The organism is Rhizobium sp. O111 (assembly GCF_055616315.1).
The window spans coordinates 3,585,001-3,809,923 of the sequence record NZ_JBSHXL010000001.1 but is presented as its reverse complement, the minus strand read 5'-3'; the positions used below and the strand labels follow the sequence as shown (position 1 = coordinate 3,809,923).

Below are 224,923 nucleotides of genomic sequence, written 5' to 3'. Positions count from 1 at the left end.
CAGCGCGAGGCGCGCTCGGTGCCGTAGCGCTTGATCCAGACGGCGCCACCCGACAGAGCGACACGCTCGACGCGCTTGGAGCCGCGCAGAAGGGCCGCCAGCAGAACGGGAACGTCCTCCTCGCCCAACCCGCTTTCGGCAAGCAGGTCGCGATCCATCGTCGGACGCATCACATCGTTTGCCAAATCTTGATCGTTCGCCACGTCAGGCGTCCCTATCCCGGTAAAACGAAGAAACCCGCGCAAGCCTTGCCAGCGCGGGTTTCAAATCATCGAAGCGAAGGTTCGAATAGCGCCGGCTTAGTTGACGGCTGCTTCAAACTCGTTCTTCGTGCCAGCGTCCTTCAGGTACTCGAGTGCCTTCTTGGAGGCAGCAACGAGCGCACCGAATGCTTCCGGCTCATGGATCGCCATGTCGGAGAGAACCTTACGGTCAACTTCGATGCCAGCCTTGTTCAGGCCGTCGATGAAGCGGCCGTAGGTCAGGCCGAATTCGCGGACAGCAGCGTTGATACGCTGGATCCAGAGTGCGCGGAAGTTACGCTTGTTGATCTTGCGGTCGCGGTAAGCGTACTGCTTCGAACGATCGACAGCAGCCTTGGCGGCGCGGATGGTGTTCTTGCGGCGGCCGTAGAAGCCCTTGGCCTGCTTCAGAACCTTCTTGTGCTTGGCGTGGGCGGTAACGCCTCTCTTTACACGTGCCATTTCATGATCTCCTTAATCTATACGTTCGCGGAATAGTCTTAGAGACCGTTCGGCAGGTAATTCTTCACGACCTTGCGGCCATCCGGTTCTGCCAGAACCATGGTGCCACGTGCATCGCGAATGAACTTGTTGGAACGCTTGATCATGCCATGGCGCTTGCCAGCGGCGGCAGCCTTGACCTTGCCGGTCGCGGTGATCTTGAACCGCTTCTTGGCGGAGGACTTCGTCTTCATCTTGGGCATTTTGCTACTCCGTTTCTGATCCCCCCACTTGGCCAAAGAGGCGCGCTTCAAAAGAAGCCTTCTTACGATGCCCGGTTGCCCGGTCGTCGCAACAAGTGCGGGAGCGTTTGTTGTTGATCTGCGGTCACGGTGACGAACCGTGCCGCAAGCATTCGAAACTGCCACGGCATGCCCTGCCGGTCAGTTCGGACGCGCGCTTATAACCGCAGTGTCATGAAAGTGCAACGGGGCGAGGAAGGAATCTTCCAGGGCCGCTTCGGCCCCTGCTCCTCGGGCGCCGATCGCCCTTTGTGCCAGGGCGGAAATACAAAAGCCGCCCTCGCGGACGGCTTTGATACGAACGGTGGCGACGCGCCTTATTTGGGCGCGAGCACCATCATCATCTGGCGACCTTCGAGCTTGGGCTCGGCTTCGACCTTGGCGAACTCCAGCGTGTCGGCCTTGACCTGCTGCAGGAGCTTCATGCCGAGTTCCTGGTGGGCCATTTCGCGGCCGCGGAACTTCAGGGTCACCTTGACCTTGTCGCCTTCTTCGAAGAAGCGGCCCATCGCCTTCATCTTCACGTCATAGTCATGCGTGTCGATGTTCGGACGCATCTTGATTTCTTTGACTTCGACGATTTTCTGCTTCTTGCGCGCCTCGGCGGCCTTCTTCTGGTTGGCGTATTTCAGCTTACCCAGATCGAGGATCTTGCACACAGGCGGTTCGGCGTTGGGGGAAATCTCAACGAGGTCGAGTCCGGCTTCTTCAGCCATTCTCAGGGCCTGGTCGGTCGCCACGACGCCCAAATTCTGTCCTTCAGCGTCGATCAGCTGAACTTTGGGAATGCGAATTTCCCTGTTCGAGCGCGGCCCATCCTTTACGGGCGCGTCGTTCTTAAACGGTCTGCGAATGGTCGTATTCTCCTCGCGTTGTTTCGGATTGCTGCAGCGGATCGCCTCTATATAAGGAAGACGACCGTGTTTCGCCATCGCTGCAACGAAGTCATTAGCACGCTTTAGCGGAAAAATCACCTGCTGTCAGCCTGTCAAGAATCTGTTTTATAGGCCGAAACAAAGGAGTTTCGCCATGCCCGACGCCAATATCGCCCCTCAGCACCAATTTCTGACCGTCGGCGAGGGGCTGGCGGCGCGAGAGATCGCCTATATCGCCCGCCCGGCTGCCGGCGGCAAAACAGGCCCGACGCTGGTCTGGCTGTCAGGATACCGGTCGGACATGAGCGGCAGCAAGGCCGTCGAGCTCGACCGCATGGCAGACGAGACCGGGCTTGCCTGCATCCGCCTCGATTATTCCGGTCACGGGCTCTCCGGCGGCGAATTCCGCGACGGCACGATTTCGCGCTGGCTCGAGGAGGCGATGGCCGTCCTTCTTCATCTGAAGCCCGAGCGCATCGTGGTCGTGGGATCCTCGATGGGCGGCTGGATCGCGCTTCGGCTGGTGCAGGAACTGGCCGCGAAAACCGGTGCGCCGAAACTCGAAGGCCCAAAGCTGGAAGGAATGGTGCTGATCGCGCCGGCGCCGGATTTCACCGAAGCCTTGATCGAGCCGAACCTCACCGAGAAAGAGAAGACATCGCTCGCCGAGCGCGGCTTCTTCGAGGAGCATTCGGAGTACAGCCCCGAGCCCAATATCTATACCCGCGCGCTGATCGAGGACGGCCGCAGCAATCGGGTCCTGACCGGGATGATCGAGACCGGATGCCCGGTTCACATCCTCCAGGGCATGAAGGATCCCGACGTTCCCTACACGCATGCGATGACGCTGATCGAGCACCTTCCCGCCGACGACGTTGTGCTGACATTTATTCGTGATGGCGACCACCGCCTGTCGCGTCCACAGGACATCGAGCGCATGCTTGCGGCGGTCAAATCGCTCGTTCACTGAGGCGTCGACGGTACGCCGCAGCCGAACGACCTGAAAATATTAATTATTTTCAATGACTTGGCGATGAATCGCTGCGCGCGATGAGCGCGCGCGGCGCACTACCTTGTGCCAAATCCTAACGCATTTTAACCATATTGACCGCTTCTCACCCCCTCCTCAGAAGTAGTGATTGACTCCAAGCAGCCGTCTCCGTTAACTTTTTGTTAATAAATCAAGGGCGATGCAAGGGACAGTGGGCGTGCGGATCAAGGGTTTCCTGGTGGCCATGATGGCCATGTTTGCAATGTCGACCTCGGCTACGCCGGCATCGACCAACACTCTTTCGATGGTCGTCGGCGCCACCACCTCGCAGCCGATCGGCCACTACGAGTTTTGCCAGTCGCATCGCGAAGAATGCGGCGCTAATCGCAACGTTGCCGCCATGGACATGACCGACGCCAAGTGGGCGCTCGTCCGCTCGGTCAATTCAAGCGTCAACACCACGATCATCCCGATGACCGACATGGAAGTCTACGGCAAGGAAGAAGTCTGGGCTTATCCGACGACCGCCGGCGACTGCGAGGACTATGCGCTTCTGAAGCGTCGCATCCTGATCCAGCGCGGCTTCTCCGCCGCCAATCTGCTGATGACCGTCGTGCGCAAGCCTGACGGCGAGGGTCACGCGATCCTGACGCTGCGCACCACCAAGGGCGATTTCGTCCTCGACAACCTGGCCTCCACCGTGAAGCCGTGGTTCGACACCCCCTATTCCTTCATCAAGCGCCAGTCGAGCGCCAATGCCGGCCGCTGGGTCACCATCGAGAACGGCCGTGACGTTCTGGTCGGCGCGCTGAAGTAGATTTCAGATCTTCCCCAACGAAAAGCCCGACGCTCCTGAGAGACGCCGGGCCTGAATTCGATCGGCTCGTGTTGAGGGGAGACGGCCGATCTGCCGCGAGGCATGCTGCCTCGCTTGGGTAGAAATGGGCGAAAGCGGAAATGGTTCCGCGTCACCAGCCGGAAGCTGTATTTTTGCCGGATGCCATCAGGTCGCGCATCGAAGCATAGGGGCCGTGCAGCATCTTCAGGCGGCTCTCCTCCATCTTCGACAGCCGATGACGGCGCGCGAAATCATGCACGCTCCAGATCTCTCTGGGGCTGAAATCGTCTGCTTTTGCCGAATGGATGGTCATTGTCTGCCTGTTTGATGCGCTGAATGCGCGAATAAGAGGCGCAATCGCCGCGACATATGTCAGATTTATGACAAAGGCAACGAATGACAGCCATGACAAAACAGCGCAGCTCGCCTGCTTTGCCAGCGACCCACGCATATGAAAAAGGCCCGCGATGGGCGGGCCTTTCGAGTGGTCAGTGCGATCGTGCCATCGCTCAGTAGCGATAGCCGTAGCCGTCGCGTGCCCATGGCGGCGGGCGATGGCCGCGTTCATAACGCCAGCCATAGCGTGGCGGCGGGCGGTGGCCCCAGCCGTAGTCGCGTTGGTAGCGGCGTTCGTAGCGCGGTGGCGGCGGGCGGCGCCAGTTCGGGCGGCAATCGCCCCAGGGCGTGACGTGGAAGCCGCGGCCGCAGGCATAGTCGACCTTGACGACATTGTTGTTTACGCCGCTCTGAACGGCGCCCATCGGCATGGCTTCGGCAACCGTGGCAGTGAACCCGGTCAGTGCGATCGCGATCGCGATAATTGTCTTGCGCATCTCTGCACCTCATTCCTTATGCAAGTCCCTTGCACGTGGATTAGAGGGCCGTTCTGGTGAACGGGAGCTGAACCAACAAAGGCATTATTGCGGCAGGCGGTGAGAGCCGGCTGAAACCGAAAAACCTAGTGCTTAAAAGCTTTTGCCTTTGGCTAACGAGGTCTTAACTCCCCCTTAAATCGCCGCATTTAAAGTTCAACCGGGTAAAGATGCGGCCAGCGTGATGCGGCCGCCGCAACCATCGGGCTTGAAGCCGGTGGATTGCGGGTTGGGGCAAACCTCGGTTTGCGATTGAAGCGAGGTTCAGCGGGCGTATATGGCAGGCAGGGGCAGATCAGGCGATAGAATCGAACCATCCTTCAGCGGGCGCGAGCGCCGCGACGATGGCGATGATTTCGCGCTCGGCGCCGATGACCGGGTCGCCGGCGGCGGACGCCCCGTCAAGCGCACGGCGCAGAAGTCCGCCACGCGCCGCGAACCGGCCGCAAGGCGCGAACCCGATTCCGCCCGCTATGAGGATGACTACGACGACGAGCCGCGCTACCGCGAGCCGACGCGCCGCCGCAATAGCGGTGGCGGTAATGGCAGCAAGCGCCGGCGGCCGGAGCGCGAGAGCCTCGGCTTCTTCGGCCTCATCCGCCGCATGGTCTATTGGTGCATCGTGCTCGGCATATGGGCCGGCATCGGGGTCACCGGCCTGGTCGTCTATTACGGCTCGCGCATGCCGAGCGCCAGCAGCTGGGAGATTCCCGCCCGCCCGCCCAACGTCAAGATCACCTCGGTCGATGGCAGCGTGATCGCCAATCGCGGCGCCACCGGCGGCGAAGCCTTGGCGCTGGAAGACATGTCGCCTTATATCCCCGAAGCGATCGTCGCCATCGAGGACCGGCGCTTCTATTCGCATTATGGCGTCGATCCGCTCGGCCTCGCCCGCGCCTTCGTCACCAACCTGACCTCGGGCCACATGGTGCAGGGCGGCTCGACGCTGACGCAGCAGCTCGCCAAGAACCTCTTCCTCTCGCCTGACCGCACTTTAGAGCGTAAAGTCCAGGAAGTGCTGCTCTCCTTCTGGCTCGAGCAGAAATATACCAAGGACCAGATCCTTGCGATGTATCTCAACCGCGTCTTCTTCGGCTCCAACGCCTATGGCGTCGAGGCTGCCTCGCGGCGCTATTTCAACAAGTCGGCGCGCGATGTGAACCTCGGCGAGGCTGCCCTCCTTGCCGGTCTCGTCAAGGCGCCGTCGCGCCTGTCGCCGGCGCGTGATCCGCAGGCCGCCAACGACCGCGCCCAGGTGGTGCTGCAGGCCATGCGCGACCAGGGCATGATCTCCGACGACGAGGTCAAGACCGCGATGTCGCAGACACCCGCCAAGGCCAAGCGCTATTGGGATGGCGCCGGTCATTATGTAGCCGACATGGTCATGGATGAGCTTCCCGCGCTGATCGGCGACGTCAAGGAAGACATCGTCGTCGATACCACCATCGACAAGACGCTGGAAAAGCGCGCAGAACAATCGCTCAACGATGTACTCGGCAAGGACGGTGCCAAGCTCGATGCCTCGCAGGCAGCGCTCGTCTCGATCGACGGCACCGGCGCGATCCGCGCGCTTGTCGGCGGCCGCGATTATGCCGACAGCCAGTTCAACCGCGCGGTCAAGGCCAAGCGCCAGCCGGGCTCCTCCTTCAAGCCTTTCGTCTATGCGGCGGCGCTCGAAAAAGGCCTGACGCCGTTCTCGGTCTTCAACGACGCGCCCATCCGCATCGGCGACTGGACGCCGGAGAATTACGAGAAGAAGTACAATGGCGAGGTGACACTGGCGACAGCGCTTGCGAAATCGCTGAACACGGTCGCCGCCCAGCTGGTCATGTATGACGGCCCCGATCAGGTCATCAAGCTCGCCCACCGCCTGGGTATCGAGAGCGAGCTGCAGTCCAACGCCTCGATCGCGCTCGGCACCTCGGAAGTGTCGCTGACGGAACTCACCGGCGCCTACGCCGCCTTCATGAACGGCGGCTACAAGGCGACGCCGCATGTCATTCGCCGCGTGACGACGGCCGATGGCAGCAAGGTTCTCTACGAAAACACCTATGACAACCCGCCGCGCGTTCTCTCCGAGGCGGTCGCCGCCAACATGAACGCGATGATGATCGGCGTCGTCGAGCAGGGAACGGGCAAGGCCGCGAAGATCCCCGGCTGGCAGGTCGCCGGCAAGAGCGGAACGACGCAGAATTCACGCGATGCTCTCTTCGTCGGCTTTACCAGCAATCTCACGACGGGCGTCTGGTTCGGCAACGACGACGGCAAGCCGATGAAGAAGGTCACCGGTGGTGGTCTTCCGGCCAAGGCCTGGCAGGAATTCATGGTCGCCGCCCACAAGGGCCTGTCGCCTGCGCCGCTCTTCGGCAACGGCCAGTTCGTCAATCCGGCCGCTCCCATCGATAACGGCCAGCCGATGGCGTCGAACGATCCAAACATGCAGGGCGGCATGCCAAACGACATGAATGGCAACATGACCGGCTCGACCGGGGGCATGCAGCCACCCGTCGAGGATCAGGGCACCATCGGCAGCATCATTTCGGGCGTCTTCGGTGGCGGTGGCAACGACCAGCGGAGCCAGTATCCGCAGGCGCCGGTGCGCCGCGGTGGCCAGCAGCAGCCTCCGGTTTATGGTGGTCCCGTACCGCCCGCCGATGTCACTCAGGACGAGGGTTATGGCTATGGAAATGCGCTGCCGCCGGGCGATGTCGGGGGTGGTCCGCAGCACCAGCCGTACCAGCCGCGCCGCACCACGCTTCTCGACCTGATCATGGGTGAGTAAACACTTTGCCGCGCAACAAAAAACGTGCCTTCGGGCGCGCGGCGAAAATTAATTGCTGTTGGCTTCTTTTGCTGGTTTTCAGGACATTTCCCGCCTTGCAGTCGCGAAAACCCGTCCTTATATACGCCGCATCACCGCAATCACGATTGCGTCAAACGTAGAGACCCATCCCGTAAGGGGCTGTCATCGAAATGCCTTCCCGGGGTTCAGACAGCTTGCTTCAAGGAGTAAATGACATGGCAAAAGTAATTGGTATCGACCTTGGAACGACAAATTCCTGCGTCGCTGTCATGGACGGCAAGGACGCAAAGGTCATCGAGAACGCCGAAGGTGCGCGCACCACGCCTTCGATCGTTGCATTTTCCGAAGATGGCGAGCGCCTCGTCGGTCAGCCGGCCAAGCGCCAGGCAGTCACCAACCCAACGGACACGCTGTTCGCAGTGAAGCGCCTCATCGGCCGCCGCTACGACGATCCGACGGTTGAAAAGGACAAGGGCCTCGTTCCCTTCGAGATCACCAAGGGCGACAATGGCGACGCATGGGTCAAGGCCCGCGGCACCGGCTATTCGCCTGCCCAGATCTCCGCGATGATCCTTCAGAAGATGAAGGAAACCGCTGAATCCTACCTCGGTGAAAAGGTCGAAAAGGCCGTCATCACCGTTCCCGCATACTTCAACGACGCACAGCGCCAGGCAACCAAGGATGCCGGCCGTATCGCTGGTCTCGAAGTTCTGCGCATCATCAACGAGCCGACGGCGGCAGCGCTTGCCTACGGTCTCGACAAGAAGGACGGCAAGACCATCGCCGTTTACGACTTGGGTGGCGGTACCTTCGATATCTCGATCCTCGAAATCGGCGACGGCGTCTTCGAAGTGAAGTCCACCAACGGCGATACCTTCCTCGGCGGTGAAGACTTCGACATGCGTCTCGTCGAATACCTCGTTGCCGAGTTCAAGAAGGACAACGGCATCGACCTGAAGGGCGACAAGCTTGCTCTGCAGCGCCTCAAGGAAGCTGCTGAAAAGGCCAAGATCGAACTGTCTTCGTCGCAGCAGACCGAAATCAACCTGCCGTTCATCACGGCCGATGCAACCGGTCCGAAGCACCTGACGCTGAAGCTGACCCGTGCCAAGCTCGAAAGCCTGGTTGACGATCTCGTCCAGCGCACCATCGCGCCGTGCAAGGCAGCCCTCAAGGATGCCGGCGTAACGCCAGCCGAGATCGACGAAGTCGTTCTGGTCGGTGGCATGAGCCGCATGCCGAAGGTGCAGGAAGTCGTCAAGCAGCTGTTCGGCAAGGAGCCGCACAAGGGCGTCAACCCGGATGAAGTCGTCGCTCTCGGCGCCGCCATCCAGGCCGGCGTTCTCCAGGGCGACGTCAAGGACGTTCTGCTCCTCGACGTAACCCCGCTGTCTCTCGGCATCGAAACGCTGGGTGGCGTCTTCACCCGTCTGATCGAGCGTAACACCACGATCCCGACGAAGAAGAGCCAGACCTTCTCGACCGCCGACGACAACCAGTCCGCCGTCACCATCCGCGTTTCGCAGGGCGAGCGCGAAATGGCCCAGGACAACAAGCTGCTCGGCCAGTTCGACCTCGTTGGCCTGCCGCCGGCACCGCGTGGCGTTCCGCAGATCGAAGTCACCTTCGATATCGACGCCAACGGCATCGTGCAGGTTTCGGCCAAGGACAAGGGCACCGGCAAGGAACAGCAGATCCGCATCCAGGCCTCCGGTGGTCTCTCCGACGCCGACATCGAAAAGATGGTCAAGGACGCCGAAGCCAATGCTGAAGCCGACAAGAAGCGTCGCGAAGGCGTTGAAGCCAAGAACCAGGCCGAAAGCCTGATCCACTCCAGCGAGAAGTCGCTGAAGGATTACGGCGACAAGGTCACCGAGGCCGATCGCACCGCGATCTCCGACGCGATTGCCGCTCTGAAGACCTCCGTCGAGGCAACCGAGCCGGACGCCGAGGACATCAAGGCGAAGACCCAGACCCTCATGGAAGTGTCCATGAAGCTCGGTCAGGCGATCTACGAAGCGCAGCAGGCTGAAGGTGGCGCGGAAGACGCTTCCGCCGAAGCCGGCGATGACAATGTCGTCGATGCCGACTACGAAGAAGTCAAGGACGACGACCGCAAGAAGTCCGCGTAAGCGGCTCGCAACGGTCACGTTTGAAACTGACATTCCGGCTGCTCACCATGGCAGCCGGAAATCCATTTCCGGGGTCTGATCCTTAATGGCAAAAGCCGATTTTTACGAAACGCTGGGTGTCGCCAAGACGGCTGACGAAAAAGAGCTGAAGAGCGCTTTCCGCAAGCTGGCGATGAAATACCATCCGGACAAGAATCCCGATGATCATACCGCCGAGCAGAAGTTCAAGGAAATCAACGAAGCCTACGAGACGCTGAAGGACCCGCAGAAGCGCGCGGCCTATGACCGCTACGGTCACGCAGCCTTCGAACATGGCGGCATGGGCGGCGGTGGCGGCGGTTTCGCTGGCGGCGGCTTCTCCGATATCTTCGAGGATATTTTCGGCGAGATGATGGGCGGCGGCCGCGCAAGGCAGCGCTCGTCCGGCGGTCGCGAACGTGGCGCCGATCTTCGCTACAACATGGAAATTTCGCTGGAGGAATCCTTCTCCGGCAAGACGGCGCAGATCCGGGTTCCGACCTCGATCACCTGCGACGTCTGTTCGGGCTCCGGCGCCAAGCCCGGCACCCAGCCGAAGACCTGCGGCACCTGCCAGGGCTCCGGCCGCGTGCGCGCCGCACAGGGCTTCTTCTCCGTCGAGCGCACCTGCCCGACCTGCCATGGCCGCGGCCAGATCATTCCCGATCCCTGCACCAAGTGCCACGGCCAGGGCCGCGTCACGGAAGAGCGTTCGCTCTCGGTCAACATCCCGGCCGGCATCGAGGACGGCACCCGCATCCGCCTGCAGGGCGAGGGCGAGGCCGGCATGCGCGGTGGCCCGGCGGGCGATCTCTATATCTTCCTGTCGGTCAAGCCGCACGAGTTCTACCAGCGCGACGGAGCCGATCTCTACTGCGCCATCCCGATCTCGATGACGACGGCTGCCCTTGGCGGCACCTTCGATGTGGCCACGCTCGACGGCACCAAGTCGCGCGTCACCGTTCCCGAGGGAACCCAGGCCGGCAAGCAGTTCCGCCTGAAGGGCAAGGGCATGCCGGTGCTGCGCTCCAGCCAGACCGGCGATCTCTACATCCAGATCCAGATCGAGACCCCTCAGAAGCTCTCCAAGCGCCAGCGCGAACTGCTGCAGGAATTCGAGGAGCTGTCGTCGAAGGAGAACAATCCGGAATCGACGGGCTTCTTCGCCCGCATGAAGGAATTCTTCGAGGGCTGATCTAAGACACTCAGTAAAAATTCAGGGGCCCGGTTGTTCGCAACCGGGCTTTTCTATTTTTGCATAGGGATAAACATATATTTTGCGGACGAAGAGACTCGACAATTCTATTGCCAGTCCCTTTATTAGATATGTTACATTCATTCTGTATTGGGCCTCGAAAAGGTTCTAGACTTGCATTCCCTTTGGTAGCCTGTCCCGAGGTTGATTTGGAACGCCGTCTCGCAGCTATTCTCGCAGTGGATATTGTCGGCTACAGCCGAATGATGGGTGCCGATGAGCGGGGGACCTTGGATGCGGTCAAGCTCTGCCGCGGCGAGGTCATCGATCCCAGGATCGCCAATGCTCGTGGCCGTGTGGTCAAGCACACCGGCGATGGCATGCTCGTGGAGTTCTCCAGCATCGTCAACGCGGTCTCCTGCGCCAACGACGTCCAGCAGGCGATGGCGGCGCGCAACACGGCGCTCCCTGAAGAGCGGCGCATTGAATTCCGCATGGGCATCCATCTCGGCGACGTCATCGTCGAGGACAACGATATCTTCGGCGATGGCGTCAATGTCGCCGCCAGGCTTGAGGCGATCTGCGCGCCCGGCGGCGTGGCGATCTCGGCGTCGGCCCGCGATCACGTCGGCAGCCGGCTCGATCTGTCATTCCAGGATCTCGGCCTGTTCACGCTGAAGAACATCGAACAGCCGGTGCAGGTCTACGCGATCTCGGCAAAGCGCGCTCTGCCGCTGAAGGTCAATGCGGCGGCACTGGCAGCCGCCAAGGAGAAGCAGAAGCCGCTGGTCGCGGTGCTGCCCTTCTCCAACATGAGCGGCGACCCCGAGCAGGAGTATTTCTCCGACGGCATCACCGAGGACATCATCACGGATCTGTCGAAGATCTCCAATCTCTACGTCGTCGCTCGCAACACCGCCTTCACCTACAAGGGCAAGTCGGTGCAGGTGAAGCAGGCGGCAGCCGAGCTCGGCGTCCACTTCGTGCTGCAGGGCAGCGTGCGCAAGGCCGGCCAGCGGGTGCGCATCACCGGCCAGCTGATCGACGCGCGCAACGGCGCCCATCTCTGGGCCGATCGTTTCGACCGCGACCTGACCGATATCTTCGCCGTGCAGGATGAGATCACCCACGCGATCGTCGACCAGTTGAAGATCAAGCTGCTGCCGGAAGAGCAGGAAGCGATCGCCGCCGCGCCGACGACGAACGTCGAGGCTTACACCTATTATCTGCGCGGCCGGCAGTTCTCGCACTCCTGGACCCGGCATTACCTGCTGATGGCGCGCCGCATGTTTGCGACGGCGGTGGCGCTCGACCCGAATTACGCCCAGGCCTATGCCGGCATCGCCGATTGCGAATCGACGCTGCGCGACTGGCACGCAGGCGAATACACGCTGAAGGGCATTCTGGAGCTCACCGCCAAGGCGCTGGCGCTCGATCCCAATCTCGCCGAGGCCCACGCCTCGCGCGGCTTGGCGCTGCATCAGGACGGCCGCGACGGTGAGGCGCTGGTGGAGTTCGAAAAGGCGCTGGCGCTGGAGCCCGATCTCTATGAGGCGAACTTTCACTACGGCCGCTTCCTGTTCATGCAGGGCAAGTTCGAGGGCGCCATCACCTTCTTCACCCGCGCCAGCGAAATCCGGCCGGACGATTATCTCTCGCCGATCCATCTGACGAGCGCCTGCCGATCGCTGGGGCTGTCGCGCGAGAGCGAGCACTGGGCGAGCGTCGGGCTGGAGCGCGCCGAGCGGGCGCTGGAGCTGCATCCCGAAAACGCCGGCCCCGCCCATCGCGGCGCGCTGGCGCTCGCCCATATGGGCCGCTTCGACGAGGCGCGCGAATGGGTCAAGCGCGCCCAGCTGCTCGATCCCGATGATATCGTCGCGCAGTACAACGTCGCCTGCGTCCACGCGCTGATTGGCGAATGCGACCAGGCGCTCGACATCCTCGAGGCGCTCTTGCCGCAATCATCCTGCTACCAGATCCTCTGGTTCAGCAATGATTCCGACCTCGATGCGGTGCGCGGCCACCCGCGTTTCCAGGCGATGCTCGACGCCATCGCTGCCTGCACCTTCCATCAGGACGGGTTCCGGGTCGCATCCGAATAACGTGCAGGTAGAGTGCAACCGCGCAGGCGCTTCATTCCGGGACAGGGTGTGGCAGCCGCAATATTCGCGTTAACGCAAGCAATGAAAGCCGCTTTGCAGCGATCGCGAATATATTCAATATGCTCGAAGGGGAATACACACACACTCACACACCGAGAGCAACTTCCATGACGGTAGCCGCTTTGTCCTTGCATGCTGATGATGTCGATGTACTCGCGGGCGCGCTGTACACCTGGTGCGCGGAGCGCAATATCAAGCTCCTGAGCCAGCAGGGCCTGTCGATCGCCAATATCGCGATCGATCTCTATCATGCCGGTCATCAGACGCAGGATCAGCTGCTGGTCGCTTTGCACGACTGCGATTTTCACTAACCGCTACACCCGGCCGGTCACGTCACGCCCAAATCTCAGGCGTAGACGTCTTCACCCGACATCAGCGTCACGATGGTCATGACGGCTTCCTTGCCAGCGGTCGAGCGCAGCTTGTCGTAGGTCACGGCAAGCTCGTAGGCCTCGGCACTGAGGCCCGGCCGCGACGTCGTATCCGCACCCTCGAACAGCGCCGAGATATCGACGCCGAGAAAAACCGCGATCTGGTGCAGCTTGCTCGCCGAAACGCGGTTGGTACCCTTCTCGTATTTCTGGATCTGCTGAAACGTCAGCCCGAGCGCCTCTCCAAGTTCCAGCTGGGAGATGCGTCGCTTGGCGCGCAACGTCCTGACGTTCTGGCCGACAATAATATCCACCGGATCTGGCACTTTGATAGTTCCCGTTCATTTCATTAAATTTATCTGAACACTATGCCGAGGTTTTTAAATATCTCAACCCGAGAGTTGCAAATTTCAACCAGCTTTTTGGCTGATTTTTAGGCTATTTTTGTAAATAAAGAAGATGAAATATACCTGGACGTGCATAAAATACATAAAACTAGTTTACGGGTGTGCTTGCGGTTACTGCGGGGAGCTGTTTTTCGCTTTCGCTAGACATGGCCGCTCGGCGGAACATGCACATCAGCCTCCCGCGACCGCGCCGCGGGCTTGACCGCCGCGTATGCGAAGCCTATTTTAGAATTATTCTAAAAGAGGCCAGCATGCTCAAACGTATTTTCAGATCACCCAAGCGTTCTTTCGACAGCCTGTCCGAGCAGGAGATCCTGGCGCTCGCCATCGGCTCCGAGGAAGACGACGCGCGCATCTATTTCGCCTATGCCGACCGCCTGCGCAATGATTATCCGGCTTCGGCCAAGGTTTTCGAGGAGATGGCGGAAGTCGAGAACACCCACCGCAATTCGCTGATAACGCTCTACCGTGAGCGCTTCGGCGAGCGCATCACGCTGATCCGCCGCGAGCATGTCGAGGGCTTCTACGAGCGCAAGCCGGACTGGCTGCGCGCCAACCTGTCACTGGAGAAGATCCGTCAGGAAGCCGAGGCCATGGAGAACCAGGCTTACCGCTTCTACATCGAGGCCGCCGGCCGCGTCAGCGATGCCTCGACGCGGCAATTGCTCGGCGATCTGGCGCTGGCAGAGCAGGGGCATGAGGACATCACCCGCATGCTCGGCGACAAGCACACGCCCGAGGACGTGCGCAAGGAAGAGGACCAGAAGAACCGCCGCCAGTTCGTGCTCACCTATGTGCAGCCCGGTCTCGCCGGCCTGATGGATGGCTCCGTCTCGACGCTCGCGCCGATCTTCGCCGCGGCCTTTGCGACGCAGGATACCTGGCAGACCTTCCTCGTCGGCCTCTCGGCCTCCGTCGGCGCCGGCATCTCCATGGGCTTCACCGAAGCCGCTCACGACGACGGCAAGATCTCCGGCCGTGGCTCGCCCATCAAGCGCGGCCTCTCCTGCGGCGTCATGACGGCGCTCGGCGGCCTCGGCCACACGCTGCCCTACCTGATCTCCGATTTCTGGACGGCGACCACGCTGGCGGTCATCATCGCCATCTTCGAACTCTGGGCCATCGCCTTCATCCAGAACCGCTTCATGGAAACCCCCTTCCTGCGCGCCGCCTTCCAGGTCGTCGTCGGCGGCGGACTGGTGCTGGGCGCGGGTATCTTGATCGGCAGCGGCTGACACGGACGGCGTGAGACCGCGACCGAAGCGCCCTCCCCCATGCCTGTCACGGGCATAGGCCAAGGATAAGCGGGCGCTTCGCGATATCGAACAGAAGAACGGAAAAGGGCGACCCTGCGGCCGCCCTTCTTCTTTATTTCAGGTGCTTGATTACTGCTGGTTCTGGCCGCAGTTGGGGTCGCCCGGCTGGCAGACCGGCGGACGGCGGCGGTCGTGGTCGCGACGATCCGGGCCACGATCGAAGCCCGGCTGTCCGGGTTGGCCGGGCTGACCTGGCTGGCCGGCCTGTCCTCCCTGGCCGCCTCGGCCACCCTCGCCACGCCGGCCGGGCTGGCCCGGTTGACCGGGTTGGCCGGGCATGCCGGCGCGGCCGGACTGATCGTCAAACTGCGGCGGGCGGCCCGGACGGCCACCATTGTCCTGGCGCGGATCGGGGCCACGGCCAAAATCGGGACCGCGACCGGGGCCACGGTCGAAATTGGGCTGGCCATTGTCGAAGCCGGGACGCGGGCGATTGTTGTCGTAACCCGGGCGGTTGTAATCGTAACCAGGGCGCGGGCGGCCTGGATTGTCGAAGCCAGGACCGGGCGGCGGGCGGACGGCTGCCGGGCGGTCATAGACCGGGTTGCGGCGCCAGCGGTCGCGCTGGCCGTAGAAGGACCGATCGCGGTAGTAGCGATCCCAGTAATTGCCGACGCTGAAGACGACCGTCGGGATGCCGAGCGGGCGGTAATATTGCGGATCGACATAGACGCGGCGCTGCTGATAGAGCGCCTGCACATAGCGGCCGGCGACCCAGCCGCGACCATTGTAGAACTCGACATCGCACCAGGGCACATCGGCAAGGCAGCCGTGGATTTCGACGGATTCGCCGGCGGGAATGACGGTTACGGCAGGATACTGCGTGCTCGGGCCGGCGCGCATGTTGACGTTGGCGGTCGCGAACCCTTCGGCGGCCTGAGCTGCCACCGGGGCCAGCAACAAGGCTGCGACGGCGGTGATCTTCATCAATGTGGTCTTCACGCTTGCACTCCCTAGATAGAGCGGCCGAAACGCCGCCCCTTCAGAAAACTTTCGGGCTTATCGCCTTATCAAGACAACAGTGAACAGCTTCCCGGCCAAAGTTTGGCGAGAGTGATTCAACTTTTCTTTCAATGACTTATAGCATCCGCTGATGAACGCAGCTTGAACGGTTCTAGCGCCAGGGCCTTGAAAAGCGGCGGCGCAATCACGATATCTTGGTCATCGGATGCAGTCGTCGATCGCCAAGCCGCACCATGGAGCGCCGGTTGATCGACATGACAGTCGCGAGATTATCGTTAACGCTCCGTTAACCTTTCGCGGGCAGTCTGACTGCAATATTCGCTTTCACTTTGACCACGGATGTACTGGCACTGATGCGAAGCGAATGACGAAAGGCCGGTTTCAACCCGGCCTTTTTGTTCCTCTGGCGCCCCGATCTTTAAAAATCGGTGCGCCTTTTTCATTTCATCGACGCCGATTACGCCGCCAGCGCTTCCATGATGCGGATCCAGGAGCGGATGCCCTTGTGATAGGACGTCAGCTCGTACTTCTCGTTGGGAGAATGGATGCGGTCGTCGCTGAGGCCGAAGCCGACCAGCAGCGATTCCATGCCGAGCATCTTCTGGAAATCGCCGACGATCGGGATCGAGCCGCCCATGCCGATGACGACGGCGGGCTTTGGCCATTCGTCGGAGAGCGCCGTCTTTGCTTTCGTCAGAACAGGCGAATCATAGGAGAGATGGATGGCCGGCGAGCCGCCATGCGGGTGGAACTCGACCGAGCAATCGGCGGGGAGTTTCGAGCGCACGTAAGCGCGGAAGCTGTCGCGGATGGCGGCCGGGTCCTGCGTGCCGACGAGGCGGAAGGAGACCTTGGCCGACGCCTTTGCGGCGATCACGGTCTTGAAGCCTTCGCCGGTATAGCCGCCCCAGATGCCGTTGACTTCGGCGGTCGGGCGGGCCCAGGTGAGTTCCAGCACCGAGCGGCCCTTCTCGCCTGACGGAACCGACAGGCCGACCTCGCCGAGGAAGCCCTCGGTGGTGAGCCCCAGCGTTTCCCAGGAAGCCTTGATGTTTTCAGGGGTTTCCTCGACGCCGTTATAGAAGCCATCCAGCGTGATGCGGCCGGTGTCGTCGTGCAGGCCGGCAAGGATCTTCGTCAGGATATGGATCGGGTTGGCGGCGGCACCGCCGAAGAGGCCGGAATGCAGATCGCGGTCGGCAGCGGTGACGACCACTTCTTCACCGACGAGGCCGCGCAGGGCGGCTGCGATCGCCGGCGTGTCGCGGTCCCACATGCTGGTATCGCAGACCAGCGCATAGTCGGCCTTGAGCTCGGCGGCATTGGCCTCGAGGAATGGCTTCAGCGATGGTGAGCCGGATTCTTCCTCACCCTCGAACAGGATCGTGACGCGCACGGGCAGCGCGCCGTTGATTTCCTTATAGGCGCGGCAGGCTTCGACGAAGGTCATCAGCTGGCCCTTGTCGTCGGCGGTGCCGCGGCCGGTCAGGATCTTGCGGCCAGCCGCTTCCTGCACGGAAGGCTCGAAGGGGTCGTTGTCCCAGAGATCGATCGGATCGACCGGCTGAACGTCATAGTGACCATAGAAGAGCACATGCGGGGCCGAAGAGTTGGCGCCATCGTGATGGGCGACGACCATGGGATGGCCGGGCGTGGTCCGCACCGAGGCGTCGAAACCGATGTCGCGGAGATAGGCCACCAGCCACTCGGCTGCCTTGTGGCAATCATCCTTGTAGGCGGGATCGGTCGAGATCGACTTGATCCGCAACAGCTCGAACAGCTTGTCGAGGCTCGAGGGCAAATTCTGGTCCGCGCGCGCGAGAACCGGTATCAGGTCAGGCATTTCCGACTCCTTCTTGAATTTTTGCCGGACGATAGACCAAAGTATCAGCGCTTTCGAGGTGAAAAACGAAATGCGAGCGCACGCCAGACTCTGCGAGAACATTCGTTCAGAGCAGGGAAAAGTTGCAATTTGCAATTCATAGTTATTTAAGAAGACGCTTGATAACTTCCGGAGATTGGTGCTGGAGGTGGCTGATGTTTACCGTGATCGCCTGTATTCGTGACAATCATGACTGGCGCTTGATCATTGCCGCCGTCGTCGTCTGTTTCATCGGAAATCTCACCGCCATGCTGCTGCTCTTCCGAGCGCAGCAATGCGATCGCGCCCAGCAACGCAACTGGATCATGGCGTCGGCCTTCGCCATCGGCGTCGGCATCTGGGCCACCCACTTCATTTCCATGCTCGCCTATGACGGCGGCTATTCGATCGCATACGGGCTGGGGCTCACCACACTCTCGGTTGTGATCGCCATCGGCGTCTCCTATCTGGCGCTGCTGGTTGCCACCGAGGGCACCAGCCGCTTCGCCTTCGCGCAGGGCGGCGCGCTGATGGCGCTCGGGATCACCGCCATGCACCTCACGGGCATGCAGGCGGTCGAGGGCCAGTTCAACATTCTCTTCAACGCGACGGCGACACTCTCGGCGCTTGTCATCAGCGCAGCGCTCGCGAGCGTTGCCTTCCTGATCTTCCGTTCGCTATCCGGCTCCAAGCGCGTGCTGCTCTCCGCAACCGCAATGGTGCTGGCGATCGCCGCCGCGCATTTCGTGTCGATGAGCTTCATCACGCTGATCCCAGAGCCCGGCCGACAGATGACGGCAGCCATCGTCGAGCCGAAGGCGCTGGCGGGTGTCGTCATGGCGGTCTCGACCGCGCTCATTCTCGCATCGCTTGGCATGGTGTTCCTGGCGAGCCACCTCACCGACCTCAAGGGTCTGGCGAACGCCACGATGGAAGGGCTGCTGGTGCTTTACGAGGGAATGATCCTCGACGCCAACGAGCGCTTTCTCGAGATGTCCGGCTGGCAGCTCAACGAATTGCGCGGCCAGAAACCGGACTTCCTGCTGCTGCCCCCAGGCGGGCTGCAATCCGGCGTCCACCACGAGACGCTTCTGACCACCCACGGCGAGACCGAACTGCCGGTCGAACTCATGCTCCGGCGGATGATCTATCGCGGCCGCAGCTGCGATATCCTTGCCGTGCGCGATCTCACGGAACGCAAGCGCGCCGAGCAGATGATCGAGCATCTGGCCCAGCATGACGTGCTGACCGGGCTTCCGAACCGCTCTCTCTTCGACACGCGTCTCAGGCAAGCAATCCAGGTGGCGCAGCGCAAGCGCGCGCAGGTGGCTGTCTTCTATCTCGATCTCGATCGCTTCAAGGCCGTCAACGACCTGTTCGGCCATGCCGAGGGCGACCGGCTTCTGTGCAAGGTCTCCGCGATCCTGCAGCGCGTGGCCGACGACAGCGCCACCATCGCGCGGCTTGGCGGCGACGAGTTCGCCATCATCCAGAGCGGCAAGTCGCAGCCCGATGGCGCGCGCGGCCTTGCCGACGCGATCCTTGCCGGCGTTGCGGCCGAAATGGACGTCGCCCGCGACCCGACCGCCGTCGGCGTCAGCATCGGCATCGCGGTCTACCCCGCCGATGGCGATACCGGCGAGCTTCTCTGCATCAACGCCGATACCGCGCTCTACCGCGCCAAGCATGCCGGGCGCGGCAAGGCCTGCTTCTTCGACGCGGAGATGGATGCCGCCGTCAAGGCGCGGCGCGAGATCGAAAACGAGCTGCGCCACGCGATCACCCGCAACCAGCTTTTCGTCAACTACCAGCCGATCCTCGACAGCCGCACCGGCAGCATCAGCGGCTACGAGGCGCTGATGCGCTGGAACCGGCCGGGACATGGAAGCTCCGAGCCCGACGTCTTCATCAGAATAGCCGAGGAGAGCGGCATCATCGTGCAGCTCGGCGAATGGGTGCTGCGTCAGGCCTGCACCGAGGCGGCGCGCTGGCCGCAGCCGCTGACGATCGCCGTCAACGTCTCGCCGGTGCAGTTCATGCTGCCCAATCTCTACGACCGGGTGGCCGCCATTCTGCACGAGACCGGGCTTGCGCCGCAGCGGCTGGAGCTTGAAATCACCGAGGCCGCCTTCATCCGTGACCGGGTGGCGACGATCTCGACGCTGATGCGGCTGCATGGTCTCGGCGTCCGCATCGTCATGGACGATTTCGGCACCGGCTTCTCCTCGCTCTCCAACCTAAGGGCGCTGCCCTTCGACAAGATCAAGGTCGACCGCAGCTTTACCGGCATCCTCGAACACGACGCCGCCGCCCGCTCGATCGTGCGCGCCATCATCGGGCTCGGCCACAGCCTTGGCATACAGGTGGTGACGGAGGGCGTGGAAACGGAACTGCAGCGCCAGATCGTGACCAACGAGGGCTGCGAGCAGATGCAGGGGCTGCTTCTCGGCAAACCAGATATCGAGCCGAGCGTGAAGATGGCGGCGCGCGAGAGCTATCTCTCGGCGCATGAGAAGCAGCAGAAGACAGTGCTGCTTTATCCGCAGGTGGTGTCGACGTCGAAGTAGGCGGGCATCATCTAGGGCGGAAGACAAGGCCGGGCGTTTCGGATAGACTGCGCATTCCCGCCGATTTGCCAGACGTTCCGCCGACGACATGACCGATAATCCCGACACCGCTCGCACCGCCATCGATGCTCACGACAAGCTTGAGATCTTCACCGATGGCTGCTGCGAGCCTAGCTCCAGCAATGGCGGTTGGGGCTTTGCCGTCTACCGCGATGGCGTCGAGATCGCATCCGACTGCGGCGGAGCTGGCAAGACGGCCAACAATGCGATGGAGGCGACCGCCGTTCTGGAGGCTGCGAGATGGATCAATGCTCATGCGGCTGAGGCAGTGGTGACGATCTGGTCGGATTCGGTCTATGCCGTGAAGGGCTGCAACGAGTGGCGGCCGATCTGGCGCAACAACGGTTTCAAGAAGATCACCGCCAATAGCCGGCTCAGAAGCCGTGGCATCGCCGATGCCGATCTCTGGAGGGCGATCGACGCGGCACTCTCGGGATCAGCGACGATCACCATTTCATGGTGCAAGGGCCATGCTGGCACCGAGGGGAACGAGCGGGCCGACAGGCTTGCGGATGAAGGCCGGCTGTCGGTCGCGGGGAAAGCCCCGCTCACGCGATCGCGATGATCTCCAGTTCCTGACCGCCGGCATCGACCACATCGCCTACGGCCTTGCCGATCAGCACACGCGCCACCGGCGAGACGTAGGAGATCGATCCCGCCTTCGGATCCGCCTCGTCCTCGCCGACGATGCGATAGGTCTGCACGCGCCCGTCCTCGCGCTCGAAGGTGACGAGGCTGCCGAAGGCGACGGCATCGCTGGACGTAGGCGCGGGCATGAGCTGGGCGGTGCCGAGGCGGGCCGCGAAGTAGCGCGCATCGCGCAACGGCGCGGCACCCTGGCGGCGGCGCTCGTTGATGTCGTCGATCCCCAACGTCGCCTCATAGGCCTCGCGCGCTTGGCTAAGATTGAGCTCCAGCGCCTTCAACCCGGCCTCGGTGACGAGGTTCGGATGCGGCGAGATCGGGCGATCGGGAATGAGCGTTTCCGATGCCGTTTCGAAGCTTTCTTCCTTGGTGAAGGCGACCGCCAATCTCTACTCCATACCGATATCAGGGACGTCTTCGTCCCTTGCTTGTTCGCAACAGCATATACCGGCGCGGCGGCGAGCGCCAACGCCGGCAAGATGCCGCACGATCCGGTTCAGTTCGTTGAGCCGAAGACGACCTCTTCCAGCCATGGATTGGAGAACTTGCGCTCCGGGTCCATGCGTTCGCGCAGGCGGGCGAAGTCGGCCAGTTTCTCGTAGTTCCTGCCGACATGGCGGCGGGTGAAGACCTTGCCCCAGTGCGGCAAGGGCGAGAACGGCGCCAGCGCCTGCTCGATCTCGGCGGCGGCGGCATCGACCGCCGCCTGGTCGCGGACCCAGGTGAAATGGATCGACAGGGTATCGCGATTAAACTGCGGACTCAGCCACAGGCTGTCGGCGGCGACGGTGCGGAGTTCGCCCGATTGCACGAGATGCGCGAATTTCGAACGGATCGACAAGAGCGCTTCGACGGCGGCGGCGCCATGCTTGCGGGGCACGTGGTATTCAGACTGAATCTCGGCGCCGCTGCTTGGCGTAAAACCCATCTTGAAATGCGGCAGCCGATCCGACCAGCGGCCGAAGGCGCCCAGCTGTTCGGTGGCGTTTTCGGCGTCGAGGCCGATGATCGGATGGCGCTTGATGTCGGCATTGACCGCGCCCTGCAGGGCATCGGGATGATTGCCGCTCTTTTCCGTTTCCTTCAGCCAGACCGCACCGGCCTTCTCGCCCCATTGGGTGAAGACGCTGACGCTATAGGCCGCGGCCATGATGGCATCGAGATTGGCGAGCAGCGCATCCCAGCTCAGCCCCTCATACACGTGCTGCGCGACCTGGAATTCCGGCTGGACATCCAGCGTCACGCGGGTAACGACGCCGAGCGCCCCCAGATGAACGACCATGCCTTCGAAATCGACGTCGCCGCGCTTCACCTTCACCAGACTGCCATCGCCGGCGACGAATTCGAGGCCGGAGACCGCCGTCGCCAGATTGCCGTTGCCGTCGCCCGAGCCGTGCGTCGCGGTCGCGATGGCGCCGGCGATCGAGATGTGCGGAAGGGAGGCGAGATTGTGGATCGCAAGCTGGTGGCGCTGCAGGAAGAGCGCCAGCTCGCCGTAAGTGCAATGACCGGCGACCGAGACCTGGCGGCCATTATTCTCGACGACAGGATCGTTCGGCAGGCGCTCGAGCGACATGGCGGAGCTGCCATCGACGATGGCGTTGAACGAGTGGCGCGAGCCGAGCGTCTTTACCGCCGCCGACCGGGCGACGATCGCACTGATTTCCTCGAGCGAGGACGGATAATGGCAGTCCTTGAAACCATAGTGAAAGCTTTCCGCCCAATTGGCGGCAGGCACCTGCGTCATGAGTGAACCTCCTCGAATCCCGCAGGAGTGGTAGCACGACGACGGAGGCGGAGACAAAGGAAACCCTCTTCCCCTCGGCCGCGAATCTCCTAGATTGCGCAGTATTCGCATGAGCTTATCGACGGGGAGGATGGAATGGCGGAGAAGGCGAAGGGTGCCGTTGGCGAGGAAGCCGATGCGTCGCAGTTGATCGACCAGCGGATCGCGGAGCTGACCGACTGGCGCGGCGCGATGCTGGCCAATGCGCGGCGGATCATCCGGGATACCGATCCAGAGGTGATCGAGACGTGGAAGTGGCGCGGCGTTCCTGTGTGGGAGCGTTCCGGCATCATCTGCACCGGCGAGACCTACAAGACCGCCGTGAAACTGACCTTCGCCAAGGGCGCATCGCTCGATGATCCCTCCCGCCTGTTCAACGCCAGCCTCGAGGGCAATGCCCGGCGCGCCATCGACTTTCACGAAGGAGACACGATCGACGCGCCGGCGCTTACGGCACTCGTGCGGGCGGCGATCGCGCTGAACATGACGAAGACCACGAAGAAACCGAAGGGCGGTTGAGCGGGCGGGCAGCCAAGCCACCCGCCGAACACATGTTGCGGAGGATAATCTGATGCCGAAGATCGACGTCGCCACCGTGCCCCGCGTCAAGGGCTCGCCTTATCCGGAGCCGCATGCGGCGGCCTGCGCCGAGCGGATCCGCCAGCGGTTGGGTGACGCCGGCGGGCTTTCCGATTTCGGCATCAACCTGATGCACCTGCCGCCGGGCAACTGGTCGAGCCAGCGGCACTGGCACTCGCATGAGGACGAGTTCGTCTATGTGCTTCAGGGCGAGGTGGTGCTGGTCGAGAATGACGGCGAGACTCAGCTTCGTGCCGGCGATTGCGCGGCGTTTCCGAAGAACACCGGCAACGGCCATCACCTGATCAACCGGTCCGATGCGGTGGCGATCTATCTGGAAATCGGCTCGCGGGACATGGCCGATCTCACCACCTGTTCCGACATCGACATGATGAGCGCCAACGCAGATGGCCGGTTCGTTCACAAGGATGGGAGCCCCTATCCGCAGCCTTAACACCCCTGCCCCGGGCCTTCACCGATGAGAAACGGGGATGCTTAATATTCATTTGTTCATGATTATATGCGACGCATCTCCTACACGGACTTAAGTGGGGAGCACGTTTGCAATGGTTGTTGCGCGCGCATTCGGTACGTCTTCCGCGGATGTGAAACAGCGGGAACTTGAGCGTCTGGCGGCGCTGGAGCAGCTCGACCTGCTCGATTCGCCGCGCGATGAAGGCTTCGAGCGGATCGTTCGGCTGATCAAGGAAGTGTTCACCGTCGACATCGGCCTGGTTTCGCTGATCGACGCGCACCGCCAATGGTATAAGGCCTGCTCCGGTCTCTCGAACAGCGAAGTGCCGCGCGAGGATTCCTTCTGCCGCTTCGTGGTGGACCTCGATACAGCCGTTATCGTGCCCGACGCCACCCGCGACCCGCGCTTTGCCGCCCACCCCGCAGTAACAGGTGAAAATCATATCCGCTTCTATGCCGGCGTTCCGCTGCGCACCAAGAGCGGCCACACCGTCGGAACCGTCTGCGCCATCGATCGCACGGCGCGCTCCTTCGGGCGCAAGGATCTCACCGTTCTGGAGGAGATCGCCGGCGTTGCCATGGACCGCATCGAACTAATGCAATCGGCGGCGACCGACAGCCTGACCGAGGGACTGACGCGCCGCGCATTCAAGGAAGAGACGGACCAGCTGATCGGGGCTGCACTGCGCAACCAGAAAAGCCTCGCCTGCATCGTGCTGGACATCGACCACTTCAAGACCGTCAACGACACGCATGGCCACGCGGCCGGCGACGAGGTGCTGAAGGCCGTGTCTTCGATCTGCCGCTCGGTACTTCGAAGCGGCGACCTGTTCGGCCGCCTTGGTGGCGAGGAATTCGCGATCATCCTGCCCAATGTCGACCGCGAGGGCGCACTCGCCGTTGCCGAGAGACTGCGGGCGGCGATTTCGGCCGAGCCTATCGTCGGCGAGTTCGGTTCGCTTGAGGTGACGGCGAGTTTCGGGATTTCGGCGCTGTCGATCGTCTGCAAGGAGATCGACACGCTGCTGGCCCAGGCGGATGCCGCCATGTACGAGGCCAAGCGCAGCGGCCGCAACCGCTGCCTCTGCTGGCAATCGATCAGCTCGGATCAACCGAGCGGCGCGCGCCGGCGGGTACTGAAGGCCGGCTCGATCCTCTTCAACGACCGTCGCTCGACGATCGACTGCACCATCCGCTCGCTTGGCGCCGACAGCGCCGCACTCTCGGTTTCGAACTCGACGGGAATCCCGGCCGAGTTCGTGCTGATGATCAAGGGCGAAGGCTTCGAGACGCATTGCCGGGTGGTCGCGCAGGACAGGCAAAACCTGGAAGTTGCGTTCCGAGGCTGAGCCGATGGCGCTCAAAGGGCGAAAAAGCGGCGAAATTCGTAAGAATTCGAAACAACTTGTGACTAAGTGGCTCCAAAAGCTGACCTTTTCGTCTTGAAGCTGAAACATAGATATCGGATATTACGTGCACGTTAAGGAAGACGTCATGATCCGTATGATTGAAGATCCCGCCGAATTGGCCGGGGAAGACATCACCGGCAAGTATATCTTGCGGAAATTGAACTACCACTGGTTTGCCTATGGCAAGGCCGGCATCGTGACCGCGTGCAAGGGCACGATCCTTCATATCGATCGCGAAGAGACCGTCTATTCCGAGCGTTGGGGTCGCCGCGCCTACACCGGCAACGGCAAGCGTTATCCCGGCGGCATCTGCCCGATATCGGCCATCGCCTGCGTCTGCGATACGCCGGACGAGGTGAACGCCGTCATTCAACTCGATGTCGAAGCGCAGGACGAGTTCTATCAGCTGATCGCCAAGACCGAAGCGCGCGTGCAGGCTCTGGCCGCATCCTCGCAGAACCAGATCTACCTCGCCGCCGCCGAATAAGGCGCCGGCCCCATCCCGGGTGCTAATCGCGCCGGGACCACACCCAAACCTCAGAGCTTCTTGGCGTTTTCCAGCAAACGACGGATGTATTCGAGCGTCAGTTCGCGCTCGAATGTCTTGAAGCCATCGAACAATGCGAGGTCGGCCTCGCGGGCGGCGAGAACCGCATCGTTTTCCATCATTTTCGCGCGGTCGGTGAGGAACACCAGCTGGGCGCGCTTGTCCGACGGGTGCGGGCGGCGCTCGATCAGGCCATCGCGCTCCATGCGCGACAGTGTGTTGGCCATGGTCGCCTGCTCGATATCGACACGGGCGAGCAGCTGCTTCTGCGTCAGCCCGTCTTCGGCCCAAAGCTCCAGCAGAATCGGAAACTGACCCGGCGAAAAACCCAACCTTGCCGCGCGCTGCTGCAGCGAGCGGGCAAAGCCCTTGGCCAGCTGACTGGCGAGATAGGCTCCCGAGTCCATTCGTTCCGTTCCCATTTTTTCAGTTAGGCGCAAAACCCAGCCACGAGCAATGCAACAAATCGTATGCGATGCTTTGAAAGACAGGCATTCATATTCATACAGCTGGAGATAGTGCAGAAAAACAAAGCCGCCATAGCCTGGAGGTAAGGCTATGGCGGCTTCAAATAGGGGACAAAGGCCCGGAGAGGGGATGAGGCCTTTGTCCAAGTCCAATGCGGCGGGGGACGAGCCGGCAATCAGACCCTCGACGTGATCAATGTCGCGTCGGTGATATTTATTTGTAGTTCCGAATGTGGCTTTTCAAGGGAAAGAAAAGAATTGACTATTACATTTTGGTAACAGTCCGGTGAGCGACTTGTGCGAGACTCACGCGGCGGGCGGCAGGCGCGGGCCGATGAGGCGTTCGAGTTCGGCGAGGCGCTCCTCGATATCGTTGACGGACATCCGGTTTTGATAACTGTCCTGCACGGCGTTGATGACTTCGTTGTACTGGCGCAGGCTGTCGGAGCGGAGTTCCCGAATATGATCGACACTGTCATGCATGACGCTGTCCTGCAGATCCAATCGACGCAAGATCGCTTCCATCTGAAGATCAACGCGGGAACGAAACTGGTTCAGGTCTATTTTGATTTGCCCGAGCTCGGACTTCATTCCGCCGATCTCTATCCTGATCTTCGCGAACTCCTTGTCGTACCGACCCACCGCCTCGACCTGCCGACCGATCTGATTGTTCAACCCCTTCATGCCGTCGATCAACATCGAGAGCTGATTGAAAAAAATATCGCTGCGATTCAGGTTCTCCAGACATTTCGGACTCCCTTTGGCCATCGCCTAATGTACGGGCGAAAAACGCCTGAAACAAGCCGCAGCTATTGAGGGGTTATGGCCGTTTCCGCGCGTTTTCCAGCACTTCCCAAGCATGTGCGCAACGCGCCGGCACCCTAACTTTATATGGACCTCGCAGGGCCGGCGCGCTATCCATGCTGCCATGAAAAAAGGCGATCATCTCTTTCTTGTCGACGGCTCCGGATTCATCTTTCGAGCCTTCCATGCCCTGCCGCCGCTGACGCGCAAATCCGACGGGCTGCCCGTCGGCGCCGTCTCGGGTTTCTGCAACATGCTGTGGAAGCTCCTGACCGAGGCCCGCGATACGTCGGTGGGCGTGACGCCGACGCATCTGGCCGTCATCTTCGACTATTCGTCGAAGACCTTCCGCAAGGATCTCTATGACGCCTACAAGGCCAACCGCTCGGCGCCACCGGAAGAGCTGATCCCGCAGTTCGGGCTGATCCGCCAGGCGACGCGGGCCTTCAACCTGCCATGCATCGAGACCGAGGGTTTCGAGGCCGACGACATCATCGCCACCTATGCCCGGCAGGCGGAAGCGCTCGGCGCCGACGTGACGATCGTCTCCTCCGACAAGGACCTGATGCAGCTCGTCACCGACAACGTCCACATGTACGACAGCATGAAGGACAAGCAGATCGGCATCCCCGACGTGATCGAGAAATGGGGCGTGCCGCCGGAAAAGATGATCGACCTGCAGGCGATGACCGGCGATTCCGTCGACAACGTGCCTGGCATTCCCGGCATCGGCCCGAAGACGGCGGCGACGCTGCTTGCCGAATATGGCGACCTCGACACGCTGCTTGAGCGCGCCACCGAAATCAAGCAGGAGAAGCGCCGGCAGACGATCATCGAGAATGCCGACAAGGCGCGGCTGTCGCGTGAACTCGTGAAGCTCCGCACCGACGTGCCGCTGGAGCTTGCCGTCGCCGACCTCATTCTCGAGGCGCAGGACGGACCGAAGCTCATCGGCTTCCTGAAGGCCATGCAGTTCACCAGCCTGACGCGGCGCGTGGCCGAGGCCTGCGCATGCGACGCGAGCGCGATCGACGCCGTCGACGTGCCGGTCGAGTGGGGCGCCAATGCGCATGGGCCGGATCTCGACGTAACCGAGCCGGCGCCCGTTGCCGGTGGAACGCCTGAGGTCGTCGGCGATGCCGTCGCTGTTCCCACTAAGACAAACGGCTCCACCGCGCCCGAAGGCAGCTTCACGCCATCAGATTTTGCCAAGTCGCGGGCCGACGCCTTCGCCAACCTGCCCTTCGACCATTCGCGCTATGTGACGATCCGCGATGTCGCGACGCTCGACAGGTGGATCGCGGATGCGCGCGAGACCGGCGTGATCGGCTTCGACACCGAGACGACCTCGCTCGATGCGATGCAGGCCGAGCTCGTCGGCTTCTCGATGGCGATTGCTGACAATTCCAAGAGCCCCACGGGTATCAATATCCGTGCTGCCTATGTGCCGCTCGGCCACAAGACCGGCGTGGGCGATCTGCTCGGCGGCGGCATGGCCGAGAACCAGATTCCGATGCGCGACGCGCTGCCGCGGCTGAAGGCACTGCTCGAGGACCAATCGGTGCTCAAGGTCGCGCAGAACCTGAAATACGACTACCTGCTGATGAAGCGCTACGGCGTCGAGACGAAGAACTTCGACGACACGATGCTGATCTCCTACGTGCTCGACGCCGGCACCGGCGCGCATGGCATGGATCCGCTGTCGGAGAAGTTCCTCAACCACAAGCCGATCGCCTACAAGGACGTGGCCGGCAGCGGCAAGTCGAACATCTCCTTCGATCTCGTCGATATCGACCGCGCCACGCATTACGCGGCCGAGGATGCCGACGTGACGCTCAGGCTCTGGATGGTGCTGAAGCCGCGGTTGGCGGCCGAGAAGCTGACCTCCGTCTACGAGCGGCTGGAGCGGCCGCTGCTGCCTGTTCTCGCGCATATGGAAGAGCGCGGCATCACCGTCGACCGGCAGATCCTGTCGCGGCTCTCGGGCGAACTGGCGCAGGGTGCGGCGCGGCTGGAGGACGAGATCTACCAGCTGGCCGGCGAGCGCTTCAACATCGGCTCGCCGAAGCAGCTGGGCGACATCCTGTTCGGCAAAATGGGCCTTGCCGGCGGCTCGAAGACCAAGACCGGCCAGTGGTCGACCTCGGCCAGCGTGCTGGAGGATCTGGCGGCGGCCGGGCTGGAGCTGCCGCGCAAGATTGTCGACTGGCGGCAGCTGACCAAGCTCAAGTCCACCTATACCGACGCGCTGCCGGGCTATGTGCACCCTCAGACGAAGCGGGTGCATACCTCCTACTCGCTGGCATCGACGACGACGGGGCGGCTTTCCTCGTCGGAACCCAACCTGCAGAACATTCCCGTTCGCACTGCCGAAGGCCGCAAGATCCGCACCGCCTTCATCTCGACGCCGGGCCACAAGCTGATTTCGGCCGACTACAGCCAGATCGAGCTGCGCGTGCTTGCCCATGTCGCCGAAATCCCGCAGCTGACGCAGGCCTTCGCCGATGGGATCGACATTCACGCGATGACGGCGTCCGAAATGTTCGGCGTTCCCGTCGAAGGCATGCCGTCGGAGGTCCGCCGCCGCGCCAAGGCGATCAACTTCGGCATCATCTACGGCATCTCGGCCTTCGGTCTTGCCAACCAGCTCTCCATCGAGCGCTCGGAAGCCAGCGACTACATCAAGCGCTATTTCGAACGCTTCCCCGGCATTCGCGACTACATGGACAGCACCAAGCAGCAGGCGCGCGACAAGGGCTATGTCGAGACGATCTTCGGGCGGCGAATCAACTATCCGGAGATTCGCTCCTCCAACCCCTCGGTGCGCGCCTTCAACGAGCGCGCGGCGATCAATGCGCCGATCCAGGGTTCGGCCGCCGACGTGATCCGCCGGGCGATGATCAAGATGGAGCCGGCGTTATCAGAGGTCGGGCTTTCCGAGCGGGTGCGCATGCTGCTGCAGGTGCATGACGAACTGATCTTCGAGGTCGAGGATGAGGACGTCGACAAAGCCATGCCTGTCATCGTTTCCGTGATGGAAAACGCCACCATGCCGGCGCTCGAAATGCGTGTGCCGCTGAAGGTGGATGCGCGTGCGGCAACCAACTGGGACGAGGCGCACTAGAGTGCCGTGCGTTCGCGCGAAGGCACAAAGGACGCTGTCACTCATGCATCCACGCATCGGACTTTCCGAAAATCGATTTTGATTTTCGGGCCGATGCGTGGGCGCCTCGTCGAAAAATCGCTAAAATTTTCTTTATCAAGCAAGTCACTGAAAACACTCGATTTACGCCTTGCTGTAGCTGTCGCGCAAGGGCGCTGAGAAGGAACTTATTAACCTTCATTTCCTAAGCCGGAAGAGGATAATAGTTACCAATCATGAGTGAGTGGCTGTCGTATGCGCTTTCCTAGAACCAATCTGACGGATGCCGGCGAGGTTTCCGCCGACACCCAGGGCGAACAGCTGCAGGAACAGGCCGGCGAGAAGCCGGTGCCGCCGATCTGGCAGAATCACTTTTCGCTGGCGCCGAATGTCCGCTTTACCCGCACGCCGGAGAGCCAGATCAACCCGCGCAAGCAGCCGGCCGAGCCGGTGCAGCAGCGGGTGATGGAGCCTGCCCAGGTGGCGACACCCGCCCCGCAGCCCGCCCAAGCGGCAGCACCGGTGACGGTAAAGGTAATGGCGCCGGTGGCCCAGCCGATCGTCGTGACGCCGCAGCCTGCCGCGCAGCCGCGCCAGGGCTATGTCGCCCGCCAGGCCGCCATGCAGCCGGCCGTCACGCAGCCGCAGCCGCACGTTCAACAGCAGGCGCTGCGCAACGCCTATGCGTCGCAGCCGGCCAGCCCACGCGCGCCCGTGGTCACGCCTGGCGCGCCCGTGGTCACGCCCAGCGCGCCCGTGGTCACGCCTGGCGCGCCCGTGGTCAACGTACCCTTCGACGTCTACCAGCCGGCAGCCAATGGCGCCGCCGTCGAGGAAAACGCGATCGTCGTTTCCGAAACCGACGGCGAAGCGCAGTTCCACGCCTCCTCCAACCTCTCCTCGATCTCCGACTTCGCCTTCTGGGAAGTGATGTCCTTCGAGGATGGCGAGGCGCCCGTCGAGCCGGTGGAGGCCGCACCGCAGGTGCAGATCGTCGCGCCGCAGACGGTCTCCGAACCCCACTCGATCATCAGCCAGTTCCGCATCATGGAATGGCGCCCCGGCAAGCAGCCCGTGGTCGCCGCTCCCTATGCCGCGCCGCTGCCGGTTGCCGTTGCCCCCGCTCCCGTCGCGGCCCCGATCGTCGCGCCCGTCTTAACCGCTGCGCCTGTTGTCGTGGCGCCGGCCCCGACCACCGGCCGCGCGCCGATCCGCCAGCCGCTTGCCGTCAGGCTGAAGCAGCAGGCAGCTGCCGCCGAGACGCTGGCGCCCGCCCCTGCCCCGCAGATCGTGCAGCCGATCGCCATAGAGCCGCAGCCATCAGTAGCGCAGCCGATCGCGCCGATGCCGGTTCGCTCGCAGCCGGCGATCGCACCGCTGGCACCCGCCGCGCGCATGGTGGCGCACAAGTTCGTGCCGTCCAAGGTCGATGCCTCGGGCTACGAATTCCCCTCCAACTCGCTGCTGCAGGAGCCGCCGGAACGCGTTGGCGAGATCATGTCGCAGGAAGCGCTGGAGCAGAATGCCGGGCTTCTGGAAAGCGTTCTGGAAGATTTCGGCATCAAGGGCGAGATCATCCATGTGCGCCCCGGTCCCGTCGTCACGCTCTATGAATTCGAGCCGGCGCCGGGCGTCAAATCCTCGCGCGTCATCGGCCTTGCCGACGATATCGCCCGCTCGATGTCGGCCCTTTCGGCACGTGTTGCCGTGGTGCCCGGCCGCAATGTCATCGGCATCGAACTGCCGAACGCGCTGCGCGAAACCGTCTATTTCCGCGAGATGATCGAGAGCGCCGATTTCGAGAAGAGCAGCTACAAGCTGGCGCTCGGGCTCGGCAAGACGATCGGTGGCGAGCCCGTGATCGCTGAGCTTGCGAAGATGCCGCATCTGCTTGTTGCCGGCACCACCGGTTCCGGCAAGTCGGTCGCCGTCAACACGATGATCCTCTCGCTGCTCTACCGGATGACGCCGGAGCAGTGCCGCCTGATCATGATCGACCCGAAGATGCTGGAACTGTCGATCTATGACGGCATTCCGCATCTCCTCACCCCCGTCGTAACCGACCCGAAGAAGGCCGTAATGGCGCTGAAGTGGGCAGTGCGCGAGATGGAAGAGCGCTATCGCAAGATGTCGCGCCTCGGCGTGCGCAATATCGACGGCTATAACAGCCGCGTGGCGCAGGCCAAGGAAAAGGGCGAGACGATCCACATCATGGTGCAGACCGGCTTCGACCGCAGCACCGGGGCGCCGATCGAGGAGCAACAGGAACTCGACCTGACGCCGATGCCATATATCGTCGTCATCGTCGACGAGATGGCCGACCTGATGATGGTGGCCGGCAAGGAAATCGAAGGGGCGATCCAGCGTCTGGCGCAGATGGCGCGCGCGGCGGGCATCCACCTGATCATGGCGACGCAGCGTCCCTCCGTCGATGTCATCACTGGCACGATCAAGGCCAACTTCCCGACCCGCATCTCCTTCCAGGTGACGTCGAAGATCGACAGCCGCACGATCCTTGGCGAACAGGGCGCCGAACAGCTGCTCGGCCAGGGCGACATGCTGCACATGCAGGGCGGCGGCCGCATCTCGCGCGTCCACGGTCCGTTCGTCTCCGACGCCGAGGTCGAGAAGGTCGTGGCGCATCTGAAGACGCAGGGACGGCCGGAATATCTGGACACTGTCACGGCCGACGAAGAGGAAGATGGCGAAGAGGAAGACAGCGCCGTGTTCGACAAGGGCGACATGGCGGCCGAGGACGGCAACGACCTCTACGACAAAGCCGTAAAGGTGGTGCTGCGCGACAAGAAGTGCTCGACCTCCTACATCCAGCGCCGCCTCGGCATCGGCTACAACCGCGCCGCCTCGCTGGTCGAGCGCATGGAGAAGGAAGGGCTGGTCGGCCCCGCCAACCATGTGGGCAAGCGCGAGATCGTCAATGGGCGTGGCGAGGGGGATTGAGGTCTCTCGCTGGGGGTGCTCGTGGCCGCTGACATGCAGAATGATTGGACCCGTCACGAGGCTTACCCCCCTCTGCCTGCCGGCATCTCCCCCACAAGTGGGGAGATCGACTCGTAGAAAGGCCTCCGCCAAACAATGACGGTGATTCAGGGATTAGCTCTTGGGCTCAGCCCCTTGTGAAATCCGCCTCGGTCAGCGGAACGGGCCGGTAGCCGTCGATGTCGGCGATATCGTATTCGCGGCCGAGTGAGGCTGCGATCAGGGCTTGGCCGGATTTCGACATCAGCGCCGGATCGCGCCAGAGGCCTGAAATGACGCGGCCGATGAACTGAGGGGATTCGGAGTTGGAGAGGTCGAAATAGGCAGCGTTCTCCATCACCGCTTCGGTGCGCACCAGACCGGGATAGAGCGAGACGGCTGCGACATCGTGCGGGCGCAGGTCATGGGCGAAATCGGCGGCCATCTTGTCGGCTGCGGCCTTGGAGATGCCGTAGATGGCGTTGCCATCGTAAAAGCGCGATGCCCAGAACGAGATGTTGACGATCAGGCCGCGCCGGTTTGCGACCATCATCGGCGCCACCGCGCGCGACATCAGGAAGGCTGCCTTGAGCGCCGTGCCGATCATGGCGTCCCAGCGCCACAGAGGCTGTTCCCAGAAGGCGCGCGGCCAGGTGAAATCGCCATTCTCGACCATGTTTTCGTAGCCCGGCCAGGCGTTGTTCACGAGGATATCCAGCTTTCCGCCGGCTGTGACCGCTTCGGCGACACGGTGGGTGTCGGCGTCGTTGGCGTGGTCGCAATGATGAATGACGACGCGGCCGGCGAGCGTGGCGGCTTCGTTGGCGAGGCTTTCGAGGGAGCCTGGGCGTTTGCCTTGGATGTCGGTCTCATGGCGCGTTCGGCCCGTGACATGGACGGTGGCACCCTCGGCGAGCAGCGCAAGCGCGATGCCGCGGCCGACGCCGCGACTTGCGCCGGTGACCAGTGCGACGGTGTCTTTCATGATTTTCTCCCCCCTGTAGCGTCGATGACTTAGCGTGGAAACGCCGGCGTCTGCGCACCCCTCATCCGGCTGCCGCCACCTTCTCCCCGTCGGGGAGAAGAGACTCGTGGCGGCGCCTTGAGCGATATTGTCACTCACGAGGCCGCTTGAAATCAACGCCCACGATGAGGCAGAGCGGCTGCCACCAGCCCCCTCTCCCTCGATGGGGAGAAGTGCCGGAGCGACAGCGAGGCGATGAGGGGGTGGAGCGGGAGCGACGCCCTGAGCGGCAGGCGAAGGGCACCCCAGTCCTCACATTTCCTCTTACAAACCCATCTCCACCTACCGCCACTCCGCCATCCGCCGGTTTTCGAATTGACAGATCAACACCAAAATGATTGATCCGATACAGGTTTCGAGTGCCTGCCGCCTGCGGACGCAAGTCACGGTAAAAGCTCGACGTCGATATCATCTCACCCTCGAAGCATTTCGTTGGTGGCAATGCAGGCTCCCTCCTCAATCGAAATGCCTCATATGAGGAGTGTGTGATGTCTGCGAGACAATCACCCGACAATCGATTCCTGACCGCGCCCATGGGCCGGATCTTTGCCACGACCGCCTTGCCGATGGTGGCCATCATGACGATGAACGGCCTGCTCGGCATCGTCGATGCCGCCTTTCTTGGACGCTTTGTCGGGGAAGAGGCAATAGCGGCCATCAGTGTCGCGTTTCCCGTTCTGCTGCTCACTATTGCGCTTTCGACGCTTGTCGGCAGCGGCATGTCCAGCCTGCTTGCGAGACAACTCGGCGCCGGTGCGCGCGAAGAGGCGGGCGCGACGTTTGCCCGGGCGCATGGCCTGGCGATCACGATCGGCCTGGCGCTGATCCTGCTCTTCCTCGCCGGCGGCTGGACCTTTGCGACGCGGATGGCGGGAGCTGCGGAGCCGGTTGCCAGGATGGCTTGGGTGTTCCTGATGATCACTCTTTTCGGCACGCCGCTGCAGTTCCTGCTGGGTATCCATGCGGATGCCTGGCGCAACGAAGGCCGGGCGGGCAGCATGGCGCTGATGTCGCTTGGCGTGACATCGATCAACATCCTCTTCAACTACATCCTGATCGTACCGCTTGCGATGGGCGTTGCGGGGTCGGCGTTGAGCACCGTGCTGGCGCAGGGGGCGGGTCTTGCTCTCCTCGTCGAGGGCCGGCGGCGGTCTCGGGAGATGATGCCGCTCGGCGGTCTGCGGCGGAACGCGTGGTATGGGCAATGGGGGAAGATCGCCGCACTCGGCGCTCCCGTCAGTCTCACCTTCCTGGGCATGGCGCTTACGGCAACCTGCGTAGTTCTTGCGCTGCCGTCGTCAGGCGAAGGCCATTCGCAGGCGATCGCGGCCTATGGCATCATCACGCGCATCCTCGGTTTCGCCTTCCTGCCGCCGATGGCCGCAGCACTCGCCATGCAGAGCATCGTCGGCAACAATGTCGGAGCCGGGCGCTGGGATCGCGCCGACCAGGTTCTGCGGATCGCCGCGGTAACCGCCTTCATCTACGGCGCCGCCGTCGAGCTGCTGCTTCTGACACAAGGCGAAATGATCGCCTCCGCCTTCATCGCCGACGCCGGTGTCATCGAGGAGGTCGCCAGGATTCTCAAGCCGATGGCGGCGCTCTATCTGTTTTCGGGACCGGTGCTGGTGCTTGCGCTTTACTTCCAGGCGATCGGCCGGCCTCTACAGGCCGGGCTTCTGACGCTGATGAAGTCCTTCGTGCTTGTTCCGGTCGCCATCATCGTCATTGCCGCTTTCCTCGACCGAACGGCCATCTGGTTCGCCTTCCCGATCGCCGACGGCTTGACCGTGGCGATCGCTGCGGTGGTTCTCGGCGCGGTCGCGATGCGCGGCGGAGAGCGGATGAGACAGGGGTGATGGAGCCCACCGCCGGCCGGTCATGAAAGCGCAGGAGGCACCTGGCGGCGGCTCCTGCGAAAATGCCGGGGCGATCAGCCCGCAAATGCCGGATCGCGCGATGCCAACTCACCCTCATCGCCGGCATCCAGCCCATTCACCGCCACCCGATAGGCCGATGGAGACCTCCCATTCGCCCGCTTGAAGGCGTTGCTGAAAGCGCTTTCGGAGGTGTAGCCGAGCGAGCGGGCGACGGAGGCGATGGGGGTGCGGGCTTCGCGCAGCGCCCGTTCGGCAAGGCGCATGCGCCATTCCGTGAGATAGGAGAGCGGGGCGATACCCGAGACGGACTTGAAATGGACGGCAAAGGAGGTGCGCGACATGGCGCAGGCGCTGGCGAGTTCCTCCAGGTGCCAGACGCGCGCGGGTTCGCCGTGCATCAGGCGAAGCGCCGGCGCGATCCTGGGTTCCGCCAGCGCCTTCAGCCAGCCGGCGGGCATGCGGTCGGCGGCGCTTAAGTGCGAGCGCAGGATCTCGATGAAGAGCAGCTGGGTCAGCTGCGCGGAGGCAAGCGCCGCCCCCGGCTGGCCGATATCGCGCTCCTCGATCAGCCGGTCGAGAAGCCAGCGGAAGATGGCGGCCTGCGGCGAGGCGGCGCGGGTGTGGATCCAGGTGGGCAGGATATCCGACAGCAGGCCGCCCCTCAGCGGATCGAGCGCGACGTGGCCACCGATATGGGCGAAATCTTTGCCGTCGCCCAGCGTCACCAGCCGCCGTCCCGTGCCCGTGAAGATGCTCATGGCGTCGACTGGCTGAAGCGCGGGATCGCTGGAGAGAACAAAGCTGCGCTTCTTCGCGAGCAGGCCGACATCGCCTTCCTCGAAGCGGATCGGCTCCGCCTCGCCCTCCAGCGTGACCCAGCAGCCGCCCTTCACGACCGCAAAGAACTTGATCTTGTCGCGCCCCGGAAAGGCGATCGACCACGGGCCGCCAGCGGTAAAGCCGCCGGTGACGATCGCCTCGGCTTTCGTCAGGCTCAGGACATCGGAGAAGGGATCAGCCAGCATTATCGAACTATCGCGCAAGTCATGCGGATTTTCAAGCATTCACAGTACGAACCCGGCTGCCTACCTTTCCGTCATCAAGTTCGCCGCGATCCGATGCGGCGGCATAAGCATGAGGTAGGTTATGACGACTGACAATAAAGACACGCTCGTTCTCGTCACCGGCGGCACCGGGTTCATCGCGCAATATTGCATGCTGGCGCTGCTGCAAGACGGTTATCGCGTGCGCACCACAATCCGTTCACCCGGGCGGGAGGACGAGGTGCGGGCGCACCTGAAGGCCGGCGGTGTCGATGCCGGTGACCGGCTGTCCTTCGCGATCGCCGATCTCGATCACGACAACGGGTGGGCGGAAGCGGTGGCCGGCTGCACTTACGTGATGCACGGCGCCTCGCCGACCCCATCCGGCGACCAGACGCGCGAGGAGGACTGGATCGAGCCCGCCGTCAACGGCAATCTCAGGGTGCTGCGCGCGGCACGCGATGCCGGCGTCAGGCGGGTGGTGCTGACGTCGGCCTTCGGCGCCATCGGCGTCGGCCACGGGCCGGACCACCGGCGGCCGTTCGACGAGACCGACTGGAGCAACCTTGAAGGCAATGTCGCGCCCTACCAGAAGTCGAAGACGCTGTCGGAGCGCGCCGCCTGGGACTTCATAGCCCGCGAGGGCCAGGGCATGGAGCTTTCGGCGGTCAACCCGGTCGCGGTCTACGGCCCGGTTCTCGGCGCCGACTATTCGCACTCGATCCGGCTGATCGCCAACATGCTGAAGGGGCAGCCGGGCTGCGTGAACGTCAACTCCTGCTGCGTCGACGTGCGCGATGTGGCGGACCTGCACCTACGCGCCATGACCGACCCCGCCGCCAAGGGCGAGCGCTTCCTCGCCACCGTCGGCGACAGCCTATGGATGGTCGAGGTCGCGAAGCTGCTGCGACAAAGGTTGGGTGATGCGGCGGCCAAGGTCTCGGCCGATGTCTGGCCCGACGAGCAGGTGCGCATCGCCGGCGAGACGAATGCGCAGCTGAAGGCGGTGGTGCCGCTCCTCAACTACGACATGAACGCGACGGGCAAGAAGGCCGAGCGCCTGCTCGGCTGGGCACCACGCTCGCGGGAGGAGGCGATCGTTGCCTGCGCCGAGAGCTTGGTTCGGCTTGGGTTGGTGTAGGGGATTAGAGTCGGCGTTACGCCTCGCCTCGGGTGAGCCCCATCACCGCTTCGATGCTTGGGCCCTTTCGGCGCATCTCGCCAGGATGTCGTCGATGACGGAGGCAAGCGGCGCGGTGGCGTCGATGACTGTGGCGGCGGACGGTATGTCTTCCTTGGTCGCGTGCAGCCGCAGGACAAGTTGCTGTTCGGCGGGGCTTGCGCCGAATTCGTCGTCGGGCCTCGTTGCCAGTCGCTTCATCAGCGTGTCCGCATCGATCTCGAGGACGAAAACGTGGTCGAAGAGATCGATGAAACCATCGAAATTTCGGGAGCCGCCGCAGAAGAAGGAGATCGCATTGCTTTGGTCAGCGACCAGGGTTTTCACCTTGTCGATGTCCCAGAGATGGTGCCGGTGACCGAAGGCGACATCAGCCGCACCCCGCGGCCGCGCGGCATCGCTTAGGGGCTCGCCTGTCACCGGATCGCCTTTATAGGCTAGCTCTCGGTCTCCATGGACGACGTGATAGCCGCGCTGCTGCAAGCCTGACGCAACCGAGGTCTTGCCCGTGCCGGACACGCCTTCGATCAGAACGTTTCTGACGCCCATTTTGCTCTCATTGGATAGATCATAGGTATTGTTGGCGAGGCACACGCATGACGATGCCAGTGGCGCGCTTCTAGCGCAGAATTCTATCATATTTTCGACAGTGAGATTGGAGCTTGGTGCAAAGCGGTGTGTTGGGATTGGGCTGCTCATTCCAGGTTCAACTTGGGGCTTCTGCCGGTCGATCGTTGGCGGCGTGCCGTGGAGTACCCCCCCTCTGTCCTGCCGGACATCTCCCCCACAAGGAGGGAGATCGACTCGTGGTGAGGTCTCGCCAACCAATGAAGGTGGAGCGAGCGGTTGCGCCCAGCCAATCTCCCCACCTGTGGGGGAGATGCCCGGCAGGGCAGAGGGGGGTATCTCACGGTAAGACCTCAATAAAAAGCGGCAGCAGGCGGAGCGCCAACCACACACCACAAAACCCCGCGCCGGATAGCTCTCCGCGACGGCATGGCAGGCAGGGAATGGGCAGGCAACGGTCGGTATAAAATAGGATTGTCAGGCAATATCGCCTGCCCGATCATATCGAGGCTTCCGGATATCCAGGCCGACAGGAGCGTCTCTCGGCCTTTCGCTTCCGGATGGATGGGAAGTCCTGACGACCCGATCATCCACCTTTCAACAACCATCACCGGACGCCGGGCTCGCGCCCTGATGTGTTAGATCCGGTTCGCGACCCGGCTCCCTGTCCAATGACGCTATCAGTATGGGAGCGATGATTGCGGCGGGGATGAGTGGGGACGACGAAATTCCCAAGCGGCTGATATCGCGGCGATTTCTTTCGCCGCGCAATAAAATTATCCCCGTGAGGCTGATCTCTCGGCCTCGGCGCGGCGGAGCGTCTCGGCTACGAAGGCGCTCTTGCCGCCGGTGTAGTGGTCCCAGTCGCCGGCGGCTTCTTCGGCGAGGCGCTGCTTCAGCGTCTGGTATTCGGCGGCGCGGTCCGGGTGGAGGCGCAGGTGATCGCGGAAGAGGAGGCGGTCGTGGTGGGCGGGGTTGGCCTCGAGGCAGAGGTAGAGGCGCAGGCCGTAATCTTCATGCTCGCGGGTGAATGGCAGGCGGCCGTCGCCATGCGGGTCGCCGTGGGCGCGGAAGCCGGAGAGTGCGAGTTTATCGGCCAAGGTGGCGACAGCTTCCGCGTCGATCAGAACGGCGTCGAGGTCGATTTTCGGCTTGGCGGCGAGGCCGGGGACGGCGGTGCTGCCGATGTGTTCGACAGTAAGGATGAGGCCGGGCGCGAGCGACAGGAGTTCGTCGCGCGCTGCCTGGAAGAACGAGGGCCAACGCGGATCATACTCGACAACCCGGATTGGTCGATTTGGCCGGATCGGCCGCATCGTCGTCAGCCGATCTCTTGCAGGAAGCTCTCGAGGACCTCGACCATGCGGCGTTCGCCCTGTTCCAAGGACCCACTATTGTCGAGATCGACGACGTCGTAATCTCCGCGCACGGTGAGCGGGCCGCGGGCCAGGCGGGCCATGATGTCCTCGTGGGTCTCGCGGCCGCGGGCCTCGAGCCGGCTTGCCAGCACGTCTGCGCGCGCGGTGACGTTGATCACCTTCAGGCGCGGGAAGACGGCGTGGAAATGGTGCAGCGCCGAGCGTGAGCCGTTGGCGATGACGAGGCTTCCAGCTGACAGCGACACCGAGACTTCCGAGGGGATGCCGTATTTCAGGCCATGGGCTTCCCACCAGACGGAGAAGCTGCCGGCCTGCTCCATCGAGGCGAAGCCCTGGGGCGAGACGGCGAGATGATCCTCACCGCCGGCATCGTGATCGCGGGTGATGACGCGGCGGACGAAATGGACGTCCTGCCGCTGCCTGAAATGCCGGGCGGCGGCCGCCATCAGCGTGTCCTTGCCGGCGCCGGAGGGGCCGACCACGACCACCATGATGCCGTGCTCGGTGCCGGGAACGACGTGGGGCTCGTGCGAGGGATGGGTTTCGTGCGCGGTCATGCGACCCGGCGCCCTTCGCGCCAGACGGAGCGGCTGACCGGTACACCTTCGTCGCGGAAGACACGGACGAGATCGGCGCGCAGCCCGGTTGCGATGCGGCCGCGGTCGTTGAGGCTCACGGTGCGCGCCGGCGTCGAGGTGACCATGGCGATCGCCTTCGGCAGCGAGATGCTCTCGACTTCGTCGGCGATCAGAAAGGGTGCGTAGAGCAGGCTGAGCGGCACGTAATCGGAGGAGAGAACGTCGAGCACGCCGCGCTCGGCGAGATCGCGGGCAGCGATGTTGCCGGAGTGCGACTTGCCGCGCACGATATTCGGCGCGCCCATCAGAACGCTCATGCCGTTTTCATGCGAGGCCTTGGCGGCGTCGAAGCTGGTCGGGAATTCGGCGAGACGGACACCGTTTTCGATCGCCTCGTCGACATGGGCGAGCGTCGCGTCGTCGTGGCTGGCGACCGTGATGCCGCGCTCGGCGCAGACCTTCGAGATCGCGACGCGGTGCGGCGTCGAGTTGCGCTCGGATTCCGACACGCGACGATCGACGAACTTGGCGAACTCGGCGTCGGTGAGGCCGCGCTTCTTCTGGTAGTAGAAAATGTACTGGTCCATTGTCTGGAACTGGCGCTGGCCGGGCGCATGGTCCATCAGCGAGACGAGGCGGACATAGGGATCGTTTTCGAAATCGGCGAAGTGCTGCAGCACGTTGTCGGCGGAGACTTCGCAGCGCAGGTGGATGAGGTGCTCGGCGCGCAGGCGGCCCTCTTTCTCGGCCTTCTGGATGGCATCGGCCATGTCGCGCATCTCGCCATGCTCGAAGCCACCGTCTTCGTCGGCGCCCATGCGCAGGCAATCGAAGACCGTGGTGATGCCTGAGGTGACGATCTGGGCATCATGCGCCTGGATCGCCGCCGTCTTGTTCCAGCGCAGGCCGGGACGCGGCGAATAGTGGCCTTCCAGATGGTCGGTGTGCAACTCGACCAGACCGGGGATCAGGTAATCGCCCTCGAAATCCTCGCCGAGGCGGGAGCTGCCGCTTGCGATATCCTCGATCTTGCCGTCGCGAACGAGGACCGATCCTTCGACGATTTCATCCTCAAGGACGATGCGGGCGTTGGAGAAGACGGTTTCTTTGGTCATGGGCGTCAGATCTTTCAAGGTTTGGCGGCGGCAAGCGGCCACCAGGAATGGGCGGTAAACGGCGCGCCGCGCGTCTCTTCGACGAAAACGGCAAGGCCCGAAATCAAAAGCGGCCGGCCGGTGAAGGCGGCGAAGCGCTCGGCGAGAATGGTCTTCATCACCTCGGCGCGCGCTTCCGGCACCTGGCCTGAGAGCGTCATGTGGAAACCGAAGTCATCCATCACGTAAGGATAGCCCCAGCGCAACAGATTGGCCCTCTGGCTTTCGCTGAGCTTGTCCGGATTGCGCCGGGCGATATCGGCTTCGGACAGTGCCGCGCGGAAGGGTTCGAACGACTTTACCACGGAGGCCGCGAATTGCTGAAGCGGCGGATGCAGGGAGCCGGGCACGAGCGCGAAGAACCGGCCGAGCTGGCCGAGCACGAGCTCGGGGATCTCAAAGGCGGACGTGCGCGCGGCGAAATCCTCGACGGCCTGGATGAGGTCCGTCTCGGTGACCGAGGAGGCCAGATGAAACGGCGCCTTGATGGTGGCGTGGAAGGCGTAGCGGCGCGGATCGGCGGTAAGCTCGAACTGCTCGGCAGCCGGCAGATCAGGATAATCGGGAGCCGGATAAGTTTCGCCGGTGAAGGCATCGCGGCCGAGCCAATGGGCTGCCGCCACGTTCAAAGGATCACCCTTCGGCGGCGTGAAATAGAGTGCGTATCGCAAGGCCAGTATCCCGGAAATCTATGTGGATGCGGGAGGCAGTCTGCCGTGATTTGACCGCCCGCCGCAAGCTTGCTTCCGGCTAAAAGATTTCCGTGACAGAATGATGATGATCAAGAGCCATCAATGGGTCTTTTTGCCCATCACCCGCGAACGCAGCGCATTGGAGATATTGTCGAAGACGAAGACGACGATGAGGATGAGGAGCACCATGTAGGCGACCTTGTCCCAATCGGAATTGGTCTTCATCGATTCCAAGAGTTTCAGACCGATACCACCTGCGCCGACGGCGCCGATGACGGTGGCCGAGCGGGTGTTGGATTCCCAGAAATAGAGCGACTGCGAGATGAAGATCGGCAGCACCTGCGGCACCACGCCGAAGCGCTGGACGACGACGGGGGATGCGCCCACCGACTTGACGCCCTCGCGCTGCTTGTCATCCACATTCTCCAGCGCCTCGGCATAGACCTTGCCCAGCGCGCCGGTGTCGGTGAAGAAGATGGCGGCGATGCCGGGGATCGGCCCGGGGCCGAAGGCGCGGGTGAAGAACAGCGCCCAGATCAGCATGTCGATGGAGCGCAGGAAATCGAAGAGGCGCTTCGTCGCCCAGTTGGCCGAGCGGTTGAGCGTGATGTTGCGCGCGGCGATGAAGGCCAGCGGGAAGGCGAAGAGCGAGCCGAGCAGCGTGCCGACGAAGGCCATGACCAGCGTCTGCATCAGCTTCGACAGGATATCACCGTGCTGCCAGCTGGCATTGTTGAGGAAATTGTCGAGCACCAGCGAGGCGTTGGACTGCGCGGGATCGATGCGATCACCCGACAGCATGAGGCCGGCGACATCGATGAGGCTCTTGCCCCAGAAAGGCGACTGCGTGTCGAAGAAGAAATTGGCCCAGCCGAGGAAGCGGCGCTGCACATAGACCTGCGTCGAGCGGATTTCCGCCTGGCCCTCGAAGCCGAAGGAGACGGTGACCTTGCTGTCGTCCTGCTTCATGACGGCGGGCGCGCCCGGCGGCAGGATGGCGCGATCCTTGGTGATCTCGACAGGATAGAGCTTGCCGCCGAGATAGACGTCGACACGTTCAGGCGTCACTTCCATGCGGTCGGCGTCGCTGCCGTAGGTGACGGTGTAGCCGCCGGCTGCGGTCGGCAACATCCATGCGATGACGGCATCCTTCGGATACTGGCCGCGGCTCGTCCACTGCGGCACGACCTTGCCATCGACGAAGCGCAGGCGCGGCTGGGCGCGCCAGGAATACCAGTCCTGGACATAGATCGAGGCGCGGTCCCAATTGCCGTTGACGAAGGTCGGGATGACCTTGAAGAAATTGAATGCGAGCGCGAGGTAGATGATGACGAGGCCGGCGATCAGGGCGAGGCCCCAGCGCTGCATGAAGCTGCGGTGGAAGACTTCGGGATGAGCCTCCAGCAGGCGCTGGCGATCGGCGGCGTTGACTGTGAGCGACGACATCAGGCTGCTCCTCGGCCGAATTCGAATGACTGCTTGCCGATCATGCGGCGGCGGAGCCAGGCGGAAAACTGATCGACGCAGACAACGGTGATCAGAAGCAGGATGATGATGGCATAGGTCTTGGCGGCGTGGTCGCGGCCGATCGCCAGGCTGAAGACCTCACCGATACCGCCGCCGCCAACGGCGCCGATGATGGTGGAGGCGCGCACGTTGATCTCAAGGCGCAGCAGCGTGTAGGAGACGAAATTCGGCATGACCTGCGGCAGGATGGCGAAGCGGACGCGCTCGAGCCAGCTGGCGCCGGATGCGCGCAGGCCCTCGTCCGGCTTCATGTCGGCATTCTCGACCACTTCGAAGAACAGCTTGCCAAGCGCGCCGATGGTGTGGATCGACACCGCGATGATGGCCGAGATCGGGCCGATCGACAGGATGGCGGCGAGCAGTCCGGCGATGACGATCTCCGGGAAGGCGCGCAGGATTTCCATGATGCGGCGCACGACCCAGCGGGTGGCGCCGGCGCCGACCAGATTGGTCGAGGCGAAGAAGCAGAGCACGAAAGCGCCAGATGCGCCGAGGATGGTGGAGACGATGGCGACGTTGATGGTGATCGCCAGCTGGTAGAAGAAATTCGGGATGTAGAAGCTGTCGGTGATGTAGACGCGGTCGCTGACGTAATCATACTTGATCGAGCCATCGGCATAGGGCGACGGCAGGTCGAACATGGCACGGAAGATTTCGAGCGGGCTGTCCGGCACGAAATGCTTCATGAAATCGAACAGGTAGGGCAGACGTTCGAAGAACTTGCCCGAATTGGCGCTGTTGGCGAAATCGAGCGAGGCACCGAGGACGATCAGGAACACAACGATCGAGATCACGGTGTAGATACGCCGTGTCCGGACCTGTTGCTGGTAGTGATCGAGAATTGTGCGGGAGCCTTGCTGCAGTCCGCCCATGTGGTCGGTTTCGGCCACGTGCGCCATGTTGAGCATCCTTGTTGAACGAACGGCGGCACCATGATGATGCCGCCGCGAGTTTATTCAGAGGTTCGGATCAACCGCCGATAACCGACTTACGAGCGTCGATGATCGTCTGGTAGAAGGACTGGTCGACCGGCGACCAATCGACGTAACCACCGCCGGTGAAGCTGTCGAAGCAGCCCTTGTCGGTCTTCGGCAGTTCGGCGAAGTAGGCGGTAACCTTCTTCTGGATGTCAGACGGCAGCTTGTTGGAAACCATCAGCGGACCGTTCGGGATCAGCGGGGACTTCCAGACCTGGACGATATCGTCCATGTCGAGCAGGCCCTTGGTGACCATGATGTGCAGGTTGCCAGAGGTGTAGCCCTGGGCCCAATCGCCGGTGGCGGAGCCGAAGGTGGTGCCGACGTCGAACTTCTTGTCGAGAACGCCGAGAACGAGGTTCTCATGGCCGCCGCCGAAGCCGGTTTCGGAGAAATACTGCTTGACCGGCATGCCGACATCCTTCGGCAGCGAGACGTTCGGGACGAGGTAGCCCGAGGTCGAATCCGGATCGGCGAAGCCGAGCTTCTTGCCCTTGGCGTCGGCGAGCGTCTTGATGCCCGAATCCTTGCGGGCGACCATGATCGAGTAGTAGCCGGTCGAGCCGTCTTCCTGCTTGGTGGTCAGAACCGGCGTAACGGCGTTCGGATCCTTGAGGTAGATCGAGGCGTAGGAGGAAGCGCCCATGACAGCGAGGTCGATGGTGCCGCCCAGCAGGCCCTGGATGACGCCGTTATAGTTCGGCGACGGGAAGATCTGGACTTCCGAAACGCCGGTAGCGGCAACGAGGCCCGGCTTGACGCACTCGGTGCGGCGAACCTGGTCGGCTTCGTTTTCACCGCCGTCGAGGCCGATACGCAGGACCTTGACGTCCTGAGCGTAGGCCTGGCCTGCAACGGTGGCGATGGCGATCGTTGCCATCAGGATCTTGCGGAACGCAGACATGGTAGTCTCCTTTGGTGACGTTTTTCAGTGACTTTGAAGTACTGGGGATCGGTATTTTTCCGGCTTTGTCCCCCGGCCGGAAACTTGTCAGCGCATGACGGCGGAGGCGGCCATCACGCGCGATACGGCGTCCTGCTGCTTGCCCTTGATGTTATCCAGGCTGGTGGACGTCATGGTCTCGTCGATGCCGGCGCCGTTCTTGTCGGTGCCGTAGATTTCGTTGACGGCATCGGCCGTCAGTTCGGACGGCTTGCCGTCAAAGACGACGCGGCCGCCGGCCATGCCGACAATGCGCTCGCAATAGCTGCGCGCGGTGTCGAGCGTGTGCAGGTTGGTGATGACGGTGATCCCTTCGCGCTCGTTGATGTCGCGCAGCGCGTCCATGACGATCTTGGCGTTCAACGGGTCAAGCGAGGCGATCGGCTCGTCGGCAAGCAGCATCTTCGGCGCCTGCATGAGGGCGCGGGCGATCGCCACGCGCTGCTGCTGGCCGCCCGACAGCGTGCCGGCCATCTGCAGCGCCGTCTGCTCGATACCCAAACGCTCAAGCGCCGCGATCGCCTGCACGCGCTCTTCGCGGGTGAAGACGCCAAGCAGGCTGAGCACGGTGGAGCGATGGTTGAGACGGCCGAGGATGACATTGGTCATCACGTCGAGGCGCGGCACGAGATTGAACTGCTGGAAGATCATGGCGCAATCGCGCTGCCAATTGCGCAGCGACTTGCCGCGCAGGCCCGACACCTCGGTGCCGTTGAAATGGATCGAGCCGGAGCTCGGCTCCTGCAGGCGGTTGATCATGCGCAGAAGCGTGGATTTGCCGGCGCCCGAACGGCCGATAATGCCGACCATCTGGCCCTGAGGGATGTCAAGCGTCACACTATCGACGGCGATCTTCTTGCCGAATTGACGGGTGACATTCTTCAGCTCGAACATCATGCTCTTCCTCATAGCCCAAACGCGATATGAGGGAGTGCATTAGGCCCGGTCCATGAAGCTCCAATGTCAGTTTTGTGTAAGTGCTGTCACAAACGGGGCTGTGGTGGATTGAAACGTGACAGTGGGGTCACAATTCTGTGACAGATGCGGGATGAGGCGAGTGCGATCTCTCGAAGCAGGAGTAGTTATTCGATCACCGCACTATTGAGCCGGCCATGCTACTCGTCGTTCAATATCGGCATGGCAAAGCATTTCGTTGGATGCGGCCCGGTTGGGAAACCCAACAAGAACAATCTGCAACCCTGCGATACGCGCGTATTTCATCGCCGGTATGCAGTCGGTATCGCCGGTCACGAGTACCAGCCTATCGACAGCCTTCGATGCGCAAAAGGTGGCGATATCCAGGCCGATACGCATATCGACGCCTTTCTGTTCGAAATCCGCCTTGAAATCATTATCCGTTACTGCCTGACCAGCCGGCAGGATCTTTTTCGGCTTGAAGCCACGGAATTTCAACACGCCCAGCCTGACAGCAAAGAGATCTTTCGCCGCAAGCTCCCGTAGCCAGGCATCCGAGCCTGCGAAGGTCTTAGGTTCCGCTGACACCGGCAGTTTGACCGTTCCACTGTACGGCGCACAATCGTAATAGAAAAAGCGGAAAGCGTCTTCATCCGGCTCGACGCAAGCCTTGGCAATCTTCTCAATATAATCGGGATTGTAGTTCATTCCGGCATTTCGCGCCAAAACGCGAACATGTCCGCCATCGATCAACACCGCAACGTTCTTCAAATAAAAGACCCCCTCGGCTCGTCGCCTTGGGGGTCTCAAGATACGTGCCCGCCTACGGGCGTACGGATATACAGCGATAATGCTACAGCGACGCCATTAGTCAACCGAAATCGTCTACAAACCGCCTCGCCCCCTCACCGCCGCTTCTGCAACACCTTGTTGCCCTTGGGCCCGGTCATCTTCGGGGTGTTCTTGTCGTTCTCGTCGCGCAGCACCCGCCAGCGGGCCAGCCGCTCCGGCGCCAGCGTGCCTGATTTGACGGCGGCCTGGACGGCGCAGCCGGGTTCGTGGTCGTGGGTGCAATCGCGGAAGCGGCAGTGTTCGGCAAGTTCGGTGATCTCGGAGAAGACCTGCTCAATGCCCTCCTGAACGTCGCTGACGTGGAGCGTGCGCATGCCCGGCGTGTCGATGACCCAGCCGCCGCCGGCCATGGCGTGCAGCGAGCGGGCCGTCGTGGTGTGGCGGCCCTTGGCGTCGCGTTCGCGGATGCCGCCGGTTGCCTGCGAGCCCTCGCCGCTCAGCCTCGCCAGCGCATTGACCAGCGTCGACTTGCCGACGCCGGACGAGCCGATCAGCGCCAGCGTCTGGCCGAAGCCGCTCCATGGACCAAGCGCCGAAGCCGCATCGTCGCTTTTGGCATTGAGCACGACCACCGCGAGATCGCGCTGCAGGGCTTTCGCCTGCGCTTCGTACTCCGCCACATCAGGGGCGAGGTCGGCCTTGGTCAGCACGATGACCGGCGTCGTCTCCGCCTGGTTGGCGAGCGCCATGTAGCGCTCGAGGCGGGCAACGTTGAAATCGGCGTTGCAGGAGGTGACGATCAAAAGCGTGTCGACATTGGCGGCGCCGAGCTGCTGCCCCTGGCGCCCCTCGACGCGGCGCTGCAGCAGCGTGCGGCGCTCCAGCCGGCGCACCAGGCTGTCGTCCTCGGGATCGACCATCACCCAATCGCCGACGGCGAATTCGGACGTATTCAGCTGATGCGAGACCTTGAGCCGGATCAGGCCGTCCAGCGATGTGACGCTCAGGCGGCTGCGGTGCACTTCGGCGATCCGGCGGGGGATCAGACCATGATCGTCATCCGTCAGCTGATCGGAAAAGAATTCGGACCAGCCGAGCGAGGCCAGGAATGTCGCTTCGTGATCGGTCGTCAAAGGTTCACCGGGGACTGCGGCGTATGGGTCAAGGTTAGCTCCAGATGAGACGTGTTGTGGCGCGGACATTAGCGGAAGCTTCGGCGGGAAGATACGGGGTTTGCACCATGAGAGACATCCGGGCGGAAAACGACAGCCGATCCCTGATGCTATCGGAGCGCCAAGTCACCGGCAGAGATTGGTGCTATTCGCGCCTCATCGCATCTTGATTTCCCGCGCGACTTTCCCGAAAGCTGCGTTGCCCCTCAAGGAAATCTCCATGTTCGTCTCGGAAGCCTTCGCCATTGGTTCGGCCACCTGCATCGCGCTCAGCTCGATGTTCATCAACGAGCTCAACGGGCGGGTGCCGTTGATGCAGCTGGCGCGCTGGCAGCTGACCGCGGCTTTTGTGATGACGGCGCTTGCGGCGACCATCGCCGGCGGGTGGGCGACGCTTGGGGCTTGGCAGCTCGGGTCGCTCTTAGCCTCCAGCGTGTTCGGGATCGTGATTGCCAGCACCACCTATTTCGCGGCGATCTATACGGCCGGGCCGCGCGTGACGGCGCTTTTGTTTTCGCTGGCCTCGCCATTCGCGCTGGTGCTCGGCTATGTCGCGCTGGGCGAGACGATCGATCTGCGTCAGGGGTTCGGGGTCTTGCTCATTTTATGCGGCATCGTCATTGCCATCGGCTTTCGCCGGCGTCGGCCGGCGCCGATGATCCCGCTTGCCGATGGTGAGCCGATTGCAGAGCAAGCGCCGTCAACACCAACGGTGTCCATGCTCGGGATAACGCTTGGGGTCGTCACCGCGCTTGGGCAGGCGCTGGGGAGCCTGACGGCGCGGCCGGCGATGGCTGCTGGTGTCGAGCCGTTCACGGCGATGGCGGTGCGTTCGGGGCTGGCGGTGATCTGCTTCTGGGCGCTTTTGGCGCTGCCCCGGGTGCGGGCGCAGGCGAACGGCTTCCGGGCGCGGGATTTCGGCCTTGCGGCCACCGCCGCCTTCTTCGGTACGGCGCTCGGGATGTCGCTTCTGATGGCGGCGTTGAAGACCGGCAATGTCGGGATCGTTTCGACGCTGTCTTCGATGACGCCCGTTGTCATCCTGCCGATGGTGTGGCTGCGCAGCGGGCAGATGCCGCGTGCGCATGCCTGGGGTGGGGCCGCACTTGCCATCGCCGGCACGGCGCTGATCAGCCTCAGCTAAGGCCCCCGGCGCGAATGGCGATCCATCCGCGCCGGAGAGGTTTGGTGCACCTGGATAGGTGGTTTAGGCCTCGTATCGCGCCAGGAAATCCTCGGCGTTGAGCGCGCGGAAATCGGCGAGCGCCACGCGCAGCCGGTCGTGCTCCCAATCCCACCAGGCAAGCTTGTCCATGCGCTCGCCGATCTCTTTCGGGAAGCGCTCGCGGATTAGCTTGGCGGGCACGCCGCCGACGATGGTGTAGGGTGCGACATCCTTGGAGACCACCGCGCCGGCGCCGATGACGGCGCCGTTGCCGACGTTGACGCCGGGCAGGAGCGTGGCGCCGTGGCCGATCCAGACGTCATGGCCGATCGTGACGCGGTTGGAGCGGCGCCATTCGAAGAACTCCGTCTCCATGTCCGCATCCGGCCAGTAATCCGCGGCGCGGTAGGTGAAGTGGTGCAGCGTGGCGCGCCAGGTCGGATGATTGGTGGCGTTGATGCGGACGGAGGCGGCGATGTTGACGAACTTGCCTATTGTCGCGCACCAGATGGCGCCGTCCTGCATGACGTAGGAGTAATCGCCGAGCTCGACCTCATCGATGCGGCAGCGCTCCGACAGCTCGGTGTAGCGGCCGAGCGTCGAATTGTTCACCGAGGCGGTCTCGTGGATATAGGGCTCGAGGCCAATCTTGCGGCTCATGCTGCGATCGGCCTCCGTGGCGAGAATTTCTGCACGTCGAGAATGCGGTCGGCGACCGCCTCGCGCACTTCCTCGTCGTGGAAGATGCCGAGCAGGCCGACGCCCTTCTGTTTCTTCTCGGCGATCATTTCGACGACGACGGCGCGGTTCTTGGCGTCGAGCGAAGCGGTCGGCTCGTCGAGCAGCAGTATGGTGTGATCGGTGATGAAGCCGCGGGCGATGTTGACGCGCTGCTGCTCGCCGCCGGAGAAGGTGGCGGGGGGCAACTGCCAGAGCGCTTCCGGCAGGTTGAGCTTGGCAAGCAGTTCGGCCGCCTTTTCACGGGCGACATCCGCCTTCGTGCCACGAGCGACCAGCGGCTCGGCGACGACATCGATTGCCGCGACGCGCGGCACGGTGCGCAGGAACTGGCTGACGTAACCCAGCGTCTGGCGCCGCACCTCGATGATGGTGCGCGGATCGGTGGTGGCGAGATCGACGATGCGATCCTGGTGCTTGACGAGGATCTGGCCGCTATCGACCGCGTAGTTGCCATAGATCATCTTCAACAGCGAGCTCTTGCCGATACCCGAGGGGCCGCCGAGCACGACGCATTCGCCGGAGGCGACGGAGAAGGAGACATCCGAAACGACGGGCAGCTTGATGCCGTCGCGCAGATGCATGGTGAAGCTCTTGGAGACTTCCGAAACAACGAGTGGCGTTGCCATGATTGACTTCCCTGGTTTCTGGCGACAATCCGTGAGCTTAGCCGGCTTACGGATCGCGCTCTCAACTATACCTGCAGGATCGAGGAGACGAGGAGCTGGGTGTAGGGCTCGCGGGGATCGTCGAGCACCCGGTCGGTCAGGCCATGCTCGATGACGTGGCCGTCCTTCATCACCATCATCCGGTGCGACAGCAGGCGGGCGACAGCGAGATCGTGGGTGACGATGATGGCGGCGAGGCCGAGATCGTTGACGAGGCCGCGAACGAGATCGAGCAGGCGGGCCTGGACGGAGACGTCGAGGCCGCCGGTCGGCTCGTCCATGAAGACGAGGCGCGGGCCGGTGACGAGGTTGCGGGCGATCTGCAGGCGCTGGCGCATGCCGCCGGAAAACGCGCGCGGCTGGTCGTCGATGCGGCTCTCGTCGATCTCGACGCGGCTCAGCCAATCGACCGCGGTGGCGCGGATATTGCCATAGTGCCGATCGCCGATCGCCATCAGCCGCTCGCCGACATTGGCGCCGGCCGACACCGTCATGCGCAGACCGTCAGCCGGATTCTGATGCACGAAGCCCCAGTCGGTGCGCATCAGGAAGCGGCGCTCGGCCTCGCTCATGTGGTAGAGATCGCGGTATTGGCCATCGCGCATGTGATACTCGACGCTGCCTGTCGTCGGCATCAGGCGGGTGGAGATGCCGTTGAGCAACGTGGTCTTGCCTGAGCCGGATTCACCGACGATCGCCAGCACTTCGCCGGGCCAGAGCTCGAAGGAGACGTTCTTGCAGCCGATGCGGTTGCCGTAGAACTTCGAGACGTCGTTGACTTTGAGAAGGGGGGTGTCGGTCATGGCTATGCCTCCGCGGATGTGTGTGTGAGGACATGGAATGTCGAGGGCGGGTTACCCCCCTCTGTCCTGCCGGACATCTCCCCCACAGGTGGGGAGATCGACTCGTTGCGATGTTTACGCCAGCCAATGAATGTGGAACGAGCGGTTGCGCCCAGCCAATCTCCCCCCTTGTGGGGGAGATGCCCGGCAGGGCAGAGGGGGGTATCCCCGGCAGAACGCCGAACTTGAAGCGCCCTCATTCCGCCGCCTCCCGACCCTGCGCCAGCATCTCGCCGACATGGCCGTGCTCGCGGCGGTCCTCGCAATGATCGGTATCGGAGCAGACGAACATGCGGCCGCCCTTGTCGTCCAGGATCACCTCGTCAAGATAGACGTCCTCGGCGCCGCAGAGCGCGCAGGGCTTGCCGAAGCGCTGGATCTCGAAGGGGTGGTCCTCGAAATCGAGGCTGACGACTTCGGTATAGGGCGGGACGGCGTAGATGCGTTTTTCGCGGCCGGCGCCGAAGAGCTGAAGCGCGTCCGACATGTGCATTTTCGGATTGTCGAATTTCGGCGTCGGCGACGGATCCATGACGTAGCGGCCAGCGACCTTGACCGGATAGGCGTAGGTCTTGGAGATGCGGCCGTTATGGGCGATGTCCTCGTAGAGCTTGACGTGCATGAGGCCATACTCCTCAAGCGCGTGCATCTTGCGGGTCTCGGTCTCGCGCGGTTCGAGGAAGCGCAGCGGCTCGGGGATCGGCACCTGGTAGACCAGCACCTGGCCAGCCCCGAGCTTTTCTTCCGGGATGCGGTGGCGGGTCTGGATGATGGTGGCATCCTTGGTGTGGGTGGTGACCGCGACATTGGCGACCTTCTGGAAGAAGGCGCGGATGGAGACGGCGTTGGTGGTGTCGTCGGCGCCCTGGTCGATGACCTTCAGCACATCATCGGGGCCGATGATCGAGGCCGTGACCTGCACGCCGCCGGTGCCCCAGCCGTAGGGCATCGGCATTTCGCGCGAGGCGAAGGGAACCTGATAGCCGGGGATGGCGATCGCCTTCAGGATGGCGCGGCGGATCATCCGCTTGGTCTGTTCGTCGAGATAGGCGAAGTTGTATGTGGCGAGATCGCTCATTCGGCTGCCTCCTTGAGATCGTCATCGCCACCGTTGCGGGCGGCGTCGAAGTCATTGCGCATGCGGCGGACGAGATCGAGCTCGGCCTGGAAATCGACGTAGTGCGGCAGCTTCAGATGCTCGACGAAGCCGGTCGACTGGACGTTATCGGCATGCGAGATGACGAATTCCTCGTCCTGCGCGGGCGCGGTGATGTCCTCGCCGAGCTCGCCTGCCCGCAGAGCACGATCGACCAGCGACATGGACATGGCCTTGCGCTCGCTCTGGCCGAAGACCAGGCCGTAACCACGGGTGAACTGCGGCGGCGCCTTGGACGAGCCCTTGAACTGGTTGACCATCTGGCATTCGGTAACCTGGATGGACCCCAGCGAAACGGCGAAGCCGAGCTCGGGCACATCGAACTCCACCTCGACCTCGCCGATGCGGATTTCGCCGGTGAAGGGGTGGTTGCGGCCGTAGCCGCGCTGCGTGGAATAGCCGAGCGCCAAAAGGAAACCCTCGTCGCCACGGGCAAGCGCCTGCAGGCGCAGATCGCGGCTCATCGGGAATTCCATCGGCTCGCGGGTGAGATCGCCGATCTCGTGATCCTCCGGCATTTCGCCATCGCCCTCGATCAGGCCTTCATGGGCGAGAATCTCGGAGACGCGCATGACGCGGCCGGTTTCGGCCTCGCGCAGCACCGGCTCCTCGACGGCGCCATCCGTAAGCAGCGAGGGGTCGAGCAGGCGATGCGTATAGTCGAAGGTCGGGCCGAGCAGCTGGCCGCCGGGCAGGTCCTTGTAGGTGGCGGAGACGCGGCGCTCGATCTTCATTTGAGCCGTGTCGATCGGCTGCGAATAGCCGAAGCGCGGCAATGTCGTGCGGTAGGCGCGCAGCAGGAAGATCGCCTCGATCATGTCACCGCGCGACTGGCGCACGGCGAGTGCCGCCAGCGTGCGGTCGTAAAGCGAGGCTTCGGCCATGACGCGGTCGACGGCGAGCGTCAGCTGCGCGACGATCTGCTCGATGCCGATGGCGGGGAGCGCGCGATCACCACGGCGGCGATCGGCGAGCAGGCGGTGGGCATTCGAAATGGCGGCCTCGCCACCTTTGACGGCAACATACATGGGTCACATCTCCGTTGCGGTGATCTTGGTGGTGCGCGGCAGGCAGAGGAAACGGCTGCCGGAGGTGAGCACGATGTCGACGCCGCGCGGGAAGAGCGCGCGATTTTCCGTCCACAGATGCAGGAAGCGTTCCGGCAGCCCAAGCGGCGCGACGTCGGTGACGGTCTTGATGCCGGGGCCCATCAAAGCGAGGCGGCGGCCGCCTTCGAGATCGGGCAGCTCGATGACGAGCGTCGTCGAACGATCCGGATATTCCTGGGTGCCGGAGGCAAACAGGCCGAAGGAGGAGAGCGTGGCTCCCTCATCGACAAGGGCGAAGCGGGCTTCGGCCTTTTCCGGCGTGACCGGCGCGCCGGTGTGGAAGCCGAGCCATTGCGGCGTGGCGGACTTGGCCAAGGCAGGCGAGAGCCAGACGGGGGTGTCGTGATCGCAGAGCGTCAGCGCGATGGCACCGGCGGCGATGCCGAGCGGCGCCGGCGGCTCGGCATCGGGCGACACAGTCTGGATGGTGCCGGGACGAGCCATGGCATCCATCATCAGCTTGAAGACGCTCTGGGCGTGGAACACCGGCTCGGCGAAGCCGCCCGACAGGGCATCGGCATTGTGCGTTTCGGTCTTGAGGGGCATCAGTCGTCTCCGCGAACCATGGTGAAGAAATCGACGCGGGTGGCCGCGGTCTCGTCGGCCTTCTTGTTATCGGCATCGGCGACGCGGGCCGCGATCGGCGCAAGCAGGGTGGTTTCGATGGCGTCGCGAGTGGCTGGTTCCTGCCAGAGCGCGTCGAAGATCGCCGAGAGGCGGGCCTTTTCGCGATCGGTGCCGAGCGCCTGGGCATGACCGATGGTGCCAGAGGCGAGGCGGATGGTGGCGCGGGTGACGGTGACCTCGCCGAGATTGAAGGCGGCACCGCCGCCGCCCATGCGGCCGCGCACCATGACGAGGCCGGTTTCGGGGCCGCGCACGGCTTGCGCCACCGGCTTTTCCGCCAATGCCTGCCAGGCCACTTCCAGCTCCTGCCGCTCGGCGCGGGCCAGCAGATCGACGGTGCGCTTGCGCGCCCGGTCGCCCTCACTCAGCTCGGTCTTGCCTACCTTCTTTTCCGCTAAGGTCATCGCCACATCCTTTAAATGTCTATTGATATAGACAACCATACAAGCTATACCTAGACCTAAATCGCCGAGGTGACAAGCGTGTGACATTTCGGGGGCGCATAAGATAAAGGACTGAAATGGCTGGGCAGGTTCAGAGACAGACGGGCGTGGCGCTGTGGCGGCAGATCGCCGACCGGATTCGCCAGGCGATCAGCGCAGGCGCATACGACGAAACGGGCATGGTGCCGCCGGAGATGACGCTGGCCACGCAGTTCGGCGTCAACCGCCACACGGTGCGCAGCGCGCTGGCGGCGCTGGCTCAGGAGGGGATCGTGCGCGCCGTGCAGGGGCGCGGCACGCTGATCGAGCGCAAGGAGCGGCTGAACTTTCCGATCAGCAAGCGCACGCGCTTCAACAGCGGCATCGGCGAGCAGGCGCGCGAGACGCGCGGGCTGCTGCTCGGCCATGGCGAGGAAGCGGCAAGCGACGAGGTGGCGCGGTGGCTGAAGCTTACGCCGGGTACGAACGTGATCCGGCTGGAGACAGTGCGCAAGGCGGATGGACGGCCGGTCTCGAGCGCGACCTCGTGGTTTCCGGCAGACCGCTTCGCTGGTATGCGTGACGCCTACGAGACGACAGAATCGATCACCCGCGCCTTCGCCAAACTCGGCCTATCCGACTATATCCGCGCCACCACCGAGATCACCGCCGCCCACGCCGAAGCCGCCGACCTCTCGGCGCTGGAGCTTACGCCGGGCGCGATCGTGCTGATCACCAAGGCGATGAACACCGATCTCGACGGCGTGCCGGTGCAATATTCGGTGACGCGGTTTGCGGCCGACCGGGTGCAGTTCACGATCGAGAATTGAGGGGAGGCTCACCTCCGGACACCGGCATGCGAATCAGGCATATTGGACACGCCAGATTTGTCGGAGGCTCAATGATGCAGCATACGCCCTGTGAAGCTCTGCGCTTAGGCAAATGTCTCGAACTTCGATACGACGGCTATACCCGGGTCGTCGAGGTCCACACTGTGGGCATGACCAACGACGGAAATGCCATCATGCGAGTTTGGCAGGTTCGAGGCGGCAGCAACAGTGGTGAACGCCAAGGTTGGAAATTGATGCGACTTGACGAGACATTCTCCACGCATGTCATCGAAGAGCCATCCGCTGCCCCACGCGTTGGTTACAAACGCGGGGACAAGCTTATGGCCTCTATTAGGTGTCAACTTTAGCCGGCGTCGAAGTCGGTGGAGAGGCTGAGGTCGCGCCAGGTGGCGTGTTCGGTGGCTCTTTGCGCGTCGTTCTGCTCGATGGCGCGGATGGCGTCGCTGCCGAGCGGAAGGCGCAGCGGCGGGTTATCGAGGCTCGCGAGATGGATGATGGCGGCGGCGGCTTTTGCCGGGTCGCCGGGCTGCCTGCCGTCGTAATCGCGCTGGTAACGGGCCATCTTGCCGACCGTTTCGTCATACTCGGGGCGGCCTTCGCGGAGCGTCGTGGAGGCGCCGGCGAAATCGGTGCGGAAGCCGCCGGGCTCGACGATGCTGACCTTGACGCCAAGCGGGCCGACCTCGCGGCTCAAGGCCTCGGAGAAGCCCTCGACGCCCCATTTGGCCGCCGCATAGGGCGCGCGCCCGGCCGGGCCGATGCGGCCGCCGACGGAGGAGACCTGGATGATGTGGCCGGCGCCCTGCTCGCGCATCAGAGGCAATGCCGCCTTGGTGACGATGATGGCGCCAAAGAGATTGGTTTCGATCTGGGCGCGGAAATCTGTGAGGCTGGTATCCTCGACCGATCCGACGTCGCCATAGCCGGCATTGTTGACGAGGACATCGAGCCGGCCGAAGCGCTCGACCGCGGCCTTCACCGCCTGCCCGGCCGATTGCTCGTCGGTCACATCAAGCGAAATCGTCAAGACATTGGCGGGGTAACGCTGCTTGATATCGTCGAGCTGGGCGGGATTGCGCGCGGTGGCGACCAGATTGTGCCCCTTAGCCAAAACCGCTTCCGCAAGCGCCCTGCCGAGACCACGCGAACTGCCTGTAATCAACCAAACCTGTGACATCGAAATCTCCTTGATCCGTCGAAAGACCATATAGGCCTGACGGTATCTTCTTGAAAGAAGGTACCAGATGGATCTATACATACCTTATGGTAACTGAACTAAACGATGGTACATTCGACTTCTGCGAGACGCTGACGGATGCCGAAGACGCACTCGCTCGCGAGATGCTGGAGCGCGCCAGCGCCAAGTGGCCGTTGCGCGTCATGCATATCCTTGCCGAGGCCAAGGGGCCGCTGCGCTTCTCACGGGTTCTGGAACGGGTGGAAGGCATCAGCCAGAAGGTGCTGACGCAGACATTGCGGACGCTGGAGGCCGACGGGCTGGTGACGCGCACGCTTTACCCGCAGGTACCGCCGCGCGTGGAATACGAGCTGACTCCGCTGGGCGGGGAGCTGCTTGTGGAGGTGGTGGGGCTCTGGCAATGGATCGCCAACCGGCTGCCGGATTTCGAGGCGGCTCGGAAGCCGAAGAGTCAGACGGAAACCGGACCCCAAAACTAGGTAACTTCCGGTCTATCCGGAGAGGCGCCGCGCACAGGAGAGACGCGCGGCGCGATGATGTTTAGTGGGCGCCGGACATGTCGCCGAGGACTTCCTTGGAGGCGACGGTCGAGTCGGCGTTGAGCTTGTAGACCATGGGAACGCCGGTCGCGAGGTTGACGCCGAGGATCTGTTCCTTGGTCAGCTTGTCGAGCACCATGACCAGCGAGCGCAGCGAGTTGCCGTGGGCAGCAACCAGTACGGTTTCGCCGCGCAGAACGCGGGGCAGGATCTCGGTCAGGTAATAAGGCCAGACGCGGGCGCCGGTGTCGCGCAGGCTTTCGCCGCCCGGAGGGGGAACGTCGTAGGAGCGGCGCCAGATGTGGACCTGCTCTTCGCCCCACTTGGCGCGGGCGTCGTCCTTGTTGAGGCCGGAGAGATCGCCGTAATCGCGCTCGTTCAGCGCCTGGTCCTTGATCGTCTCGAGGCCGGCCTGGCCGACGTTTTCAAGGATGATCTTCAGCGTGTCCTGGGCGCGCTTCAGGTCGGAGGTGAAGGCGATGTCGAACTTGATGCCGGTTTCGGCAAGCGCCTTGCCGCCGGTGTTGGCTTCCTGAACGCCGAGCTCGGTGAGCTCTGGGTTCTTCCAGCCGGTGAAAAGGTTCTTCAGGTTCCAGTCGCTCTGGCCGTGGCGAACGAGGACGAGGGTACCGCTCATTATAAATTCCTCCTGATGAGATCAGTGTTGGGAGAGCCCGAGAACATCGAGCATGGAATAGAGACCCGGCTTCTTGTCGCGCGCCCAAAGGGCTGCCTTGACGGCGCCGCGCGCGAAGATGGAGCGGTCGCCGGCGCTGTGGGCCATGGAGACGCGCTCGCCTTCGCCGGCGAAGATGACGGAGTGTTCGCCGATGACGGAGCCGCCGCGAAGCGTGGCAAAGCCGATCGTGCCCGCTTCGCGCGCGCCGGTGTGGCCATCGCGGACCCGGACGGAATGCGTTGCGAGATCGATGCCGCGGCCCTTGGCGGCGGCTTCACCCAGCAGCAGCGCCGTGCCCGAGGGGGCATCGACCTTGCGCTTGTGGTGCATTTCGAGGACCTCGATGTCCCAATCGGCGGGATCGAGCGCGCGCGCGGCCTGTTCGACCAGCACGCTCAGAAGATTGACGCCGAGGCCCATATTGCCTGATTTGACGATGCGGGCATGGCGGCTGGCGGCGGAGATCTTCTGTTCGTCCTCGACCGAGCAGCCTGTGGTGCCGATGATGTGGACGATGCGGGCCTGGGCGGCAAGCGCCGCGAATTCATTCGTGGTCGCGGGCGTGGTGAAATCGAGCACGCCATCGGCATGAAGAAAGGCGGCCAGCGGATCGTCGGTGATCGCGACGCCGTTGGGGCCGAGACCCGCGATCTCGCCGGCATCCTTGCCGATGAAGGGCGAGCCCGGGCGGCCGACGGCTGCGTGCAGCACGACGCCTTCGATCTCGTGCACCATGCGGATGAGCGCCTGTCCCATGCGGCCCGCTGCACCAACCACCACCAGTTTCATCGCAGCATCGCTCATGTCAGGCGTCCATCATTCACGTATCAGAAAGTCTCGGAGGCCGCGGGCCTCTGAAGGTTGTTGAGGCGAGCGTAAAGACCGTCGCTGCGCTTCGCAAGCGTCTCGTGATTGCCCTCTTCGACGACACGGCCCTGCTGCATGACGACGATCTTGTCGGCGCGCACGACCGTCGAGAGACGATGGGCGATGACGACCACGGTGCGGCCGGTCATGGCTTCGTCGAGCGCCTTCTGGACGGCTGCTTCCGATTCGGTGTCGAGCGCGGAGGTCGCTTCGTCGAGGAGCAGGATCGGGGCGTTGCGCACCAGCGCGCGGGCGATCGACAGGCGCTGGCGCTGGCCGCCCGAGAGCGTCACGCCGTTTTCGCCGACCGGCGTGTCGTAGCCTTCCGGCTGGGCGAGAATGAAGTCGTGGGCGTAAGCGAGACGCGCTGCTTCCTCGACCTCGGCATCGCTGGCGTCGGGACGGCCATAGCGGATGTTGTCGCGGATCGAGCCTTCGAACAGATAGGGCTGCTGCGAGACATAGGCCAGCTGCTCGCGCAGCGACTTCTTCGTCACGTGGGCGATGTCCTGACCATCGATCAGGATCTGGCCGGCCTTCGGATCGTAGAAGCGCGGGATGAGATTGATGATCGTCGACTTGCCGGCGCCTGAGGGGCCGACGAGCGCCGTGGTCTTGCCACCCTCGGCGACCATGTTGACGCCATCGAGCACATTGTCGTTGCCATAGGCGAAGGCGACATCCTTGAGCTCGATGCGGGCTTCTGTGACGACGAGGGGCTTGGCATCCGGCAGGTCGCGCTGGCGCGGTTCCATGTCGAGCAGCTCGTAGATCATCCGCGCATTGACGGCGGCGCGCTCCATCTGCACCTGCAGCTTGGCAAGGCGACGGGCCGGATCATAGGCGAGCAGCAGCGCGGTGACGAAGGAGAAGAAGGCGCCGGGCGGCACGTTCTGATAGATCGAGCGATAGGCGGCGTAGGCAAGAACGCTGGCGACGGCGAAGCCGGCGAAGCTTTCGGTCATCGGCGCGTTGCGCTCGGACAGCTTGGCGATCTTGTTGCCGCGCTCTTCGGCGGCGACGATGATCTTGTTGATCTTCTGCTCGAGCTGCCGCTCCATCGTGAACGCCTTGACGATGGAGATACCCTGAATGGTCTCCTGCATGGCGCCGAGAACGTGGCTGTTGAGATCGATCGCTTCCTTGGTGGCCTGGCGCAGGCGCTTGGAGAGATAGCGCAGCGCCAGAAGCAGCGGCGGCGCGAGAATGAGGACGGCGACGCTGAGCAGCGGGTCCTGATAGACCATGACGCCGAGCAGGGCGACGAAGGTCAGCAGGTCGCGGGCGGTCGAGGTGATCGTCAGGTTGAGGACGTCGCGGATGCCGCCGACGTTCTGGCTGACCTGGGCGGCGATGCGGGCCGAACGCGCCTCGTTGAAATAGCCGACCGACAGCGTCATCAGGTGCACGTAGAGACGGCTCTGGTAGCGGGCGACGATGTTGTTGCCGATCTTCGACAGCGCCACCGCCTGACCATAGCTCGCGAAACCGCGAATGACGAAGGCGATGAAGATGGAGAGGCAGATGACCCAGACGACATCGGCGCGCCTGTTGGCGAAGGCCTCGTCGATGATCGAGCGCATGATCCAGGCGGTGAAGGCCGTCGACAGCGCGACGAGGACAAGACAGCTGATGGCGACGACGTAGCCCCAGATGTGCTCGCGGCCGTTTTCAGCGATGATGCGCTTCAAGACGGCGGTGACCGTGCCGCTGTCCACTGGGCGCTGCTGGGGATCGGATGAACGCAATAAAGACTTCCTGTCTCGTGACCATGCGAGCCGCTGCTGCGGCCCGCGCTCGAGCGGCTCTATAAAGAGTTGGCGCCCGTTTGGCTAGAGTTGGCTATCGACCCCAGCGGCGGCCATCGGTCGACACGCCGAAGGTGTCGGGCCGGCGGGCGTAGGACGAGAGGCCGGAGAGTGCCGCCAGCGGATGGGTGACGACATAGGTCGGGATGGTCGAGAGCAGTGCCGTGTGCGGCGCCTTGTCCTCGAAACCGGCGCGAAACTCGGGCTTGCGCAGAGCGGCCAGGATCTTCTGGCTGATGCCACCGGAGAGAAACACGCCGCCGCGCGCCATGAAGATCATCGCCATGTCGCCGGCAACGCGGCCGAGATAGGTCGAAAACAGCGAGATGGTCTCGACGGCGACGGGGTCGCTTTCGGCCAGCGCATGCGAGGTGATGTCGGCGGGATCGCTATACTTGGGCGCGATGCCATCGGCGGTGCAGATGGCGCGGTAGAGATTGACGATGCCGCGACCGGAGAGAATCTGTTCGGCGGAGACACGGCCCTCGATGGTTTCGACATAGGGGAAGATTTCGAGATCGCGCTTGCTGCGCGGCCCGAGATCGACGTGACCGCCCTCGCCCGGAACCGGGATCCAGACGCCGCGCGCATGCACGAGGCCGCCGACGCCGAGGCCGGTGCCCGGCCCGAGCACGACGCGGGAAGCGACCATGTCCTCATGGGCGTCGGCATCGCCGAGGCGTTCGCGGTGTTCCGGCGCCAGATCGGAGATGGCCAGCGCCTGGGCTTCGAAATCGTTGACAACGAGAACGTCCTCGATGCCCAGATTTTCGATCATCGACTTCGGGCGCACGACCCAATCGCAATTGGTCAACGGGATTTCGTCGTCGCTGATCGGGCCGGCGACCGCGAGGATGGCGGAGCGCGGCTTGATCGCGCTCTTTTCCAGGATGGTGGCGCGGATGGCGTCATCGATGGTCTCGAAATCGGCGGTGCGCACGTTCGGGAAATTGACCTGTTCGGCGTCGGCCGTCTCGATGATGGCGAAACGGGCATTGGTTCCGCCGATATCGCCGATCAGGATCGGGAAGGGCATGGAGGCGTCGCTGGTATCGAGCTGGTGCATGGCAGGTTCCGTTGTTGCGCGTTCGCGCGCCGCTTATGCGTGAAGATTGGCGATCAGCCTGTCGGCCGTGGCCTCGTTGAGTGCCATTGGGATATCATAGACGATCGCAAGGCGCATCAAGGCCTTGACGTCGACGTCGTGAGGCATGGGGGTCAGCGGGTCGACGAAGAAGATCAGGGCATCGACCTCACCGGTGGCAATCAGCGCGCCGATCTGCTGGTCGCCGCCGAGCGGGCCGCTTTTCAACCGGGTGACATCGAGCGAGGGAGCGGCATCGAGAACGCGGCCGCCGGTCGTACCCGTCGCGAAGATCGTCCAGTTCGCCTTGAGCGTCTCCTCGTTGCGGCGGGCGAATTCCGCCATGTCGTCCTTCTTCTGGTCATGCGCGATAAGCGCAAGGCACTTGCGGCCGGCCATCAGAAGCTCCCCCTCTAAATTCACTGGCATAATTCAATCGATTTGACCGCTTCTATACGAAGCGATCAGGGTTTTAAAGAGCGGTGTCGCGGCGTTCAACCGGCATCATTGCGCTGCAGGCTTGTCATCCGGGATCGGGCCGAGATCGGGCAGCTCGTCGTCATTGGCGGCGGGCGGCGCGTCAATGGGTTGAGCGCGGAGCACTTCGGCGGCCGAAGGGCCGCCATAGGTCGCGGCGCGGACAGAGGAGACCGCGGGCGCATCGAGAACCGCCTGGCAAGCCTTGGGCAGGTCCGACACCATGACCTCGCGCGGCTTGACCGGCTTGGCATCCGGCTTCGGCGGCTTGGGCTTGGCCCAAGGCGCCGGGCTGAACCACCAAGCGAGCGACTTGTCGCAACCATCGCCGGCCACCACGGGCGCCTGCGGCTTGCAATTGGCAGCACCCGGCGGGCACTTGATGCGGATGTGGAAGTGGGAATCGTGGCCGTATTCCGGGCGCAGCTTGCCGAGATTGGTACGATCGCCAGTCCACGTGTCGCACATCTTCTTCTTGATCGCCGGATTGACGAAAATGCGCTCGACCTGCGGATAGCTCGCGGCACGCATCAGGAGACGGGCGTGAGCTGGCGTCCAGACATTCGGGTTGATCGTCAAAAACGCGTTCTTCTGCAGCATGGTCGTGAAGGGCAGCGCCTCGCGCTGTTCCGCCGTCATGCGGAAGTTGGGCATCGGCGTCAGCCAGATATCGGCATCGAGGCCGATCTGGTGCGAGGCGTGGCCCGTGATCATCGGGCCGCCGCGCGGCTGGGCGATATCGCCGACCAGCAGGCCCGGCCAGCCATCATATTTGGCGGCATCGCGCGACAACTGCTCGATGGTGGAGAGCATCGCCGGATTGCCCCAGCGGCGATTGCGCGACAGACGCATGGCCTGCCAGTTCGGACCATCGGTCGGAAGCGCCTCGGCGCCGGCCATGCAGCCCTTGGCATAGAAGCCGTAGGGTTGCGGAGCACCCTGCGTCGGAAGCTGAACGCCGCCGAAGATCGCCTTGGCGCTGCCGGGGCTCGGCTGCTTCTGCTGGGCGGCAACATCGCCGGCGACGAGGCTGGCGCCGATCGCAGTGGCCAATGCCAGTTTACCGATTGAAGAGAGCGCCTGCGCGATGCGGAAAGCCATGCCGTATCCTGAACTGCTGCCGACCAAGGTCGAGTGATTTGCACCCGTTTTACCGTGAAATGCGATTCTGGTGAATCGATGTTTTTCACGGGCGATTGCGAGACATCGCGTCGGCCGGCAGCGCCGCATTCAGGCGTTGGCGAGGATGTCGGCGGTTTTGCGGATGCGCGACAGGCGCGGGAAGATGCGCTCGCAGGCGAAGGCGTGCATCTCGGCGGTGAAGGTCGTCATCGCATCCTCGGCGGCGATGACCGCGTAATTATGGGCGAACGCATCGCGGATCGTGGCCTCGACGCCGAAATTGGTGGCGATGCCGGTGAGAATGACCGTCCGGATGCCGCGACGGCGCAGCTGCAGATCGAGCTCGCTGCCGTAGAATGCGCTCCATTGATGCTTGGTGATGCGCACATCCGGCGTCAGAGCCGCGATCTCCGGCGGTTCGCGCAGCGCCTCGGCCGGCAAGCCACCCTGTGGGAAGGCGATCGGTTCGTCGGTCGGCTGGTTGACAGCATCGGCATAGTCCGCGGAAAATCCGATGGTGACGAAGACAGTCGTGCCGCCGGCCGCTTTCAGCGACTTGGCAATCGCGGCGGTATTTTCGATCACCTGCTGAGCGGAATGAGGCGCGACGGGCCTGGAAATGATAAAGCCCTGCAGATCGATGGAGATCAGGGCGGTGGTCTTGGGATCGTAGAGGGACATGGAAGGCTCCGGAATAAACATGAGGATATCCTCACAATTGGAAATATGAGGATGCCCTCACAAAAATCAAGTGCCGATTCGATCGATCGCTCGCCGAAGCAGAAGCGGGGGCACGAGCGCGTCGCGATCCTGACCGAGGCGGCCGCCAAGGTTTTTCTTGAGAAGGGCTATGAGGCCGCGACGATGACGGAGATCGCCGCCGAGGCGAAATCCTCGATCGGCTCGCTCTACCAGTTCTTCCCGACCAAGCCGGTGCTGGCCGAAGCGCTGCACATCGAGCGGATGCGGCAGCTGAACGCAGCACTGGTCGATCTGCAGAACGAGGTGGGCGGCAAGCGGGCGTCCGAGATAGGCGACGCGATCTTCGCGCGGCTTGGCGCCTTTCTGCAAGATTACCGCGAATTTCCGGTGCTGGCGGCGCGGCGCGACATCCCCAAGGAGCGCAAGGTGAAATCGCGGGCGGAGCTGCGCGGCAACATCAAGGCGCTGCTGCAGAAGGCGAGCCCTTCTGTCAGCGACGATCTCGATCTTCTGTCGGCACTGGTGCTCGAGCTGCTGAGGATCATCGTGACAGCGGCGCACGATCCCGATATCGGCGGCGATCCGCGCATGGTGGCGGAGTTGCGGGGGATGCTGCGCAAAAGGCTGGAGGAAGCGACGGCCTGAGCGACCACGCTTGCGCTCACATTTGCGCGAAGCCGGACAAAAAAGGTTGCGTCACCTGTTTTTCGCCAGCATTTCGCCTATCCTCGAAAAAAGCGAAACAATTGGGGCTGGCGAATGGCGCGTGCGTGGTCGAGACTTGGTTTGGTGTTTTCTCTGTTGGGCGCTGCCGCCCTGCCCTTGCAGGCCGTCGCCCAGGAGCCGGTCTTCCGGATCGGAACCTCCACCATCGGCGAGCTGAAATACAAGCCGGGTTTCAAGCATTTCGACTACGTCAACCCGGATGCGCCGAAGGGCGGCAATCTGAGACTTTCGGCATCGGGCACCTACGACACGTTCAATCCGCTGCTTTCCAAGGGCCAGGCTGCCGTTGGCCTGACGCTGCCGTTCGAGACGCTGATGAAATCGGCGGATGACGAGTTGCTCGCTTCCTACGGGCTGCTGGCCGAAGGGCTCTCCTTTCCCGATGACGTGTCGAGCGCGACCTTCCGGCTGCGCGCCGAGGCGAAGTGGGCGGATGGCAAGCCGGTCACGCCAGAGGATGTGATCTTCAGCTTCGACAAGGTGAAGGAGCTCAACCCGCTCGCCTCCAACTACTACAAGCACGTGGTGAAGGCCGAGAAATCGGGCGAGCGCGACGTGACCTTCACCTTCGACGAGAAGAACAACAAGGAACTGCCGAACATCTTGGGCCAGCTGGTGGTCGTGCCGAAGCATTGGTGGGAGGGCACCGGGGCTGACGGCAAGCCGCGCGATATCGCCAAGACCACGCTGGAACCTGTCATGGGCTCCGGCCCCTACAAGATCGCAGCCTTCACGGCCGGCGCCACGATCCGCTACGAGCTGCGCGACGACTATTGGGGCAAGGACCTCAACGTTAATGTCGGGCAGAACAATTTCGGCTCGATCAACTACACCTATTACGGCGACCGGGACGTCGAGTTCGAGGCGTTCCGGGCCGGCAACAGCGACTACTGGCAGGAGACGCTCGCGGCGCGCTGGGCGACCGGCTATGACTTCCCGGCGGTCAAGGAAGGCCGCGTGAAGAAGGAGGACGTGCCGAATGCGCTGCGTGCCACCGGCATCATGCAGGCAATGGTGCTGAACACCCGCCGCGACGCGTTCAAGGACGAGAAAGTGCGCGAGGCGCTGAACTACGCCTTCGACTTCGAGGAGCTGAACCGCACCGTCGCCTTCAACAGCTACAAGCGCATCGACAGCTATTTCTGGAACACCGAGCTCGCTTCCTCCGGGCTGCCTGAGGGGCGCGAATTGGAGATCCTGAACGGCCTCAAGGACAAGCTTTCGCCTTCGGTGTTCACCACCGCCTATTCGAACCCTGTCGGCGGCGACCCGCAGAAGAGCCGCGACAACCTGCGCACGGCGATCAAGCTGCTCAAGGAAGCCGGCTGGGAGATCAAGGGCAACCGCATGGTCAACGCCCAGACCGGCAAGCCGATGAGCTTCGAGATCCTGCTCTCCAGCCCCGTCTTCGAGCGCTGGGCCGTGCCCTACGCCAACAATCTCAAGAAAATCGGCATCGATGCGCGGGTGCGCACGGTCGACGCTTCGCAATATACCAATCGCGTGCGCAGCTTCGACTACGACGTGATCTGGAACGTGTGGGCCGAAACGATGAACCCCGGCAACGAGCAGGCCGACTACTGGGGATCGGGCTCCGTCAACCAGCAGGGCTCGCGCAATTACTCTGGCATTTCCGACCCGGCGGTCGATGCGCTGATCCGCATGGTGATCTTTGCGCCCAATCGCGACGAGCAGGTGGCGTCGATCAAGGCGCTCGACCGCGTGCTGATGGCGGGCCACTATGTCGTGCCGCTCTTCTACCGCGACACGCAGTCGATTACCTACTGGAACACGATCACCCGGCCGGCCGAATACCCGACCTACGCGACCGGTTTCCCCGACGTCTGGTGGTCGTCTTCCGCCAAGAAATGAGCGGACTTGCATTGGCCTGACGGCTGGGCTCCAAATGGGCCAGCCGAATCACTTCGGACCATGATCAGCGCCGGTATTGACCGGCAGAGGAAGGCTTGACGATTGAGCGGCGATAGACTGGACAGCCTACGACAGAACTCCCCGGAGGCCGCTCGCTGATGGGAGCCTATATCCTTCGCCGCCTGCTTTTGATGATCCCGACCATTATCGGCATCATGGCCATCTCGTTCACCGTCATCCAGTTCGCGCCGGGCGGACCTGTCGAGCAGGTGATCGCGCAGCTGACCGGCGACGCGCAGGGCGCTGACGCCCGCCTTTCGGGCGGCGGCGGCGACCTGATGGGATCAGGGATGGATGAAGGCGGCTCGAAATATCGCGGCGCGCAGGGGCTCGATCCCGAACTGATCAAGAAGCTCGAGAAGCAGTTCGGCTTCGACAAGCCGCCGCTGACGCGCTTCGGCGAGATGATGTGGAACTATATCCGCTTCGATTTCGGCGAGAGCTTCTTCCGCAACACGTCCGTTCTCGACCTGATCAAGGACAAGCTGCCGGTCTCGGCCTCGCTTGGCATCTGGATCATGATCTTCTCCTACGGCATCTCCATTCCGCTCGGCATCCGCAAGGCGGTGAAGGACGGCTCGACCTTCGACGTGTGGACCTCGGGCGTGATCATCATCGGCTATGCTGTTCCGAGCTTCCTGTTCGGTATCCTCTTGATCGTGCTTTTCGCCGGCGGCTCCTTCTACGACTGGTTCCCGCTGCGCGGTCTCGTCTCCGACAATTTCGACCAGTTGGCGTGGTGGCAGAAGCCGCTCGACTATTTCTGGCACCTGGCGCTGCCGCTGATCTCGCTGTCGCTTGCGGCATTTGCCACGACGACGCTGCTCACCAAGAACTCCTTCATCGAGGAGATCAAGAAGCAGTATGTGGTGACGGCGCGCGCCAAGGGGCTGAACGAGCGCAAGGTGCTCTACGGCCACGTGTTCCGCAACGCCATGCTGATCATCATCGCCGGCTTTCCCGGCGCCTTCATCTCGGCCTTCTTCACCGGATCGCTGCTGATCGAGAACATCTTCTCGCTCGATGGGCTGGGGCGGCTCGGCTATCTATCCGTGGTCAACCGCGACTACCCGATCGTGTTCGCGACGCTTTACATCTTCTCGCTGCTCGGCCTGTTCGTCAGCCTGATCTCCGACCTGATCTACACTTGGATCGATCCGCGCATCGACTTCGAGCGGAGGGACGTGTGATGGACACCGCCGCAAAGCCCGCCACCGCCACGCCCGTCAAGCCGCCGCGCAAGGGGCTGCTCTCGCCCACCAACATCAGGCGCTGGAAGAACTTCAAGGCCAACCGGCGCGGTTACTGGTCGCTCTGGCTGTTCCTTCTCATCTTCGGGCTCAGCCTGTTTGCCGAGTTCATCGCCAACGACCGACCGATCATCGCCTCCTACAAGGGCGAGATCCTGTTTCCCGTTCTGGTCAATTATCCCGAGGAGAAATTCGGCGGCTTCCTGGCCGAGACCGATTATCGCTCGGACGTGATCGCCGACGAGATCAAGGCCAATGGCTGGATGATCTGGCCGCCGATCCGCTATTCCTACCGCTCGGTGAACTCCAACATCCCGCACTCGGCACCGACCGCGCCCTTCTGGATGATGGGCGAGCAGGAGCGCTGCTCCGGCTATCCGCAAGGGGTTAACGACCCCAACTGCACCTGGAGCAACCTCAACTGGCTGGGCACCGACGACCAGGCTCGCGACGTGCTCGCCCGCGTGATCTATGGCTTCCGCATCTCCGTGCTGTTCGGGCTGGTGCTGACCATCTGCTCGGCCGTCGTTGGCGTCAGCGCCGGCGCCATCCAGGGCTATTTCGGCGGCTGGACCGATCTTCTCCTGCAGCGCTTCATCGAAATCTGGTCGTCGATGCCGGTGCTTTACATCTTGCTGATCATCGCCGCGATCCTGCCGCCGGGCTTCTTCGTGCTGCTCGGGATCATGCTGCTGTTCTCATGGGTCGGCTTCGTGGGCGTGGTGCGCGCGGAGTTCCTGAGAGCCCGCAATTTCGAATATGTGAGGGCTGCGCGGGCGCTCGGCGTAGGCAACCGCACGATCATGTGGCGGCACCTTCTGCCAAACGCGATGGTCGCGACGCTGACCTTCCTGCCCTTCATCCTCTCCGGCTCGATCACCACGCTGACCTCGCTCGACTTCCTCGGCTTCGGCATGCCGCCAGGCTCCCCCTCGCTCGGCGAGATGATCGCCCAGGGCAAGGCCAACCTGCAGGCGCCGTGGCTGGGGCTGACGGCATTCTTCGCGATGTCGATCATGCTGTCGCTTTTGATCTTCATCGGCGAGGCGGTGCGCGATGCGTTCGATCCGCGAAAGACGTTCGGATGAGGGCGGCCTCGTCATGGCAGGGGTTTGCGGGTAGAGTTGCTGGCGTTGCAGCTTTTGGAGCGTGGCCGTCATGAACAAGATTGTGCGTGATCATTATCCTGTCGCCAACCTTCCCGAGGATTTGAGGGAGGGATTTGCCGACGATGCAACGGTGCGTGTCGTGCTTGAGGTCGAGGATAAAGCCTCCTCTGATCACGACGTCTACCCCGGTCTGCGCGATTTCCAGACTGAGCCCAAGAAGCCACTCACCGGTGCCGAACTTATTAAGCTGATCGAGGATTATCAGGCGCTTGGCCACCCCCCCGTCAGCCAGGAAGAAGCCGTCGCTCGCATACGCGAATTGCGTGACGAGTGGGACTACTGATGCCCGCGATAAAGAAGGTCTACATCGACACCAATATCTTTATCCTGGCGTTCGAAAATGCTGGCATGGCCACGCAACTGCTGAGAAAGCTTTTCGCGATCAAAAGCAAAAGGCCGCTCTTTGCTACAAGCGAACTGACCCTCTCGGAGCTGCTGGTCAGGCCCTTTCGTGACGCCAACAGCAGACTGGTCGATGCATATGATAGAACGATCGTCTCAAGTCCCTGGCTTGAGGTCGTTCCAGTCGGAAAACCCGTTCTTCGGCATGCCGCACTATTGAGGGCGAACTACCCAAGCTTGAAGTTGCCCGATGCTATTCATGTTTCAACGGCCTTGGCAGCGGAATGCACGCATATACTGACAAGCGACACCGGCTTGAAGCATGACTACGAAACCAAGCGTGCGGACGCGGCACCAAAGCGTTCACCCCTCATCACTCTCCGCCCCGACGACGCCACCCTGACCTCCCTGATCGAGAGCCTGTCCTGATGTCCGACCCCCTGCTGTCCGTCCGCAATCTTTCCGTCGCCTTCCACCAGGGGGGCGCGACGTCAGTGGCTGTCGATGGCATTTCCTTCGACGTCAACAAGGGCGAGGTGGTGGCGCTGGTGGGAGAGTCCGGATCGGGGAAATCGGTATCGGCCAATTCGATCCTGCGGCTGCTGCCCTACCCCTCTGCCAGCCATCCCTCCGGCGAAATCCTGTTCAAGGGAAAGGATCTCCTGAAAGCATCCGACAAGGTGCTGCGCGAGGTGCGCGGCAACGACATCACGATGATCTTCCAGGAGCCGATGACCTCGCTCAACCCGCTGCACAATATCGAGAAGCAGATCGCCGAGATTCTGGAGTTGCACCAGGGGATCAAGGGACAGGCGGCGCGCACGCGGGTTCTCGAACTGTTGAACCAAGTGGGCATCCGCGAGCCGGAGAAGCGGCTGAAGGCATATCCGCACGAGCTCTCGGGCGGGCAGCGGCAGCGCGTAATGATCGCTATGGCGCTCGCCAACCGCCCGGAACTCCTGATCGCCGACGAGCCGACGACGGCGCTCGACGTTACCGTGCAGGCGCAGATCCTCGAACTCTTGCGGCAGCTGAAGGGCCAGCATGGCATGTCGATGCTGTTCATCACCCATGACCTCGGCATCGTGCGCAAGTTCGCCGACCGGGTCTGCGTGATGACCAAGGGCAAGATCGTCGAGACCGGAACGGTCGAGGAAGTCTTCACCAATCCGCAGCATCAATATACCCGCCATCTGCTAGCCTCCGAGCCGCGCGGCGAGCCGCCGCTTGCCGACAGCTCCAAGCCGATCGTGATGCAGGGATCGGACATCAAGGTCTGGTTCCCGATCAAGGCTGGCTTGATGCGCAAGGTGGTGGATCATGTGAAGGCGGTCGACGGGATCGATCTTTCGCTGCGCGCCGGGCAGACGCTGGGTGTGGTCGGCGAATCCGGATCGGGAAAGACGACGCTTGGGCTGGCGCTCACCCGCCTAATCTCCTCGCAGGGGCGGATCAGCTTTGTCGGCAAGGATATAGCCAGCTATTCATTCACCGAGATGAGGCCGCTGCGCAACCAGTTGCAGGTGGTGTTCCAGGACCCTTACGGCTCGCTCAGCCCGCGCATGTCGGTGGGCGATATCATCGCCGAGGGGCTGAAGGTGCACGAACGCGGGCTCTCGTACGAGGAGCGCGACCGGCGCGTCTGCTGGGCGCTGGAGGAAGTGGGGCTCGATCCGACCACCCGCTGGCGCTATCCGCATGAATTCTCCGGCGGCCAGCGGCAGCGTATCGCCATTGCCCGCGCCATGGTGCTGAAGCCGCGTTTCGTGATGCTCGACGAGCCGACATCGGCGCTCGACATGAGCGTGCAGGCGCAGGTGGTCGATCTCCTGCGCGACCTGCAGCAGAAGCACGATCTGGCCTATCTCTTCATCAGCCACGATCTGAAGGTGGTTAAGGCGCTCGCCAACGAGGTGATCGTGATGCGCTTCGGCAAGGTGGTGGAACAGGGGCCATCGGCCGATATCTTCCGCGCGCCGAAGGACGATTACACAAAGGCGCTGATGGCGGCGGCCTTCAACATCGAGGCGCGGCCGACGCCCGCAGTGCAACACTAACGACATCAGAGCCCAGACAACATGTCAGCTTCCAAGCCAGCCCCCATTCTCGTCGATCTCAAGTTCAATCCCGATACCGTCGCGCGCATCCTGAAGACCGCCTTTCTCGATCGCGGCAGCATCAATATCGCCGATCCCGAGACGAAGGGCCGGGATCTTTCCGATCTCGACTATGCGCTGCTGTGGAAGCCGGATGCGGATCTCTTCGAGCGGGCGCCGAACCTGAAGGTGATCTTTTCGGGCGGCGCGGGGGTCGACAGCTTCATGAACCTGCCCGGCCTTCCCGACGTGCCGATCGTGCGCTTCGTCGACCACAGCCTGACGACGCGGATGAGCGAGTGGGTGGTGATGCAGTGCCTGATGCACCAGCGTGGGCAGGCGGAGCACGACCGGCTTCAGCGGAAGCACGAATGGGGCAAGCAGGTGGCGCCCGAGGCATCAGAGCTCACCGTCGGCGTCATGGGCCTCGGCGTGCTCGGCCAGGATGCGGTCAAGAAGCTGACGGTCATGGGCTTCAACGTCATCGGTTGGTCGCGCACCGCTAAACAAATCGATGGCATCGAGACATTCGATGCGGCCGGGCTCGACGCCTTTCTGTCGAAGACCGACATCCTTGTGGGCCTGCTGCCGCTGACGCCGGAGACGACCAAATTCTACAACGCGGCGCTGTTTTCCAAACTCCGCCAGGGCGGCGCGCTTGGAAAGCCGGTGTTCATCAATGCCGGGCGCGGCAAGAGCCAGGTCGAGGCCGATATCGTCTCGGCGATCGAAAGCGGTGTGCTTGGCGGCGCTTCGCTGGATGTCTTCGAGGTTGAGCCTCTGCCTTCGGAAAGCCCGCTCTGGGATCTGCCTGGTGTCTTCATCACACCCCATGATGCGGCAAGTTCGGAGGAGAATGCGCTGTTTCGCCATGTGGAGCGGCAGATCGCCCGCTTCGAGCAAGGCCAGCCGCTGCAATATGTGGTGGACCGCAACCGCGGTTACTGAGGCGGGAACCATCGTTGCCGGTGGCCGTTTCTTTTCCTGATGTTTTAAGGGCGGCCGATGCCGCCCGGTTTGGGAAGGGGCAGGCATGGTCGAGCGGATCGAGAGACAGTGGAGCGAAGGCGGCCACCGCGAAGAGACGGCAAAAGACGCAATGGCTGGGCGGACCAAGCGAAAGTCGCCCACCAGCCTGCGCATCTTGCGCGTGCTGATCGCGGCGCTGCTTTTGGCGTTCGCCGTCTGGATACCGGTCGAAATCTGGAGCCGCTATAACCTGCCGCAACCGGACGAACCCACGCATGCGGAGCCCTCCCCGGCGCAGGGCGGTGGCGGACTATCCGGCACCGAGGCACCGACGCCCGCCGGGCGGGCAAACGCGCCGCAGACGAACGCGCAGTAGGCGGGCCGACGCTTGGCCCTGCTTTCGAGGAAATGGCGGGGTCTTATTTGTTCTGGACATTACCGGCGCAGTTTTCGATAAGAAAGCGCACAGGCCGGTTGTCGTGCGCCTTTCTCGGCGCCTGCACCCGGATTGGATAGGGTGGAATCGATGGCGAAGACAGATATTGCACGGCGCGTTTACAACCACGCTTGGAAACTCGACCCGATCGTCCGCAGCCTGATCGACACGGACTTCTACAAGCTGTTGATGCTGCAGATGATCTGGAAGCTTTATCCCGACGTTAACGCAACCTTCACCGTCATCAACCGCACCAAGCGGGTGCTGCTTGCCGAGGAGATCGACGAGGGTGAACTGCGCGCGCAGCTCGACCACGCACGCACGCTTCGGCTCTCCAAGAAGGAGATGATCTGGCTGGCGGGTAACAGCTTCTATGGCCGCGCGCAGATCTTCGAGCCCGAGTTCCTCGCCTGGCTGTCGCATTTCCAGCTGCCGGAATACGAGCTTTCGAAGCGCGACGGACAGTACAGGCTCGATTTCCACGGATCGTGGAAAGAGACCACGATGTGGGAAATCCCCGCACTCGCGATCATCAACGAGCTGCGCTCGCGCTCAGCGCTACGCGCGCTCGGGCCGTTTACGCTCGACGTGCTCTATGCCCGCGCCAAGGCGCGCATGTGGGAGAAGGTCGAGCGGCTGCGCGAACTGCCGGGCCTGCGCATCTCCGACTTCGGCACGCGGCGGCGCCATAGCTTCCTGTGGCAGCGCTGGTGCGTCGAGGCCTTGAAGGAAGGCATCGGCGCCGGCTTTACCGGCACCAGCAACGTGCTGCTCGCCATGGACAACGATCTCGAAGCGGTGGGAACCAACGCGCATGAGCTGCCGATGGTGGCGGCCGCGCTTGCCGAGACCGACGAGCAACTGCATAACGCGCCCTACAAGGTGCTGCGCGACTGGAACAAGCTTTATGGCGGCAATCTTCTGATCGTGCTTCCCGATGCCTTCGGCACAGCCGCCTTCCTGCGCGACGCGCCGGAATGGGTGGCGGACTGGACGGGTTTCCGCCCCGACAGCGCGCCCCCGATCGAAGGCGGCGAGAAGATCATCGAATGGTGGAAGAAGATGGGGCGCGACCCCCGGCAGAAGATGCTGATCTTCTCCGACGGCATGGATGTCGATGCGATCATCGACACCTACAAGCACTTCGAGGGCCGCGTGCGCATGAGCTTCGGCTGGGGCACCAACCTCACCAACGACTTCGCCGGCTGCGCGCCGACCGAGATTTCAGGCCTTAACCCTATCTCGATCGTCTGCAAGGTCAGCGACGCCAACGGCCGCCCGGCCGTCAAGCTCTCCGACAACCCACAGAAGGCGACGGGCGAGCCTGAGGAAGTGCAGCGCTACCTGAAGTTCTTCGGTACCGAGGATCTGGTCGATCAGGCCGTTCTGGTCTGAGACGCGGTTTACGGCGCATGTGCTTTGGGATGAGGGAACGGCCACGTGATCTCGTGACAGCGACGTGACGTCAATCTGCCGCCCGACCCCGTTCTTAAGTTAACGGCAGTCGCGTTCCGACGCTGCCTTTACAACATATTGGCGGGGATGCAAGGCGGCTTGCCGCGCGTGCTTCCTGATCTCCATCATTCGGACCGAACGGGCGCCTCGCTCTCGGGCGCCCGTAATCAGCTTACTTGACGACGAGGATGGCCTTGCCGCGGACCCTGTCGTAGAGGTCGATGATATCCTGGTTGAACATGCGCACGCAGCCGGAAGAGGCGTTCTTGCCGATCGAGCGCCATTCTGGCGAGCCGTGGATGCGATAGAGCGTGTCCTGGCCATCCTGGAAGATATAGAGCGCGCGTGCGCCGAGCGGATTGCTGAGCCCCGGCGGCATGCCCTCTTTCCACTCGCTGAGCTTCGGATTGCGGCCGATCATCGCCGGCGTCGGCGTCCAGGTCGGCCATTTGCGCTTCCACTGGATCACCGCCCGCCCCTTCCAGGCGCGGCCCTGGGCGCCGAGGCTGACGCCATAGCGGATCGCCCGGTCGTTCTTCAGAATGAAATAGAGGAACTTGGTCTCGGTATCGACGACGATCGAGCCCGCCGGCTCATCGCTATGATAATCGACCTCCTGCCGCAGATAGCGCGGATCGACCTCGGCATAGCTGATCGCAGGCAGACGATAGTTGCTGTCATCGAGATCGGCGTAGATCAGCGGATAGTCCGGCTTGTCGACCGGGCGCTCGGGCTGCGACACGGCGGCCTCGGCGACAGGTGCTGCGGCCTCGACGACCGGCGGCTTGGGCATGGCGACGTCGACCGGTTGGGAAGGAAGCTGCGTGCAGGCCGCAAGCAGCGAAACGCCGGCCGCCGCGACAAGCGACCGAAGAATGGAAAGTCTATGCAATTTCAGGGTATCCAATGCGAGAGGTAAGCTGTGATCCCTCTCCCTGGCCGGGCATCGGTGACCAAATTGTGTTCGCGGAAGGAAATACAGAGGGGCCCGGGAGCTTCGGCGCGGGCCTGTTGGCGGAATGCAACAGGGTGGCGAAGTGCTGGGCGTAGGGCGCAAAAAGCCAGTGTCGGCTAGCGGATCGCACGTCGTTGGGGAGACGGAGATAGCAGCATCGATTTCCGAGGAAATGGCGGACAAGGTGGGATTCGAACCCACGGTACGCTTTCACGTACACACGCGTTCCAGGCGTGCGCCTTAAACCACTCGGCCACCTGTCCTGCTGCTTGATTTGGCACCCTTCGGCGCAAATCGTTGGAACGGCGCGATATATACCGAGGAATTTTCAGGGATCAACCTAAATCTAACAGTTTTTTGACTTCTTCCAGCAAAAGTGCCGGAATGCGGTCCATTGCGGTTCCGGCGGCAGGGCACTAGTGTCTCGATGCCTTGGAGAATGGGCGCAACTGGCCGGGCCAAACCCGGCGGATCGGTGGCGGAGAGTGTAATGCGTTTCCTTTTGCGTTTGGCGAGCCTGATCGCGCTGGCGGTTGCGGTGATTGCCGGAACGATCGACAGCATCCAGTCCGTGGCGGCATCTTCCGTCGTCATCACGCCGATGGGCGACGCGTGGCAGGACATGAGCGCATCCTCCTTCGAGGCGCTGCAATCGACCATCGCCTACTATATCCACCCCCGCTTCTACACGATCGGCTTTCAGTGGCTGATGATGCAGCCGGCCTTCGCGGTGTTCCTCGTGCTTTCGCTCATCCTGTGGATGGCGGGGTACAAGAAGCCGCCGGTGGCCGGCCGTTTCGCGGCTTAGGCGAGACGCCGGTCTCAAGCATCATTTGCCCGTATTTCTGCTACCTGACGTGGCGGCGATCGCCCTTGGGTGCTCAGACGCGTGCAGCTTAGAGCTTGACGCCCACGCGGGCTCGGGCGCAGCGAGGTGTCTCAAATGGCTAGAAAAATCGCATTTTAGCGGCGCTTTTGCGTAAAAAGCGATTGCGCTGGCCGGTTTTTACGCAAAGTCGGCGATTTTTTACCAGCCGAAAAATTTCTCGTGAATTTTCATTGGAGCCATGCAAGGATGCGGCAAGCCAGGCCTCCGGGGGGAGGTCGGTGTTCCGCAGACATGCCTGAAAACGGGCTTGCGGGAGGACCCCTAACAAATAGCAACAACAGGGCTGCACAATGAAAAAATCCCTTCTGACCGTCCTTGCCGTGGCTGCCATGTCCACGACGGCGCTCGCTGCCGACGTCAAGCCGGCACTGGTCTACGGCACCGGCGGAAAGTTCGACAAGTCGTTCAACGAAGCCGCCTACAATGGCGCCGAGAAGTTCAAGAAGGAAACCGGTATCGCCTACCGCGACTTCGAGCCGACCGGCGACACCCAGGGCGAACAGGCCATCCGCAACTTCGCCAGCCGCGGCTTCAACCCGGTTGTTGCCGTCTCCTTCGCCTGGACCTCGGCGATCGAGAAGGTTGCCGCCGAATTCCCGGACACCAAGTTCATCATCGTTGACGCCGTTGTCGACAAGCCGAACGTCCGCTCGGTCGTCTACAAGGAAGAAGAAGGTTCGTACCTCGTCGGCGTTCTCGCCGGCATGGCTTCGAAGACCGGCAAGGTCGGCTTCGTCGGCGGCATGGACATTCCGCTGATCCGCAAGTTCGAGTGCGGCTACGAGCAGGGCGCACGCGCCGCCAACGCCAAGATGGAAGTGTTCCAGAACATGACCGGCACGACGGGTGCTGCATGGAACGACCCGGTTCGCGGCGGTGAGCTCACCAAGAACCAGATCGACCAGGGCGCCGACGTGATCTACGCGGCAGCCGGTGCAACCGGTCTCGGCGTTCTGCAGACCGCCGCCGACAACAAGAAGTTCTCGATCGGCGTCGATTCGAACCAGAACCATCTGCATCCGGGCTCGGTCCTGACCTCGATGGTCAAGCGCGTCGACCTCGCCGTCTACAACGCCTACACCGACACCAAGGCCGACAAGTTCACCGGCGGCGTGCAGTCGCTCGGCGTCAAGGAAGACGGCGTTGCTGCTGCCATCGACGACAACAACAAGGCGCTGATCACGCCTGAAATGCTGGCCGCCGTCGAAAAGGCCAAGGCAGACATCATCGCGGGCACCGTCAAGGTTCACGATTACACCTCGGACAACGCCTGCCCGAAGTGATCCGCGCCTGAAATTGGGCGTATGGCGGAATTGATTTTCGCCATACGCCCTTTTCGTATCTGGAGCCTGCTGTGACTGACACGCCCGCTATCGAACTTGTGGGCATCGACAAGAAATTCGGTGCCGTCCACGCCAACAAAGACATCAACCTCACTGTCGCCAAGGGATCGATCCATGGCATCATCGGGGAAAACGGAGCCGGAAAATCGACGCTGATGTCGATCATCTACGGCTTCTACCACGCCGATCAGGGCGAGATCCGGGTCAACGGCCAGGCCGTGACGATCAAGGACAGCCAGACGGCGATCGCAACCGGTATCGGCATGGTGCATCAGCACTTCATGCTGGTCGACAATTTCACGGTGCTCGAGAACATCATGCTCGGCGCCGAGGGCGGAGCGCTGCTCGCCAGAGGCGTGGCATCGGCCCGCGCCGAGCTGAAGCGGCTGGAGAAGGAATACGGCCTGGAGGTCAACCCGGATGCGCTGATCGAGCAGCTCCCCGTCGGCCTGCAGCAGCGCGTCGAAATCCTCAAAGCCATGTATCGCGGCGCCGAGATCCTGATCCTCGACGAGCCCACGGGCGTGCTGACGCCTGCCGAAGCCGACCATCTGTTCCGCATCCTCAAAGTGCTGCGCGACCAGGGCAAGACGGTCATTCTCATCACCCACAAGCTGCGCGAGATCATGGCGATCACCGATACGGTGTCGGTCATGCGCCGCGGCGAGATGGTGGCGACCCGCAAGACGGCGGAGACGACGGTCGAGGAACTGGCCGAGCTGATGGTCGGCCGCCGCGTGCTGCTTCGCGTGCAGAAGGGCGAGGCCAATCCCGGCAAGGTCATCCTGTCGGTGCGCAATCTGACGGTAAAGGACGACCGCGGCGTTGTCATGGTCGACAACGTGTCGTTCGACGTGCGGGCTGGCGAGATCGTCGGCGTGGCGGGCGTGGCCGGCAACGGGCAGTCGGAGCTTCTCGAAGCCATCGCAGGCATCCGCAAGCCGCATTCGGGCGAAATCCTGCTCGACGGGCAACCGATCGACAAGGCCGATCCGGCGCGGCTGCGCGAACTTGGCCTCGCACACATCCCCGAGGACCGCCATCACATGGGCCTGGTGCTGAAGTTCGAGGAATACGAGAATTCTGTGCTCGGCTATCACCGCAAACCTGAATACAGCAAGGGCCCGCTGCTTGATCTCGAAGCGATCCGCAAGGACGCGATGGAGAAGATCGAGAAATACGACATCCGGCCGCCGAACCCACGGCTGAAGACCGCCAACTTCTCCGGCGGCAACCAGCAGAAGATTGTCGTCGCCCGCGAGATCGAGCGCGACCCGACGGCGCTGATCATCGGCCAGCCGACCCGCGGCGTCGATATCGGCGCCATCGAATTCATTCACCGCCGGATCATCGAGATGCGCGACGCGGGCAAGGCGATCCTGCTCGTCTCCGTCGAGCTCGACGAAATCCGCGCCCTTTCAGACCGTATCCTTGTCATGTTCGCCGGGCATGTCGTCGGCGAGAAGACGCCCGATGCCGGTGAACAGACCCTCGGCCTGATGATGGCCGGCATTGCCGCGTGAGGCCTTGATGAGCACTGCTTCCACTCCCCTACCCCGCTGGATCAACTACGGCCTCATCCCGATCCTGAACCTTCTCACCGCCTTCCTGATATCAGGCTTCGTCGTCTGGCTGATCGGCGAAAGCCCGATCGGCGCGCTGCAGCTTCTGATCGAAGGCGCGCTCGGGAGCGGCGAAGGCATCGGCTTTACGCTGTACTACGCCACCAGCTTCATCTTCACCGGCCTTTCGGTGGCGGTCGCCATCCATGCCGGGCTGTTCAACATCGGCTCCGAGGGACAGGCCTATCTCGGCGGTCTCGGCTGCGCGCTGGTGGCGCTGGCGCTCGACAAGTTCGTGCCGTGGTATGTGACCATGCCCGTCGCCGTCATCGGCGCCGGCCTGTTCGGCGCGGCCTGGGCCTTCATTCCGGCCTGGCTGCAGGCCAAGCGCGGCAGCCATATCGTCATCACCACGATCATGTTCAACTATATCGGCGCGGCGCTGATGGTCTATCTGCTCGTTCACGTGCTGATCGTGCCGGGCAAGATGGCGCCTGAGACCCGCACCTTCCTCGAAGGCGGTCAGCTGCCGAAGCTCGGCTGGATCATGGACATGTTCGGCGCCAAGCTGGGTGCGGCACCCTTCAACGTCTCCTTCATCATCGCGCTGGTGGCGGCTTATTTCGTCTGGCTGCTGATCTGGCGCACCAAGCTCGGCTTCGAAATGCGTACGCTCGGCGTCAGCCCGAGTGCGGCCGCTTATGCCGGCATTCCCTATGCGCGCATCGTCATCATCGCCATGCTGCTTTCGGGAGCGCTGGCGGGCATGATGGCGCTCAATCCCGTCATGGGCTCGTCGGCCCGCCTGCAGGTCGAGTTCGTCGGCGGCGCCGGCTTCGTCGGCATCGCGGTATCGCTGATGGGGCGCAATCATCCTGTCGGCATCGTGCTCTCGGCCATCCTGTTCGGCATCCTCTACCAGGGCGGCGACTGGATTTCGTTCGAGATGCCCAACATCACCCGCGAGATGATCCTCGTCATCCAGGGTCTGGTGATCCTGTTTGCCGGCGCGCTTGAATACATGTACCGGCCGGCGATGGTGCGTCTCTACCAACAGTTCAAGCGGGCGTAAGGAGCGCGACGATGGAATATTACGACATCTTCATCAGCGTTCTGAGCTCCACCATCCGCCTGTCGATCCCGCTGATCTTCACGGCGCTGGCAGGGCTGTTCTCCGAACGCGCCGGCGTCTTCGACATCGGGCTCGAGGGCAAGATGCTGGGCTCGGCCTTCGCCGCCGCCTGTGTCGCCTACCTCACCGATTCCGCCTGGGCGGGGCTTTGCGCCGGCATTATCTGCTCGGTGGCGCTGAGCTTCGTGCACGGCTTTGCCTCGATCACCAATCGCGGCAACCAGATCATCTCGGGCGTCGCGATCAACTTCTTCGTGGCTGGTATCACCATCGTGCTCGGCCAGGCCTGGTTTGGCCAGGGCGGGCGCACGCCGCAGCTGGCCGGCGACGCGCGCTTCACGCCGATCACGCTTCCGGGCGCCGACGCGGTGCGCGAGGTGCCGATCCTTGGGCCGCTCTATGCCAACGTCATCTCCGGCAACAACGTGCTCACCTACCTCGCCTTCCTGGCGGTGCCGCTTTCGTGGTGGATCCTCTACCGCACGCGCTTCGGTCTTCGTCTGCGCGCCGTCGGTGAAAATCCTGGTGCTGTCGATACCGCCGGCATCTCGGTCAGCTGGCTGCGCTACCGCGCGGTCATCTGCGCCGGCATTCTCTGCGGCTTCTCCGGCACCTATCTGGCGATCGCGCAGTCGGCCGCCTTCATCAAGGACATGTCGGCCGGCAAGGGCTATATCGCGCTGGCAGCGCTCGTCTTCGCCAAGTGGAAGCCGGTGCCTGTCATGTTTGCCTGCCTGCTGTTCGGCTTCCTCGATGCACTCGGCAACTTCATGCAGGGCAAACCGATCCCTGGCATCGGCGAAGTGCCGGTGCAGATCTTCCAGGCCCTGCCCTATATCCTCACCTGCGTGCTGCTCGCGGGCTTCATCGGCAAAGCCATTCCGCCGAAGGCCGGCGGCACACCCTATGTCAAGGAGCGCTAAGACCATGTCCCACGACCTCTTCGAAGCCGCCCGCGGCGCCATGGCATTCGCCCACGCGCCCTACTCCAAGTTCCCCGTCGGTGCTGCGATCCGCGCCGAGGACGGCAAGGTCTATACCGGCGCCAACATCGAGAACCTCTCGTTTCCCCAGGGCTGGTGCGCGGAGCCGACGGCAATCAGCGCCATGATCATGGGCGGGGCGAAGAAGATCGTCGAGATGGCCGTGATCGCCGAGAAGCTGCCGCTCTGCCCGCCATGCGGCGGCTGCCGGCAGAAGATCTCGGAATTCGCCTCCAAGGAAACGCGGATCTATCTCTGCGACGAAGCCGGCGTGCAGAAGACCATGACCATGGACGAACTGCTGCCCTTCAGCTTCGAGACCGAACTCTGATGCAGGCGGCGCTCGACCTGCTGAAATCGCGGCTCGGCGGGCTTTCGCCGCGCTATGGCGTGATCCTCGGCTCCGGGCTTGGCTCGCTGGTGGCGGAGCTCAAGGATGCGGTTCGCATACCCTATCAGGATGTTCCGGGCTTTCCCGTCAGCGCGGTTTCCGGCCATGCCGGCGAGGTGGTGGCCGGCACGCTTCGCGGCGTGCCTGTGATCATGCTGTCGGGCCGCGTGCATTTCTACGAAAAGGGCGACGCCAACGCCATGCGGCGGCCGATCGAGGTGTTGAAGGCGCTCGGCGTCGAGGCGCTGATCCTGACGAACTCGGCGGGATCGCTGCGCGAGGATCTGGCGCCCGGATCGGTCATGCAGATCACCGACCACATCAACTATTCCGGCATCAACCCGCTGATCGGCGAGGAGAGCGACCGCCGCTTCGTGGGCATGACCAATGCCTATGACACCGGGCTTGCTGACGCGATGCGGCGGGCGGCGGAGACGACGGGGACGGCACTTTCTGAGGGCGTCTACATGTGGTTCTCCGGCCCGAGCTTCGAGACGCCGGCGGAGATCCGCATGGCGCGCATTCTCGGCGCAGATGCTGTTGGCATGTCGACCGTGCCTGAAGTCATCATCGCCCGAATGCTCGACATGAGGGTTGCGGCTGCTTCCGTTATCACCAACTATGGGGCCGGAATGACCGGTTCGGAACTGAGCCACGACGAAACCAAGGAGATGGCGCCCATCGGCGGTGCCCGTCTTGCCGCCATCCTGAAAGAGATGATCGCGGCTGGAGGAAATGACGCATGAGCAATCACTCGCTGAAGGAAACGGCGGCCGTGGCGCTGTCGTTGCTTGATCTCACCAACCTCAAGGACGACTGCACGGAAGCGCAGATCGAGGCCTTGTGCGCACGCGCGCAGACGCCCTACGGCAACAGCGCGGCGATCTGCATCTGGCCGCGCTTCGTGGCGCATGCGCGCTCGATCCTCGGCAGCGGCCATCCTGTGAAGATCGCCACCGTCGTCAACTTCCCCTCGGGCGACATGGAGGTCGCCGACGTGGCGGCCGAGACGCGTGAGGCGATCGCCGACGGTGCCGACGAGATCGATCTCGTCATTCCCTATCGCAAGTTCATCGCCGGCAGCGGCCGGGCCGTGACCGACATGGTGGCCGCCGTGCGCGCCGAATGCGGCGAGGCGGTGCTGTTGAAGGTCATCCTTGAGACCGGCGAGATCAAGGATGCGGCGATGATCCGCCGCGCCTCGGAACTGGCGATCGAGGCGGGCGCCGACTTCATCAAGACCTCGACGGGCAAGGTTTCCGTCAACGCGACGCTTGAGGCAGCCGACATCATGCTGCGCGCAATTCGCCAGAGCGGTCGCAAGGTCGGCTTCAAGCCGGCGGGCGGCATTGCCTCGGTAGCGGATGCGGCACTCTATCTGAGCCTCGCCGAGACGATCATGGCGCCCGACTGGCCGATGCCCTCGACCTTCCGCTTCGGCGCTTCGGGCGTGCTCGACGACATCCTTGCGGTGCTTTCGGGCGCGCAATCGGCACCGGCGACCGCCGCGAGCTACTGAGATGATCCCGCAGGAGATCATTCGCCGCAAGCGCGACGGCGCAGTGCTGTCCGATGACGATATCCAGGCGTTTATCGCAGCACTTGCGGCGGGCAAACTCTCCGAGGGGCAGATCGGCGCCTTTGCCATGGCCGTCTGGTTCAAGGGGATGCGCCGCGAAGAGACCGTTTCGCTGACCATGGCGATGGCGCGCTCCGGCGACATGCTCGACTGGAGCGATCTCGACCGGCCGATCGCCGACAAGCATTCGACCGGCGGCGTCGGCGACAATGTCTCGCTGATGCTGGCGCCGATCGCTTCGGCCTGCGGGCTGGCGGTGCCGATGATCTCGGGGCGCGGGCTCGGCCATACCGGCGGGACGCTGGACAAGCTGGAATCCATACCAGGCTATACGGTTACCCCTGATGCCGCGCTGTTCCGCAAGGTGGTGCGCGAGGCCGGCTGCGCCATCATCGGCCAGACGGCAGCGCTGGCGCCGGCAGACGGCAAGCTCTACGCAGTGCGCGACGTGACCGCGACGGTCGATTCCATTCCGCTGATCACCGCCTCGATCCTGTCGAAGAAGCTGGCGGCGGGGCTGCAGACGCTGGTGCTCGACGTGAAGGTCGGCAACGGCGCCTTCATGGCCTCGTCCGGCGAGGCCGAGCAGCTGGCGCGGTCGTTGGTCGAGGTTGCGAATGGCGCGGGACTGAAGACGTCGGCCGTCATCACCGACATGAACCAGCCGCTGGCGGATGCCGTGGGAAACGCGCTGGAAATCCGCAACGCGATCGCGTTCCTCGCGGGCGAGAAGAGCGGCACAAGGCTGGAGAACGTGGTTCTCGCCTTCGCGGCCGAGATGCTCGTCCAATCGGGCGTCGCACCCTCGCGAGAGGATGGCGAGGCGCGGGCGGCCGTGGCGCTGTCATCGGGCAAGGCGGCGGAGATATTCGGGCGCATGGCGCATATGCTGGGCGGGCCGTCGGACCTCCTGGAGAAGCCCGACAGCTATCTGCCGGCTGCCCCGGCCATCTGGCCTGTCGTGGCCAAGCAAAGCGGCTGGCTTGCGGCCTGCAACAGCCGGGATATCGGGATGGGCCTGATCGATCTCGGCGGCGGGCGGCGACACCCCGATGACCGGATCGACCATCGGGTCGGGTTCAGCGATATCCTGCCGCTCGGCACGCGCGTCGAGCGCGGCGACCCGATCGCCTTCGTGCATGCGGCGAACGATGATGCGGCGGAAATAGTGGCCGCGGCGCTTCAGGCGAACTACGTGATCGGCGACAGCGCGCCCGCGCTGCCACCGGTCATTTCATCGCGCTTCTGATTACTGCTTCATGCTGAGCGAGCCGTCGGCCACGGCGTAGGAGGCGAGCTTCTTCAGGAAGCTCATGCCGACGAGCGTCGAGGACAGCGCCTCGTCCTTCAAGACGAAAGCCTCGACATCGCGCACGCGGATGCCGCCGATCTCGACACGGTCGAGCATGATATGCGCGGCCTTGGTCTGGCCGTTGGCGGTGTTGACCGAATAGCGGAAATCGAGCTGGTTTGCCGTATAGCCGAGACGGCGGGCCATGGTCTCGTTCAGCGCAACGTAAGTCGCGCCGGTGTCGATCAGGCCAGAGACCGACTTGCCATTGATGCGGAAATCGCCGGTGTAGTGGCCCTGCTGATCGGCCTGCAGGCGCATGCTGGTGCCATTGCCCGAGATTGCGGTCGTGGGGGTGGGATCGACCGCGCCGGAGACGAAATTGGCGGAGATCGGGCCTTCCGGGCGCGTAGGCGTGCTTCCGATGAAGGAAGGAACCTGTGTGGCAAGCACCGCTGCGATGCTTGCGAATATCACTGTACGCAAGAGCATGGAAACAGAAATCCTTCCTGTATAAACCGTGCATCATGCGCGGCCGTATCTTTAGCAGCTAAGCCACAATTGCTGAAAAGTTGCTAACGGCGGAAGGAGATAAGGCCTGGAAACATAGCCCAGGCCCCATGTAACATTTCAAATGGTAAACGGCTCGTTAATTACTTCGTGCCGTACATGCGGTCGCCGGCATCGCCGAGACCGGGCATGATATAGCCCTTCTCGTTGAGATGGCTGTCGATCGAGGCCGTGTAGATCTTCACGTCGGGATGAGCTTCCTGGAAGTTCTTGATGCCCTCGGGGGCCGCGAGCAGGCAGAGGAAGCGGATGTTGGTCGCGCCGCGTTCCTTCAGCTTGTGAATGGCGGCGATCGAGGAATTGCCGGTCGCGAGCATCGGATCGACGACGATCATCAGGCGCTCGTCGAGCGCTTCGGGCGCCTTGAAATAGTATTCCACCGGCTGCAGCGTGTCGTGATCGCGGTACATGCCGATATGCGAGACGCGCGCGGAGGGCACCAGCTCCAGCATGCCTTCGAGCAGGCCGTTGCCGGCGCGCAGGATCGACACGAAGACCAGCTTCTTGCCTTCAAGGATCGGCGATTCCATCGTCTGCATCGGCGTTTCGATGGTTGCCATCGTCAGCTCGAGATCGCGCGTCACCTCGTAACACAGGAGCGTGGAGATTTCGCGCAGCAGGCGGCGGAAGCTGCCCGTCGACGTTTCCTTGCGCCGCATGATGGTGAGTTTGTGCTGCACGAGCGGATGATCGATGACCGTTACGCCGTTCATGGCCGAGCCCTTTCTTTAGCTGTTCTTATAGCATGTTTCTTCCACGGAATTTGTCTCCGCCGCAAGAGCGGAGGGCAAATTGCCCCTATGATCCCCAATCTGGGATCCCCAATCTGACCCGGATCGGGACGGATCAGAGCCTGGCCAGAAGCGCGCTACGCGTGGCCTCGTCGACGAAGGCAGCCTCGATGCCGGTGCGGGTGATCGCATTGATCTCGGCGTCGCTGAAGCCGAAGACGGAGGAAGCGAGCTCGTATTCCCGCTCGAGCGAGGTGTGGAAGAAGGGCGGATCGTCGGAGCTGATGGTGACGCGCACGCCTTCATCCTTCAGCGCCCGCAGCGGGTGCGACCGGAAATCCGGGAAGACCTTGAGCGCGATGTTCGAGCCCGGGCAGACCTCCAGCACCGTGCCCAGATCGGCCAGCCGCTTGACGAGGTCCGCGTCTTCGATGGCACGCACGCCATGGCCGATGCGGGCCGGGCGAACGGCATCCAGCGCGTCTGTAACGCTGAAGGCGCCGCAGACCTCGCCAGCGTGGATGGTGAGGCCGAGGCCGGCATCGCGGGCGATATCGAAGGCGCGCGCATAATCCGCCACGCGGCCCATGCGCTCCTCGCCCGCGAGGTTGAAGCCCGTGATGAGCGGATTGCCGGCGCTTGCGGCATATTCGGCGGCGCCGATGACGCTTTCGGGGCCGAAGTGGCGTTCGCCGGTGACGATCAGCCGGGCCTCGATGCCCGATGCCGCCTTGGCGCGGCGGATGCCCTCGCACACGCCTTCGATATAGGCATCGGCGCCGAGGCCGATGCGCTTGCCGTGATCGGGCGAGACGATGAGCTCGCTGTAGATCGTGCCTATGGCGGCGAGTTCGGCCAGATAGGTTTCGGTGAGCAGCGCATAGTCCTCGTCGGTCTTGTAAACCTCGGAGATCTTGTCGTAGCACTCGAGGAAGCTTGCGAAATCATGCCAGACATAGGCGCCGTCCTTCAGATAGGCGCTGATGTCGATGTTGTACTTGCGGGCCTGCGCCAAAGTGAGCGCCGGCGGAGCGGCACCCTCCAGATGACAGTGCAGCTCGACCTTCTTCAGATGTGACGTCACAGAAAACTCCTCCCGTGCGGGCCGGCGGGGATGCGCAGATGCTGGGCGATGGTCTCGCCTATATCGGCGTAGCTCGAACGGATGCCGAGATTGCGCGGGCGATGGCCGGGGCCATAGGCGATGATGGGAACCCGCTCGCGGGTGTGATCGGTGCCGCGCCAGGTCGGGTCGCAGCCATGATCGGCGGTGATGATGACGAGATCGCCGGGCTTCAGCTTGCCGCCGACTTCCGACAGGCGCGCGTCGAAAGCTTCAAGGGCCGCGGCATAGCCCGGCACGTCGCGGCGGTGGCCGTAGAGCATGTCGAAATCGACGAAATTGGTGAAGACGAGATCGCCATCCTCAGCGACATCCATGGCTTCGAGCGTCGCATCCATCAGCGCCGCATTGCCGTTGGCCTTGACGACCCGCGACACGCCCTGGTGGGCGAAGATATCGCCGACCTTGCCGACGGCATGGACCGTGCGGCCTTCCTTCACCAATCTGTCGAGCAGCGTCGGTTCGGGCGGCGGCACGGAGAAATCGCGGCGATTGCCGGTGCGCTCGAAGCTCGCCTTGGTTTCGCCGACGAAGGGGCGGGCGATGACGCGGCCGATGTTTTCACGATCGAGAAGGGCGCGGGCGATGGAACAGAAGGTCATCAGCCGCTCAAGGCCGAAATGTTTCTCGTGGGCGGCGACCTGGAAGACGGAGTCCGACGAGGTGTAGCAGATCGGCTTGCCGGTGCGGATGTGTTCCTCGCCGTAGCGGGCGATGATGTCGGTGCCGGACGCGTGGCAATTGCCGAGGATGCCGGGCACTTCGGCGGCACGGCACAAGGCTTCCACGAATTCGGGCGTAAAGGCGTCGCCCTCGGTCGGGAAATAGCCCCAGTCGAAATTGACGGGCGTGCCAGCGATCTCCCAATGGCCCGACGGCGTATCCTTGCCGCGCGAGACCTCGTTGGCCGAGCCGAAGCTGGCATAGACCTTCTCGGCCATCGGCATGCCGACGGGGATCTTGCCGGATGCCGCCTTTGCGAGGTGCAGGAGGCCGAGCGCTGACAGGTTCGGCAGCTGCAAGGGTCCTGATCGCAGGCCTTCGCGGTCGCCCAGGCCGGCGGCGCAGAATTCAGCGATATGGCCGAGCGTATCCGCCCCCTCGTCGCCATAGGCGGCCGCATCCGGCGCGCCACCGACGCCGAAGGAATCCATCACGAATAGAAAGGCACGCGGCATGTTTCACCCGACACTGAAAAGCTGGCGCGCCGGATTGCCGGCCGCCGGGTCACAAGCCTTATAACGGAGACGGGAGGATGGCAAATGGGGGCGCCAGCGCGTGTCGCTCAGCAGTCGCTGCAGAGAACGTTGTCGCCCTGGCGTTGCCGGTAATAATAGGTGCGGCTGATGGTCAGCGTGCTGTTGTTCGGCATGAGATTGGGCGCGAAGAGGAACAGCTTGTAGGGTATGGACAGCTCCGAGCGGACGAGGAAGCTGTTGGCCTTCCTGAGATCGGTCGGCACGGTCACGGCGGAATTGACCGTGTAGGGACGGCTGTTGTCCTGCGCCCAGGACCACTTGACGGTCGGGTTGGCGGCCGCGTCGATCTGGATGCCTGTAACCTTCAGGCTCAACGTGGTTCCGGCATTGTAGGGCACGAAGATCGCGGCCGCGGCATTGGGCATGTCCGCGAGCCAGGATTTCGTCACCGTCTGCTGCTGCGTGACGATATCCGCCACCGTGGCGGCCGCGCGCGACGCGCGCTTGCTGACGCTGAGACCGATGGTGATCTCGAAGGCGCCGACATAGAGCATGACGAGGATCGGGAAGAGAATGGCGAACTCGATGGCGCCCATGCCATCGCGGTCACCCGCGAAGCGCCGAGAGAGGGCCTGTAGCCTGGCAATTGCGCTGCGGATCCTCATCATCACGGGTATTGCTCGTTCTGGAACGCGGCAGTCGCGACAATCAGGAAGTAGGCCGAGGAACCGTCGGATGGCCTGATATTGGAGATGTAGGGACGGATAAGGTCGCCGATGACCTGCCACTTGTAATAGGCGCGGACCATGTTGATGGTGCCGGCGCCGCCTGGCGCGTATTGGAGTTTCGATGTGTCGAGGTCCGAATAGGCGGCGGTCGATTTCGTTGGAATGGTCGTCGGGATGGCGGCGAAGGTCGCGAACTTCTGGACATCGACGAACAGCTTGCTCGGCGTTGCCGCCTCCGTCGCCGAGCAGGTGATCAGGATCGAGATCTCCTTGCAGAAGGCGGTACGAAAGGCGGTGCGGTCGGTATTGGTCGCGGTGATCTGGCCGGTGCGGATCTTGCGGCCCAGCGTATCGACGGCGTTGGACACGAGCTCTTCGCCCGCAAAGGCTATGAATGTCTCGATGATCGCGAAGACGACCATGAAGTAAGGAATGGCAAGAAGCGCGAATTCGATCGCGGCGGCTCCATCACGCGAGCGCCTGAAAGCGGCAATGGACCACCGCCGCCTGCATTGGCGCCGATCCGTCCGTTCCGCTGTTTGATCCAATTCCGTCATGGCCTGCATCCGACACAGCTTCGATCATGCACTTTTAGGTGCCGAACGTTGATTTTCCGTTTCAAGCCGGTTCAGAAATTTAACAACAAGTAAAAGGGCTTCGATTAGGGACCAGTTGCACCAGCGCTGGCGCCGGCAGCGGCGGTCGTGTCGCTGTGCTGCTCGCAGTTCGGCGTGCAGGACAAAACCGTGCGCTCCGTCTGGCGGAACACGCGCACCGTGTTGGCTTCGTCGATGGAGACCAGGATGCTCTGATCGAGAATGGCATTGCCGTCCACATCGAGAAGGACGAGATTGGTGCTGCCGAAGCTGCGGCCTGTCAGCACGATGGTCTTTGCGTCGGCGACCGTCGCATCCGCCACCTTGGCATTGCCGACGATGACCTTGCTGACGGGACGATCGAGCTTCAATACCCGCGCCTGGTCCATATAGACCCTGAGCATCTGCTGCTGCTGGGCGAAGGCCGGGGCGTAGACAGTTGCGCAGGCCGCGGCGGCGGCAAGTACACTGGCAAGGACTAGCCTTATGCCGCTCGATGACATCTGGATTCTCTCACGATCACGACGGTAACTTACCGGGAGCATAGAAAAAAATGGTGCATGAAATCTTAATACACGGGCAACCCTGTCCATAACGAGACGTTAACGCACCCTCATCAGTACAGTAATGACGCAAACCGCGCTCACGAGAGCGGATCAGGTAACGGCCCCGAGCGCCCGCTCATCAGGAATCCCTTATTCAGCAGTAACTTCCGCACGATATTTAAATTTCTAAAGAACTACTGAAACGGTTACTTACCATAACGCCGACCGCTCCTTCATTTACATATTAGTAACCCATTTTTTTAAGCCGATTGAAAGAGCGGTTCGTTAGGTTGTGCTCATCCGATCAACGGCAAACAGTTGGCGGACGTGCTGAACATCAACTGGAGTTAGGAGTTATCATGACCAAGCTTATGAGCCGTTTTCTGAAAGACGAATCCGGCGCGACCGCAATTGAATACGGCCTGATCGCAGCGCTCATTTCCGTAGCGCTCATCACCGGCGCGACCGCACTCGGCAACAAACTGAACCTCATGTTCAACGGCCTGTCGAGCACGATCGCTTCCAAGACGCCGACCTGATATCGCCCTCGGCGACACGATATACGCCAGACCTTAACGGGTCTGGCGCTAAACATGGGCTCACGCGAACACGCGGTGGGCCTTTTGTCTTAAGGATCGATAGCAGAATGATCGCAGCTTCCGTTTTTGTGATATTCCCGCTGTGCCTCGCAATCGCGGCATTTTCCGATCTGTTCACGATGACGATCCCGAACAGGATCTCCATCATCCTCATCGTGTCTTTCTTCGCCATCGCAGTTTTCACCGGCATGCCGCTTGCCGCGATCGGCAATCATGCCGCCGGCGCGCTTGCCGTGTTTGTCGTCTGCTTCGTTTTGTTCGCAACCAACACCATGGGCGGCGGCGACGCCAAGCTTCTGACGGCATCGGCACTCTGGTTCGGCCTTAACCCCGCTATCGTCGAGTTTCTCGGCTATGTCGGCATTTTCGGTGGCCTGGTCACCCTGATCATCATGATGATCCGCACGCAGGCAGACACCATCCTGGCGATCGGCCTTCCGGTTCCGAACTCGATCCTCATGGCCAAGAAGATCCCCTATGGTATCGCCATAGCGATCGGCGGTTTTCTGGCATTTCCGTCTTCGCCGGTATTTATGACCGCGCTGGAAGGCTTGAAATAAAGGCGCTTAAGCGCTCGTTAACCTAAGATCGAAGTCTTTCGTTAACTATAATTACACCAATTGGAGCCAATTCTCCGGAACGAATATTTCGATTCCTTGGGGAACGCCTGATGAAACCCGCCCGCATTTTGATCCTTGGAGTGGCCGTTGTGGCCGCCGGTCTGGCCGGCGTTCTGGCGATGAGCCTTGCCGGCCGCGGATCGGTCGTGACCCAGGTCCAGCAGGTGGTCGAGAAAGAGCCGACCGTCAACGTTCTGGTCTCCAGCGCCAATCTGCCCGTCGGCGCGCGGCTCGACGACAAGTCCGCGCACTGGATGGCATGGCCGACAGGCGGGGTCGTTCAGGGCTTCATCACCGAAACCGACAAGCCGGAAGCCATCAAGGACCTGCAGGGCGCCGTGGTGCGCATGCCGATCTTCGAGGGTGAGCCGATCCGGGCCGAAAAGATCGCCGATTCCAATAGCCGCATCATGTCGTCGCTGCTGCCATCGGGCAAGCGCGCGGTCGCCACCGAAATCTCGGTCGCAACCGGCGCCGGCGGCTTCATCCTGCCGAACGACCGCGTCGACCTGATCATGGTGCGCAAGGAAAAGAACGGCGACAAGTATCTGACCGAGACCGTGCTCAACAACGTGCGCGTACTCGCGATCGACCAACAGGTTCAGGAAAAGGACGATGGGTCCAAGGCGGTGGTCGGCACGACCGCAACGCTGGAGCTGACGCCTGACCAGACCAAGGTTCTGGCGGTTGCCCAGCAGATGGCCGACCGCCTGTCGCTGGCGCTGCGCTCGGTCGCCGACGCCCGCGAGCCGGACACCAAGGCCGCCGATTACCTGCTTAGCGGCGACAATGGCAGCTCCATCGTTCAGGTCATCAAGTCAGGCGCCATCGTCACCGACAGCGCGCCTTCGAAAGCCGAGTAGAGGAAACGGACATGGGCAACTCAACACGGCACATGAAACATCTGATGGCAGGCTGCCTGTCGCTGACGATCGGCTACACCGGCGTCGCGCCCAGCTTCCTCGACCCCATCGTCGGCGTCAGCACGGCTGAGGCCGCCGCCGACGGCATGGTCAATATCACCCAGACGGGCCCGGGCGCGCATCGCGCCCTCAAGCTCGGCCTGAAAAAGGCTATCGTCATCGACCTTCCCGTCGATGCACACGACATTCTCGTTTCCGATCCGAGCATGGCCGACGCGGTGACGCGCTCCTCGCGGCGCATCTACCTGTTCGGCAAGACGGTCGGGCAGACCAACATCTTCATCTTCGGCGCCGACGGCCAGCAGATCGTCAGCCTCGACATCGCGATCGAGCGCGACGTCAGCGGGTTGCAGAACAACCTGCGCCGCTTCATTCCCGATTCCAACATCAACGTCGAGATCGTCTCGGACAACATCGTGCTGACGGGTACCGTTCGCACGCCGCAGGACGCAGCACAGGCCGCTGATCTGGCCGGTGTCTTCCTGAAGGGCGGCGAGGCGACGACGCGCACGGAGACCGCCAGCAGCCAGGGTGGCGGCGACGGATCGGTGGCGCTGTTCGCGGAAAGCCGCCAGCAGTCGCAGGTGATCAACCTGCTGCAGATCGAAGGCGAGGATCAGGTCACGCTGAAGGTGACGATCGCCGAAGTTCGCCGCGAAATCCTGAAGCAGATCGGTTTCGACAATCTTGTCTCCAACTCCGGCGGCCTCAGCGTCGCGCAGCTTGGCGCGCCGAACGCCAGTGCCGCGACCGCAACCGTCGGCGGCGGTCTGGCGGCGCTGTTCAAGAACTCGATCGGCAAGTACGACATCTCGACCTATCTGAGCGCGCTGGAACAGGCAAAGGTCGTGAAGACGCTTGCCGAGCCCACGCTGACGGCAATTTCCGGACAGGCGGCAACCTTCAACTCCGGCGGCCAGGTTCTCTATTCGACGACCGACAACGACGGCAACGTCACCGTCGTACCCTACAACTACGGTATCAACCTGGCCTTCAAGCCTGTCGTCCTGTCTTCGGGCCGCATCAGCCTGGAGATCAAAACCAACGTGTCGGAGCCGGCACCTTCGGTTACCGGCTCGGCACCAACTTACCAACGCCGTTCGGCCGAGACATCCGTCGAGCTTCCTTCCGGTGGCTCGATCGCACTGGCCGGTCTCATCCGCGACAACGTCTCGCAGACATCGAACGGAACGCCTGGTGCCAACAAGATCCCGCTGCTGGGCACGCTGTTTCGCCAGCGCACGGTCGAGCGCGACGAGACGGAGCTCGTGATCATCGCGACGCCCTATCTCGTGCGTCCGGTCGCCCGCAACCAGCTGAACCGGCCTGACGACAACTTCAGCCCGGAGAACGACGGCGCGGCATTCTTCATGAACCGCGTCAACAAGGTCTACGGCGGTAAGACGCCGGTCGCCGACGCCCAGTTCCACGGTTCAATCGGGTTCATCTACAAATGAGCGAAGCGGGATCAGCAATGGCACAACACAGAGACACGCCGATGGCCAAGATCAAGACCAGCGCCCGTCACCGCGGCTTTTCGACACCGCTGATCGCGGCCGCCGCAATCGCGGCCGCCCTGCTTTCGGGCTGCGCCTCGCGCGACGACCTAACGACGGGCGGTATTCCTGACGATTACCGCCAGCGCCATCCGATCGTGGTGACCGAAGCCGAGCAATCGGTCGATATTCCGGTTGCCTCGACCGACCGTCGGCTCAACACCGCGCAACGCGACATGATCCGCGGCTTCGCGCAGAACTACGGCTCGCGCGCCACCGGCCCGGTCTACCTCTTGACGCCGGAGGGGTCGCCGAACTCCAACGCCGCCCGCCAGCTGCGCGGCCAGGTACGCGCCGAACTCTCCGCCCGCGGCATCGCGAGCTCGAAGATCGTCAACAGCTCCTACGTGACGCTCGACGCCAAGGACGCGGCGCCGATCCGCCTCACCTTCGTCGGCACCACGGCGATGACCTCGCAGTGCGGCCAGTGGCCGAAGGACATGATCAACGACTTCAGCAACCAGAATTACTATAATTTCGGCTGCGCGACGCAGAACAACCTCGCGGCACAGATCGCCAACCCCGAAGATCTCGTCGCGCCGCGCGGCATGACGCCGATCGACGCAACGCGCCGCAACGCCGCCATCAAGGAATATCGCGAACGCACATCCACGATCGAAGAAGTCGGCGGCACCGCCGCCGGCAGCTTCTGATCAGACCAGGATTGACGATGAGCACGGTTGAATACGACATTTCAAACGCCGCCGACCTCCAGCAGGCCGAAGATGCCATGCGCATGGGCGAGCTGGAAAACATGCGCCCGCTGCCGCGCATCTCGGTGCATGCCTTCTGCGAGAGCGAGGAGCTGCAGCGAGTGATGGAGCGCTGCGGCAGCGATCGCCGCATGTCGAAGGTCAGCCTGCGCATCACCAGCGGCGGCATAGCGGCCGCGGCCAACATGTTCGCCAGCGCGCCGACGCCGAACCTGATCATTCTCGAGACGCGCGCCAATAGCGCCGGCCTGCTCAACGAGCTGGCGCCGCTCGCCGCCGTCTGCGACCCCTCGACCAAGGTCATCATCGTCGGCTACCACAACGACATCGCGCTCTACCGCGAGCTGATCCGCAACGGCATTTCCGAATATATCGTGCAGCCGGTCGGCATGGCCGACATCATGACGGCGATGGCGACGATCTTCGTCGATCCGGATGCCGAGCCGCTCGGGCGCAGCATCGCCTTCATCGGCGCCAAGGGCGGCGTCGGCGCCTCGACCATCGCGCATAACTGCGCCTTCGGCATCTCGCGACTGTTTTCGACCGAGACGATCCTCGCCGATCTCGACCTGCCCTACGGAACCGCGAACATCGACTTCGATCAGGACCCGACGCAGGGGATCGCCGAAGCGGTCTATGCACCTGAGCGCCTGGACGAAATGTTCCTCGACCGCCTGCTGACGAAATGCTCCGAGCATCTTTCGCTGCTTGCGGCGCCGTCCATCCTCGATCGCGCCTATGATTTCGACGGACATGCCTTCCAGCCGGTCATGGAGGTGCTGCAGCGCAGCGCGCCGGTGACCGTTCTCGACGTGCCCCACGCCTGGTCCGAATGGACGCGCTCGGTACTCGGCGCCGCCGACGAGGTGGTCATTTGCGCATCGCCGGATCTCGCCAATCTGCGCAACACCAAGAACCTGATCGACGCCCTGCGCAAGATGCGGCCGAACGACAAGCCGCCGCACCTCGTTCTCAACCAGGTGGGCATGCCGAAGCGTCCCGAGATCAGCCCGGCGGATTTCTGCGAGCCGCTGGAATGCGAACCCGTCGCCATCATCCCGTTCGACAGCAACCTGTTCGGAACGGCTGCCAATAGCGGTCGAATGATCTCGGAGATGGACCCTAAATCGCCGACGGCCGAGACCTTCTCGCAGCTGTCGCACATCGTTACCGGGCGCATCGCCGTCAAGAAGGCGAAGAAGAGCAGTCTTCTCGGCCTCCTGAAACGCAAGTAGCCCACCAGGAGTGGAATAAGGCATGTTCGGAAAACGCGGAAACGAAGGATCTGGCAAGGCGGGCGGCACGATCGCGCCACCGCCGCCTGTTGCTGCGCCTTCCTCGTCGACGGCGCCGGCCGTCTTCGTCGAGCCGCAGCGCGAGCAGGCACGCCAGCAGGTGGCGCCGCCGCCGATGCAGACGCCGCAGCGCAAGCGCCCTGCCCGCACCGACGAATATTACGACACCAAGGCACAGGTCTTCTCGGCGCTGATCGACACGATCGACCTGTCGCAGCTCGCCAAGCTCGACGGCGAAAGCGCGCGCGAGGAAATTCGCGATATCGTCAACGATATCATCACGATCAAGAACTTCGCGATGTCGATCTCCGAGCAAGAAGAACTGCTCGACGATATCTGCAACGACGTTCTCGGCTACGGTCCGCTGGAGCCGCTCCTGGCGCGCGACGACATCGCCGACATCATGGTCAACGGCTCCGGCAAGACCTTCATCGAAGTGGGCGGCAAGACGCTGGAATCGGAAGTGCGCTTCCGCGACAACGCGCAGCTGCTCTCGATCTGCCAGCGTATCGTCAGCCAGGTCGGTCGCCGCGTCGACGAATCGAGCCCGATCTGCGACGCCCGCCTTCCCGACGGTTCGCGTGTCAACGTGATTGCGCCGCCGCTCGCCATCGACGGGCCGGCGCTCACCATTCGTAAGTTCAAGAAGGACAAGCTGACGCTCGACCAGCTGGTGCGCTTCGGCGCGATCACGCCCGAGGGTGCGACGCTGTTGCAGATCATCGGCCGCGTCCGCTGCAACATCGTCATCTCCGGCGGTACCGGCTCGGGCAAGACGACGTTGCTCAACTGCCTGACCAACTACATCGACCGCGACGAGCGCGTCATCACCTGCGAGGACACGGCCGAACTGCAGCTGCAGCAGCCGCATGTCGTGCGTCTGGAAACCCGCCCGCCGAATATCGAAGGCGAAGGCGAGATCACCATGCGCGATCTCGTCAAGAACTGCCTGCGTATGCGCCCGGAACGCATCATCGTCGGCGAAGTGCGCGGACCCGAGGTCTTCGACCTCCTGCAGGCGATGAACACCGGCCACGACGGCTCGATGGGCACGATCCACTCGAACTCGCCGCGCGAATGCCTCAGCCGTATCGAATCGATGATCGCCATGGGCGGCTATTCGCTGCCGGCCAAGACCGTTCGCGAGATTATCTCGAACTCGGTCGACGTCATCGTCCAGGCAGCACGTCTTCGCGATGGCTCGCGCCGCATCACCCAGATCACCGAGGTGATGGGCATGGAAGGCGACGTGATCATCACCCAGGATCTCATGCGCTACGAGATCGAAGGCGAAGACGCGGGCGGAAAGATCATCGGGCGGCACAAGTCGACCGGCATCGGCAAGCCGAATTTCTGGGACCGCGCCCGCTATTACAACGAAGAGAAGCGGCTCGCCGCGGCGCTCGACGAAATGGAAGAGAAGTCGAAGGATTAAGATTATGTTCGGTTTCGATCCGATCGTGCTGGGTATCGTGCTGCTCGTGGCCATTTCGGCCGGCGCGGTGTGTTACGGCCTGCTGTTCTCGCGGATGGAAACCGAAAAGAAGGCGGCAAGCCGCGTTAGCCGGGTGGCATCGGCCGAACTCGACAAGCAGAGCGTCAAGGCGGCGCGCGACCGCGTCCAGGAAATGTCTAAGCGCCGCAAGTCGATGCAGGACAACCTGAAGGATCTCGAGAAGCGGCAGCAGGAAAACGCCAAGAAGAAGCTGACGCTGAAATCGCGGCTGACGCAGGCCGGCCTCTCGATCACGCCCGGCCGTTTCTACATGTTCAGCGGTATTTTCGGTCTTGTGCTGATGTTCGTCGCGTTTCTGGCCGGCGCCCCCACCATGGTGGTGCTTGGACTGCCTGTTGTGGCCGGGCTCGGGCTGCCGCGCTGGATCCTCGGCTTCCTGATCAAGCGTCGCCAGAACAAGTTCCTCGACGAATTCCCCAACGCGCTCGATGTCATCGTGCGCTCGATCAAATCGGGCCTGCCGCTGAACGACTCGATCCGGCTGATCGCCAACGAGGGCAAGGAGCCGGTCAAGGGCGAGTTCCGGCGCGTGGTCGAATCCCAGCAGGTCGGCCTCAGCGTGCCCGATGCCTGCACGCGCATGGTCAACCACATGCCGCTGCAGGAGGTGAGCTTCTTTGCGATCGTCATCGCCATTCAATCGCAGGCCGGCGGCAATCTCTCCGAAGCGATCGGCAACCTTTCCAAGGTGCTGCGCGAACGCAAGAAGATGAAGGCCAAGGTCAAGGCGCTTTCCATGGAAGCCAAGGCATCCGCCGTCATCATCGGCGCGCTGCCGTTCATCGTCGCGACGCTCGTCTACATGACCTCGCCGCAATACATGATGGTGCTGTTCACCGACCCGCGCGGTCACTTGATCATGGGCGCTTCGGCGGTCTGGATGTCGATCGGCATCTTCGTCATGCGCAACATGGTCAATTTCGATATCTAACCGAGGCAATGCGATGTCGTCCGATCTTGCGAGTTCCCTGACCGATCCCTCGATGCTGATCGCGGTGCTGGTGGCGCTGGCGGTGTTCGCGACGCTCTACACGCTCGCCATCCCCTTCTTCGAGCGCGGCGATCTCAACCAGCGCATGAAGGCGGTCTCGACGGAGCGCGAACAGATGCGCGCCCGCGAACGCGCGCGCATGAACGCGGAATCGACCGGCAGCAAGGCCTCGCTGCGCACGCAGAACAACCGCTCGGTTCGCCAGATCGTCGAGCGCTTCAACCTGCGCGAGGCGCTGGTCGACGAGAACACGATGAACAAGCTGCGCGCGGCGGGCTATCGCTCGGAAAACGCGCTCAACATGTTCCTGGTCGCGCGCTTCCTCCTGCCCTTCTGCTTTTTCGCGCTGGCGATCTTCTGGGTGTTCGGCCTCGACCACCTTGTCGACAAGCCGACGCCAATCCGCTTTCTGGCGACGCTCTGCTTTGCCTATGTCGGTTTCTATGCGCCGAACATCTTCATCTCCAACAAGATGAAAAAGCGGCAGCATTCGATCAAGCGCGCATGGCCGGATGCGCTCGACCTGATGCTGATCTGCGTGGAATCCGGTATCTCCATCGAGGCCGCCATGCGCCGCGTGTCTGAAGAACTCGGCGAGGCCTCTCCGCCGCTCGCGGAAGAAATGGTGCTGACGACGGCCGAGCTCTCCTTCCTGCCGGATCGCCGCGTGGCGCTCGAAAATCTCGGCACGCGTACGCAGATCCCGATCGTGCAGTCTGTGGTTCAGGCGCTGATGCAGGCCGATCGCTACGGTACGCCGGTCTCGCAGGCGCTGCGCGTCCTTGCCCAGGAAGGCCGCGACGAGCGGATGAACGAGGCGGAGAAGAAGGCCGCCGCGCTGCCGCCGAAGCTTACCGTGCCGATGATCCTGTTCTTCCTGCCGGTTCTGGTCGCCGTCATTCTCGGCCCGGCCGGTATCCAGGTCGCCGACCGGTTCTAAGCGGCTCGACCGAGCATCACCGATTTTTATGATGGACCGCCGCGCGGGGCCGTGTGACATTCGACGACGTCACCCCCACCCACGGACCATCGCCATGTCGTCACTCAGCGTCTTTCTCAGCATTATCGCAACGCTCTCGATCGGCGCGATGAGCCCCGGCCCGAGCTTCGTTCTCGTCTCCAGGATCGCCGTGTCGCGCTCGCGCGTTGACGGGCTTGCGGCGGCGGCCGGCATGGGTCTCGGCGGGGTATTGTTCAGCATCCTGGCGCTGGCGGGGCTGACCGCCCTGCTCTCGCAGTTCGGATGGCTCTATCTGGCGCTGAAGATCATGGGCGGGCTCTATCTCGCCTATATCGCCTATAGGATTTGGCGCGGCGCCGGCGAACCGCTTGAGATCGGCGAGACCACCGCCGCCAACCGCGCCGTCGGCCGCAGCTTCATGACAGCGTTTCTGACACAGGTCAGCAATCCGAAGACGATCGTCGTCTATGCCAGCATTTTCGCGGCTCTCTTGCCGAAGACCATTCCGCTGGAATTGTTCGTGGCGATCCCGCTTGGGGTCTTCGCCGTCGAGGCCGGGTGGTACACGATCGTGGCGCTGGCTTTCTCGGCCCGGCACCCACGCCGGATCTATCTCGCCGCGAAGAAGTGGATCGACCGCGCGGCCGGCGCCGTGATGGCCGGACTTGGTCTGCAGCTTGTCGTGTCAGGCCTGAGCGGCCGTTAGACTGGTCAGTTGGCGCTGCTTGCTTCAGCGCCCACATCCTTGGCCGCGAGCTTCTGCCAGGAATTCTGCTGCGACATCATCGAGCGGAGATAGGCGACGTTGGCATCGGCCTGCTGCGGCGAGAGTTCGCCGCGGGCGATCTTTTCAGCTTCCGGGAAGCGGCCTTGCAGGCCAACGACGAGCGCCAGGTTCTGGCGCACGCGGCTATCGGCCGTCGGCTGGCTTGCTGCCTGGCGCAGATAGGTTTCCGCGGTCCTGAGATCGCGGGTCAGCACGTAGGACATGCCGAGATTGGAGAGGATCGACGGCTCGCCCGGCTGCAGATCGAGCGCGTCGCGATAGCGCTGGCGGGCCTCGCTGGAGCGGCCGAGCTGATCGAGGATGGCGCCTTGCGCCGAGACGAGCTTCCAGTCGGGACGGTCGGCCGTCTGGGCGCGGCCGATGGTATCGAGCGCCTGCTGCAGCTGGCCGGCGGCGGCCTGCGCCTTGCCGTAGGCGGCGAGCACGTTGCGATCCTGCGGATTGGCGATCGCCACCTGCTGCATGACGGCGAGCGCCTGGGCATCCCTGCCCTGCATGCGCAGGAGATTGGCGTAGTTGACGCCGTTTACCGGATCGCGCGGGTTCTTCTCGTAGGCCTGGCCGACGCGATCGGTGGCGGAGCGCACTTCCTGATCGTTCATCGTCTCGACTGGCTTGTTCAGCGCGACCGGGATGGAGCCCGTCGTCATCTTGTCCTTGGTGGTGTTGCAACCGGCCAGCATCAGGGCCAGCATCGCGGTTGCCGCGCACTGGAGAAGACGGTTTTTCGAAGTGGTGTCGACCAAAGCAGCCATCGCGGTTTCCTGAAATCAGAAATCGGCGCCTGACCTAAAAGCGGAACAGGGAAAGGCTTTGACGCAATCTACGCTCAAGCAATAGTCTGTTAACCCTAACGGAACGTTAAAATGCGATTCCCGGACGCCCCCGAAGGATAAACAATGCCCCCGTTCCAGTTCATAGAGAGACCGACTCCCTTCAACAGCAAGGGCGGCCAGACCCTGCCGATCTTCGCCGTCACGCCGGCGCATATCGAAACCGGGACGATCGATCCGATCGCGCTCGATTGGGCGAAGAAGGCGGGCTACAAGGCGGAAAGCGGCTCGCTGCTGCTGATCCCGACGGCGGAAGGCTATCTCGGCGGCGCTCTCTTCGGCCTCGGCACCAATCCTTCGGAACAGCCCTATATCACCGGCAAGCTGGCGCGCGCGCTGCCGGCGGGCGACTGGCACATCGAGACGGCGCCGCTGACGGCCAACCGGCTGGCGCTCGGCTTCGGCCTCGGGAGCTACCGTTTCGACCGCTACAAATCCGAAAAGCAGCCGGCCGGCACGCTGATGATCCCGCGCGATGCCGATGCTGCCGATATCAAACGGCAGCTGGCCGGCGTGTTTCTCGCCCGCGACCTGATCAACACCCCCACCAACGACATGGGCCCGAACGAGCTGGAAGCGGCATTCCGCGGGCTTGCGGCGCATTATAAAGCGGAGATTTCGGTGATCTCGGGCGACGATCTCCGTCATAATTTCCCTCTCGTGCACACAGTCGGCCGCGCCAGCGCCGACGCGCCGCGCCTGATGGAACTGCGCTGGGGCAAGAAGGGTCATCGCAAGATCACGCTCGTCGGCAAGGGCGTGTGCTTCGACACCGGCGGTCTCGACATCAAGCCCGCCTCCTCGATGCTTCTGATGAAGAAGGACATGGGGGGTGCTGCCAACGTGATGGGCCTCGCGCTGATGATCATGGACGCCAAGCTGAAGGTCGACCTGCGCGTCGTCATTCCCGTGGTCGAGAACTCGATCTCGTCGAACGCCTTCCGCCCCGGCGACATCTACAAGAGCCGCAAGGGCCTGACGGTGCAGATCGACAACACCGACGCCGAGGGTCGGCTCATTCTCGCCGACGCGCTGGCCTACGCCGACGAGGAAGAGCCCGATTTGATGATCGACATGGCGACGCTCACGGGAGCGGCGCGCGTGGCGCTCGGGCCCGATCTGCCGCCCTTCTTCACCGACGATACGGATCTCGCGCGCGACCTGATGGAATCGAGCATCGAGACCGACGATCCGCTGTGGCGGCTGCCGCTTTATGCCGGCTACGAGAAGGATATCCGCGCCAAGTTCGCCGACATCACCAATGCGCCGGCAGGCGGCATGGCGGGTGCGATCACGGCGGCGCTGTTCCTCAAGCGCTTCGTCAGCCACGCCAAGAGCTGGGCGCATTTCGACATTTACGGCTGGGCGCCTTCGGAGCGGCCGCATTCGCCCGGCGGCGGCGAGGCGCAGGCGATCCGGGCGCTCTACCACCACATCCGCGAGAGCGTTCGTTAAAGCGCCTCGAGATCGTTAAAATTTTATTCACCCTGTGGGGCGGCAGATCAGCCGCCCCATTGCGTTGCGAGGATACGTGCCGGAAAATGGAACGCAGGCGTAACGAATGCGGGAGGGGCCGTGCCGATCGAATTGACCGCATCGCAGGCGCTCGGGCTCTGGCATGGCGTATCCCTCGACCAGGTTCGCCACGACGACCGCGATTTGACATTGCGCCAGATGGCGATCCTGCTGCATATCTATCTCGTGCCGCCGCCGCATACCGTGCGCGGACTGGCCGCCGAGCTCAACGTCACCAAGCCCGTCATCACCCGGGCGCTCGATACGATGGGCGAGATGGGGCTGGTGGACCGGGTGCGCGATGACAGCGACCGGCGCAACGTGCTGATCAAGCGCACCGTGGGCGGCGCGCTTTACCTGGAAAAACTGGGCGACCGCGTGCGCGAGCACGGGCGCCGGCTGTGACTTTGAGGACAAGACCATGACCACGCTCGACCGCCGCCTGCACGCCTTCAGGGACGACCTCGCCGAGCGCGGGCTGGAAGGACAGGTCACGGCGCAGCGCTTTACCGACGGGACGCCGGCGCGCATCACCGTACCGGTCGTGGGCCTGCGGCCGCGACCCGACGCGACCGTCGGTATCGACACCGAGCTCTTGTTTGGCGAGGACGTGACCGTGCTCGACCGCGCCGAGGGATGGTGCTGGATCAAGGCGCGGTCGGACAATTATGTCGGCTACCTGCCCGAGAGCGCGGTGAGCGATAAGGCGCCCGCGCCGACCCATATCGTCACCGTTCAGCGCACCTTCCTCTATCGCGAGCCGGAGCTGCGCAAACCCTATAACAGCATTCTTTCGATGGGCAGCCGCGTAGCGGTCGCCGGCACCGCCGAGGCGCGCGGCAACCACTATGTGACGCTGGAAGACGGCACGGCGATCTTCGCCAAGCATGTGCAGCCGATCGGCGCGCTTGACGGCGCGGATTATGTCGATATCGCCGCCCGCTTTGTCGAAACGCCCTATCTCTGGGGCGGACGCTCGGGACTCGGGATCGACTGCTCCGGGCTGGTGCAGCTTTCCATGCTGATGACCGGACGCGCCGCGCCGCGCGATACCGACATGCAGGCGTCAGCGCTCGGCACCCCGATCACCCGCGAGGAGCTGCGACGCGGCGACCTGGTGTTCTGGAAGGGTCATGTGGCGATCATGGAGGATGCGGAGACGATCCTGCATGCGACCGGCCATACGATGACGGTGGTACGCGAGAATTTCGAAGAGGCCGTCCAGCGCATCGGCTGGCTCTACGAACAGCCCAACGGCTATCGTCGACCGATCAGCTGACCGGTGGCTTCGGCCACGATGTGACGCCGCCGGACCAGGTTTCGAAGGCTTTGGACAACCGCAGAACGCGCATGTCGTCGAAACGGGGGCCGACGATCTGCAGGCCGATCGGCATGCCGGATCTCGAGAAGCCGCAATTGATCGACGAGGCCGGCTGCTCCGACATGTTCCAGGGAACGGTGAAAGCGATGTGCTCGAAGGGGCGGGCCGGATCGTTGGTCGGCGAGGCCCATTCGGCCGGATAGGAGACAATGGGATTGGTCGGCGACAAGACGGCATCGACCGTCTCGAACAGCGCGCCGCAGGCCTTGCGCATCTCGATCGTCTGGTTGAAGCCCTTCACGGCGGCAACGCCGCTGACATCGGCCCCACCCTTGGCCCAGCCGTAGATATAGGGAAGGATGCTTTCCCGGCGCTCCTCGCTCAGCCCCTCGATATCGCCCCAAAAGCGGGCGCGCCAGAAATTGTCGAGCCCATCCAGCATCGCCCGCGACAGCACCGGGCCGACAGGCACGATGACGGCGCCCGCACGCTCGAACTGTTTCGCCGCCGCAACGACCGCCGCCTTCACCTCGTCCTCGGCATCGAGGCCGCAGCCGGCGTCGAGCATCAGGCCGATGCGCATGCCCGACAGGTCGATATCGAGATCGGTCCAGTCGATATCGTTGGGCGGCAGGCTGGTACCGTCGCGCCAGTCCGGCCGCGACAGCGTCGCCATGGCAAGCGCCGCGTCATCGACCGTGCGCGTCATCGGCCCGGCGCAGCGGCCGACATAATAGGGATCGACGGGGATGCGGCCGTGGCTGGGCTTGAAGCCGAAGATGCCGGTCCAGCCGGCCGGGAGCCGCACGGAGCCGCCGATATCGGTGCCGATGTGGAGCGGGCCATAGCCGGCCGCTGCCGCCGCCGAGGCGCCGGCGCTGGAACCGCCGGGGTTCTGGCTGACATCCCACGGATTACGGCTGAGCGGGTGGAAGCTCGAGAGGCCGGACGAGAGCATGCCGTAATCGGGGCACGTGGTCTTGGCGAAGATAATGGCGCCATCCTCGCGCATACGGGCGGCGATGGGCGCGTCGTCAAGCGCCGGCGTCAGCTCCACGGCCCTGGTGCCGAGGGGGACGGGCTGGCCTTTGGTTGATATCAGCTCCTTCAGCGTGACCGGGATGCCATCGAGCGGGCCTAGCGTTTCGGCCTTCGCCCAGCGCTCAGTCGAGGCTTTGGCCTGGGCACGGGCGGCGTCGGGGTCGTAGAGATAGAGCGCGGCGATGTGCGGCTCCCAGGCGGCGATATGCGGCTCCAGCGCCAGCCAGTATTCCAGCGGAGACAGGCTCTTCGTCGCAAAGTGCCGCTTCAGGTCGCGGATGCTCAGGTCGATCTCGGTCATGGCGCGGTCTTTCAAAATGACATCATCAAATCAGCGGCGTCTTCAATCAGCGACTGGCCTCACGGGGATCCAGGAGATCGCGCAGGCCGTCGCCCAGCATGTTGAAGCCGAGGACGGAGAGCGCGATGGCGAGGCCGGGGAGGATGGCGAGCCAGGGGGCAAGAGCAAGATAGGTCTGCGCATCGGCCAGCATCCGCCCCCAACTCGGCGCCGGCGGGGCAAGGCCGAGGCCGAGGAAGCTGAGGCCCGCTTCGGTGAGCACCGCGAGGCCAAGCTGGATGGTCACCTGGACGATGAGCTGGCTCATGATATTGGGCAATACGTGGCGCAGCGAAATCGCCAGCCGCGTATTGCCAAGCGCGCGGGCGGCGAGCACGTAATCGCGGCTCCAGGCCTGCAGCGCGCTTGCCAGCGCAACACGGGCGAAAACCGGAATGAGGAATGTGGCGATGGCGGCGATCGCCGTTAGCCGGCCGCCACCGAGGAAGGCGCCGAGCATCATCGCCGAGAGGATGGGCGGGAGCGCGAAGATGACGTCGCAGACGCGCATCAGAAGCGTTTCGAAGATGCCGCGAAAGGCAGCCGCGGCAAGGCCGGCGATGGTGCCGAGCGTGCCGCCGATCGCGACGGCGACGACGGCTGTTGAAAGCGAATTCCAGCAGCCGACCATCAGCATGGAGAGCACGTCGCGGCCCAACTGATCGGTGCCGAGAAGGCCGAAGCCGAGCGGCGGCTGCAGCTTGTGGATGATCTGCATCTTCGCCGGCGGCAGCGGCGTCCAGACGAGCGACACGAGCGCGATGGCCACGAGGCACGCGACGATCGCGGCGCCGACGATAAGATTGACGCGCTTGACGCCGCGCATGCGGCGGCGGCCGATATTTGCTGCGGTCGAGACCAGGGGCGCCATCTCAGATCCCCTTTCTCAAACGCGGGTCGATCGCGAGATAGGAGAGATCGACCAGGAAGTTCATGAGGATGACGAGGCCGGCGAAGAACAGCACCACATCCTGCATGACGACGATATCGCGCTGCGACAGCGCCTGATAGGCGAGACGGCCGAGGCCGGGAAGATTGAAGACATTCTCGACCAGCACGGCGCCGGCCACCAGGAAGGTGGCTTGCAGGCCGAGAATGGTGAGGATCGGCACCAGCGCATTGGGCACCGAATGGCGCCAGAGCACGGTGGCTGCCGACAGGCCCTTGGCGCGGGCGGTACGGGTGAAATCCTCGTGCAGCGTGTCCAGCACCGCCGAGCGGGTGACACGGGTGAGCACGCCCGCCTGCGGCAGGGCTAAGGCGACCGCCGGCATCAGCACGGCCTTCAGCGCCGGCCAGAAACCCGCGCTCCAGCCCGGAAACCCACCCGCCGGCATCAGCCCTAGCGTCGTCGAAAACAGGATGATCAACAGCAGCGCCACCCAGAAGGCGGGCACGGCGATGCTGACCTGCGAGAAGACGGCCGCGACCGCATCGACAATACCGCCGCGCCTGGAGGCTGCGGTGACGCCAAGCGGGATGGCGATGGCGACGGAGAGCAGGATGGCGATGAGGGCGAGCGGCAGGGTGACGGCGAGGCGCTCGAGAATGAGGCCGGCGACGGGGACGCCATAGGTGTAGGAACGCCCGAGATCGCCGGTGAAGACGCCGGCCAGCCACTCGGCGTAGCGGACCAGGAGCGAGCGGTCGAGGCCGAGTTCGTGCCGGAGCGCCGCCAGCGTTTCCGGCGAGGCCGAGGTGCCGAGCATGATCGAGGCCGGGTCGCCGGGCAGCATGTCCATGACGGCGAAGATCAGCAGCGAGACCACGAGCAGCGTGAGTACGAGGCCGGCGACGCGACGGAGCACGAGGGCGATCATGCGGCGGCTCTTGGGGTTTTTGCCGGGCGGCTGATGGTGACCTTCTCAGGTGCGGTCCCTTTTAGAGGCAAGGGGAGATGGAGCGAGCTGCCAACCCCGAGTCTCTTCTCCCCAGCGGGGAGAAGGTGGCGGCAGCCGGATGAGGGGGCCGCAGGCTCGGTGGGCGCGATACCCCCCTCTGTCCTGCCGGACATCTCCCCCACAAGGGGGGAGATCGGCAAGTGGTGAGGTTTCGGCCAAACAATGAGAGTGGAACGACCGGGTAAGCCAAGCCGATCTCCCCCCTTGTGGGGGAGATGCCCGGCAGGGCAGAGGGGGGTAACCTTGGCGGGGCTGTACTTGAAGGACTCAGCGCGTGTAGCCCCCTCATCCGACCCTTCGGGCCACCTTCTCCCCATCGGGGAGAAGGGAAGAGGTCGGCGCGAGCGGCCCGCCACACGTCCCTTCGCCCCAACGGGGAGAAGGTGCCGGCAGGCGGATGAGGGGGCCGCAAACTCGGTGATTACCCTCACCTCTCCATCCTCTCCCACCAACACAAACCCTCCCGCCACCTACTCGTCCCAGGAGACGTTGGTGAGCACGTTCGATGGGATCGGCTCGTTTTCCCAGAGGCCTTTGAGCTTCTTGTCCCAGACGCCGAGCTTGGGCATGACGAAGAGGAACAGCGCGGGGACGTCGTCGGCGAGGATGGTTTGCGCTTCGGCGTAGATCTTGGCCTGCGCGGCCGGATCGGTGGTTTCCTGGACCTTCTTCATCAACGCGTTGAAATCAGGGTTCTTGTAGTTGAAGTAGTAGGGATCGCGGGAATAGATGTCGATGTCCATCGGCTCGGCATGGGCGACGATGGTCATCTGGTAGGCGCGGTCCTTCATCACGTCCTGGACCCACTTGGCCGGGAATTCGGTCGGCTCGATGGTCATGGTCACGCCGATTTCGGCGAGCATGGCCTGCATGACCTCGGCGCTGCGCGGCGCATAGGCCATCTGCGGCGACTTGATGGTGAAGGCGAAGCCATCGGGGTAGCCGGCTTCTGTCAGCAAGGCCTTGGCCTTTTCGGGATCGTAGGGCAGCTTCGCCGTCAGGTCGACATAGCCGGGATCATTCGGCGTGTAGTGGCTGCCGATCGGCGTGCCCAAGCCGGACCATGCGCCTTCGACCACCGTCTTGCGGTCGATCGCCATCATCAGGGCCTGGCGCACGCGCTTGTCGTTGAAGGGCTTTTCGGCATTGTTCATGCCGGCCACGACCTTGAGCTCGGTGTTGCCGATCTTGGTCATAAGTCTGGCATCACCATCGAACGAGGTCATCAGCTCGGGTGCTGCGAATTCGGGGATGGCGTCGACGTCGCCGGATTTCAGCGCCGCTGCCTGCGCCTGCGGATCGGCGATGAAGCGGAAGGTGACCTTGTCAAGCGCGACCGAGACATCCTTGTTCCAATAGCCGGCGTTCTTTTCCAACTCGACCTTGTCGCCCTTGGCCCAACTGACGAACTTGAAGGGGCCGGTGCCGACGGGCTTGGTCTTGTCGTCGGCCGCTGAGTTCGGCGCCACCATGACGGAGGCCGGCCAGCCGAGCCAGTAGAGCAGGCTGCCAGTGGGCTCGGAAAGATGCAGCACCAGTGTCGCGGCATCGGGCGTATCGATAGAAGAGATGGAGGCGAAGAAGCGCTTCTGCGGATTGACGGAATCCTTGCCGCGGGCGCGGTCGAGTGCGAACTTGGCGGAGGCGGAATCGAAGGCCTGCCCGTCATGGAAGGTCACGCCGTCGCGCAGCTTGAACGTATAGGTCAGTCCGTCGGCCGAGATCTCCCAGCTTTTCGCCAGCTGCGGCTGAACCTTGCCGGCCTCGTCGATCGTCACCAGGCCCTCGAAAACGTTCTGCCAGGTGACCTGGCCGATGGCGACGGGGGCGGCGATCGTCGGGTCGAGGCCTGTGGGCTCGATGGTCATGCCGAGGCTGAGCGTGGTCTTGGCGGCTTCAGCCGGCGTCAGGCTGAGCATCACCAGGCCGGCCGAGACGGCGGCCCCAAGCGAAAGACGACGAACGAGACGCGCGGAGGGCGCGAGCGAAAGCTTGATCATCATGTCCCCTTCATGGCCGCCGCTTGCTGCAACTGGCCGATTGCCGATAGAGTGTCATTGCGCCTGTGCACACACAATGACGATTTTGTGTGCTCAGTGTAGCCGAAAGAGCTACACAGGAATTTCCCGCCGGATGCAAGCCCAAGGCGATGCAAGTGCAAGACCGTCGGTTGGCGGCCGCTGCATCCGCTCAGCCCTTGCCGACAGGGCCGCCGGCGCGCTCGCGCATGAAGCGCTCGATGAAATCGAGAAGCTTGGAGGCGGCGAAGGATAGCTGGCGATCGGGCGCGACGCAGAGATCGACATGGGTGCGGATGGCGCTTCTTGGCGCCAACGGCACGGCGCGCAGCTGGCCGGCCTCGATCTCGCGGCGCACCGTCAGCGCCGGAAGCAGCGTAGCGGCGGCGCCGCTCAGCACCAGTTCCTTCAGCATTTCCAGCGAGCTAGTGACGAAGACGGCATCGAAGCTCAGCCCGGCCTTCTCAAACAGCGCGTCGAAAGCCTGGCGGAAGCCGAAGGACTGGTCGGGCAGCGCCAATGGATAGTCGGCTATATCCCTGAGGCTTACCTCCAGCCGCTCGGCTGCCGGATGGCCTGTCGCGACGATCAGGTCGTAGGCGATCTCCGAGCGCAGGCGGACCTTGGTGCCCGCTACGGCCGGCGCAAACAGGGTGACGGCGATATCCGCCTCGCCGCCATTGACCGCCTCGACGGCCTGGCGGGCGCTGGAGATGGTCACCTCGAAATGCAGCTTGGGATATTTGAGGCTGAACTCGGCCAGCGCCGGCGCCAGGAGATTGGCGACGGTGGCGCCATTGGCGTGGATGGAGACGCGGCCAGCCTGCAGGCCCTTCAGGTCCTCGATCAGCTGGCCGACATGATCGAGCTCGCGCAGGGTGCGGCCGGCGCGGGCGGCGAGCAGCTCGCCGGCGGCCGTCAGCTTGACGCCACGGGCGCTGCGCTCCACCAGCGGCGCGCCAAAATGATATTCGAGGTTCTCGATCTGCCGGCTGATCGCTGTTGGCGCGACGTTCAGGTTTTCGGCGGCCTGGCGCATCGAATTGGTGCGGACCAGTTCGTCGAAATACATCAGGGCGCGTATCTGCATCTCACCGTCTCCGCATTCGGACCAATGCCATCCTCTAATCCATCACAGGCGATCGGCATAGCGGTCCCGCCATGCCGGCTGGGCGCCTTCCACCGGAAGGGCCGTCGCCTCATAGACGCCGCGGGCGATGGCGCGGGCCATCACAAGCGTGGCGAGGTGGCAGAGTTCCAGGAATTCGGGCAGGCTACCCAGCGGCCTGGCGCCAGTGGCGGCGGAGAAGATGGTGTCGCCATCGAGCGGCAGATGCGCGGGCAACAGCGCCCGGGCGAAGCCGTCATGGCCCATGACAGCAAGGCGATGGGCTTCGGCTTTGGTCAACACCGCGTCGGTGACGATGGCGCCGATGGTTGTGGCGGTGGTGTTCATGCCCTTGAGGCGCATGGCGGTATCGCGCGCGTCGATTGCCTGCGGCAGGCCGAGGCCGCCAAATTCATTGTTTTGTTCGAAAGGCGCCGACCAGAAATGCGGTCCCTCGCCCACCGTGGCGGAACCCAGCGCATTGACGGCGACGATGGCGGCGATCGTGTGGCCAGCCGACGAGCGGGCGCTGGCCGAGCCGAGGCCGCCCTTGAAGGTTGCCGTGGTGGCGCCGGTGCCGGCGCCCACGGTGCCGAGCGCGAACGAACCCTTGCCGGCGGCGCGGAAGGCTTCATAGCCGAGTTCGCGATAGGGTGATTGCAGGCCCCAATCCTTGTTGCCGCCATTCAGGAGGTCCATCAGGATCGCCTGCGGGACGATGGGCACCCGCTGGTTTCCAACAGGAAAGCCGCGGCCCATGGCGCGCAGGCCGGCCTGGACACCGCCGGCGGCATCAAGCCCGAAGGCGGAGCCGCCTGACAGCACGAAGGCATCGACCTCGGTCACGGTCATGGACGGATCGAGCAGCGCGGTGTCACGGCCGCCGGGCGCACCGCCGAGCACGACGCCGGAGGCCACCGCCGGCCGATCGAAAACGATGGCGGTGACGCCGGAGCCGAGGCCAAGATCGGTGGCGTGGCCGACGGAGAGGCCTTCGATATCGGTGAGCAGATTGAGCAAGTGCTGCGTCCTATTCGTCAGTGGGCTTTTCGCAGATGGGCGATCAGCAGGAGGCGATAGGACGATATGGGAGGCCAAAAAACAAGACCGGCCCCGCTATAGGCGGGACCGGTCAGATATCCTCGAATTGTTTTCGCCCGGTCGTTTCAAGCCGGCATCGAACCATGCCCTCAGGCATGGATGGGTTTGGGATGACGGCGGGTCATCAGGTCGTGGATCGCGTGCTTGACCTCGGCCGGCGAGCTGAAGTGCTGCTCGTCGAGATCGTGGACGTGATACTTCACGGCGATGAATTTCAGCCGGTTTTCATCCGGAATGACGATGCCAACAGGCACGCCTGCGTATTCGATAACTTCTTTTTTCATGCATAGAACTCCTGCCGCGCGGAGTGCGTCGGCGATGGCGAATTGACTTGTCTTTTACCGTTTAAGGGGGGGACGAAGGTCACATTCGACAGTTCGGGCGGGAGAGAGCGCCCGGACGGTCATTGCCAAGCACCGGGCGCATCAGGAGCGTGGCAAGAATTTCAAAGTCGTTCATGTCTCATTCCTTTCTTCTGCGTCGTGCTTGCTTCGGGCCCCGGGCATGCCGGGACCGGCGGTTGGCGTTCCGTATAATCTACTTTATTTGTAGATAATACATAACGGACTGTCGGAAACATATTCCGAAACGTGTCAAAATGTCGGCGATTAGGAAAATATCATTCCGCCAAAGCCGAATTCACGAGAAGACCATTAGCAGGTCTTTGTGCACTTGGTATGACGATACGGAACTCTCTGTCGCTCGCAGCCAGAGATAGGGAGTGCGTCTGATTCCGGCAATGGGCTTTTGATTAAAAGTCTGTAAGCCTCGAAATGACCGAAATGGTTAACGGGCACCAGAGGGCGATTAACGCTTGAAAGTCAGGTGGATCGTGCCGCTGGGCGCGGTTTCGGATTTGACCGTGTAACCCGCTTCGAGGCCACGCAAATCATCCCAGAGGCGGATGCCGCGACCCAAAAGGATCGGCGTGATCGCGACGTGAAGCTGATCGACGAGACCGGCTTTCAGGAAATCGCGTGCGACCGTCGCCCCTCCGCCGACGCGCACATCCTTGCCGTTGGCAGCCTTCGTCGCCTGCGCCAGCGCATCGACGGGGTTGGCGCTGATGAAATGGAACGTCGTGCCCCCGGCCATCTCGATCGACGGGCGCTCCCTGTGCGTGAGGACGAAGACCGGGCAACCGAAGGGCGGCTCGTCGCCCCACCATCCGCGCCAGTCCGGATCATCGGGAAAATTGTGCAGGCCGAACATGCCGGCACCCATGATCTCGGCGCCTATATTCTCGAAATAGGCCCGCGCATAGTCATCGTCGAGGCCGGTGGTGCCGCTGCCGCTGGTGTCCTTGAATACGCGCTCGCGAAAAGTCCGCGTGGCCATGTAAGCGCCCACGAGCCGTGGCCAATCCTCGCCGAACGGGACTTCTGATGTCTGGTCGGTCGTCGTGGCGAAACCATCCAGCGAGATCATGAGATCGATACGGACTGCCATCGTGCTATCCTCCTCACAGGTCAAATACTAAGGCTATTACCTTTGTATCAGATCAGATTACTAAGGCAAGTGCCTTTCTAATATTGACCCGCAACTCGGCCTGCCGTAAAAAACGACATGCCCTATCACTCGACCCCGCTCGACCTCGCCTTTCACGCTCTCAGCGACCCCACGCGCCGCGCGGTGGTCTCGCGGCTGGCCGAGGGCGAGGTATCGGTCAGCATCCTGGCGGAGCCCTTCGACATGGCCCTGCCCTCCTTCGTCCAGCATCTGAAGGTGCTCGAGGATTGCGGGCTGATCGCCAGCGAAAAACGCGGCCGCAGCCGCTGGTGCCGCCTGGTGCAGGCGCGCTTCGACGAGGCCGCGGACTGGATGGCATCCGAGCGCCTGCGCTGGAGCCAGCGACTGGATCGCCTGGAGACCTATCTCGACAATACGCAAGATGAAGTGGGAGGAGATTGAAGAACATGGCAGATCCGTTTGGCAGCTGGTCGCTGGACCGCGAAATCGTGCTGGTGAAGGTCATCAACCATCCCCGCCACAGGGTCTTCGCGGCGTGGATGGACCCCAATGCTTTGGCGCAATGGTATGGTCCTACAGGACTTGCGATCGAGAGCATCGAGGCCGATATCCGCGAAGGCGGCGTGTGGCGGTTCGATATGGTGGGGATGTTCGAAGGCCGGGAGCAGCGCTTCCCCAATCTCATGCGCTTTCTCGAGATCGTGCCGAACGAGCGGATCGTCATGGACTACGGGACACCCGACCCCGAGGACCCGGATCGTTTCAGGGTCACCGTGACCTTCGACGAGCAGACCGACGGCAAGACGGTGCTGACCATGCGCCAGCTGCATCCCACCCGCGCGCGGCGTCAGTTCGTCATCGGTTTCGGCGCCGTCGAATATGGGCTACAGACGCTGGACGGTCTGGTGGCTTGGCTGGATGGCCAGGCAGGCCGCGGAGCGGCCGAGTAAGGCCGCTTACCAGCCCTCGGACAGCACCTTTTCCAGCATGTCGACGAAGAAGTCGGCGCTTTCGGCGGCAAGGCAGAGTGGCGGCTTGATCTTCAGCACGTTGAGGTGGTCGCCGGTCGGCTGCATGATGACGCCGAGTTCGAGCAGGCGCGTGCAGATCGCCGCCGTCTCCTCGGTCGCCGGCTCCAGCGTTTCGCGGTCGCGGACGAATTCGACGCCGAGATAAAGCCCCATGCCATGCACCGCGCCGATGAGCGGATGGTGATCCATCAGCGCCACCAACCGACCCTTCAGCCGATCGCCGATCTCGCGGGCGTTCTGCTGCAGCGCCTCGTCGGCCATGATGTCGAGCACGGTGATGCCGACGACGGAGCTGACCGGGCTGCCGCCGGCCGAGGAGAAGAAATAGCCCTCCTTCTCCAGCGAATCGGCGATCGCCCGCGTGGTGATGACGGCGCCGAGCGGGTGGCCGTTGCCCATGCCCTTGGCGACGGTGATGATATCGGGCACCACCTGCTGCTCTTCGAAACCCCAGAAATGATGGCCGAGCCGGCCATAGCCGACCTGCACCTCATCAGCGATGCAGACGCCGCGGCGGGCGCGCACCTGGCCATAGACGGCGGCAAGATAGCCATGCGGCAGCGCGATGCCGCCGGCATTGCCATAGACCGGTTCGGCGATGAAGCCCGCCAGCCGCTCGCCGCTGGCGTCGATCAGTTCCAGCGCGGCAACAACGCTCTGCAGATAGTCGCCGGTCGAATCCGGGCCTCGGAATTCGCCGCGATAGGTGTTGGGCGCGGCGACCGGATGGACCCAATCGGGCCGCGTCGTCAGCGCCTGCGGGTTGTCGGCGATCGAGGTGGAGACGGCGTCGCTTGCCACCGACCAGCCGTGATAGGCCTCAAGCAGGCTCAGCATGTTGCGCGCGCCGGTGTGGGCCCAGGCAAGCCGCAGCGCCAGATCGTTGGCCTCCGAACCGGAGTTGACGAGGAAGACGGTGTCGAGCCCTTCGGGCGCGAGGGCTGCCAGCCGCTCGGAGAGATCGGCGACGGCGGCGTAGTGAAAGCGCGAATTGGTGTTCAGCCGCAGCCATTGTTCGCCGACGGCGTCGGCCAGGCGCGGATGGCCGTGGCCGAGAATGGTGACGTTGTTGACCATGTCGAGATAGGCGCGGCCCTCGACATCGAACATGTACTCCTTCCAACCGCGCTCGATGCGCGGCGGGGTCTCGTAATAATGCTTCTGGGCGGCGGCGAAATGGGCCGTGCGAACGGCGAGGATTTCCGCATCGATGGGCTTCGGCGCCTCGACGGCCTTGCCCAACAGCGCTGCCGGCGACGGGCAGAGCGCCGACCAGGCAAAGACTTCGGCGGGCGTGCAGAAGAGCGGCGGCTCGGCACCCTTCAAGGTCGTGAGCTGCACGCGCAAGCCGCCGAGCGAGCCCTGTTCGCCAGAGACCACGCCGATCGCCTGACCAGCCTCGAGCTCGGCGCCATCCTCGACCGATGGGTCGAGACCGTCGAGATGAAGGCTGATATCGGCACCCTCGAGCACGAGATGGTGGTTCTGCCAGCTGATGCGCCCCGAGAACGGGGCCGCGATCGTGTTGCCGGCGGCCAGGCAGATATCGGCATGCAGGGCATAGGTGGCGGACGGCCTGGCGCTCAACAGGCGGGCGCGCGACAATCTGTATTCGCCGTAGCGGGTGGCGGCGGCATCTGCCTCGGAGGCAGCGCGGGCAAGCAGACGCCAATCCATATCGCCTTGGCCCCAATTCCCGGCGGCGAAGTGCTGGCTTTCGACGCCGAGGTCGACATAGAGCATGTTCTGGAGATCGAGATCGGGCAGCAGCGGATGCCAATGTTCGGTCGCAACGGCGGGAAGTTCGATGCCCGCCGTCTTCAGGATCGCCGTTTCCATGAGATCGAAGGGAACGGCGATGGCGGTATCGAAGATGCGCTGCTCGAGCACGAGGTTGGCGCGGACATATTCGTTTTCGGGATCGATGGAGATCTGCTGCTCGCTGCTCGCCACCAGAATGACGGCGCGGGCGACGACCAATGGCCAGAGCGCCCTGAGCTCCTCTTCCTTGAGCGGATAGACCTCGTGATAGGCCTTGACGGCGGGGAGCACGAAGAAGGGATCGCCACCCGCCTGGTGCAGAAGCGAGGCGCAGGTGACGGCGAGATCGCCGACCAGCCAGCCACGGATGATATCGCCGAAATCGATGACGCCATCGGGGATGAGGCGGCCGTGGCGGTCGCGGCGGCTGACGACATTGTCGCCGGTGACGTCATGGTGGACGGCCTGCAGGCGTAGTGCCGGCGCGAAGGGCTGCACGCGACGAACGGCGGCGACCATGTTCTTGGCGATACGGTCGCGCGCGGCGCCATCGGTGATCGCCGACAAGAGTTGGACGGCGACCGGACCGGCGCGTCTCAGGTCCCATTGCAGGTTGCGGTCTAGACCCGGATGATCGAAATCGGCCAGCGACTTCGCGAGATTGGCGCAGAGCGCGCCCAGCGCCGCCACGGATTGTTTGGGGAGATACGAAGGCTTGGTGAGGCCCTCGCCTTCGAGATATTCCAGCAGGCGAACCTGATAGGTCTGGTCGCGCACGACGACGGCGACGATGTCCTGGCCATCGGTGGAGGCGACCACGCGGGGCACGCGCGGCGCGCCCTCGATGCCTGCGAGATGACGGATCGCGGCATTCTGCGCCTCGAGCTCGATCGTCTCGTAGATCATGTGGCAGATCTTCAGGACATATGTCTGATCGCCGGTATCGACGCGGTAGTTGCGGTCCTGCTGACTTCCGAGTTCGCTGAGCTGGCCCGACAGACCGTAACGCGACTGCAGGATGTCTCCGGCTTCCTCGGCCGTCACATCTGGACGCCGAAGCTCGAGACGCTGAGCGAGCGTTTCATCGGTCATGGCATTCCCCCACCGCACGATTCGATCCTGCACAATAAGCAGATAATCGACAGCTTGCTATCGGCAAGCAAGGGATCGGGCGTCATCTCAAGTAATTAGAGGACGCCCGATAGCTGTGTCAGCCCATGCGCTCGGAGGCATAGCTGCCCGGGCTTGCCGGGAAGACCACGGTGCGGTTGCCGTTCAGGAAGACGCGGTGGTGGATGTGGGCGTGGATGGCGCGGGCGAGAACCTGGCTCTCGACATCGCGACCAATCGAAACGTAATCGTCGGCCGACTGCGCATGGGTGATGCGCGCCGTGTCCTGCTCGATAATCGGGCCTTCGTCGAGGTCGGCGGTGACATAGTGCGCGGTGGCACCGATCAGCTTGACGCCACGCTCATAGGCCTGCTTGTAGGGGTTGGCGCCCTTGAAAGACGGCAGGAAGGAGTGGTGGATGTTGATGATCCGGCCGGACATCTTCTTGCACATGGCATCGGAGAGCACCTGCATGTAGCGGGCGAGCACGATCAGTTCCGTACCGGTCGATTCGACGATCTGCATGATCTGCGCTTCGGCCTGCGGCTTGTTTTCCTTCGTCACCTTGATGTGGTGGAAGGGAATGTCGTGGTTGACCACCACCTTCTGATAGTCGAAATGGTTGGAGACGACGCCGACGATATCGATCGGCAGGGCGCCGATCTTCCAGCGGTAGAGCAGGTCGTTCAGGCAGTGACCGAAGCGCGAGACCATCAACAGCACCTTCATGCGCTGGTCGCCATCGTGGATCTCGGCTGTCATCTCGAATCTCTCGGCGATCGGCTGGAAGCCTTCGCGGATCGCAGACAGCGTCGCACCTTCTTCGGAGATGAAGCTGACGCGGGTGAAGAACATGCCGGTCGACAGGTCATCGAACTGCGAGCTGTCGATGATATTGCAGCCCTTATCGGCCAGATAGGTCGAAATCGCCGCCACGATGCCGCGTGTCGATTTGCAGGCTACCGTTAATACATATTGCGTCATGCGTCATATTCCTTGTTCAAGCGTCGGCCTTGTTTAGGCGTCGGCCTTTTAAGCGTTAGTCTGGGGCGACCGTCGAGCCTGCTTAGATCAAAGCGACATGGCCGATCAAGCACGACGCTCACGCCGCTGCACCAAGTTTATCGAGAAGAGCGGCCTCAATGGCAGCAACATCCCATCGACCGTCAGCTTACGGCGTTTCCTATCGGAGTCCGTTCACTTTGCGTCGTGGAACCGCGCATCCCCGCCGTGGCCGTGGTGCCCTCGTTGAATTTGAGGAAGCCGACGAGGAGCCAGCCGAGGCCGGCGGTCTTCATGGAAAAGATCGCGGTCGAGCCGATCATCAGGTTCAGGAACATGAAGAGCGACAGGGAATGGCAAAGCCGCTTCTGGTTCGGCGTCTGGCCGGCCGGATAGAAGGAGACGAAGAGCCAGAAGAGGATGAGGCCGAAGACGGTGGCGCCGTAGGTGATGTAGACGTAGCCGCTGTCGACGAAGGTGGTGGCCTTGTCGAGTTCAAGCCCCATCGTTGCCGGCAGATCCATGGCGATGATGTTTCTGATCGTGCCGCTGATGCGGCCGACGAAGTCGTCGTCATGGGCGTTCGGCTTGAAGGCATGAATGATGAAGCCGACCATGACGATGCCAGGCATCATCAGGAAATTGAAGATCTTCGGAATGAAGGGATAGATGACATAGCCGGCGGCGCTGACGATGGCGAAGATCAGCATGGTGCGGGTGTCGTTGGTCACCAGGATGAGCACGATCGTGGTGACGAAGATCAGGCGATCGAACAGCGTGATGCGATTGGCGAAGCTTACGAGATAGATGACCATGACGCCGCAGAAATTGGCGAGCGACACCTGTTCGAGAAAGATCGAGGAGGAGCGGTGATCGATCAGGCCGAACGAAAACCGCCCTTCGAAGCCGAGCGCGCCGCGAAACAGGCCGGAGTCGCTATAGGTGGCGGGGGGCACGCCGCGGGTGTTCTGGAAATATTCGGCCGGATGGACGAGCGCCACATAGGCCGGCGTCGAGATAATCTCGCAAACGAGCACGGCCAGAACCGTGAGGCAGCAGATCTTGAAGGCGAGCCGCAGCGTTCGCTCGTTGCTCCAGCGGCCGAGCACGGTGAAGGCGAAGATGATCAGGACGTTGCGCAGATGATCGATATAGCCGGCCTTGTTGATGACCATCACGTAGACAGTCAGCACGATCGTCGCGAGGAGATAGCCGAGAGGAATGATATCCTCCTCGAATATTCCCTTCTTCAAGATGTAGCCGAAGCTGTAGGCGAGGATCAGGATTTCGCTCAGCACCACGGCGGTTGGTGTCAGCGGCATGATGTTGTGATTGATGAAGGCAAGGATGGCGTTGTAGGTCACGCCGAGCACGCTGACAGCAAGGATGCTGTAATCGATCGGCTCCTTGGCGGTCGTGCCCTTGCCTGCCATAGCCTCAATCCACCAGCGTCTTGCACTTGGCCTTGTCGGCGGGCGGCGCTTTGATCGCGTTTTCCAGCGCGGTCATCTGTTGGCGATCCTTGCCGTTGCGCGGCTGGACGTTCAGCGTCTCGGTCTCCGGCCACCAATCGCCCGCCACCCAATAGGTCCAGCCGAGCCAAACATCCGGGTTTGCCTGCATGTGGTTCAGCACGCGACCGAGGCCCGCCACGCAGGCCTTGTCCTGCGATACGCCGAACTCGCCGAGGAAGACGCGCGTGTTGTTCTTCTTCGCCCAGTCGGTCATTGCAGTCACCGCATTGAGCGCGCTGTCGTTGCCGCTGCACTCTGCGTGCATGCCGGACGAATCCTGGTCGAAATACTGGTGAACCTCATAGGCGTAGTTCTTGCGCGGGTCGCGAACGCCAAGCATGACCGTACCGTTGGCGCCGCCCGGCGCATCCGCCTGCCAGGAATGGGCGCCGGTGAAGCGGGTGCCGGGAACGAGGATCAGATTGTTCGCCCCCGTCGCGCGGATCGTGCGGATCGCCGCATTGGCCGCCTTCAGCCATGCATCGGCGCCGATGTCGTAAGGCTCGTTCATCAGGCCGAAGATCACATCTTCTTGATTGGAGAATTCAATCGCCAGCCGCGCCCAGAATTCCGCGAAGGCGGTGTCAGTCACCGGCGGCGTGCCGATCATCACCTTGTCATAGTGAGCATAGTTATGAGGATCGAGAATGATGGTCAGGTGCTGCTTGCGCAAAAGCTCGACCACGTCCCTCAGCCGCTGCAACTCGGCCTCGTCGAGCGGCTTTCCGAGTTCGGGCTGCAGGCGCTCCCAGAGGAAGGGAAGGCGCACGGTGTTGAAGCCCTTCTTGGCGAAATAGGCGATGGTTTCCTCGGAGGGATAGGCATAGGCCTTGAAAACCTCGCCGCCACGCTCGCCGAATTCGGCACCGGAGAGGTTGATGCCCTGCAGGCATGTGCCCTGCGCGCTGGCGCCACCGGCCTGGAGCAAGATCGTTGCCAGGACGGCCGCCGCGAGGCGCCGCCGGAGGGAGGATTTGTCGCTCATTTGATACCGCTTCCGGGTTCGGCTGGTCGTTGGTGTCATTGCTTGTCCCGGCATCTTAACGGTCCGTTAGCTAAGGATTTCTAAAGTCGAGCCCACGTCGCCAGTATTTTAGAGGCGAGCAACGAGCGCGCGCATGAACCAGTTTGACAGGAACAAGGTTGGCCGGCTGCCGCAATGGCGCAGCTATGAGCCGCCGAACACCGAGCCCAACCGGACCGGCACGCCCGGACCGGTGCTGCGCCCGTCCGACTTCGTGCCCGCCAAGCCCGCGCCTGCCTCGCTGATCAAAGACCCCGCCCCGCAAGACACGCAACCGCAGAGCCGATCGAGACCTACACCGCCGCCGGCCGCCGAGCCCGCGCGGACGACCGAGCGCGACAACCCGATCCAGCCGAGCGCCGACGCTTCGCCTCGATCCGCCAGCACCGTCGCGCGCGAGGCGTCACCAGCGCCGCTTACGACGCCGGTGACGGAGACCGTCGCTGCACCCGTGATCGCGCCCGCCGTCGTCCACGTGCCAGAGCAAAGCGGACCGCTACTCGACACACGCTCAGCGATCCAGGCGATCTGGAGCAAGCGCCTCCTCATTCTCGGTCTCTCCGTGCTCGGCGCGGTTGTCGGCGCCGTCGTGCTGCCGATGTCGACGCAGAAATTCACGGCCAACACCACGCTCTATTTCGACCCGCGCCAGATTGGCCTCAACGATCCCAGCACGCAGGCCTCCGGGCCCTCGCCTGAGATGATCTCGGCGATGATCGACAGCCAAGTGCAGATCCTGAGCTCCGGCAACGTGATGCGACGCGTGGCCGATGCGATGAAGCTCGACCAGGATCCGGAATTCAACGCCGGCCGGGCCGATAGCGCCGCAGTCGTCAGCGCGCTGCAGAAGGCGCTCGTCATCACCCGCCAGAGCTCCACCTATGTGGTCTCCATGGACGTCACCACGAAGAACGCCGAGAAATCCGCGCGCCTCGCCAACCAGGTCGTGGCCTCCTTCCTGCAGGAAGAAGACGGCGCAAGCTCGGGCCTCTACCAGGATACCTCGACCACGCTCGACAACCGCCTGACCGACCTTCGCCAGAAGGTGCAGGAGGCTGAGCAGGCGGTGGAGACCTACCGTGCCGACAACGACATGGCCTCGACGCAGAACGGACTGATCTCCGACCAGCGTCTGGCCTCGCTCAACACGCTGCTGGTGACCGCGCAGGACAAGACGATCCAGGCCAAGGCGCGCGCCGATGCTGCCGCCAACCTGCGTTTCGAGGACGTGGTCGGCGGCACATCGCAGGGCGGCGGCGTTTCGACGGCGCTTGCCACGCTTCGCCAGCAATATTCGACGCAGGCCGCCATGGTGAGCAGCCTCGAGAGCCAGATGGGCACGCGCCATCCGCGCCTGCAGGCGGCGCGTTCCTCGCTGAAAAGCATATCCGACCAGATCCGCGGCGAGCTGCAGCGGCTGGCGAGCACGGCGCAGGGCGAATACCAGCAGGCGAAGAAGGCCGAGGACGCGGTTTCCAAGGAGCTGTCGGTTCAAAAGGCGCTGCAGGTAAACACCTCCGACAAGCAGGTCGAGCTCAACGAATTGCAGCGCAAGGCGACCGCGGCGCGCGATATCTACGAGACGGTGCTGAAGCGCTCCGGCCAGACCAGCGAGGAGCAGAGCCTGTCGCGCAGCAATGTGCGGGTGATCTCGCAGGCCGAGCCGCCGCTGAAGGCCAACGGGCCGGGCAAGACGGCGCTGCTGATTGCCGGCGTCATCGGCGGGTTCTTCGCCGGCTTCCTCCTCGGCGCGGGCTTTGCCATCCTCGCCAGCCTGTTTGCTCACCCGACGTTTCGCGGCTATTTCCGCAAGCCGGCCTAAGCTCGCATGAGGTCACGATATCGGGAGCGGCGCGTGCTTCCGCTTGATGCATTCTAATGGCGTGCTTACATCGAGCGCATTGATAGAGAGACCGGCAAACAGCCGGAGGGAATTGATGCGGCTTGGCAATTTCGAAAAAATCGTTCTCGTGGCGCTGACGCTGTCGAGCGGCGTTCTACCCGCGCCGGCGTTTTCGACCGACTGGGGGCGCGCCGGCCAGGGGCGTGTGCAATCGGCCTATCCCTATGCCAACCTGCCCGGCGTCAAGGCGCCTACCGACCCTTCGCTGGAGCCTAAACTGACCTGCCGCACCGAGACGCAGTTTGTGCGCAGGCGCTACGACGAGATCTTCCGCTCCGGCGGCATGCCGATGACGGTTTATGTGTGTGATCGAGACGGCGTGATTTCCACGGGCAGCCAGGTTCCTTTGCGCGGCCATTACCAGCCCGTCCGCTGATCGGCTCTTTCCCTTCCTCACGGAATTCGATACTCGTCGCCGACGCTTTTTTAAGCGATGCGGCCTTGCGAGGTCGGCGAAATATTTCCAAGGTTCGGTAACAATTGCATGTGCCCGTTCGTAGAGGATGATGTCGGGTGAAGTATTCGGCGCGTGAAGAGGAATGGGCAGACTGGATGCGCCGCGCGCTTGATGGCGACGTGCAGGCCTATCAGCGCTTTCTTCTGGCGGTGACGCCGCATCTGCGCGCCATGGCGCGGCGGCGTTGCGAGCAGTTCGGCGCGCCGGCAAGCGAGGCGGAAGACGTGGTGCAGGAAGTGCTGCTTGCGGTGCACCTGAAGCGCGGCACCTGGGACCCGGCGCGGCCGATCGGCCCGTGGCTGTCGGCCATCGTGCGCAACAAGCTGATCGACAGCCTGCGCCGGCGCGGACGGCATGTGAGCGTGCCGATCGAGGATGTGATGGAAACGGTCGCAAGCGACGACCAAACAACAGATGCGATGGACCGGCTCGATGCCATCCACCTTTTGGAAAGGCTGAAGGATCCGCAGCGCGACATCGTTCGCTCGATCTCGATCGGTGGCGCGGGCATCCGGGAAACGGCGGAGCGATTGAAGATGAGCGAGGGTGCGGTGCGCGTTTCGCTGCATCGGGCGCTTAAGAAACTTGCCGGCTTTTATCGCGGCGAGACGGACGATCGGAGTGGACGTGTTGAAGACGAATGAGCTGATCAGCCTGCTGACCGAGGATACGCCCGTGCGGATGCGGCTGGGGCGCGCGCTGAAGACGGCGCTTGTCGCGGGCATCGTCGCTTCGGCGCTGATCCTGGTGTTCGCGATCGGCATCCGCCACGACATTGCAAGCATGATGGGGACCACCCGCGTGCTCTTCAAGGTGAGCTTGATGCTGGTGCTCGCCATTCTCGCATCGACGATCGTGTTTCGCATCGGTCGCCCTGACGTGCCGGTCAGCGCCCTCACGTGGGCGCTGCTGGCGCCGACAGGCATGCTTGCGGCCGCCGTCCTGATCGAGCTCCAGGTGCTGCCGCGAGAGCTTTGGGAGCCGCAGATGATGGGGCACAATGCGGCTTACTGCCTGATGCTCATCCCGCTTCTGTCGATCGCGCCGCTTCTAGGTTTCATCCTGGCGCTGCGCGCCGGTGCGCCACGACAGCCGGCGCTTGCGGGCGCCGCAGCTGGGCTTGCCGCCAGCGCGATCGCCTCGGCGCTCTATGCCTGGCATTGCATCGACGACAGCCCGCTCTTTGTTGCCACCTGGTACACGATCGCGATTGCGCTCGTGACCGCCATCGGCGCAGCACTCGGCCGTCGTTATCTCAGATGGTGATGATCAAACGGAGGACAGAACGGCCACCCCGCACGCGGGATTGCTAGCCGCCATTGGCGACATCGCCATCGACCGCCTGCTGCTGCGTCGCCTTTGGCCCGACCGGCTGCACCACGTCGTCGATCCGATGCCCGGTGCCATAGCTCATGACGGCGCAGGCAATGATGACGGCCATCAACAGACAGGCGAGCACGCCCGTCAGATCGACCCTCAGCGTGATGCGGCGGCCATTGTCGGAAGAAGACGTCACGTTCGTCATGCAGCACCCGGTCCCTCGAATACTATCGATGAATATCGTCGCCTCCCAGCGGAGCGACCTAAGCATCATTCGAAGACGATGGAAAGAGATTGGGGCTTATCTAAGGGATCGATCGCTCGATAATACTTGGCAGAGTTGCATGAAAACATGGCTACGCGGGCAGGCATGGAAATAGGCGCGTCGGCACTTGCGATGAGGCAGTAACGAATGGCCCCACGTACACGCTATGCGCTTGAATGGAGCACATGAGCAAGTTAAAGCGGTATGGCTATGTAAACATCGGGATACTCAGAGCCATGTTCTTCACTCGCATTGGAAAAATTGTCGCCCACCTCATTTTCTGGTTTGGCCTCATCCGCGTTTCGGCGGCATTATTGATTGCCTTCAACACCCCTGACATGGAAACGAATGCGGCATTTTCGCGCCGCTATCTGGGAACGGCGACGACTGGCGAGGCTCTTTCCGGCAACGTTTTCCTATATATCTTCGCAGCCATCATTCTCGGCGTCGTCTGCGAGATCAGCGCGAGGCACGCAAACGTCGGCGCTAATGTGTGAGGAGCATTTTTTGCTGACTTAGGGTGTATCAGGGATATTCCCAGGCGTCATTTGGAAGGCGCTTTGCGCATTTCAAGACAAGCCCCGTGAGGGCTTCCGGTGAACCGGAAAGCGTATCGAAGATACTTGCTAAGTCTTGAAATAATTGAGAAATCTACGTTTCTCAAAAATGGAATGGTGCCCAGAAGAGGACTGCGCATTTCGGCCCCCTTCACGTTGCTTTTATTACATTATTTCAGAGGACAAGCAAGTTATGTTACAGACCCTTGTTAAACTGCTTACGCTGTCCATCTAGGCTTGCCATTTTGGCTGCGCCACCGGGCCATTCTAATCGTTTCATAGGACGCAACATCCAGAGTAGCGAGTTGAGTCGCCTGACCTCGTGGTCGAAACGACACGCCAGCAACCTCGAATAGCGATTCGCGTGGAGCCACTGTGGGATGCTGGTGAAGCTGAACGTCGACAGACGTGAAGCTGAACGTCGACAGACTGGCTGAACCGCTAGAAGAGATATACTTCGAGCCACAATGATGGTGAACGGAAGAACACTCTCGGGCCAAGGCTGAACCAAGCTGTGGGCTTGCGATATCAGCTGCAGTGTTGGATTAAGAAGGCTGAGAAGTTCTGACGAAGTTGGCGCTGCTGGCCCGGTGCAGCCATACGTAATGGAAGGCCTCGGCTTTATATCCCGTATAGGGATTTTGTTTCTACCAAACAGCGTTGCAATGTGATCTTTGATTTGCCCTTGCGTAGCGCTCGCTCGTCACCAGAATGGAAGATCCGCCATAGTTGAGTGAAGCGTGCTTTCTCTTGGCCGGGGACCCAGTCGGCGCGTTTTCTCCAGTCAATAGCCCATCTCTTACACATCTCCGCAAACAGCTCACGGTTAAGAGTGTAAATGAGCGTGTTGATCACTGCTGCCACCTCCTGAAGCTGTTTATAGCGAACAACAATTATAGCTGCCTTCTGCGCTTTAGGGATACCGAGTTGGACCGCGTTCCTCCCTGGAAGAAAACCATCAGCATGCACGATTCCATGCCGAAGTTGGCAGACTGAGTCGAACTCATCTAACAGGGTTTTGAACTTGTTGTCTTCCAGCTTGAAGCCAAGATAGCCAGAGCAAGCTTTAGTAAGTTCATCTTTTGATGCAAAGGACGCGTGCTCAAAGGCACTTTTGCTGAAGCCATCCCGACCATGCCAGAGAAGGCCGCCGAGATTTATTGTTTTCGCAGCAGCATTTGTTTGGGCTAGCGGGCACACCTCCATGCAGCTTGAGAGAGCAGTTCTGACGTACCCTTCAGCAGCAGACACGAGACCGATCAGAAGAAGTCGTCCGATAAAATCGTTCCCATCAAGATGGTCAGACGTTCCGTAGTTGAGCAATCTTTTGACCGTCCTGCGATAGTGGTCAATCGGAGTGACGTTGTCCGTTTCTTTGATATAGGAGGTTATCGCGCCGATCGCAGCTGAGGGCGGTGATATGTTTGCATAGTCTGCCAAGTCCATTTTAGGCTACATACTCCTCAGCATACGTCGCGATACGCCTCGCACGCGCAGGACCGATTTGCGGAATTCCTCTGAGTTTAAGGCGGTCGCTGTCGATAAGAATATCTTTGATTGTTCGAATGTTTGAATGCGCCTTGATACGTGAAACCATTTTCCGGCTCAGAGGCAGAACCGAGATATCCTGGTTGGTCAAGCTGTCATACAAGGAAGTGGCTTTAAGCTGAGAGCCGCAACTGTGACAAAATTTCGCGTGCTCACTCGCGCGCTCCGCGCCGCAAACCTGGCAATGAGGTAGGACCAGCCGGAAGGAGACTTCCTTCGGTTTTCTGATTAAGCTTTCGGGTGTGACGCGAGGCCAGGCCTGATGAGTTTGGGCCGAGAAAGCCTTCACAAAAGCGGGGATCGACTTCGTTCGCCTTCCGATAATTGCGTTATCTGTAATAAGGTCCCCAAAATGGACGAAATACAGCTCGAATGATCCCTTCACGCCTCGGCTGTTTTCTCCAGCTGGCAAAAGTAGGCCGGCATACTGAAAGAAGCTCAGGATCTTCGCGATTTCGCCTGTGATCGGCTTTTTCAAGGCCACTTCCAGCGCTTGTTCATCGTCTTCCTTGCCCCGATTGAAGTCTTTGATTCTAGCCAATATGCCCTGGTAAAAATCACGTCCGGTTTCGATGAATTCCCGGTAAGCAGGTACTTTGGCCGTCAAGGAGTCGTAAACGTTGTGGGACAGCTCGCGGGTCTGTTTAGAGATGTCGAGAAGCTTCCTCCGATCTACGGCGGCAGATGCTGTCGTTATCTTCATCTCGTCATGATAAATCGTGCGAAGCATGTTCAAGAATGACCGCGGATTCCCAAAAGCAGCGAACGCCAGAAAGTCCACGGCCAGCGGCGTATTGGCGAGGCTCGAAGGCAGGTTCCCATTGAATCGCTTGGTGGCGAGGGATCGCATGAAGTCCACGTAGCCGCTCTGGTCTGGCCTTATCCAGACGTCAATTTGCTCAGCATCGTGCCCTACGTGGAAGGTCGGTGAGTGAGTGGTGATCCCGGGATAAATTGCCGCTTTTGGCGAGATCTCACGACTTTTGATTTGCCGGAAAAATTCGAAGAAATCTTCTTGTTGACTCGATGAGAATGCGTGCGCGGCGTCATCCAAAAGTAGAACGCATCTTGAGAGACCGTTCTCCTCTAGAACAGCACCGATACTCCGGCTGAGACCATCCATCGTGTATTGTTCGAGGTCGCGTGCTTGCTCCACTTTGCCTGCTTCGATCGATGCCAGCAGACTCTCTATGACTTGACGGCTGGGCAAGGTTTTGGGCAAGGAAAATCGCTGAGCAAGCTCAAGAGCCGAGTGGACACCTTCATATATCTTTAGGTTCAACCACAGCCGGAACCAGTATGTTGCATTCGGTGTATTTACGTAGAGCGGCTCAAGCTTTAGAGACAGCTTGAAGTTAACGTAGACGCCGAAAGTTTGTGAAGCTTTTCGAAGCAAGCCATAATAAGTCTTAAGCATCAGCGTTGTTTTGCCGCAGCCGCGAGGACCCACAAGCAATTTCGCTCCCCCCGCCGACAGGCGCCTAATGATGGTCTCCTCATCCGGGTGGTCGGCACTGAGCGCGGTGAAAATATTCTCAGGAATATATTCGGCCTGTTCCACGAAGTTGCCTTCTAACGGCAGATCGGCCTCAATATCTACTTCCGGCTCCTCGCTATGGACGGGCACGCTCATGTTATTCTCCTCGATTGGTTCATATTTGGCACGAAGAGCGTAAAATTAAAATAAACGTCACGCGTGTATTGCGACAAAAAAGGCGGACCCCGTATCTGAGAGGCGATCCAGGTGCAGTGACCGCGAAAAGTCACCACGTACCCTTTGATGGAAATTAGCGCCGAGATTCCATGGCGTTCGATTCAACAGATTGTTCATTTTGGAAGGGTAAAGCTCCCGATCTCTGCTGGCCAATGCGAGAAAGGTGACGATATGCCATTGAGCTCTGAAATTCGAACATCCGTTCGGGCATACTGTGTCAAGGACTTGCCCGGGGATCTCCGCTGGCACATCGACCAGTTCCACTTCATTGATGATGTTGAACTTCGCCAAAAGCTAGGAAGGGCTTTTTACTCTGGCAGGTATGTTGCGAAGCTAATGGAGGCTTTGAAGGCTGACGGTGATGAAGTGCACGCCTTCGTAAAATTTCAGATCATGCAATATGCGGCGATTTACGAAGCTGTCATTACCTATTTGCTCTGGAGCAAGTACGAGGATCATCCGGATTTGCTTGCCATTTCGACCCATAAAGCTTTCAAGAAAATGGACGCCCTCGGAAAAAAAACAAAGATCACATTGGACGACGAGCAGATTTACACTTGTGTTCTCAGGGACACCAAAACGCCAAAGACGAGCATTGCGTTCAAAGACAAGGTAGATTGCGCCGTCCGGATCGGCTTTGTTCCGGCGGAATATTCCGACGACATCAAGCGCCTCTATGAACTTAGAAATCTAGCTCATATTGAAACGGAAGCGGAAAAGCAGATCGAGGTTGAGATAGAACACTCTCGCGCTGGCTACTGGCGGCTGAAGCCGTTTCTGGAGAAGGTTTCTTCGGCGTGTGTCTAGATTCAGCGTCTTTCGAGTTTCAATAGACCAAGCGCTTTTCAGTCTCGGATCTGCAATCACCGGATAGCCTCACAGAAGTATAATATCAACTCTTGATACCGACGCCTCATCAGTCCGTTCGGATCGACCCCGAGTTAGACGACGGGCGATCTCCATCGACTACAAACGGGGTCGCTCATTCGAGACGTAATCTCGTAGTAGCGGCCACGAGGATTCCCCCCGTGCCCTTCCTCAGGAACACGGCGCGGATGTTCGGCTAGCTAACCACCTGTGATCAGAAGCGTGGCTCGCTGCCAGTTTATGGGAATCATTTCGTCTATGCGCATTCCTAGGGTGCATCTTTAGAGATTCTATCGGCTTTCCGATCCCATGGGCTGAGCCCCAGCTCGACACGCTCGCTGTTGATATCGGCTAGGCAAACGCCTTGGATTGTATGTTTCAGAACTACTGCAGGGGGTACTCTCCAATCCTCGTTGTGTGCCTGGTAATGCAAGTTCACAATATCGATAAGCATGGTGGCAGTGATCTTCTGTAGCGAGAGGCATTTGTTCAGCCCCTTGCGCTGAGCGGTAATCCACGACGCTTCGCCGCGATCATAGGACTGCAGCCACCCATCCATCACGCCTTGCAAATATGTCCCTTGAAGCTCAAGGCTGGCCGTTTTCCAGGCAGCAAAGTTTCCCACGTAGCCCGCGTGAGCAGCGTATGGAATAAGCGCTGATATAACAACGGCAATCTTCAGAAGTCTTTGAATCACAGCACATCTCCCGCATGGCCGCGTACATTAACAACGTTCTATTTGACAGCCTAGTCCACGAAAGTCGCTCTTATTTGGGTATGCCCAAACCGAATCGCTCCTCTCCCACCGAAACACCGCTTTGATAAATACATTTGACAACTTAAAGCGAAGCATGAAATATCGAAGCATGTAAAACGAAGCGAGGAGCTTTCGACATGTTTATCCGGGCATATCTCCGCGCCTCCACCAAGGAGCAAGACGCCAGCCGAGCAAAGGCAGCCCTCCAACGCTTTGTTGACGAGCGGGGCCTGAAGATCGCAGCCACCTATCTTGAGAACGAAAGCGGGGCATCTTTGCAGCGGCCTGAGTTGTTCCGGCTCCTCGCAGATTGCCAAGCTGGTGATGTTCTGCTTGTAGAGCAGGTGGATCGCCTAAGCCGCCTCAATGCCGACGACTGGACAAAACTCAAATCGGAGATCGCCGCCAAGCGTGTTCGTGTCGTGGCCCTAGACCTTCCAACCTCACACCAGCTTATCCAGGCGGGGAGCGATGAGTTCTCAGCCCGTATGCTGGATGCGGTAAATGGCATGATGTTGGATATGCTCGCAGCGATAGCCCGCAAGGATTACGAGGATAGACGGAGGCGGCAAGCACAAGGCATCGCCAAGGCCAAAGCGAAGGGGGCCTACAAGGGACGTCCTGAAGATGAGAAACGCAATGCTGCCCTTACTGCAATGCTGAGGGGTGGACAGACCTGGGCAAGCATCGTGGGCGCTACGGGTGTATCCACTTCAACGTTAGCTAGATTGGCGAAGAAAATAAGAGAACCGGCGAGCTAACTAGTTCTCTGACGATTTGAAGTCTCTGTTACTATGGGCCCATGGAAAGCATTGCGCTGGCTTTAGGCCGAACCCAAAGCAAGCAGAGAGCTCCCCAGTCGTAGTGTCCATTCGGACGACCATTTGGCCACTCGCTGACCCAACAAACTGATACCTGCCAACTGATCCGTAGCGGGTGAAGTTGAGTATTAGGGCCAAAGCTACGAAAGCGCCGAGGCTACTTAGGGCGACTATTGCCACGGGGGATAAGCTCGCTCGGGCATGCTGTTTGCTAGGTGTGTCCTCGGAAAATGCATCTGACTTACGTAGGGTAGAACTGTCTCTCATCATCGGCTTCCCCTGAGGCATTGGCCTGCGGTCCGCCCCCGCAAGCATAGCCTCCATGACCCCTTGATCGGGGAGTTGGAAAACCGACTCGGTCGGTCCCTGAAGCCTTTAGTTCGGTGAACCTGGACATACGCCACAGGCTCCCCGACCTAGAGAAGGTCAAGGATCGATCTCCCTTCCGGTGGGGACCATACCGCCGAGTTCAGGGTTTCCACGCCCCGGAGCGCCGCGTCTGCGCTCGCAACTTTTCTAGCAGGTACGGCCACATCCCGTCTACCTGCCAGATTTTTCTCGATATTCTTGACGCTCTGTGGTAATCAGCACCTGCCAACAACGGTGTTGGCGACTAGAAGAGGTTATTCGAATGAACACCCTATGGGGTCGGCGTGAGCTTCACGCTTAGCCCCAATGCGTTCCAATCTGGATCGCGCTTAAGCAGACTGTTAGTGGTAACGAACCACCACAGGACTCCGGGCAATAATAGCTGCAGTTTTGCAAGCCGCCTGTTGAGCGAAGAGAACGAAGTGATTGGCTGCGGTAGCAGTCGCAATGAATGGCTCGAAGGAGACCAGACCAAGGCAATTTGTCCGGCACTCCTTGAAGTGCTCCCAGTCTTGCCGAACGGCTCAGCCGTAGAACTACTTTCCAAAGCCAAGCACATAGTAGATGAGCTTTCTCGGTCCGCCGAGGACAGAGAAGTTCGACGCTACCTCAAAGCTGATGAAAAAACGCTGCTGAAAGATCATGCGGCGCTGAGGCAAATTGACAAGATAGTCAAAGAGAGGGGCTTGCTGCTTAGTGCACGATTTCCGACAGCTTACGAGGAACTTTGCCTAGCTGACGAACTCCTTGAAGAGGTTCGGGGTTATCCAGTTGTCTCCCCGTTCGGGAGAGCAGCATGAACCTTTCGAGTAAACGATGGGGTCGCCGCGAGGCGGCCCTTGGTCCGCAATCCTCATCAAATATCGCTGAAGGAATCAAATGCTTAATCCCCGGATGCTCCAGGCTCGCTGAGAAATCCGAAGGGCGAGGGCTAGCTCAATACTACTGCCGATACCATATCCAACTCAAATCGAGACATGGCTCTTACTGGCACGCAACCTACAGGGCCTCCGATTTGCGGCCATACATTAGGTGTGCCGAGCGCTGGATAAAAGAGCACGGAGATAGCCCCATCTATCGCGGCGCATACTGGCAACTTGAGCACATAATGGCGGGAGCAACTCGAACAGAACCCGCGATGCGTCTTCGAGGCCGGTCAGCAGCATATCGGGCAGGAATTGCACTAGGGCGGCTGCGAGCAGCGAATATTTCGACTAGACGCCTAATTTGCATTTACCTTGCGGTGACGGCTCTGATCGAGGACGATTTTGGTAGTCACCGAACCCGCGAGTTTCGCATTGTGCAAGCAGCAAAGGCTGTCCACCGGCTCGCAAGCGGCACGCACCGGAAGTGGGACGTTTGGGATCCCTACTCTGAAGATATCAGGCACACCGAACTTCACGCCTATCCTCGTTCGTCCGGACACGTCTTAAGAAAGATTGGGGACACGCTGGAGAAGGCGTGCGATGAGCTAGCCAGTGCTGCCGTACCCGAGATAATCGCAATGCGCACCGAGCGGTTCGGGCCGCACCCATCCCATCCGGTTGCCTCTAAAGCGTCCTGATACAACGCAAAGTCCTCACCGCCGTTTGATTACCTAGCGGGGGTGGGGACGCACATGTTGGAGCACATTTTGCTTTCAAAGAGCGCGGCAGACCAAGAGGCGATGCCCCACGTCTTGCACTACGATCCCTGGCTGACCGCCGATGGTGACAACCTCATTGCATTTTCCAGACGGGTCTTCGAATTAGTCGGGCCCCCTCTCATCACACCTGGAAGAAAACACAGAGCCGATGCCGAATTGCGGCGGATGGCTTGCACCGAGACGCTGGTGGCTAACCTCGTGATGGCCACTCTTACGCCCTCGCGATACGAAGGCTTGGCAGTGCCCTTGGGAAACGGGAAGCTTACCCGTTACAACCGTAGAGATTTCAGCACCGACATTCTCAGACTCGTAATTGACGAAGCAAGCGCGGCGGGCCTTGTTGCGATCAATGAGGCAATCTTCAAGGAGCGGCGAACGATCATTGTCCCAACGCAGACCTTCCAAAAACTCATTGTCGAGTATGCCATATCGCTTGCCGATGTTGGCCATCTAGAAGGTGGCGAAACGATCGAACTTTGGGCGGGAAGCAGAAGGAGCGGCCACAAAACTCCGGTGGACTATGAGGACTGTCGGGAAGCGGATGCAATGAGAGCCGAAATGCGGGCGATCAACCAAACCCTCAATGACGCCGACATACGCCTTGATGGATACGGCACCGGCCCCATCCGCCTTGTCCGCAAGTTCCGCATCGATCGGCCCGAAGACGCCCAAAAGTTTGATCGTCACGGCAGATTGTACGGCGGCTTCTGGGAGGGGCTCCCGAAGGATCGACGCCACTTGCTTACGATTGGAGGCGAGCCAGTAGTCGACCTGGATTTCGCCTCGATGTTTTTGCAACTCGCCTACATCCGCTGCGGAGCAGAGCCACCAATTGGCGATCTCTACACAATTCCGGGCCTTGAAGGACACCGGACGACCGTCAAGTCGCTTATGGTCTCTTTGTTCTTTCGAAATGCCGAAGCGCGTCGCTTGCCCTTAGGCGCGAAGGGTGCACTGCCTTCGGGCTGGAGTATGGAGCGATTTAAAGCTGCCGCTATGCTGGCTCATCCCGCGATAAGCTTGTTCTTTGACACCAACGTCGGGTTTGAGTTGATGGCCCTGGAAAGCGACATCTTGGTGGGCATATTGCTGGAGCTTGCCCGAAACGGCGTGGCCGCCTTGCCGATGCACGACGGTATAATGACGGCCGCGAGTAAAAAGAATTTTGCAGCCGCTACAATGGAAAAAGTTAGCGCCTTGCGGGCCGGTCGGCCGCTCTTGGTGGTCGAGAAGGCAATTCCAATTCCCTCGCCAAATAACTCCCCACTATGGACCACTAGGGACGCCTTACAGGGATGACTTCTGTTGCTGATCCCAGCCTTTCCAGCTTCAGAGGGCTAACAACGAGGCAAAGGGAAGATGAAGGTCGTTACATCCACAGCCCTACTCTCGCATCTTGTCGGCTCAACTTCGATATGTCACGCTTCTGCCACCCACAACCCGCGTCACTCATGGTACCAGATTGATCCATCACAGCTTCTCCCTTGAAGAAATCCAAGAGATGCAGCTTGGCATACAGCGAAGCCTCAGCAGACTTAAGGCCGCGAAGGTCGACGAGGGATTTATGCCCATGTCGTATATCCCTGAGGCCGCATCCGTCTTCGCAAAGTTGGCGGTGAACGGCGCATTTGATGAACTTGGTATCAACCCATCATTGGCGCCCGAGTTGAAGGATATTGATGCAAGGGTTAGAGGACCCGTGATGATAGCCGTGCTCTCCCATGCCCAAGGCTACCTTCGGAAATTAGAGGGTGTCCACGGTAATGTTGCGTCGCAGGATAGGAACCTAGATGGTAGATTCCTTAAAGTAGCCTCCGCGAATCCCCCTCAGCCCATCCAGGTCTGGACAGAGCAGTGGGTCTTCGTGAAGCGAGGATCACGCGCCAAGGAGATCATCACGGCTGTGTCTGAGCTGCTTGAAGAAGCGGTGCTGCGAGCCAAGAGCAACAACCTACCCGAAGATCACGCTGCGTTGACTGAGATTGAGCGGGCACAGCTGATCGCTATTTTGGAGACCACACTTGCAATGCTTAGGGCTCCCATGGTCGAGCCCGGTCTTCTGAAGAAGACCGCCCTTGTTGCCCAAGAGGTCGCACAGAAAGCCGCGACAACAAAGACTGAAGAGGCACTGGGGACAGGCCTTGGGTATCTCAGCAAGAAGCTTTTAGACCTTATTGCAAGTTTGAACTAATCGTCGGGCCATCCGTCGATAGCATCTCTGAGGCCTCCAGCCCAGTTTAGCAGAACCAAATCTACCTCCCTCGCACGCCTTCTTTCAGGATTCTGAGCGTTCTAGGTCGATGGTTTTGAGATGGCCCCCCTCGGCCTCCTCTACCCCACGATTTCGAGCTTCAACATTTTCTGCCGATTGCACCAGTTCCGAATACAAATGCTGCGCGAACATCGATCCAGCTGCGTATTCCAATGAAACCGGACAGGAATTCCGATCTTTAACCGGACGCTCATTCCAGCATTATACCGGACGCGTCTGTGAAGCGAAGCCGGATGCGCCGAGCGTCCCTGGGTCTGAGTTGATCATTGTCGGCGAATATTGGAATGGTCAAGCCTGAGTTGTGTCATCGGCATGCAGTGTTCGATGTTTGCGGAGGCTTTCGCCAGAAAGTTCGATGCGATAGGCGTTGTGAACGAGGCGATCCAAAACAGCGTCTGCGATCGTGGGATTTCCAATCATATCGTACCAGTGGTCCACGGGGATTTGGCTGGTAACAATGGTCGAGCGCTTCTCGTAGCGATCCTCGACAATCTCAAGAAGATCGCGTCGTTGCTCGTCGCTGAGCTTCTCCGGCCCCCAATCGTCCAGGATGAGAAGATCGGTTTTGGCCAGGCTCTTGAGCATCTTTGCGTAACGACCGTCGCCTCGTGCCAGGGCGAGCGCGCCAAAGAGCCGTGGTACACGGTGATAGGCGACGGCAAGATCTTCTCGGCACGCCTTGTGGCCGAGGGCGCAAGCCAACCAACTTTTGCCGACGCCGGCCGGCCCGATCAGTAGCAAGGAGTGCCGCTGTCTGATCCAGTCGCAGTTGGAAAGCTTGAGAAAGAGGTTGCGATCGAGACCACGGGCTGCGCGGAAATCGGTATTCTCGATCTGGGCGTCATGGCGCAGCCTGGCGGCACGGGCTCTGGCTTCGAAGCGCTTCTGGCGACGCGAGGTCTGTTCCCGTTCGAGCAGGATCGCGAGCCATTCGCCGTGCTCGAGGCTTCTCGCCTCCGGTTGAATCTCCAGTTCCTGGAAGGCGGAAGCCATCCCGGAAAGGCCGAGTTGCCGCAGCGTGTCTAAAGTGGGATTGGTCAGCATTCTTGATTGTCTCCTTAATGAAAGTAGGCTTTGCCGCGAAGATTGGCGTGCTCGCCGACAGCGGCAGGTTCGGCGGAATATCGTGGTGCCTTATAGGTGCTGATGAGCGCGCTGATGCTCTTGCAAGTCAGTCCGCCGATCTCGACGGCACGGGCGGACACTGCTTCGGCCTGCATCGTAGGAATGGCCTGGTAGAGCTTCAGCACGCCAAGGCAGGTTCGAAAGCCTTGTTCGGGATGAGGACGGCTGGCCAGTATAGCTATGATCAGCCCCTCGGTCTGAGGCCCAATGGAAGCACCCCAGCGCTGGAACCTTGCAGGTGACCATTCGGCATAGCGCCGGTGCGAGCTAGGCATATGGTCAGGATTGGTTCCGTAGCGAGAACCGCCGTACCGGCGTTGGTGGGTCGCAATCCTCTTGCCCTTGAAAAAGACCTCGATCGTACGGCTCGTGGCCCGGACATCAACCTGCTGGCGGATGAGCGTATGAGGTACGGAGTAGAAATAGCGCTCGAACTCGACGTGGTAGTCGGTCAAGACCCGCGCCAGCTTCCATTCGGCGTACTCGTAGTCCTCTGCCGGGAGAGCCGCGAGTGCTGGGCGTTCCATGGTCTCGAATATCTCCTGGCGGGTTTGGCCCAACCGCTTCATGACGTGCGTGTTGATCCGCTCGACGGCATCCCGGATGGCGGCGTTAGCTTCCTCCAGTGAGAAAAAGGTATGATTGCGCAGCCGGCCGAGGATGCAGCTCTGAGCGAAACGTACGCCGGCCTCGACTTTTGGCTTGTCTTTCGGCCGCTTCGGTCGCGCCGGAAGCACGCCGACGCCGTAATGGGCCGCCATCCTGCCGAAGCTCTGGTTGATCTCTGGATCGTAGAAGCTCGCCTTGTTGACGCCGGACTTCAAATTATCCGGAACGATAAGGCGCGGCACGCCACCAAAGAAGGCGAACATGCGAACGTGCGAGCCGATCCAGTCCGGCAGGGTCTGGGTCCAGGTGGCTTCTGCAAAGGCATAACTCGATGCGCCAAGCACGCCGACAAAGATCTCCGCCTCGCGGATCTCGCCGGTCTTACGATCGACGATAGGCAGCTTCTTGCCGGAATAATCGACAAACACCTTGTCGCCAGCAATGTGGACCTGCCGCATCGTGGGCGTCAGACGCCGTTCAAAGCCGCGGAACAGGTCGCAGAACCGACTGAAGCCGTAGCCATCCGGATAGACGGCCCGATACTCCTCCCACAGGATCGTCAGGGTCACGCCGGGCTTCTTCAGCTCGATCGCAATGACGCTCCAATCCGGCTCTGGTAGTCGCCGCACCCCTTGCTTGGTGCCTTGCCTGGCGAAAAGTTTGCCTTCCAAGACGTCGTCAGTCAGATCGGCAGGCAAAGGCCAGGACAGCCCTGCCGTCGCAGCTCGCCCGATCCCGTCCTGTACAGTGCTGCGGGCGATACCGAGCAGATCGGCAATGTCGCGAACGCTCACACCGTCCGATCGCAGTCGAAGTAAATGTCGGATTTGTCTCATGGTCAGCCTTCGTCTCTTCGACATGCCATCTCCTCACGTTCGAAAGGAAATACATGCCAAGGTTGCTGACCCAGGGACACTGCCTACGTTGAAAAGCTGTCCGGTATCAAATCGGAATCGCGTCCGGTTAATTCTCGGAATCGTGTCCGGTTTTTGATCGGAATGCCGTCCGGTAAATCATCGGAATCCACAATCCAGCACCGAGAACCACCCAAAGCGGCACTCCGACAGCCGTGCCTAGCGCAGCTATTCCGGCACTCTGTCCCCCGAAGAGAGCTATGCCAACGGCCATCCCGCCGATGCCAAATCTCTGAGAGGTTGGCCTGTCATCCCAACCTGTCTTCTTAGCTTGCTTGGCAATCAATTGGACGAGCGGCCAAATGACTTTGCTTCGTGCCGTGACCGCAAGAGCTTCCTTCGCTTTGGATAAAGTGTTCGCCTCCGAGCGACGAATAATAAGAAGCTCGCCAATCCAGTTTCGCAACGCGGCATTCTGGGACGGCGTGGCGGTCAGTACGACCTGAAGCGCAACCTGCTTTTCTCTTTCACCTAGCTTCTGCACGGTCGCTCTCCGGAATTGTGATACTCATTGCGGGACGCGTCATGTCGGCTCCCCACCCTCTATCACGCTTTGTACGTCGCGTGTTGCCTCCGGAAGCTCCGGGTAGTCCACGAGACGGCTGATTGCTCGTAGTGTTGCTCGCCTAAATCTGCCTCTGTCTGCCCCGTGGTGGAAACGTCGATGGCAACTTGGACACACCGCAATAGCGTTATCCACACTGTCTGGACCACCCTCGCCCAGTGGTCGAACATGATGAACTTCAAGATAGGGCTCGCCGTCCTCCCGAATGAATGGCGCTGGTGTCTCGCAAGACTCGCAGTGTCCCTTCGCGTTCACAAGCACCCACGCGATGACATTTGGATCACGAATGAAACGCTGAAAGTTGCCATAAACCTTGACGCCGCTTTGTGGGTTTATCGGCGGCGGAGAGTTTTGAGTACTTTGAGCAAATTTCGCCTTTGCCGCCCTTACCCTAACTAGAAGGCTCTTGGGATCGGCTGTAGGGGCTTCAGGTATTGCCTGTCTGCTCCAAACATCGTTGATCATCAAGATGAGCTTTGCTGTGATACCCGGTCCAACGTTTCGGCGCGGCGGGTAACCACCCAATCGGGGCAAGCCCAAGTCATCCAGCACCGCTGAAATATTCGACATTCGAAATTCGTAGGACGGGCCGGATCGATTCGACAAAGCGCCATTTAATACCTCGTTCCGATTGGCAGTCTTATTTGCTCTCTCCCCGCGACGCTCTGCCAACTGCATATCGCGGTAAGCAATTACGCATGCCCTGAGTTCGGCGTCCGTCCAACCGCCACCTTTGGTCTCATCGCTCACCTGGCCACCTATCAGAAACTTTGGGCTGTAAACTACAAGCTTCATCTTTCGCGAAGATTGCTGCCGTGTTCGCAAATATTGAGACCTCCGAAGTTCTACCAAAAGGCGAACGTATGTCTGTTTGGAGTTTGGACCCCAGGAATTGATTGAACGAGCTTGTTGATTGGGTTCACTGGCCCGTCGTACATCAAGTGCTTGCCCTCCGTATACGCGTCATCAATCGCCGGCTCCTCCGACCGATAGAATAGCTTATCCCGTGCGTATACCTGCACTGCATGATTGAGCGTTTTGGTCTCCTCAGCAGATACTACAAGGGTGAAAAAACGCGGATCTGAGGTGTATGCCATGGGCCGGACGAAAAGCGCTGCCAGATGCGGCGTCAATGGAGCAAGAATGGTTGGCGAACTCGTCGCGTTCAGCGGGGAGCGAATCGTGTGATAAAATCCGTCACCAAAAATGAACTCTTTGTCGGGCGAATAGAGCGCAACAAATTTCCCCCGTATTCCAAGTTGCTTCACCGCATCACGGTGGGTATTCTTCATATTGACCGCTATAAGCCGGTTACGCTCCCGCTCCGGTAGCGGCCCGCGAAGTAACTCTGCCACGCCCACAGCGGCTTCCCTGTTCATTGGACTGCGAACAGCAAGCGATATCAGACCCTCCATAAGCACCGCCAATTCGACGTCCGGCACCGTCGCGGGAATGAAGCGGTCGACAAGTTGCGTCCCAGCCGCATGCGTGCAGTGATCCAAACCTCTCAGCCACTCAATTACCGCCGGAAAGTTATCGTCAGCTCGCTGGAAGTCTGCCTCAAAGCTGCTATCCCAAATGGTAGGCTGACCCGGATCTCCGAGAAGCACATGATGGCCGTTTCCAATCATCCCAAAATTGCCAGGGGGCGAGACCACGACCTCACCGGAGGGTCGGAGCCAGTGAACGCAGCCCTGCTCGTTGGCCCAAAATTGAGACAGACTGCGTGGCCACCAATGATGTCGCTCCGTCTTCAGTTTTGCCACAGGTCACCCCTCAACCCTTATGCTTCCCGGATATGGTGATTCCTGCTTGAAGCACAATGAAAGATTGGTAATGCCCGCCCGGCGAGCTTTGGAGTGCATTTCTAGACCTCCGAGCCTAGCGTTTCGATGTTCGCCCTAATCTTGCAATTTGAAGCGTGGGAAAAGTGCCATGGCATCCACCTTAGTCTTCAAGCTCACGCTGCCGTAGGCTCGCCCCGTGCTAGTTGGTGCATGCCCGCATATGGCATCCAAGACCTTCTCCTGTATGCCCGCTTCGAAGCCAAGACTCTTAAAGGTGTGCCGCCAGCCGTGGTTCGGCGCGACGTTGGGGTCTTTGACATACTCGCGGGCAAACTCTGCTAGTCGATTCTTCTTGCTTTGCCAGACCCCCGCGAACGACTTGCCGGGCCTGATGGTCATGAACAAGTAGCCGCCCGGGGCCTTCTCAACGAAATCCATGAAGCCCATCTCGATAAGGTGGACATGGAGCGGTACAGAGCGGAACTCCTTGCCTTTCACCGTGCCAGCCTCGGGCGTCAACCTCATGACCCACGCACCTGTGGCAGTGTCTTGGCTGAAGTCTTCGGTGCGAAGCTGCACAAGCTCGCCCACGCGGGCTCCCGAATATGCACAAAGCCAAGGCACCCAGCGTTTGGCCAAATCGGTCTGATTGGGTTTCGCCTTTCCCGCAAGAATCTTATTGGCCGCAGCCAGTAGCGCCCTGGCCTCTGCATCCGTGAAGTCACGATCCCTGACCTTCACCTTCTTGCCCAGCTTCAAGCCGACACCTGTGGCCGGATTGGAGGGAAGCTTGCGGTTTGCCACGGCCCAGTCAAAGACGGACTTAAAGGCGGTCAAATCGCTTGCCTTTACGGTCTTGGCGGAAACTGGCTTACCGGTCTTTGGGTTAGGCGTGGTGAGCCGGTGGTCTTTGTAAGCCACCACATCTTCCGGGGTCACCCGCGTCGCGTCGTCATGCTCCAAGAAAGAGCTGAAACCCTTGAAGGTGTTAGTGTAGCTCTCCCGAGTGCTCTCTGATTTGCCGACCGCCTTTGCCTCCGTCCACCATGACTCTACGAGACCCATAAGGGAGACCTTTGCGGTAGACACGAGCACGGGCGGCGTAGAGGCTTGCGGAGCGCTTTCCCAGAGAGGATAGCCAGACAGCTTGGCATCGGTGGAGTAGTCGCCAGAGAGCTTCCTGGCTCCTGTCTTCATCCCTTCCGCAATCGCTAGGGGTATCCTGGCTGTGAGGTGTGCAACAGACCGCTCGGATAGCGAAGGGATGCCTTTGAGCCTGCCCATACGTTCGGTAAGCTGCTCTAACTTCTGGCCTCCCGGAGGCTGGCTGAAAAATGCTGCCGGGTCTGCGGACGCCTGCTCGGCAAGCTCCTGCTCCATTTGGTCCCATTCTGTCACAAGATCGGGGTCTGTAAGGTGGTCGGTGTCTACGGCTCCTGTTTCTACGTTCACCGTGAGCATGCGTGAAGCATCGGGACCTTGTGCCCAGGAGGCGTGGGCCTCCCCGACAAGACTAGCAATCTGCCGTGGCGTCAGATCAACCGGCTGCCCAGCACGCACTTTCGCGAAGAATTCTTCCACATAGGTGAGAGCTTGGGCTTGCCTGATCCGAATGAGAGAGGGGTCTGACGTAGCTAAGGAGAAGCGAACGCTCTGCGTACTTGTGGTAACGGGGAAAGAGACGGTTGATTCACCCACCGGAACGAGCAGCGTTTGCCCCACCAACCGACCCTTAATGTCAGCGGGTATGCGCTTCACAAAGTAGGCGTTTGACGAGCCTTTCCCGATCATCGGACTTACCAATCGTAGGCGCATTGTTACTGACCTTTGTTACAAGGTATCCAATGCGCATCTTTTTGGAAAGGCTTAAACATTTGATCTGGCTAGCGATCAAAATGGAATGGTGCCCAGAAGAGGACTCGAACCTCCACACCCTTTCGGGTACCAGCACCTGAAGCTGGCGCGTCTACCAATTCCGCCATCTGGGCGACGGAGAGCCATGTACGGGGGTGGCCCGTTGGTGTCAACAGGGTTTTTGAAGTTTTTCTGACACCACGCAAAAAAGTCTAAGGCCAAGGCCGGGAAAGGTGGGTTTTTGGGCGTTCGGGGATTTCGGGCGGTGCCAAGAAAGCTTGGACGCACTATATGTCATTCAAGGAAAAGGATGGTGCGATGCGCGTTTTTCAGAAATTTCCGGTTGTTGTGATTCTATCCGTGATGCCGTTCAGCCAGGTTTCGGCCATGCCGATGGCGCCTGCTCCCGAAAATATCGGCAATCGCGATATCATCCGCGTGCAGACCATGTGCGATTTTCGCGGCTGCTTCACCTTCGGCAAGACGCAATCGTTCACGCCATCCTATGTGCAACCGAACTACCGGCCACCGACCGCAACGGGACCGACCTATTACCGCCCGCGCGAAATGGGCCCGGCGCCGCAATATTACAACCCGCAGCCGCCGACGCGCTATAGGCCGTCGCAGCCACAGACGCGAACGGCGCGGCCGAACACGCCCGATCGCAACTTCCATGTCGATTGGTGCCGCAACCAGTATCGCAGCTACAATCCTAGGACGGATCGCTTCGTGACCTATGAGGGAATCTACAAGACCTGCAACTCACCTTACGACTAGACACGAGCGAGCTGAGCGTGCCGGAGCTGCTTAGCTTTCCTTCGACGCTCGGTCGGTGTGGCCGAGGTCGCGATCGGGGTCGATGATATCGCGGATGCGCTGCTTCAGTTCCTTGGGGCCGGGGAAGCCGCCGTCGCGCTTGCGCTCCCAGACAAGCTCGTCATCGACGCGGATCTCGAAATTGCCACCGGTGCCGGGGATGAGCGCCACTTCGCGGAGGCTATCGGTGAAAGTCTGGAGCAGTTCCTGCGCCATCCAGCCGGCGCGCAGCAGCCAGTTGCACTGGGTGCAGTAGAGGATGGTCACGCGGGCTTTTTTCTCGGTCATGGGGGCTTTCCGTCGGGCTTCGGGCATGTCGTTCCAGTTGCGCCGAGCTTACGAAGTGGCCGGATGCCGCGCAACGGATATTGCAATGCGTGATGGCTTGGTGTTCTTCCTCAATCTGCAGCAAGACAGGAGATGCCGATGCGGGTTGCCATCATCGAGAACATGAAGAACACGCCGCTGGGTTCGCTCGGCATCGCGCTTGCCGAAGCCAAGGCGACGCTCGACATCTACCAGCCCTATCTCGACGGTCGGCTGCCGCAGAGCATCTTCGAGCACGACGCGCTTGTCGTGCTTGGCGGGGAGCAGGATGCGCTTGACGATGCGAACTACCCCTATCTGCCGGCGCTGGCACGGCTGATGCAGCGCTTTTGCGAGGCGGGCAAGGCGGTGATGGGCATCTGCCTGGGGTCGCAGATCCTGGCGCGCGCCTATGGCGCGGAAAACCATCTCGGCCGGCAGCTGGAGTTCGGCTGGAAACCTGTCGAGATGACGGAGGAGGGCAAGGCCGATCCGCTGCTTGCTGGTCTCGATGCCGATTTCACCACCTTCGAGTGGCACAGCGATACGTTCACGTTGCCTCAAGGCGCCTGCCTGCTTGCGACCAGCGTGCTCGTGCGCAACCAGGCCTTCCGGCTTGGCCGCGCGACCTATGGCACGCAATTTCATTTCGAGGCCAGCCGCGCGGTGGTCGAAGGGTGGAAGACGGGCTTCGAGGCGACGATCGAGCGCATGGAGCCCGGCTGGCTGAAACGCCACCCCGATCTCGCTCCCGTGGATGGCGCTGCAGCTGACGCCAGCGGCCTTGCGATCGCGCGCAACTGGGTTGCGATGATCGAGGTTGCGACCGCGAAAGAACCGGTCGCCGTCGGCGCCTGAGGAGACGCGAGCGCTGGCCTTCGTCGCCCGGCTTGCCTCAACCCGCTTTCAGGCCCGGGCTCGCATCGCCGCTCGTGAGCTCCGGCATCAGATCGGCGATCTTGACCACCTTGCCGCTGCGCGCGCTCGACAGCGCCGCGATCCCCGTCAGCACCGACATGGCGCCGGCGCGGGTGCCGGCGCGCTGGCCGAGGCGGTCTTCCATGCCGGGCTTGAAGATCATGTTGCGCATGCGGTCGTCGCCGCCATAGTGGCCGCCGGAGAAATGCGGCACGACGATGCGCTCGACCGGCTCCCTGCCCTTCGGAAAGTTGCGGATCAGGAGGATCGTATCCTCATCCGGCGTTTCCCAGGGCTGCTTTTCGAACTGGCGCAGCTCGATCCGCCCCTCGGTGCCGTTGAAGGCGATGTGGTGGCCTTCGATCGGCTGGAACGTGTTCAGCGAATAGGAGACGTGGACGTTGTTCCTGTAGCGCAGGCTGACGACCATGGTGTCGGGAATATCGATATCCTCGCGATAGACGCAGCCATCGCGGAAATAGCCGTCGATCTCGGAGGGGTCTTCATAGAGCGCATCGAGGAAGGGATCGGTCTCGAGGTCGAGGTAGTAATCGCACTCGCCTGAGTGCGGACAGAGCTTGCAGCGCGGGCCGCGGAACGGGCCCTTGCGGCCATAGTTCTGCAGGTCGGCGAAGGAGGTGACGGCCTCGGGGTCGCTGTCGAGATACCAGTTGAGCAAATCGAAATGGTGCGTCGCCTTGTGGACGAAGAGGCTGCCGGAATTTTCCGTATAGGCGTGCCAGCGGCGGAAATAATCGGCGCCGTGTTTCGTGTCGAGGTACCAGTGGAAATCGACGGAGGTGACGCGGCCGATCTCGCCTGAGGAGAGCAGCTCCTTGATTTTGGCGGCCGTCGGCGCATAGCGATAGTTGAAGGAGACGTCGACGCGCTTGCCGCTGCGTTTTTCGGCATCGAGGATGCGGCGGATCTTGCCGACTTCTGTCGTCATCGGCTTTTCGGTGATGACGTCGATGCCCGCCTCCAACGCGCGCACCACGATGTCGTCATGCGTATAATCAGGCGTGCAGACGATGACCATGTCGACCTCATGCTCGGCGAGCATGGCGTCGATATTCTCGTAGATCGGAGCGTTGCTGCCGATCATGGTGCGGGCGCGTTCGGCGCGCAGCGAATTGGTATCGACGATCGCCACCAGATCCACATGCTCGCGCCAACCGGCCAGCAATTCCTTGCCCCACATGGTCGTTCCGCGATTTCCGGTGCCTATCAGTGCGAAGCGGCGTTTCTCCATCGGATGATCCTCCTTCATGCGTGCGGAAACGAATATGTTGTTCTGCCAAATCAGATCCGGCAGCAGTCGTGAAAGCGCTCGACGCAGGTGCGGATCACCTCGTCGGCGGGGCGTTTCCACCAGTTCTCCGCCGAGAATATCTCGACCTCCTGCGCGCCGTGAAAACCGGCGCCTTCCACCATCCGTCTTATGCCCTTCAGGTCGATGACGCCATCACCCATCATGCCGCGGTCGGTCAGCATGTCCCGCGTCGGGACCAGCCAATCGCAGATGTGATGCGCGAGAATGCGCTTCAGCTGACCCGCGCGGCCGATCTGGCGCGCTAGATCGGGGTCCCACCAGACATGGTAGACGTCGATCGCAACGCCCACCCCCTCGCCCAGCGTCTCGCACATGTCGAGCGCCTGGCCGAGCGTGTTCACGCAGGAGCGGTCGGCGGCGTACATCGGATGCAGCGGCTCGATCGCCAGCGGCACGCAGCTCGCGCGGGCATGCGGCAGCGTGGCGGCGATGCCGTCCGCCACCATTTTGCGCGCCTCATCGATATTCTTCGATCCGCCGGCGAGCCCGCCGACCACAAGCACGAGGCAATCGGCGCCCAGAGCGGCTGCCTCATCGACGGCGCGCTTATTGTCGTCGATCGCCTGCTGGCGATCCGCCGCAGTGGCTGCCGGAAAGAAGCCGCCACGGCAAAGGCCGGTGAGCTTGATGCCGTTTTGGCGGACGATGCGCACCGCCTCGTCGAGCCCGATCTTGGCGATCTGATCGCGCCAGGGCGCGATGGAGGTGATGCCGTGTTTCAGGCAGAGATCGACGGCTTCGGCGAAGCCACATTGCTCGCGTATGGTCGCGAGGTTGATGGAGAGATCGTCTACCATGTTTGCCTTGCCCCGCTTACATGCGGGGCAACAGGCGCGATCACCATGAGTACATAGTGCGCTATATCAGGCATGGCTCAGAACTCCAGCACGGGCACATCGAGCCAGCGGCGTTCGGCCCAGGATTTCAGCCCGAGTTCGGCAAGCTGCACGCCCTTGGCGCCTGCTTCCAGACCATAGGGCCAGGGCGCATCCTCGGCGACATAGCGCAGGAACATCTCCCACTGCGCCTTGAAGCCGTTGTCGAAGGCCTGCGTGTCGGGCACCTCGTCCCAGGTCTTGTAGAAATCGATGGTCTGTGGCTGGTCGGGGTTCCAGACCGGCTTGGGCGTATTGACGCGGTGCTGGGTCCAGCATTTCGTCAGCCCTGCGACGGCCGAACCGTGGGTTCCGTCGACCTGGAAGGTGACGAGATCGTCGCGGCGCACGCGCACCGCCCAGGACGAATTGATATGGGCGATCGCCCCGCCTTCGAGCTCGAAGGTGGCATACGCGGCGTCATCGGTGTCGCAATGATAGGGCTTGCCCTGTTCATCGACGCGGGTGCCGATATGGGTGGCGCCGAGGCAGGAGACCGATTTGACCTCTCCGAAGAGATTGTCGAGCACGTAGCGCCAGTGGCAGAGCATGTCGAGAATGATGCCGCCGCCATCGGCCTTGCGGTAGTTCCAGGAGGGGCGCTGCGCCGGCACGCCCCAATCGCCCTCGAAGACCCAGTAGCCGAACTCGCCGCGCACGGAGAGGATCTTGCCGAAAAAGCCGCTATCGCGCAGCAGCGCCAGCTTGCGCAGGCCGGGCAGGAAGAGCTTGTCCTGCACGACGCCATGCTTGAGCCCCGAGCCGCGTGCCTTGCGGGCGAGCGCAATGGCGACTTCGAGATCATCCGAGATCGGCTTTTCGCAATAGACGTGCTTGCCGGCGTCGAGCGCGCGCGAGAGCAGCTCGGCGCGCATCAACGTGGTGCCAGCGTCGAAGAAGATGTGGTCGTCGGGATTCTTGAGGGCCGCGTCGAGATCGGTCGACCAGCGCTTGATGCCGTGGCGCTTCGCCAGCTCCTCCATCTTGGCGGCGTTGCGGCCGACGATGATGGGGTCGATCTCAAGCTTCTCGCCTGATTTCAGCGTCAGGCCACCCTGATCGCGGATCGCTAATATCGAGCGGACGAGGTGCTGATTGTAGCCCATGCGGCCCGTTACGCCGTGCAGAATTATTCCTAGACGTGCCATGTCTGCCTCCCTGCAAAACCGTGTTGCAATGCCGGACGCGCGATGCCGCGCGGCTCCTCCCGGCCAGTAACCAAACAGTTACTTGATGGCAGAGGAGAAGCGGCGCTGTCAATAGCCGGGGCTAAATTTCAGCGATCAGGCTTTGATCGAGGCGAGCGTGACGTGAACGATATGGCGTTCCCAGGCGTCGAGATTGCCCTTCTCCTGAAGGTCGCGGCCGAAGATGGTCGAGAGCGTGTACTGGTTGGAAATGTAGAAATAGCCGAGCGAGGCGATGGTCAGATAGACGTTCAGCGGATCGGCGGCCTCGATGAAGACGCCCGTCTTCTTGCCGCGATCGAGCACCTCGGTCAGCTCGACGATCAGATGCGAGTGCAGCTCCTTCAGCCGCACCGACTGGCGCAGCCAGCGGGCGCGGTGCAGGTTCTCGGTGCCGAGCAGGCTCAGGAATTCGGGGTGCCTCAGGAAATAGCGCCAGGTGAACAGAGCGAGCTCTGCGATCCCCTCTTCCGGGCTACGGTCGCCGATATGCAGCTCTCGCTCGGCGGTGCGGATGCCGACATAGGCCTCCTCCAGCACATGCAGATAGAGCTGCTCCTTGTCGCCGAAGTAGTGATAGAGCATGCGCTTGTTGGTGCCGGCACGCTCGGCGATGGCATCGACGCGGGCGCCGCCCATGCCATTTTCAGCGAACTCCCGGGTCGCGGCTTCGAGAATGGCGGCGCGCGTTCGCTCGGGATCGCGCTGCAAAACGCGCTCTTGGGAACGCCGCTTGGCCGGTTTCTTCTCTCCGCTGCCATCCATCCCTACTACCCTTTCCTTTAAACCTCGCGCTCATAGTTGTTTATGAACAGATTGTAAAAAGCCAAGCCTGACGATCCCGCCGCCACATGTCGCTTGACAGTCCCGGTGCTTCTTCATAGCTTGTAACCAAATAGTTATTTGTTGCAAGAGAAACCAGCCGGGAGCGTGTGGAGGCGCTCCCCAAGGGAGGAGGAAAAACAGATGACGTTTCGTGTGAGCAGACGCAATTTCGTTGCGGGAGGGGCCACGCTTCTTTCGCTGTCCGCACTGGGGCCAGGGGCTTTTGCCGCCGATGCCCGACTGCGGCTCTTGTGGTGGGGTTCGCAGCCGCGCGCCGACCGCACCAACAAGGTATCGGATCTCTACAAGGCGAAGAATTCAGGCACATCGATCACCGGCGAGTTCCTGGGATGGAGCGATTACTGGCCGCGCCTGGCAACGCAGGTCGCCGGCCGCAATGCGCCCGACGTGATCCAGATGGATTACCGCTATATCGTCGAATATGCGCGGCGCGGCGCGCTCGCCCCGCTCGAATCCTACATGCCGTCGAAGCTCAATCTCGACGATTTCGATCCGGCGCAGATCGAGGGCGGCAAGGTCGACGGCCATCTCTATGGCGTCAGCCTCGGCGCCAACTCGGCGGCAACCGTCGTCAACACGGTGGCGCTGCAGGAAGCCGGCGTCGAGATGCCTGATAACAAGACGACCTGGGAAGAGCTCGGCAAGATGGGCGCCGAGATCACCAAGGCCGGCAAGCGCAAGGGCTTCTTCGGCTTTGCCGACGGCAGCGGCGCGGAGCCGCTGTTCGAAAACTACGTGCGCCAGCGCGGCAAGGCGCTCTACACGGCGGATTCGAAGATCGCCTTCGGCGCCGACGACGCATCCGAGTGGTTCGACATGTGGGCCAAGTTCCGCGAGGCGCAAGCCTGCGTGCCGCCCGATGTGCAGGCGCTCTACAAGGACACGATCGACACCGCGCCGCTGACGCTCGGCAAGGCCGCGATCGACTATGCGCACAGCAACCAGTTCGTCGGCTTCCAGGCCGTGGTGAAGGACAAGCTGACGCTCAACAACTATCCGCTGATCAAGGCGGACTCGAAGGGCGGACACTACCGCAAGCCGTCGATGTTCTTCTCGGTCTCGGCGCAGTCCAAGGCGCTCGAACAGGCGGTCGACTACGTCAACTTCTTCGTCAAGGATCCAGAAGCCGCCAAGGTGCTCGATGTGGAGCGCGGCATCCCGGAATCCAAGGCGATGCGTGATGTCGTGGCCGGCATGCTCGACGATGTCGGCAAGATTCCGCTGAACTACGTGGCCAATCTCGGCGATCTCGCCGGGCCGCTGCCGCCGCCGCCTCCTTCAGGCGCCGGCGAAGGCCAGACCGTTCTGCGCCAGCTTGCCGAGCAGGTCGCCTTCGGCCAGGTCACGCCAGCCGATGCCGGCAAACAGCTTGTCGACGAGATCACGCGCCTTCTCGCGCGGGGTTGACCGACATGAGCAATGCGATGCGCGCGACGGCCGACCGGGCCGCGACGGCGGAGCAGTATCAGGGAGTGGTCGCCGACAGCCGTTGGCGACGCCTCCTTGCCGCCAACGGACCTGGATATCTCTTTCTTCTTCCATGGCTGCTCGGCTTCCTGGGGCTGACGCTCGGGCCGGCGCTGGTGTCGCTCTACCTGTCGTTCACGGATTTTGACATGATCCGTTCGCCCGAATGGGTGGGGGCGGCGAACTATGTGCGCATCACCACCGCGGACCCGAAGTTCGCGGCGGCGATGAAGGTGACGCTGACCTATGTCGTGCTGTCGGTGCCGTTCAAGCTGATCTTCGCGCTTCTGGTGGCGATGGCGCTCAACAAGGGCGTGCGAGGGCTGACCTTCTACCGCGCCGTCTTCTATCTCCCGTCGCTGCTTGGCGGCAGCGTGGCGATCGCGGTGCTGTGGCGGCAGCTCTTTGCCGGTGACGGCCTGGTCAACGCAGCACTCTCGCATATCGGCATCCAGGGGCCGAGCTGGATCTCGCATCCGAGCTACTCGATCTATACGCTGGTGGCGCTCAGCGTCTGGCAGTTCGGCTCGCCGATGATCATCTTCCTCGCCGGACTGAGGCAAATCCCGACCGACATGTACGAGGCGGCGAGCCTCGACGGGGCCTCGAAGTTCCGGCAGTTCTACAAGATCACCCTGCCGCTGCTGACGCCCGTCATCTTCTTCAACGCCGTGGTGCAGACGATCGACGCCTTCAAGGCGTTCACGCCTGCCTTCATCATCTCCGGCGGGTCGGGCGGGCCGATCAATTCGACGCTGTTCTACACGCTCTATCTTTATCAGGAGGCGTTCGGGAACTTCCGCATGGGCTACGCTTCCGCTCTTGCATGGATCCTGGTGCTGATCATCGCCGTGTTCACCGCCTTCTCGTTCCTGTCCTCACGCTACTGGGTGCATTACGATGACTAACGGGATCACATCCGCGGTCGCTGCGCCGCCATCCGACATCACCAAGCGCAGCCTGCCGGCCTCGATCGTCGTTCACACGCTGCTGATCTTGGCCTCGCTGCTGATGCTCTATCCACTCTTGTGGATGGTGTCGGCCTCGGTGCGGCCGGAAAACGAGATCTTCTCGTCGACCTCGCTCATTCCGTCGTCGATCGATTTCACATCCTATGTGCGCGGCTGGAGCGGGCTCGACATCACCTTCGGGCGCTTCTTCTGGAACTCGCTGGTGATTTCGCTTCTGACGGTGACCGGCAATGTGGTGGCCTGTTCGCTGGCGGCTTACGCCTTCGCGCGGCTGCGCTTTGCCGGGCGGAACTTCTGGTTCGCGATCATGCTCGGCACGCTGATGATCCCCTATCACGTGACGCTGATCCCGCAATATGTGCTGTTTCTGAACCTCGGCTGGGTAAACACCATCCTGCCGCTGGTCGTGCCCAAGTTTCTCGCCAGCGACGCCTTCTTCATCTTCCTGATGGTGCAGTTCTTCCGCGGCATTCCGCGCGAACTCGACGAGGCGGCGATGATGGATGGCTGCAGCGCCTGGCGGATCTACTGGAAGATCATGCTGCCGCTCTCGCTGCCGGTGCTGGCGACGGCGGCGATCTTCTCCTTCATCTGGACATGGGACGATTTCTTCGGGCCGCTGATCTACCTCAACGACATGGACACCTACACGATCCAGCTCGGCCTGCGCACCTTCGTCGATTCGAGCAGCACATCGGACTGGGGCGGGCTGTTCGCCATGTCGACGCTGACGCTGGTGCCGGTGTTCTTCTTCTTCCTGTTCTTCCAGCGGCTGTTGATCGACGGCATCGCCACCACGGGCATGAAGCGTTGAGAACGGCTGCAATGAACATGCCAAAGAGACCTACCCCATGAGCATAAAGAGAGTTGCGATCATCGGCTGCGGCATCGGCCGCTCGCATATCGTCGAGGGCTACCTGCCACATCCCGACAAGTTCGAGGTGGCTGTTCTCTGCGACCTCAACGAAGCGAGACTTGCCGAGGTGGCCGACGAGTTCGGGATCGCCGGACGCACCACCTCGTTTGCCGAGGTTCTGGCCGACGAGAGCATCGACATCGTCGACATCTGCACGCCGCCCGGCATCCATCTTGAGCAGGTGGTGGCGGCCCTTCAGGCGGGCAAGCACGTAATCTGCGAAAAGCCGCTCACCGGATCGCTATCAGGCGTCGACGAGATCATGCGCGTCGAAAAGACCGCCAGGGGCGTGCTGATGCCGATCTTCCAGTATCGCTACGGCGACGGCGTGGAGAAGGCGAAGCGGATCATCGAGGCTGGGATCGCGGGCAAGCCATACATGGGCTCGGTCGAGACCTTCTGGCTGCGCACGCCCGCCTATTACGCCGTTCCCTGGCGCGGCAAGTGGGCAACCGAGCTTGGCGGCGTTCTGGTGACGCATGCGCTGCACCTGCACGACATGCTGCTGCACCTGATGGGGCCGGCCAAGCGCGTCTTCGGCCGTGTGGCGACCCGCGTCAACGACATCGAGGTCGAGGACTGCGCCTCGGCGAGCCTGCAAATGGAGAATGGCGCCTTCGTCTCGCTGTCCTGCACGCTCGGCTCGCAGCAGGAAATCAGCCGGCTCAGGCTGCATTTCGAGAACGTCACCTTCGAGAGCAACCACGAGGCCTATTCGCCAGGCAAGGACCCATGGACGATCCTTGCCGCCAATGACGAGGTGCAGCGCCGGATCGACGCCGTGATCGGCGACTGGCAGCCGGTGGCGCCGCGCTTCACCAACCAGATGGCGCATTTCCACGCCCACCTCGAAGGCAACGGCCCGCTGCCCGTCAGCACCCAGGATGCGCGGCGGGCGCTGGAGCTCGTGACCGCCATCTATCAATCGTCGGACAGCGGCCAGGATATCGCCCTGCCTGTCGGACCCGACAGCCCGAAATACGCCGACTGGCGCGCAAGAACCCGGTAACGGACCAGATAAGGAAACCCAAGAGATGGCAACAAGCGTCGTTCTTCAGAAGGTCGAGAAACGCTATGGCGCGCTTGACGTCATCCACGGCATCGATCTGGCGATCGATCCGGGCGAATTCGTCGTCTTCGTCGGACCGTCCGGCTGCGGCAAGTCCACGCTGCTTCGTATGATCGCCGGGCTGGAGGAAATCTCCGGCGGCGCGCTGATGCTCGATAACGAGCGGATGAACGAGGTGGCGCCGGCCAAGCGTGGGATCGCCATGGTGTTCCAGTCCTACGCGCTTTATCCGCACATGTCTGTTTACAAGAACCTCGCTTTCGGGCTGGAGACGGCCGGCTACAAGAAGGCTGATATCGAGCCGAAGGTGCAGCGCGCCGCTCAAATCCTGCAGATCGAGAAGCTGTTGCAGCGCAAGCCGAAGGCGCTTTCGGGCGGACAGCGCCAGCGCGTCGCGATCGGCCGCGCCATCGTGCGCGAACCGCGCATCTTCCTGTTCGACGAGCCGCTCTCCAATCTCGACGCCGAACTGCGCGTGCAGATGCGCGTGGAAATCTCGCGGCTGCACCGCAGCCTGGGGAATACGATGATCTACGTCACCCACGACCAGGTGGAGGCCATGACCATGGCCGACAAGATCGTTGTGCTGAACTCCGGCCGCATCGAGCAGGTGGGCGCGCCGCTCGACCTCTACAACCACCCCGCCAACCGCTTCGTCGCCGGCTTCATCGGTAGCCCGAAGATGAACTTCCTGCAGGGCAAGATCGAAAGCGTCGGCGGCAACGAGACAACGATCAACGTCTGCGGCAACAGCGTGCGGCTGCCGCGCCGCGTGACCGCGCAGGCGGGAGAAAGCGTGACCTTCGGCATCCGCCCGGAGCATCTGTCGCTGATCGACAAGGGCGGCATCGCGCTGTCATCAGTTAACATCGACCTTCTGGAAAACCTTGGCGGCGCGACGATGCTCTACACGACGACGCCCGACAAGCAGCAGCTGACGATCGCGCTCGACGGGCAGCAGAAGGTGGAGCGCGGCGCCAATGTCACCGCCTATTTCGACCCGGCGCGCTGTCATGTCTTCGACGGCGCGGGCAGCACCATTTAGGCCGCTTGACAGCACAGCCGGCTCTGGCCAAGATTTCAATAGGATAGGCCGCGAGGGGTACAGCGTGACGCCTGAAGACCGTATACATGCGCTTGGCATATGGAATGGTCCGATCGATATCTCGGCGATCACGGGAGGCATCACCAACCGCAACTATCTGGTCCGCGACGGCGCGCTGAAGCGGGTCGTGCGGCTGGGCGACGACATCCCCGTCCACCACATCAGTCGATCGAACGAACTGGCGGCGAGCAAGGCGGCGCATGCGGCGGGGCTCTCGCCCGCGGTCATCCACCACGCGCCGGGCGTGCTGGTGCTCGACTACATCGAGTCACGAGCGCTGACGCCGGAGGATCTGCGCGACGCTGTTACGCTGGAGCGCGTGATCCCGCTGGTGCGCGCATGTCACCACGATATCGCGCGGGAGTTTCGCGGCACGGCCACGATCTTCTGGGTGTTTCACGTGGTGCGCGACTATATCGCGACGCTCGATGCCGCCGGCAGCCCGTATCATCAGCTGTTTCCCGATCTCCTGATCAAGGCGGAGCGGCTGGAGCAGGCGGCCGGGCCTTTCGAGATCGCCTTCGGCCACAACGACATGCTGGCCGCAAATTTTCTCGACGACGGCCAAAGGCTCTGGCTGATCGACTGGGACTATGCCGGCTTCAATACGCCGCTCTTCGATCTCGGCGGGCTCGCCTCCAACAACGAGTTTTCCGAGGATGCGGAGCGGGCAATGCTAGAGGCCTATTACCAAAAGCCGCTGACGCCGGATCTCTGGCGACGCTACCAGGCGATGAAATGCGCCTCTCTCTTGCGCGAGATGCTGTGGAGCATGGTGTCGGAAATCCATTCGACCATCGATTTCGACTACGCCGCCTATACCGCCGAAAACCGCGCGCGCTTCGAGCGCGCCTATGCCGAACAGGATCAATGACATGACGAAGGAATTGCCCAGGACCGCCAAGGTTGTCGTCATCGGCGGCGGCATCATCGGCTGCTCGACGGCCTATCATCTCGGCAAGCTCGGCTTGACGGATACCGTGCTGTTGGAACGCAAGAAGCTGACCTCGGGCACCACCTTCCATGCCGCCGGCCTCGTCGGCCAGCTCAGGACCAGCGCCAACATCACCCAGCTGCTCGGCTATTCCGTCGATCTCTACAAGCGGCTGGAGGCCGAGACCGGGCTCGGCACCGGCTGGAAGATGAATGGCGGACTGCGGCTTGCCTGCAACGAGGAACGCTGGACGGAAGTGAAACGGCAGGCGACCACGGCGCAATCCTTCGGGCTCGACATGCAGCTTCTGACGCCGCAGGAAGCCTTCGATCTCTGGCCGCTGATGACAACAGACGACCTGATCGGCGCCGCCTATCTCCCGACCGACGGCCAGGCCAATCCCTCCGACATCACGCAGGCGCTCGCCAAGGGCGCGCGCATGGCCGGCGTCTCGATCTTCGAGGATACCGAGGTGATCGACCTTGAGATCGACAAGGGCCGCATCCGCGCCGTCATCACCGAGCATGGCCGCATCGAATGCGAGCGCGTCGTCGTCTGCGCCGGGCAATGGACGCGCAGTTTCGCGGCGCGCTTCGGCGTCAACGTGCCGCTGGTCTCGGTCGAACACCAGTACATCATCACCGAATCCTTCGGCGTGCCCTCCAATCTGCCGACGCTGCGCGATCCCGACCGGCTGACCTATTACAAGGAAGAGGTGGGCGGCATCGTCATGGGCGGCTACGAGCCGGACCCGATCCCCTGGGCGACATCGGGCATCCCTGACGGTTTCCACTACACGCTGCTCGACAGCAATTTCGACCATTTCGAGCAGATCATGGAGCAGGCGCTCGGCCGCGTGCCTGATCTCGAAAATGTCGGCGTCAAGCAGCTGTTGAACGGGCCGGAGAGCTTCACGCCCGACGGCAACTTCATTCTCGGCGAAGCGCCGGAGCTCAAGAACTTCTTCGTCGGCGCCGGCTTCAACGCCTTCGGCATCGCATCGGCCGGCGGCGCCGGGATGGCGCTGGCGGAGTGGGTTTCCAAGGGCGAGCCGCCCTACGATCTCTGGCCGGTCGATATCCGCCGCTTCGGCCGCCCGCATTTCGATACCGACTGGGTGCGCACCCGCACGCTGGAAGCCTATGGCAAGCACTACACGCTGGCCTTCCCCTTCGAGGAATATTCCAGCGGCCGCCCGTGCCGCAAATCGCCACTCTACGACCGGCTGAAGGCGCAGGGCGCATGCTTCGGCGAAAAGCTCGGCTGGGAGCGGCCGAACTGGTTCGCCGATCTCTTCGCCAACGAGGAACCGAAGGACGTCTATAGCTACGAAAGGCAGAACTGGTTCGAGGCGGTGGGCCGCGAGCACAGGGCGGTGCGCGAGGCGGCGGTGATCTTCGACCAGACCTCGTTCGCCAAGTTCACGCTAAAGGGCCGCGACGCGGAAAAAGCACTTTCCTGGATATCAGCCAACGATGTCGCCAAGCCGGTGGGCTCGCTCGTCTACACGCAGATGCTGAACGACAAGGGCGGCATCGAATGCGATCTCACCTGTGCGCGCATCGCCGAGGACGAATATTACATCGTCACCGGGACTGGCTTTGCCACGCACGACTTCGACTGGATAGCCCGCAATATTCCTGACGACCTGCATGCCGAACTGGTCGATGTGACCTCGGCCTATTCGGTATTGGCGCTGATGGGGCCGAATGCGCGCGCGGTGCTGGAGAAGGTCACAGGCAGCGACGTCTCCAACGCCGCCTTCCCCTTCGGTCGCGTGAAAACCATCGGCATCGCCGGCTGCCCGGTCAGGGCGCTGCGCATCACCTATGTCGGCGAGCTCGGCTACGAGCTGCATGTGCCGATCGAATACGCCACGACCGTCTATGACGCGCTGATGGCGGCGGGTGCTCCGCTGCATCTCGTCAATGCCGGCTATCGGGCGATCGAAAGCTGCCGACTGGAAAAGGGTTATCGCGCCTGGGGCTCGGATATCGGGCCTGACCATACGCCGATTGAAGCCGGGCTCGGCTGGGCGGTGAAGACGAAGAAGACCACGCCGTTTCGCGGCCGCGAGGCGATCGAGCGGCAGCTGGCGTCGGGCGTCAAGAAGATGCTCGCCTGCTTCGTGCCTGATGATCCAGACGTGGTGCTGCTCGGCCGCGAGACGATCTACCGCGACGGCAAGCGCGTCGGCTGGCTTTCCTCGGGTGGCTTCGGCTACACGGTGGGCAAGCCGATCGGCTACGGCTATGTGCGCAACGCCGAGGGCGTGAGCGAGGAATTCGTGCTGTCGGGCCGGTATGAGCTTGATGTCGCGCGGGTGCGGGTGCCGTGCAAGGTGTCGCTGACGCCGCTTTATGATCCCGAGATGGCGCGGGTGAAGGCGTAAACCTTCTACCCGCTCCGATCAGAACAACGGCAGCTTGTTGTCCTGGATCAGAATGTCGAGCTTGTTGGCCACGTCCTCGGTCCAGGCGAGGTCTTCTGTCAGCGCGGCTGGGAACAGCCCGGGGAGCGTGAACAGCGCGGCGGCGACGGCGCCGCCGTTGCGGGGGATGTCCGCCAGCAATGCCGCGATCTCGGTGGCGCGGGGGTCGCGGAGTTCGTAGGCCTTGCCGTTGCGGTCGATACCAAGCGCGTAACGCATCCAGGCGGCGACGGCGATTGCGTAGGTTTCCGCCTTGCTACCATCGGCCAGTGCTTCCGTGGCCGGCTCCAGCAGGCGCTGCGGCAGCTTCTGGGTGCCGTCCATGGCGATCTGGTAGGTGCGGTGGGCGATCGCCTTGTTTGCAAAGCGGGCTGTCAATTCGTCGGCATAGGCTTCGAGATCGATACCGGGGACTGGATCGAGCGTGGCTGCGGCGGCGTTCATGTGGCGGCGGGCAAGGGCTGCCAGGCCTGTGTCGTCCATCACGTCGCGGATGAATTCATAGCCGCCGATATAACCGAGATAGGCGAGCAGCGAATGCGCGCCGTTCAGCATGCGCAGCTTCATCTTCTCATAGGCCGAGACATCCTCGACCATCAGCGCGCCGGCCTTTTCCCATTGCGGGCGGCCATTGGCGAAGCGGTCCTCGATAACCCATTGCGTGAAGGGCTCGGTCTCGATCGCGACAAGATCGACGCGGCCGATAAGCGTTTCTGCATCGCGATAGGTCGCCTCGGTGCTGGCCGGCGTGATGCGGTCGACCATGGTCGAGGGGAACGGGACGTTGCTCTCGATCCAGGCTTTTAGCTCGGGATCGACACGGCCGGCGAAATCGATGACGAGGCGCTTCAGCACAGCGCCGTTGCTCGGAAGATTGTCGCAGCTGAGAGGGGTGAACGGTGCTACGCCCTTGGCGCGGCGGCGGGCGAGGCCCTCGACGAGATAGCCGATGACGCCGCGGGGCGCGTGGCGGTTTGCGAGGTCGGCTGCGATATCCGCATGCTTGAGATCGAGACCGCCGATGGCGGCATCGAAGCCATAGGCCTTTTCGGTCACCGTCAGGCTGACGATGCGGATGGCGGGGTCTTCGAGCCGTGCCAGCAGTTCGTCGGGATTGCGGGTCGCGACATGCGCCTTGAGGATCGGCCCCATGACATGCGCGACCGTGCCTTCCGTGTCCCGCACCAGCATGGTGTAGAGGCCGTTCTGCTCGTTCAGATGATCGGCGACATCGGCGGTGCGCAGGCTTGCCACCTCGATCCCCCAATCGCCGCCGCCAAGCGCCAGCGCCGCATCCGTATAGGGCGCGAAGTGGGCGCGGAAGAAAGCGCCGGGGCCGAGATGCAGGATGCCCGGCTTCAGCACATCCCGGTTGAAGGCGGGGAGCTTGGCTGTATGTGCGAGGCCGGTGAGGCGCGTCAGTCGTTCGGTCACAGCTTGTAGGCCTTCTTGGCGTTGCCGTAGGAGAGATCGGCGGCGGCGATTGCCGCATCCTGGCGCGATATCCGGTGCTCGGCCGCCAGCGTCGCCAGGAAGCCGCAGACTTCGCGGCGCCAGACATCATGACGGGCGGGGATGGAGAGCAGCGCGCGGGTATCGTCGTTGAAGCCGGCCATGTTGGCGAAGCCTGCCGTCTCGACCACCTGGTCGAGATAGCGGCGAATGCCGGCCGGGCTGTCGTGGAACCACCAGGGCGGGCCGATCATCAGGCACGGCCAGTGGCCGGCCATCGGCGCCAGTTCGCGGGCGTAAGTGGTTTCGTCGAGCGTGAAGAGCAGGACGCGAAGACCCGACGCATGGCCGTATTTCGCCAGAAGTGCCGAGAGCCCGCCGACCCAATCGGTCGGCGTCGGGATATCGGCGCCCATGTTCGGTCCGCGCGTCTGGAAGAGTTCGCGGTCGGTATTGCGGCGCGAGCCGGCGTGGATCTGCATGACCATGCCGTCTTCCGCCGAAAGCCCGGCCATCTCGGTCAGCATCTGGCCACGGAAGAGCTCGGCCTCGCCTTCTTCGAGCGTGCCCTTGTGCGCCCGGTCGAGCAGCCGCTGCTTGTCCGAATGCGGAAGATCGGCGGTGAAGGCGGTGGGGACGCCGTGGTCGGTGGCAGTGGCGCCGAACTGGCGGAAATAGGCGCGGCGCTTGCGATGCGCGTCGATCAGGCCATCCCAGTTCGCGACGTCGCAACCGGTGAGCTCGCCGAGCTTGACGAGATTTTCGCGGAAGCCGACGGCATCGGGATCGGTGACGCTATCGGGGCGATAGGTGGTGCGCACACGGCCGATCCAGCCGTCCTCGGCCATCTTCTGGTGGTGCGGGAGCTGATCGAGCGCGCCCTCGGTGGTAGCGATCGTTTCGATGCCGAAGCGCTTGTGGAGCGCGCGGGGGCGGAACTCCGGCAGCGCCAGCTGCGCGTTGATGTGATCGTAGAGCGCGTCGGCATTCCCTGATGTCAGCGGCTCCTCGCAGCCGAGCACGGCCGACATGGCGTGATCGACCCAGAGGCTGGACGGCGTGCCGCGGAAGAGATGATAGTGCGCGGCGAAGGTGCGCCAGATGTCGCGGCCGGACGAAACGGGCTTGCCGTCGAGGCGGGGAACGCCGAGATCGTCGAGCTTGACGCCGACGCTGTGCAGCATGCGGAAGAGATAATGATCGGGAATGACGAGCAGCGAGGCGGCGTCCTCGAAGGGCTTGTCGTCGGCGAACCAGGAGGGTTCGGTGTGCCCGTGCGGGCTGACGATCGGGAGCCCGCTGACGCTCTCGTAGAGCTCGCGCGCTATGCTGCGCGTTGCCGGATCGGCCGGAAAGAGCCGGTCCGGATGCAGAAATCCATTGCCGATATCCATCTTTATTCCTCCCTGGTACCTACCGGCCTAGCGCACAAAAAAAGATGCGGCAAGGGCTTTTAGTAACCAAACGGTTCACTTTGTGAATCGGCGGCGGCCCCTCTCGAAACGATTGACCTTGCGGCCTATTTCCGCTTTGGAGAGCGCAATCACATGACCGGTTCATCTGGCCGGTCGTGGCAAGGAGAGCCCGATGTCTGATCAGACCGATCGTATCACCCAACTCGAGGAAACCGTCGCCCATCAGGCAAAGACGATCGAGGAACTGTCCGACCAGCTGACGGAACAGTGGAAGGTGGTCGAGCAGACGCGCGCCAAGCTGGACCGTCTGACCGAGCGCTTCCTTTCGCTCGAGGAACAAGCGCTGGAAGCACCGGCGATCACAAAGCCGCCGCACTACTGATCGTCACAGCCTTTCCTCACAGCCTTGCGCTTCGATGTCGCGATCCTTATATAAGCGCTCGTGAGGACGACCTCCGCCGTATGGGCTTAAACTCGGGACGACCCGGCATATTCCCATAGGGGCATTTCATGAGATCCGTCTCCGACCGTATCCGCCACGCCATCAGCTTTGAACTCATTGGTCTCGCCATCATCACGCCGCTCGGCGCGTTCGCCTTCGGCATGCCGATCGCCGATATCGGCGTCGTCGGCGTTGCGAGCGCCACGGTGGCGACGGCGTGGAACTACCTCTACAATCTCGGCTTCGACCATGTGATGCAGCGCCTCACGGGCGGCACGAAGAAGAGCCTTGCTGTACGCGTGCTGCATGCCGTGCTGTTCGAGGGTGGTCTGCTTGTGGCGCTGTTGCCGCTGATTGCCTGGTATCTCGGTGTCAGCCTGCTGCAGGCTTTCATGATGGACGTGTCCTTCGCGCTTTTCTATCTGGTCTACGCCTTCGTCTTCAATCTGGCGTATGACCGGATTTTCCCGCTGCCGGACTGGCAGACGAAGGCGCCGGACGCCGTGCGCGGCTGATCGGCGCCACCCGCGCCAAATGGCGTGGTTTGCGATCGCCGCTTTCGGGTCTATATAGCGCCAGAACATTGTTACTCAGCGAAAGACGACAGCATGGCCGCGACGATCCGTTACCACGAAGGCGACATTTCCGCCGCCGATGCAGCCCGCTATACCGGCGCGATCGCGATCGATACCGAAACGCTCGGCCTCGTGCCGCGCCGCGACCGGCTCTGCGTCGTCCAGCTTTCGCCGGGCGACGGTTCCGCCGACGTGATCCGCATCGCGGCCGGTCAGACGGAAGCGCCGAACCTTGTGGCGCTTCTATCGGACCCGACGCACGAGAAGATCTTCCATTACGGCCGCTTCGACATCGCCGTGCTCTTCAATGCTTTCGGCGTGACGACGACGCCGGTGTTCTGCACCAAGATCGCCTCGCGCCTCTGCCGCACCTATACGGACCGGCACGGGCTGAAGGACAATCTCAAGGAGATGCTCGAGGTCGATATCTCCAAGACCCAGCAATCCTCCGACTGGGGAGCGGAGACGCTGTCGCAGGCGCAGCTCGAATATGCGGCGTCCGATGTTCTCTATCTGCATGCGCTGCGCGACAAGCTGACCCACCGCCTCATTCGCGACGGGCGGTTCGAGCATGCGACCGCATGCTTCGCCTTCCTTCCGACCCGCGCCAAGCTCGACCTGCTCGGCTGGGACGAGACGGATATTTTCGCGCATAGCTGAGATTGCTTGCCGGCTTCTCACCAAGCAAAGCCTAAGTGTCCCGCCACGCACCGAATGATTAGTGCTTCGTTAACGGTGAATCACTAGGATGCTCATTAACTTCTGAGCATTCCGTGGCGCGATGCAGCGTCCTCCAGGCACGCGACATCGCCGGAGAATGCGAACAGCCCGATGAACGCGGCTCCCCTGTAACCTGCTTCAGCGCATTTTACGAAAGAGGAAGCATGCCATGTTGTCTCCGGTTCGTGCAGCGTCAAGCTCAAGCTTTCCCTCGCAGGGCTCCACCTCGGCGCTGAGCGTCAGCGACATCGTGCGCAGCGTCACCGCGGTTGCGCCGGTCAACCAGGTCGAGAGCCCGGACCTGACATCAGGCGCCACCGCCAAGCTCAACATCCTGCTGCTTGCCGTTCGCGCCCGTATGGTCGAGGCGCTGCTCAATGTGCTGACCGCCACCGGAGAAGCGCTTTCGCAGCCGCGCGACGACAACGAGCCGGATCTGGTCTTCGCGTCGCGGCTGGCGGACGCGATCCAGAAGCTGCCGGCCGCCAAGATCGAAATGATCGAGCGCCAGCTGGCGGCCCAGGGCCACGCGATACCGCTACGGCTGCTTGCCGAAGCGCTACAGAACCCGGCCGGCCCCGCCGCGACGCGCATCGCAGCCTATCTCGAAACCATCGGCACAAGGGATCGCGATCTCGCGACACGCGCCGTTCTCAAGTCCTACAGCCAGAACGACGGTTCGCCTACGCGCCCGGAACAGCGGCCGGAGATCAGCCTGCATCGTGATACGGTCACATCCACGCCCCGCGCCGCGACCGCGGCGACCGAGAGTGCTGGGGCCAGGAATGCGGCGGCACCAGCTTCAAGCGGGGCCATCGGCCACGAAAGCGACGTGACCGCGCAGACCGTTGTGACCGACGACGCACCAATGGCGCCCGTCGCCGAGCGGGCGGAGCCGAAGGCTGCGATGACCGCCGCAAGCGCCACGCTTTCGACCGACGAAACGGCGGAAGCGCCTGTGGCAGCGGAAGCATCCGCTCTCCCAGCCGAAGCGGAAGTAACCGAGGTCGCGGCCGAGCCGACGAGCACGCGCGACACCAAGGCCGATCCGATCATCCCGAAGAACTGGGTCGGCATTCCAGCTTCGCTGTCGAAGGACGAGACCGACATGATCGTGGTCATCATCCGCGATCAGGCGACCGAGACGCTGCTCGAGGCGACGGACGTCGAGCCGGCGGTCGATATCGACGTTCTGCTCGACGACACGCTGATCGCCGACATTCCTGATAATCTCAAGCGCCCCGCCGAGCAGATGCTGATGGCGAACGGGCTGGCGAAGCCGATGACAGCGCAGGCTGCCCCCTCGCCGCTGGAGGCCGTGGCGGCACAGGCGGCCGCGCGGCAGCCGGCACAGGCGGATACCGACACGCCATCGGCAACGCGGCAGATGATCGACGCGACCTATGCGCCGGTTCTGATGAAGGTCATCGAGGGCGTGCCCTATGCGCCGCAGCCCTATGACTTCGCCAAGGACGAGACTGACGATGCCGGTTCGCGCGAGATGAACCGCGAGGACCACAACGGCAATATCGACCAGGGCGACGAGAACGAAGACGCCGAGGGGGATGGCGACGAACAGGATGGTGCGAACGAGGCGGAGACGCTTGAGGAGCAGGTGCTTGTGGTTGATGACGACGCCGCATTCATGGCCGCGCAGCAATCCGCAATCGCCGCACCCATGCTCGATGAGATGGGCGAGCCTATCCTGATGTTGCCGGGTCCCGGCCTGCCGATGGCGCCGGCGAGCGATGAGGCCTATGCGCGCTACCGGCGGATGGTCGGCTGGGAATAGCTCGGCTCGGAACGGGCGCAAGCCGCAACGACCAATCCTTAGAAACGAAAGAACCCGCCGGATCGCTCCGGCGGGTTCTCTTATTCTTCAAGCCTTGAAGGCTGGCGATTATTCGCCGCGGTTCTTCAGAGCCGCGCCGAGGATGTCGCCGAGCGAAGCGCCAGAGTCGGACGAACCGAACTGAGCAACGGCTTCCTTCTCTTCAGCGATTTCCAGAGCCTTGATCGAAAGCATGACCTTGCGGTCCTTCTTCGAGAAGTTGGTGACGCGAGCGTCAACCGTCTGGCCAACCGAGAAGCGCTCCGGACGCTGGTCGTCGCGATCGCGAGCGAGGTCAGCGCGGCGGATGAACGAGGTGATGTCTTCGTGGTCTACGAGCTTCACTTCGATGCCACCGTCGTTGACGGCGATGACTTCAGCCGAAACAACAGCGTTCTTGCGCAGGTCGCCGGAAGCGGCAGCTTCGCCGACCGAGTCCTTGCCGAGCTGCTTGATGCCGAGCGAGATGCGCTCCTTTTCGACGTCTACATCGAGAACGACAGCCTTAACGACATCGCCCTTGTTGTATTCTTCGATGACCTGTTCGCCCGGACGGTTCCAGTCGAGGTCAGAGAGGTGCACCATGCCGTCAACATCGCCGTCGAGGCCGATGAACAGGCCGAATTCGGTCTTGTTCTTGACTTCGCCTTCGACTTCAGTGCCGGCCGGATGGTTGCGAGCGAATGCCGCCCACGGATTTTCCAGCGTCTGCTTGAGGCCGAGCGAAATACGACGCTTGGACGGATCGACTTCGAGAACGACGACTTCGACTTCCTGGCTCGTGGACAGGATCTTGCCGGGGTGTACGTTCTTCTTGGTCCAGGACATTTCCGAGATGTGGATCAGGCCTTCGATGCCCGGCTCCAGCTCGACGAACGCACCGTAGTCGGTGATGTTCGTGACGGTACCGGAGATCTTCTTGCCTTCCGGATACTTGGCCTGGATACCATCCCACGGATCCGACTCGAGCTGCTTCATGCCGAGCGAGATGCGGTGGGTTTCCTGGTTGATGCGGATGATCTGAACCTTGACCTGCTGGCCAATGGACAGGATTTCCGACGGATGGTTCACACGGCGCCATGCCATGTCGGTGACGTGCAGCAGGCCGTCGATGCCGCCGAGGTCAACGAACGCACCGTAATCGGTGATGTTCTTGACGACGCCGTCAACAACCTGGCCTTCTTCGAGGTTCTGAACGATTTCAGAACGCTGCTCGGCACGGGATTCTTCCAGAACCGTACGACGCGATACGACGATGTTGCCGCGACGCTTGTCCATCTTGAGGATTTCGAAGGGCTGCGGGTTGTGCATCAGCGGGGTAACGTCGCGGATCGGACGGATGTCGACCTGCGAACGCGGCAGGAAGGCAATCGCGCCGTCGAGGTCAACCGTGAAGCCGCCCTTGACCTGGTTGAAGATAACGCCTTCAACGCGCTCACCAGCTTCGAACTTGGCTTCGAGCTTGACCCAGCTCTCTTCGCGGCGAGCCTTTTCGCGCGACAGAACAGCTTCGCCGAGAGCGTTTTCGATGCGCTCAACGTAAACTTCGACTTCGTCGCCGACCTTGAGCGTGCCGTCCTTGGCCTTGGCGCCGAATTCCTTGAGCAGAATGCGACCTTCGACCTTGAGGCCAACGTCGACAACGGCGGAGTCCTTCTCGATTGCCGTTACGATACCCTTGGTTACATAGCCTTCAGCCAGATCGTTCTTGGCAAAGGATTCTTCCAGAAGGGCCGCGAAATCTTCGCGAGAGGGAGTAGCTACTGACATGAAATCTCCTGCGTGTCCGGATTTCTGGACACGTATGCGCCGGTTGGTTCGTGTTGAATGAGCCTGATCCCCGTCCGCCCTCTTATCGAAGGCAATCCGGCGCTTGGACGGAATTTCAGGCTGTCGTTCAAGGCGGTCAGGGCAAAGCCTGGCGGAACGCCTCAAATCCTAGTTTCGGTTCAAGGCGGCATCGATGACCGATTTCGCAGCTTGAAACGCGGCTTCTATACTCATTTCCGACGTATCAAGCAAGTGCGCGTCTTCGGCTGGTTTCAAAGGGCTGTCGGCCCGTCCCATGTCGCGTTCGTCGCGTCGCTTGACGTCTTCGAAAATCGCCGCGAAATCGGCAGCGATCCCCTTGGCCTTGATCTCGTCGAAACGGCGCCTCGCGCGCACTTCGGCCGATGCCGTCACATAAAGCTTCACCGGTGCTTGCGGGCAGACCACCGTTCCGATGTCGCGCCCATCAAGCACCGTGCCCGGCGTGCGCTCCGAAAACTTGCGCTGCGCCTCGACCAGCGCGCGGCGCACCGACGGCATCACCGCGATCTTCGAGGCGGCTTCGCCGATCTCGTGCTTCGAGAGGATATCGCGATCGAGACCGGCGAGTTCAACCTCGATGGCCATTTTTTCGGCCGTCGCCTCGTCATCCAGCGCCAGGCCGGCATCGAGCAGCGCCTTGGCGGTGGCGCGGTAGGTCAGGCCGGTGTCGAGATGGTGGAAGCCATAGGTCTCGGCGATGCGGCGCGACAGCGTGCCCTTGCCGGCCGCGGCCGGTCCATCGATGGCGATGACAAAATGGTCTGAACTGGTCGGCATGCTCGTCTTTCTATCCCGCCCGATATTCTCAGGGCATTGCTGTCGGCCGATCTCGATCGGCCGGTGTCTCAAATCTCTTTGCCTACTTCTGGCAAGCCGCCATAGCGGCGCACGAGATCCGTCATCTCGTCCTGGCCCGCCGTTTCGCCGAGCCCCGCCGCCACACCTTCGCGGTCGGCGATCGGTCGGTTCTGGCTGACCTTCCACTTGCCCTCGATGGCGGAGATCTCGATCTCGACGCCGACGATGCCCTTCATCTGCGCCTTCACATAAGCGTCCGGCGCATCGGTGACGGCCCAAGGCTTTTCACGTGGCGTCTCGTGCTGCGTGGTCAGCGCGGTGATCTGCGCCAAGAGCCAATCGGCGTCGTCGATGACGCGGGCGGTGCCGCGGACCTGCACCACGGCGTAGTTCCAGGTCGGCACGACCTTGCCGGTCTCGCGCTTGGTCTCGTACCAGGAGGGCGTGACATAGCTGTCGGCGCCCTGGAAGACGACAAGCAGTTCGGCGCCATCTGCGAGATCGCGCCATTGCGGATTGGCTTTGGCCAGATGCAGACGAAGCGTTCCCTTCTCGGATGCCGCCGCATCGAGATGAAAGGGCACGGAATTGGCCATCAGGCCGGAGGCGCCGGTCGTGATCAAGAGGCCGAGCGGATGCGCCCTGATCAGCGCGTGCTGGACGCCAAGATCGTCTTCCCTGAAATGCGGTGGCTGATACATGTCGCCCATCCGTCTGCTGCCGGAACCTGCCGGCGTCACGTTGCCCATCGAGTATTCGCGGCTCACTAGCACAAAGCAAAGGCCCGGTCATCTGCCGCGCAGGCGCGCGCTTGCGTTGGCGATACGTGAAGTTAGGCTTTGACATGGCGGCCCGCAACGATTATGGGGACCGGCTTATAAATTCCGAACAGAACGCCGGTTTCAACGGCATTTGCCGAACTCAGGTTCGGCCATTCTCACGATCACGAGGCTCAACAGTGGCGAAAGCTGAACTTGGAACCAAGCGTACCGATCCGGAAACCGGCAAGAAATTCTACGACCTGAACCGGAACCCGATCGTTTCTCCTTACACGGGCAAGACCTACCCGCTCTCCTTCTTCGTCGAAAGCTCGGCTGCGGCCGCTGCTGAAGCCGCGCAGGAAGAGGAAGAAGTGGCCGAAGTCGATACCGAAAGCACGGAAGTCGAACTGGTCTCGCTCGAGGACGCAGACGGCGACGCATCCGGCGACGATATCCCTGACATGGGCGACGACGACGTCGAAATCGAAGGCGATGACGACGACGATACCTTCCTGGAAGCCGACGAAGACGACGACGATGACGACATGAGCGACATCATCGGCGTGACCGGCGACGAAGAAGACGTCTGATTTCGAACAAGGATCGGCCCGGGCGAGAAAAATTCACCGGGCCGATTTTTTAGGCTTGCCATCTGCGAAAACCGCACGTATTAAGCCGCCACTTCCCGAGGACAAGCGCTTCGCGAAGCATCCCAGGCCCGGCACAAACCGGTCCACCCTGATGGGGCTATAGCTCAGCTGGGAGAGCGCTTGCATGGCATGCAAGAGGTCAGCGGTTCGATCCCGCTTAGCTCCACCAAATTTTTCCCAATCAAATTGACTTGGTCAAGGGCAAAGAAGCCTACCAAAGTCCGATGAGCTTGCCGGCACCTGCAGCGACTGATGCTAGCGCAAGATAGGTTACCGCAAGTTTTCCGGACGCGGCGACTTCGATCAAGCCGATCAGCTTAATACGCAAAAATTGTTCATTCGATTTCATTAAAGCGCTTCCCAACCATAGATGACATGATCGGTTTAAACGCACGGATATCACAGAAAAAGACAGTCTGATTTGATGTGACGAAAACCTATCACATCAAATCAGCGCTGGTTTGCCGTGATGGAGAAACTCTCCACGAACATAGACATAAATTGCTCCGGCGATACCTGCGACCTAACGGCGTCGTAAAGCGCCATAAGCGGATTTTCCGCCTTGTTGGTGGCTTTGACTAAACGGTTTTCGAGCGTCCTTTTGTCAAAGCTACTCCATCGGCTTGCAAACCTGGGCGAGGTTGCCAGTATCGAACATGCTTCGCTATCCGAACGGTTTTTCTCGCTTTTTAGCAGCGTCACATCAGCGAGCAGTTCAGTGTATTTTATCGGATCCCATATCTTCTGCCGACCTTTTTGACGACGCGTGGATACGTTCTTGACCTTAAAGCCGGGAACAAATTCCATTGCCATCTTCAAAGAAAGCATCACGTATGCGCTTTGATCGTCGGGTGTGGGATCTATCTCGTAATGCTTGAGCAGATCACCAAGCTTCTCCAAGCTCTCGTGCAAAGCGCGCCCGATTTCTTCCTTGTTATGTTTGTCAATTTCAGCACGGCCCTCGGGAGTATCTGTTAGCAGCGTGACACTACGAGTTTTTATCAGAATATGGTCTGCCAAAGACCCTTCGAATTTTTTCGCGGGCATGTGCTGTCCTTTGTAGGGTTTAGTGGCGTGTCTAACTAGAAAGCATGCTGTTTGCTTTCAAAGATCGCCGACTCTAAGCTAGCCTCATTTGATACAAACATACTCGGCCTCATTCATCCATGACACGACAAAGACGACGGCGGATCATTCACACCAGGCGCACCGCGACCGGATTGGTGCTCGCGGGGGCAATCTCGTTTTTGGCGGGGATGACGGATGCGACGGGGTTGGTTTTGAGCGGTGATTTCGTGTCGTTCATGACGGGGAATACGACGCGCGCGGCACTCTCGCTTGGGGCAGGCAACTTCGGGCATGCGGCCGTGTTGATCGCGGCGATCATCGTCTTCGTGCTCAGCAACGCGGCCGGGATCGTGCTTGCGCATTTCTCCGAACGGCGGGTTTTCGTGGTGCTTGGCTGCGTCGGGCTGATGCTGGCGGGTGCCTCGCTGATGAGCGAGCCCGGCCTTGCGCTCCCCCGCTTCTACGTGATCGTCGCCTCCATGGGGATGGTGAATGCCGCGGTGGAGCATATCGAGGGACTGCCGATCGGGCTCACCTATGTGACCGGGGCGCTGTCGCGTTTCGGGCGCGGCATCGGCCGCTTTCTGATCGGCGACCGGCGGCTCGACTGGACGATCCAGATCGTACCCTGGCTCGGCATGCTGCTCGGCGCCATAGCGGGCGCGCTGCTGACGCAGGTCGCGGGTGCCTCAGCACTTTGGGTGGTCGCCGCCTTCGCGATGCTGATCGCGCTGGCTGCGCTGCTGATCCCGAAGCCGCTGCAGCGGCGGTTCAATCAGTCCGCTGCCGCCCGCGCGTCGGTCCAGCGCGCGAAGTGATCGTCGCACCATCGTCAGCGCGAATCAGCTAGACGTCGTTCCAGAACCGATGCAGGAACGGAGGCCCCCGCGTGTTTGTCTTCTCGAAACTCGTCTGGATTTTCGGCCAGCCGCTGTCGCTGGCTTTCCTGCTTATTCTGGTCGCGCTGATTGCGGGACTGATCCGCTTTCGCATCATCAGCCTGCTCGCGACCGCCTGCGCCACGCTGGTGCTCTTCCTCACGCTCTACACGACTGTGGGCAACTACCTTCTGCAGGGGCTGGAGGATCGCTTCGCCAAGCCGCAGGATCCGGCTGAGCTCACATGCATGATCGTGCTTGGCGGCGGCTTCGAGAACGAGGTCAATACGTCCAGGCACGGGATCGAGATGAATGCCGGCGGCGACCGGTTCATCGAGACGCTGAGGCTGGCGCAGAAATATCCGCAATCGCGCATTCTCGTCTCGGGCGGTGATGGGTCGATGTCTGGTGTCTACGAGGGCGATGCGGTCATGGCGGAGCGGTTCTTCCCGCTGTTCGGCGTGGCGAAGGAGCGGCTGGTCCAGGAGACGACCTCGCGGACCACCTTTGAAAACGCCGTCAACACCAAGGACCTGCTGGCGAGCCAGGGGCTTTCCAATTGCCTGCTGATCACCTCGGGCTATCACATGCCGCGCTCGGTCGGGATCTTCCGCAAGCTTGGTATCGACGTGACGCCCTGGCCGACGGACTACCGGACAGACGGCCACGAGCGCCTGGCGCTCGACTTCACCCAGCCGAGTCGCAACGCGCAGAACATGGCAACAGCGATCCGCGAATGGTTCGGCCTTGTCGGATATTATTTCGCCGGGCGCACCTCGGAGCTCTATCCGCGCTGACCCCGGCTGTTTCCCGGCGCTACTTCTTGGAGATGGTGACGAACTTGGTGCCGCGCACGCGGGTGGTGATGACGCAGGGATCCGTCTTCGGATCGCCGTCGGGCCGATCGCAGAAGCGCGGATGCATCTTCATGGCCAGCACCTTGTTGCCGAAGCGCTGCACGAAATCGTAGCCATAGGTCTTGGCGGTGGCGATCATGAAATAGCCGCCCTCGGCCACCTGCAGATAGAAATTGTAGACGCAGCCGTCTTCGTCGCACTGCGGGCCCTTGGTGCCGTCGCAGGTCATTTCGCCCTCGTTGACGACGACATCGACCAACCCGTCATTGTTGATGTCCTGATGGGTGACGAAACCGTCGGAGAACTCGACCTCGGTGCATTGCTTCTTGAAATGATCCTTCTCGTAAATCTCAGGATCGGGAAGCAGCGACTGCTGGGCGTAGGCCGCGGTGGATACGGCCAGGGCCGCAACGAGGTTCAAGGCGATCAGCAGCGTTTTCACAGGTTCTCTTTTCGTCGGATAAGGACGCCATTGGTTCCTGAGTTTGGCTGATCCGCCTTGCGCCGCCCTTGCGGCCATGATTATTCGAGGGAAAGATCGCCATGGGAGCACGCGATGTCGCCATTCGTCTATCTCGACTATGCCGGCGTTGCCCTGTTTGCGGCAACGGGTGCGCTTGCCGCCTCGCGCAAGCAGCTCGATCTGATCGGCTTCCTGTTCTTCGCGGTCATCACAGGCATCGGCGGCGGCACGGTGCGCGATATCGTCCTCGGTCGCGTGCCGGTCTTCTGGGTTCTGAACCCCACCTATATCCTGGTCTGCTGTGCCGCCGGCGTCTTGGTGTTCTTCACCGCGCATATGGTGGAATCGCGCTACCGGTTGCTGATCTGGCTCGATGCGGTCGGGCTGTCGGCCTATTGCGCCATGGGTGCGGCCAAGGGGCTGGCCGCCACCGGCTCGCCGACCATCGCGATCGTCACCGGCACGCTGACGGCGACCTTCGGCGGCGTGTTGCGCGATCTCGTCGCCAACGAGCCCTCGGTGTTGCTGAGGCCGGAGATCTACATCAGCGCCGCACTCGTCGGCGCGGCGATCTTCACCGGCGCCAATGAGTTCGGACTACCGCTCTATGTGGCATCGGCCGCTGGCGTGCTTGCGGCATTCGCGGTGCGCGGCGGCGCGCTTTACTACGGCTGGACGTTTCCGACCTACAAGGCAAAGCCCGGGCGGCATCCCGACGATGTGATGTGAAAATCGATCTGGATCAGGTGCTGATCAGGAGCGCTTGGGGCGCAGGCGGATCACCACGTCGACATGGGCGATCTCCATGCCCTCGGGCGGTTCCGGCAGATTGTCGATGGTGAGGTTGCTGACCGGAATATCGAGCACGTCGTTGTCGCCTTCCACAAAGAAGTGGTGGTGATCGGAGACATTGGTGTCGAAATAGGTCTTGGCGCTTTCGACCGCGAGCACGCGGATCATGCCGGCTTCCGTGAACTGATGCAGCGTGTTGTAGACGGTGGCGAGCGATACCGGCACGCCGGCGACAACAGCCTCTTCGTGCAGTTCCTCGACGGTCAAATGCCGATCGCCCTTTGCAAAGAGCAGGTCGCCGAGCGCGACGCGCTGACGCGTCGGCCTGAGGCCAGCGCCCCGCAACCTTGCTTCAATGGTAAGAGGGGCTTCAGCCGCCATCAATAAACTCCAGCTAATCTAGCGTCCCGCAATCAGGTTTCCCTTAGCCATATAACTTTTGCACGAATGGCTTTCAATAGTTTCAATGGGGACAACAGGTGTCAAAGCGCCGCGAAATCGGGCTTTTTGCGTAATTAGTGCTGGCCGGGGGCTTGGCCTTCCTGTATGCGACCACCAAATAAGGCGCGCAGCCGGTCCTTGGACGTGGGTGAAGCTCAGTCATGCTTATGCTTCATTTTCCGTCGAACTTGGATTAAACGTTCACATCCATCAGCTTAGTTGCGGGGGGAATTAGAGTTTTCATGGCGACGAAACAATCCAGCTTCAACTATGAGGAAATCCTGGCATGCGGCCGCGGCGAGCTTTTCGGCCCCGGCAACGCGCAGCTTCCTCTGCCGCCAATGCTCATGGTTCACCGCATCACCGACATCTCCGAAACCGGCGGCGCCTTCGACAAGGGCTATATCCGCGCCGAGTACGATGTGAAGCCTGACGATTGGTATTTCCCCTGCCACTTCCAGGGCAACCCGATCATGCCGGGCTGCCTCGGCCTCGACGGCATGTGGCAGCTCACCGGCTTCTTCCTCGGCTGGCTCGGCGAGCCCGGTCGCGGCATGGCGCTGTCTACGGGTGAAGTGAAGTTCAAGGGCATGATCCGCCCGACCACGAAGCTCCTCGAATACGGCATCGACTTCAAGCGCGTCATGCGCGGCCGCCTGGTGCTCGGCACCGCCGACGGCTGGCTGAAGGCCGATGGCGAAACCATCTACCAGGCCTCCGACCTGCGCGTCGGCCTGTCCAAGGACAAAGACGCCTGATTGCACCGGGCATCCATGCCCGGTTTTCCAAGTTAGAAAAAACGAAAAGGTCGAAACACATGAGACGGGTAGTTGTCACGGGTCTGGGCGTCGTTTCCTCGATCGGCAATGACGCCGCCGAGGTCCTCGCTTCGCTGCGCGATGCCAAGTCCGGCATTTCCTTTTCCAACGATTTCGCCGAGCACGGCTTCAAGTGCCAGGTCTGGGGTCGCCCTTCGCTCGATCCGACGGATCTGGTCGATCGTCGCGCCATGCGCTTCCTGTCGCAGGGCGGTGCGTGGAACCACGTCGCGATGAAGCAGGCGCTCGCCGATTCCGGTCTTGAGGAAAAGGACTACAGCGAAAACGAGCGCACCGGCATCATCATGGGCTCGGGCGGTCCTTCGACGCGCACGCTGATCGAAGCCGCCGAGATCACCCTCAAGAACAACAGCCCGAAGCGCATCGGCCCGTTCGCCGTGCCGAAGGCGATGTCTTCGACGGCATCGGCCACGCTCGCGACATGGTTCAAGATCCACGGCGTCAACTATTCGATCTCGTCGGCCTGCTCGACGTCGGCGCATTGCATCGGCAATGCTGCGGAGATGATCCAGTGGGGCAAGCAGGACATCATGTTCGCCGGCGGCCACGAGGATCTCGACTGGACGATGTCGAACCTGTTCGACGCCATGGGCGCCATGTCTTCCAAGTACAACGACACGCCCGAGACCGCATCGCGCGCCTATGACGCGACCCGCGACGGCTTCGTGATTGCCGGCGGCGCCGGCGTTCTGGTTCTCGAAGAGCTGGAACACGCCAAGGCCCGCGGCGCCAAGATCTACGCCGAAATCGTCGGCTACGGCGCCACCTCCGACGGCTACGACATGGTCGCTCCGTCGGGCGAAGGTGCAATCCGCTGCATGCGCCAGGCGCTCTCGACGGTGAAGGGCGATGTCGACTACGTCAACACGCACGGCACCTCGACGCCAGTCGGCGACAGCAAGGAAATCGGCGCGATCCGCGAAGTGTTCGGCAACAAGATCCCGCACATCCAGTCGACAAAGTCGCTGACCGGCCACTCGCTCGGCGCTGCCGGCGTGCAGGAATCGATCTATTCGCTGTTGATGATGCAGGCCGGCTTCATCGGCGAAAGCGCTCATATCAACGAGCTCGACCCCGAGTTCGACGGCGTGCCGATCGTGCGCAAGCGCATCGACGACGCCAAGATCGACATCGCGCTTTCCAACTCCTTCGGCTTCGGCGGCACCAACGCCACGCTCGTCTTCCAGCGCTACAACGGATAATAACATGACGGGAATCATGCAGGGTAAGCGCGGGCTTATCATGGGTGTCGCGAACAACCACTCCATCGCCTGGGGCATTTCCAAGGCGCTGGCGGCACAGGGCGCGGAACTTGCCTTCACCTACCAGGGCGACGCGCTGGGCAAGCGCGTCAAGCCGCTTGCCGCCGAAGTCGGCTCCGACTTCGTGCTGCCATGCGATGTCGAGGACATCGCTTCGGTCGACGCCACTGTGGACGCGATCAAGGAACGCTGGGGCACGCTCGATTTCGTCGTTCACGCCATCGGCTTTTCCGACAAGAACGAGCTCAAGGGCCTCTACGCCGACACCACGCGCGAGAATTTCAGCCGCACGATGGTGATCTCCTGTTTCTCGTTCACCGAGATCGCCAAGCGTCTGGCGCCTTTGATGAACGAAGGCGGCTCGATGCTGACGCTGACCTATAACGGCTCGACGCGCGTCATTCCGAACTACAACGTCATGGGCGTCGCCAAGGCCGCACTCGAGGCCTCCGTGCGCTACCTGGCGGCCGATTACGGCCCGCGCGGCATTCGCGTCAACGCGATCTCCGCCGGCCCGATCCGCACGCTCGCCGGCGCCGGCATTTCGGATGCCCGCGCCATCCTGTCGTGGAACCAGCAGAACTCGCCGCTGCGCAAGACCGTGACGATCGATCACGTCGGCAACTCGGCACTCTACCTGCTCTCCGACATGGCGGCAGGCGTCACCGGCGAAATCCACTTCGTCGACGCCGGCTTCAACATCACCTCGATGCCGGCGCTCGATACGCTGCGGAAGGCCGACGCCGAGTAAGCGGCAGCCAGCAGAACCGACTGCAAGGCCATGCGCATTATATTGCGCATGGCCTTTTTATTTTATCGCACCCGTATTATCTTCGGACGACCGGGGAGCGATGGATGGAACGCAACAGTTACAGGATCATTGCCCGGCTGAAACGCGAGGGTTTCGAGATCGTGTCGATCAAAGGCTCGCATCACAAACTCCGTAAGGGATCGCAGACGATTATCGTTCCGCATCCCAAGAAGGACTTGCCGACAGGCACCGCTCTGGCAATCGCAAAGCAAGCCGGATGGGTGTGAGGGAGAGATAGATGAAATACTTCATTGCGCTCGTGCACAAAGAACCGGACAGCGCCTTCGGTGTAAGCTTTCCCGATCTGCCTTCCGTGTTTTCCGCAGCAGATGTTGAGGATGATCTGACTGCGAACGCGATCGAGGCCCTGCGGCTGTGGGCGGAAGATGAGGCTTTACCAACACCATCGTCCTTCAACGAGATCAGCGCGCGTCCCGAGGTGCGGAGTGAGCTTGCATCAGGCGCCTTCCTGACGCGGATTCCGTTTATCGAGGATACGACACGGACCGTTCGCGCCAATGTCACCTTCGACAAAGGCATGCTCGACGCGATCGACGCGGCAGCCAAGGAGCGTGGCCTTACACGTTCGGCCTTCCTTGCGAGCGCCGCCCGCAAGGAAATAGAAGCGGCCTGAGCCGCTTATTTCTTCGCCCACAAGACCTTGAAGCGGGCGTTGCGGCAGGTTTCGCCGCTTTCGCGGAAGCTCGCCGCCAGTACCGGCTCGTAGGGCAGGCCGCGGTTGGCGACCAGAAGCAGGCGGCCGCCGGAGCGGAGCGCGGATGCCGCGGTCTTGATCATCGCCTGGCCGAGCGCCGGCTCAGCGGCGTGGCTCTCGTGGAAGGGCGGGTTCATGATGACGAGGTCGTACTTGTCCTTGACCGGCTCGCCCGCCAGATCGTGCCAGAAGAAGCGCGCCGGCACATTCGGGCAGTTCTCCTCGATGTTGGCCTTGGCGGCCTCCAGCGCGGCGTAATTCGCCTCGTAGAGGTCGAGGCGGCTGACACCTGGGGAGCGTTCCGCCATCTCGACGGAGAGATAGCCCCAGCCGGCGCCGAAATCGGCGACGTCGCCGGTGAAATCGGTGGGCAAGCGCGAGGCGAGCAGTTCCGAGCCGTCGTCGATGCGGTCGTGCGAGAACATGCCGGCGGCGGCCTCGAAGCGGCCGTCGACGCGCACAGCGGGCTTGGCGAACTTGGCGATGATTTCGGACGGATCTGCGGGCGCGCCGAACCAGAAGGCGACGCCGTGGTATTTCGGCATGTGCTCAAGCGACAGGCCGAAGGCTTCCATGCGCTTGCGCAGCGGCTGGATGCCGTCTTCCTTGCCGCCGGCGATGACGACGAGACCGCCCATCTTCACGCGCGTCAATGCTTCGGCGATATTCGCCTCGTTCTCGCCCTTGTGCTTGTTGCATAGAACCAGAACGGCATCATAGTCCTCGCCTTCGACCTCAGGCGTGGTTTCGATGCGCTGGGCGAGCAGCTGCCGATACAGCGGACGGAAGCCCTGTACGGCGCTCAGCGCGGCGGCAAAGCCCTGCGGCAGGGCGAAGCCTGCCTCGGCGCCGAGGAAGAGCACGCGCTCGCCCTCGCCGGGCGCCTCGACGGTGCCGCTTACAAAGGGGTGAAACAGTGTCTTCAGCGTCTCGCTGCTCATCGTTTTATCTCGATCCTGAATAGAAAAAGGGCGCGAGAAGATTCCCGCGCCCATGAAGTCATCGGAAGGCGCAGCTTACTCGGCTGCTTCTTCCTTCTTCTTGTCGGCAGGGATTTCCTGGCCGGTTGCCTGGTCGACAACCTTCATCGACAGGCGGACCTTGCCGCGCTCGTCGAAGCCGAGGAGCTTGACCCAAACCTTCTGGCCTTCCTTGACGACGTCCTGGGTCTTGGCAACACGCTCGGAAGCGAGCTGCGAGATGTGGACGAGGCCGTCGCGGGCGCCGAAGAAGTTGACGAAGGCGCCGAAGTCGGCGGTCTTCACGACCGTGCCTTCGTAGATCACGCCGATTTCAGGCTCGGCAACGATCGAGTGGATCCACTTGCGGGCCGCTTCGATTTCCTTGCCCGAGGAAGATGCGATCTTCACGGTGCCGTCGTCTTCGATGTTGATCTTCGCGCCGGTCTTTTCGACGATTTCGCGGATGACCTTGCCGCCGGAGCCGATGACTTCACGGATCTTGTCGACCGGGATGTTCATGACTTCGATGCGCGGAGCGAATTCGCCGAGCTGCGAACGGCCTTCGGAGATCGCCTTCGACATTTCGCCGAGGATGTGCGTGCGACCGCCCTGTGCCTGGCCGAGAGCGACTTTCATGATCTCTTCGGTGATACCGGCGATCTTGATGTCCATCTGCAGCGAGGTGATGCCGTCGGCAGTACCTGCAACCTTGAAGTCCATGTCGCCGAGGTGGTCTTCGTCGCCGAGGATGTCGGAGAGAACCGCGAAGCGGTCACCTTCGAGGATGAGGCCCATGGCGATACCGGCAACCGGCTTAGCCAAAGGAACACCAGCGTCCATCAGAGCGAGCGAGGTGCCGCAGACGGTTGCCATCGAGGACGAGCCGTTGGACTCGGTGATCTCAGAGACGACGCGCAGCGTGTAGGGGAACTGCTCAGCCGAGGGAAGCATCGGGCGGATAGCGCGCCATGCGAGCTTGCCGTGACCGATTTCGCGACGGCCCGGAGAGCCCATGCGGCCGGTTTCGCCAACGGAGTAGGGAGGGAAGTTGTAATGGAGCAGGAAGCGCTCCTTGTACATGCCCGTCAGGCTGTCGACGTACTGTTCGTCTTCGCCGGTGCCGAGCGTGGCAACGACGATCGCCTGCGTTTCACCGCGGGTGAAGAGAGCAGAACCGTGGGTGCGCGGCAGGAGGCCGACTTCCGATACGATCGGGCGAACGGTCTCGAGGTCGCGGCCGTCGATGCGGCTCTTGGTGTCGAGGATGTTCCAACGAACGATCTTGGCCTGCAGGTGCTTGAAGATCGCGCCGATGACTTCGGCGGTGTACTTCGGCTCTTCGCCCTCAGGGAAGAAGTGGGCCTTGACCTTTGCCTTGACGGCGTCGACGGCAGCGTAGCGTTCAGCCTTCTGCGTGTTCTTGTAGGCGGTGCGCAGCTCGGCTTCGAAGTGCTTCAGCATTTCGGCTTCGAGTTCGGAGAAGTCTTCCGGCTGGAAGTCGCGCGGCTCCTTGGCAGCCACTTCGGCGAGCTTGATGATCGCGTCGAGAACCGGCTGGAAACCCTTATGGCCGAACATGACGGCGCCGAGCATGACTTCTTCGTTCAGTTCCTTGGCTTCGGATTCAACCATCAGAACGGCGTCGTGCGTACCGGCGACAACGAGGTCGAGGATCGACTCGTCCATCTCGTCGAGATGCGGGTTCAGGACGTATTCGCCGTTGATGTAGCCGACGCGCGCGCCGCCGACCGGGCCCATGAAGGGAACGCCAGAGAGCGTCAGGGCAGCCGAAGCGGCAACCATCGACAGAACGTCCGGGTTGTTTTCCAGATCGTGCTGGACGACCGTGACGACGACCTGCGTGTCGTTCTTGTAGCCTTCAGGGAAGAGCGGGCGGATCGGGCGGTCGATCAGGCGCGAAACCAGCGTTTCGTTTTCCGACGGACGGCCTTCGCGCTTGAAGTAGCCACCGGGGATCTTGCCGGCTGCGTAGGTCTTTTCCTGGTAGTTGACGGTCAGCGGAAAGAAGTCCTGGCCAGGCTTCGGCGCCTTGGCGGAAACGACGGTGGCGAGAACCACGGTTTCGCCGTAGGTCGCGAGAACGGCGCCGTCAGCCTGACGGGCGATCTTGCCGGTTTCGAGCTTCAGCGGGCGGCCTGCCCACTCGATTTCCACGGAATGAGTGTCGAACATATGTCTTGTCCTTCAATGCGGAGGCGCGCCATTGGCCCTGAGGCACGGCGCAGACGACCGCAATTGTTGATGACGCATCATGGGCAAGACAACGGGAGGCTTTGCGGTCTCGATTTCCTCATCGAGAAAATCGGGCCAAGGTGTGCGCCTTGGCCGAAAGCATCCGGCAATCCTGCCCCATGACAGGTCAACGGTTGGTTTTGCGGATCCGGCCCATCCGGGTCCGCGGGCAGTCCCGCAAACGCCTGCGGCGTCCTGCGGTGTCGGAGAAACGTTCCCCGGAAACAAATGCGGCGGGCGTCCATAAGGAGCGCCCGCCGAAAAGCCTTAGCGGCGGATACCCAGGCTGGTGATCAGCTTGGTGTAACGGCCTTCGTTCTTCTTCTTGAGGTAGTCAAGAAGCGAGCGGCGGCTGGAAACCATCGTCAGCAGGCCACGGCGGGAATGGTTATCCTTCTTGTGGCCCTTGAAGTGTTCCGTGAGGTTGTTGATGCGCTCGGTGAGGATCGCAACCTGAACTTCCGGCGAACCGGTGTCGCCTTCGAACGTTGCGTATTCCTTGATAAGTGCCGTCTTGCGCTCAGCAGTAATCGACATCGGATGTTCCTTTCGATGAGAGGAGATAAGGTCGCCAAAAGCCGGGATGTCGTCCAGCTTTGGCCGCGAATGCATTCAAGCAATGCCTGATGCTGGCGCTGCCTATAAACCATTCAGGCAGCAAAGGGAAGAGGCGTGCCCGGCGCGTCGGCGCCGGGTTAAAAACATCAGCCGAAGACGCGCTTGGGGCGGAATTCGCCCTGGCCGATTTCGCCGATGGCGATCAGCTTGCCGCGGGCCGTGGCATAAGCTTCGCTTTCTTCCACCGGCGCATCGCGGCCGCGCACCAGGATGGGGTTGCCCATCTTCAGGCGGTGGGCCTGATCGTCGTTGACGATCAGATGCGGCAGCGAGGACAGCGCCTCGCTGGTGTCGATCAGAAGCGCGTCGAGCGCCGCCAGCCGTTCTTCGTCATCCTGAATTTCTTCCAGCGCAACGAGTTCGGCGAGCGGGATCATGGTCTCCTCGGCAAACGGTGCGACGAAGCTGCGGCGCAGGCCGGAGATGTGGCCGAAGCAGCCGAGATCGCGGCCGAAATCGCGGGCGAGCGCGCGGACATAGGTGCCCTTGCCGCACTCGACCTCGAAATGCGCGGTGTTCTCGTTCTCGCATTCGAGCAGCGTCAGGCGATAGATCTCGACCTCACGCGACGGGATTTCGACCGTCTCACCCTCGCGGGCGAGATCATAGGCGCGCTCGCCGGCGATCTTGATCGCGGAGAACTGCGGCGGGACCTGATTGATGACGCCGGTATAGTTCGGGAGCAGCGCCAGGATTTCGTCTTCGGTCGGACGCTTGTCGGAGCTCTCGATAACCTCGCCCTCGAGATCGTCAGTCGAGCGCTGCTCGCCCCAGGTCACGGTGAATTCGTAGATCTTGCGACCGTCCATGACGTAGGGAACGGTCTTGGTCGCATCGCCAAGCGCGATCGGCAGCATGCCCGAAGCCAGCGGATCGAGCGTACCGGCGTGGCCGCATTTCTGCGCCTTGAACAGCCACTTGATCTTGGAGACGGCTTCGGTCGAGCCGAAGTCGACGGGCTTGTCAAGGATAAGCCAGCCCGAGATCGGGCGGCCTTTGGGCTTGCGTGGTTTGGACATAAGGCTCTTCTGTTACTTTTCGTCGGTATCGCCGTCTTCAAGGTCGCGCATGACCTCGGGCGAGCGCAGCAGCTCGTCGATCTTCTTGTAATTGTCGAAGCTCGTATCGTCGCGGAAGCGGATCTCGGGCATGAATTTCATCTGCCGGAGATGCGGGCCGAGACGGCCGCGGATGAATTTGGCGTGGCGGTTGAGCGCCGTGATGACCGTCTCGTGATCCGATACGCCCAGCGGCGTGATGAAGGCGGTCGCGACCTTCAGGTCGGTCGACATGCGCACTTCGGACACGGAGATGACGGTCTTTTCCAGGAGGTCGTCGCGCACTTCGCCGCGCTGCAGGACCTGGGTGATCGCGGCGCGTACCTGCTCGCCGACGCGCAGCATGCGCTGCGACTGTGCTGTCGAGGTTTTTGTTGCCATTGTTATTGCCTCAAAAGTCTGGGGCCTCAAAAGGTTCGGGCGCCGGCCTCATATGATCCGGCGCCCGTCCACAACTCTAGTCTCGCACGATCAGAGCGTACGGGTGATATGCTCGACGCGGAAGCATTCGATGACATCGCCCGCGCGGATGTCTTCGTAGTTCTCGAAGGCCATACCGCATTCCTGACCGACCGGAACTTCCGATACTTCGTCCTTGAAGCGCTTGAGCGTCTTGAGCTTGCCTTCGTGGATGACAACGTTGTCGCGGATGAGGCGGACGCCCGCACCACGTTCGACCTTGCCTTCGGTGACGCGGCAACCCGCGACCTTGCCGGTCTTGGTGATGTTGAACACCTCGAGGATCTCGGCATTGCCGAGGAAGGTTTCGCGGCGCTCCGGCGTGAGCAGACCCGACATCGCTGCCTTAACGTCATCCACCAGATCGTAGATGATGTTGTAGTAGCGGATCTCGATGCCTGCGCGTTCGGCGGCGACACGTGCCTGTGCGTTGGCACGGACGTTGAAGCCGATGATCGCGGCGTCGGAGGATTCGGCAAGCGCCAGATCCGATTCCGTGATGGCACCGGCGCCCGAATGGACGATACGGGCCCGCACTTCGTCGGTGCCGAGCTTGTCGAGAGCACCGATGATCGCTTCGATGGAACCCTGCACGTCGCCCTTGATGAGCAGCGGGAATTCCTTGAAGCCGGTGTTCTGCAGCTTGCTCATCATCTGTTCGAGCGAACCGCGCTGACCGGTCTGGCGGGCAACGGCCTTGTCGCGGGCCAGACGCTGGCGATATTCGGAAATCTCGCGCGCACGGCTCTCGTTTTCGACGACGGCGAACTTGTCACCGGCAGCTGGCGTGCCGGACAGGCCGAGCACTTCGACCGGCATGGCCGGACCCGCTTCCTTGACATGGTCGCCCTTGTCGGTGACGAGCGCGCGAACGCGGCCCCACTGATCGCCGGCAACGATGATCTGGCCGGGCTTCAGCGTGCCCTTCTGGACGAGTACGGTCGCAACCGCGCCACGACCACGGTCGAGCTGGGCTTCGATGACGATACCTTCGGCAGTACGCGTCGGGTCGGCCTTGAGGTCGAGGATTTCGGCCTGCAGCAGGACGGCTTCGAGCAGCTTGTCGAGGTTGGTCTTGTTCTTCGCCGACACTTCGACGTCGAGCACTTCACCGCCGAGCGATTCAACGAAGACTTCGTGCTGCAGAAGCTGCTGACGGACCTTGTCCGGATTGGCTTCGTGCTTGTCGATCTTGTTGATCGCCACGATGATCGGAACACCGGCCGCCTTGGCGTGGCTGATGGATTCGATCGTCTGCGGCATGACGCTGTCGTCGGCCGCGACCACGAGGATCGCGATATCGGTTGCCTGCGCACCACGGGCACGCATGGCCGTGAAGGCGGCGTGGCCGGGGGTGTCGATGAAGGTGATCTTCTGGCCGTTCTGTTCGACCTGATAGGCACCGATGTGCTGGGTGATGCCACCGGCTTCGCCCGACACGACGTTTGCCTGACGGATGGCGTCGAGCAGCGAGGTCTTGCCGTGGTCGACGTGACCCATGATGGTGACGACTGGCGGACGCGAAACCATTTCGCCGGCATCGTCGGCCCGGTCGAAGATACCTTCTTCGACGTCGGATTCCGAAACGCGCTTGACGGTGTGGCCGAATTCGCCGGCAATGAGTTCAGCGAGGTCGGCGTCGATGACGTCGCCCGGCTTCATCATCTGGCCTTCCTTCATCAGGTACTTGATGACGTCGACGGCGCGTTCAGACATACGCTGCGACAGTTCCTGAATGGTGATGGTCTCAGGCAGGATGACTTCGCGAACAACCTTTTCGCGGGTTTCCTGGATCTGGCTGCGGCGGAACTTCTCCTGGCGACGGCGCATGGCGGCCATCGAACGGCCACGGTTGTTGCCGTCGTCATCCGTGCTTGCAGCCGTGATCGTCAGCTTGCCCTGGCGGCGACCATCGTCACCCTTCGGACGCGCGGTAACCGGCTTTGCCGGTTCCGGACGCACGACGCGGCCACGCGCCGGAGCGCCACCGCGCGGTGCACCACCGCGATCATCTTCATCATTTTCACGGCGACGGACGCCGGGGGCAGCCGGAGCGCCACCGGGAGCCGGACGGGCGGAAGACGGCGCATCGGTGCGGCGAACGGCGGGAGCCGCAGCCTGCGTGCGCGGTGCTTCCGCGGCCGGAGCGGGAGCGGCTGGTGCCGGCGGAGCGGCAGCGGCCGCAGCGGCGCGTTCTGCTTCTTCGGCGGCAAGGCGCTTGGCTTCTTCAGCGGCAGCGGCCTGGCGGACGATTTCTTCGGCGGCGCGGCGCTTTTCTTCCTCGGCGCGGCGAACCGCATCCTCGGCGTCACGAACCTGGGCCATGGCGAGCGCACGGCGGCGCGCGTCCATCTCTTCCGGCGACAGATGGTTCAGAACCACCGGGCGCGGACGATCCTGCTGGCGCGAAGGCTGCTGGGATTGCGGACGGTTATACTGCTGGCCGCTCGGCTGATTGTAGCGCTGCGGCTGCTGGGGCTGCGGCGGGCGGGCCTGCTGAACAGGCGCCGGAGCCGGAGCTGCCGCTGCCGGTGCTGCGGGCGCAGGAGCGGGCTCGGCGGCGCGTACGGGCGCTGCCGGTGCTGCCACCGGGGTGATCGGGCGCTGTTCGTCTTCCGGGCGCATCGGGCGCCGCTTGCGGGTCTCGACAACGACCGCCTTGGTGCGACCGCGGCCCATATCCTGGCGCACGGTGCCCTGGCTTACGCCCGACGGTTTCAGGGTCAGAGTCTTCTTGCCCGGGCCGTTCAGTGTCTTGTCGTCATTGCTATCGGTCATTCGTTCCCGTTCCTTCGGACAGGGAGCGATGACGTCATCAGTCCCTGTCAATCAAAATGTCGATCAATGACATCGGGCCGGACAAGTCCGGTGACCGTATCATTGTTTTTGCCGGCCAGCGCCGCCCGCTGCCCGGGACTGACCGCCATTGCGGTACTGTTCGAGCATCTTTGCGCGCTTCACTACACCCTCACCCGCCTGCCCTGCAAGCACTGCAGCATGGATAAAAGCGTTCTGACCCATCAGGCCTTCCATTTCGCTCTCCGAGAAGAGTTTGTAGGAAGGTATTTCCTCCTCGGTCTCCATTCCGAGGTGCCAGGCCTTGCGGGCCTGGTCGATCTTTCTCACGCCGTCGGCCGCCGCGTCCGTTGCATGGAACACGGCAAGTGCCGCGCCACTGCGGATCGCGGCATCCACCTTCGAGGCGCCGGTGATGAACTGTCCGGCCTTACGGGCCATGTTCATCATCTGCATCAGTTGCTGCATCAGCAGCTTGTCGACGGTCTCGCCGAGATCGGCGGCCGCCTTCACATCCATTTTCAGGGCGCGGGCGAAGGATTTCTTCGCCACCGCCTTGTCGACCAGAGCGCGGTCGATCTTCACCCAGCAGCCGCGACCCGGAAGCTGACGCTTCAGGTCGGCCACCACCGTCCCATCGGGAGCGGCGACGAAGCGGATCAGCTCATCCGGCGATCCGCTTTCGCGCGTCACGATGCACATGCGACCATTCACGTCATAACCTGCAAGATCGTCGTCCTCAGGAGAAACGGTAGGCTCACGCGCAGACATTAAACTTCCTGCTCGGCCTCGGGAGCTTCTTCAGCTTCCGCTTCCTTCGCAAGGTCCTCTTCGGTGATCCAGCCAGCCGCGAGGCGGGCCTGAACGACCATCTGCTCAGCTTCGACGCGCGAAACGTCGAACTTCGAGAACAGGCCCTCGAACTTCTTGGTCTCGCCGTTCTTGCGCTCGCTCCAGCCGACGAGATCGTCGGCGGCGCAGCCGGCGAAGTCTTCCATCGTCTTGATGCCGTCCTCACCGAGGGCGACCATCATCTGGGCGGTCATGCCGTCGATGCCACGCAGTTCGTCGGAAACGCCGAGCGCCTTGCGCTTCTCGTCCATCTCGGCTTCGAGCTTTTCGAGATATTCGCGGGCGCGGGTCTGGATTTCCTGCGCGGTGTCTTCGTCGAAACCATCGATCGAGGCGATTTCGTCGAGTTCGACGTAAGCGAGTTCCTCAACGGCCGCGAAGCCTTCGGAGGCCAGAACCTGGCCGACCATTTCGTCGACGTCGAGCGAATCCATGAACAGGTTGGTGCGCTCGTTGAATTCCTTCTGACGGCGTTCCGATTCTTCGGCTTCCGTCATGATGTCGATATCCCAGCCGGTCAGCTGCGATGCGAGGCGAACGTTCTGGCCGCGGCGGCCGATGGCCAGCGACAGCTGCTCGTCCGGAACCACGACTTCGATGCGCTCGGCATCTTCATCGAGAACGACCTTGGCGACTTCAGCCGGCTGTAGGGCGTTGACGACGAAGGTCGCCGGATCCTGCGACCATGGAATGATGTCGATCTTTTCGCCCTGAAGCTCGCCGACAACGGCCTGAACGCGCGAACCACGCATACCGACGCAGGCACCAACCGGATCGATCGAGCTGTCGTTCGAGATCACGGCGATCTTGGCGCGCGAACCCGGATCGCGGGCAACCGACTTCACCTGGATGATGCCGTCGTAGATTTCAGGCACTTCCATGGTGAAGAGCTTGACCATGAACTGCGGATGCGTGCGCGACAGGAAGATCTGCGGGCCGCGCTGTTCGCGACGTACGTCATATACGTATGCGCGGACGCGATCGCCATAGCGGACGTTTTCGCGCGGGATCATTTCGTCGCGACGGATGATGCCTTCGCCACGGCCGAGGTCGACGATGACGTTGCCGTATTCGACGCGCTTGACGGTGCCGTTGACGATTTCGCCGACGCGATCCTTGAATTCGTCGAACTGGCGATCACGCTCGGCTTCGCGAACCTTCTGCACGATGACCTGCTTGGCGGACTGAGCGGCGATACGGCCGAAATCCATCGGCGGCAGCGGATCGGCGATGAAATCGCCAAGGGCTGCGTCCGGGTTGCGGTCGCGGGCCAGCTCGAGCGGGATCTGCGTCGAGTAGTCCTCGGCAGCCTCGACAACCTCGAGAAGACGCTGCAGGCGGATTTCGCCGGTCTTCGGGTTGATGTCGGCGCGGATGTTGGATTCAGTGCCGTAGCGCGAGCGCGCCGCCTTCTGGATCGCGTCCGCCATCGCGGCGAGCACGATCTCGCGGTCGATGACCTTTTCGCGGGCGACTGCATCTGCGATCTGCAGAAGTTCGAGCCGGTTCGCACTGACTGCCATGTGTTTTGTCTCCGTCTAGGCGCTGAGGCTTCCCTTGCCCGGCGCCACAAGTTGATCGGTTTATTCTTCGTCTTCCGCTTCGTTCTGGTTCGCGGCCTCTGCCTTCGCCAGCTTGTCGGCGCGCAGGGCATCACGGATCAGATCGTCGGTCAGAATGAGTTTCGCATCGGCAAGCGCCGTGAACGGAATGACGATCGCCTTTTCCTCGCCAGCCGGAGCCTCGTCACGCTCGAGCGTGAAGCCATCGACGTCGCTGGAAACGATCTTGCCGCGGAAGCGCTTGCGACCACCGACGATTATCGAGGTCTCGCACTTCAGGAGATGGCCCTGCCAACGCGCGAAATCGGACTTGCGCACCATCGGGCGATCGATGCCGGGCGACGACACTTCCAGATGATACTCTTTATCGATCGGATCTTCCACATCGAGTACCGGAGAAACGGCCACCGAGACCTCCTCGCAGCCTTCGACGTCCATGGTTCCGTCGTTGCGCTCGGCCATGATCTGCATGGTGGCGCCGTTCTGGTTGAGCATGCGCACGCGGATCAGGCGGTAGCCGAGGTCGATGAGGACGGGCTCGATGATGGCGGCGAGGCGCTGGTCGAGGCCAGTCTCGGTGATCAGCCGCGGCTCAAGTTCATTGTCTGCGTTCGTCGAATCCGACAAGCGATGCGCTCCTAAGCGATATTTTCGGGCGATCGCGGTAATAAAAAAGAGCGGGTCCTTGCGGCCCACTCCTCATCAATGCGATCAAGATTTGAGAGCCATATAGGCCCGTTTCCGCGAAATTGCAAGCTCCATCGGCGGTGCGGCGCGGTTGCGGCAGGCGGTCGGTGGCCTTGCTCGCCGTTTCGCTTATATAGCTTGGCGCAGCGCATGGCATTCGACGGGAGGAATCGTGGCCTATACTTCATCGACACTGGCACCACTCAGGCACGAGACCTACCGCACCATCTGGTTCGCCAGCATCGCTTCCAATTTCGGCGGCCTCATCCAAGCGGTCGGCGCCGCGTGGATGATGACCATGATCACCGCGTCGGGCGACATGGTGGCGCTGGTGCAGACCTCCACCGCGCTGCCGATCATGCTCTTCTCGCTGGTTTCGGGCGCGCTGGCCGACAGCTTCGACCGGCGGCGGGTGATGCTGACGGCGCAGTGTTTCATGCTGGCGGTCTCGGCGCTGCTCAGCATCTTCGCCTTCTTCGGCATTCTCTCTCCCTGGCTGCTGCTTTTCTTCACCTTCCTGCTCGGCTGCGGCACGGCGCTCAACAATCCCTCCTGGCAGGCCTCGGTGGGCGACATGGTGCCGCGCGCCGATCTGCCCGGCGCCGTCACGCTGAACAGCGTCGGCTTCAACATCACCCGCAGCGTCGGGCCGGCGATCGGCGGCATCATCGTGGCGGCCGCCGGTGCGGCAGCCGCCTTTGCCGTCAATACGATGAGCTATTTCGCGCTGATCTATGCGCTGATGCGCTGGAAGCCGACCTACCCCGCGACGACGCTGCCGCGCGAGGCGCTCGGTAGCGCCATCTTCGCCGGGCTGCGCTACATCTCCATGTCGCCCAACCTGCAGAAAGTGATGCTGCGTGGCCTGATCTTCGGCATCAGCGCCAGCTCGATCCTGGCACTCCTGCCGATCGTGGCGCTGGAGCTGGTGGTCGGCGGACCCCTTACCTACGGCCTGATGCTCGGCTCCTTCGGCATCGGCGCCATCGGCGGCGCGGTGCTGAACGCAAGGCTGCGCGAGCGCTTCTCCAGCGAGACGATCGTGCGGCTGTCGTTTGCCGGCTTCGCGCTCAGCGCCGCGATTGCCGCCTTCAGCCCGATTTCGGCGATCACCTGCTTGGGATTGGTGATCTCGGGCGCCTGCTGGGTTCTGGCGCTGTCGCTGTTCAACACCATCGTGCAGCTCTCGACGCCGCGCTGGGTGGTCGGCCGGGCGCTGTCGCTCTACCAGACCGTGACCTTCGGCGGGATTGCCGGGGGCAGCTGGATCTGGGGTATCGCCGCCGACAACTACGGCGTCGCCAATGCGCTGCTGATGTCGGCCGTGGTCATGCTGTTCGGCATCGTCATCGGCCTGAAATTCGCCATGCCGGCCTTCGAGACGCTCAACCTCGATCCGCTCAACCGCTTCACCGAGCCGGCGCTCGGCCTCGATATCACGCCGCGCAGCGGGCCTGTCGTCATCCAGGTCGACTACGAGATCGACGACCTCGACGTGCCGGAGTTCCTGAAGCTGATGGGCGAGCGGCGGCGTATCCGCATCCGCGATGGGGCGCGCAACTGGGCGCTGATGCGCGATCTGGAAAAGCCGGGCTCGTGGACCGAGACCTACCACACGCCGACCTGGGTCGAGTATATCCGCCACAACCAGCGGCGAACCCAGGTGGACGGCGAAAACACCGACCGGCTAAGGGCGCTGCATCGCGGCGAAGCGGGGCCGCATGTGCACCGGATGATCGAGCGCCAGGCCATTCCGCCCAGCGACGACCTGTTTTTCAAGGCGCATATCGACCTGCACCACTAGAGCTCGCTTGAGCCTACTTCAGCTTGCCGATCATGTGGGCCTCGGGATAGCAGGTCGGCTTCATGCCGTTCTTTTCCTGCCACTGGCCGATGGAGCGGCGCGTCTTGTAGCCGGGCAGACCATCGGAACCGCCGACGTCGTAGCCCTTCTTCTCCAGCGCCTTCTGCATGGTGGCGACATCCGAGCGCAGCATCTTGCCGACATCGCCCCAGGCGCCTTCGAACGCGCCGGAGCCATAGGCGATGCGATCGGCGAGGTTGCCGATATAGAGCGCGTAGAGATCTGAATTGTTGTATTCCTTGATGACGTAGAAATTCGGCGTCACCAGAAATTCCGGGCCATCGCGGCCGGCCGGCACCATCATCATGCCCGTGGCGTTCTTCTCGCCCGAGGGGAAGGCCTTGCCGGAGATACGGTCGATGCCGAGCGAATTCCAATGGGCAATCGGCTTGCCGAGATCGGGGCCTTCCTGCGCGCAGGAGACGTTTTCGGGGATCGTCACCTCGTAGCCCCAGCTGCGGTTTGCCTGCCAGCCTTTCTTGACCAGGAAGTTGGCGATCGAGGCCAGCGTATCGGGAACCGAGGTCCAGATGTTGCGATGTCCGTCGCCATCAAAATCGACGGCATATTTCAGATAGCTCGTCGGCATGAACTGCGGCTGGCCGAGCGCGCCCGCCGACGATCCCTTGAAATCGGCCGCCGTGACATCGCCGCCGTCGATGATATGCAGGCCGGCGATCAGCTCGGTGCGGAACATCTCCTTGCGGGTGGACATGAAGGCCTTGGTGGCCAGCACCTCGATGCCGGAATTCGGGATCTTGGCGGCGCCGAAGCCGGTCTCGCGGCCCCAGATGGCGAGCACGATCGAGCCGGGCACGCCGTAGGTCTTCTCGATCTTCTTCAGCGTCGAGGCATATTGCGTCTGGAAGCTTCGCCCGGTGACGGCCAGGCGCTTCAGCCGGTCATCATTGAAGTAGGGCGCCGGCGAGGAGAACTCGGCCTGCGTCTGCTTCACCTCCTTCGGCGGCGGGAAGCCGGGAGGGGCGAGATCGTTCAGCGACCAATCGAGCGTGACGCCTGCGAATGCGGCCTTGAAGGTCTTTTCCGATATGCCGCTCTTTTGCGCTTCCGGCCAGAGGTCGGCTTGCACCCAGCGCTCGAATTGGGATTCCACCTCGGCTTTCGAGGGGGCGGCGTGGGCTGCATGCGAGGTTGCGAGGAGGGTGATAAGGAGCGAAAGCGCGGCACGGGCATGCCGTGTGATACCCCCCTCTGTCCTGCCGGACATCTCCCCCACATGGGGGGAGATTGGCTGGAAGCGACCGCTCGCTCCACTCTCATTGTTTGACTGGAAGCCCGCCACGAGTCGATCTCCCCCCTTGTGGGGGAGATGCCCGGCAGGGCAGAGGGGGGTATGGCGGATCTCGAACGGCATCACATCTCCCCTCATATCGACGTCCGCGCCCGAAGCGCCGCCGTCAGCGTACCCTCGTCGAGATAATCGAGCTCGCCGCCAACCGGCACGCCATGCGCCAATCGCGTGATCTTCACATCGAGCCCGGCCAGCTGATCGGTTATATAGTGTGCTGTGGTTTGCCCCTCGACGGTGGCGTTGACGGCGATGATCAGTTCCTTGATGCCGCCGGCCGTGACGCGTTCGATCAGGCCCTTGATGTTGAGATCGTCAGGCCCGACGCCATCGAGCGGCGAGAGCGTGCCGCCGAGCACGTGATAGGCGGCGTTCAAGGCGGCGGCGCGCTCCAGCGCCCAGAGATCGGAGACATCCTCGACGACGATGATGACGGACTGGTCGCGGCGGTCGTCGGTGCAGACGGTGCAGGGATCGGAGGTATCGACATTGCCGCAGCGCGAGCAGATCTTGACCTTGTCATAGGCCTCGCCCATGGCGCTGCCGAGGGGCCCGAGCAGCTGATCCTTCTTCTTGATCAGATGCAGCGCGGCGCGGCGCGCGGAGCGTGGGCCGAGGCCCGGCACTTTCGCCAGCAGCTGGATGAGTTTTTCGATTTCGGGGCCGGTGACTCGCTTTGCCATATCGGGTTCTTAGCCCATATGTTTGAAAAACGGAAACGGACAGAAAAGCGGGCCTTATGAAAATCCTCGCCGTCTGCATCGGCAACGCAGAGAAGCTCCCTGGCAAGAGCTACAAGACCGGCATCAACAAGCACGCGATCACCGGCGGCGTACTCGTCGATGCCGAAGGGCTGCTTGGCGACGCGATCTGCAACCGCAAGCACCATGGCGGTGTCGACCAGGCCGTCTATGTCGAGGGATCGCTGACGCTCGACTGGTGGTCGGCGGAACTCGGGCAGACGATCGCCCCCGGCACCTTCGGCGAAAACCTCGTCATCGAAGGGCTCGACAATACGATGGTCGTGGTCGGCGATCGGTTCATAGCCGGCGATCTTGTTCTCGAGGTCACCTCCGCGCGTATCCCCTGCGCCACCTTCGCGGCGCGCATGGGCGATCCGTTGTTCGTCAAGCGCTACACCCGCGCCGGCCGGCCGGGCATCTATTGCCGGGTGATCGAACCGGGGACGGTTGCAGCCGGCGAAAGCGTGGAATGGCAGCGGTTCGAGGGAGCGCGGGTCACGATGCCGGAGATGATCGCGACGTTCGGCAGGCGTCTTTCTACAGAAGACCGCGCCCGCTATTTGGCGGCGCCGATCCACTACAAGCTGCGCGACAGCCTTCTCGCGGAGAAGTAAGCCCGCGCGGGTCGCGGCACCGAGATTCCGCCTTTATGATCACTTGCTGATATCAGGACGTCTCCTAATTTCCTTCTGACGGTGTGCCAATCCAAGGAGGCCTGCATGTCCGTCTTCAAATCTACCTCGATCGCCCTTGCCGTTGCCGCCGCGACGGCCCTTTCCGCTCCGCAGCCGGCGGCGGCGGCCAATGTGCATGCGGGGTCTCTGACCTGCGATATCTCGGCGGGAATCGGCATGATCATCGGCTCGAAACGGGAGGTGGACTGCATGTTCACGCCCTCGCAGCCCGGGCATGTGGAGCATTACCGCGGCGCGATCACCAAAATCGGCGTCGATATCGGCATGCTGAAAGGCGGAACGCTGATCTGGTACGTCTATGCGCCGGCGAACCATCCGGAGGGCGCGCTGCAGGGCAGCTATTCCGGCGTGGCGGCCAATGCGACCGTCGGCCTCGGTCTCGGGGCGAATGCGCTGGTGGGCGGCCTGGAGGGATCGGTGGCGCTGCAGCCGCTGTCGGTCGAGGGCACATCCGGGCTCAACGTCGCGGCCGGCATCGCCAACATGAAGCTGACCTTCGTTCCGCCGAAAATGGCAAAGCCCGCCAAGCACCACACACAGAAGCACACGAAATAAGCATTCTCAAACGACAAGCGCCGGCCACCCGATGGGCGCCGGCGCTTGCAAAATCCAAATTGGATCGAATGATCAGAACGGCATCTTGAAGCCGGGAGGGATCGGCAAGCCTGCCGTCAGCGCCTTGGTCTTTTCGGCGGCGACCGCGTCGGCCTTTTCCTTGGCATCCTTGTGCGCGGCGACGATCAGGTCCTCGAGAATCTCGACGTCATCTTCCTTGAAGAGCGACGGATCGATCTTCAGGCTCTGCATTTCGCCCTTGCCCGTGATGACGACGGTCACGAGACCGCCGCCGGACTTACCTTCGGCCGTGAGCGTGGCGATTTCCGCCTGCATCTGCTCCATCTTGGCCTGCATTTCCTTGACTTTGCCCATCATGCCCATGATGTCGCGCATCGTCTTCTCCCTTCTTGGTGTCTCAGAATTCTATGTCGTCGCCGGGCAGGATATCGCCCTCTTCGGATTCGGCGGTCGCCGGCGCCTGCACGGGACCTTCCTCTTCTTCCGGTTCCGGCGCGCGGACGCGAACGTCGATGATCTTGGCGCCCGGAAACTGCGAGAGGATGGCCGCCACATCAGGATCCTGCCGGGCGTCGCTCACCTGCTGCGCCTTGGCGTTGGCCTCGGCTTCCACCATGGTCGGCTGGCCGGCCTCGCGGCTGAGGCTGACGATCCAGTGGATGCCGGTCCATTCCTTGAGCTTCAGCGCAAGCTCGTTGAGCAGCGTTCCCGGCGCGCCTTCCGTCAGGTTGACATCCAGGATGCCGGGCTGAACGCGAACCGGGCGCACGAAATTGCGCACCAGCGCCTTGATCTTCACATCGCGCTTTTCGCCGGCGAGGTTGGCAATATCGCTGACCGAATTGACCCGCACCAGCGGCTGCGGCGCATCGGCGGCCTTCGCCTCGGTGCGTCCGACGGCCAGGTTCTGAGGATCAGAGTTCTGGACGACGCGCAGCATGGCGGTCGGGCCTGCGGGCTGCGGGCGCGGTGACGTAGCTTCCGCGGCGCGGGCCATGACATTGCCCTGATAGCTGACGGTCGCGCCGCCATTTCCACCGCCGTTACCCGACGATGAGGACGAACGCGCGCCGCCATTGTTTTCAGAGAATTCCGCAAGCCTACGGGCTGCGTCCTCGGGGGCCGGGAGGTGGGCGGCATGCGCGAGGCGGATCAGCACCATTTCGGCGGCACCCGACGGGCGCGAGGATGCTTCCACCTCGGGAATGCCCTTCAAGAGCATCTGCCAGATGCGCGACAGCGCCGTGACGGCGACGCCTTGCGAGAATTCCGCGCCCTTGGTGCGCTCGATTTCGCTGAGCGAGGGATCGTTTGCGGCATCCGGCACGTATTTCAGGCGCGTCACCAGATGGGTGAAATCGGCAAGATCGGTGAGCACCGCCACCGGATTGGCGCCGGCCTCGTACTGGCTTTCGAATTCGCCAAGCGCTGCGGCCACGTCACCCTTGATGACGTGCTGGAAGAGATCGACGATACGGGCGCGGTCGGCGAGACCGAGCATCCCACGTACCGATTCGGCCAGCACCGCGCCGCCGCCATGGGCGATCGCCTGGTCGAGCAGCGACAGGCCGTCGCGCGCCGAGCCTTCGGCGGCACGGGCGATCATCGCCAGCGCATCGGGCTCGGCCTCGATGCCTTCCTTCGATGCGATCGTCGTGAACAGGCCGACGAGATCGGACGCGCTGATGCGGCGTAGATCGAAGCGCTGGCAGCGCGACAGCACCGTGATCGGCACCTTGCGGATTTCAGTCGTGGCGAAGATGAACTTCACATGCTCCGGCGGCTCTTCGAGCGTCTTCAACAGGCCGTTGAAGGCCTGCGTCGAGAGCATGTGCACTTCGTCGATGATGTAGACCTTGTAGCGCGCAGACACCGGGCGATAGCGCACCTGCTCGATAATCTCGCGGATATCGTCGATACCCGTATGCGAGGCGGCGTCCATCTCGATGACATCGACATGGCGGCCTTCCATGATCGCCTGGCAGTGGTCGCCGGGGATGCGCAGATCGATCGTCGGCTTGTCGATCTCGGCTGTCTTGTAATTCAGCGCGCGCGCCAGGATGCGGGCGGTGGTCGTCTTGCCGACCCCGCGAACGCCGGTCAGCATGTAGGCTTGCGCGATACGGCCGGTCTCGAAGGCGTTGGTCAGGGTCTGGACCATCGGCTCCTGGCCGACCATCAGATCCGTGAAATCCTTGGGGCGGTATTTGCGTGCCAGCACCCGGTATCCGGTGCCCGTCGAGGCGGCATCTTGTGATTGTCGCTCGGTGTCGCTCATCGCCCTGCTTAACGCCCGAACTCTACGGGCAAAGGATGGAGAGAAGGGTGGGAGGCTGGCACGATGACCCGTGCCTGGCTCGTTAGGGCTGCTTCCTTCCGGACCTGACCCGGTTGGCGAGTGGCTCGTCCACCACCAACCTCCCGAAGGCACATATCGGCAATATCGCGATCAAAAGCAAGCCAAGCTCCGAAAAAACTGCTAGCCTATGGAAAACTCTGGAGGAATACCCGTTGGACGCTTTCAAACTCGACCACCGGCTGGCCAATGACAGCATCAGTATCCTGAAAACGGGCCTCTGCGACTTCCGGCTGGCCAGGGACTGTCGCTGGCCATGGCTGATCCTCGTGCCGCAGCGCGCCGATATCACCGAGATTTTCGAGCTGACGCCGCTCGACCAGGTGATGCTGACCTTCGAGACGGAACTGGCATCGACGGCCTTGAAGAAGGTGACCGGGGCGACAAAAATCAATGTCGCGGCTATTGGCAATATCGTCCGCCAGCTTCATGTTCATGTCGTCGCGCGCTTCGAAGGTGATCCGAACTGGCCCGGCCCGATCTGGGGCTACGGCAAGGCGGAGGCCTATGAGGACGCGAAACGAGACCAATTCATAGAGACGATGCGGGAAGCCCTTTCATCATGAGCCGTTCGCTTTTCGAGACGGATGTACCCCATCCCGAGCCCAGCAATCTGACGGCATTCGCCGCCAACGACCTGATCCGCGATTCCGAGCATCGCAACGAAAACTCGGTGGACGAGGCGCTCGCCAAGGATGGAACCCATATCTTCGCCTTCACCGGCGACAAGCTGGTATTGAAGCATGACGGCCAGGTGCTCGACCCGCTGTTTGCGCGCTACGAGCTGACCGATCTCAAGCCCAATTGGGACGAGACGATCCTGCTCGGCTACCGCAAGAGCGGCGAGCCGAGATTGGCGGTGCCGGTCGCCGTGCCGGAAGAAGAGTTGTCCAGCCAATACAAGCCCGCCGATGGCCGCTCGCTCTATCGCGACATGCTGCTCGATGACGTGCTGCTCGGCGAATTCGCGCAGGGCGCCAGCCTGATCCGCTGGAACAGCGACAACAGGTTCTGCGGCCGCTGCGGCTCCGGCATGGAGATGCATATCGGCGGCTACAAGCGCGTCTGCTCCGCCTGCCAGCACACGATCTTCCCGCGCACCGACCCTGTCGTCATCATGCTCACCATCGACGAGGAGCGTGATCTCTGCCTGCTCGGGCGCGGCCCGCATTTCGCGCCGGGCATGTATTCCTGTCTCGCCGGCTTCGTGGAGCCCGGCGAAACCATCGAGAACGCCGTGCGCCGCGAGACGCTGGAAGAATCCGGCATCCGCACCGGGCGCATCCGCTATCACGCCTCGCAGCCTTGGCCGATGCCGCACACGCTGATGATCGGCTGCTACGCCGAGGCCAAGTCACGCGACATCACCCGCGACGAGCAGGAGCTCGAGGACTGCCGCTGGTTTACCCGCGAGGAGACGATCGAGATGCTCGAGCGTCCCGGCACGACCGGCAAGGCGCCGCCGCCGAAGGGCGCCATCGCCCACCGCCTGATGCGCGACTGGGTGGAGTGGAAGAAGTAGGCCACGAGAGCCTTTCCTGGTTAGCTTGAAGCATTCTGCCGGAGCAGGTTTTCGTCAGGGCAAAGGCGATTGGCGAAGGGCATACCCCAGGTACGGTCGAGCCGATCGCCTTTGATCCTGGCGGAAAGATGCCCGGCCCTAGCTGGTTTGCGAAGCAAACCACCGAGGTTGGCTGAAACGGGCCGCCTGATCGTCTGGCCGGCTCCGTTTGAGCCAACAGAATGCTTCAATCTAACCAGGAAAGGCTCTTGCATGGCACGCTCCGAGAGGCTGCTGACACTGCTGCAGACGCTGCGCCGTTACCGGCGGCCGGTGAGCGGCGCGGTGCTGGCGGAGGAGACCGGCGTCAGCATCCGCACGCTCTACCGCGACATCGCCAGCCTGCAGGCGCAGGGGGCGCTGATCGAGGGCGAGCCGGGGCTTGGCTATATCCTGAGGCCTGGCTTCATGCTGCCGCCGATGATGTTTTCGCAAGACGAGATCGAGGCGCTGGTGCTGGGATCGCGCTGGGTGGCGCGGGCGGCCGATCCGAGGCTGGCGGCAGCGGGCGCCGATGCACTCGCCAAGATCGCCGACGTGCTGCCGCGCGAGATCCGCGACGAGATCGAGACCTCCCCTCTCCTCATCCACATGCGCCCGCCAATATCGAGCAAGGCCGACATGGGCGTGATCCGCAAGGCGATCCGCGGCGAGCGGGTGCTGAAGCTCACCTATACCGACGAGGGCGGCGCGGTCTCCATCCGCAACGTCTGGCCGTTTGCCATCAGCTATACCGAGCAGGTTCGGATGATCGTTGCCTGGTGCGAGCTCAGACAGGATTACCGGCATTTCCGCACCGATCGCATCGTGGAAATGATCCCGCAGGAGACACGCTATCCGCGCCGCCGCGCCGTGCTGCTGCAGGAGTGGAGCGACCGCGAAATCGCGCCGCGAGAACAGAAAACACTACTGCCATAAACTGACAGCATATGAGTCTAGTATGGGTCCTATCGAAACAGGAGGACCTGCCATGACGAGCCTGAACACGTCCCAGACCATGGGCCAGACCATGGGCCAGACGACGCGCGGCAACCACCGTTCCGACGAGGCCAGCTCCGACACCTGGTATCCGCAATCGCTGACGCTGAGGATGATGCAGAATGCATCGCGCAGCATGGCGCATAGCATGGGACGGACTGGCGCTCCGCGTCTTGATCCGCAATCCATGTCGGAAAATCTGAGGCGCGATATCGGCGTCATCGACTGGGGCAGCCGCGACCGCGAGCGGTAACCGACCACACTTTCACATTTCAATCACGCTTTTGACCGCTGCCGGGAAGCCCGGCGGCGTTCGCATCATCACGTCATTTTCACGCAGAGGGACAGCATCATGAACAGCCCCAATCTCATCATTCTCTATGTCCGCGATCCGGCCGAGAGCGCCAGCTTCTACAAGGCGCTCTTGAACCGCGAGCCGGTCGCCGACGCTCCCAATTTCGTGGCTTTCGCGCTCGATGGCGGCTTCACGCTAGGCTTGTGGCGGCTGAGCAGCGTCGTGCCGCAGCCATCGGCGATCGGCAGCCGCGCCGAGATCGCCTTCATGGTGCCGGGCGAAAACGGCGTCTCCAACCTCTACCGCGACTGGCGCGACCGCCACCTGCCGATCGCCCAGGACCTCACCGACCTCGACTTCGGTCCGACCTTCGTGGTGCTCGATCCGGATGGACATCGGCTGCGAGTTTGTGAGCCGGATAAGTAAGAATCGCTACAGAGCATTAAAAAGGGCGCCTCGGCGCCCTTTGTCGTTACTTCTGCAGCAGGCCCCGCATCGGGTGTCCCTTGTAGACGCCGAGGATGCGCACCTTCTCGGAGAAGAACTGCAGCTCTTCCAGCGCGCGGCGGACATTGGCGTCGCCGGGATGGCCTTCGATGTCGGCGTAGAACTGGGTGGCGACGAACTTGCCGCCGAGCTGGTAGCTTTCCAGCTTGGTCATGTTGATGCTGTTGGTGGCAAAGCCGCCGAGCGCCTTGTAGAGCGCGGCCGGAATATTGCGGACGTTGAAGACGAAGGTGGTGACCAGCTTCTCTTCGGCGGCACCACGTTCGGCCCACTTCTCGTCACGCGACAGGATGACGAAGCGGGTGACGTTGTCTTCGGTGTCCTCGACGTTTTCGGCGATGATATCAAGCTTGTAGAGGTCGGCTGCCAGACGCGGCGCAAGGGCTGCCATAGAGCGATCACCGGTTTCCTGCACCAGCTTGGCGGCGCCCGCCGTATCACCGGCAACCACGGCCTTCCAGCCATTGGCGCGTACGATCTTGCGGCACTGGCCGAGCGCGTGGATGTGGCTATGGACGGTGCGGACCTCGTCCTTGGTGACGCCGGGCAGCACCATGAGCTGGAAGCGGATCGGCATGAAATATTCGCCGATGATGTGCAGGCGCGATTCCGGCAGCAGGTGGTGAATGTCGGCGACGCGGCCGGCGATGGTGTTTTCGATCGGGATCATCGCCAGATCGGCATCGCCGCTTTCGAGCGCCACGAAGGCATCCTCGAAGGTCTGGCACGGCAGCGGCTCCATATCAGGAAACATGTCGCGGCAGGCCATGTCGGAATTGGCGCCGAAGTCGCCCTGGAAGGCGATTTTGTTGGTCTTGATGCTCATGGGAGATCCGTTACTTCACTTGTGCGGAAAGAATGCGCCGCGCCTTTTCAAGGTCGGCGGGAGTATCGACACCGAGCGGAACGGTGTCAACGATCTCGACATCGATGCGCATGCCCGCTTCCAGCGCCCGAAGCTGCTCCAGCGATTCGCGCTTTTCGAGTGTGGAGGGCCCGAGCGATACGAAGCGCTCCAGCGCGGCGCGGCGATAGGTGTAGAGGCCGATGTGATGATAGAGCGGGCCTTCGCCGTAAGGGGCCGTGGCCCGGGTGAAGTAGAGCGCCCGCATGCGGGTTTCCGATAGCGGCGAGCCGACCACCTTGACGATATGCGGCGCCGTCTTGTCTTCCTCGTTGTCGATGGCGATCGTCAGCGTGGCGATATCGACGGCGGCGTCTTCCAGCGGGCGCAGCGATGCGCGCACCGTTTCCGGCTCGATCGTCGGCAGGTCGCCCTGGACGTTGACGATATATTCGATGCGGCCTTCGGGATCGACCTTGGTCAGCGCTTCGTAAATCCGGTCGGAGCCGGACTGGTGCGCCTTGGCGGTCATGACGACCTCGAAACCGGCGGCGGCGACCACGTCGAACACTTCCTGCTCGTCAACGGCAACGACCACGCGGCCGATCGCGGCCTCCTTCGCCCTCAGAGCCACCTGGATGACCATTGGCTTGCCGCAGATGTCGGCGAGCGGCTTTCCGGGCAGTCGGGTGGATGCCATGCGGGCCGGAATGAGGACGAGTACGTTGTCTAAATTTGGACTTGCCATTGCTCAGGCCTTCATTTCCGGGCGGAAAGGTGTCAAAAAGTCTCATGCTGCCGAGGCGTTCGGCTGTTGCAAGAACTAGCCAAAAGACATAGGTTTCGCTCGATTTCAAGTGACAGACCGGTTTTATGTCTGCCGGCTGTGAGGGGGGAGCATCACAGATGAATTCTTACGTGAATACGGCGGTGGGAGCGCTACTTGGGACGGTTTTCGTCCTGATGTCCGTATCCATCGCTTCGGAAAGCCTGTTTCATTCGGAAAATCCGGAGAAAGAGGGCTTTACCATTGTAGCCGAGGAAGCTTCGGCCGCCGATGCCGGCGGTGCTGCTCCGGCTGCTGCCGTGCCGATCGCGCAGCTGCTTGCGAAAGCCGACGCGAAGGCCGGCGAAACGGTCTTCAAGAAGTGTCAGGCCTGTCATGACGGCACGAAAGGGGGACCGAACAAGGTCGGGCCGAACCTCTTTGGTGTCGTAGATCGTCCGATCGGCTCGCATGAAGGTTTCGCCTATTCCGCTGCCATGAAGGATTTTTCCAAGGGCGCCAGCGAGAAGTGGACCTTCGATCACCTGAACCACTTCCTGGCCGCGCCGAAGAAGTACATTGCCGGAACGGCGATGGGCTTTGCCGGCCTCCAGAAGGACACCGACCGCGCCAACGTGATCCTCTATCTGCACACGCTGGCCGATTCGCCGGTGCCGCTGCCGGATCCGAACGCGCCCGATTCGGCGACGCAGTGAGATCTTCCATTGCATGAAATGCGAAAGCCCGGCCGATGCGCCGGGCTTTTTCGTTTCGGGTATCTCGATTATCCGAGCAGGTAGGCCCAGAAGGACACGGTGATGGCGCCAAGCGCGGTCGTCAGCGTGATCGTCGAGGCGGCCAAGCTGTGGCCGACGCCGAAGCGGTTGGCGATCAGCCAGGCGTTGACGCCTGTGGGAACCGCCGAGATCAGGACGAGTGCGGCCGTCCAATCGCTTTCGAGGCCGAGCAGATGGCTGGTCGTCCAGACGCAGGCGGGCAGCAGCAGCAGCTTGAAGGCGGAGGTGACGCTGGCGATACCGACATTGCCCGAGGTGCCGTATTGCTGGAGCGCCATGCCGAGCGAGATGAGGGCGACGGGGCCGGATACGCCGGCGATCTGATCGACCACCAGTTCGACCGGCATCGGCATCGTCCAGCCGAGCAGATGCATGAGCGCGCCGCCGGCAAGCCCGATGACGAGCGGATTGCGCACAAGATTGCTGGCGATCTGGCGCAGCACCGCGACAATGCTGCGGCCGGGACCGCCGGCGATCTTGTGCTCGGCGCGCTCCATCAAAATGGTGCCGATAATCATCATAACCGGCAGGTGCACGGCGATCAGGATCGACAGCGGCACGAGGCCCTTGTCGCCGACAGTGCGCTGAACCAGCGGCAGGCCGATGAAGATGGTGTTGGCAAAGGCCGACGACACGCCGGCAAGCACGCCGATGCGGTCATCGCGACCGAAGAAACGCGTGGCGGCGAAGTGGGCGGCGGTCCAGGTGATGGCGACGCCGGAGAAATAGGCGATCCAGAGCCGGAAGGGCGAGGCGCCCTTGAAGTCCGCTTCGGCGATGGTGCGGAAGAGCAGCAACGGCACGGCGATCTTGAAGACGAAGTCGCTCAACGCATCGCCGACCTCGGCCTTCATCAATCCCACTTTGACGATCAGCCAGCCGATGAGGATCATCACGAAGATGGGAAGAACGTCGAGAAAGATGGCGGACATCGGGGACGGATTGCCTATTGCATGAAATATCAAAGGTCTAACAGCAAACCATTCGCGCTGACAAACCGGAATGACATCGAGCACTGGCGCAAACGCAAAAAAAGCGGGGTTCGGCCCGCTTTTCCGCATCCGGTCCTGCCGGATTGCCGGTTGGTCATGCTGCCAGTTCATCCGTGGTCAGCGTCGCACCGGTATCGTCGAAGGGCATGATTTTATTTATCGGACCCTTCTCGATCGGCGACTGCCCTAAAGCCGTCCATGCCGATCTTGTTGATGAGAGATATAGCCAGGCAAAATGACAGGCGAATGACGTCGACGCGGCATTTTTGCGAAAGGATTGGCCGCAAATCCGGCATTTCTGCTTCCCATGGGCTGAAAATCCGCTAAGACCGACTACCGGCTATCACCAAAACCGGGACCTCCCATTTCATGACCAAATTCGATGTACTGACTGTCGGCAACGCCATCGTCGATATTATCGCGCGTTGCGACGACCAGTTCCTCATTGATCACAAGATCACCAAGGCAGCGATGAACCTGATCGATGCCGAGCGCGCCGAACTGCTCTACAACCACATGGGCCCGGCGCTGGAAGCCTCGGGTGGCAGCGCCGGCAACACGGCGGCCGGCATCGCCAATTTCGGCGGCAAGGCCGCCTATTTCGGCAAGGTCGCAGAAGACCAGCTGGGCGAGATCTTCGCGCACGACATCCGCGCCCAGGGCGTGCACTACCAGACGCAGCCGAAGGGCAAGTTCCCGCCTACCGCCCGCTCGATGATCTTCGTGACAGAAGACGGCGAGCGCTCGATGAACACCTATCTCGGCGCCTGCGTCGAGCTTGGACCGGAGGATGTCGAGCCCGAGGTCGTGGCGCAGTCGAAGGTCACCTATTTCGAAGGCTATCTCTGGGATCCGCCGCGCGCCAAGGAAGCGATCCGCGACTGCGCCCGCATCGCCCATGAGAACGGCCGCGAAATGTCGATGACGCTCTCCGACAGCTTCTGCGTCGGCCGCTACCGCGACGAGTTTCTCGACCTGATGCGGACTGGCACCGTCGACATCGTGTTCGCGAACAAGCAGGAGGCGCTGGCGCTTTACGAGACCGAGGATTTTGAAGAGGCGCTCGTGAAGATCGCGCAGGATTGCAAGATCGCGGCTGTGACGATGAGCGAAGAGGGTGCCGTCATCTTGAAGGGCAGCGAGCGCTTCTATGTCAGCGCCATCGAGATCAAGGAGCTTGTCGACACGACCGGCGCCGGCGATCTGTTCGCGGCGGGTTTCCTTTACGGCTACACGCAGGGCCGGACGCTCGAGGATTGCGGCAAGCTCGGCTGCCTGGCGGCCGGCATCGTCATCCAGCAGATCGGACCGCGTCCGATGAAGTCGCTCACCGAGGCCGGCAAGCAGGCGGGTCTTCTCTAAGGCCTGACTTACCTCTGGCGTATCTGGAAGCCTTCGATCCGTCGAAGGCTTCTCTTATTTGAAGGCTTCTCCGGGATCGGCCTTACTTAAAGGCCTCTCCGGGATAGGCACCCCAGATTTCCGACTGCGCCACCCAACCTTCGGCGCCGTCGATCTTGGCGAGGCACCAGTCGCCAGTGCATTCGCCGATGTTCATCATCACACCGGGCTCCAGCTTGGCGACGACCGTCGCGGATGGCTGGGCCTCGCGGCGCACGTTGACGAAGACGCTCTTGCCCTTGCCCTTCATCCAGGGAGCGGCAATGGCGGCGCGGGTGCCTGACAGCAGCGACTGGTTGACCCAGCCCTCGGTGCCATCGGCATCGCGCACCTGGCGCCAGTTGTCATATTCCTGGATGATTTCCACCGGCAGGCCGGCTTTCAGATACATCCACGACGCGGCATAATCGGTGCCGGGGCCGATGCGCAGATTGACGCGCTTGGATTTCAGCGTGACGAAGCGCGGCAGCGGCAGGCCGCTCGGACCCTTCGCCGCCTGGGCATAGCCAAGCCCGGCGGTGCCGGCCGAAAGCACAAAGCCCAACGCGAGGGCGAGGCATGATTTCAGGACTGTGCTGCGCATGACGATTTCCGTTCGCTATGACCCAGGCAGTTCTGCTGCCTGATTTCCGGACCTCGACATTCCCACGCACGCTCAACGAGTTTTGTTTGTCTTCGCGTACGGGTCTGGTAGAAATTCCCCGGAACGGGAAAATTATCCCGCGTCTTGGTTAAGGACCTCTGAACAAGGCAGCAGCTCCAGGATATGACGACAAAGAAAAAAACGAAGGTCTACATTACCCGCAAGCTGCCGGACGCCGTCGAAACGCGCATGCGCGAGCTGTTCGACGCCGAGCTCAATATCGACGACACGCCGCGCACCGCAGCACAGCTGGTGGCGGCGATGAAGAGCGCCGACGTGCTGGTACCGACGGTGACCGACCGGATCGATGCGGCGCTGATCGACGAGGCCGGGCCGCAGCTGAAGCTGATCGCCAGCTTCTCCAACGGCACCGACCACATCGACGTGGAGGCGGCCGCCCGCAAGGGGATTACCGTCACCAACACGCCGAACGTGCTCACCGAGGATACCGCCGACATGACGATGGCGCTGATCCTCGCCGTGCCGCGCCGGCTTGGCGAAGGTGCGCGTGTGCTGACCGACCGGCCCGGCGAATGGGCCGGATGGTCGCCCACCTGGATGCTCGGACGGCGCATTCACGGCAAGCGGATCGGCATTGTCGGCATGGGCCGGATCGGCACCGCCGTTGCCCGCCGCGCCAAAGCCTTCGGCCTCTCCATTCATTACCACAACCGCAAGCGGGTGACGGCGACGACCGAAGACGAGCTCGAGGCGACCTATTGGGAAAGCCTCGACCAGATGCTGGCGCGCGTCGATATCGTCTCGGTCAACTGCCCGTCGACGCCGGCGACCTTCCATCTGCTCTCGGCACGGCGCCTGGCGCTCTTGCAGCCGACGGCCTATCTCGTCAACACCGCGCGCGGCGACGTGATCGACGAGGCGGCGCTGATCAAGTCGCTGAGGGAAGGCAAGCTTGCCGGCGCCGGGCTCGACGTGTTCGAGAACGAGCCGGCGGTCAATCCGAAGCTGATCAAGCTCGCCAACGAGGGCAAGGTGGTTCTTCTGCCGCATATGAGCTCGGCGACGATCGAGGGCCGTATCGACATGGGCGACAAGGTGATCATCAACATCCGCGCCTTCATGGACGGCCACCGCCCGCCGAACCGGGTGCTGCCGGGGCGTTAAGCCAAGGCTGTAAACCGGGAGGCGCTTGCGCATCTCGATCGAGGTTATGCGGGTGAAGCCCGGATGGGCGTTCTCGGCAGTCTTCTCAAAACCCCAGCGGCCGAAGACGACATGGTTTTCGGTGAGCTCGATGCGTGTTTCCAACCGCAGCGCCGGCAGCGAAAGCGTGCGTGCCGTGTCCTCGGCAATGCCAAGTAGCCGCCTACCGATGCCGCGCCGCTCGGCACCCGGCGCCACCGCCAGCTTGCCGACATAGAGGCAATCCGCCTCGGGCCGCAGGAAGATGCAGCCGACAAGCAGGCCCTCTTCGATCACGACATAGGCGATCTCGGCTTTGGCCTTTTCGGCCAGAGATTCGACCGTCAACTTGAGCGCCGAGGATGGCGGGTCGATTCGGTCGTTCATGTAAGCGAAGGATGACAGGATGAGCGCGAGAAGCTCGTCCCAGCGGGAGAAATCGGCATCGAGGCGAAGGATGGTCAAGATGCGTGGCTCTGGCTTTGGGTCTGCCGGGCACGCCGACGCTTGTAGCGGATGGTGTCGAAGCGTGCCGCAAGCGCATCGTAGAGCAGCAGGCGGCCGACCAGTGGCTCGCCGGTGCCGGTGATGAGCTTGATCGCTTCCATCGCCATCAGCGTGCCGATGACGCCGGTCAGCGCACCGATGACGCCGGTTTCGGCGCAAACGGGGATGAGGCCTTCCGGCGGCTTTTCCGGGAAGAGGTCGCGGTAGGTGGGATTGAGCACGCCATCGGCAGCGGCCTCATAGGGTTTCAGCACGGTGACCGAGCCATCGAACCGGCCGACGGCGCCCGTTACCAGCGGCAACTGCGCCGCTTCGGCGGCGTCGGCAGCGGTGTAGCGCGTGTCGAAATTGTCCGAGCCGTCGATGACCAGATCGAAGCCCGAGAGATGCCGGCGGGCGCTGTCTGCGGAGAAGCGTTCCTCGAAACGGATGACGCGGACATGCGGATTGAGCCTTGCAATGGCGAAGGCGGCACTTTCCGTCTTCAATTCGCCGATCGTGCCGGAATCGTGGATGACCTGGCGCTGCAGATTGGAGAGCGACACACGGTCGTCATCAGAAATGCCGAGCGTGCCGACGCCGGCTGCCGCGAGATATTGCAGGATGGGGGCGCCGAGGCCGCCGGCGCCGATGACGAGTACGCGCGCTGCCTTCAGCTTCTGCTGGCCGGCGCCGCCGATCTCCGGCAGCAGGATGTGGCGCTGGTAGCGGGCGATTTCTTCCGGGCTCAACGGTTCCATGGGCGCGATGCTAGCATGGCCCTTGGCGGCGGGGAAAGTGTCGGTCATTCGAATATCTTTCCATCGGCAACGGTGAAGAATTGCGCCCGGTCGCCGAGCGCTGCGAACATCGACCGGTCGGTGCCGGTCATGAATGCCTGACCACCGAGCGCGTCGATCAGATCGAAAAGTGCTGCGCGCCTGTTTTCGTCGAGATGGGCGGCGATCTCGTCAAGCAGCAGGATCGGCGCATGGCCGGTGAGATTGGCGACCAGACGGGCATGCGCCATGATGAGGCCAACCAACAGCGCCTTCTGCTCGCCGGTCGAGCAGCGCGCCGCTTCCATGCGCTTGTCGCGGTGGCGGACAAGGAGGTCGGCGCGGTGCGGGCCCTCCAGCGTGCGGCCGGCGGCGGCGTCGCGGTAGCGGCTTTCGGCAAGCTGTGCCGCGTATTCGTCCTCAAGATCGACGGCGGGGCGATCGAACTGGCCATCCATGAAGCCTGCGAGATCGAGTGAGGCGGACGGGAATGGCGAGGTTTCGCGGGTTTCCTCGATGAGGCGGACGAGGAGGCCCAGCATCTCCTGGCGGGCCATGGCCATGGCGATGCCGAGGGTGGCCATCTGCTCCTCGATGCCTGACAGCCAGGAGGGATCGAAGCGGCGCTCGTCGAGCAGCTTGTTGCGACTGCGCATGGCGCGCTCGAAATCGCTCGCGCGGCGGCCGTGGGCGGGATCGAGCGACAGCACAAGGCGATCGAGAAAACGGCGACGCTCGGACGAACCGCCGGTGAAGAGACCGTCCATCGAGGGCGTCAGCCAGAGAAGGCGCAGGTGATCGGTGAGTTCGTCGGCGGTCTTGGCCGGCGTGCCGTTGATGCGCAGGCGCCGCGACGTGCTCTCGTCGTTGCCGTCGACGCCGGTGCCGATCTCGACCTCGCCATCCATGCCGTCGAGGGCCGCGAAGATCGTGAAGCCGCCATGGGCGCCGACGCGGGTGACATCGCCATAGGTGGCGCGGCGCATGCCCCGGCCCGGCGACAGAAACGACACCGCCTCCATCAGATTGGTCTTGCCGGCGCCGTTATCCCCCACCAACACCACATGCCGGCCATCCAGCTGCAGGCCGGCCGACGCATAATTGCGAAAGTCGGTGAGCTTGAGACGGGACAGGGAAACCTTGTGGGGCATGCTTTATCCGGATTCGTGACGGCTGAGAGCTAAGCGCTATGGGCGCGGATGGCAAGGGTGGGGGTGTAGGGCGGGTCGATAGCGTCCTTGTGCAGCGGGCGATCAGACATTGAGCATTGTGCCGTGTGTTACCCCCCTCTGCCCTGCCGGGCATCTCCCCCACAGGTGGGGAGATTGGCTGGGCGCGGCCGCTCGCTCTGCCTTCATTGTTTGATTGGGGAGCAAGCGGCGAGTCGATCTCCCCCCTTGTGGGGGAGATGCCCGGCAGGGCAGAGGGGGGTATCACACGGCAAAACCTCTCGACCGTCACACCCACCACCGCCGACACACCAAAACCCCACGCCGCCCGAAAGCCCGTGTCTCCACCATTTCAATCTCCACTCGGACGGGGCGCTGGAAATCACCTCGATTGAGTAAGTAGAATATGGCGCTTCCCAGCGCCCCGTTCGGCGGTTTTTATCCGCGACTCCGATCTCTCTGCCTTTCCGCCCAACTTCGCGGCGGAACCATGTGTGCCTCACAGGCACGTCCGGGCTCAACTCAGGCCTGTCTTGCGACAGGACCCGCCGTCACCGGAGGGAGATCATTTTCCGCGGACCCGGGTCATGAGGTTTTGCGTCTCACCCTCACGCTCCGCGCCGATCCCGCCTCGCCGGCACGCCTGCCGGTGTATCCGATGACGGGACGCCGATAGTGTAGGGCTGGGTTTTCGAGGCGGGGAAAATCTGCGCCTGGATTTTGCGTAAGTGGTTGATCATCAATAGTCGCATCATCCCCGACATCCCCTCGCTCAAGAAGCCGCATCATACACGGCGATGGCATTGCGTCGCAGCGGCTTTCGCGGCAGCCGGCGAACGTTTATATGAGGCATGCCGCAAAAAGCGGCGGAACGGATTTTGCGATGGATAGCGAGATACAGGGGCGGGCGGCGCATTCGGCGGCGATCAGGCAGCGGGCAGAGGCGGAGATGGCGAAGATGGGCGTCGATGCGGCGTTTATCGATCGGCTCGTCGAGACGTTTTATGGCCGTGTGCTTGCGCATCCCGCGCTGGGGCCGGTGTTCGACGCCAGACTTTCCGGGCGGTGGCCGGAGCATATGGAGAAGATGAAGAGTTTCTGGTCCTCCGTCGCCTTTCGCAGCGGCGCTTATGGCGGCAAGCCGGTGCAGGCGCATGTCGGCGTGGCCAACATGACGCCGGAACTCTTTCCGCAATGGCTGGCGCTGTTTTCCGCGACGCTCGACGATATCGCCCCTTCCGACGAGGCGAAGGCATGGTTCATGGCGACGGCCGAGCGGATCGCCAGGAGCCTGACGCTGTCGCTGTTCTACAATCCTGCTCTCGACGATCCCGGGCTGAAGAAGGGCTGAGATCGCCGGGCCTGCCCGAGATCAGGCAATGCGCTTGTAGAAGAAGGTCGAGGCGCAGAAGCCGCCTTCCGGCCAGAGCGCATAATCCGGGATGACGCCGACGCGCTCCCAGCCCAATCGTGGATAGATCGCCTCGGCATCGCTGCCGGTCGCGGTATCCAGCACGAGAATGGTCTTGCCGCGACGCGCGGCTTCCTCTTCGGCGGCGCGCATCAAAAGGCGCGCCAGGCCCTTGCCGCGGGCGGCGCGGTGGACGAGCAGCTTTTTCAGGTCGGCGCGATGCGGCTGGTTCGGCATCTGCGCGGCGCCGATCTGCACGGTGCCGAGCACCCTGCCCTCAAGCTCGGCGACAAACAGTAGAGTGGCGCCGGAAGCGACACTCTCGGCAACGGCCTGCCAGTAGGGTTCGGCATCCTCACGCGTGTATGGTTGCATGAAGCCGACCGAGGCACCGCCATCGACGCAATCGACGAGGACATCGCAAAGATCGGGTATCGCGGCGCGAGCCTCTGTCGCGTCGAGCAGGCGGATGGTGGTCATGGGGTCTCCTGACATCAATTAATGGCGGCGGCGGTCGAGCACGACGCAATAGCGGGCCGGCGCCGGGCCAGGATTGTGAAAAACATGGCCTTCGGCCACGGGCATGAACAGGCAATCGCCGGGGAGCAGGCGATGCACGGTGTTGTCGCCCGTCGTCATCTCCATCTCGCCGTCGAACAGCCAGATATGCTGGGTCATGCCGCTGGCGGCCGCATGCGGCGGGAAGCTGACGCGGGCGCCGGCCGGGAATTCGACATCGACGATATCGACATCGGAACTCGTGCCTGGCGGCGAGACGGCGCGCCTGATGTAGCCGGTTTCCGGATCGCGCCAGACCTGCTGGTCCTGACGGCGCAGCAGCGGCGCGGCCTCGCCTTCTTCGGCGAAGAAGGCCGAAAGCGACAGGCCGAGGGCTGCGCAGACGCGGGCAAGCAATGCTGCGGTCGGGCTAGCCTCGCCGCGCTCGATGCGCGAGATCATCGCCCGGCTGACGCCTGACGCAGTGGCGAGATCGTCGAGCTTCAGGTTTCTATCGGTTCTCAGCCTGCGAATCCTGACGCCGATCGCGGTTTCGAGTTCCTGTTCCATTATCCGATCCATATTTCCACTATAATAGAAATGCATGGTTCAATCGTGGAATCAAGCGCTATTTTCGCCGCCTGACGGCGCGACTTATCGTAAACGAAACCCTGCTTTTCCGCTTTGCGGCAAGGGGATGCGCTGCTATATGCGGCGCATGAGCACCAATTCGACCCGAACGCCCCTCGACCATATCCGCAACTTCTCGATCGTGGCCCATATCGACCACGGCAAGTCGACGCTGGCCGACCGCCTGATTCAGTCGACCGGCGGCCTTGCCGAGCGCGACATGTCGGAGCAGGTGCTGGATTCGATGGATATCGAGCGCGAGCGCGGCATCACCATCAAGGCACAGACCGTTCGCCTGCACTACAAGGCGAATGACGGCGAAACCTATATCCTGAACCTGATCGACACGCCCGGCCACGTCGACTTCGCCTATGAAGTCTCGCGTTCGCTGTCGGCCTGCGAAGGCTCACTGCTCGTCGTCGACGCCTCCCAGGGCGTCGAGGCGCAGACGCTCGCCAACGTCTATCAGGCGATCGACAACAACCACGAGCTGGTCACGGTCCTCAACAAGATCGACCTGCCGGCGGCCGAGCCCGACCGAATCAAGGAACAGATCGAGGAAGTGATCGGCATCGACGCCTCCCAGGCCGTGCTGATTTCGGCGAAGACCGGTCTAGGCATTCCCGATGTGCTGGAGGCGATCGTGCACCAGCTGCCGGCGCCGAAGAGCGAAGCCGGCGAGAAGGGTCCGCTGAAGGCGCTGCTCGTCGACAGCTGGTACGACACCTATCTCGGCGTCATGGTTCTGGTGCGCATTCTCGACGGCGTGCTCTCCAAGGGCATGACCATCCGTATGATGGGCACGGACGCGAAGTATCAGGTCGAGCGCGTCGGCGTGCTGACGCCGAAGATGCTGGCCGTGGACTCACTCGGCCCGGGCGAGATCGGCTTCTTCACCGGCTCGATCAAGGAAGTGGCCGACACCCGCGTCGGCGATACGATCACCGAAGACAAGAAGCCGACGGCGACGGCGCTGCCGGGCTTCAAGCCGGCGCAGCCTGTCGTGTTCTGCGGTCTCTTCCCTGTCGATGCGGCCGACTTCGAGGATCTGCGCGCTGCCATGGGCAAGCTGCGCCTCAACGATGCGTCCTTCTCGTTCGAAATGGAAAGCTCGGCAGCACTCGGCTTCGGTTTCCGCTGCGGCTTCCTCGGCCTGCTGCATCTCGAGATCATTCAGGAGCGCCTGGAGCGTGAGTTCGACCTCGATCTCATCGCTACCGCCCCTTCGGTCGTCTATCAGCTGACGATGACCGATGGTTCGGAGCGCGAGCTGCACAACCCGGCCGACATGCCCGATGTCGTCAAGATTTCCGAGATCCGCGAACCCTGGATCAAGGCGACCATCCTGACGCCGGACGATTATCTCGGTGGTATCCTGAAGCTCTGTCAGGACCGTCGCGGCATCCAGACGGAACTCACCTATGTCGGCAAGCGCGCCATGCTCACCTACGAGCTGCCGCTCAACGAAGTGGTGTTCGATTTCTACGACCGTTTGAAGTCGATCTCCAAGGGCTATGCCTCGTTCGACTATCACCTGGCCGATTACCGCGAGGGCAACCTCGTGAAGATGTCGATCATGGTCAATGGCGAGCCGGTCGACGCGCTCTCCATGCTGGTGCACCGCACGGCTGCCGAAAAGCGCGGCCGCGACATGTGCGAGAAGCTGAAGGACCTGATCCCCAGGCACATGTTCAAGATCCCGATCCAGGCCGCGATCGGCGGCAACGTGATCGCCCGCGAGACGATCTCGGCGATGCGCAAGGACGTGACCGCCAAGTGCTACGGCGGCGACGCATCACGCAAGCGCAAGCTGCTCGACAAGCAGAAGGAAGGCAAGAAGCGCATGCGGCAGTTCGGCAAGGTCGACATTCCGCAGGAAGCCTTCATTGCCGCGCTCAAGATGAAGGACGACTGAGGCTATTTGCTTCTGCCTGATATGCGCATATCATATGCGCATATCAGGAGACCGATCATGCCTCAGACCCGTCGCAAGGCAGCCAACCTGTCGCTTGACAGCGAGCTCGTCTCCCAGGCGCGCGAACTGAACCTCAATGTTTCCAAGGCCGCCGAAGACGGCCTCAGGCGCGCCATCAAAAGCGAGCGCGAACGGCTGTGGCTGATCGAGAACGCTGACGCGATCGATGAAGCGAACGCCTATGTCGAGAAACATGGGCTGCCCTTCGCCAAGTACCGCACATTTTAATGGCGCGCTTTCGCGTCTATGAAGTGGGCGGCGACTATGCCCTCGATGTGCAGTCGAACCTGCTCTATCGTCTCAACAATCGCGTCATGATCCCGCTGGTCGTTGCCAGCCAGGTTGTCAACGTCATGTCTAGGCTAAACCCCGTCGTCGTGGTCGACGGCAGGAACTATCTGATGTCCACGGAGCGGATGGCATCCGTCCCACTATCGGAGATCGGCGCGGAAGTTGCCGATCTCTCCTCACGAGGCGACGACATCACCGCGGCGCTCGATTTCCTCTTCCAGGGTTTCTAAAGCGCGATCGCAAAACCGCTTCGTACTTTTACGCGACATGCTCTAGGCGTTCCGCGCCATATAATCCTTCGTCAGCTTTTCGTAATCCTGCATCTCCGGCAGGGCCTCGTAGCTGTGCGTCGCGCCGGTTTCGGCGAAGGGGAGCTTCTCGCGGGTCCAGGTCTCGATGAAGGGCGTGAACCAGCTGGTGTCGTCGAGCATGGTCGGGCGCAGGTTGACGAACCACTCCATGCCTTCCGTTTTCGTGAACATCCAGGTCATGCAGTGCGGGCAGAAATAGTGGTGCGACATGGCGCCGTGGAGGCCGCCGATTACGGGTTCGCCGCTGGTGATCTCGAAGCCGTCGGAGGGGATCGCGGCGCTCAGCGAATAGGCGCTTGAGGACATGGTCTGGCAGCCGGTGCAGTGGCAAGCCATGGTCAAAAGCGGCTTGGCGCTGATCTTCAATCGCACGCGACCGCAGCGGCAACCGCCCTCGCTCGGCAAATTCAACTGGCTCATCTCTATCTCCCTGATTCCGGTTGAGATGATAGCGCCCGGCGGGCGGAGATGAAGGGGATCGGTGGAATAAATGCGGCTTTGTGGCGAGCCCTCAACTTGCAGGACAAGATCGCCGCGTCGCCGGCGGTCATTCGGCCCCATTGAAAACGCGAAATAATCTATCGCATCGACGACAGATTTGAACCCAGGCATGCTCTAGCCGTAAGAATCCACTTTCAATCACTGATTGTCTTTTTCTCTGTTCAGATACCGGCGAAGACAAGGGTAATCTTTCATGCCGACGCTATTACTGGCGCGATATATCAACGTTTAACCGGCTAATAGGCAGTCTTTTTACCCGGTTTTCCCCGCTATTCGCAGCTTTCGTTTTGGGGCTTGCAACGGCCGACCTTTACGATAGGTTGCGCGTTGACTTGCACGTAACAGGTCACCAAGGGAACAACGACGAATAAAAGGCGCTAAAAAGCCTAGAAAGGTGGGCCCCCACATGAACTTCCCCACAAAGAAAATTCTTGCCTCCGCAGTGCTTGGCTCGCTGCTGGCATTCTCCGCCCACGCGGCGACGATCAACATCCACAATGGCGGCGACCCGCAGTCTCTCGATCCGCAGAAGCTCTCCGGCGACTGGGAGAACCGCATTGCCGGCGACATTTTCGAAGGTCTGGTGACCGAGGACGCGCATGACAATCCTGTCGCAGGCCAGGCCGCGAGCTGGACGATCTCAGACGACCGCAAGGTCTATACCTTCAAGCTGCGCGACGGCATCCAGTGGTCCGATGGCCACCCCGTGACCGCAGGCGACTTCGTTTTCGCCTTCCAGCGCCTGATGGACCCGAAGAACGCCGCCGACTACGCCTATCTGCAGTTCACCATCAAGAACGCCGAGAAGATCAACAAGGGCGAGATCACCGATTTCAACCAGCTGGGCGTCAAGGCGATCGACGACAAGACGCTCGAAATCACGCTCGAGAACCCGACCCCCTACTTCCTCAACGCGCTGATGCACTACACGGCCTATCCGCTGCCCAAGCACGTCGTGGACGCCAAGGGCGCCGACTGGGTGAAGATCGGCAACATCGTTACCAATGGTCCATACACGCCGACGGAATGGATTCCAGGCAGCCACGTCACCACCAAGAAGAACGACAAGTATTGGGATGCCGCGAACGTCAAGATCGACGGCGCCAAGTTCTTCGTGCTCGAAGACCAGGAAGCCGCGCTGAAGCGCTACCGCGCCGGCGAATTCGACATCCTCACCGACTTCCCGACAGACCAGTACGAGTGGATGAAGAAGAACCTGCCGGGCCAGGCGCATGTCGCGCCGTTCTCCGGCCTCTACTACTACGTCATCAATTCGCAGAAGGGCCCGACCGCCGACAAGCGCGTGCGCCAGGCGCTTTCGATGGCGATCAACCGCGAGGTCATCGGACCGCAGATCCTCGGCACCGGCGAACTGCCGGCTTACTCCTGGGTACCGCCGGGCACCGCCAATTACGGCGAGCCGGCCTACATCTCCTGGAAGGATGAGCCTTACAAGCAGAAGGTCGAAGAGGCCAAGAAGCTCTTGACGGAAGCCGGATTCGGACCCGACAAGCCGCTCACCCTGCAGCTCAAGTACAATACCAACGACAACCACAAGCGCATCGCCGTTGCGATCGCCGCCATGTGGAAGCCGCTCGGCGTCAATGTTGAACTCATCAACGCCGAAACCAAGGTGCACTATGACCAGCTGCAGCGCGGCGACGTGCAGGTTGGCCGCGCCGGCTGGCTCGCCGACTACAACGATCCGGACAACTTCCTGAACCTGCTCGTCACCGGCGTGCAGATGAACTATGGCCGCTGGTCGAATGCCGACTACGACAAGCTGATCAAGGACGGCAATGCCGAAACCGATCTGACGAAGCGTGCGGAGATGTTCAAGAAGGCCGAACAGATCGCACTCGACGACAGCGCCGCGTTGCCGATCTACTACTACGTTTCGAAGAACGTGGTCTCGCCGAAGATCGAAGGCTTCGTCGACAACATCCAGGACATCCACCGTACCCGCTGGCTGTCCATCAAGGAATAAAGAGAGGCATTGTCTTCACCCTGCCCGGGGGTGATTGCACCTTGAGAAAGACCCTCTCTGGCCTGCCGGCCATCTCCCCCACAAGGGGGGAGAAGACCTGCGGCGCCAACCCTGCCCCAACCACGCCTCGGCGGATCGGCAGGGTTAAGCCCTCCCCCTTGTGGGGAGGGTTGGGAGGGGTCCTTTCCCACACTCTTGCCTTCGCATCCGGCCGAACCAGTTTCGACTGGTAGCGATGATGCGAAAGACCCGGCGCAGGAAAGACCGTCACCACCATGATCAATTATGCATTCCGTCGATTGCTGTCGACGATCCCCGTTATGTGGATCGCCGTGACAGCCTGCTTCTTCGTTTTGAGATTGGCCCCAGGCGGGCCGTTCGATGGCGAAAGACCCTTGCCACCGGTGATCCTCCAGAATCTGGCGGCCCACTATAATCTCGATAAGCCGCTGATCCTGCAATATCTCTACTATGTCGGTGATCTCTTGAAGGGCGATCTCGGTCCCTCTTTCGCGTCCGAGGATTTCACCGTCGCGCAGCAGATCATGATCGGCCTGCCCTATACGTTCATCATCGGCACGGCGGCCTTTCTGCTCGCCATCGTCATCGGCGTTGCCGTCGGCTGTCTTGGGGCGCTCTACCAGAACAAGGCGCCGGATTACATCCTGGGCGCGCTGATCCTGGTGGGCGTCGTGCTGCCGAACTTCCTGATCGCGCCGATCCTGCAGCTGGTCTTCGGCATTCACCTGCAGTGGCTGCCCGTCGGCGGCTGGGGCAATGGATCGCTGAAATTCCTGGTGCTGCCCGTGGTCGTCCTTGCGCTGCCGCATGCCGGCCGCATCTCGCGCATCACCCGCGGGTCGATGATCGAGGTGATGGGGCAGAACTTCATCCGCACCGCCAAGGCCAAGGGCATCGGCCCGCGACTGACGGTCATGCGCCATGCGCTCAGGCCGGCGATGATGCCTGTCGTCTCCTATCTCGGCCCGGCGGCCAGCTATCTGCTAACCGGCTCGCTGGTCGTCGAAAGCGTCTTCGGCCTGCCCGGTATCGGCCGCTACTTCGTCAACGCCGCATTGAACCGCGACTACGGCATGGTTCTCGGCACGGTCATCTTCTACATGGTGCTGATCGTGTTCCTGAACCTTCTCGTCGACATCGCCTATGCTTGGCTCGATCCGAAAGTGAGAAACCGATGATCCTCAACCCCGCAAAGAGAGAGCTGCTCGCGGCCGAACTGCTGGAGGCCGAGGGTCTCAGCCCCGTCAGCCGTTCGCTCACCCGCGACGCGCTGCGCCGCCTCTGTCGCAACAAGGCGGCCGTGGCGTCGATCATCGTGCTGACCCTGCTCGTGCTTGTCGCCTTTATCGGCCCCTACCTCATTCCCTTCGGCTACGAGGATCCGGATTGGGCCGCCTTCCGCTCGCCGCCTTCGTTTGCCGACGGCCATTATTTCGGGACCGACCCGAATGGCCGCGACCTGCTTGCCCGCGTGCTTTACGGCACCCGCGTCTCGCTGGCCGTGGCGCTGACGGCGACGCTTGTCTCCGTCGTCATCGGCGTACTCTACGGCGCCATCTCCGGCTATATGGGGGGACGTGTGGATGCCGTCATGATGCGCTTCGTCGACATCATGTACGCCTTCCCCTACATCCTCTTCGTCATCCTGCTGATGGTGATCTTCGGCCGAAACGTCTATCTGCTCTTCGCGGCGATCGGCGCGCTGGAGTGGCTGACAATGGCGCGCATCGTGCGTGGGCAGACGCTGTCGCTCAAGCAGCGCGAATTCATCGAAGCGGCGCGTGCCTCCGGCCAGAAGCCGCTGAAGATCATTACCCGGCACATCATTCCCAATCTCGTCGGTCCTGTCGTCATCTTCGCGGCGCTGACCGTGCCCGAAATCATCGCGACGGAGAGCTTTCTCTCCTATCTCGGCTTCGGCGTGCAGGAGCCTTTGACTTCATTGGGAACGCTGATCTCCGAAGGCACCGACGCCATGGAGAGCATGCCGTGGCTGCTCGTCTTCCCGGCCGGCTTCCTCGTCGCCCTGCTGCTCAGCCTGCTGTTTATCGGCGACGGCCTGCGCGATGCATTCGACCCAAGGGACCGCTGAAGGGATCGCTGACATGCAAAAAGACATCAAGAACGACACCCTTCTCGAATTGAAGGACTACTCGATCAGCTTTCGCACGCCCGAGGGCGAGGTGAAGGCCGTTTCCAACATGAACCTCACCGTCAAGCGCGGCGAGCGCATCGCGATCGTCGGCGAGAGCGGCTCGGGCAAGAGCCAGACCTTTCTCGGGATCATGGGATTGCTGGCGAAGAACGGCCGGACCAGCGGACAGGCGCTTCTCGAAGGGCGCGACGTGCTGGCGCTGAAACCGCGCGAGCTCGACCATGTGCGCGGCAAGGACATGGCCATGGTGTTTCAGGACCCCATGACCGCGCTCAATCCGTCGCTCAAGATCTCCCGACAGCTGACGGAGCAGCTCGAGGTGCATCGCGGCTTTACCGCGCGTGCGGCCTCAAACGAAGCGCTGGACATGCTGAAGCGTGTCGGGATCCCCGACCCATCCAGGCGCTTCAACCTTTATCCGCACGAACTCTCCGGCGGCATGCGCCAGCGCATCGTCATTGCCATGGCGCTGCTGACGAAGCCGAAGCTCCTGATTGCCGACGAGCCGACCACCGCGCTCGACGTGACGATCCAGGCGCAGATCCTTGATCTCTTCAACGATCTGACCGCCGAGATGAACACGGCACTTGTGATGATCACCCACGACCTCGGCGTCGTCGCCGGTCTCGCCGACCGGGTGGCGGTCATGTATGCCGGGCGCATCGTCGAGGAAGCACCGGTGGACGAACTCTTCGAGAATCCGGCGCACCCTTATACGGCGGCACTGCACGCCTCGATCCCGCGCCCGGACCAGGATGTCGACCAGCTCGCCGTCATTCCCGGCCGGCCGCCGAACCTGCAGCATCTGCCGAAGGGATGCAGCTTCTCGCCGCGCTGTCCGCTGGTGCAGAACGACTGTATCGACGCTGCGCCGCGCCTCGACGTGCAGGCGCCGCGCCATCTCGCGGCCTGCTTCCATGCCTTTCCACGCCTCGAGGAGGTTCTGACCAATGGCTGAACGATCACTTCTCAGGGTCGAGAACCTGACGACCCAGTTCGACGTACCCTCCAAGGGCTTCTTCAAGCCGCCGCTGACGCTGACGGCCGTCAACAATGTCAGCTTCGATCTCAGCGAGGGCCGTACGCTCGGTATCGTCGGGGAATCGGGCTGCGGCAAGTCGACCCTCGGGCGCTCAATCCTCAGGCTCCTGAAGGCGCAGAAGGGCCGCATCCTCTGGCAGGGTCGCAACCTGCTCGACCTCTCGGACGAGGAGATGCGGGCCGCACGCCGCGACATGCAGATCATCTTCCAGGATCCGATCGCCTCGCTCGACCCGCGCATGACGGTCGGAGACATCATCGCCGAGCCGCTGACGGTGTTCGAGCCGAAGCTCAACCGCGCTCAGCGCGCCGAGCGGGTGCAGGAGATCATGGCCGCCGTCGGCCTCGTGCCTGAAATGATCAACCGCTATCCGCACGAGTTCTCGGGCGGCCAGGCGCAGCGCATCGGCATTGCCCGAGCCGTTATCACGCGGCCGAAGCTGATCATCTGCGACGAGCCTGTCTCGGCCCTCGACGTGTCGATCCAGGGCCAGGTGATCACGCTTCTGCGCAAGCTGCGCAAGGAGTTCGGCCTGACGCTGATCTTCATCAGCCACGATCTCTCGGTCGTGCGGCTGATCTCCGACGACGTGCTGGTGCTTTATCTCGGCAAAGTGGTGGAGGCCGGCGATTGCGCGACGGTGTTCGACAAGCCGGCGCACCCCTATACGCAGGCGCTGTTTTCGGCAGCCCCGATCCCTGACCCGAAACTGGCACGCGGACGCCAGCGGATCCGCCTGCAGGGCGATCCGCCATCGCCGCTGAACCCGCCAAAGGGTTGCGTCTTCTCCCCGCGTTGCTGGAAGGCGACAGACATCTGTCGGACCGAGATGCCACTAAGCGAAGAGGTCAGGCCCGGCCAGACGGCCGCCTGCTACCATATCGAGCGCTGATACAGCGGCGGCCACCACCGTTATCGTGGCCGCCTGCCTCCCGCAAAGCGTGTGAGTCCTGCAACAGCACGCATATCATCACATGCTCAAGCACCATACTGCGGTCATTGCGTAGTCTTGCGGGCTTCCCTCCGGCGCGAGTTGCTCTATGGTGCCTCCATCAGACCGGAGGGGTTTCATGCGCGTACGGTTTCTCGTTGTCATGCTGCTGCTGACCAGTTGTGGCCACCCAAGCGGCGTGATGACGCCCGTGGCGCTGACGGCGGCGACGCCGAAGACAACCCGCGTCGACATGCTGGTCGCGACCACACGCGAACCCTCGGGCGATCCGGCGACGCTCTTCAACGGCGAGCGCAGCCCCAAGCCGTCGCTCACCGCCGTCGAAGTCTCCATTCCGCCAAACCGCAAGTCTGGCACCGTGCAGTGGCCAAAGCGCCTGCCGCCGAACCCGGCGACCGACTTCGCGGTCACCGGCGTCCAGCAGATCGGCACGGTGAAGGAGGGGCGCTCATGGCTCAGCCAGCACATGCATAACGGCCACGCGCTGGTCTTCATCCACGGCTTCAACAACAAGTACGAGGATTCGGTCTTCCGCCTGGCGCAGATCGTCAACGACAGCAAGATGGACGCGACGCCGATCCTCTTCACATGGCCGTCGCGCGCGCAGATCACCGCCTACGAATACGACAAGGAAAGCACCAACTATTCGCGCACCGCGCTGGAACAGGCGCTCCGGACACTGGTCAACGATCCCAATGTCAAGGACATCACCATTCTCGCGCATTCGATGGGCACGTGGCTGACGATGGAATCGCTCAGGCAGATGGGCATTCGCGACGGGCACCTGAACGGCAAGATCCGCGACGTCATCCTGGCCTCGCCCGATATCGACATCCAGGTCTTCGCCAAGCAATATGCCGAGATGGGCACACCGCGCCCGAAGTTCACGATCTTCGTGTCGCAGGACGACCGGGCGCTGGCTTTCTCGAGCTTCATCACCGGCCGCGTTTCGCGCCTGGGCGCGATCGATCCGACGGTCGAACCCTATCGCACCAAGCTGGAAGAGGCGGGCATCACCGCGATCGACCTTACCAAGGTCAACAGCAACGATCGCCTGAACCACGGCAAGTTCGCCGAGAGCCCCGAGATCGTGCAATTGATCGGCCAACGCCTGATGACCGGCCAGCCGCTCACCGACAGCAATGTGACGCTCGGACAGGGCATTACAGCCGTCGTCGGCGGGACGGTCACCAATATCGGTACCGTGGCAGCCACCGCAGTTGCCGTGCCGGCGACGATCATCGAGGCGCCGATGGTCAAGCGCCGGAAGCCTGCAAGCGCCGACGCGACCCTGCAGGGCGATCTCCAGCAGCAGTCCCTAATCTCCACCGGCAACTGAGCGCCGCCATCCTCACCGATATTGGAACGACATCGCACGATGTTCGTTTTCCGATACATGAACATGCAAGGTCGAGGAGGACGAGCAATGTCCAATGTCGTGCGAACGGGCGAGGATGCCGCCAACACTGCAACCACGTCAAACCGGTTCGGACGGTCGGTGGAAAGCCAGGCGCAGATCACCGATGCGGCGCAACTGGGCGCGCCCGATGTCGGAGCCGGTGAAGCGATGAACATCTACCGGCTGGAACCGATCGCCTCGCCCAACGATCCGCGCTGGGACAATTCTCCCGGCCATGGCGTCATCACCGTTGCCGCCCGCACCACCGGCGACGCGCGCATCGTTGCCGCGTCCCGGGAGCTTGATTTCATGGAAGTCGACGCATCACCCGCCGAAGACGTGACGACATCGCAGGCGAGCGCGTTTCGCGACGACAAGCTCTATACGGTGATCGAGATCGAGCACGGCCGGCGGGATTTACGCCGAGGCGTGGTCGAGGGAACGGTGTCGGTCGATACGATCGTGTCCGTTCAGATCTAGATATTTTGTCTTTGTTGGAAAGAAGATTGGTTGCGGGGGCAGGATTTGAACCTGCGGCCTTCAGGTTATGAGCCTGACGAGCTACCGGGCTGCTCCACCCCGCGTCCAGCGCAAAACCCTATGGGTTTTGGCGCGGCGGCGTAACCGCTTTGCGGTTATGCCTTCTACCGGAGCAAAACCCATAGGGTTTTGTTCCTGTAAGGGACGCACCATTATACGCCAGGTGCGCCGAAGTTTCATTCTGTATGTTCGGACCACCAAAAGCAAAAGGCCGCTTGCGCGGCCCGATGTTTTCGGCTGGGCCGAAGTTTCGATCAGAGAAGATTTGTTGTTGCGTTTAGCAGACCTGGCAGCGACCGACTCTCCCGCGTCTTAAGACGAAGTACCATAGGCGCAGGGGCGTTTCACGGCCGTGTTCGGAATGGGAACGGGTGCAGCCGCCCCGCCATAACCACCAGGTCAGCGAAGCGCAACATTTGAGAAGCTGGTGCAGTTTTCACTGCGTTTTTTTCGGACGAACATTTCATGTTCGCCGTGTGAACACGTCTTAGCATCATGTCCGTCTTTCGACGGCATGAGCATAAGCAATGAGAACAATTAAGCCGATCGAGCTATTAGTAACGGTAAGCTTCACACATTGCTGCGCTTCCACACCCGTCCTATCAACGTGGTCGTCTTCCACGGCTCTGATAGGGAATACTCGTTTTCAGGTTGGTTTCCCGCTTAGATGCCTTCAGCGGTTATCCATTCCATATGTAGCTACCCTGCTATGCCGTTGGCACGACAACAGGTCCACCAGAGATATGTCCATCCCGGTCCTCTCGTACTAGGGACAGATCCTGTCAATATTCCTACACCCACGGCAGATAGGGACCGAACTGTCTCACGACGTTCTGAACCCAGCTCACGTACCGCTTTAATTGGCGAACAGCCAAACCCTTGGGACCTGCTCCAGCCCCAGGATGCGATGAGCCGACATCGAGGTGCCAAACAACCCCGTCGATATGGACTCTTGGGGGTCATCAGCCTGTTATCCCCGGCGTACCTTTTATCCGTTGAGCGATGGCCCTTCCACGCGGGACCACCGGATCACTATGACCGACTTTCGTCTCTGCTCGACTTGTCAGTCTCGCAGTCAGGCGGGCTTATGCCATTGCACTCGACGACCGATTTCCGACCGGTCTGAGCCCACCATCGCGCGCCTCCGTTACTCTTTCGGAGGCGACCGCCCCAGTCAAACTACCCACCATACACTGTCCCGGATCCGGATAACGGACCGCGGTTAGACATCCATGACGATAAGGGTGGTATTTCAAGGATGGCTCCACAGAAACTGGCGTCCCTGCTTCAAAGCCTACCACCTATCCTACACATGCCGACACGAATGCCAGTGTAAAGCTATAGTAAAGGTGCACGGGGTCTTTCCGTCTGACCGCAGGAACCCCGCATCTTCACGGGGAATTCAATTTCACTGAGTCTATGTTGGAGACAGCGGGGAAGTCGTTACGCCATTCGTGCAGGTCGGAACTTACCCGACAAGGAATTTCGCTACCTTAGGACCGTTATAGTTACGGCCGCCGTTTACTGGGGCTTCAGTTCAAAGCTTGCACCTCTCCCTTTAACCTTCCAGCACCGGGCAGGCGTCAGACCCTATACGTCGTCTTGCGACTTCGCAGAGCCCTGTGTTTTTGATAAACAGTCGCTACCCCCTGGTCTGTGCCACCCCATCATACTTGCGTAAAATGGGGTCACGCTTCTTCCGAAGTTACGCGTGCAATTTGCCGAGTTCCTTCAACATAGTTCTCTCAAGCGCCTTGGTATACTCTACCTGACCACCTGTGTCGGTTTCGGGTACGGTCTATAATGATGGAGCTATTTCCTGGAACCGCTTCCCTGCACCCACAATCCAATAAGTGAATACAAGTTACGCAATCCGTCACTACCACCAGGCCCACGAATATTAACGTGGTTCCCATCGACTACGCGTTTCCGCCTCGCCTTAGGGGCCGGCTAACCCTGCTCAGATTAACTTTAAGCAGGAACCCTTGGTCTTTCGGCGAGAGGGTCTCTCACCCTCTTTATCGTTACTCATGTCAACATTCGCACTTCCGATACCTCCAGGATGTCTCACGACTGTCCCTTCACAGGCTTACGGAACGCTCCGCTACCACTTGCACATAGTGCAAATCCTCAGCTTCGGTGCATGGCTTCAGCCCCGTTACATTTTCGGCGCAAAGACCCTTATTTAGACCAGTGAGCTGTTACGCTTTCTTTAAATGATGGCTGCTTCTAAGCCAACATCCTGGTTGTTTTGGGATCCTCACATCCTTTCCCACTTAGCCATGACTTGGGGACCTTAGCTGGAGGTTAGGGTTGTTGCCCTTTTCACGACGGACGTTAGCACCCGCCGTGTGTCTGCCGAGTAGTACTCCCGGGTATTCGGAGTTTGGTTAGGATCAGTAAGACGGTGAGTCCCCATAGCCCATCCAGTGCTCTACCCCCCGGGGTATTCGCTCGACGCTCTACCTAAATAGATTTCGCGGAGAACCAGCTATTTCCGAGTTTGATTGGCCTTTCACCCCTAACCACAAGTCATCCCAATCTATTGCAACAGATGCGGGTTCGGTCCTCCAGTTGGTGTTACCCAACCTTCAACCTGCTCATGGCTAGATCACTCGGTTTCGGGTCTAATGCAACAAACTAAATCGCCCTATTCAGACTCGCTTTCGCTTCGCCTACACCTACCGGCTTAAGCTTGCTTGTTACACTAAGTCGTTGACCCATTATACAAAAGGTACGCCGTCACCCTTTCAGGCTCCGACTGTTTGTAGGCATCCGGTTTCAGGTTCTATTTCACTCCCCTTGTCGGGGTGCTTTTCACCTTTCCCTCACGGTACTTGTTCGCTATCGGTCATGCACGAGTACTTAGGCTTGGATAGTGGTCTACCCACGTTCAGACAGGGTTTCACGTGCCCCGCCCTACTCTAGGACAATGAGTGTTCTACGCGTACGGGGCTATCACCCGCTACGGCCCAACTTTCCAGAAGGTTCCGCTTTATTCCTCATTGCCACTGGCCTGGTCCGCGTTCGCTCGCCACTACTTGCGGAGTCTCGGTTGATGTCCTTTCCTTCGGGTACTTAGATGTTTCAGTTCCCCGAGTTCGCTTCTTACACCCTATTTTATTCAGATGTAGATACCTTATCACAATGCTTGGAAACCTTTCAGGTTTCTAACGCCGGACGACCGGCGACGCGCTCTGCGCTGTATAGGAAGTTCCCATACAGGCCAGAGGCCGTCGGCGATCGTTCGCCGTAACGTCGGACCAACGGTCCGACAACCAGAAAGATTTTCCAAGCATTTAAGGTGGGTTTCCCCATTCGGATATCCATGGATCAAAGCTTATTCGCAGCTCCCCACGGCTTTTCGCAGCGTATCACGTCCTTCATCGCCTGTGCATGCCAAGGCATCCACCAAATGCCCTTACGACACTTAATCGTTCTCATTGCCAATGCTCATCATCTGGCTCCCGTTCTCGAAGAGAACGACAACAGGCAGGGTTACCTTTTACAACCCAGCCAATCCAACAATGCCATCGACGTGTTCGATCGGATCACTTTATTGGAACTACGCCGAGCAGTTCGCTTGTGTCCGATCTTTAAGACCAGCTTCTCGAGATTAAATCCGGTACCGCGCGGTCAGGCAACGGTAATCCGATCGTCCGTCAGACAGTGCAACAAGGCACCGAACAACGACGATCCAGAGCGACAAGCTTCCTACCTACCTCCAGTCCCTCTTTCGCTTCCGGCCGGCTAGGCCATTCACGACGTCATTGGAACTGGGCTCG

The 224,923-nt window shown here is 62.1% G+C and carries 217 protein-coding genes, 4 tRNA genes, 2 rRNA genes, 1 other RNA gene and 1 pseudogene (1 of these 225 cut by a window edge); 110 read left to right on the top strand and 115 right to left on the bottom strand.

Translation table 11 applies throughout. The features are described from left to right. The 4 genes from ACVTFQ_RS18985 to infC form a co-directional block, all read right to left on the bottom strand. Positions 1-203: the start of a BUD32 family EKC/KEOPS complex subunit gene (locus tag ACVTFQ_RS18985; protein ID WP_111563164.1), read on the bottom strand. It extends 652 nt beyond the left edge of the window; only the first 203 of its 855 coding nucleotides appear in the window; it begins with the start codon at positions 201-203; its stop codon lies off the left edge, out of view. Positions 204-299: 96 nt separating this feature from the next. Continuing rightward, on the bottom strand, positions 300-704 hold the full coding sequence (rplT, locus tag ACVTFQ_RS18980; protein WP_018899276.1) for a 50S ribosomal protein L20: 405 nt from the start codon (positions 702-704) through the stop codon (positions 300-302). Positions 705-742: 38 nt separating this feature from the next. Beyond that, a complete protein-coding gene (gene rpmI / locus ACVTFQ_RS18975; protein ID WP_007813308.1) occupies positions 743-946 on the bottom strand; it encodes a 50S ribosomal protein L35 in 204 nt (67 codons plus the stop codon). 356 nt (positions 947-1,302) lie between these two features. Next, the gene (gene infC, locus ACVTFQ_RS18970) at positions 1,303-1,839 is read right to left on the bottom strand and encodes a translation initiation factor IF-3 (RefSeq protein WP_037111403.1); all 537 of its coding nucleotides are present in this window, start codon (positions 1,837-1,839) and stop codon (positions 1,303-1,305) included. Positions 1,840-2,014: 175 nt separating this feature from the next. Here infC and ACVTFQ_RS18965 point away from each other — a divergent pair, with 175 nt between their 5' ends. After that, positions 2,015-2,830, top strand: a complete 816-nt coding sequence (locus ACVTFQ_RS18965) for an alpha/beta hydrolase (RefSeq protein ID WP_111563163.1) — start codon at positions 2,015-2,017, stop codon at positions 2,828-2,830. A gap of 238 nt (positions 2,831-3,068) precedes the next feature. After that, positions 3,069-3,668 carry a transglutaminase-like cysteine peptidase gene (locus ACVTFQ_RS18960; protein WP_111563262.1) on the top strand — a complete coding sequence of 200 codons (600 nt, stop codon included), beginning with the start codon at positions 3,069-3,071 and terminating at the stop codon, positions 3,666-3,668. Positions 3,669-3,819: 151 nt separating this feature from the next. On the opposite strand, the gene ACVTFQ_RS18955 is transcribed toward ACVTFQ_RS18960, so the two are convergent. Both ACVTFQ_RS18955 and ACVTFQ_RS18950 read right to left on the bottom strand, forming a co-directional pair. Then, positions 3,820-4,257: a hypothetical protein gene (locus ACVTFQ_RS18955; RefSeq protein ID WP_409527881.1), complete on the bottom strand. Its 438-nt coding sequence runs from the start codon at positions 4,255-4,257 to the stop codon at positions 3,820-3,822. Then, positions 4,199-4,522, bottom strand: a complete 324-nt coding sequence (locus ACVTFQ_RS18950) for a GCG_CRPN prefix-to-repeats domain-containing protein (protein ID WP_111563162.1) — start codon at positions 4,520-4,522, stop codon at positions 4,199-4,201. Before ACVTFQ_RS18950 ends, ACVTFQ_RS18955 begins: the two co-directional genes overlap by 59 nt. Before the next feature lie 316 nt (positions 4,523-4,838). On the opposite strand from ACVTFQ_RS18950, the gene ACVTFQ_RS18945 reads away from it, so the two are divergent. The 5 genes from ACVTFQ_RS18945 to ACVTFQ_RS18925 all read left to right on the top strand — a co-directional run bounded on the left by ACVTFQ_RS18945 (position 4,839) and on the right by ACVTFQ_RS18925 (position 13,185). Next, positions 4,839-7,343: a PBP1A family penicillin-binding protein gene (locus ACVTFQ_RS18945; protein WP_111563161.1), complete on the top strand. Its 2,505-nt coding sequence runs from the start codon at positions 4,839-4,841 to the stop codon at positions 7,341-7,343. 236 nt (positions 7,344-7,579) lie between these two features. Continuing rightward, positions 7,580-9,496: a molecular chaperone DnaK gene (gene dnaK / locus ACVTFQ_RS18940; protein ID WP_018899265.1), complete on the top strand. Its 1,917-nt coding sequence runs from the start codon at positions 7,580-7,582 to the stop codon at positions 9,494-9,496. Between the two features lie 85 nt (positions 9,497-9,581). Beyond that, positions 9,582-10,709, top strand: a complete 1,128-nt coding sequence (gene dnaJ / locus ACVTFQ_RS18935) for a molecular chaperone DnaJ (RefSeq protein WP_018899266.1) — start codon at positions 9,582-9,584, stop codon at positions 10,707-10,709. Between the two features lie 209 nt (positions 10,710-10,918). Further along, complete coding sequence (locus ACVTFQ_RS18930; protein WP_111563159.1) at positions 10,919-12,814, top strand: TPR end-of-group domain-containing protein; 1,896 nt, start codon at positions 10,919-10,921, stop codon at positions 12,812-12,814. Positions 12,815-12,981: 167 nt separating this feature from the next. Then, a complete protein-coding gene (locus tag ACVTFQ_RS18925; RefSeq protein WP_018899268.1) occupies positions 12,982-13,185 on the top strand; it encodes a hypothetical protein in 204 nt (67 codons plus the stop codon). Positions 13,186-13,220: 35 nt separating this feature from the next. On the opposite strand, the gene ACVTFQ_RS18920 is transcribed toward ACVTFQ_RS18925, so the two are convergent. Beyond that, complete coding sequence (locus ACVTFQ_RS18920) at positions 13,221-13,571, bottom strand: helix-turn-helix domain-containing protein (protein ID WP_026283144.1); 351 nt, start codon at positions 13,569-13,571, stop codon at positions 13,221-13,223. Positions 13,572-13,903: 332 nt separating this feature from the next. Here ACVTFQ_RS18920 and mbfA point away from each other — a divergent pair, with 332 nt between their 5' ends. Further along, a complete protein-coding gene (gene mbfA, locus ACVTFQ_RS18915) occupies positions 13,904-14,887 on the top strand; it encodes an iron exporter MbfA (RefSeq protein ID WP_111563158.1) in 984 nt (327 codons plus the stop codon). A 150-nt stretch (positions 14,888-15,037) separates the two neighbouring features. Here the strand turns inward: mbfA and ACVTFQ_RS18910 are convergent, their stop codons facing one another. Next, complete coding sequence (locus ACVTFQ_RS18910; protein WP_181459275.1) at positions 15,038-15,910, bottom strand: SH3 domain-containing protein; 873 nt, start codon at positions 15,908-15,910, stop codon at positions 15,038-15,040. Between the two features lie 478 nt (positions 15,911-16,388). After that, positions 16,389-17,774: a dipeptidase gene (locus ACVTFQ_RS18905; RefSeq protein ID WP_111563260.1), complete on the bottom strand. Its 1,386-nt coding sequence runs from the start codon at positions 17,772-17,774 to the stop codon at positions 16,389-16,391. 194 nt (positions 17,775-17,968) lie between these two features. Between ACVTFQ_RS18905 and ACVTFQ_RS18900 the strand changes: the two genes are divergently transcribed. After that, on the top strand, positions 17,969-20,359 hold the full coding sequence (locus tag ACVTFQ_RS18900; protein WP_111563156.1) for a bifunctional diguanylate cyclase/phosphodiesterase: 2,391 nt from the start codon (positions 17,969-17,971) through the stop codon (positions 20,357-20,359). Between the two features lie 88 nt (positions 20,360-20,447). Beyond that, positions 20,448-20,984: a ribonuclease H family protein gene (locus ACVTFQ_RS18895; protein ID WP_111563155.1), complete on the top strand. Its 537-nt coding sequence runs from the start codon at positions 20,448-20,450 to the stop codon at positions 20,982-20,984. Here ACVTFQ_RS18895 and greA read toward each other — a convergent pair. Together greA and ACVTFQ_RS18885 are read right to left on the bottom strand one after the other, a co-directional pair. After that, complete coding sequence (gene greA, locus ACVTFQ_RS18890) at positions 20,968-21,450, bottom strand: transcription elongation factor GreA (protein WP_111563154.1); 483 nt, start codon at positions 21,448-21,450, stop codon at positions 20,968-20,970. The two genes, ACVTFQ_RS18895 and greA, sit on opposite strands and share 17 nt — an antisense overlap. Before the next feature lie 110 nt (positions 21,451-21,560). Then, the gene (locus tag ACVTFQ_RS18885) at positions 21,561-22,811 is read right to left on the bottom strand and encodes a D-arabinono-1,4-lactone oxidase (RefSeq protein ID WP_111563153.1); all 1,251 of its coding nucleotides are present in this window, start codon (positions 22,809-22,811) and stop codon (positions 21,561-21,563) included. A gap of 135 nt (positions 22,812-22,946) precedes the next feature. Here ACVTFQ_RS18885 and ACVTFQ_RS18880 point away from each other — a divergent pair, with 135 nt between their 5' ends. The 4 genes from ACVTFQ_RS18880 to ACVTFQ_RS18865 all read left to right on the top strand — a co-directional run bounded on the left by ACVTFQ_RS18880 (position 22,947) and on the right by ACVTFQ_RS18865 (position 25,799). Next, positions 22,947-23,369, top strand: coding sequence for a DUF1801 domain-containing protein (locus ACVTFQ_RS18880; protein ID WP_111563152.1), 423 nt, complete (start codon positions 22,947-22,949; stop codon positions 23,367-23,369). Positions 23,370-23,421: 52 nt separating this feature from the next. After that, positions 23,422-23,883 (top strand): cupin domain-containing protein, encoded by a 462-nt coding sequence (locus tag ACVTFQ_RS18875; RefSeq protein ID WP_112436455.1) that lies wholly within the window; start codon positions 23,422-23,424, stop codon positions 23,881-23,883. A gap of 112 nt (positions 23,884-23,995) precedes the next feature. Continuing rightward, a complete protein-coding gene (locus ACVTFQ_RS18870) occupies positions 23,996-25,252 on the top strand; it encodes a sensor domain-containing diguanylate cyclase (protein WP_111563150.1) in 1,257 nt (418 codons plus the stop codon). Positions 25,253-25,397: 145 nt separating this feature from the next. Further along, a complete protein-coding gene (locus ACVTFQ_RS18865; RefSeq protein ID WP_018899252.1) occupies positions 25,398-25,799 on the top strand; it encodes a hypothetical protein in 402 nt (133 codons plus the stop codon). Between the two features lie 50 nt (positions 25,800-25,849). On the opposite strand, the gene ACVTFQ_RS18860 is transcribed toward ACVTFQ_RS18865, so the two are convergent. Continuing rightward, positions 25,850-26,266: a MarR family winged helix-turn-helix transcriptional regulator gene (locus ACVTFQ_RS18860; protein WP_111563149.1), complete on the bottom strand. Its 417-nt coding sequence runs from the start codon at positions 26,264-26,266 to the stop codon at positions 25,850-25,852. A 366-nt stretch (positions 26,267-26,632) separates the two neighbouring features. Continuing rightward, positions 26,633-27,094 (bottom strand): hypothetical protein, encoded by a 462-nt coding sequence (locus tag ACVTFQ_RS18855; RefSeq protein ID WP_111563148.1) that lies wholly within the window; start codon positions 27,092-27,094, stop codon positions 26,633-26,635. A gap of 160 nt (positions 27,095-27,254) precedes the next feature. Here ACVTFQ_RS18855 and polA point away from each other — a divergent pair, with 160 nt between their 5' ends. Further along, on the top strand, positions 27,255-30,254 hold the full coding sequence (gene polA / locus ACVTFQ_RS18850) for a DNA polymerase I (protein ID WP_111563147.1): 3,000 nt from the start codon (positions 27,255-27,257) through the stop codon (positions 30,252-30,254). Between the two features lie 273 nt (positions 30,255-30,527). Then, a complete protein-coding gene (locus ACVTFQ_RS18845) occupies positions 30,528-33,230 on the top strand; it encodes a DNA translocase FtsK (RefSeq protein WP_111563146.1) in 2,703 nt (900 codons plus the stop codon). A 166-nt stretch (positions 33,231-33,396) separates the two neighbouring features. On the opposite strand, the gene ACVTFQ_RS18840 is transcribed toward ACVTFQ_RS18845, so the two are convergent. Beyond that, complete coding sequence (locus ACVTFQ_RS18840) at positions 33,397-34,233, bottom strand: SDR family NAD(P)-dependent oxidoreductase (protein ID WP_111563145.1); 837 nt, start codon at positions 34,231-34,233, stop codon at positions 33,397-33,399. Positions 34,234-34,760: 527 nt separating this feature from the next. Here ACVTFQ_RS18840 and ACVTFQ_RS18835 point away from each other — a divergent pair. Further along, complete coding sequence (locus ACVTFQ_RS18835; protein WP_111563144.1) at positions 34,761-36,131, top strand: MATE family efflux transporter; 1,371 nt, start codon at positions 34,761-34,763, stop codon at positions 36,129-36,131. A gap of 74 nt (positions 36,132-36,205) precedes the next feature. Here the strand turns inward: ACVTFQ_RS18835 and ACVTFQ_RS18830 are convergent, their stop codons facing one another. Beyond that, a complete protein-coding gene (locus ACVTFQ_RS18830; RefSeq protein ID WP_470423920.1) occupies positions 36,206-37,177 on the bottom strand; it encodes an AraC family transcriptional regulator in 972 nt (323 codons plus the stop codon). Positions 37,178-37,298: 121 nt separating this feature from the next. Here ACVTFQ_RS18830 and ACVTFQ_RS18825 point away from each other — a divergent pair, with 121 nt between their 5' ends. Further along, a complete protein-coding gene (locus ACVTFQ_RS18825) occupies positions 37,299-38,336 on the top strand; it encodes an SDR family oxidoreductase (RefSeq protein WP_112436452.1) in 1,038 nt (345 codons plus the stop codon). A 42-nt stretch (positions 38,337-38,378) separates the two neighbouring features. Here the strand turns inward: ACVTFQ_RS18825 and ACVTFQ_RS18820 are convergent, their stop codons facing one another. The 11 genes from ACVTFQ_RS18820 to rsgA all read right to left on the bottom strand — a co-directional run bounded on the left by ACVTFQ_RS18820 (position 38,379) and on the right by rsgA (position 49,032). Continuing rightward, positions 38,379-38,924: an AAA family ATPase gene (locus ACVTFQ_RS18820; protein ID WP_111563142.1), complete on the bottom strand. Its 546-nt coding sequence runs from the start codon at positions 38,922-38,924 to the stop codon at positions 38,379-38,381. A 794-nt stretch (positions 38,925-39,718) separates the two neighbouring features. Continuing rightward, entirely contained in the window at positions 39,719-40,258 is a 540-nt protein-coding gene (locus tag ACVTFQ_RS18815; RefSeq protein ID WP_111563141.1) for a GrpB family protein, read from the bottom strand. Between the two features lie 5 nt (positions 40,259-40,263). After that, positions 40,264-40,878, bottom strand: a complete 615-nt coding sequence (gene phnN, locus ACVTFQ_RS18810; RefSeq protein WP_111563140.1) for a phosphonate metabolism protein/1,5-bisphosphokinase (PRPP-forming) PhnN — start codon at positions 40,876-40,878, stop codon at positions 40,264-40,266. Next, entirely contained in the window at positions 40,875-42,014 is a 1,140-nt protein-coding gene (locus tag ACVTFQ_RS18805) for an alpha-D-ribose 1-methylphosphonate 5-triphosphate diphosphatase (RefSeq protein WP_018899243.1), read from the bottom strand. Before ACVTFQ_RS18805 ends, phnN begins: the two co-directional genes overlap by 4 nt. Before the next feature lie 14 nt (positions 42,015-42,028). Next, positions 42,029-42,724, bottom strand: a complete 696-nt coding sequence (locus ACVTFQ_RS18800) for a DUF1045 domain-containing protein (RefSeq protein WP_111563139.1) — start codon at positions 42,722-42,724, stop codon at positions 42,029-42,031. Between the two features lie 120 nt (positions 42,725-42,844). Next, entirely contained in the window at positions 42,845-44,191 is a 1,347-nt protein-coding gene (gene phnE / locus ACVTFQ_RS18795) for a phosphonate ABC transporter, permease protein PhnE (RefSeq protein ID WP_111563138.1), read from the bottom strand. Then, on the bottom strand, positions 44,191-45,171 hold the full coding sequence (phnE, locus tag ACVTFQ_RS18790; RefSeq protein WP_047506752.1) for a phosphonate ABC transporter, permease protein PhnE: 981 nt from the start codon (positions 45,169-45,171) through the stop codon (positions 44,191-44,193). The genes phnE (ACVTFQ_RS18795) and phnE (ACVTFQ_RS18790) overlap by 1 nt, the downstream gene beginning before the upstream one ends. Positions 45,172-45,241: 70 nt before the next feature. Next, complete coding sequence (gene phnD / locus ACVTFQ_RS18785) at positions 45,242-46,153, bottom strand: phosphonate ABC transporter substrate-binding protein (RefSeq protein ID WP_047506750.1); 912 nt, start codon at positions 46,151-46,153, stop codon at positions 45,242-45,244. 87 nt (positions 46,154-46,240) lie between these two features. After that, complete coding sequence (phnC, locus tag ACVTFQ_RS18780; RefSeq protein ID WP_047506748.1) at positions 46,241-47,086, bottom strand: phosphonate ABC transporter ATP-binding protein; 846 nt, start codon at positions 47,084-47,086, stop codon at positions 46,241-46,243. A gap of 204 nt (positions 47,087-47,290) precedes the next feature. Continuing rightward, positions 47,291-47,878: an NYN domain-containing protein gene (locus tag ACVTFQ_RS18775; protein ID WP_111563137.1), complete on the bottom strand. Its 588-nt coding sequence runs from the start codon at positions 47,876-47,878 to the stop codon at positions 47,291-47,293. 134 nt (positions 47,879-48,012) lie between these two features. Next, positions 48,013-49,032, bottom strand: a complete 1,020-nt coding sequence (rsgA, locus tag ACVTFQ_RS18770) for a ribosome small subunit-dependent GTPase A (protein ID WP_111563136.1) — start codon at positions 49,030-49,032, stop codon at positions 48,013-48,015. Positions 49,033-49,291: 259 nt separating this feature from the next. Between rsgA and ACVTFQ_RS18765 the strand changes: the two genes are divergently transcribed. Then, positions 49,292-50,215, top strand: coding sequence for a DMT family transporter (locus ACVTFQ_RS18765; protein ID WP_470423919.1), 924 nt, complete (start codon positions 49,292-49,294; stop codon positions 50,213-50,215). Between the two features lie 63 nt (positions 50,216-50,278). On the opposite strand, the gene ACVTFQ_RS18760 is transcribed toward ACVTFQ_RS18765, so the two are convergent. The 7 genes from ACVTFQ_RS18760 to phnG form a co-directional block, all read right to left on the bottom strand. Beyond that, complete coding sequence (locus tag ACVTFQ_RS18760) at positions 50,279-50,896, bottom strand: DapH/DapD/GlmU-related protein (RefSeq protein ID WP_111563134.1); 618 nt, start codon at positions 50,894-50,896, stop codon at positions 50,279-50,281. Beyond that, positions 50,893-51,603: a phosphonate C-P lyase system protein PhnL gene (gene phnL, locus ACVTFQ_RS18755; protein WP_018899233.1), complete on the bottom strand. Its 711-nt coding sequence runs from the start codon at positions 51,601-51,603 to the stop codon at positions 50,893-50,895. The genes ACVTFQ_RS18760 and phnL overlap by 4 nt, the downstream gene beginning before the upstream one ends. 65 nt (positions 51,604-51,668) lie before the next feature. Next, entirely contained in the window at positions 51,669-52,445 is a 777-nt protein-coding gene (phnK, locus tag ACVTFQ_RS18750) for a phosphonate C-P lyase system protein PhnK (RefSeq protein ID WP_111563133.1), read from the bottom strand. Positions 52,446-52,680: 235 nt separating this feature from the next. Then, a complete protein-coding gene (locus ACVTFQ_RS18745; protein WP_018899231.1) occupies positions 52,681-53,562 on the bottom strand; it encodes an alpha-D-ribose 1-methylphosphonate 5-phosphate C-P-lyase PhnJ in 882 nt (293 codons plus the stop codon). Then, complete coding sequence (locus ACVTFQ_RS18740) at positions 53,559-54,668, bottom strand: carbon-phosphorus lyase complex subunit (RefSeq protein ID WP_111563131.1); 1,110 nt, start codon at positions 54,666-54,668, stop codon at positions 53,559-53,561. The genes ACVTFQ_RS18745 and ACVTFQ_RS18740 overlap by 4 nt, the downstream gene beginning before the upstream one ends. A 3-nt stretch (positions 54,669-54,671) precedes the next feature. Beyond that, the gene (phnH, locus tag ACVTFQ_RS18735) at positions 54,672-55,295 is read right to left on the bottom strand and encodes a phosphonate C-P lyase system protein PhnH (protein ID WP_111563130.1); all 624 of its coding nucleotides are present in this window, start codon (positions 55,293-55,295) and stop codon (positions 54,672-54,674) included. Further along, a complete protein-coding gene (phnG, locus tag ACVTFQ_RS18730; RefSeq protein WP_111563129.1) occupies positions 55,295-55,780 on the bottom strand; it encodes a phosphonate C-P lyase system protein PhnG in 486 nt (161 codons plus the stop codon). The genes phnH and phnG overlap by 1 nt, the downstream gene beginning before the upstream one ends. Before the next feature lie 116 nt (positions 55,781-55,896). Between phnG and phnF the strand changes: the two genes are divergently transcribed. Continuing rightward, positions 55,897-56,628: a phosphonate metabolism transcriptional regulator PhnF gene (phnF, locus tag ACVTFQ_RS18725; protein ID WP_111563128.1), complete on the top strand. Its 732-nt coding sequence runs from the start codon at positions 55,897-55,899 to the stop codon at positions 56,626-56,628. Between the two features lie 364 nt (positions 56,629-56,992). Here the strand turns inward: phnF and ACVTFQ_RS18720 are convergent, their stop codons facing one another. Continuing rightward, a complete protein-coding gene (locus ACVTFQ_RS18720; RefSeq protein ID WP_111563126.1) occupies positions 56,993-57,826 on the bottom strand; it encodes an oxidoreductase in 834 nt (277 codons plus the stop codon). 86 nt (positions 57,827-57,912) lie between these two features. Here ACVTFQ_RS18720 and ACVTFQ_RS18715 point away from each other — a divergent pair, with 86 nt between their 5' ends. Continuing rightward, the gene (locus ACVTFQ_RS18715) at positions 57,913-58,326 is read left to right on the top strand and encodes a winged helix-turn-helix transcriptional regulator (RefSeq protein WP_111563125.1); all 414 of its coding nucleotides are present in this window, start codon (positions 57,913-57,915) and stop codon (positions 58,324-58,326) included. 61 nt (positions 58,327-58,387) lie between these two features. On the opposite strand, the gene ACVTFQ_RS18710 is transcribed toward ACVTFQ_RS18715, so the two are convergent. The 7 genes from ACVTFQ_RS18710 to ACVTFQ_RS18680 all read right to left on the bottom strand — a co-directional run bounded on the left by ACVTFQ_RS18710 (position 58,388) and on the right by ACVTFQ_RS18680 (position 65,104). Further along, entirely contained in the window at positions 58,388-59,023 is a 636-nt protein-coding gene (locus tag ACVTFQ_RS18710; RefSeq protein ID WP_111563124.1) for a 2,3-bisphosphoglycerate-dependent phosphoglycerate mutase, read from the bottom strand. Positions 59,024-59,044: 21 nt separating this feature from the next. Continuing rightward, positions 59,045-59,869 carry a 4-hydroxy-tetrahydrodipicolinate reductase gene (gene dapB / locus ACVTFQ_RS18705; RefSeq protein ID WP_047506729.1) on the bottom strand — a complete coding sequence of 275 codons (825 nt, stop codon included), beginning with the start codon at positions 59,867-59,869 and terminating at the stop codon, positions 59,045-59,047. A gap of 23 nt (positions 59,870-59,892) precedes the next feature. Continuing rightward, positions 59,893-61,680: an ABC transporter ATP-binding protein gene (locus ACVTFQ_RS18700; RefSeq protein ID WP_111563123.1), complete on the bottom strand. Its 1,788-nt coding sequence runs from the start codon at positions 61,678-61,680 to the stop codon at positions 59,893-59,895. A gap of 94 nt (positions 61,681-61,774) precedes the next feature. Further along, a complete protein-coding gene (locus tag ACVTFQ_RS18695) occupies positions 61,775-62,806 on the bottom strand; it encodes a glucokinase (protein ID WP_111563122.1) in 1,032 nt (343 codons plus the stop codon). A 33-nt stretch (positions 62,807-62,839) separates the two neighbouring features. Continuing rightward, a complete protein-coding gene (locus ACVTFQ_RS18690; protein ID WP_047506724.1) occupies positions 62,840-63,223 on the bottom strand; it encodes a methylglyoxal synthase in 384 nt (127 codons plus the stop codon). Positions 63,224-63,328: 105 nt separating this feature from the next. Further along, complete coding sequence (mepA, locus tag ACVTFQ_RS18685; RefSeq protein WP_111563121.1) at positions 63,329-64,402, bottom strand: penicillin-insensitive murein endopeptidase; 1,074 nt, start codon at positions 64,400-64,402, stop codon at positions 63,329-63,331. A gap of 129 nt (positions 64,403-64,531) precedes the next feature. Continuing rightward, entirely contained in the window at positions 64,532-65,104 is a 573-nt protein-coding gene (locus ACVTFQ_RS18680) for a hydrolase (protein WP_111563258.1), read from the bottom strand. 51 nt (positions 65,105-65,155) lie between these two features. Between ACVTFQ_RS18680 and ACVTFQ_RS18675 the strand changes: the two genes are divergently transcribed. The 10 genes from ACVTFQ_RS18675 to pncB all read left to right on the top strand — a co-directional run bounded on the left by ACVTFQ_RS18675 (position 65,156) and on the right by pncB (position 75,440). Further along, entirely contained in the window at positions 65,156-65,770 is a 615-nt protein-coding gene (locus ACVTFQ_RS18675; RefSeq protein ID WP_111563120.1) for a TetR/AcrR family transcriptional regulator, read from the top strand. Positions 65,771-65,884: 114 nt separating this feature from the next. Further along, the gene (locus ACVTFQ_RS18670) at positions 65,885-67,723 is read left to right on the top strand and encodes an extracellular solute-binding protein (RefSeq protein WP_111563119.1); all 1,839 of its coding nucleotides are present in this window, start codon (positions 65,885-65,887) and stop codon (positions 67,721-67,723) included. A 158-nt stretch (positions 67,724-67,881) separates the two neighbouring features. Beyond that, entirely contained in the window at positions 67,882-68,973 is a 1,092-nt protein-coding gene (locus tag ACVTFQ_RS18665) for a microcin C ABC transporter permease YejB (RefSeq protein WP_111563118.1), read from the top strand. Further along, positions 68,973-70,121 carry an ABC transporter permease gene (locus ACVTFQ_RS18660; protein WP_037188387.1) on the top strand — a complete coding sequence of 383 codons (1,149 nt, stop codon included), beginning with the start codon at positions 68,973-68,975 and terminating at the stop codon, positions 70,119-70,121. Before ACVTFQ_RS18665 ends, ACVTFQ_RS18660 begins: the two co-directional genes overlap by 1 nt. Positions 70,122-70,191: 70 nt before the next feature. Continuing rightward, a complete protein-coding gene (locus ACVTFQ_RS18655) occupies positions 70,192-70,485 on the top strand; it encodes a hypothetical protein (protein ID WP_111563117.1) in 294 nt (97 codons plus the stop codon). After that, entirely contained in the window at positions 70,485-70,973 is a 489-nt protein-coding gene (locus tag ACVTFQ_RS18650; RefSeq protein ID WP_111563116.1) for a type II toxin-antitoxin system VapC family toxin, read from the top strand. Before ACVTFQ_RS18655 ends, ACVTFQ_RS18650 begins: the two co-directional genes overlap by 1 nt. Then, positions 70,973-72,601 carry an ABC transporter ATP-binding protein gene (locus ACVTFQ_RS18645; RefSeq protein ID WP_111563115.1) on the top strand — a complete coding sequence of 543 codons (1,629 nt, stop codon included), beginning with the start codon at positions 70,973-70,975 and terminating at the stop codon, positions 72,599-72,601. Before ACVTFQ_RS18650 ends, ACVTFQ_RS18645 begins: the two co-directional genes overlap by 1 nt. A 21-nt stretch (positions 72,602-72,622) precedes the next feature. Further along, positions 72,623-73,588, top strand: a complete 966-nt coding sequence (locus tag ACVTFQ_RS18640) for a 2-hydroxyacid dehydrogenase (protein ID WP_111563114.1) — start codon at positions 72,623-72,625, stop codon at positions 73,586-73,588. 85 nt (positions 73,589-73,673) lie between these two features. Further along, on the top strand, positions 73,674-73,985 hold the full coding sequence (locus ACVTFQ_RS18635) for a hypothetical protein (RefSeq protein WP_111563113.1): 312 nt from the start codon (positions 73,674-73,676) through the stop codon (positions 73,983-73,985). A 150-nt stretch (positions 73,986-74,135) separates the two neighbouring features. Next, a complete protein-coding gene (gene pncB, locus ACVTFQ_RS18630; protein WP_047506704.1) occupies positions 74,136-75,440 on the top strand; it encodes a nicotinate phosphoribosyltransferase in 1,305 nt (434 codons plus the stop codon). Between the two features lie 232 nt (positions 75,441-75,672). Here pncB and ACVTFQ_RS18625 read toward each other — a convergent pair whose 3' ends face one another. Both ACVTFQ_RS18625 and ACVTFQ_RS18620 read right to left on the bottom strand, forming a co-directional pair. Continuing rightward, positions 75,673-76,392 (bottom strand): L,D-transpeptidase, encoded by a 720-nt coding sequence (locus ACVTFQ_RS18625; RefSeq protein ID WP_313760010.1) that lies wholly within the window; start codon positions 76,390-76,392, stop codon positions 75,673-75,675. 236 nt (positions 76,393-76,628) lie between these two features. Next, positions 76,629-76,718: transfer RNA gene (locus ACVTFQ_RS18620), tRNA-Ser, on the bottom strand. 227 nt (positions 76,719-76,945) lie between these two features. On the opposite strand from ACVTFQ_RS18620, the gene ACVTFQ_RS18615 reads away from it, so the two are divergent. From ACVTFQ_RS18615 to deoA, 9 genes are all read left to right on the top strand, one after another. Next, the gene (locus ACVTFQ_RS18615; RefSeq protein WP_111563111.1) at positions 76,946-77,263 is read left to right on the top strand and encodes a hypothetical protein; all 318 of its coding nucleotides are present in this window, start codon (positions 76,946-76,948) and stop codon (positions 77,261-77,263) included. 371 nt (positions 77,264-77,634) lie between these two features. Continuing rightward, a complete protein-coding gene (locus ACVTFQ_RS18610; RefSeq protein ID WP_018899202.1) occupies positions 77,635-78,627 on the top strand; it encodes a BMP family lipoprotein in 993 nt (330 codons plus the stop codon). A gap of 71 nt (positions 78,628-78,698) precedes the next feature. Continuing rightward, complete coding sequence (locus tag ACVTFQ_RS18605; protein WP_018899201.1) at positions 78,699-80,210, top strand: ABC transporter ATP-binding protein; 1,512 nt, start codon at positions 78,699-78,701, stop codon at positions 80,208-80,210. A 7-nt stretch (positions 80,211-80,217) separates the two neighbouring features. Then, positions 80,218-81,321: an ABC transporter permease gene (locus ACVTFQ_RS18600; protein WP_018899200.1), complete on the top strand. Its 1,104-nt coding sequence runs from the start codon at positions 80,218-80,220 to the stop codon at positions 81,319-81,321. A gap of 11 nt (positions 81,322-81,332) precedes the next feature. After that, the gene (locus ACVTFQ_RS18595; protein WP_111563110.1) at positions 81,333-82,304 is read left to right on the top strand and encodes an ABC transporter permease; all 972 of its coding nucleotides are present in this window, start codon (positions 81,333-81,335) and stop codon (positions 82,302-82,304) included. Positions 82,305-82,308: 4 nt separating this feature from the next. Then, positions 82,309-82,695: a cytidine deaminase gene (locus ACVTFQ_RS18590; protein WP_037188430.1), complete on the top strand. Its 387-nt coding sequence runs from the start codon at positions 82,309-82,311 to the stop codon at positions 82,693-82,695. Next, on the top strand, positions 82,695-83,501 hold the full coding sequence (locus tag ACVTFQ_RS18585) for a purine-nucleoside phosphorylase (protein WP_111563109.1): 807 nt from the start codon (positions 82,695-82,697) through the stop codon (positions 83,499-83,501). The genes ACVTFQ_RS18590 and ACVTFQ_RS18585 overlap by 1 nt, the downstream gene beginning before the upstream one ends. Then, positions 83,498-84,274 (top strand): deoxyribose-phosphate aldolase, encoded by a 777-nt coding sequence (gene deoC, locus ACVTFQ_RS18580; RefSeq protein WP_111563108.1) that lies wholly within the window; start codon positions 83,498-83,500, stop codon positions 84,272-84,274. Before ACVTFQ_RS18585 ends, deoC begins: the two co-directional genes overlap by 4 nt. Position 84,275: 1 nt before the next feature. Then, a complete protein-coding gene (deoA, locus tag ACVTFQ_RS18575; protein ID WP_111563107.1) occupies positions 84,276-85,583 on the top strand; it encodes a thymidine phosphorylase in 1,308 nt (435 codons plus the stop codon). On the opposite strand, the gene ACVTFQ_RS18570 is transcribed toward deoA, so the two are convergent. The 7 genes from ACVTFQ_RS18570 to ACVTFQ_RS18540 form a co-directional block, all read right to left on the bottom strand. After that, complete coding sequence (locus ACVTFQ_RS18570) at positions 85,584-86,117, bottom strand: TIGR02281 family clan AA aspartic protease (RefSeq protein WP_047506688.1); 534 nt, start codon at positions 86,115-86,117, stop codon at positions 85,584-85,586. Between the two features lie 161 nt (positions 86,118-86,278). Next, complete coding sequence (gene upp, locus ACVTFQ_RS18565; RefSeq protein WP_047506686.1) at positions 86,279-86,908, bottom strand: uracil phosphoribosyltransferase; 630 nt, start codon at positions 86,906-86,908, stop codon at positions 86,279-86,281. Between the two features lie 133 nt (positions 86,909-87,041). After that, the gene (locus ACVTFQ_RS18560; protein ID WP_111563106.1) at positions 87,042-88,010 is read right to left on the bottom strand and encodes an adenosine deaminase; all 969 of its coding nucleotides are present in this window, start codon (positions 88,008-88,010) and stop codon (positions 87,042-87,044) included. Beyond that, a complete protein-coding gene (locus ACVTFQ_RS18555; protein ID WP_111563105.1) occupies positions 88,007-89,227 on the bottom strand; it encodes a phosphopentomutase in 1,221 nt (406 codons plus the stop codon). The genes ACVTFQ_RS18560 and ACVTFQ_RS18555 overlap by 4 nt, the downstream gene beginning before the upstream one ends. 107 nt (positions 89,228-89,334) lie before the next feature. Further along, a complete protein-coding gene (locus tag ACVTFQ_RS18550; protein ID WP_111563257.1) occupies positions 89,335-89,913 on the bottom strand; it encodes a TadE/TadG family type IV pilus assembly protein in 579 nt (192 codons plus the stop codon). A 2-nt stretch (positions 89,914-89,915) separates the two neighbouring features. Continuing rightward, on the bottom strand, positions 89,916-90,533 hold the full coding sequence (locus tag ACVTFQ_RS18545) for a TadE/TadG family type IV pilus assembly protein (RefSeq protein WP_047507478.1): 618 nt from the start codon (positions 90,531-90,533) through the stop codon (positions 89,916-89,918). A gap of 104 nt (positions 90,534-90,637) precedes the next feature. After that, positions 90,638-91,075 carry a pilus assembly protein N-terminal domain-containing protein gene (locus ACVTFQ_RS18540; RefSeq protein WP_111563104.1) on the bottom strand — a complete coding sequence of 146 codons (438 nt, stop codon included), beginning with the start codon at positions 91,073-91,075 and terminating at the stop codon, positions 90,638-90,640. Positions 91,076-91,476: 401 nt separating this feature from the next. On the opposite strand from ACVTFQ_RS18540, the gene ACVTFQ_RS18535 reads away from it, so the two are divergent. The 10 genes from ACVTFQ_RS18535 to ACVTFQ_RS18490 all read left to right on the top strand — a co-directional run bounded on the left by ACVTFQ_RS18535 (position 91,477) and on the right by ACVTFQ_RS18490 (position 100,997). Next, positions 91,477-91,656: a Flp family type IVb pilin gene (locus tag ACVTFQ_RS18535; RefSeq protein ID WP_111563103.1), complete on the top strand. Its 180-nt coding sequence runs from the start codon at positions 91,477-91,479 to the stop codon at positions 91,654-91,656. A 107-nt stretch (positions 91,657-91,763) separates the two neighbouring features. Next, the gene (locus ACVTFQ_RS18530; RefSeq protein WP_111563102.1) at positions 91,764-92,276 is read left to right on the top strand and encodes an A24 family peptidase; all 513 of its coding nucleotides are present in this window, start codon (positions 91,764-91,766) and stop codon (positions 92,274-92,276) included. Between the two features lie 110 nt (positions 92,277-92,386). Continuing rightward, positions 92,387-93,199 carry a Flp pilus assembly protein CpaB gene (cpaB, locus tag ACVTFQ_RS18525; protein ID WP_047506673.1) on the top strand — a complete coding sequence of 271 codons (813 nt, stop codon included), beginning with the start codon at positions 92,387-92,389 and terminating at the stop codon, positions 93,197-93,199. 11 nt (positions 93,200-93,210) lie between these two features. Then, a complete protein-coding gene (locus ACVTFQ_RS18520; protein WP_470423918.1) occupies positions 93,211-94,716 on the top strand; it encodes a type II and III secretion system protein family protein in 1,506 nt (501 codons plus the stop codon). 17 nt (positions 94,717-94,733) lie between these two features. Next, positions 94,734-95,468: a CpaD family pilus assembly protein gene (locus ACVTFQ_RS18515; protein WP_111563100.1), complete on the top strand. Its 735-nt coding sequence runs from the start codon at positions 94,734-94,736 to the stop codon at positions 95,466-95,468. 17 nt (positions 95,469-95,485) lie between these two features. Next, complete coding sequence (locus tag ACVTFQ_RS18510; RefSeq protein ID WP_111563099.1) at positions 95,486-96,763, top strand: CpaE/TadZ family protein; 1,278 nt, start codon at positions 95,486-95,488, stop codon at positions 96,761-96,763. A 22-nt stretch (positions 96,764-96,785) separates the two neighbouring features. Beyond that, positions 96,786-98,258 carry a CpaF family protein gene (locus ACVTFQ_RS18505; RefSeq protein ID WP_111563098.1) on the top strand — a complete coding sequence of 491 codons (1,473 nt, stop codon included), beginning with the start codon at positions 96,786-96,788 and terminating at the stop codon, positions 98,256-98,258. A gap of 4 nt (positions 98,259-98,262) precedes the next feature. Continuing rightward, complete coding sequence (locus ACVTFQ_RS18500) at positions 98,263-99,270, top strand: type II secretion system F family protein (RefSeq protein ID WP_111563097.1); 1,008 nt, start codon at positions 98,263-98,265, stop codon at positions 99,268-99,270. Positions 99,271-99,283: 13 nt separating this feature from the next. After that, positions 99,284-100,270 carry a type II secretion system F family protein gene (locus ACVTFQ_RS18495; protein ID WP_111563096.1) on the top strand — a complete coding sequence of 329 codons (987 nt, stop codon included), beginning with the start codon at positions 99,284-99,286 and terminating at the stop codon, positions 100,268-100,270. A gap of 94 nt (positions 100,271-100,364) precedes the next feature. After that, the gene (locus ACVTFQ_RS18490) at positions 100,365-100,997 is read left to right on the top strand and encodes a LysE family translocator (RefSeq protein WP_111563095.1); all 633 of its coding nucleotides are present in this window, start codon (positions 100,365-100,367) and stop codon (positions 100,995-100,997) included. 5 nt (positions 100,998-101,002) lie between these two features. Here the strand turns inward: ACVTFQ_RS18490 and ACVTFQ_RS18485 are convergent, their stop codons facing one another. Further along, positions 101,003-101,833: a tetratricopeptide repeat protein gene (locus ACVTFQ_RS18485; protein ID WP_111563094.1), complete on the bottom strand. Its 831-nt coding sequence runs from the start codon at positions 101,831-101,833 to the stop codon at positions 101,003-101,005. Positions 101,834-101,977: 144 nt separating this feature from the next. On the opposite strand from ACVTFQ_RS18485, the gene ACVTFQ_RS18480 reads away from it, so the two are divergent. The 3 genes from ACVTFQ_RS18480 (at position 101,978) to ACVTFQ_RS18470 (ending at position 104,705) form a co-directional block, all read left to right on the top strand. After that, positions 101,978-103,366 (top strand): leucyl aminopeptidase family protein, encoded by a 1,389-nt coding sequence (locus tag ACVTFQ_RS18480; protein ID WP_111563093.1) that lies wholly within the window; start codon positions 101,978-101,980, stop codon positions 103,364-103,366. A gap of 120 nt (positions 103,367-103,486) precedes the next feature. Further along, on the top strand, positions 103,487-103,831 hold the full coding sequence (locus ACVTFQ_RS18475; RefSeq protein WP_018899175.1) for a MarR family transcriptional regulator: 345 nt from the start codon (positions 103,487-103,489) through the stop codon (positions 103,829-103,831). Positions 103,832-103,847: 16 nt separating this feature from the next. Then, positions 103,848-104,705, top strand: a complete 858-nt coding sequence (locus ACVTFQ_RS18470; protein ID WP_111563092.1) for an NlpC/P60 family protein — start codon at positions 103,848-103,850, stop codon at positions 104,703-104,705. Here the strand turns inward: ACVTFQ_RS18470 and ACVTFQ_RS18465 are convergent. The 8 genes from ACVTFQ_RS18465 to ACVTFQ_RS18430 form a co-directional block, all read right to left on the bottom strand. Then, complete coding sequence (locus ACVTFQ_RS18465; RefSeq protein ID WP_111563091.1) at positions 104,698-106,089, bottom strand: amidase; 1,392 nt, start codon at positions 106,087-106,089, stop codon at positions 104,698-104,700. The two genes, ACVTFQ_RS18470 and ACVTFQ_RS18465, sit on opposite strands and share 8 nt — an antisense overlap. Positions 106,090-106,135: 46 nt before the next feature. Beyond that, positions 106,136-106,999: an ABC transporter permease gene (locus ACVTFQ_RS18460; protein ID WP_111563090.1), complete on the bottom strand. Its 864-nt coding sequence runs from the start codon at positions 106,997-106,999 to the stop codon at positions 106,136-106,138. A 1-nt stretch (position 107,000) separates the two neighbouring features. Next, the gene (locus ACVTFQ_RS18455; RefSeq protein ID WP_111563089.1) at positions 107,001-107,948 is read right to left on the bottom strand and encodes an ABC transporter permease; all 948 of its coding nucleotides are present in this window, start codon (positions 107,946-107,948) and stop codon (positions 107,001-107,003) included. A gap of 551 nt (positions 107,949-108,499) precedes the next feature. Next, positions 108,500-110,029: an ABC transporter substrate-binding protein gene (locus tag ACVTFQ_RS18450; RefSeq protein WP_181459277.1), complete on the bottom strand. Its 1,530-nt coding sequence runs from the start codon at positions 110,027-110,029 to the stop codon at positions 108,500-108,502. Between the two features lie 190 nt (positions 110,030-110,219). Then, complete coding sequence (locus ACVTFQ_RS18445) at positions 110,220-111,137, bottom strand: LysR family transcriptional regulator (RefSeq protein ID WP_111563087.1); 918 nt, start codon at positions 111,135-111,137, stop codon at positions 110,220-110,222. 42 nt (positions 111,138-111,179) lie between these two features. Beyond that, a complete protein-coding gene (locus tag ACVTFQ_RS18440) occupies positions 111,180-112,175 on the bottom strand; it encodes a P1 family peptidase (protein WP_111563086.1) in 996 nt (331 codons plus the stop codon). Positions 112,176-112,345: 170 nt separating this feature from the next. After that, the gene (locus ACVTFQ_RS18435) at positions 112,346-112,540 is read right to left on the bottom strand and encodes a hypothetical protein (protein WP_018899167.1); all 195 of its coding nucleotides are present in this window, start codon (positions 112,538-112,540) and stop codon (positions 112,346-112,348) included. 523 nt (positions 112,541-113,063) lie between these two features. Beyond that, positions 113,064-113,705 carry a dihydrofolate reductase family protein gene (locus ACVTFQ_RS18430; protein WP_111563085.1) on the bottom strand — a complete coding sequence of 214 codons (642 nt, stop codon included), beginning with the start codon at positions 113,703-113,705 and terminating at the stop codon, positions 113,064-113,066. Between the two features lie 117 nt (positions 113,706-113,822). Here ACVTFQ_RS18430 and ACVTFQ_RS18425 point away from each other — a divergent pair, with 117 nt between their 5' ends. Both ACVTFQ_RS18425 and ACVTFQ_RS18420 read left to right on the top strand, forming a co-directional pair. Then, entirely contained in the window at positions 113,823-114,167 is a 345-nt protein-coding gene (locus ACVTFQ_RS18425) for an ArsR/SmtB family transcription factor (protein ID WP_018899165.1), read from the top strand. A gap of 5 nt (positions 114,168-114,172) precedes the next feature. After that, entirely contained in the window at positions 114,173-114,676 is a 504-nt protein-coding gene (locus ACVTFQ_RS18420) for an SRPBCC family protein (RefSeq protein ID WP_111563084.1), read from the top strand. Positions 114,677-114,682: 6 nt separating this feature from the next. Here the strand turns inward: ACVTFQ_RS18420 and ACVTFQ_RS18415 are convergent, their stop codons facing one another. The 4 genes from ACVTFQ_RS18415 to ACVTFQ_RS18400 form a co-directional block, all read right to left on the bottom strand. Beyond that, complete coding sequence (locus tag ACVTFQ_RS18415) at positions 114,683-117,610, bottom strand: aminotransferase (protein ID WP_111563083.1); 2,928 nt, start codon at positions 117,608-117,610, stop codon at positions 114,683-114,685. 118 nt (positions 117,611-117,728) lie between these two features. Further along, positions 117,729-118,613, bottom strand: a complete 885-nt coding sequence (gene purU / locus ACVTFQ_RS18410) for a formyltetrahydrofolate deformylase (protein WP_111563082.1) — start codon at positions 118,611-118,613, stop codon at positions 117,729-117,731. Positions 118,614-118,795: 182 nt separating this feature from the next. Beyond that, positions 118,796-120,064, bottom strand: coding sequence for a hypothetical protein (locus ACVTFQ_RS18405; RefSeq protein WP_111563081.1), 1,269 nt, complete (start codon positions 120,062-120,064; stop codon positions 118,796-118,798). Between the two features lie 4 nt (positions 120,065-120,068). Continuing rightward, positions 120,069-121,130: a glycoside hydrolase family 5 protein gene (locus tag ACVTFQ_RS18400; RefSeq protein WP_111563080.1), complete on the bottom strand. Its 1,062-nt coding sequence runs from the start codon at positions 121,128-121,130 to the stop codon at positions 120,069-120,071. A gap of 133 nt (positions 121,131-121,263) precedes the next feature. Between ACVTFQ_RS18400 and ACVTFQ_RS18395 the strand changes: the two genes are divergently transcribed. The 4 genes from ACVTFQ_RS18395 (at position 121,264) to ACVTFQ_RS18380 (ending at position 124,795) form a co-directional block, all read left to right on the top strand. Beyond that, entirely contained in the window at positions 121,264-122,991 is a 1,728-nt protein-coding gene (locus ACVTFQ_RS18395; protein ID WP_111563079.1) for a GumC family protein, read from the top strand. Between the two features lie 115 nt (positions 122,992-123,106). After that, positions 123,107-123,448, top strand: a complete 342-nt coding sequence (locus tag ACVTFQ_RS18390; RefSeq protein WP_047506624.1) for a hypothetical protein — start codon at positions 123,107-123,109, stop codon at positions 123,446-123,448. 137 nt (positions 123,449-123,585) lie between these two features. After that, positions 123,586-124,173: a sigma-70 family RNA polymerase sigma factor gene (locus tag ACVTFQ_RS18385; RefSeq protein WP_112436931.1), complete on the top strand. Its 588-nt coding sequence runs from the start codon at positions 123,586-123,588 to the stop codon at positions 124,171-124,173. Then, on the top strand, positions 124,157-124,795 hold the full coding sequence (locus ACVTFQ_RS18380) for a DUF1109 domain-containing protein (RefSeq protein WP_313760006.1): 639 nt from the start codon (positions 124,157-124,159) through the stop codon (positions 124,793-124,795). Before ACVTFQ_RS18385 ends, ACVTFQ_RS18380 begins: the two co-directional genes overlap by 17 nt. Before the next feature lie 43 nt (positions 124,796-124,838). On the opposite strand, the gene ACVTFQ_RS18375 is transcribed toward ACVTFQ_RS18380, so the two are convergent. Continuing rightward, a complete protein-coding gene (locus ACVTFQ_RS18375) occupies positions 124,839-125,054 on the bottom strand; it encodes a hypothetical protein (protein ID WP_111563077.1) in 216 nt (71 codons plus the stop codon). A gap of 236 nt (positions 125,055-125,290) precedes the next feature. On the opposite strand from ACVTFQ_RS18375, the gene ACVTFQ_RS18370 reads away from it, so the two are divergent. Beyond that, positions 125,291-125,611, top strand: a complete 321-nt coding sequence (locus ACVTFQ_RS18370) for a hypothetical protein (RefSeq protein WP_112436929.1) — start codon at positions 125,291-125,293, stop codon at positions 125,609-125,611. 681 nt (positions 125,612-126,292) lie between these two features. On the opposite strand, the gene ACVTFQ_RS18365 is transcribed toward ACVTFQ_RS18370, so the two are convergent. Continuing rightward, positions 126,293-127,117, bottom strand: a complete 825-nt coding sequence (locus ACVTFQ_RS18365; protein ID WP_112436928.1) for a hypothetical protein — start codon at positions 127,115-127,117, stop codon at positions 126,293-126,295. Between the two features lies 1 nt (position 127,118). Then, positions 127,119-128,852 (bottom strand): GTPase domain-containing protein, encoded by a 1,734-nt coding sequence (locus ACVTFQ_RS18360; RefSeq protein ID WP_112436927.1) that lies wholly within the window; start codon positions 128,850-128,852, stop codon positions 127,119-127,121. A gap of 147 nt (positions 128,853-128,999) precedes the next feature. Between ACVTFQ_RS18360 and ACVTFQ_RS18355 the strand changes: the two genes are divergently transcribed. Next, on the top strand, positions 129,000-129,740 hold the full coding sequence (locus ACVTFQ_RS18355; RefSeq protein ID WP_470423917.1) for a hypothetical protein: 741 nt from the start codon (positions 129,000-129,002) through the stop codon (positions 129,738-129,740). 328 nt (positions 129,741-130,068) lie between these two features. Here the strand turns inward: ACVTFQ_RS18355 and ACVTFQ_RS18350 are convergent, their stop codons facing one another. After that, on the bottom strand, positions 130,069-130,497 hold the full coding sequence (locus ACVTFQ_RS18350) for a hypothetical protein (protein WP_112436926.1): 429 nt from the start codon (positions 130,495-130,497) through the stop codon (positions 130,069-130,071). Between the two features lie 197 nt (positions 130,498-130,694). On the opposite strand from ACVTFQ_RS18350, the gene ACVTFQ_RS18345 reads away from it, so the two are divergent. The 4 genes from ACVTFQ_RS18345 to ACVTFQ_RS18330 all read left to right on the top strand — a co-directional run bounded on the left by ACVTFQ_RS18345 (position 130,695) and on the right by ACVTFQ_RS18330 (position 135,583). Beyond that, positions 130,695-131,318 (top strand): recombinase family protein, encoded by a 624-nt coding sequence (locus ACVTFQ_RS18345; protein ID WP_112436925.1) that lies wholly within the window; start codon positions 130,695-130,697, stop codon positions 131,316-131,318. A gap of 833 nt (positions 131,319-132,151) precedes the next feature. Next, complete coding sequence (locus tag ACVTFQ_RS18340) at positions 132,152-132,547, top strand: hypothetical protein (protein WP_112436923.1); 396 nt, start codon at positions 132,152-132,154, stop codon at positions 132,545-132,547. Positions 132,548-133,365: 818 nt separating this feature from the next. After that, positions 133,366-134,691, top strand: a complete 1,326-nt coding sequence (locus ACVTFQ_RS18335; protein ID WP_112435959.1) for a hypothetical protein — start codon at positions 133,366-133,368, stop codon at positions 134,689-134,691. Between the two features lie 163 nt (positions 134,692-134,854). After that, on the top strand, positions 134,855-135,583 hold the full coding sequence (locus ACVTFQ_RS18330; protein ID WP_470423916.1) for a hypothetical protein: 729 nt from the start codon (positions 134,855-134,857) through the stop codon (positions 135,581-135,583). A gap of 369 nt (positions 135,584-135,952) precedes the next feature. Here the strand turns inward: ACVTFQ_RS18330 and istB are convergent, their stop codons facing one another. The 7 genes from istB to ACVTFQ_RS18295 form a co-directional block, all read right to left on the bottom strand. Further along, positions 135,953-136,708 (bottom strand): IS21-like element helper ATPase IstB, encoded by a 756-nt coding sequence (istB, locus tag ACVTFQ_RS18325; protein WP_111560489.1) that lies wholly within the window; start codon positions 136,706-136,708, stop codon positions 135,953-135,955. 14 nt (positions 136,709-136,722) lie between these two features. After that, the gene (gene istA / locus ACVTFQ_RS18320; protein WP_112980621.1) at positions 136,723-138,234 is read right to left on the bottom strand and encodes an IS21 family transposase; all 1,512 of its coding nucleotides are present in this window, start codon (positions 138,232-138,234) and stop codon (positions 136,723-136,725) included. Between the two features lie 127 nt (positions 138,235-138,361). Next, positions 138,362-138,796, bottom strand: a complete 435-nt coding sequence (locus ACVTFQ_RS18315; RefSeq protein WP_470423915.1) for a hypothetical protein — start codon at positions 138,794-138,796, stop codon at positions 138,362-138,364. 39 nt (positions 138,797-138,835) lie between these two features. Next, positions 138,836-139,342, bottom strand: a complete 507-nt coding sequence (locus ACVTFQ_RS18310; RefSeq protein WP_470423977.1) for an HNH endonuclease — start codon at positions 139,340-139,342, stop codon at positions 138,836-138,838. A 380-nt stretch (positions 139,343-139,722) separates the two neighbouring features. Continuing rightward, positions 139,723-140,643 carry a DUF4238 domain-containing protein gene (locus ACVTFQ_RS18305; protein ID WP_162718072.1) on the bottom strand — a complete coding sequence of 307 codons (921 nt, stop codon included), beginning with the start codon at positions 140,641-140,643 and terminating at the stop codon, positions 139,723-139,725. Positions 140,644-140,778: 135 nt separating this feature from the next. Continuing rightward, on the bottom strand, positions 140,779-142,125 hold the full coding sequence (locus ACVTFQ_RS18300; protein ID WP_162718073.1) for a tyrosine-type recombinase/integrase: 1,347 nt from the start codon (positions 142,123-142,125) through the stop codon (positions 140,779-140,781). 440 nt (positions 142,126-142,565) lie between these two features. Then, a tRNA-Leu gene (locus tag ACVTFQ_RS18295) sits at positions 142,566-142,652 on the bottom strand. Between the two features lie 184 nt (positions 142,653-142,836). Here ACVTFQ_RS18295 and ACVTFQ_RS18290 point away from each other — a divergent pair. After that, positions 142,837-143,295 (top strand): BA14K family protein, encoded by a 459-nt coding sequence (locus tag ACVTFQ_RS18290; RefSeq protein ID WP_111563256.1) that lies wholly within the window; start codon positions 142,837-142,839, stop codon positions 143,293-143,295. Positions 143,296-143,325: 30 nt separating this feature from the next. On the opposite strand, the gene ACVTFQ_RS18285 is transcribed toward ACVTFQ_RS18290, so the two are convergent. Then, positions 143,326-143,622 (bottom strand): Rdx family protein, encoded by a 297-nt coding sequence (locus tag ACVTFQ_RS18285; RefSeq protein ID WP_111563075.1) that lies wholly within the window; start codon positions 143,620-143,622, stop codon positions 143,326-143,328. Between the two features lie 138 nt (positions 143,623-143,760). On the opposite strand from ACVTFQ_RS18285, the gene ACVTFQ_RS18280 reads away from it, so the two are divergent. Then, complete coding sequence (locus tag ACVTFQ_RS18280) at positions 143,761-144,498, top strand: type 1 glutamine amidotransferase (protein ID WP_111563074.1); 738 nt, start codon at positions 143,761-143,763, stop codon at positions 144,496-144,498. A gap of 37 nt (positions 144,499-144,535) precedes the next feature. Here ACVTFQ_RS18280 and ACVTFQ_RS18275 read toward each other — a convergent pair whose 3' ends face one another. From ACVTFQ_RS18275 to ACVTFQ_RS18260, 4 genes are all read right to left on the bottom strand, one after another. After that, on the bottom strand, positions 144,536-145,810 hold the full coding sequence (locus ACVTFQ_RS18275) for a Gfo/Idh/MocA family protein (protein WP_111563255.1): 1,275 nt from the start codon (positions 145,808-145,810) through the stop codon (positions 144,536-144,538). Between the two features lie 50 nt (positions 145,811-145,860). Next, on the bottom strand, positions 145,861-146,688 hold the full coding sequence (locus ACVTFQ_RS18270) for a sugar phosphate isomerase/epimerase family protein (RefSeq protein ID WP_111563073.1): 828 nt from the start codon (positions 146,686-146,688) through the stop codon (positions 145,861-145,863). A gap of 77 nt (positions 146,689-146,765) precedes the next feature. Beyond that, positions 146,766-147,914 carry a Gfo/Idh/MocA family protein gene (locus ACVTFQ_RS18265; protein WP_111563072.1) on the bottom strand — a complete coding sequence of 383 codons (1,149 nt, stop codon included), beginning with the start codon at positions 147,912-147,914 and terminating at the stop codon, positions 146,766-146,768. A 135-nt stretch (positions 147,915-148,049) separates the two neighbouring features. After that, positions 148,050-148,718, bottom strand: coding sequence for a TetR family transcriptional regulator (locus ACVTFQ_RS18260; RefSeq protein ID WP_111563071.1), 669 nt, complete (start codon positions 148,716-148,718; stop codon positions 148,050-148,052). A 201-nt stretch (positions 148,719-148,919) separates the two neighbouring features. Here ACVTFQ_RS18260 and ACVTFQ_RS18255 point away from each other — a divergent pair, with 201 nt between their 5' ends. The 7 genes from ACVTFQ_RS18255 (at position 148,920) to ACVTFQ_RS18225 (ending at position 157,653) form a co-directional block, all read left to right on the top strand. Then, positions 148,920-150,206, top strand: coding sequence for an ABC transporter substrate-binding protein (locus ACVTFQ_RS18255; protein ID WP_111563070.1), 1,287 nt, complete (start codon positions 148,920-148,922; stop codon positions 150,204-150,206). 5 nt (positions 150,207-150,211) lie between these two features. Further along, positions 150,212-151,174 carry a carbohydrate ABC transporter permease gene (locus ACVTFQ_RS18250; protein WP_026283119.1) on the top strand — a complete coding sequence of 321 codons (963 nt, stop codon included), beginning with the start codon at positions 150,212-150,214 and terminating at the stop codon, positions 151,172-151,174. Next, positions 151,167-152,051 carry a carbohydrate ABC transporter permease gene (locus tag ACVTFQ_RS18245; RefSeq protein WP_111563069.1) on the top strand — a complete coding sequence of 295 codons (885 nt, stop codon included), beginning with the start codon at positions 151,167-151,169 and terminating at the stop codon, positions 152,049-152,051. Before ACVTFQ_RS18250 ends, ACVTFQ_RS18245 begins: the two co-directional genes overlap by 8 nt. Before the next feature lie 37 nt (positions 152,052-152,088). Continuing rightward, positions 152,089-153,162: a Gfo/Idh/MocA family protein gene (locus ACVTFQ_RS18240; protein WP_111563068.1), complete on the top strand. Its 1,074-nt coding sequence runs from the start codon at positions 152,089-152,091 to the stop codon at positions 153,160-153,162. 25 nt (positions 153,163-153,187) lie between these two features. Continuing rightward, positions 153,188-154,267, top strand: a complete 1,080-nt coding sequence (locus ACVTFQ_RS18235) for an ABC transporter ATP-binding protein (protein ID WP_111563067.1) — start codon at positions 153,188-153,190, stop codon at positions 154,265-154,267. A gap of 64 nt (positions 154,268-154,331) precedes the next feature. Beyond that, positions 154,332-155,201 (top strand): phosphotransferase, encoded by an 870-nt coding sequence (locus ACVTFQ_RS18230; protein WP_111563066.1) that lies wholly within the window; start codon positions 154,332-154,334, stop codon positions 155,199-155,201. 1 nt (position 155,202) lies between these two features. Then, complete coding sequence (locus ACVTFQ_RS18225) at positions 155,203-157,653, top strand: FAD-dependent oxidoreductase (RefSeq protein WP_113177836.1); 2,451 nt, start codon at positions 155,203-155,205, stop codon at positions 157,651-157,653. Positions 157,654-157,671: 18 nt separating this feature from the next. On the opposite strand, the gene ACVTFQ_RS18220 is transcribed toward ACVTFQ_RS18225, so the two are convergent. Next, positions 157,672-159,126, bottom strand: a complete 1,455-nt coding sequence (locus ACVTFQ_RS18220) for a mannitol dehydrogenase family protein (RefSeq protein WP_111563064.1) — start codon at positions 159,124-159,126, stop codon at positions 157,672-157,674. After that, entirely contained in the window at positions 159,123-160,538 is a 1,416-nt protein-coding gene (gene uxaC, locus ACVTFQ_RS18215) for a glucuronate isomerase (protein ID WP_111563063.1), read from the bottom strand. The genes ACVTFQ_RS18220 and uxaC overlap by 4 nt, the downstream gene beginning before the upstream one ends. A 193-nt stretch (positions 160,539-160,731) precedes the next feature. Here uxaC and ACVTFQ_RS18210 point away from each other — a divergent pair, with 193 nt between their 5' ends. The 4 genes from ACVTFQ_RS18210 (at position 160,732) to ACVTFQ_RS18195 (ending at position 164,088) form a co-directional block, all read left to right on the top strand. Next, a complete protein-coding gene (locus ACVTFQ_RS18210; RefSeq protein ID WP_111563062.1) occupies positions 160,732-160,941 on the top strand; it encodes a SlyX family protein in 210 nt (69 codons plus the stop codon). Between the two features lie 128 nt (positions 160,942-161,069). Next, the gene (locus ACVTFQ_RS18205) at positions 161,070-161,516 is read left to right on the top strand and encodes a PACE efflux transporter (RefSeq protein ID WP_111563061.1); all 447 of its coding nucleotides are present in this window, start codon (positions 161,070-161,072) and stop codon (positions 161,514-161,516) included. Positions 161,517-161,609: 93 nt separating this feature from the next. Further along, on the top strand, positions 161,610-162,236 hold the full coding sequence (locus ACVTFQ_RS18200) for a ribonuclease D (protein ID WP_111563060.1): 627 nt from the start codon (positions 161,610-161,612) through the stop codon (positions 162,234-162,236). A gap of 229 nt (positions 162,237-162,465) precedes the next feature. After that, positions 162,466-164,088, top strand: a complete 1,623-nt coding sequence (locus tag ACVTFQ_RS18195; protein ID WP_111563059.1) for a hypothetical protein — start codon at positions 162,466-162,468, stop codon at positions 164,086-164,088. A gap of 108 nt (positions 164,089-164,196) precedes the next feature. Here the strand turns inward: ACVTFQ_RS18195 and rpsA are convergent, their stop codons facing one another. The 3 genes from rpsA to ACVTFQ_RS18180 form a co-directional block, all read right to left on the bottom strand. Beyond that, positions 164,197-165,897: a 30S ribosomal protein S1 gene (gene rpsA / locus ACVTFQ_RS18190; protein ID WP_018899132.1), complete on the bottom strand. Its 1,701-nt coding sequence runs from the start codon at positions 165,895-165,897 to the stop codon at positions 164,197-164,199. Between the two features lie 168 nt (positions 165,898-166,065). Beyond that, positions 166,066-166,716, bottom strand: a complete 651-nt coding sequence (gene cmk, locus ACVTFQ_RS18185) for a (d)CMP kinase (protein WP_111563058.1) — start codon at positions 166,714-166,716, stop codon at positions 166,066-166,068. 68 nt (positions 166,717-166,784) lie between these two features. Beyond that, a complete protein-coding gene (locus ACVTFQ_RS18180) occupies positions 166,785-167,438 on the bottom strand; it encodes an FMN-binding negative transcriptional regulator (protein WP_111563254.1) in 654 nt (217 codons plus the stop codon). Between the two features lie 257 nt (positions 167,439-167,695). Between ACVTFQ_RS18180 and ACVTFQ_RS18175 the strand changes: the two genes are divergently transcribed. Then, a complete protein-coding gene (locus ACVTFQ_RS18175; RefSeq protein WP_018899129.1) occupies positions 167,696-168,088 on the top strand; it encodes a TIGR02300 family protein in 393 nt (130 codons plus the stop codon). Between the two features lie 153 nt (positions 168,089-168,241). Beyond that, positions 168,242-168,317: transfer RNA gene (locus ACVTFQ_RS18170), tRNA-Ala, on the top strand. A 42-nt stretch (positions 168,318-168,359) separates the two neighbouring features. On the opposite strand, the gene ACVTFQ_RS18165 is transcribed toward ACVTFQ_RS18170, so the two are convergent. Together ACVTFQ_RS18165 and ACVTFQ_RS18160 are read right to left on the bottom strand one after the other, a co-directional pair. Continuing rightward, positions 168,360-168,497 carry a hypothetical protein gene (locus tag ACVTFQ_RS18165; protein WP_162718074.1) on the bottom strand — a complete coding sequence of 46 codons (138 nt, stop codon included), beginning with the start codon at positions 168,495-168,497 and terminating at the stop codon, positions 168,360-168,362. Positions 168,498-168,598: 101 nt separating this feature from the next. After that, positions 168,599-169,195, bottom strand: coding sequence for a hypothetical protein (locus ACVTFQ_RS18160; RefSeq protein ID WP_111563057.1), 597 nt, complete (start codon positions 169,193-169,195; stop codon positions 168,599-168,601). A 119-nt stretch (positions 169,196-169,314) separates the two neighbouring features. On the opposite strand from ACVTFQ_RS18160, the gene ACVTFQ_RS18155 reads away from it, so the two are divergent. Next, positions 169,315-170,034: a YoaK family protein gene (locus ACVTFQ_RS18155; RefSeq protein ID WP_111563056.1), complete on the top strand. Its 720-nt coding sequence runs from the start codon at positions 169,315-169,317 to the stop codon at positions 170,032-170,034. A 71-nt stretch (positions 170,035-170,105) separates the two neighbouring features. After that, complete coding sequence (locus ACVTFQ_RS18150; RefSeq protein WP_111563055.1) at positions 170,106-170,891, top strand: YdcF family protein; 786 nt, start codon at positions 170,106-170,108, stop codon at positions 170,889-170,891. 19 nt (positions 170,892-170,910) lie between these two features. Here the strand turns inward: ACVTFQ_RS18150 and ACVTFQ_RS18145 are convergent, their stop codons facing one another. Further along, positions 170,911-171,393: a hypothetical protein gene (locus ACVTFQ_RS18145; RefSeq protein ID WP_111563054.1), complete on the bottom strand. Its 483-nt coding sequence runs from the start codon at positions 171,391-171,393 to the stop codon at positions 170,911-170,913. 114 nt (positions 171,394-171,507) lie between these two features. On the opposite strand from ACVTFQ_RS18145, the gene ACVTFQ_RS18140 reads away from it, so the two are divergent. Then, the gene (locus ACVTFQ_RS18140; RefSeq protein ID WP_111563053.1) at positions 171,508-172,143 is read left to right on the top strand and encodes a trimeric intracellular cation channel family protein; all 636 of its coding nucleotides are present in this window, start codon (positions 171,508-171,510) and stop codon (positions 172,141-172,143) included. 24 nt (positions 172,144-172,167) lie between these two features. Here ACVTFQ_RS18140 and irrA read toward each other — a convergent pair whose 3' ends face one another. Continuing rightward, the gene (gene irrA, locus ACVTFQ_RS18135; protein WP_026283115.1) at positions 172,168-172,587 is read right to left on the bottom strand and encodes an iron response transcriptional regulator IrrA; all 420 of its coding nucleotides are present in this window, start codon (positions 172,585-172,587) and stop codon (positions 172,168-172,170) included. A gap of 302 nt (positions 172,588-172,889) precedes the next feature. Between irrA and fabA the strand changes: the two genes are divergently transcribed. The 5 genes from fabA (at position 172,890) to ACVTFQ_RS18110 (ending at position 176,193) form a co-directional block, all read left to right on the top strand. Continuing rightward, entirely contained in the window at positions 172,890-173,405 is a 516-nt protein-coding gene (gene fabA, locus ACVTFQ_RS18130) for a 3-hydroxyacyl-[acyl-carrier-protein] dehydratase FabA (RefSeq protein WP_018899123.1), read from the top strand. A 59-nt stretch (positions 173,406-173,464) separates the two neighbouring features. Continuing rightward, positions 173,465-174,688 (top strand): beta-ketoacyl-ACP synthase I, encoded by a 1,224-nt coding sequence (gene fabB, locus ACVTFQ_RS18125; RefSeq protein WP_111563052.1) that lies wholly within the window; start codon positions 173,465-173,467, stop codon positions 174,686-174,688. Positions 174,689-174,692: 4 nt separating this feature from the next. After that, entirely contained in the window at positions 174,693-175,499 is an 807-nt protein-coding gene (gene fabI, locus ACVTFQ_RS18120; protein ID WP_018899121.1) for an enoyl-ACP reductase FabI, read from the top strand. Between the two features lie 104 nt (positions 175,500-175,603). After that, a complete protein-coding gene (locus ACVTFQ_RS18115) occupies positions 175,604-175,786 on the top strand; it encodes a type II toxin-antitoxin system HicA family toxin (RefSeq protein WP_037186908.1) in 183 nt (60 codons plus the stop codon). A gap of 11 nt (positions 175,787-175,797) precedes the next feature. Then, complete coding sequence (locus ACVTFQ_RS18110; RefSeq protein ID WP_037186910.1) at positions 175,798-176,193, top strand: type II toxin-antitoxin system HicB family antitoxin; 396 nt, start codon at positions 175,798-175,800, stop codon at positions 176,191-176,193. A 5-nt stretch (positions 176,194-176,198) separates the two neighbouring features. Here ACVTFQ_RS18110 and ACVTFQ_RS18105 read toward each other — a convergent pair whose 3' ends face one another. From ACVTFQ_RS18105 to rimP, 9 genes are all read right to left on the bottom strand, one after another. After that, on the bottom strand, positions 176,199-177,215 hold the full coding sequence (locus tag ACVTFQ_RS18105) for a class I SAM-dependent methyltransferase (RefSeq protein WP_111563051.1): 1,017 nt from the start codon (positions 177,213-177,215) through the stop codon (positions 176,199-176,201). A gap of 75 nt (positions 177,216-177,290) precedes the next feature. Next, the gene (gene pnp, locus ACVTFQ_RS18100; RefSeq protein ID WP_111563050.1) at positions 177,291-179,429 is read right to left on the bottom strand and encodes a polyribonucleotide nucleotidyltransferase; all 2,139 of its coding nucleotides are present in this window, start codon (positions 179,427-179,429) and stop codon (positions 177,291-177,293) included. A 327-nt stretch (positions 179,430-179,756) separates the two neighbouring features. Further along, a complete protein-coding gene (rpsO, locus tag ACVTFQ_RS18095; protein ID WP_026283114.1) occupies positions 179,757-180,026 on the bottom strand; it encodes a 30S ribosomal protein S15 in 270 nt (89 codons plus the stop codon). A 167-nt stretch (positions 180,027-180,193) separates the two neighbouring features. Further along, the gene (truB, locus tag ACVTFQ_RS18090; RefSeq protein ID WP_111563049.1) at positions 180,194-181,126 is read right to left on the bottom strand and encodes a tRNA pseudouridine(55) synthase TruB; all 933 of its coding nucleotides are present in this window, start codon (positions 181,124-181,126) and stop codon (positions 180,194-180,196) included. 12 nt (positions 181,127-181,138) lie between these two features. Then, positions 181,139-181,546, bottom strand: a complete 408-nt coding sequence (rbfA, locus tag ACVTFQ_RS18085) for a 30S ribosome-binding factor RbfA (RefSeq protein WP_018899114.1) — start codon at positions 181,544-181,546, stop codon at positions 181,139-181,141. 90 nt (positions 181,547-181,636) lie between these two features. Continuing rightward, positions 181,637-184,402: a translation initiation factor IF-2 gene (infB, locus tag ACVTFQ_RS18080; protein WP_111563048.1), complete on the bottom strand. Its 2,766-nt coding sequence runs from the start codon at positions 184,400-184,402 to the stop codon at positions 181,637-181,639. 99 nt (positions 184,403-184,501) lie between these two features. After that, on the bottom strand, positions 184,502-185,191 hold the full coding sequence (locus tag ACVTFQ_RS18075) for an RNA-binding protein (RefSeq protein ID WP_111563047.1): 690 nt from the start codon (positions 185,189-185,191) through the stop codon (positions 184,502-184,504). Next, positions 185,191-186,795 carry a transcription termination factor NusA gene (gene nusA / locus ACVTFQ_RS18070; RefSeq protein WP_018899111.1) on the bottom strand — a complete coding sequence of 535 codons (1,605 nt, stop codon included), beginning with the start codon at positions 186,793-186,795 and terminating at the stop codon, positions 185,191-185,193. The genes ACVTFQ_RS18075 and nusA overlap by 1 nt, the downstream gene beginning before the upstream one ends. Positions 186,796-186,855: 60 nt before the next feature. Then, positions 186,856-187,461: a ribosome maturation factor RimP gene (gene rimP / locus ACVTFQ_RS18065; RefSeq protein WP_111563046.1), complete on the bottom strand. Its 606-nt coding sequence runs from the start codon at positions 187,459-187,461 to the stop codon at positions 186,856-186,858. Between the two features lie 232 nt (positions 187,462-187,693). Here rimP and ACVTFQ_RS18060 point away from each other — a divergent pair, with 232 nt between their 5' ends. Continuing rightward, a complete protein-coding gene (locus ACVTFQ_RS18060; RefSeq protein ID WP_111563045.1) occupies positions 187,694-189,325 on the top strand; it encodes an MFS transporter in 1,632 nt (543 codons plus the stop codon). 13 nt (positions 189,326-189,338) lie between these two features. Here ACVTFQ_RS18060 and ACVTFQ_RS18055 read toward each other — a convergent pair whose 3' ends face one another. Together ACVTFQ_RS18055 and recR are read right to left on the bottom strand one after the other, a co-directional pair. Further along, positions 189,339-190,613: a lytic murein transglycosylase gene (locus ACVTFQ_RS18055; RefSeq protein WP_111563044.1), complete on the bottom strand. Its 1,275-nt coding sequence runs from the start codon at positions 190,611-190,613 to the stop codon at positions 189,339-189,341. A 158-nt stretch (positions 190,614-190,771) separates the two neighbouring features. Beyond that, positions 190,772-191,377 carry a recombination mediator RecR gene (recR, locus tag ACVTFQ_RS18050; protein ID WP_018899107.1) on the bottom strand — a complete coding sequence of 202 codons (606 nt, stop codon included), beginning with the start codon at positions 191,375-191,377 and terminating at the stop codon, positions 190,772-190,774. Positions 191,378-191,433: 56 nt separating this feature from the next. On the opposite strand from recR, the gene ACVTFQ_RS18045 reads away from it, so the two are divergent. Together ACVTFQ_RS18045 and ACVTFQ_RS18040 are read left to right on the top strand one after the other, a co-directional pair. After that, positions 191,434-192,051 carry an MOSC domain-containing protein gene (locus tag ACVTFQ_RS18045; protein WP_111563043.1) on the top strand — a complete coding sequence of 206 codons (618 nt, stop codon included), beginning with the start codon at positions 191,434-191,436 and terminating at the stop codon, positions 192,049-192,051. Between the two features lie 105 nt (positions 192,052-192,156). Next, positions 192,157-192,687, top strand: a complete 531-nt coding sequence (locus ACVTFQ_RS18040) for a DUF992 domain-containing protein (protein ID WP_047506532.1) — start codon at positions 192,157-192,159, stop codon at positions 192,685-192,687. A gap of 72 nt (positions 192,688-192,759) precedes the next feature. Here the strand turns inward: ACVTFQ_RS18040 and ACVTFQ_RS18035 are convergent, their stop codons facing one another. From ACVTFQ_RS18035 to ffs, 3 genes are all read right to left on the bottom strand, one after another. Then, positions 192,760-193,083: a YbaB/EbfC family nucleoid-associated protein gene (locus ACVTFQ_RS18035; RefSeq protein ID WP_018899104.1), complete on the bottom strand. Its 324-nt coding sequence runs from the start codon at positions 193,081-193,083 to the stop codon at positions 192,760-192,762. Between the two features lie 22 nt (positions 193,084-193,105). Then, positions 193,106-194,986 carry a DNA polymerase III subunit gamma/tau gene (locus ACVTFQ_RS18030; RefSeq protein WP_111563041.1) on the bottom strand — a complete coding sequence of 627 codons (1,881 nt, stop codon included), beginning with the start codon at positions 194,984-194,986 and terminating at the stop codon, positions 193,106-193,108. Between the two features lie 47 nt (positions 194,987-195,033). Continuing rightward, positions 195,034-195,130: signal recognition particle sRNA small type (gene ffs, locus ACVTFQ_RS18025), an RNA gene on the bottom strand. An 89-nt stretch (positions 195,131-195,219) separates the two neighbouring features. Here ffs and ACVTFQ_RS18020 point away from each other — a divergent pair. The 5 genes from ACVTFQ_RS18020 to ACVTFQ_RS18000 all read left to right on the top strand — a co-directional run bounded on the left by ACVTFQ_RS18020 (position 195,220) and on the right by ACVTFQ_RS18000 (position 198,324). Next, positions 195,220-195,630 carry an HIT family protein gene (locus tag ACVTFQ_RS18020; protein ID WP_111563253.1) on the top strand — a complete coding sequence of 137 codons (411 nt, stop codon included), beginning with the start codon at positions 195,220-195,222 and terminating at the stop codon, positions 195,628-195,630. Further along, complete coding sequence (gene nudC, locus ACVTFQ_RS18015) at positions 195,627-196,586, top strand: NAD(+) diphosphatase (protein ID WP_111563040.1); 960 nt, start codon at positions 195,627-195,629, stop codon at positions 196,584-196,586. Before ACVTFQ_RS18020 ends, nudC begins: the two co-directional genes overlap by 4 nt. A 252-nt stretch (positions 196,587-196,838) precedes the next feature. Beyond that, the gene (locus tag ACVTFQ_RS18010) at positions 196,839-197,543 is read left to right on the top strand and encodes a helix-turn-helix transcriptional regulator (protein ID WP_047506525.1); all 705 of its coding nucleotides are present in this window, start codon (positions 196,839-196,841) and stop codon (positions 197,541-197,543) included. A 52-nt stretch (positions 197,544-197,595) separates the two neighbouring features. Further along, the gene (locus tag ACVTFQ_RS18005) at positions 197,596-197,856 is read left to right on the top strand and encodes a hypothetical protein (protein WP_313760858.1); all 261 of its coding nucleotides are present in this window, start codon (positions 197,596-197,598) and stop codon (positions 197,854-197,856) included. A 99-nt stretch (positions 197,857-197,955) separates the two neighbouring features. Then, positions 197,956-198,324 (top strand): VOC family protein, encoded by a 369-nt coding sequence (locus tag ACVTFQ_RS18000; protein WP_111563039.1) that lies wholly within the window; start codon positions 197,956-197,958, stop codon positions 198,322-198,324. Positions 198,325-198,370: 46 nt separating this feature from the next. Here the strand turns inward: ACVTFQ_RS18000 and ACVTFQ_RS17995 are convergent, their stop codons facing one another. Next, positions 198,371-199,231 (bottom strand): prephenate dehydratase, encoded by an 861-nt coding sequence (locus ACVTFQ_RS17995; protein WP_018899097.1) that lies wholly within the window; start codon positions 199,229-199,231, stop codon positions 198,371-198,373. Between the two features lie 10 nt (positions 199,232-199,241). Further along, positions 199,242-199,997 (bottom strand): 3-deoxy-manno-octulosonate cytidylyltransferase, encoded by a 756-nt coding sequence (locus tag ACVTFQ_RS17990; protein ID WP_111563038.1) that lies wholly within the window; start codon positions 199,995-199,997, stop codon positions 199,242-199,244. A 158-nt stretch (positions 199,998-200,155) separates the two neighbouring features. On the opposite strand from ACVTFQ_RS17990, the gene ACVTFQ_RS17985 reads away from it, so the two are divergent. Continuing rightward, entirely contained in the window at positions 200,156-200,731 is a 576-nt protein-coding gene (locus ACVTFQ_RS17985; protein ID WP_111563037.1) for a c-type cytochrome, read from the top strand. 68 nt (positions 200,732-200,799) lie between these two features. Here the strand turns inward: ACVTFQ_RS17985 and ACVTFQ_RS17980 are convergent, their stop codons facing one another. Continuing rightward, a complete protein-coding gene (locus tag ACVTFQ_RS17980; protein WP_111563036.1) occupies positions 200,800-201,744 on the bottom strand; it encodes an AEC family transporter in 945 nt (314 codons plus the stop codon). 429 nt (positions 201,745-202,173) lie between these two features. On the opposite strand from ACVTFQ_RS17980, the gene ACVTFQ_RS17975 reads away from it, so the two are divergent. After that, complete coding sequence (locus ACVTFQ_RS17975) at positions 202,174-203,166, top strand: adenosine kinase (protein WP_112435968.1); 993 nt, start codon at positions 202,174-202,176, stop codon at positions 203,164-203,166. A gap of 82 nt (positions 203,167-203,248) precedes the next feature. Here the strand turns inward: ACVTFQ_RS17975 and ACVTFQ_RS17970 are convergent, their stop codons facing one another. Continuing rightward, a complete protein-coding gene (locus ACVTFQ_RS17970) occupies positions 203,249-203,788 on the bottom strand; it encodes an SH3 domain-containing protein (protein WP_112950683.1) in 540 nt (179 codons plus the stop codon). 183 nt (positions 203,789-203,971) lie between these two features. Between ACVTFQ_RS17970 and ACVTFQ_RS17965 the strand changes: the two genes are divergently transcribed. Continuing rightward, positions 203,972-204,973 carry a 2-hydroxyacid dehydrogenase gene (locus tag ACVTFQ_RS17965; protein ID WP_111563033.1) on the top strand — a complete coding sequence of 334 codons (1,002 nt, stop codon included), beginning with the start codon at positions 203,972-203,974 and terminating at the stop codon, positions 204,971-204,973. A gap of 18 nt (positions 204,974-204,991) precedes the next feature. Here ACVTFQ_RS17965 and ACVTFQ_RS17960 read toward each other — a convergent pair. The 3 genes and pseudogenes from ACVTFQ_RS17960 to recF all read right to left on the bottom strand — a co-directional run. Beyond that, positions 204,992-205,456, bottom strand: a pseudogene (locus ACVTFQ_RS17960) (GNAT family N-acetyltransferase); the annotation flags it as partial. Next, the gene (locus ACVTFQ_RS17955) at positions 205,453-206,286 is read right to left on the bottom strand and encodes a molybdopterin-synthase adenylyltransferase MoeB (protein WP_111563032.1); all 834 of its coding nucleotides are present in this window, start codon (positions 206,284-206,286) and stop codon (positions 205,453-205,455) included. The gene ACVTFQ_RS17955 and the pseudogene ACVTFQ_RS17960, both read right to left, overlap by 4 nt. Continuing rightward, positions 206,283-207,407: a DNA replication/repair protein RecF gene (gene recF, locus ACVTFQ_RS17950; RefSeq protein WP_018899087.1), complete on the bottom strand. Its 1,125-nt coding sequence runs from the start codon at positions 207,405-207,407 to the stop codon at positions 206,283-206,285. Before recF ends, ACVTFQ_RS17955 begins: the two co-directional genes overlap by 4 nt. 901 nt (positions 207,408-208,308) lie before the next feature. Between recF and ACVTFQ_RS17945 the strand changes: the two genes are divergently transcribed. Further along, a complete protein-coding gene (locus ACVTFQ_RS17945; protein WP_111563251.1) occupies positions 208,309-208,776 on the top strand; it encodes a group III truncated hemoglobin in 468 nt (155 codons plus the stop codon). A 21-nt stretch (positions 208,777-208,797) separates the two neighbouring features. Here the strand turns inward: ACVTFQ_RS17945 and ACVTFQ_RS17940 are convergent, their stop codons facing one another. Together ACVTFQ_RS17940 and ACVTFQ_RS17935 are read right to left on the bottom strand one after the other, a co-directional pair. Then, positions 208,798-209,316 carry a GNAT family N-acetyltransferase gene (locus ACVTFQ_RS17940; protein ID WP_111563031.1) on the bottom strand — a complete coding sequence of 173 codons (519 nt, stop codon included), beginning with the start codon at positions 209,314-209,316 and terminating at the stop codon, positions 208,798-208,800. An 18-nt stretch (positions 209,317-209,334) separates the two neighbouring features. Continuing rightward, on the bottom strand, positions 209,335-209,904 hold the full coding sequence (locus ACVTFQ_RS17935) for a helix-turn-helix domain-containing protein (protein ID WP_111563030.1): 570 nt from the start codon (positions 209,902-209,904) through the stop codon (positions 209,335-209,337). A gap of 139 nt (positions 209,905-210,043) precedes the next feature. Between ACVTFQ_RS17935 and lepA the strand changes: the two genes are divergently transcribed. The 3 genes from lepA to ACVTFQ_RS17920 are packed head-to-tail and all read left to right on the top strand — an operon-like array spanning position 210,044 to position 212,460. Beyond that, on the top strand, positions 210,044-211,879 hold the full coding sequence (lepA, locus tag ACVTFQ_RS17930) for a translation elongation factor 4 (RefSeq protein WP_026283110.1): 1,836 nt from the start codon (positions 210,044-210,046) through the stop codon (positions 211,877-211,879). Positions 211,880-211,936: 57 nt separating this feature from the next. Further along, positions 211,937-212,167, top strand: a complete 231-nt coding sequence (locus ACVTFQ_RS17925) for a type II toxin-antitoxin system CcdA family antitoxin (protein WP_018899082.1) — start codon at positions 211,937-211,939, stop codon at positions 212,165-212,167. Next, positions 212,167-212,460, top strand: a complete 294-nt coding sequence (locus tag ACVTFQ_RS17920; protein ID WP_111563029.1) for a CcdB family protein — start codon at positions 212,167-212,169, stop codon at positions 212,458-212,460. Before ACVTFQ_RS17925 ends, ACVTFQ_RS17920 begins: the two co-directional genes overlap by 1 nt. A 42-nt stretch (positions 212,461-212,502) precedes the next feature. Here ACVTFQ_RS17920 and ACVTFQ_RS17915 read toward each other — a convergent pair whose 3' ends face one another. Further along, complete coding sequence (locus tag ACVTFQ_RS17915) at positions 212,503-212,961, bottom strand: GFA family protein (RefSeq protein WP_111563028.1); 459 nt, start codon at positions 212,959-212,961, stop codon at positions 212,503-212,505. Positions 212,962-213,448: 487 nt separating this feature from the next. Here ACVTFQ_RS17915 and ACVTFQ_RS17910 point away from each other — a divergent pair, with 487 nt between their 5' ends. The 7 genes from ACVTFQ_RS17910 (at position 213,449) to ACVTFQ_RS17880 (ending at position 221,078) form a co-directional block, all read left to right on the top strand. Next, positions 213,449-215,029 carry a peptide ABC transporter substrate-binding protein gene (locus ACVTFQ_RS17910; RefSeq protein ID WP_111563027.1) on the top strand — a complete coding sequence of 527 codons (1,581 nt, stop codon included), beginning with the start codon at positions 213,449-213,451 and terminating at the stop codon, positions 215,027-215,029. A 275-nt stretch (positions 215,030-215,304) separates the two neighbouring features. Continuing rightward, positions 215,305-216,228, top strand: a complete 924-nt coding sequence (locus ACVTFQ_RS17905; protein WP_018899078.1) for an ABC transporter permease subunit — start codon at positions 215,305-215,307, stop codon at positions 216,226-216,228. Beyond that, positions 216,225-217,142, top strand: coding sequence for an ABC transporter permease (locus tag ACVTFQ_RS17900; RefSeq protein ID WP_047506491.1), 918 nt, complete (start codon positions 216,225-216,227; stop codon positions 217,140-217,142). The genes ACVTFQ_RS17905 and ACVTFQ_RS17900 overlap by 4 nt, the downstream gene beginning before the upstream one ends. A gap of 13 nt (positions 217,143-217,155) precedes the next feature. Next, the gene (locus ACVTFQ_RS17895) at positions 217,156-218,163 is read left to right on the top strand and encodes an ABC transporter ATP-binding protein (RefSeq protein WP_111563025.1); all 1,008 of its coding nucleotides are present in this window, start codon (positions 217,156-217,158) and stop codon (positions 218,161-218,163) included. Then, positions 218,156-219,139 (top strand): ABC transporter ATP-binding protein, encoded by a 984-nt coding sequence (locus ACVTFQ_RS17890; RefSeq protein WP_112437352.1) that lies wholly within the window; start codon positions 218,156-218,158, stop codon positions 219,137-219,139. Before ACVTFQ_RS17895 ends, ACVTFQ_RS17890 begins: the two co-directional genes overlap by 8 nt. A gap of 178 nt (positions 219,140-219,317) precedes the next feature. Further along, entirely contained in the window at positions 219,318-220,538 is a 1,221-nt protein-coding gene (locus tag ACVTFQ_RS17885; RefSeq protein WP_111563023.1) for an alpha/beta hydrolase, read from the top strand. An 87-nt stretch (positions 220,539-220,625) separates the two neighbouring features. After that, complete coding sequence (locus ACVTFQ_RS17880) at positions 220,626-221,078, top strand: hypothetical protein (RefSeq protein ID WP_111563022.1); 453 nt, start codon at positions 220,626-220,628, stop codon at positions 221,076-221,078. Between the two features lie 27 nt (positions 221,079-221,105). Here ACVTFQ_RS17880 and ACVTFQ_RS17875 read toward each other — a convergent pair. The 3 genes from ACVTFQ_RS17875 to ACVTFQ_RS17865 form a co-directional block, all read right to left on the bottom strand. Continuing rightward, positions 221,106-221,182: transfer RNA gene (locus ACVTFQ_RS17875), tRNA-Met, on the bottom strand. 240 nt (positions 221,183-221,422) lie between these two features. Then, a 5S ribosomal RNA gene (rrf, locus tag ACVTFQ_RS17870) occupies positions 221,423-221,537 on the bottom strand. A 134-nt stretch (positions 221,538-221,671) separates the two neighbouring features. Further along, positions 221,672-224,574, bottom strand: a 23S ribosomal RNA gene (locus ACVTFQ_RS17865). Positions 224,575-224,923: the final 349 nt, after the last annotated feature.

Excerpts from the sequence above, each read along its gene's own strand:
- rplT (WP_018899276.1), bottom strand. The coding sequence starts at position 704 with ATGGCACGTGTAAAGAGAGGCGTTACCGCCCACGCCAAGCACAAGAAG.
- rpmI (WP_007813308.1), bottom strand. The coding sequence starts at position 946 with ATGCCCAAGATGAAGACGAAGTCCTCCGCCAAGAAGCGGTTCAAGATC.
- ACVTFQ_RS18965 (WP_111563163.1), top strand. The coding sequence starts at position 2,015 with ATGCCCGACGCCAATATCGCCCCTCAGCACCAATTTCTGACCGTCGGC.
- ACVTFQ_RS18955 (WP_409527881.1), bottom strand. The coding sequence starts at position 4,257 with ATGAACGCGGCCATCGCCCGCCGCCATGGGCACGCGACGGCTACGGCT.
- ACVTFQ_RS18950 (WP_111563162.1), bottom strand. The coding sequence starts at position 4,522 with ATGCGCAAGACAATTATCGCGATCGCGATCGCACTGACCGGGTTCACT.
- ACVTFQ_RS18945 (WP_111563161.1), top strand. The coding sequence starts at position 4,839 with ATGGCAGGCAGGGGCAGATCAGGCGATAGAATCGAACCATCCTTCAGC.
- dnaK (WP_018899265.1), top strand. The coding sequence starts at position 7,580 with ATGGCAAAAGTAATTGGTATCGACCTTGGAACGACAAATTCCTGCGTC.
- dnaJ (WP_018899266.1), top strand. The coding sequence starts at position 9,582 with ATGGCAAAAGCCGATTTTTACGAAACGCTGGGTGTCGCCAAGACGGCT.
- ACVTFQ_RS18925 (WP_018899268.1), top strand. The coding sequence starts at position 12,982 with ATGACGGTAGCCGCTTTGTCCTTGCATGCTGATGATGTCGATGTACTC.
- mbfA (WP_111563158.1), top strand. The coding sequence starts at position 13,904 with ATGCTCAAACGTATTTTCAGATCACCCAAGCGTTCTTTCGACAGCCTG.
- ACVTFQ_RS18905 (WP_111563260.1), bottom strand. The coding sequence starts at position 17,774 with ATGCCTGACCTGATACCGGTTCTCGCGCGCGCGGACCAGAATTTGCCC.
- ACVTFQ_RS18900 (WP_111563156.1), top strand. The coding sequence starts at position 17,969 with ATGTTTACCGTGATCGCCTGTATTCGTGACAATCATGACTGGCGCTTG.
- ACVTFQ_RS18895 (WP_111563155.1), top strand. The coding sequence starts at position 20,448 with ATGACCGATAATCCCGACACCGCTCGCACCGCCATCGATGCTCACGAC.
- ACVTFQ_RS18885 (WP_111563153.1), bottom strand. The coding sequence starts at position 22,811 with ATGACGCAGGTGCCTGCCGCCAATTGGGCGGAAAGCTTTCACTATGGT.
- ACVTFQ_RS18880 (WP_111563152.1), top strand. The coding sequence starts at position 22,947 with ATGGCGGAGAAGGCGAAGGGTGCCGTTGGCGAGGAAGCCGATGCGTCG.
- ACVTFQ_RS18875 (WP_112436455.1), top strand. The coding sequence starts at position 23,422 with ATGCCGAAGATCGACGTCGCCACCGTGCCCCGCGTCAAGGGCTCGCCT.
- ACVTFQ_RS18870 (WP_111563150.1), top strand. The coding sequence starts at position 23,996 with ATGGTTGTTGCGCGCGCATTCGGTACGTCTTCCGCGGATGTGAAACAG.
- ACVTFQ_RS18865 (WP_018899252.1), top strand. The coding sequence starts at position 25,398 with ATGATCCGTATGATTGAAGATCCCGCCGAATTGGCCGGGGAAGACATC.
- ACVTFQ_RS18860 (WP_111563149.1), bottom strand. The coding sequence starts at position 26,266 with ATGGACTCGGGAGCCTATCTCGCCAGTCAGCTGGCCAAGGGCTTTGCC.
- ACVTFQ_RS18855 (WP_111563148.1), bottom strand. The coding sequence starts at position 27,094 with ATGGCCAAAGGGAGTCCGAAATGTCTGGAGAACCTGAATCGCAGCGAT.
- polA (WP_111563147.1), top strand. The coding sequence starts at position 27,255 with ATGAAAAAAGGCGATCATCTCTTTCTTGTCGACGGCTCCGGATTCATC.
- ACVTFQ_RS18845 (WP_111563146.1), top strand. The coding sequence starts at position 30,528 with ATGCGCTTTCCTAGAACCAATCTGACGGATGCCGGCGAGGTTTCCGCC.
- ACVTFQ_RS18840 (WP_111563145.1), bottom strand. The coding sequence starts at position 34,233 with ATGAAAGACACCGTCGCACTGGTCACCGGCGCAAGTCGCGGCGTCGGC.
- ACVTFQ_RS18835 (WP_111563144.1), top strand. The coding sequence starts at position 34,761 with ATGTCTGCGAGACAATCACCCGACAATCGATTCCTGACCGCGCCCATG.
- ACVTFQ_RS18830 (WP_470423920.1), bottom strand. The coding sequence starts at position 37,177 with ATGCTGGCTGATCCCTTCTCCGATGTCCTGAGCCTGACGAAAGCCGAG.
- ACVTFQ_RS18825 (WP_112436452.1), top strand. The coding sequence starts at position 37,299 with ATGACGACTGACAATAAAGACACGCTCGTTCTCGTCACCGGCGGCACC.
- ACVTFQ_RS18820 (WP_111563142.1), bottom strand. The coding sequence starts at position 38,924 with ATGGGCGTCAGAAACGTTCTGATCGAAGGCGTGTCCGGCACGGGCAAG.
- ACVTFQ_RS18815 (WP_111563141.1), bottom strand. The coding sequence starts at position 40,258 with ATGCGGCCGATCCGGCCAAATCGACCAATCCGGGTTGTCGAGTATGAT.
- phnN (WP_111563140.1), bottom strand. The coding sequence starts at position 40,878 with ATGACCGCGCACGAAACCCATCCCTCGCACGAGCCCCACGTCGTTCCC.
- ACVTFQ_RS18805 (WP_018899243.1), bottom strand. The coding sequence starts at position 42,014 with ATGACCAAAGAAACCGTCTTCTCCAACGCCCGCATCGTCCTTGAGGAT.
- phnE (WP_111563138.1), bottom strand. The coding sequence starts at position 44,191 with ATGTCGTCGCTCACAGTCAACGCCGCCGATCGCCAGCGCCTGCTGGAG.
- phnE (WP_047506752.1), bottom strand. The coding sequence starts at position 45,171 with ATGGCGCACGTGGCCGAAACCGACCACATGGGCGGACTGCAGCAAGGC.
- phnD (WP_047506750.1), bottom strand. The coding sequence starts at position 46,153 with ATGTCTGCGTTCCGCAAGATCCTGATGGCAACGATCGCCATCGCCACC.
- phnC (WP_047506748.1), bottom strand. The coding sequence starts at position 47,086 with ATGTTCGAGCTGAAGAATGTCACCCGTCAATTCGGCAAGAAGATCGCC.
- ACVTFQ_RS18765 (WP_470423919.1), top strand. The coding sequence starts at position 49,292 with ATGTTCGTCTCGGAAGCCTTCGCCATTGGTTCGGCCACCTGCATCGCG.
- ACVTFQ_RS18760 (WP_111563134.1), bottom strand. The coding sequence starts at position 50,896 with ATGAGCCGCAAGATTGGCCTCGAGCCCTATATCCACGAGACCGCCTCG.
- phnL (WP_018899233.1), bottom strand. The coding sequence starts at position 51,603 with ATGGCAACGCCACTCGTTGTTTCGGAAGTCTCCAAGAGCTTCACCATG.
- phnK (WP_111563133.1), bottom strand. The coding sequence starts at position 52,445 with ATGACCGACACCCCCCTTCTCAAAGTCAACGACGTCTCGAAGTTCTAC.
- ACVTFQ_RS18745 (WP_018899231.1), bottom strand. The coding sequence starts at position 53,562 with ATGAGCGATCTCGCCACATACAACTTCGCCTATCTCGACGAACAGACC.
- ACVTFQ_RS18740 (WP_111563131.1), bottom strand. The coding sequence starts at position 54,668 with ATGTATGTTGCCGTCAAAGGTGGCGAGGCCGCCATTTCGAATGCCCAC.
- phnH (WP_111563130.1), bottom strand. The coding sequence starts at position 55,295 with ATGCCCCTCAAGACCGAAACGCACAATGCCGATGCCCTGTCGGGCGGC.
- phnG (WP_111563129.1), bottom strand. The coding sequence starts at position 55,780 with ATGACCTTAGCGGAAAAGAAGGTAGGCAAGACCGAGCTGAGTGAGGGC.
- phnF (WP_111563128.1), top strand. The coding sequence starts at position 55,897 with ATGGCTGGGCAGGTTCAGAGACAGACGGGCGTGGCGCTGTGGCGGCAG.
- ACVTFQ_RS18720 (WP_111563126.1), bottom strand. The coding sequence starts at position 57,826 with ATGTCACAGGTTTGGTTGATTACAGGCAGTTCGCGTGGTCTCGGCAGG.
- ACVTFQ_RS18715 (WP_111563125.1), top strand. The coding sequence starts at position 57,913 with ATGGTAACTGAACTAAACGATGGTACATTCGACTTCTGCGAGACGCTG.
- ACVTFQ_RS18710 (WP_111563124.1), bottom strand. The coding sequence starts at position 59,023 with ATGAGCGGTACCCTCGTCCTCGTTCGCCACGGCCAGAGCGACTGGAAC.
- dapB (WP_047506729.1), bottom strand. The coding sequence starts at position 59,869 with ATGAGCGATGCTGCGATGAAACTGGTGGTGGTTGGTGCAGCGGGCCGC.
- ACVTFQ_RS18695 (WP_111563122.1), bottom strand. The coding sequence starts at position 62,806 with ATGCACCAGCTCGATACCAGCGACGCCTCCATGCCCTTCCCGATCCTG.
- ACVTFQ_RS18690 (WP_047506724.1), bottom strand. The coding sequence starts at position 63,223 with ATGGCCGGCCGCAAGTGCCTTGCGCTTATCGCGCATGACCAGAAGAAG.
- mepA (WP_111563121.1), bottom strand. The coding sequence starts at position 64,402 with ATGGCTTTCCGCATCGCGCAGGCGCTCTCTTCAATCGGTAAACTGGCA.
- ACVTFQ_RS18680 (WP_111563258.1), bottom strand. The coding sequence starts at position 65,104 with ATGTCCCTCTACGATCCCAAGACCACCGCCCTGATCTCCATCGATCTG.
- ACVTFQ_RS18675 (WP_111563120.1), top strand. The coding sequence starts at position 65,156 with ATGCCCTCACAAAAATCAAGTGCCGATTCGATCGATCGCTCGCCGAAG.
- ACVTFQ_RS18670 (WP_111563119.1), top strand. The coding sequence starts at position 65,885 with ATGGCGCGTGCGTGGTCGAGACTTGGTTTGGTGTTTTCTCTGTTGGGC.
- ACVTFQ_RS18665 (WP_111563118.1), top strand. The coding sequence starts at position 67,882 with ATGGGAGCCTATATCCTTCGCCGCCTGCTTTTGATGATCCCGACCATT.
- ACVTFQ_RS18660 (WP_037188387.1), top strand. The coding sequence starts at position 68,973 with ATGGACACCGCCGCAAAGCCCGCCACCGCCACGCCCGTCAAGCCGCCG.
- ACVTFQ_RS18655 (WP_111563117.1), top strand. The coding sequence starts at position 70,192 with ATGAACAAGATTGTGCGTGATCATTATCCTGTCGCCAACCTTCCCGAG.
- ACVTFQ_RS18650 (WP_111563116.1), top strand. The coding sequence starts at position 70,485 with ATGCCCGCGATAAAGAAGGTCTACATCGACACCAATATCTTTATCCTG.
- ACVTFQ_RS18645 (WP_111563115.1), top strand. The coding sequence starts at position 70,973 with ATGTCCGACCCCCTGCTGTCCGTCCGCAATCTTTCCGTCGCCTTCCAC.
- ACVTFQ_RS18640 (WP_111563114.1), top strand. The coding sequence starts at position 72,623 with ATGTCAGCTTCCAAGCCAGCCCCCATTCTCGTCGATCTCAAGTTCAAT.
- ACVTFQ_RS18635 (WP_111563113.1), top strand. The coding sequence starts at position 73,674 with ATGGTCGAGCGGATCGAGAGACAGTGGAGCGAAGGCGGCCACCGCGAA.
- pncB (WP_047506704.1), top strand. The coding sequence starts at position 74,136 with ATGGCGAAGACAGATATTGCACGGCGCGTTTACAACCACGCTTGGAAA.
- ACVTFQ_RS18615 (WP_111563111.1), top strand. The coding sequence starts at position 76,946 with ATGCGTTTCCTTTTGCGTTTGGCGAGCCTGATCGCGCTGGCGGTTGCG.
- ACVTFQ_RS18610 (WP_018899202.1), top strand. The coding sequence starts at position 77,635 with ATGAAAAAATCCCTTCTGACCGTCCTTGCCGTGGCTGCCATGTCCACG.
- ACVTFQ_RS18600 (WP_018899200.1), top strand. The coding sequence starts at position 80,218 with ATGAGCACTGCTTCCACTCCCCTACCCCGCTGGATCAACTACGGCCTC.
- ACVTFQ_RS18595 (WP_111563110.1), top strand. The coding sequence starts at position 81,333 with ATGGAATATTACGACATCTTCATCAGCGTTCTGAGCTCCACCATCCGC.
- ACVTFQ_RS18590 (WP_037188430.1), top strand. The coding sequence starts at position 82,309 with ATGTCCCACGACCTCTTCGAAGCCGCCCGCGGCGCCATGGCATTCGCC.
- ACVTFQ_RS18585 (WP_111563109.1), top strand. The coding sequence starts at position 82,695 with ATGCAGGCGGCGCTCGACCTGCTGAAATCGCGGCTCGGCGGGCTTTCG.
- deoC (WP_111563108.1), top strand. The coding sequence starts at position 83,498 with ATGAGCAATCACTCGCTGAAGGAAACGGCGGCCGTGGCGCTGTCGTTG.
- deoA (WP_111563107.1), top strand. The coding sequence starts at position 84,276 with ATGATCCCGCAGGAGATCATTCGCCGCAAGCGCGACGGCGCAGTGCTG.
- ACVTFQ_RS18570 (WP_047506688.1), bottom strand. The coding sequence starts at position 86,117 with ATGCTCTTGCGTACAGTGATATTCGCAAGCATCGCAGCGGTGCTTGCC.
- upp (WP_047506686.1), bottom strand. The coding sequence starts at position 86,908 with ATGAACGGCGTAACGGTCATCGATCATCCGCTCGTGCAGCACAAACTC.
- ACVTFQ_RS18555 (WP_111563105.1), bottom strand. The coding sequence starts at position 89,227 with ATGCCGCGTGCCTTTCTATTCGTGATGGATTCCTTCGGCGTCGGTGGC.
- ACVTFQ_RS18550 (WP_111563257.1), bottom strand. The coding sequence starts at position 89,913 with ATGAGGATCCGCAGCGCAATTGCCAGGCTACAGGCCCTCTCTCGGCGC.
- ACVTFQ_RS18545 (WP_047507478.1), bottom strand. The coding sequence starts at position 90,533 with ATGACGGAATTGGATCAAACAGCGGAACGGACGGATCGGCGCCAATGC.
- ACVTFQ_RS18540 (WP_111563104.1), bottom strand. The coding sequence starts at position 91,075 with ATGTCATCGAGCGGCATAAGGCTAGTCCTTGCCAGTGTACTTGCCGCC.
- ACVTFQ_RS18535 (WP_111563103.1), top strand. The coding sequence starts at position 91,477 with ATGACCAAGCTTATGAGCCGTTTTCTGAAAGACGAATCCGGCGCGACC.
- ACVTFQ_RS18530 (WP_111563102.1), top strand. The coding sequence starts at position 91,764 with ATGATCGCAGCTTCCGTTTTTGTGATATTCCCGCTGTGCCTCGCAATC.
- cpaB (WP_047506673.1), top strand. The coding sequence starts at position 92,387 with ATGAAACCCGCCCGCATTTTGATCCTTGGAGTGGCCGTTGTGGCCGCC.
- ACVTFQ_RS18520 (WP_470423918.1), top strand. The coding sequence starts at position 93,211 with ATGGGCAACTCAACACGGCACATGAAACATCTGATGGCAGGCTGCCTG.
- ACVTFQ_RS18515 (WP_111563100.1), top strand. The coding sequence starts at position 94,734 with ATGGCACAACACAGAGACACGCCGATGGCCAAGATCAAGACCAGCGCC.
- ACVTFQ_RS18510 (WP_111563099.1), top strand. The coding sequence starts at position 95,486 with ATGAGCACGGTTGAATACGACATTTCAAACGCCGCCGACCTCCAGCAG.
- ACVTFQ_RS18505 (WP_111563098.1), top strand. The coding sequence starts at position 96,786 with ATGTTCGGAAAACGCGGAAACGAAGGATCTGGCAAGGCGGGCGGCACG.
- ACVTFQ_RS18500 (WP_111563097.1), top strand. The coding sequence starts at position 98,263 with ATGTTCGGTTTCGATCCGATCGTGCTGGGTATCGTGCTGCTCGTGGCC.
- ACVTFQ_RS18495 (WP_111563096.1), top strand. The coding sequence starts at position 99,284 with ATGTCGTCCGATCTTGCGAGTTCCCTGACCGATCCCTCGATGCTGATC.
- ACVTFQ_RS18490 (WP_111563095.1), top strand. The coding sequence starts at position 100,365 with ATGTCGTCACTCAGCGTCTTTCTCAGCATTATCGCAACGCTCTCGATC.
- ACVTFQ_RS18485 (WP_111563094.1), bottom strand. The coding sequence starts at position 101,833 with ATGGCTGCTTTGGTCGACACCACTTCGAAAAACCGTCTTCTCCAGTGC.
- ACVTFQ_RS18480 (WP_111563093.1), top strand. The coding sequence starts at position 101,978 with ATGCCCCCGTTCCAGTTCATAGAGAGACCGACTCCCTTCAACAGCAAG.
- ACVTFQ_RS18470 (WP_111563092.1), top strand. The coding sequence starts at position 103,848 with ATGACCACGCTCGACCGCCGCCTGCACGCCTTCAGGGACGACCTCGCC.
- ACVTFQ_RS18465 (WP_111563091.1), bottom strand. The coding sequence starts at position 106,089 with ATGACCGAGATCGACCTGAGCATCCGCGACCTGAAGCGGCACTTTGCG.
- ACVTFQ_RS18460 (WP_111563090.1), bottom strand. The coding sequence starts at position 106,999 with ATGGCGCCCCTGGTCTCGACCGCAGCAAATATCGGCCGCCGCCGCATG.
- ACVTFQ_RS18455 (WP_111563089.1), bottom strand. The coding sequence starts at position 107,948 with ATGATCGCCCTCGTGCTCCGTCGCGTCGCCGGCCTCGTACTCACGCTG.
- ACVTFQ_RS18450 (WP_181459277.1), bottom strand. The coding sequence starts at position 110,029 with ATGATCAAGCTTTCGCTCGCGCCCTCCGCGCGTCTCGTTCGTCGTCTT.
- ACVTFQ_RS18445 (WP_111563087.1), bottom strand. The coding sequence starts at position 111,137 with ATGCAGATACGCGCCCTGATGTATTTCGACGAACTGGTCCGCACCAAT.
- ACVTFQ_RS18435 (WP_018899167.1), bottom strand. The coding sequence starts at position 112,540 with ATGAAAAAAGAAGTTATCGAATACGCAGGCGTGCCTGTTGGCATCGTC.
- ACVTFQ_RS18430 (WP_111563085.1), bottom strand. The coding sequence starts at position 113,705 with ATGGCAGTCCGTATCGATCTCATGATCTCGCTGGATGGTTTCGCCACG.
- ACVTFQ_RS18425 (WP_018899165.1), top strand. The coding sequence starts at position 113,823 with ATGCCCTATCACTCGACCCCGCTCGACCTCGCCTTTCACGCTCTCAGC.
- ACVTFQ_RS18420 (WP_111563084.1), top strand. The coding sequence starts at position 114,173 with ATGGCAGATCCGTTTGGCAGCTGGTCGCTGGACCGCGAAATCGTGCTG.
- ACVTFQ_RS18415 (WP_111563083.1), bottom strand. The coding sequence starts at position 117,610 with ATGACCGATGAAACGCTCGCTCAGCGTCTCGAGCTTCGGCGTCCAGAT.
- purU (WP_111563082.1), bottom strand. The coding sequence starts at position 118,613 with ATGACGCAATATGTATTAACGGTAGCCTGCAAATCGACACGCGGCATC.
- ACVTFQ_RS18405 (WP_111563081.1), bottom strand. The coding sequence starts at position 120,064 with ATGGCAGGCAAGGGCACGACCGCCAAGGAGCCGATCGATTACAGCATC.
- ACVTFQ_RS18400 (WP_111563080.1), bottom strand. The coding sequence starts at position 121,130 with ATGAGCGACAAATCCTCCCTCCGGCGGCGCCTCGCGGCGGCCGTCCTG.
- ACVTFQ_RS18395 (WP_111563079.1), top strand. The coding sequence starts at position 121,264 with ATGAACCAGTTTGACAGGAACAAGGTTGGCCGGCTGCCGCAATGGCGC.
- ACVTFQ_RS18390 (WP_047506624.1), top strand. The coding sequence starts at position 123,107 with ATGCGGCTTGGCAATTTCGAAAAAATCGTTCTCGTGGCGCTGACGCTG.
- ACVTFQ_RS18375 (WP_111563077.1), bottom strand. The coding sequence starts at position 125,054 with ATGACGAACGTGACGTCTTCTTCCGACAATGGCCGCCGCATCACGCTG.
- ACVTFQ_RS18370 (WP_112436929.1), top strand. The coding sequence starts at position 125,291 with ATGGAGCACATGAGCAAGTTAAAGCGGTATGGCTATGTAAACATCGGG.
- ACVTFQ_RS18365 (WP_112436928.1), bottom strand. The coding sequence starts at position 127,117 with ATGGACTTGGCAGACTATGCAAACATATCACCGCCCTCAGCTGCGATC.
- ACVTFQ_RS18360 (WP_112436927.1), bottom strand. The coding sequence starts at position 128,852 with ATGAGCGTGCCCGTCCATAGCGAGGAGCCGGAAGTAGATATTGAGGCC.
- ACVTFQ_RS18355 (WP_470423917.1), top strand. The coding sequence starts at position 129,000 with ATGGAAATTAGCGCCGAGATTCCATGGCGTTCGATTCAACAGATTGTT.
- ACVTFQ_RS18345 (WP_112436925.1), top strand. The coding sequence starts at position 130,695 with ATGTTTATCCGGGCATATCTCCGCGCCTCCACCAAGGAGCAAGACGCC.
- ACVTFQ_RS18335 (WP_112435959.1), top strand. The coding sequence starts at position 133,366 with ATGTTGGAGCACATTTTGCTTTCAAAGAGCGCGGCAGACCAAGAGGCG.
- istB (WP_111560489.1), bottom strand. The coding sequence starts at position 136,708 with ATGCTGACCAATCCCACTTTAGACACGCTGCGGCAACTCGGCCTTTCC.
- istA (WP_112980621.1), bottom strand. The coding sequence starts at position 138,234 with ATGAGACAAATCCGACATTTACTTCGACTGCGATCGGACGGTGTGAGC.
- ACVTFQ_RS18310 (WP_470423977.1), bottom strand. The coding sequence starts at position 139,342 with ATGATCAACGATGTTTGGAGCAGACAGGCAATACCTGAAGCCCCTACA.
- ACVTFQ_RS18300 (WP_162718073.1), bottom strand. The coding sequence starts at position 142,125 with ATGCTCACGGTGAACGTAGAAACAGGAGCCGTAGACACCGACCACCTT.
- ACVTFQ_RS18290 (WP_111563256.1), top strand. The coding sequence starts at position 142,837 with ATGCGCGTTTTTCAGAAATTTCCGGTTGTTGTGATTCTATCCGTGATG.
- ACVTFQ_RS18285 (WP_111563075.1), bottom strand. The coding sequence starts at position 143,622 with ATGACCGAGAAAAAAGCCCGCGTGACCATCCTCTACTGCACCCAGTGC.
- ACVTFQ_RS18280 (WP_111563074.1), top strand. The coding sequence starts at position 143,761 with ATGCGGGTTGCCATCATCGAGAACATGAAGAACACGCCGCTGGGTTCG.
- ACVTFQ_RS18275 (WP_111563255.1), bottom strand. The coding sequence starts at position 145,810 with ATGGAGAAACGCCGCTTCGCACTGATAGGCACCGGAAATCGCGGAACG.
- ACVTFQ_RS18270 (WP_111563073.1), bottom strand. The coding sequence starts at position 146,688 with ATGGTAGACGATCTCTCCATCAACCTCGCGACCATACGCGAGCAATGT.
- ACVTFQ_RS18265 (WP_111563072.1), bottom strand. The coding sequence starts at position 147,914 with ATGGCACGTCTAGGAATAATTCTGCACGGCGTAACGGGCCGCATGGGC.
- ACVTFQ_RS18260 (WP_111563071.1), bottom strand. The coding sequence starts at position 148,718 with ATGGATGGCAGCGGAGAGAAGAAACCGGCCAAGCGGCGTTCCCAAGAG.
- ACVTFQ_RS18255 (WP_111563070.1), top strand. The coding sequence starts at position 148,920 with ATGACGTTTCGTGTGAGCAGACGCAATTTCGTTGCGGGAGGGGCCACG.
- ACVTFQ_RS18250 (WP_026283119.1), top strand. The coding sequence starts at position 150,212 with ATGAGCAATGCGATGCGCGCGACGGCCGACCGGGCCGCGACGGCGGAG.
- ACVTFQ_RS18245 (WP_111563069.1), top strand. The coding sequence starts at position 151,167 with ATGACTAACGGGATCACATCCGCGGTCGCTGCGCCGCCATCCGACATC.
- ACVTFQ_RS18240 (WP_111563068.1), top strand. The coding sequence starts at position 152,089 with ATGAGCATAAAGAGAGTTGCGATCATCGGCTGCGGCATCGGCCGCTCG.
- ACVTFQ_RS18235 (WP_111563067.1), top strand. The coding sequence starts at position 153,188 with ATGGCAACAAGCGTCGTTCTTCAGAAGGTCGAGAAACGCTATGGCGCG.
- ACVTFQ_RS18225 (WP_113177836.1), top strand. The coding sequence starts at position 155,203 with ATGACGAAGGAATTGCCCAGGACCGCCAAGGTTGTCGTCATCGGCGGC.
- uxaC (WP_111563063.1), bottom strand. The coding sequence starts at position 160,538 with ATGGATATCGGCAATGGATTTCTGCATCCGGACCGGCTCTTTCCGGCC.
- ACVTFQ_RS18210 (WP_111563062.1), top strand. The coding sequence starts at position 160,732 with ATGTCTGATCAGACCGATCGTATCACCCAACTCGAGGAAACCGTCGCC.
- ACVTFQ_RS18205 (WP_111563061.1), top strand. The coding sequence starts at position 161,070 with ATGAGATCCGTCTCCGACCGTATCCGCCACGCCATCAGCTTTGAACTC.
- ACVTFQ_RS18200 (WP_111563060.1), top strand. The coding sequence starts at position 161,610 with ATGGCCGCGACGATCCGTTACCACGAAGGCGACATTTCCGCCGCCGAT.
- ACVTFQ_RS18195 (WP_111563059.1), top strand. The coding sequence starts at position 162,466 with ATGTTGTCTCCGGTTCGTGCAGCGTCAAGCTCAAGCTTTCCCTCGCAG.
- rpsA (WP_018899132.1), bottom strand. The coding sequence starts at position 165,897 with ATGTCAGTAGCTACTCCCTCTCGCGAAGATTTCGCGGCCCTTCTGGAA.
- cmk (WP_111563058.1), bottom strand. The coding sequence starts at position 166,716 with ATGCCGACCAGTTCAGACCATTTTGTCATCGCCATCGATGGACCGGCC.
- ACVTFQ_RS18180 (WP_111563254.1), bottom strand. The coding sequence starts at position 167,438 with ATGTATCAGCCACCGCATTTCAGGGAAGACGATCTTGGCGTCCAGCAC.
- ACVTFQ_RS18165 (WP_162718074.1), bottom strand. The coding sequence starts at position 168,497 with ATGAAATCGAATGAACAATTTTTGCGTATTAAGCTGATCGGCTTGATC.
- ACVTFQ_RS18160 (WP_111563057.1), bottom strand. The coding sequence starts at position 169,195 with ATGCCCGCGAAAAAATTCGAAGGGTCTTTGGCAGACCATATTCTGATA.
- ACVTFQ_RS18155 (WP_111563056.1), top strand. The coding sequence starts at position 169,315 with ATGACACGACAAAGACGACGGCGGATCATTCACACCAGGCGCACCGCG.
- ACVTFQ_RS18140 (WP_111563053.1), top strand. The coding sequence starts at position 171,508 with ATGTCGCCATTCGTCTATCTCGACTATGCCGGCGTTGCCCTGTTTGCG.
- irrA (WP_026283115.1), bottom strand. The coding sequence starts at position 172,587 with ATGGCGGCTGAAGCCCCTCTTACCATTGAAGCAAGGTTGCGGGGCGCT.
- fabA (WP_018899123.1), top strand. The coding sequence starts at position 172,890 with ATGGCGACGAAACAATCCAGCTTCAACTATGAGGAAATCCTGGCATGC.
- fabB (WP_111563052.1), top strand. The coding sequence starts at position 173,465 with ATGAGACGGGTAGTTGTCACGGGTCTGGGCGTCGTTTCCTCGATCGGC.
- fabI (WP_018899121.1), top strand. The coding sequence starts at position 174,693 with ATGACGGGAATCATGCAGGGTAAGCGCGGGCTTATCATGGGTGTCGCG.
- ACVTFQ_RS18115 (WP_037186908.1), top strand. The coding sequence starts at position 175,604 with ATGGAACGCAACAGTTACAGGATCATTGCCCGGCTGAAACGCGAGGGT.
- ACVTFQ_RS18110 (WP_037186910.1), top strand. The coding sequence starts at position 175,798 with ATGAAATACTTCATTGCGCTCGTGCACAAAGAACCGGACAGCGCCTTC.
- ACVTFQ_RS18105 (WP_111563051.1), bottom strand. The coding sequence starts at position 177,215 with ATGAGCAGCGAGACGCTGAAGACACTGTTTCACCCCTTTGTAAGCGGC.
- pnp (WP_111563050.1), bottom strand. The coding sequence starts at position 179,429 with ATGTTCGACACTCATTCCGTGGAAATCGAGTGGGCAGGCCGCCCGCTG.
- rpsO (WP_026283114.1), bottom strand. The coding sequence starts at position 180,026 with ATGTCGATTACTGCTGAGCGCAAGACGGCACTTATCAAGGAATACGCA.
- truB (WP_111563049.1), bottom strand. The coding sequence starts at position 181,126 with ATGTCCAAACCACGCAAGCCCAAAGGCCGCCCGATCTCGGGCTGGCTT.
- rbfA (WP_018899114.1), bottom strand. The coding sequence starts at position 181,546 with ATGGCAACAAAAACCTCGACAGCACAGTCGCAGCGCATGCTGCGCGTC.
- infB (WP_111563048.1), bottom strand. The coding sequence starts at position 184,402 with ATGACCGATAGCAATGACGACAAGACACTGAACGGCCCGGGCAAGAAG.
- ACVTFQ_RS18075 (WP_111563047.1), bottom strand. The coding sequence starts at position 185,191 with ATGTCTGCGCGTGAGCCTACCGTTTCTCCTGAGGACGACGATCTTGCA.
- nusA (WP_018899111.1), bottom strand. The coding sequence starts at position 186,795 with ATGGCAGTCAGTGCGAACCGGCTCGAACTTCTGCAGATCGCAGATGCA.
- ACVTFQ_RS18055 (WP_111563044.1), bottom strand. The coding sequence starts at position 190,613 with ATGTCCGGCAGGACAGAGGGGGGTATCACACGGCATGCCCGTGCCGCG.
- recR (WP_018899107.1), bottom strand. The coding sequence starts at position 191,377 with ATGGCAAAGCGAGTCACCGGCCCCGAAATCGAAAAACTCATCCAGCTG.
- ACVTFQ_RS18045 (WP_111563043.1), top strand. The coding sequence starts at position 191,434 with ATGAAAATCCTCGCCGTCTGCATCGGCAACGCAGAGAAGCTCCCTGGC.
- ACVTFQ_RS18040 (WP_047506532.1), top strand. The coding sequence starts at position 192,157 with ATGTCCGTCTTCAAATCTACCTCGATCGCCCTTGCCGTTGCCGCCGCG.
- ACVTFQ_RS18035 (WP_018899104.1), bottom strand. The coding sequence starts at position 193,083 with ATGCGCGACATCATGGGCATGATGGGCAAAGTCAAGGAAATGCAGGCC.
- ACVTFQ_RS18030 (WP_111563041.1), bottom strand. The coding sequence starts at position 194,986 with ATGAGCGACACCGAGCGACAATCACAAGATGCCGCCTCGACGGGCACC.
- nudC (WP_111563040.1), top strand. The coding sequence starts at position 195,627 with ATGAGCCGTTCGCTTTTCGAGACGGATGTACCCCATCCCGAGCCCAGC.
- ACVTFQ_RS18010 (WP_047506525.1), top strand. The coding sequence starts at position 196,839 with ATGGCACGCTCCGAGAGGCTGCTGACACTGCTGCAGACGCTGCGCCGT.
- ACVTFQ_RS18005 (WP_313760858.1), top strand. The coding sequence starts at position 197,596 with ATGACGAGCCTGAACACGTCCCAGACCATGGGCCAGACCATGGGCCAG.
- ACVTFQ_RS18000 (WP_111563039.1), top strand. The coding sequence starts at position 197,956 with ATGAACAGCCCCAATCTCATCATTCTCTATGTCCGCGATCCGGCCGAG.
- ACVTFQ_RS17995 (WP_018899097.1), bottom strand. The coding sequence starts at position 199,231 with ATGAGCATCAAGACCAACAAAATCGCCTTCCAGGGCGACTTCGGCGCC.
- ACVTFQ_RS17990 (WP_111563038.1), bottom strand. The coding sequence starts at position 199,997 with ATGGCAAGTCCAAATTTAGACAACGTACTCGTCCTCATTCCGGCCCGC.
- ACVTFQ_RS17985 (WP_111563037.1), top strand. The coding sequence starts at position 200,156 with ATGAATTCTTACGTGAATACGGCGGTGGGAGCGCTACTTGGGACGGTT.
- ACVTFQ_RS17980 (WP_111563036.1), bottom strand. The coding sequence starts at position 201,744 with ATGTCCGCCATCTTTCTCGACGTTCTTCCCATCTTCGTGATGATCCTC.
- ACVTFQ_RS17975 (WP_112435968.1), top strand. The coding sequence starts at position 202,174 with ATGACCAAATTCGATGTACTGACTGTCGGCAACGCCATCGTCGATATT.
- ACVTFQ_RS17970 (WP_112950683.1), bottom strand. The coding sequence starts at position 203,788 with ATGCGCAGCACAGTCCTGAAATCATGCCTCGCCCTCGCGTTGGGCTTT.
- ACVTFQ_RS17965 (WP_111563033.1), top strand. The coding sequence starts at position 203,972 with ATGACGACAAAGAAAAAAACGAAGGTCTACATTACCCGCAAGCTGCCG.
- ACVTFQ_RS17955 (WP_111563032.1), bottom strand. The coding sequence starts at position 206,286 with ATGACCGACACTTTCCCCGCCGCCAAGGGCCATGCTAGCATCGCGCCC.
- recF (WP_018899087.1), bottom strand. The coding sequence starts at position 207,407 with ATGCCCCACAAGGTTTCCCTGTCCCGTCTCAAGCTCACCGACTTTCGC.
- ACVTFQ_RS17945 (WP_111563251.1), top strand. The coding sequence starts at position 208,309 with ATGGATAGCGAGATACAGGGGCGGGCGGCGCATTCGGCGGCGATCAGG.
- ACVTFQ_RS17940 (WP_111563031.1), bottom strand. The coding sequence starts at position 209,316 with ATGACCACCATCCGCCTGCTCGACGCGACAGAGGCTCGCGCCGCGATA.
- ACVTFQ_RS17935 (WP_111563030.1), bottom strand. The coding sequence starts at position 209,904 with ATGGAACAGGAACTCGAAACCGCGATCGGCGTCAGGATTCGCAGGCTG.
- lepA (WP_026283110.1), top strand. The coding sequence starts at position 210,044 with ATGCGGCGCATGAGCACCAATTCGACCCGAACGCCCCTCGACCATATC.
- ACVTFQ_RS17925 (WP_018899082.1), top strand. The coding sequence starts at position 211,937 with ATGCCTCAGACCCGTCGCAAGGCAGCCAACCTGTCGCTTGACAGCGAG.
- ACVTFQ_RS17920 (WP_111563029.1), top strand. The coding sequence starts at position 212,167 with ATGGCGCGCTTTCGCGTCTATGAAGTGGGCGGCGACTATGCCCTCGAT.
- ACVTFQ_RS17915 (WP_111563028.1), bottom strand. The coding sequence starts at position 212,961 with ATGAGCCAGTTGAATTTGCCGAGCGAGGGCGGTTGCCGCTGCGGTCGC.
- ACVTFQ_RS17910 (WP_111563027.1), top strand. The coding sequence starts at position 213,449 with ATGAACTTCCCCACAAAGAAAATTCTTGCCTCCGCAGTGCTTGGCTCG.
- ACVTFQ_RS17905 (WP_018899078.1), top strand. The coding sequence starts at position 215,305 with ATGATCAATTATGCATTCCGTCGATTGCTGTCGACGATCCCCGTTATG.
- ACVTFQ_RS17900 (WP_047506491.1), top strand. The coding sequence starts at position 216,225 with ATGATCCTCAACCCCGCAAAGAGAGAGCTGCTCGCGGCCGAACTGCTG.
- ACVTFQ_RS17895 (WP_111563025.1), top strand. The coding sequence starts at position 217,156 with ATGCAAAAAGACATCAAGAACGACACCCTTCTCGAATTGAAGGACTAC.
- ACVTFQ_RS17890 (WP_112437352.1), top strand. The coding sequence starts at position 218,156 with ATGGCTGAACGATCACTTCTCAGGGTCGAGAACCTGACGACCCAGTTC.
- ACVTFQ_RS17885 (WP_111563023.1), top strand. The coding sequence starts at position 219,318 with ATGCGCGTACGGTTTCTCGTTGTCATGCTGCTGCTGACCAGTTGTGGC.
- ACVTFQ_RS17880 (WP_111563022.1), top strand. The coding sequence starts at position 220,626 with ATGTCCAATGTCGTGCGAACGGGCGAGGATGCCGCCAACACTGCAACC.